Source organism: Streptomyces sp. NPDC047049 (assembly GCF_040643995.1).
GTDB classification, from domain to species: Bacteria; Actinomycetota; Actinomycetes; order Streptomycetales; family Streptomycetaceae; genus Streptomyces; species Streptomyces mooreae.
Window position 1 is genome coordinate 115068 of record NZ_JBEYVM010000008.1, and the last position, 196955, is coordinate 312022.

General features: G+C 72.2%; 165 protein-coding genes, 1 tRNA gene, 1 pseudogene and 1 riboswitch (1 of these 168 only partly in view). Of the genes and pseudogenes, 57 read left to right on the forward strand and 110 right to left on the reverse strand.

Annotated elements, in window-relative coordinates:
• A protein-coding gene (locus ABZ851_RS20050; RefSeq protein WP_361129187.1) for an SWIM zinc finger family protein crosses the window boundary here: on the reverse strand, positions 1 to 1260 show its 5' portion. The gene continues 231 nt to the left of window position 1, outside the view; the window shows 1260 of its 1491 coding nt (coding positions 1-1260); the start codon lies at positions 1258 to 1260; the stop codon falls past the left edge of the window.
• On the reverse strand, positions 1257 to 4217 hold the full coding sequence (locus ABZ851_RS20055) for a DEAD/DEAH box helicase (protein ID WP_361129190.1): 2961 nt from the start codon (positions 4215 to 4217) through the stop codon (positions 1257 to 1259). Before ABZ851_RS20055 ends, ABZ851_RS20050 begins: the two co-directional genes overlap by 4 nt.
• A 488-nt stretch (positions 4218 to 4705) precedes the next feature.
• On the opposite strand from ABZ851_RS20055, the gene ABZ851_RS20060 reads away from it, so the two are divergent.
• Positions 4706 to 6295 (forward strand): UvrD-helicase domain-containing protein, encoded by a 1590-nt coding sequence (locus ABZ851_RS20060; protein ID WP_361129193.1) that lies wholly within the window; start codon positions 4706 to 4708, stop codon positions 6293 to 6295.
• 46 nt (positions 6296 to 6341) lie between these two features.
• Positions 6342 to 6656, forward strand: coding sequence for a DUF6343 family protein (locus ABZ851_RS20065; RefSeq protein WP_361129196.1), 315 nt, complete (start codon positions 6342 to 6344; stop codon positions 6654 to 6656).
• A 109-nt stretch (positions 6657 to 6765) separates the two neighbouring features.
• Here the strand turns inward: ABZ851_RS20065 and ABZ851_RS20070 are convergent, their stop codons facing one another.
• The 5 genes from ABZ851_RS20070 to rpsA all read right to left on the reverse strand — a co-directional run bounded on the left by ABZ851_RS20070 (position 6766) and on the right by rpsA (position 11524).
• The gene (locus ABZ851_RS20070) at positions 6766 to 7197 is read right to left on the reverse strand and encodes a tetratricopeptide repeat protein (protein WP_361129199.1); all 432 of its coding nucleotides are present in this window, start codon (positions 7195 to 7197) and stop codon (positions 6766 to 6768) included.
• A 222-nt stretch (positions 7198 to 7419) separates the two neighbouring features.
• Complete coding sequence (locus ABZ851_RS20075) at positions 7420 to 7758, reverse strand: cupin domain-containing protein (RefSeq protein WP_361129551.1); 339 nt, start codon at positions 7756 to 7758, stop codon at positions 7420 to 7422.
• A gap of 161 nt (positions 7759 to 7919) precedes the next feature.
• Entirely contained in the window at positions 7920 to 8510 is a 591-nt protein-coding gene (coaE, locus tag ABZ851_RS20080) for a dephospho-CoA kinase (protein WP_361129202.1), read from the reverse strand.
• A gap of 147 nt (positions 8511 to 8657) precedes the next feature.
• Complete coding sequence (locus tag ABZ851_RS20085) at positions 8658 to 9611, reverse strand: PAC2 family protein (protein WP_361129205.1); 954 nt, start codon at positions 9609 to 9611, stop codon at positions 8658 to 8660.
• Positions 9612 to 10003: 392 nt separating this feature from the next.
• Entirely contained in the window at positions 10004 to 11524 is a 1521-nt protein-coding gene (rpsA, locus tag ABZ851_RS20090) for a 30S ribosomal protein S1 (protein WP_033271630.1), read from the reverse strand.
• 378 nt (positions 11525 to 11902) lie between these two features.
• On the opposite strand from rpsA, the gene ABZ851_RS20095 reads away from it, so the two are divergent.
• Together ABZ851_RS20095 and ABZ851_RS20100 are read left to right on the forward strand one after the other, a co-directional pair.
• Entirely contained in the window at positions 11903 to 12727 is an 825-nt protein-coding gene (locus ABZ851_RS20095) for a class I SAM-dependent methyltransferase (RefSeq protein ID WP_361129208.1), read from the forward strand.
• Positions 12728 to 12786: 59 nt separating this feature from the next.
• Positions 12787 to 15525 (forward strand): ATP-dependent helicase C-terminal domain-containing protein, encoded by a 2739-nt coding sequence (locus ABZ851_RS20100; protein WP_361129211.1) that lies wholly within the window; start codon positions 12787 to 12789, stop codon positions 15523 to 15525.
• Positions 15526 to 15576: 51 nt separating this feature from the next.
• Here ABZ851_RS20100 and ABZ851_RS20105 read toward each other — a convergent pair whose 3' ends face one another.
• The 5 genes from ABZ851_RS20105 to polA form a co-directional block, all read right to left on the reverse strand.
• Positions 15577 to 16593 carry a DUF3068 domain-containing protein gene (locus tag ABZ851_RS20105; protein WP_361129554.1) on the reverse strand — a complete coding sequence of 339 codons (1017 nt, stop codon included), beginning with the start codon at positions 16591 to 16593 and terminating at the stop codon, positions 15577 to 15579.
• 108 nt (positions 16594 to 16701) lie between these two features.
• The gene (locus tag ABZ851_RS20110; protein WP_311623378.1) at positions 16702 to 16836 is read right to left on the reverse strand and encodes an SPW_0924 family protein; all 135 of its coding nucleotides are present in this window, start codon (positions 16834 to 16836) and stop codon (positions 16702 to 16704) included.
• A 163-nt stretch (positions 16837 to 16999) separates the two neighbouring features.
• Positions 17000 to 18817 (reverse strand): lytic transglycosylase, encoded by a 1818-nt coding sequence (locus tag ABZ851_RS20115; RefSeq protein WP_361129214.1) that lies wholly within the window; start codon positions 18815 to 18817, stop codon positions 17000 to 17002.
• A gap of 288 nt (positions 18818 to 19105) precedes the next feature.
• On the reverse strand, positions 19106 to 19807 hold the full coding sequence (locus ABZ851_RS20120; RefSeq protein ID WP_361129217.1) for a rhomboid-like protein: 702 nt from the start codon (positions 19805 to 19807) through the stop codon (positions 19106 to 19108).
• 189 nt (positions 19808 to 19996) lie between these two features.
• Positions 19997 to 22735 (reverse strand): DNA polymerase I, encoded by a 2739-nt coding sequence (polA, locus tag ABZ851_RS20125; protein ID WP_361129220.1) that lies wholly within the window; start codon positions 22733 to 22735, stop codon positions 19997 to 19999.
• A 313-nt stretch (positions 22736 to 23048) separates the two neighbouring features.
• Here polA and ABZ851_RS20130 point away from each other — a divergent pair, with 313 nt between their 5' ends.
• The 7 genes from ABZ851_RS20130 (at position 23049) to ABZ851_RS20160 (ending at position 32739) form a co-directional block, all read left to right on the forward strand.
• Positions 23049 to 25349: an FdhF/YdeP family oxidoreductase gene (locus ABZ851_RS20130; RefSeq protein ID WP_361129223.1), complete on the forward strand. Its 2301-nt coding sequence runs from the start codon at positions 23049 to 23051 to the stop codon at positions 25347 to 25349.
• A gap of 117 nt (positions 25350 to 25466) precedes the next feature.
• Positions 25467 to 25940, forward strand: coding sequence for a PaaI family thioesterase (locus ABZ851_RS20135; RefSeq protein WP_361129226.1), 474 nt, complete (start codon positions 25467 to 25469; stop codon positions 25938 to 25940).
• A gap of 484 nt (positions 25941 to 26424) precedes the next feature.
• Complete coding sequence (locus ABZ851_RS20140; RefSeq protein WP_361129557.1) at positions 26425 to 27645, forward strand: branched-chain amino acid ABC transporter substrate-binding protein; 1221 nt, start codon at positions 26425 to 26427, stop codon at positions 27643 to 27645.
• A gap of 636 nt (positions 27646 to 28281) precedes the next feature.
• Positions 28282 to 29211 carry a branched-chain amino acid ABC transporter permease gene (locus ABZ851_RS20145; RefSeq protein ID WP_336049377.1) on the forward strand — a complete coding sequence of 310 codons (930 nt, stop codon included), beginning with the start codon at positions 28282 to 28284 and terminating at the stop codon, positions 29209 to 29211.
• 5 nt (positions 29212 to 29216) lie between these two features.
• Positions 29217 to 31013, forward strand: a complete 1797-nt coding sequence (locus ABZ851_RS20150) for a branched-chain amino acid ABC transporter permease (RefSeq protein WP_361129230.1) — start codon at positions 29217 to 29219, stop codon at positions 31011 to 31013.
• A gap of 5 nt (positions 31014 to 31018) precedes the next feature.
• Positions 31019 to 32026 carry an ABC transporter ATP-binding protein gene (locus tag ABZ851_RS20155; protein ID WP_361129233.1) on the forward strand — a complete coding sequence of 336 codons (1008 nt, stop codon included), beginning with the start codon at positions 31019 to 31021 and terminating at the stop codon, positions 32024 to 32026.
• On the forward strand, positions 32023 to 32739 hold the full coding sequence (locus ABZ851_RS20160) for an ABC transporter ATP-binding protein (protein WP_361129236.1): 717 nt from the start codon (positions 32023 to 32025) through the stop codon (positions 32737 to 32739). Before ABZ851_RS20155 ends, ABZ851_RS20160 begins: the two co-directional genes overlap by 4 nt.
• A gap of 88 nt (positions 32740 to 32827) precedes the next feature.
• Here the strand turns inward: ABZ851_RS20160 and ABZ851_RS20165 are convergent, their stop codons facing one another.
• Positions 32828 to 33481, reverse strand: coding sequence for a response regulator (locus ABZ851_RS20165; protein WP_030080083.1), 654 nt, complete (start codon positions 33479 to 33481; stop codon positions 32828 to 32830).
• Positions 33482 to 33577: 96 nt separating this feature from the next.
• On the opposite strand from ABZ851_RS20165, the gene ABZ851_RS20170 reads away from it, so the two are divergent.
• Positions 33578 to 33652: transfer RNA gene (locus tag ABZ851_RS20170), tRNA-Leu, on the forward strand.
• Positions 33653 to 33762: 110 nt separating this feature from the next.
• On the forward strand, positions 33763 to 34536 hold the full coding sequence (locus tag ABZ851_RS20175; protein WP_361129240.1) for a transcriptional regulator: 774 nt from the start codon (positions 33763 to 33765) through the stop codon (positions 34534 to 34536).
• A gap of 52 nt (positions 34537 to 34588) precedes the next feature.
• On the opposite strand, the gene pyk is transcribed toward ABZ851_RS20175, so the two are convergent.
• Both pyk and ABZ851_RS20185 read right to left on the reverse strand, forming a co-directional pair.
• Entirely contained in the window at positions 34589 to 36025 is a 1437-nt protein-coding gene (pyk, locus tag ABZ851_RS20180; protein WP_361129243.1) for a pyruvate kinase, read from the reverse strand.
• Positions 36026 to 36168: 143 nt separating this feature from the next.
• Positions 36169 to 36903, reverse strand: coding sequence for an SIMPL domain-containing protein (locus ABZ851_RS20185; RefSeq protein ID WP_361129246.1), 735 nt, complete (start codon positions 36901 to 36903; stop codon positions 36169 to 36171).
• A gap of 243 nt (positions 36904 to 37146) precedes the next feature.
• On the opposite strand from ABZ851_RS20185, the gene ABZ851_RS20190 reads away from it, so the two are divergent.
• Positions 37147 to 38970 carry a 5'-nucleotidase C-terminal domain-containing protein gene (locus ABZ851_RS20190; protein WP_361129249.1) on the forward strand — a complete coding sequence of 608 codons (1824 nt, stop codon included), beginning with the start codon at positions 37147 to 37149 and terminating at the stop codon, positions 38968 to 38970.
• 136 nt (positions 38971 to 39106) lie between these two features.
• Here the strand turns inward: ABZ851_RS20190 and ABZ851_RS20195 are convergent, their stop codons facing one another.
• From ABZ851_RS20195 to ABZ851_RS20220, 6 genes are all read right to left on the reverse strand, one after another.
• A complete protein-coding gene (locus ABZ851_RS20195; RefSeq protein WP_361129252.1) occupies positions 39107 to 40543 on the reverse strand; it encodes a SidA/IucD/PvdA family monooxygenase in 1437 nt (478 codons plus the stop codon).
• Positions 40540 to 41973, reverse strand: a complete 1434-nt coding sequence (locus tag ABZ851_RS20200; RefSeq protein WP_361129255.1) for a pyridoxal-dependent decarboxylase — start codon at positions 41971 to 41973, stop codon at positions 40540 to 40542. The genes ABZ851_RS20195 and ABZ851_RS20200 overlap by 4 nt, the downstream gene beginning before the upstream one ends.
• Before the next feature lie 226 nt (positions 41974 to 42199).
• Positions 42200 to 44605, reverse strand: a complete 2406-nt coding sequence (locus ABZ851_RS20205) for an excinuclease ABC subunit UvrA (protein WP_361129258.1) — start codon at positions 44603 to 44605, stop codon at positions 42200 to 42202.
• Positions 44606 to 44833: 228 nt separating this feature from the next.
• Complete coding sequence (locus ABZ851_RS20210) at positions 44834 to 45190, reverse strand: VOC family protein (RefSeq protein ID WP_088797181.1); 357 nt, start codon at positions 45188 to 45190, stop codon at positions 44834 to 44836.
• Between the two features lie 245 nt (positions 45191 to 45435).
• Positions 45436 to 47982, reverse strand: coding sequence for an aminopeptidase N (gene pepN, locus ABZ851_RS20215; protein ID WP_361129262.1), 2547 nt, complete (start codon positions 47980 to 47982; stop codon positions 45436 to 45438).
• Between the two features lie 254 nt (positions 47983 to 48236).
• Positions 48237 to 49124 carry an AraC family transcriptional regulator gene (locus ABZ851_RS20220; protein ID WP_361129265.1) on the reverse strand — a complete coding sequence of 296 codons (888 nt, stop codon included), beginning with the start codon at positions 49122 to 49124 and terminating at the stop codon, positions 48237 to 48239.
• 189 nt (positions 49125 to 49313) lie between these two features.
• On the opposite strand from ABZ851_RS20220, the gene ABZ851_RS20225 reads away from it, so the two are divergent.
• Positions 49314 to 51089, forward strand: a complete 1776-nt coding sequence (locus tag ABZ851_RS20225; protein ID WP_361129560.1) for a beta-galactosidase — start codon at positions 49314 to 49316, stop codon at positions 51087 to 51089.
• Between the two features lie 38 nt (positions 51090 to 51127).
• Here ABZ851_RS20225 and ABZ851_RS20230 read toward each other — a convergent pair whose 3' ends face one another.
• From ABZ851_RS20230 to ABZ851_RS20250, 5 genes are all read right to left on the reverse strand, one after another.
• Entirely contained in the window at positions 51128 to 54208 is a 3081-nt protein-coding gene (locus tag ABZ851_RS20230; RefSeq protein WP_361129268.1) for an endo-alpha-N-acetylgalactosaminidase family protein, read from the reverse strand.
• Positions 54209 to 54404: 196 nt separating this feature from the next.
• Positions 54405 to 55493 (reverse strand): histidine kinase, encoded by a 1089-nt coding sequence (locus tag ABZ851_RS20235; protein WP_361129563.1) that lies wholly within the window; start codon positions 55491 to 55493, stop codon positions 54405 to 54407.
• A 155-nt stretch (positions 55494 to 55648) separates the two neighbouring features.
• Positions 55649 to 56332, reverse strand: coding sequence for a response regulator transcription factor (locus tag ABZ851_RS20240; protein WP_361129271.1), 684 nt, complete (start codon positions 56330 to 56332; stop codon positions 55649 to 55651).
• A gap of 218 nt (positions 56333 to 56550) precedes the next feature.
• Positions 56551 to 56727 (reverse strand): hypothetical protein, encoded by a 177-nt coding sequence (locus ABZ851_RS20245; RefSeq protein WP_311623359.1) that lies wholly within the window; start codon positions 56725 to 56727, stop codon positions 56551 to 56553.
• A gap of 233 nt (positions 56728 to 56960) precedes the next feature.
• The gene (locus ABZ851_RS20250; protein WP_311623358.1) at positions 56961 to 57770 is read right to left on the reverse strand and encodes a serine protease; all 810 of its coding nucleotides are present in this window, start codon (positions 57768 to 57770) and stop codon (positions 56961 to 56963) included.
• 266 nt (positions 57771 to 58036) lie between these two features.
• Here ABZ851_RS20250 and ABZ851_RS20255 point away from each other — a divergent pair, with 266 nt between their 5' ends.
• Positions 58037 to 58933, forward strand: coding sequence for a hypothetical protein (locus ABZ851_RS20255; RefSeq protein ID WP_361129276.1), 897 nt, complete (start codon positions 58037 to 58039; stop codon positions 58931 to 58933).
• 190 nt (positions 58934 to 59123) lie between these two features.
• On the opposite strand, the gene ABZ851_RS20260 is transcribed toward ABZ851_RS20255, so the two are convergent.
• From ABZ851_RS20260 to ABZ851_RS20270, 3 genes are all read right to left on the reverse strand, one after another.
• Positions 59124 to 59885, reverse strand: coding sequence for a hypothetical protein (locus tag ABZ851_RS20260; RefSeq protein WP_361129279.1), 762 nt, complete (start codon positions 59883 to 59885; stop codon positions 59124 to 59126).
• 98 nt (positions 59886 to 59983) lie between these two features.
• On the reverse strand, positions 59984 to 60679 hold the full coding sequence (locus tag ABZ851_RS20265; protein ID WP_361129282.1) for an alpha/beta hydrolase: 696 nt from the start codon (positions 60677 to 60679) through the stop codon (positions 59984 to 59986).
• A 164-nt stretch (positions 60680 to 60843) separates the two neighbouring features.
• On the reverse strand, positions 60844 to 61578 hold the full coding sequence (locus ABZ851_RS20270; RefSeq protein ID WP_361129285.1) for an MBL fold metallo-hydrolase: 735 nt from the start codon (positions 61576 to 61578) through the stop codon (positions 60844 to 60846).
• A gap of 230 nt (positions 61579 to 61808) precedes the next feature.
• On the opposite strand from ABZ851_RS20270, the gene ABZ851_RS20275 reads away from it, so the two are divergent.
• A complete protein-coding gene (locus tag ABZ851_RS20275; protein ID WP_361129288.1) occupies positions 61809 to 62297 on the forward strand; it encodes a hypothetical protein in 489 nt (162 codons plus the stop codon).
• A 76-nt stretch (positions 62298 to 62373) separates the two neighbouring features.
• Positions 62374 to 62865 carry a PPOX class F420-dependent oxidoreductase gene (locus ABZ851_RS20280; RefSeq protein WP_088797191.1) on the forward strand — a complete coding sequence of 164 codons (492 nt, stop codon included), beginning with the start codon at positions 62374 to 62376 and terminating at the stop codon, positions 62863 to 62865.
• Between the two features lie 91 nt (positions 62866 to 62956).
• On the opposite strand, the gene ABZ851_RS20285 is transcribed toward ABZ851_RS20280, so the two are convergent.
• Positions 62957 to 63679 carry an SDR family oxidoreductase gene (locus ABZ851_RS20285; protein ID WP_361129292.1) on the reverse strand — a complete coding sequence of 241 codons (723 nt, stop codon included), beginning with the start codon at positions 63677 to 63679 and terminating at the stop codon, positions 62957 to 62959.
• A 68-nt stretch (positions 63680 to 63747) separates the two neighbouring features.
• On the opposite strand from ABZ851_RS20285, the gene ABZ851_RS20290 reads away from it, so the two are divergent.
• Positions 63748 to 64329, forward strand: a complete 582-nt coding sequence (locus ABZ851_RS20290) for a MarR family transcriptional regulator (protein WP_361129295.1) — start codon at positions 63748 to 63750, stop codon at positions 64327 to 64329.
• On the opposite strand, the gene ABZ851_RS20295 is transcribed toward ABZ851_RS20290, so the two are convergent.
• Positions 64307 to 65104, reverse strand: a complete 798-nt coding sequence (locus ABZ851_RS20295) for a winged helix-turn-helix domain-containing protein (protein WP_361129298.1) — start codon at positions 65102 to 65104, stop codon at positions 64307 to 64309. The two genes, ABZ851_RS20290 and ABZ851_RS20295, sit on opposite strands and share 23 nt — an antisense overlap.
• Positions 65105 to 65171: 67 nt before the next feature.
• On the opposite strand from ABZ851_RS20295, the gene ABZ851_RS20300 reads away from it, so the two are divergent.
• Positions 65172 to 65747 carry a hypothetical protein gene (locus ABZ851_RS20300; RefSeq protein WP_361129301.1) on the forward strand — a complete coding sequence of 192 codons (576 nt, stop codon included), beginning with the start codon at positions 65172 to 65174 and terminating at the stop codon, positions 65745 to 65747.
• A 131-nt stretch (positions 65748 to 65878) separates the two neighbouring features.
• Here ABZ851_RS20300 and ABZ851_RS20305 read toward each other — a convergent pair whose 3' ends face one another.
• The 3 genes from ABZ851_RS20305 to ABZ851_RS20315 all read right to left on the reverse strand — a co-directional run bounded on the left by ABZ851_RS20305 (position 65879) and on the right by ABZ851_RS20315 (position 72966).
• Positions 65879 to 67339 (reverse strand): glutamate synthase subunit beta, encoded by a 1461-nt coding sequence (locus ABZ851_RS20305; RefSeq protein ID WP_336054795.1) that lies wholly within the window; start codon positions 67337 to 67339, stop codon positions 65879 to 65881.
• Complete coding sequence (gene gltB, locus ABZ851_RS20310) at positions 67332 to 71945, reverse strand: glutamate synthase large subunit (RefSeq protein ID WP_361129304.1); 4614 nt, start codon at positions 71943 to 71945, stop codon at positions 67332 to 67334. Before gltB ends, ABZ851_RS20305 begins: the two co-directional genes overlap by 8 nt.
• Positions 71946 to 72234: 289 nt before the next feature.
• The gene (locus ABZ851_RS20315; RefSeq protein WP_311623412.1) at positions 72235 to 72966 is read right to left on the reverse strand and encodes a VIT1/CCC1 transporter family protein; all 732 of its coding nucleotides are present in this window, start codon (positions 72964 to 72966) and stop codon (positions 72235 to 72237) included.
• Positions 72967 to 73383: 417 nt separating this feature from the next.
• Between ABZ851_RS20315 and ABZ851_RS20320 the strand changes: the two genes are divergently transcribed.
• Positions 73384 to 74733, forward strand: coding sequence for an ADP-ribosylglycohydrolase family protein (locus ABZ851_RS20320; protein WP_361129307.1), 1350 nt, complete (start codon positions 73384 to 73386; stop codon positions 74731 to 74733).
• Entirely contained in the window at positions 74730 to 75959 is a 1230-nt protein-coding gene (locus ABZ851_RS20325) for a CoA transferase (protein WP_361129310.1), read from the forward strand. The genes ABZ851_RS20320 and ABZ851_RS20325 overlap by 4 nt, the downstream gene beginning before the upstream one ends.
• A 146-nt stretch (positions 75960 to 76105) precedes the next feature.
• Here ABZ851_RS20325 and lgt read toward each other — a convergent pair whose 3' ends face one another.
• The 10 genes from lgt to hisI form a co-directional block, all read right to left on the reverse strand.
• Entirely contained in the window at positions 76106 to 77218 is a 1113-nt protein-coding gene (lgt, locus tag ABZ851_RS20330) for a prolipoprotein diacylglyceryl transferase (RefSeq protein ID WP_361129313.1), read from the reverse strand.
• 124 nt (positions 77219 to 77342) lie between these two features.
• The gene (locus tag ABZ851_RS20335) at positions 77343 to 78308 is read right to left on the reverse strand and encodes a thioredoxin domain-containing protein (RefSeq protein ID WP_361129316.1); all 966 of its coding nucleotides are present in this window, start codon (positions 78306 to 78308) and stop codon (positions 77343 to 77345) included.
• A 116-nt stretch (positions 78309 to 78424) separates the two neighbouring features.
• A complete protein-coding gene (trpA, locus tag ABZ851_RS20340; RefSeq protein WP_361129319.1) occupies positions 78425 to 79243 on the reverse strand; it encodes a tryptophan synthase subunit alpha in 819 nt (272 codons plus the stop codon).
• A complete protein-coding gene (gene trpB, locus ABZ851_RS20345; protein WP_088797200.1) occupies positions 79240 to 80526 on the reverse strand; it encodes a tryptophan synthase subunit beta in 1287 nt (428 codons plus the stop codon). Before trpB ends, trpA begins: the two co-directional genes overlap by 4 nt.
• A gap of 841 nt (positions 80527 to 81367) precedes the next feature.
• Positions 81368 to 82177 carry an indole-3-glycerol phosphate synthase TrpC gene (gene trpC, locus ABZ851_RS20350; protein WP_361129323.1) on the reverse strand — a complete coding sequence of 270 codons (810 nt, stop codon included), beginning with the start codon at positions 82175 to 82177 and terminating at the stop codon, positions 81368 to 81370.
• A 184-nt stretch (positions 82178 to 82361) separates the two neighbouring features.
• Positions 82362 to 82808, reverse strand: coding sequence for a DUF2752 domain-containing protein (locus tag ABZ851_RS20355; protein WP_361129326.1), 447 nt, complete (start codon positions 82806 to 82808; stop codon positions 82362 to 82364).
• Between the two features lie 187 nt (positions 82809 to 82995).
• On the reverse strand, positions 82996 to 83241 hold the full coding sequence (locus ABZ851_RS20360) for an HGxxPAAW family protein (protein WP_336052560.1): 246 nt from the start codon (positions 83239 to 83241) through the stop codon (positions 82996 to 82998).
• Positions 83242 to 83327: 86 nt separating this feature from the next.
• Positions 83328 to 83993, reverse strand: coding sequence for a TIGR02234 family membrane protein (locus ABZ851_RS20365; RefSeq protein ID WP_361129329.1), 666 nt, complete (start codon positions 83991 to 83993; stop codon positions 83328 to 83330).
• A gap of 66 nt (positions 83994 to 84059) precedes the next feature.
• A complete protein-coding gene (locus ABZ851_RS20370) occupies positions 84060 to 85601 on the reverse strand; it encodes an anthranilate synthase component I (protein WP_361129332.1) in 1542 nt (513 codons plus the stop codon).
• A gap of 11 nt (positions 85602 to 85612) precedes the next feature.
• On the reverse strand, positions 85613 to 86002 hold the full coding sequence (gene hisI / locus ABZ851_RS20375; protein WP_129296897.1) for a phosphoribosyl-AMP cyclohydrolase: 390 nt from the start codon (positions 86000 to 86002) through the stop codon (positions 85613 to 85615).
• Positions 86003 to 86035: 33 nt separating this feature from the next.
• On the opposite strand from hisI, the gene ABZ851_RS20380 reads away from it, so the two are divergent.
• On the forward strand, positions 86036 to 86179 hold the full coding sequence (locus ABZ851_RS20380; RefSeq protein WP_361129336.1) for a hypothetical protein: 144 nt from the start codon (positions 86036 to 86038) through the stop codon (positions 86177 to 86179).
• Positions 86180 to 86219: 40 nt separating this feature from the next.
• Here ABZ851_RS20380 and ABZ851_RS20385 read toward each other — a convergent pair whose 3' ends face one another.
• The 12 genes from ABZ851_RS20385 to hisD all read right to left on the reverse strand — a co-directional run bounded on the left by ABZ851_RS20385 (position 86220) and on the right by hisD (position 93889).
• Positions 86220 to 86852, reverse strand: coding sequence for a TIGR03085 family metal-binding protein (locus tag ABZ851_RS20385; protein ID WP_088797206.1), 633 nt, complete (start codon positions 86850 to 86852; stop codon positions 86220 to 86222).
• A gap of 99 nt (positions 86853 to 86951) precedes the next feature.
• Complete coding sequence (locus tag ABZ851_RS20390; protein WP_361129339.1) at positions 86952 to 87542, reverse strand: nitrile hydratase subunit alpha; 591 nt, start codon at positions 87540 to 87542, stop codon at positions 86952 to 86954.
• Complete coding sequence (locus ABZ851_RS20395; protein WP_361129342.1) at positions 87539 to 87826, reverse strand: SH3-like domain-containing protein; 288 nt, start codon at positions 87824 to 87826, stop codon at positions 87539 to 87541. Before ABZ851_RS20395 ends, ABZ851_RS20390 begins: the two co-directional genes overlap by 4 nt.
• A complete protein-coding gene (locus tag ABZ851_RS20400; protein ID WP_361129345.1) occupies positions 87816 to 88085 on the reverse strand; it encodes a hypothetical protein in 270 nt (89 codons plus the stop codon). Before ABZ851_RS20400 ends, ABZ851_RS20395 begins: the two co-directional genes overlap by 11 nt.
• A 26-nt stretch (positions 88086 to 88111) precedes the next feature.
• A complete protein-coding gene (hisF, locus tag ABZ851_RS20405) occupies positions 88112 to 88876 on the reverse strand; it encodes an imidazole glycerol phosphate synthase subunit HisF (protein ID WP_361129348.1) in 765 nt (254 codons plus the stop codon).
• Positions 88873 to 89280, reverse strand: a complete 408-nt coding sequence (locus tag ABZ851_RS20410) for a Rid family hydrolase (RefSeq protein WP_336052569.1) — start codon at positions 89278 to 89280, stop codon at positions 88873 to 88875. Before ABZ851_RS20410 ends, hisF begins: the two co-directional genes overlap by 4 nt.
• 21 nt (positions 89281 to 89301) lie before the next feature.
• Positions 89302 to 90042 (reverse strand): bifunctional 1-(5-phosphoribosyl)-5-((5-phosphoribosylamino)methylideneamino)imidazole-4-carboxamide isomerase/phosphoribosylanthranilate isomerase PriA, encoded by a 741-nt coding sequence (gene priA, locus ABZ851_RS20415; protein ID WP_336052541.1) that lies wholly within the window; start codon positions 90040 to 90042, stop codon positions 89302 to 89304.
• The gene (hisH, locus tag ABZ851_RS20420; protein WP_361129352.1) at positions 90042 to 90698 is read right to left on the reverse strand and encodes an imidazole glycerol phosphate synthase subunit HisH; all 657 of its coding nucleotides are present in this window, start codon (positions 90696 to 90698) and stop codon (positions 90042 to 90044) included. The genes priA and hisH overlap by 1 nt, the downstream gene beginning before the upstream one ends.
• Entirely contained in the window at positions 90689 to 90853 is a 165-nt protein-coding gene (locus ABZ851_RS20425) for a hypothetical protein (RefSeq protein ID WP_167392733.1), read from the reverse strand. The genes hisH and ABZ851_RS20425 overlap by 10 nt, the downstream gene beginning before the upstream one ends.
• Positions 90850 to 91443, reverse strand: a complete 594-nt coding sequence (hisB, locus tag ABZ851_RS20430) for an imidazoleglycerol-phosphate dehydratase HisB (protein WP_361129355.1) — start codon at positions 91441 to 91443, stop codon at positions 90850 to 90852. Before hisB ends, ABZ851_RS20425 begins: the two co-directional genes overlap by 4 nt.
• Positions 91440 to 92558 carry a histidinol-phosphate transaminase gene (locus ABZ851_RS20435; RefSeq protein ID WP_361129358.1) on the reverse strand — a complete coding sequence of 373 codons (1119 nt, stop codon included), beginning with the start codon at positions 92556 to 92558 and terminating at the stop codon, positions 91440 to 91442. Before ABZ851_RS20435 ends, hisB begins: the two co-directional genes overlap by 4 nt.
• A gap of 8 nt (positions 92559 to 92566) precedes the next feature.
• Positions 92567 to 93889, reverse strand: coding sequence for a histidinol dehydrogenase (hisD, locus tag ABZ851_RS20440; RefSeq protein ID WP_361129361.1), 1323 nt, complete (start codon positions 93887 to 93889; stop codon positions 92567 to 92569).
• A 263-nt stretch (positions 93890 to 94152) separates the two neighbouring features.
• On the opposite strand from hisD, the gene ABZ851_RS20445 reads away from it, so the two are divergent.
• The 3 genes from ABZ851_RS20445 to ybaK all read left to right on the forward strand — a co-directional run bounded on the left by ABZ851_RS20445 (position 94153) and on the right by ybaK (position 97210).
• Positions 94153 to 95754 carry an oxidoreductase gene (locus tag ABZ851_RS20445; protein WP_361129364.1) on the forward strand — a complete coding sequence of 534 codons (1602 nt, stop codon included), beginning with the start codon at positions 94153 to 94155 and terminating at the stop codon, positions 95752 to 95754.
• A 140-nt stretch (positions 95755 to 95894) separates the two neighbouring features.
• Positions 95895 to 96644 (forward strand): LON peptidase substrate-binding domain-containing protein, encoded by a 750-nt coding sequence (locus ABZ851_RS20450; RefSeq protein WP_088797216.1) that lies wholly within the window; start codon positions 95895 to 95897, stop codon positions 96642 to 96644.
• A gap of 71 nt (positions 96645 to 96715) precedes the next feature.
• Positions 96716 to 97210: a Cys-tRNA(Pro) deacylase gene (ybaK, locus tag ABZ851_RS20455; RefSeq protein ID WP_361129368.1), complete on the forward strand. Its 495-nt coding sequence runs from the start codon at positions 96716 to 96718 to the stop codon at positions 97208 to 97210.
• Between the two features lie 384 nt (positions 97211 to 97594).
• Here ybaK and ABZ851_RS20460 read toward each other — a convergent pair.
• The 4 genes and pseudogenes from ABZ851_RS20460 to ABZ851_RS20475 form a co-directional block, all read right to left on the reverse strand.
• Positions 97595 to 98188 (reverse strand): annotated as a pseudogene (locus tag ABZ851_RS20460) (ABC transporter permease); the annotation flags it as partial.
• Positions 98189 to 98256: 68 nt separating this feature from the next.
• Positions 98257 to 99066 (reverse strand): ABC transporter permease, encoded by an 810-nt coding sequence (locus tag ABZ851_RS20465; RefSeq protein WP_256331811.1) that lies wholly within the window; start codon positions 99064 to 99066, stop codon positions 98257 to 98259.
• An 88-nt stretch (positions 99067 to 99154) separates the two neighbouring features.
• Positions 99155 to 100087 (reverse strand): ABC transporter ATP-binding protein, encoded by a 933-nt coding sequence (locus tag ABZ851_RS20470; RefSeq protein ID WP_311623409.1) that lies wholly within the window; start codon positions 100085 to 100087, stop codon positions 99155 to 99157.
• Between the two features lie 161 nt (positions 100088 to 100248).
• Positions 100249 to 101568: an NYN domain-containing protein gene (locus tag ABZ851_RS20475; RefSeq protein WP_361129371.1), complete on the reverse strand. Its 1320-nt coding sequence runs from the start codon at positions 101566 to 101568 to the stop codon at positions 100249 to 100251.
• Between the two features lie 273 nt (positions 101569 to 101841).
• Between ABZ851_RS20475 and ABZ851_RS20480 the strand changes: the two genes are divergently transcribed.
• Entirely contained in the window at positions 101842 to 102021 is a 180-nt protein-coding gene (locus ABZ851_RS20480) for a hypothetical protein (RefSeq protein ID WP_336052527.1), read from the forward strand.
• Positions 102022 to 102172: 151 nt separating this feature from the next.
• Here ABZ851_RS20480 and dnaE read toward each other — a convergent pair whose 3' ends face one another.
• Complete coding sequence (gene dnaE / locus ABZ851_RS20485; RefSeq protein WP_361129374.1) at positions 102173 to 105724, reverse strand: DNA polymerase III subunit alpha; 3552 nt, start codon at positions 105722 to 105724, stop codon at positions 102173 to 102175.
• 233 nt (positions 105725 to 105957) lie between these two features.
• On the opposite strand from dnaE, the gene ABZ851_RS20490 reads away from it, so the two are divergent.
• The 6 genes from ABZ851_RS20490 to ABZ851_RS20515 all read left to right on the forward strand — a co-directional run bounded on the left by ABZ851_RS20490 (position 105958) and on the right by ABZ851_RS20515 (position 112649).
• The gene (locus tag ABZ851_RS20490) at positions 105958 to 107316 is read left to right on the forward strand and encodes a DUF2252 domain-containing protein (RefSeq protein ID WP_336052523.1); all 1359 of its coding nucleotides are present in this window, start codon (positions 105958 to 105960) and stop codon (positions 107314 to 107316) included.
• A gap of 172 nt (positions 107317 to 107488) precedes the next feature.
• The gene (locus ABZ851_RS20495) at positions 107489 to 108148 is read left to right on the forward strand and encodes a hypothetical protein (RefSeq protein WP_361129377.1); all 660 of its coding nucleotides are present in this window, start codon (positions 107489 to 107491) and stop codon (positions 108146 to 108148) included.
• Between the two features lie 99 nt (positions 108149 to 108247).
• Complete coding sequence (locus ABZ851_RS20500; RefSeq protein WP_336052519.1) at positions 108248 to 109096, forward strand: thioredoxin domain-containing protein; 849 nt, start codon at positions 108248 to 108250, stop codon at positions 109094 to 109096.
• Positions 109097 to 109218: 122 nt separating this feature from the next.
• Positions 109219 to 109932 carry a hypothetical protein gene (locus ABZ851_RS20505; RefSeq protein ID WP_361129382.1) on the forward strand — a complete coding sequence of 238 codons (714 nt, stop codon included), beginning with the start codon at positions 109219 to 109221 and terminating at the stop codon, positions 109930 to 109932.
• Positions 109933 to 109977: 45 nt separating this feature from the next.
• Entirely contained in the window at positions 109978 to 110916 is a 939-nt protein-coding gene (locus tag ABZ851_RS20510; RefSeq protein ID WP_361129385.1) for a thioredoxin domain-containing protein, read from the forward strand.
• Positions 110917 to 111005: 89 nt separating this feature from the next.
• Positions 111006 to 112649 (forward strand): alkaline phosphatase D family protein, encoded by a 1644-nt coding sequence (locus ABZ851_RS20515; protein WP_361129388.1) that lies wholly within the window; start codon positions 111006 to 111008, stop codon positions 112647 to 112649.
• A gap of 24 nt (positions 112650 to 112673) precedes the next feature.
• Here the strand turns inward: ABZ851_RS20515 and ABZ851_RS20520 are convergent, their stop codons facing one another.
• Positions 112674 to 113285, reverse strand: a complete 612-nt coding sequence (locus tag ABZ851_RS20520) for a dienelactone hydrolase family protein (protein WP_176956549.1) — start codon at positions 113283 to 113285, stop codon at positions 112674 to 112676.
• Between the two features lie 112 nt (positions 113286 to 113397).
• On the opposite strand from ABZ851_RS20520, the gene ABZ851_RS20525 reads away from it, so the two are divergent.
• Complete coding sequence (locus ABZ851_RS20525; protein ID WP_361129569.1) at positions 113398 to 114444, forward strand: mechanosensitive ion channel domain-containing protein; 1047 nt, start codon at positions 113398 to 113400, stop codon at positions 114442 to 114444.
• A 12-nt stretch (positions 114445 to 114456) separates the two neighbouring features.
• On the opposite strand, the gene ABZ851_RS20530 is transcribed toward ABZ851_RS20525, so the two are convergent.
• From ABZ851_RS20530 to ABZ851_RS20545, 4 genes are all read right to left on the reverse strand, one after another.
• On the reverse strand, positions 114457 to 116052 hold the full coding sequence (locus ABZ851_RS20530) for a Na+/H+ antiporter (RefSeq protein ID WP_361129393.1): 1596 nt from the start codon (positions 116050 to 116052) through the stop codon (positions 114457 to 114459).
• A gap of 102 nt (positions 116053 to 116154) precedes the next feature.
• Positions 116155 to 117096 carry an RluA family pseudouridine synthase gene (locus ABZ851_RS20535; RefSeq protein ID WP_361129396.1) on the reverse strand — a complete coding sequence of 314 codons (942 nt, stop codon included), beginning with the start codon at positions 117094 to 117096 and terminating at the stop codon, positions 116155 to 116157.
• Between the two features lie 116 nt (positions 117097 to 117212).
• Positions 117213 to 117815 carry a signal peptidase II gene (lspA, locus tag ABZ851_RS20540; protein ID WP_361129399.1) on the reverse strand — a complete coding sequence of 201 codons (603 nt, stop codon included), beginning with the start codon at positions 117813 to 117815 and terminating at the stop codon, positions 117213 to 117215.
• Between the two features lie 121 nt (positions 117816 to 117936).
• Positions 117937 to 118710, reverse strand: coding sequence for a TraR/DksA C4-type zinc finger protein (locus tag ABZ851_RS20545; protein ID WP_361129402.1), 774 nt, complete (start codon positions 118708 to 118710; stop codon positions 117937 to 117939).
• A gap of 650 nt (positions 118711 to 119360) precedes the next feature.
• On the opposite strand from ABZ851_RS20545, the gene ileS reads away from it, so the two are divergent.
• Positions 119361 to 122498: an isoleucine--tRNA ligase gene (gene ileS, locus ABZ851_RS20550; protein WP_361129405.1), complete on the forward strand. Its 3138-nt coding sequence runs from the start codon at positions 119361 to 119363 to the stop codon at positions 122496 to 122498.
• Between the two features lie 206 nt (positions 122499 to 122704).
• Here the strand turns inward: ileS and ABZ851_RS20555 are convergent, their stop codons facing one another.
• The 16 genes from ABZ851_RS20555 to rsmH form a co-directional block, all read right to left on the reverse strand.
• The gene (locus ABZ851_RS20555) at positions 122705 to 123823 is read right to left on the reverse strand and encodes a DivIVA domain-containing protein (RefSeq protein WP_129296869.1); all 1119 of its coding nucleotides are present in this window, start codon (positions 123821 to 123823) and stop codon (positions 122705 to 122707) included.
• Between the two features lie 49 nt (positions 123824 to 123872).
• A complete protein-coding gene (locus tag ABZ851_RS20560) occupies positions 123873 to 124166 on the reverse strand; it encodes a YggT family protein (protein WP_042162056.1) in 294 nt (97 codons plus the stop codon).
• Positions 124167 to 124238: 72 nt separating this feature from the next.
• A complete protein-coding gene (gene sepF, locus ABZ851_RS20565) occupies positions 124239 to 124859 on the reverse strand; it encodes a cell division protein SepF (RefSeq protein ID WP_086719191.1) in 621 nt (206 codons plus the stop codon).
• A 123-nt stretch (positions 124860 to 124982) separates the two neighbouring features.
• The gene (locus ABZ851_RS20570) at positions 124983 to 125705 is read right to left on the reverse strand and encodes a YggS family pyridoxal phosphate-dependent enzyme (RefSeq protein WP_361129410.1); all 723 of its coding nucleotides are present in this window, start codon (positions 125703 to 125705) and stop codon (positions 124983 to 124985) included.
• On the reverse strand, positions 125702 to 126466 hold the full coding sequence (gene pgeF / locus ABZ851_RS20575; RefSeq protein WP_361129413.1) for a peptidoglycan editing factor PgeF: 765 nt from the start codon (positions 126464 to 126466) through the stop codon (positions 125702 to 125704). Before pgeF ends, ABZ851_RS20570 begins: the two co-directional genes overlap by 4 nt.
• A gap of 14 nt (positions 126467 to 126480) precedes the next feature.
• Entirely contained in the window at positions 126481 to 127716 is a 1236-nt protein-coding gene (ftsZ, locus tag ABZ851_RS20580; RefSeq protein ID WP_088797238.1) for a cell division protein FtsZ, read from the reverse strand.
• A 281-nt stretch (positions 127717 to 127997) separates the two neighbouring features.
• On the reverse strand, positions 127998 to 128813 hold the full coding sequence (locus ABZ851_RS20585) for an FtsQ-type POTRA domain-containing protein (protein WP_361129416.1): 816 nt from the start codon (positions 128811 to 128813) through the stop codon (positions 127998 to 128000).
• A gap of 22 nt (positions 128814 to 128835) precedes the next feature.
• Positions 128836 to 129927 carry an undecaprenyldiphospho-muramoylpentapeptide beta-N-acetylglucosaminyltransferase gene (murG, locus tag ABZ851_RS20590; RefSeq protein WP_088797240.1) on the reverse strand — a complete coding sequence of 364 codons (1092 nt, stop codon included), beginning with the start codon at positions 129925 to 129927 and terminating at the stop codon, positions 128836 to 128838.
• 6 nt (positions 129928 to 129933) lie between these two features.
• Positions 129934 to 131280, reverse strand: a complete 1347-nt coding sequence (gene ftsW, locus ABZ851_RS20595; protein ID WP_088797241.1) for a putative lipid II flippase FtsW — start codon at positions 131278 to 131280, stop codon at positions 129934 to 129936.
• Positions 131281 to 131339: 59 nt separating this feature from the next.
• The gene (gene murD, locus ABZ851_RS20600; protein WP_361129572.1) at positions 131340 to 132788 is read right to left on the reverse strand and encodes a UDP-N-acetylmuramoyl-L-alanine--D-glutamate ligase; all 1449 of its coding nucleotides are present in this window, start codon (positions 132786 to 132788) and stop codon (positions 131340 to 131342) included.
• A 2-nt stretch (positions 132789 to 132790) separates the two neighbouring features.
• Complete coding sequence (mraY, locus tag ABZ851_RS20605; protein ID WP_088801983.1) at positions 132791 to 133855, reverse strand: phospho-N-acetylmuramoyl-pentapeptide-transferase; 1065 nt, start codon at positions 133853 to 133855, stop codon at positions 132791 to 132793.
• Positions 133856 to 133860: 5 nt separating this feature from the next.
• Positions 133861 to 135321, reverse strand: a complete 1461-nt coding sequence (gene murF / locus ABZ851_RS20610; protein ID WP_361129420.1) for a UDP-N-acetylmuramoyl-tripeptide--D-alanyl-D-alanine ligase — start codon at positions 135319 to 135321, stop codon at positions 133861 to 133863.
• A gap of 62 nt (positions 135322 to 135383) precedes the next feature.
• Positions 135384 to 137147, reverse strand: coding sequence for a UDP-N-acetylmuramoyl-L-alanyl-D-glutamate--2,6-diaminopimelate ligase (locus ABZ851_RS20615; protein WP_361129576.1), 1764 nt, complete (start codon positions 137145 to 137147; stop codon positions 135384 to 135386).
• Between the two features lie 60 nt (positions 137148 to 137207).
• Positions 137208 to 139220, reverse strand: a complete 2013-nt coding sequence (locus ABZ851_RS20620; protein ID WP_361129423.1) for a penicillin-binding protein 2 — start codon at positions 139218 to 139220, stop codon at positions 137208 to 137210.
• Positions 139221 to 139227: 7 nt separating this feature from the next.
• Positions 139228 to 139716 (reverse strand): septum formation initiator family protein, encoded by a 489-nt coding sequence (locus ABZ851_RS20625; RefSeq protein ID WP_361129426.1) that lies wholly within the window; start codon positions 139714 to 139716, stop codon positions 139228 to 139230.
• Positions 139713 to 140681 (reverse strand): 16S rRNA (cytosine(1402)-N(4))-methyltransferase RsmH, encoded by a 969-nt coding sequence (rsmH, locus tag ABZ851_RS20630; protein ID WP_336052487.1) that lies wholly within the window; start codon positions 140679 to 140681, stop codon positions 139713 to 139715. Before rsmH ends, ABZ851_RS20625 begins: the two co-directional genes overlap by 4 nt.
• A gap of 506 nt (positions 140682 to 141187) precedes the next feature.
• Here rsmH and ABZ851_RS20635 point away from each other — a divergent pair.
• From ABZ851_RS20635 to ABZ851_RS20650, 4 genes are all read left to right on the forward strand, one after another.
• Positions 141188 to 141748, forward strand: a complete 561-nt coding sequence (locus tag ABZ851_RS20635; RefSeq protein WP_361129429.1) for a carbonic anhydrase — start codon at positions 141188 to 141190, stop codon at positions 141746 to 141748.
• A 358-nt stretch (positions 141749 to 142106) separates the two neighbouring features.
• Positions 142107 to 143069 (forward strand): MoxR family ATPase, encoded by a 963-nt coding sequence (locus ABZ851_RS20640; protein ID WP_361129432.1) that lies wholly within the window; start codon positions 142107 to 142109, stop codon positions 143067 to 143069.
• Positions 143069 to 144451: a DUF58 domain-containing protein gene (locus tag ABZ851_RS20645; protein WP_361129435.1), complete on the forward strand. Its 1383-nt coding sequence runs from the start codon at positions 143069 to 143071 to the stop codon at positions 144449 to 144451. Before ABZ851_RS20640 ends, ABZ851_RS20645 begins: the two co-directional genes overlap by 1 nt.
• 130 nt (positions 144452 to 144581) lie before the next feature.
• On the forward strand, positions 144582 to 147029 hold the full coding sequence (locus ABZ851_RS20650) for a transglutaminaseTgpA domain-containing protein (RefSeq protein WP_361129438.1): 2448 nt from the start codon (positions 144582 to 144584) through the stop codon (positions 147027 to 147029).
• Positions 147030 to 147387: 358 nt separating this feature from the next.
• Here ABZ851_RS20650 and ABZ851_RS20655 read toward each other — a convergent pair whose 3' ends face one another.
• From ABZ851_RS20655 to ABZ851_RS20665, 3 genes are all read right to left on the reverse strand, one after another.
• Positions 147388 to 147795 carry a DUF3040 domain-containing protein gene (locus tag ABZ851_RS20655; RefSeq protein ID WP_311623295.1) on the reverse strand — a complete coding sequence of 136 codons (408 nt, stop codon included), beginning with the start codon at positions 147793 to 147795 and terminating at the stop codon, positions 147388 to 147390.
• A gap of 258 nt (positions 147796 to 148053) precedes the next feature.
• A complete protein-coding gene (locus tag ABZ851_RS20660; RefSeq protein ID WP_361129442.1) occupies positions 148054 to 148809 on the reverse strand; it encodes a methyltransferase in 756 nt (251 codons plus the stop codon).
• Positions 148810 to 149144: 335 nt separating this feature from the next.
• On the reverse strand, positions 149145 to 149630 hold the full coding sequence (locus tag ABZ851_RS20665; RefSeq protein ID WP_361129445.1) for an SAV_6107 family HEPN domain-containing protein: 486 nt from the start codon (positions 149628 to 149630) through the stop codon (positions 149145 to 149147).
• Positions 149631 to 149883: 253 nt separating this feature from the next.
• Here ABZ851_RS20665 and ABZ851_RS20670 point away from each other — a divergent pair, with 253 nt between their 5' ends.
• From ABZ851_RS20670 to ABZ851_RS20690, 5 genes are all read left to right on the forward strand, one after another.
• The gene (locus tag ABZ851_RS20670; protein ID WP_361129448.1) at positions 149884 to 150879 is read left to right on the forward strand and encodes an ATP-binding cassette domain-containing protein; all 996 of its coding nucleotides are present in this window, start codon (positions 149884 to 149886) and stop codon (positions 150877 to 150879) included.
• Positions 150851 to 153058 carry a YhgE/Pip domain-containing protein gene (locus tag ABZ851_RS20675; protein ID WP_361129451.1) on the forward strand — a complete coding sequence of 736 codons (2208 nt, stop codon included), beginning with the start codon at positions 150851 to 150853 and terminating at the stop codon, positions 153056 to 153058. Before ABZ851_RS20670 ends, ABZ851_RS20675 begins: the two co-directional genes overlap by 29 nt.
• Positions 153059 to 153171: 113 nt before the next feature.
• The gene (locus ABZ851_RS20680) at positions 153172 to 153786 is read left to right on the forward strand and encodes a TetR/AcrR family transcriptional regulator (RefSeq protein WP_336052473.1); all 615 of its coding nucleotides are present in this window, start codon (positions 153172 to 153174) and stop codon (positions 153784 to 153786) included.
• Positions 153787 to 154196: 410 nt separating this feature from the next.
• A complete protein-coding gene (locus ABZ851_RS20685; protein ID WP_361129454.1) occupies positions 154197 to 154817 on the forward strand; it encodes a DUF4126 domain-containing protein in 621 nt (206 codons plus the stop codon).
• A 91-nt stretch (positions 154818 to 154908) separates the two neighbouring features.
• Complete coding sequence (locus ABZ851_RS20690) at positions 154909 to 156426, forward strand: NAD(P)/FAD-dependent oxidoreductase (RefSeq protein ID WP_361129457.1); 1518 nt, start codon at positions 154909 to 154911, stop codon at positions 156424 to 156426.
• A gap of 110 nt (positions 156427 to 156536) precedes the next feature.
• Here the strand turns inward: ABZ851_RS20690 and ABZ851_RS20695 are convergent, their stop codons facing one another.
• From ABZ851_RS20695 to ABZ851_RS20715, 5 genes are all read right to left on the reverse strand, one after another.
• Complete coding sequence (locus ABZ851_RS20695) at positions 156537 to 157760, reverse strand: hypothetical protein (RefSeq protein WP_361129460.1); 1224 nt, start codon at positions 157758 to 157760, stop codon at positions 156537 to 156539.
• Positions 157761 to 157795: 35 nt separating this feature from the next.
• A complete protein-coding gene (metF, locus tag ABZ851_RS20700) occupies positions 157796 to 158713 on the reverse strand; it encodes a methylenetetrahydrofolate reductase [NAD(P)H] (RefSeq protein WP_311626807.1) in 918 nt (305 codons plus the stop codon).
• Positions 158714 to 158886: 173 nt separating this feature from the next.
• Complete coding sequence (thiE, locus tag ABZ851_RS20705) at positions 158887 to 159597, reverse strand: thiamine phosphate synthase (protein ID WP_361129463.1); 711 nt, start codon at positions 159595 to 159597, stop codon at positions 158887 to 158889.
• A 118-nt stretch (positions 159598 to 159715) separates the two neighbouring features.
• Positions 159716 to 160081 (reverse strand): Rv2175c family DNA-binding protein, encoded by a 366-nt coding sequence (locus tag ABZ851_RS20710; RefSeq protein ID WP_042162000.1) that lies wholly within the window; start codon positions 160079 to 160081, stop codon positions 159716 to 159718.
• Positions 160082 to 160208: 127 nt separating this feature from the next.
• Positions 160209 to 161450, reverse strand: coding sequence for an FAD-dependent oxidoreductase (locus tag ABZ851_RS20715; protein ID WP_361129466.1), 1242 nt, complete (start codon positions 161448 to 161450; stop codon positions 160209 to 160211).
• A 155-nt stretch (positions 161451 to 161605) separates the two neighbouring features.
• A riboswitch (TPP riboswitch) is annotated at positions 161606 to 161718 on the forward strand.
• On the opposite strand from ABZ851_RS20715, the gene thiO reads away from it, so the two are divergent.
• The 5 genes from thiO to ABZ851_RS20740 all read left to right on the forward strand — a co-directional run bounded on the left by thiO (position 161716) and on the right by ABZ851_RS20740 (position 167215).
• A complete protein-coding gene (gene thiO, locus ABZ851_RS20720) occupies positions 161716 to 162969 on the forward strand; it encodes a glycine oxidase ThiO (RefSeq protein ID WP_361129469.1) in 1254 nt (417 codons plus the stop codon). (Overlaps the previous riboswitch by 3 nt.)
• Positions 162966 to 163193 (forward strand): sulfur carrier protein ThiS, encoded by a 228-nt coding sequence (gene thiS, locus ABZ851_RS20725; RefSeq protein ID WP_336052460.1) that lies wholly within the window; start codon positions 162966 to 162968, stop codon positions 163191 to 163193. Before thiO ends, thiS begins: the two co-directional genes overlap by 4 nt.
• Positions 163194 to 163202: 9 nt before the next feature.
• Positions 163203 to 164060 (forward strand): thiazole synthase, encoded by an 858-nt coding sequence (locus tag ABZ851_RS20730; protein WP_361129472.1) that lies wholly within the window; start codon positions 163203 to 163205, stop codon positions 164058 to 164060.
• Between the two features lie 255 nt (positions 164061 to 164315).
• Positions 164316 to 166256 (forward strand): Stk1 family PASTA domain-containing Ser/Thr kinase, encoded by a 1941-nt coding sequence (gene pknB, locus ABZ851_RS20735; RefSeq protein WP_361129475.1) that lies wholly within the window; start codon positions 164316 to 164318, stop codon positions 166254 to 166256.
• A gap of 65 nt (positions 166257 to 166321) precedes the next feature.
• Positions 166322 to 167215 (forward strand): deoxyribonuclease IV, encoded by an 894-nt coding sequence (locus ABZ851_RS20740; protein WP_361129478.1) that lies wholly within the window; start codon positions 166322 to 166324, stop codon positions 167213 to 167215.
• 21 nt (positions 167216 to 167236) lie between these two features.
• Here ABZ851_RS20740 and ABZ851_RS20745 read toward each other — a convergent pair whose 3' ends face one another.
• Positions 167237 to 167869 carry a sulfite oxidase-like oxidoreductase gene (locus ABZ851_RS20745; RefSeq protein WP_361129481.1) on the reverse strand — a complete coding sequence of 211 codons (633 nt, stop codon included), beginning with the start codon at positions 167867 to 167869 and terminating at the stop codon, positions 167237 to 167239.
• Positions 167870 to 168014: 145 nt separating this feature from the next.
• Here ABZ851_RS20745 and bfr point away from each other — a divergent pair, with 145 nt between their 5' ends.
• Positions 168015 to 168491, forward strand: coding sequence for a bacterioferritin (bfr, locus tag ABZ851_RS20750; RefSeq protein ID WP_311626815.1), 477 nt, complete (start codon positions 168015 to 168017; stop codon positions 168489 to 168491).
• Between the two features lie 70 nt (positions 168492 to 168561).
• Here bfr and ABZ851_RS20755 read toward each other — a convergent pair whose 3' ends face one another.
• Both ABZ851_RS20755 and ABZ851_RS20760 read right to left on the reverse strand, forming a co-directional pair.
• Positions 168562 to 168816 (reverse strand): (2Fe-2S)-binding protein, encoded by a 255-nt coding sequence (locus tag ABZ851_RS20755; protein ID WP_361129485.1) that lies wholly within the window; start codon positions 168814 to 168816, stop codon positions 168562 to 168564.
• A 174-nt stretch (positions 168817 to 168990) separates the two neighbouring features.
• Complete coding sequence (locus ABZ851_RS20760; RefSeq protein WP_088797269.1) at positions 168991 to 170340, reverse strand: class II 3-deoxy-7-phosphoheptulonate synthase; 1350 nt, start codon at positions 170338 to 170340, stop codon at positions 168991 to 168993.
• A 248-nt stretch (positions 170341 to 170588) separates the two neighbouring features.
• On the opposite strand from ABZ851_RS20760, the gene ABZ851_RS20765 reads away from it, so the two are divergent.
• Positions 170589 to 172568 carry an anthranilate synthase family protein gene (locus ABZ851_RS20765; RefSeq protein WP_361129489.1) on the forward strand — a complete coding sequence of 660 codons (1980 nt, stop codon included), beginning with the start codon at positions 170589 to 170591 and terminating at the stop codon, positions 172566 to 172568.
• Here the strand turns inward: ABZ851_RS20765 and ABZ851_RS20770 are convergent.
• The 5 genes from ABZ851_RS20770 to ABZ851_RS20790 all read right to left on the reverse strand — a co-directional run bounded on the left by ABZ851_RS20770 (position 172534) and on the right by ABZ851_RS20790 (position 177816).
• Entirely contained in the window at positions 172534 to 173550 is a 1017-nt protein-coding gene (locus tag ABZ851_RS20770) for a 2-hydroxyacid dehydrogenase (protein WP_361129492.1), read from the reverse strand. The two genes, ABZ851_RS20765 and ABZ851_RS20770, sit on opposite strands and share 35 nt — an antisense overlap.
• Positions 173551 to 173736: 186 nt before the next feature.
• Positions 173737 to 174765 (reverse strand): 6-phosphofructokinase, encoded by a 1029-nt coding sequence (locus ABZ851_RS20775; protein WP_361129495.1) that lies wholly within the window; start codon positions 174763 to 174765, stop codon positions 173737 to 173739.
• A gap of 248 nt (positions 174766 to 175013) precedes the next feature.
• The gene (locus ABZ851_RS20780; protein ID WP_361129498.1) at positions 175014 to 175682 is read right to left on the reverse strand and encodes a response regulator transcription factor; all 669 of its coding nucleotides are present in this window, start codon (positions 175680 to 175682) and stop codon (positions 175014 to 175016) included.
• On the reverse strand, positions 175679 to 176911 hold the full coding sequence (locus ABZ851_RS20785; protein WP_361129579.1) for a DUF5931 domain-containing protein: 1233 nt from the start codon (positions 176909 to 176911) through the stop codon (positions 175679 to 175681). Before ABZ851_RS20785 ends, ABZ851_RS20780 begins: the two co-directional genes overlap by 4 nt.
• A 158-nt stretch (positions 176912 to 177069) precedes the next feature.
• Complete coding sequence (locus ABZ851_RS20790; RefSeq protein WP_088797274.1) at positions 177070 to 177816, reverse strand: lysophospholipid acyltransferase family protein; 747 nt, start codon at positions 177814 to 177816, stop codon at positions 177070 to 177072.
• 162 nt (positions 177817 to 177978) lie between these two features.
• Between ABZ851_RS20790 and ABZ851_RS20795 the strand changes: the two genes are divergently transcribed.
• Complete coding sequence (locus tag ABZ851_RS20795) at positions 177979 to 178776, forward strand: alpha/beta fold hydrolase (RefSeq protein WP_361129501.1); 798 nt, start codon at positions 177979 to 177981, stop codon at positions 178774 to 178776.
• Positions 178763 to 179530 carry a hypothetical protein gene (locus ABZ851_RS20800; protein ID WP_361129504.1) on the forward strand — a complete coding sequence of 256 codons (768 nt, stop codon included), beginning with the start codon at positions 178763 to 178765 and terminating at the stop codon, positions 179528 to 179530. The genes ABZ851_RS20795 and ABZ851_RS20800 overlap by 14 nt, the downstream gene beginning before the upstream one ends.
• 17 nt (positions 179531 to 179547) lie before the next feature.
• Here ABZ851_RS20800 and ABZ851_RS20805 read toward each other — a convergent pair whose 3' ends face one another.
• From ABZ851_RS20805 to ABZ851_RS20830, 6 genes are all read right to left on the reverse strand, one after another.
• Positions 179548 to 180297: an endonuclease/exonuclease/phosphatase family protein gene (locus ABZ851_RS20805; RefSeq protein WP_361129582.1), complete on the reverse strand. Its 750-nt coding sequence runs from the start codon at positions 180295 to 180297 to the stop codon at positions 179548 to 179550.
• Positions 180298 to 180418: 121 nt separating this feature from the next.
• Complete coding sequence (locus ABZ851_RS20810) at positions 180419 to 181360, reverse strand: ROK family glucokinase (protein ID WP_361129507.1); 942 nt, start codon at positions 181358 to 181360, stop codon at positions 180419 to 180421.
• Positions 181361 to 181480: 120 nt separating this feature from the next.
• Complete coding sequence (locus ABZ851_RS20815) at positions 181481 to 181957, reverse strand: DUF5304 domain-containing protein (RefSeq protein WP_361129510.1); 477 nt, start codon at positions 181955 to 181957, stop codon at positions 181481 to 181483.
• 101 nt (positions 181958 to 182058) lie between these two features.
• Entirely contained in the window at positions 182059 to 183261 is a 1203-nt protein-coding gene (locus ABZ851_RS20820) for an ArsA-related P-loop ATPase (RefSeq protein WP_361129513.1), read from the reverse strand.
• Positions 183262 to 183263: 2 nt separating this feature from the next.
• Positions 183264 to 183767 (reverse strand): SRPBCC family protein, encoded by a 504-nt coding sequence (locus ABZ851_RS20825; RefSeq protein WP_361129516.1) that lies wholly within the window; start codon positions 183765 to 183767, stop codon positions 183264 to 183266.
• Between the two features lie 305 nt (positions 183768 to 184072).
• Complete coding sequence (locus tag ABZ851_RS20830) at positions 184073 to 184849, reverse strand: metallophosphoesterase (RefSeq protein WP_361129519.1); 777 nt, start codon at positions 184847 to 184849, stop codon at positions 184073 to 184075.
• A gap of 274 nt (positions 184850 to 185123) precedes the next feature.
• Here ABZ851_RS20830 and ABZ851_RS20835 point away from each other — a divergent pair, with 274 nt between their 5' ends.
• Positions 185124 to 186920: an AMP-dependent synthetase/ligase gene (locus tag ABZ851_RS20835; protein ID WP_361129522.1), complete on the forward strand. Its 1797-nt coding sequence runs from the start codon at positions 185124 to 185126 to the stop codon at positions 186918 to 186920.
• Positions 186921 to 187061: 141 nt separating this feature from the next.
• On the opposite strand, the gene ABZ851_RS20840 is transcribed toward ABZ851_RS20835, so the two are convergent.
• Entirely contained in the window at positions 187062 to 188204 is a 1143-nt protein-coding gene (locus tag ABZ851_RS20840; RefSeq protein WP_336048894.1) for a glycosyltransferase family 4 protein, read from the reverse strand.
• A 235-nt stretch (positions 188205 to 188439) separates the two neighbouring features.
• On the opposite strand from ABZ851_RS20840, the gene ABZ851_RS20845 reads away from it, so the two are divergent.
• Positions 188440 to 189768, forward strand: coding sequence for a glycosyltransferase 87 family protein (locus tag ABZ851_RS20845; RefSeq protein ID WP_361129585.1), 1329 nt, complete (start codon positions 188440 to 188442; stop codon positions 189766 to 189768).
• 15 nt (positions 189769 to 189783) lie between these two features.
• On the opposite strand, the gene ABZ851_RS20850 is transcribed toward ABZ851_RS20845, so the two are convergent.
• From ABZ851_RS20850 to ABZ851_RS20870, 5 genes are all read right to left on the reverse strand, one after another.
• Positions 189784 to 191178 (reverse strand): hypothetical protein, encoded by a 1395-nt coding sequence (locus ABZ851_RS20850; RefSeq protein WP_361129525.1) that lies wholly within the window; start codon positions 191176 to 191178, stop codon positions 189784 to 189786.
• Positions 191179 to 191229: 51 nt separating this feature from the next.
• Positions 191230 to 192273: an NlpC/P60 family protein gene (locus ABZ851_RS20855; protein ID WP_361129528.1), complete on the reverse strand. Its 1044-nt coding sequence runs from the start codon at positions 192271 to 192273 to the stop codon at positions 191230 to 191232.
• A gap of 300 nt (positions 192274 to 192573) precedes the next feature.
• A complete protein-coding gene (locus tag ABZ851_RS20860; protein WP_336048890.1) occupies positions 192574 to 193599 on the reverse strand; it encodes an NlpC/P60 family protein in 1026 nt (341 codons plus the stop codon).
• Positions 193600 to 193904: 305 nt separating this feature from the next.
• Positions 193905 to 195278: an NYN domain-containing protein gene (locus ABZ851_RS20865; RefSeq protein ID WP_361129531.1), complete on the reverse strand. Its 1374-nt coding sequence runs from the start codon at positions 195276 to 195278 to the stop codon at positions 193905 to 193907.
• Between the two features lie 18 nt (positions 195279 to 195296).
• On the reverse strand, positions 195297 to 195536 hold the full coding sequence (locus ABZ851_RS20870; RefSeq protein WP_030086623.1) for a hypothetical protein: 240 nt from the start codon (positions 195534 to 195536) through the stop codon (positions 195297 to 195299).
• Between the two features lie 293 nt (positions 195537 to 195829).
• Between ABZ851_RS20870 and ABZ851_RS20875 the strand changes: the two genes are divergently transcribed.
• Together ABZ851_RS20875 and ABZ851_RS20880 are read left to right on the forward strand one after the other, a co-directional pair.
• Positions 195830 to 196510: a rhomboid family intramembrane serine protease gene (locus ABZ851_RS20875; RefSeq protein ID WP_361129588.1), complete on the forward strand. Its 681-nt coding sequence runs from the start codon at positions 195830 to 195832 to the stop codon at positions 196508 to 196510.
• Entirely contained in the window at positions 196507 to 196788 is a 282-nt protein-coding gene (locus tag ABZ851_RS20880) for an Lrp/AsnC ligand binding domain-containing protein (protein WP_086716532.1), read from the forward strand. The genes ABZ851_RS20875 and ABZ851_RS20880 overlap by 4 nt, the downstream gene beginning before the upstream one ends.
• The last annotated feature ends 167 nt before the right edge of the window (positions 196789 to 196955 follow it).

Genomic DNA, 196955 nt, shown 5'->3' on the forward strand with positions numbered 1-196955 from the left:
CGGGTTCCAGGCGGCTTCGAGGAGGGCGAGGCCTTCGCGGCCGCCCTGCCGCCAGGCGGCGACGGAGCGGGCCACGTCCGTGGTCGTCCGGCCGGTTGCCGCGGCGAGGTCGCGGTAGAGGGCCCGGGTGGCGGACGTCAGGCCGGCGGTGGGATGGGCGGTGGCCGCCAGGCGGACGGCGTCCTCCCATACGGGCAGCGCCGGGAAGGGGCTGGGGACGAGCGGCCGCCCGCCCCCGGAATACCGCCCGTCCTCGGGGCGCCGCCCATCGCCGGGCCCTGCGGATCCGGCGGCGGACACGCAGGCATGGGCACGGGCCGCGGCGTCGGCCGCCAGGAATTCGAGGGCCGCGGGGTCGAAGGGGAGGTGGTCGGCGTCCGGAAGGGCCGGCGGGTGGCCGGGCCGGGAGGGGGCCGGCAGTGGCGGAGGGAGCGGCGGGCGGGGACGGTCGGCGAGCGCCGCCCTGGCGAGCACACCGGGGAGAGCCCGCGGCCCGCCCGCTGCCGCGGGCTCCCCGGAGGCCGCGTCGGTGGCCGCCGCGGCGCTCGCTGCGGTGCCGGTGTGGGGGGTTCCGCCCAGGGGCGCGGGGCGGTGCGGGGGCGGCCGGTGGGTGGCGGGCCGGTGGGCGCGCGCCTCGCGGGCGGTGAGGGCGGCGTTGCGGTGGGAGAGCGCGTCGAGGAGTTCGCGTTCACCGCGGCCGCGCATCAGCAGCAGGACGAACGGGTCGGCGTCCAGGAGGCGGGCGACCTGGAAGCAGAGCGCGGCGGCGTGCTTGCAGGGCCTGCCGTGGTCGGGGCAGGAGCACCGGGGGACGAGGTCGCCCGGCCCCGGCAGAAGGCGCGCCCCGCCGTCGGCCAGGGCTTGGGGCAGCTTCTTGGCCAGCAGGGCGGTGAGCTGTCCGGGCTCCGCGGCGACGGCGTTCAGGAGTCCGTCCCACTCCTGGTCGGTGAGGGTGTTGAGGCGGATTTCCGCGCTGTAGGGGCGGGGTCTGCTGCCGCGTACGGTGGCGACGATGCGGCCCGGGGTGACGTTGATGGTGTCGACATGGCCGTCGCGGGCGTAGGTCCGGCCGCGGGCGAGCCGGGCGCTGTCGAGGGCCGTGGTCTCCAGCGCGTCCAGCCAGGCGCTGCCCCACCAGGATTCGGCGAACAGCCCGCGGGCTCCGGTCCGGGCCGGGAGGGGCGGGAAGGTGCGCGAGCGGTCCGCGCGGGCCAGCCGGTCCGCGGCGGCGGCGCGCCCGGAGGCGGGGCGGGGGGTCATCCGGGCCTCCTGAGGGAGACGAGGTCGGCCAGTTCGGCATCGGACAGTTCGGTGAGCGCACTCTCGCCACCGGAGAGCACCGCGTCGGCGAGCGCCCTTTTGGCACTGAGGAGTTGGGCGATGTTGTCCTCGACCGTGCCCTCGGCGATCAGCCGGTGGACCTGGACGGGCCGGGTCTGGCCGATGCGGTAGGCCCGGTCGGTGGCCTGCTCCTCCACCGCCGGATTCCACCAGCGGTCGTAGTGGATCACGTGTCCCGCACGGGTCAGATTCAGGCCGGTGCCGGCCGCCTTCAGGGAGAGCAGGAAGACCGGGGCGTGGCCCGACTGGAAGCGGTCGACCATCTTCTCCCGTTCGGCGACGGGGGTGCCGCCGTGCAGGAGCTGTACCGGGATGCCCCGGTGGGTCAGGTGGTGTTCGAGCAGCCGCGCCATGCCCACGTACTGGGTGAAGACCAGGGTGGCGCCGCCCTCGGCGAGGATGGTGCCCAGGAGTTCGTCGAGGAGTTCGAGCTTCCCGGAACGCGCGGCGAGACCGGGCGCGGCCTCCTTGAGGTACTGCGCGGGGTGGTTGCAGATCTGCTTGAGGGCGGTGAGCAGCTTCATGACCAGGCCGCGGCGGGCGATGCCCTCGGCGTTCTCGATCCGGGAAAGGGTCTCGCGGACGACGGCCCGGTACAGCGCGGCCTGTTCGCGTCCCAGCGCCACCGGGTGGTCCGTCTCGGTCTTGGGCGGCAGTTCCGGGACGATGCCCGGATCGGACTTCTTACGGCGCAGGACGAACGGGCGCACCAGCCTGGCCAGCCGCTCGGCCGCCCGCGCGTCCTCGCCGCCCTCGACCTCCCGGGCGTGCAGCGCACGGAACGTCTTGAGGGAGCCGAGGAGTCCGGGGGTCGTCCAGTCGAGGAGAGCCCACAGCTCGGAGAGGTTGTTCTCCACGGGCGTGCCGGTGAGGGCGATCCGGGCAGGTGCCGTGATACTGCGCAGTGCCTTGGCCGTCGAGGAACGCGGATTCTTCACGTGCTGGGCCTCATCGGCGACGATCCAGGCCCACGGGTGTCCGGCCAGTTGGGGGGCGCTGCTGCGCATCGTCCCGTACGTCGTCAGCACGAAGCCGCCCGCCAGGCCGTCGAGGCTGCGGCCGGTGCCGTGGAAGCGGCGTACGGGAAGACCGGGGGCGAAGCGTTCGATCTCGCGCTGCCAGTTGCCGAGCAGGGAGGCCGGGCAGACGACGAGGACCGGTGCGGCGGGCCGGCGGTGCAGATGGAGCGCGATGACGGTGAGGGTCTTGCCCAGGCCCATGTCGTCGGCGAGGCAACCGCCGAGGCCGAGGGAGGTCATGGTGTCGAGCCAGGCCATGCCCCGTAGTTGGTAGTCACGGAGGGTGGCCCGCAGTCCCGGCGGCTGGGGCAGGGGCCGGGCCTCGGCGGTGAGCCGGGCGCGCAGCGCGGCGAGGGCGCCCTCGGGCACCACGTCGACCTCCTCGCCGTCCACCTCGGCGGTGCCGTCGAGTGTCGTGGCCAGGGCCTCGGCCGGGTCCAGGTAGCCCAGTTCGCGTTTGCGGGCCTTGCGGACGAGCGCCGGGTCGACCAGGACCCACTGGTCGCGCAGCCGGACGACGGGGCGGTGCGCCTCGGCGAGGGCGTCCATCTCCGCCTCGCTCAGCGGCACCCCGTCCATCGCCACCTGCCAGCGGAACTGCAGGAGTTCACGGGTGTCGAAGAAGCCGAAGCCGTCGGCGGCGGAGCCCGGCGCCGGGCGCAGCACCGCCGTCGCGGTCAGGCCGCGGGCCAGCTCCCTGGGCCAGTGGACGGTCACTCCCGCGGCGCCCAGGCGGGGTGCGGCCTCCCCCAGCAGCGCGTACAACTCGTCCTCGCTGAGCGCCAGTACGTCGGGAACGGGCTGCTCCAGTAGGCGGGTGAGCGGGGGCCAGATACGGGCGGCGCGCCGCAGGGCGAGCAGGGTGTCGACACGGGAGCGCGGCCCGAAATGTGCGGGCTCCTCGCCGTCCCACAGCTCGCGGGCGTCCGTCACCAGGGTGGGGTCGGTGAGGCTGTGCACCTGGAGGACGGCGGCCGCCGCACTGCGCTCTTCGGCTCCGCCCGCCCCGCTCTCCTGCCCCCGGTCGAAGAGCTTGTGCGGGGCGAGATCGAGGCGCAGGGAGAGGCGTACCCCCGCGTCGGCACCGGCCGCGACCTCGGCGGCCCAGTCCCGGGCGCCGGGAAGGTGCTGGGGCTCGGTCGCGGCGAACGGGGCACCGGCGACCAGCCCGGCGGCAGGGGTACGCGGCAGCGCGTCGGCGACCGCGTCCACGTAGAGCCGTACCAGGGCCGCCGGGTCGTACACCTGGAGCGGGCGGCTGCCGGCGATCGGCACGGCGTGGGCCTCGGCGGGCATGGCGGCGGCGATGGCCCGGAGATGCGCGATGTCGTCGGGGTCCAGCGGCCCGGCGCGCCAGGCGTCGGCGTCCTCGGCGGTCAGCCCGGGAAGCAGCCTGCCGCGGGCGGCGAGATGCAGCGCATGCAGGGTGGCCGCGCCCCAGCAGGCGGCGGCCGGGTGGGCGGCCGGGTCGTGCCGGGCACGGACCAGCAGGGGGACGGCCTCGGCCAGGGAGAGCAGCACGGCGGGGACCGTGCGGCTACGGGCGCCGTTCCCATGGCGGCGGACGACGGTCAGCTGCCCCGGCCTGACGGCCCCGTCGCCGCCCGGCGCGGCCCCGCCGTCCTCCCCGGTTCCGGCGTCCCCGGTTCCGACGTCCGGGAGGGGGCCGCCATCGGGCCGCCACAGAGCGATCGTCCCGGCGCGCGGCGGCCGGCCGGGCAGGGCGGGCAGGAAGACCGCGGCGCAGCGAGCCGGCACAGCGCCGGTTCCCCCGCTCTCGCCCGCGCCCTCGGGCCCGGCCGCGGACGGGCCCGAGGGCGGCCGGGCCTCCCCTGCCGCCTCCCTCCGCCTGGTCATGCCCTTCCTCACTGCTCGTTCGTTCACTGCACGGTCGCGCACCGCGTGGTCGTGCCCGGCTTGATCATTCGCTGCGTCGTCGTGCACGGCTCGATCGGGCACCGCGTGGTCGTTCCACCCGGGCCGCGGTGCTCGCGGAACCTGCCGCGAACGGCCCGGTCCGGCGCCCCCGACCTGCGAGTCTACGGTCGCACGCACCACGTCTTCCGCTTCCCTCCCCAGCGTTCACACCTCCCTCGGAGCGCCGGGCACCGCAGCCCCGGCCGCGTGCAGTGAGCGCACGGCGCTTCTCGTCCCGCCGCGGTCCCGGCCCTTCCCGGTCGATGGAAGCAGACAGCACTGACAATGCGTCCCGACCAGGCCCTCCGCGCGCGGGCCGGGGGTTATCCACAGGCCCGCGGAATCTCTCTCACCCTCGGCCCGAAATCCGCTACGGTGAGCCACATCATCACTCTCAGTAATCAACCCGCGTCGATGAGGAGCACGACATGCACCTCCCCACGCCCGAACAATCCGCCGCGGCGGAGGCCTTTCCGACCGGCGCACATCTGGTGATCCAGGCCGGCGCCGGGACCGGCAAGACCACCACCCTCGCGATGCTCGCCCGCACCGCGCGGCGGCAGGGCCGATCAGGCCGCTACATCGCCTTCAACAGAGCGGTCGCGCGCCATGCCGCGCGGACCTTCCCCGCCGAGGTGTCCTGCGGAACCGCCCACTCCCTCGCCTACACCGCCGTGGGCAAGCGCTTCCAGGCACGTATGAACGCCCCCCGGCGCGCCGGATGGCGCACGGGCGCCGCCCTGGGCATCGACGAGGACATGACCGTCCCCCTCGGCGCACGCAAGGTGACCCACAAGGCGCTCTCCTACACGGTCCTGCGCACCGTCACCCGCTTCTGCCAGTCGGCCGACCAGGAGATCGCGCCCCATCACGTCCCACTGCCGCGCGGAGCCGAATCCGCGCCGCTGCACGCACAACTCGCCGCTCTCGTCCTGCCCTACGCGCGCAAGGCCTGGGCCGACCTGCAGCATCCGGACCACGGCGTCGTCCGCTTCGAGCACGACCACTACCTCAAGATGTGGGCGCTGAGCGAGCCCGTCATCCCGGTGGATTTCCTGCTCCTGGACGAGGCGCAGGACACCAGCCCCGTGGTCGAGCAGGTCTTCACGGCCCAGCGCGACCACGCACAACTGGTGCTGGTAGGAGACTCGGCCCAGGCCATCTACGGCTGGCGCGGCGCCCGCGACGTCATGACCGGGTTCGACGGCAGACAGCTCAGCCTCTCCCGGTCGTTCCGCTTCGGCCCGGCTCTTGCGGCCGAGGCCAACCGCTGGCTCACCATCACCGGCGCCCCGATCCGGCTCACCGGATCGCCCTGCCGGGAGACGGAGTTACGCAGGGTTCCCGTGCCGGAGGCGATCCTGTGCCGGACGAATGTGGGAGCGATGGCGGAGGTCATCGGGCAGCTGGAGGCGGGCCGCCGGGTCGCCCTCGCCGGCGGCGGCCAAGCACTGAGCGCCCTCGCCCGCGCCGCGTACGACCTCGAGGCCGGCCGCCGCACCGGCCACCCCGAGCTGATGCTTTTCGAGACCTGGGCCGAACTGCGCGAGTACGCGGAGTCCGACCCGGCCGGACACGATCTGCTCCCCTTGGCGGAACTCGTCGACGCACACGGCACGGAGGCGCTGCTGCGCGCCCTGGATCAGCTCTCACCCGAGGACTCCGCCGAGGTGACGGTGTCGACGGCACACCGGGCCAAGGGCCGGGAGTGGGCAAGCGTGCGCATCGCGGACGATTTCACGGGGCCCGACGACCTCGACGAGCCGGGCGAGGACGGGACCCCGCTGCCCGGCCCGGTCGACCTCGACGAGGCGCGCCTGGCCTACGTGGCCGTGACCCGCGCCCGCTCGCTGCTCGACATCGGCGGACTGTCCTGGATCAACAGCCACCCCGCCGGCGACCCGCCCCCTGCCCCGCTCCCCGGCCCGTGCCCCACCGCAGGAGAGCCCGCCGGACAGCCGGCGGAGGGGGCGGAAAGCACAGCGCACAGCAGGGAAAGAGGTGCCGGAGACAGGTGACGGGCAGGCCGATCGGGAGGATCCTGGAGGTGGGAGATGGGTGCCGATGCGTACGGGAAATGAGCCCCTTCAGGCACGCAGCCCGCTGAGAATCCGCTGCGGACTGGCGCTGTGGGGGTTGCTGTGGGCGATCGCCGGAACCGTGGCCTTCATCGATACCGGGCGACCTGAGTGGGCGGCGGCCTGTGCCGCACTGGCCCTGGTGGCGGCCACCGACCTGGCCGTGGTGATCCGCCACATCCACCAGGGACCGCACTACCAGCCGGGAAGGGACATACCGCCGTACGCCCCCGACCGAGGGCGCAACGACGCGTTCGGCATACGGAGCGGCCCGGGGCGGAGACGGGATCGCAGACCGTAGCCACCGCGACGCGGGACGCGACGTCACGCTTGCGGCGAAGGCGGGGCGCCGCGTCGGCCGCGATCGGCGCGGACGGCGTGGACAGTGCGGCGGGTCGCGGACGGCGCGACTACTCCGGACCGGCGTCCGGGTGTCCCCGGTCATGGGCGCCGTTGCCGCCACCGTCGCCGTTGCCCGTACCCAGCGGAAAGCGGGCGGCCTCGATGAATTCCGGGCGCGGTTCGAGAGCCGCTGCCAGCCGGAAGTGGCGCAGCGCCTCCTCGGCGCGGTCGGCACGCTCCAGGGTGCGTCCGAGCGCGAAATGCGCGAAGGCGTTGTCCGGCTCGCGTTCCAGCACGATCTGGAACTCGAGTTCCGCGGGCCGCAGTTGAGCGGCGAGGAAGAAGGCACGGGCGCGCAGCAGCCGGGCCGCGGTGTTCTCGGGGTGCGCGGTGATGACCGAGTCCAGCAGCCGGATCGCCCCGCGTGGGTCGCGGGCCGCCAACAGCTGCTCCGCGGCGCGGAAGTCGATGACATGCGTCTCGGGGCTGGTCTCGGGCACGACTGCTCCTCTCCGTCGCCGTCGGCGCATGCACGTCCACGGACCGTACGGCGTTACCTGCTGCACAACATTCCCGTCGGCCGCGGCATTCCCCGGCCGGCACGGCTTCAACCGGGGCTTTCGGCCCCCTGTGCGAGCACCGCCGACCGGTGGTGAGCGGCCGGCTGAGGAGCACCGCCGGCCGCTCACCACCGGTCCTGCGCTCGCCACCGGTCCGCTTCCCTACAGGCTGATGTGGTACGCCTTGCGCAACGTCTCGTGTACGGTCCACCGCGTGCGGTCGCCCGCGCGCAGCACGCAGGCATCGCCGGGCCCCACCTCCAGCACGGAGCCGCCCTCGACCTCGATGGTGGCGCGCCCGCTGACGACCACGAACAGCTCACTGGCCTCGGTGTCCGTCACCACCCCCGGTGTGATCTGCCAGATTCCGCGGATCTGCTGCCCGTCGGGGGACTCCCACAACACCTTGCCCGTCACCACCGGCTCACCGGCGACGATCTGGGAGGGGTCCAACGGGTCAGGTTCCAGATCGGCATCCGCGATGCCGGGGATGTTGACCACGAACGAGGCGGGCGCCGGGTCACCGGCAACGGGCGGCGCGGCGGACTCGGCAACCGAGCCGGGGCCGGAGCCCGGCTCCGTGGTGCGGGCGGGCCCGGTCGCGGAGTTCGTGGCGTCAAGGTCGGAAGCAGCAGTCATGGCGGCGAGGTTACCCTCCGGCCTCAGGCGCTCCGCAGCCGCTCCCATACGGCGCGGACCTGGGGTTCCAGCGCGTCCAGCGGCCCGTCGTTGTCGATGACGAGATCCGCGACGGCCAGCCTCTGTTCGCGGGTGGCCTGGGCCCCCATGCGTGAGGTGGCCTCCTCCTCCGCCATGCCGCGCAGCCGCACCAAGCGGTCCAGCTGGGTCTGCGGCGCGGCGTCGACCACGACCACCAGGTCGTAGAGCGGCGCCAGGCCGTTCTCCGTCAGCAGCGGGACATCATGCACCACCACCGCGTCCGGCCCGGCCGAGGCTTCGAGTTCGGCCGACCGCGCCCCCACCAGCGGGTGCACGATCGCATTCAGCGCCTTCAGCTTCCCGGGGTCGGAGAACACGATCCGGCCCAGCTTCGGCCGGTCCAACGTGCCGTCCGGTGCGAGTACGTCGCCCCCGAACTCCTCGACCACTGCCGCCAGTCCGGGCGTACCCGGCTCGACGACCTCGCGTGCGATCTTGTCCGCGTCCAACACCACCGCGCCGTACGACGCCAGCAAGCGCGAAACCTCACTCTTGCCCGCACCGATTCCGCCGGTCAGCCCCACCTTCACCATGGGCCCACGCTATACGCTGCGCGCGGACGGCAGGAGAGCAGGAGACAGCTCCGGCCTGCTCCCCTCCGGCCTTCCGCAAGCCCGGCTTCACTCACGTCCCGGCGCACACATGCCCCTCCCCCTCACCCCCGGCAGGTGCCGGCTCGCTCAGGCCCCGCCCGCGCCGCCGTCGCCCTCGCGCTCCGCCAGGAAGCGCTCGAACTCCCTGCCGATCTCATCGGCCGACGGCAGTTCCACCGGCTCGGCCACCAAGTTCCCCCGGCTCTCCGCCCCGGCCACCGCGTCGTACTGATGCTCCAGCCCGCTGACCAGCGCGACCAGTTCCTCATCGCCCTCCGAGATCTGCCGCTCGATCTCCTCCTGCGTCCGCAGCGCCTCCGTGCGCAGCGCATGCGCGGCCCCCGGCAACACCAGCCCGGTCGCGGCCGTCACGGCTTCCAGCGCTGTCAGCGCGGCATCCGGATAAGCGGACCGGGCGATGTAGTGCGGAACGTGCGCCGCCACGCCCAGAACGTCGTGTCCCGCCTCCGCCAGCCGGAACTCGATCAGCGCCTCCGCGCTGCCGGGCACCTGTGCCTCGTCGAAGAACCCGCCGTGCCCGGGCATCAGATCGGTGCGGTTGCCGTGCGGGGTGATGCCTACGGGGCGGGTGTGCGGCACGCCCATGGGGATGCCGTGGAAGTTCACCGAGAGGCGTACGCCGAGGCGCTCGACGATCTCCTTCACGGCGGCCGCGAAGCGCTCCCACTCGACGTCCGGTTCGGGTCCGGACAGCAACAGGAACGGCGCGTCGGTGGCGTCCCGTACGAGCCGCAGCTCGATGCCCGGGGTCTCGTAGGCGGTCCAGCGGTTGCGCTCGAAGGTGAGCAGCGGGCGGCGGGCGCGGTAGTCGACGAGGCGGTCGTGGTCGAAGCGGGCGACGACCTGGTTCGGCAAGCCGTCCAGCAGCCGTTCAACGATCTGGTCGCCGGTCTCGCCGGCGTCGATGTACCCGTCGAAGTGGTACAGCAGCACCAGTCCGGCGGAGTCCCTGGAGGCGATCGCCTCCACCTCCGCGAGCCCGCTCGGCTCCCATTCGTACATACCCTGGGGATCCAACACAGTGACTGCTCCTCCTCGTTCTCCTCAGCGGCAACGCACGATTGCGCGCGGGCATTCCCGGTTCCCGATGACACGGCAGCCGCCCTGCCTCGCGCAGGCCCCGGCGCCGGCCCGGCCGACGCTCCCGGCCCGGCCCCGCCCCCGTTCCCGCTCCCTCGCCCCTTCAGAAACCCGGACGCGCCTGAAGGAACCTCAACTCGCCTCCGAACGGGGCGAATTCCCCTCCGCACACCCACCGCCCCCGGCCGGAGCGCCACCACCGCCCCCGGCCGCCCACGCGCCTGCCGCGCGGCACGACCACCCGCCCCCGCGCTTGCCCCCGGACACGACGAAGGCCCGCTCCCTTACGGGAACGGGCCTTCGTCTATCGGCTAGTGCCTATCGGCAAGAGCTCAGCTCTGGCCGCCGGCCAGCTTCTCGCGGAGCGCGGCAAGGGCCTCGTCCGACGCCAGGGCGCCGGAGTTGTCCGCCGACTCCGAGGAGTAGGAGCCGCCGCCACCGGCGTTGCCGCCGCCGGCCTGGCCGCCACCCTGCGCCGCCGGCGCCGCAGCACCCTCGGCCGCAGCCTGCTCGTCGGCCTCGCGGGACTTGATGACCTGGGCCTGGTGCTGCTCGAAGCGCTGCTGCGCCTCGGCGTACTGGTTCTCCCAGGCCTCGCGCTGGGTCTCGTAGCCCTCGAGCCAGTCGTTGGTCTCGGGGTCGAAGCCCTCGGGGTAGATGTAGTTGCCCTGGTCGTCGTAGGACGCGGCCATGCCGTACAGGGTCGGGTCGAACTCGACGGCCGACGGGTCGGCGCCGAAGGACTCGTTGGCCTGCTTCAGCGACAGCGAAATCCGGCGACGCTCGAGGTCGATGTCGATGACCTTGACGAAGATCTCGTCGTTGACCTGGACGACCTGCTCCGGGATCTCGACGTGGCGCTCGGCCAGCTCGGAGATGTGGACCAGGCCCTCGATGCCCTCGTCGACGCGCACGAACGCACCGAAGGGAACGAGCTTGGTGACCTTACCCGGGACGACCTGACCGATCTGGTGGGTCCGGGCGAACTGCTGCCACGGGTCTTCCTGGGTCGCCTTGAGCGACAGGGACACGCGCTCGCGGTCCATGTCGACGTCCAGGACCTCGACCGTGACCTCCTGGCCGACCTCGACGACCTCGGACGGGTGGTCGATGTGCTTCCAGGACAGCTCGGAGACGTGGACGAGACCGTCGACGCCGCCCAGGTCCACGAAGGCACCGAAGTTGACGATGGAGGAGACGACGCCGGAGCGCACCTGGCCCTTCTGGAGGGTGGTGAGGAAGGTCTGGCGGACCTCGCTCTGGGTCTGCTCCAGCCAGGCACGGCGGGACAGGACCACGTTGTTGCGGTTCTTGTCCAGCTCGATGATCTTGGCCTCGAGCTCCTTGCCCACGTAGGGCTGGAGGTCGCGGACGCGGCGCATCTCGACCAGGGAGGCCGGGAGGAAGCCACGGAGGCCGATGTCGAGGATGAGACCACCCTTGACGACCTCGATGACGGTACCGGTGACGATCCCGTCCTCTTCCTTGATCTTCTCGATGGTGCCCCAGGCGCGCTCGTACTGGGCACGCTTCTTCGAGAGGATCAGGCGGCCTTCCTTGTCCTCCTTCTGGAGGACCAGGGCCTCGATCTCGTCGCCGACGGCAACGACCTCGTTGGGGTCGACGTCGTGCTTGATCGAGAGCTCGCGGCTCGGGATCACACCTTCGGTCTTGTAACCGATGTCGAGCAGGACCTCGTCCCGGTCGACCTTCACGATGACGCCGTCGACGATGTCGCCGTCGTTGAAGTACTTGATCGTCTCGTCGATCGCGGCGAGGAAGGCTTCCTCGTTACCGATGTCGTTGACCGCAACCTGCGGGGTGGTGGCGGTGGTCTCGGTGCTGCTCGTCATGTGGGTAAAGGCTCCGGTGCGGACATTGAAGTCGTAGGTACTGCTACGCCGAGAGCCCGTATCGCCTCTGCATAAGCCGGACAGTGTCAAAGACGCCTTCGCCGGAAGCCCGCGGATGCCTGAGCATCCTGAGCGACCCGAGATCGCCTCAAAACCGAGGGGACATACATACAGATGCGAGCGCGGCCTGCTACGTCTGAGGCGCGCAAGCCCGCAGCGCAACTTGTAGCATACGGGGGCAGCCGGACCCGGTCAATGCGCGAACGCGCACACCGGGGGCAAACGCCCCATAACCGGCACACACGATGTTCCGCGAGGTCGAACGGCCTCACAGTCCCTGCAGCAACAAGCAGAGCGAACCTTACGACGACGGGCGCGATGAACCAAGAGCACGAGCCGGAGGCGACTCGCCGTAACGCCTCGGACACCGAAAGCAGCCGGGCCAGCCGGGGCTGGTGGGACAGCAACGCGGACGAGTACCAGAGCGAGCACGGTGCCTTCCTCGGGGACGACCGGTTCATCTGGGGCCCCGAGGGGCTGGACGAGGCGGACGCCGCGCTCCTCGGGCCGGCGGCCGAGCTGAAGGGCCGCCGGATCCTGGAGATCGGGGCCGGTGCGGCGCAGTGTTCCCGCTGGCTGGCGGCGCAGGGCGCGCTCCCGGTGGCGCTCGACATCTCCCACCGGCAGCTGCAGCACGCCCTGCGGATCGCCGGCGGGCCGGGCGAGGACGCCCTCGGTCTGGTCGAGGCGGACGCCGGGGCGCTGCCGTTCCGCGACGGCAGCTTCGACCTCGCCTGTTCCGCGTACGGGGCGCTGCCGTTCGTCGCCGATCCGGTGCGGGTGCTGCGCGAGGTGCGCCGGGTGCTGCGGCCGGGCGGCCGGTTCGTCTTCTCCGTCTCGCACCCGATCCGCTGGGCCTTCCCCGACGAGCCGGGGCCCGAGGGGCTGTCGGTGGGGGCGTCCTACTTCGACCGCACGCCGTACGTCGAGCAGGACGAGTTGGGCCGGGCCGTGTACGTCGAGCACCACCGGACGCTGGGCGACCGGGTGCGGGACCTGGTCGCGGCGGGATTCCGGCTGGAGGATCTCGTCGAACCGGAATGGCCCGAATGGAACACCCAGGAGTGGGGCGGCTGGTCCCCGCTGCGCGGCCATCTGATCCCTGGGACGGCGATCTTCGTGTGCTCGGCGGTGGCTCCTTAGCGGACCGCATCGGCTCCCTGGCCGGCCGGCGGGCCCGGCCGGGGCGGCAGACTGGGGGCGTGATCCGCCGTGACGCCCTTGACCAGCTGCCCGTCCGCACCGCGCTGCCCGCGCTGCGCGCCGCCCTCGACGGGCTCGGTGCCGCGGTGCTGTGCGCGCCGCCGGGCACCGGCAAGACGACGCTGGTGCCGCTGGAGCTGGCGGGCCTGACCGGCGAGGGGCCCAAGCGGCGGGTGCTGGTCGCCGAGCCGCGCCGGATCGCGGCGCGTGCGGCCGCGCGGCGGATGGCCTGGCTGCTGGGCGAGAAGGCCGGGGACCGGGTCGGGTTCACGGTGCGCGGGGAGCGCCGGGCCGGGCCCCGTACCGCCGTGGAAGTGGTGACGACCGGGGTGCTGCTGCAGCGGCTGCAGCGCGATCCGGAGCTGGCGGACGTCGATGTGGTGGTCCTCGACGAGTGTCATGAGCGGCATCTCGACGCCGATACCTCCGCGGCGTTCCTCCTGGACGTACGGGAGACCTTGCGGCCCGAGCTGCGGCTGGTGGCCGCGTCGGCCACGACGGATGCCGAGGGCTGGGCACGGCTGCTGGGCGGCCCGGAAGGCCCGGCGCCGGTGGTCGAGGCGGCGGGTGTGTCGCATCCGGTGGAGGTCGTGTGGGCGCCGCCGGAGCGGCCGGTGCGGCCGGCGCACGGGATGCGCGTCGATCCGGCGCTGCTGGCGCATGTGGCGGCGGTGGTGCGGCGGGCGCTGCGCGAGCAGACGGGTGATGTGCTGTGTTTCCTCCCCGGTGTCGGGGAGATCGGGCGGGTCGCCGGGGAGCTGGCCGGGGTGGACGCCGAGGTGCTGCAGGTGCACGGGCGGGCCCCGGCCGAGGTGCAGGACGCCGTACTGGCGGGCGGGGACGGCCTGCGCAGAGTGGTGCTGGCGACCTCGGTGGCGGAGTCCAGCCTGACCGTGCCGGGCGTGCGGGTGGTGGTGGACAGCGGGCTGGCGCGGGTTCCGCGGACGGATCATGCGCGGGGGCTCAGCGCGCTGACGACCGTGCGGGCCTCCCGGGCCGCGGGCCGTCAGCGCGCCGGCCGGGCGGGGCGCGAGGCGCCGGGGGTGGTGTACCGCTGCTGGCCGCAGGGCGAGGACGGGCGGCTGCCCGCGTTCCCCGATCCGGAGATCAAGGTCGCCGATCTGACGGCGTTCGCCCTGCAGGCGGCCTGCTGGGGCGATCCGGCGGCCGCCGGTCTCGCCCTGCTCGACGCGCCGCCGGCCGGTGCGCTGGCCGTGGCACGGGAGGTCCTGGCGGCGATCGGTGCGGTGGACGAGAGCGGCCGGGCGACGGCGCGGGGTGTGCGGATGGCACGGCTCGGACTGCATCCCCGGCTGGCACGCGCCCTGCTGGACGGCGCACCCGAGGTCGGCCTGCGCCGCGCCGCGGAGGTGGTCGCCCTGCTGAGCGAGGAACCGCCGCGGGCGTACGGGGACGACCTGGCGGCCGCGTGGCGCACCGCGCGGCGGGGCGGCGATGCCTACGCAGCGCGGTGGCGGCAGGAGGCACGGCGCCTGGCGTCGGCGGCCGGGGAGCCGCGGGCCGGGTCGGGCGCGGAGCCAAGTGGCGGAGGAGCGGGCGCGGAGCCCGTCGGCGGAGGAGCGGGCGCGGGGCCCGGTGCCGGACGAAGCCGGAGCGCCGCCGAGGACGTGGGCGGCCGGGCCGCTGCGGTCACCGTTGGCGGGCGGAGCGGAGCCGGGAACGGGGGCGGCACGACGGCAGCGGTCACCGACGATGCGGTGGCCGGCCTCCTTGCCGCGTTGGCCTTCCCGGAGCGGGTGGCGCGCGCCCGCGGGGGCGGGAGTTATCTCATGGCGTCGGGGACCGGCGCCGAGCTGGCGGGGGCGCGGGCCGGACGGGGGCACCGCGCGGGCCCTTCGGACGGGGGCGGCGGATCGGGGCTGCGGGATGCGGGGTGGCTGGCGGTTGCGGTGGCGGACCGGCCGGTGGCGGCGGTGTCGGCACGGGTGCGGCTCGCAGCGGTGATCGATGAGGAGACGGCATGCGCCGCGGCGCGGGCCCTGTACTCCACCGGTGAGGAGGTGCGCTGGGCGGACGGTGGCGTGGTGGCCAGGAGCGTGACCCGGCTGGGGGCGATCGAGCTGACGTCCCGGCCGCTGGCCGCGCCCGACCCCGGGCTGCTGCGGGACGCGGTGATCTCGAGCCTGCGGCGGGAGGGATTCGGTCTGCTGCGGTGGCCGCCGGGGGCGGCGACGCTGCGGCAGCGGCTGGCGTTTCTGCACCGGGAGCTGGGCGCGCCGTGGCCCGATGTGTCGGACGCGGCGCTGCTGGAGCGCGTCGAGGACTGGCTGGGGGTGGAACTCGGCCGGGCGCGGCGGCGGGCCGACCTGGCACGGGTCGATGCGGGGCAGGCGCTGGCCCGGCTGCTGCCCTGGGCGACCGGTGACGCGGCGCGCTTCGACGAGCTGGCACCGGAGCGCATCGAGGTGCCGAGTGGTTCGCGGGTGCGGGTGGATTACGAGGGTGAGCAGCCCGTACTGGCCGTCAAACTCCAGGAGTTGTTCGGCCTGCAGGAGTCGCCGCGGGTGGCCGGCGGGCGGGTTCCCGTGCTGGTGCATCTGCTGTCCCCCGCGGGGCGCCCGGCTGCCGTCACGGCGGATCTCGCCTCCTTCTGGCGGGACGGATACCGGTCCGTACGCGCGGAGTTGCGCGGGCGCTACCCCAAGCATCCCTGGCCACAGGACCCTTCGGCGGCCGAGCCGACCCGGCACACCTCGGCGCGGCGGGGGCGGGGCTGAGCGCGGGGCCGGAGGGGCGCGGAGGCGGCTCGCTGACGTCATGGGTCCACGTTACGGGCCGGCACTGACAACGCCGTCGCCGGACGACGGCGGCGCGGGGGCGGGCGCCGTGCCGGCCACCGCGCGGGGGCGGCGGCCGCGCGCTTCGAGGTGCAGGCTCAGGGCGAGCAACGCGGCGCCGAGGAGCAGGAATCCCCCGGGGAGGCAGCGGGTGAGCAGCAGGACGAGGGTGCGCTGCGAGGTCACCAGGGCCACGGTGGAGTCGATGTAGTCGTCCCGCATCTTCACATGGCCGGCGAACGCCGTGACCTTGCCGCCCCCGGACAGCAGTTGGCCGCCGCGCAGCTCCTCCCGGTGGATCTCCTGGCCGTTGACCGGCGCGCCGGTGACCGGCTCCACCCAGAACATCCGCTTGGTGGTGTACCAGCGGGTGGTGCCCATCTTCTCGACGGACTCGGGGGTGATGCCCTTGACCGGCATCTTCTTGGGGAACGCGACCTTGGTCCAGGGGACGGTCTGCTCGAAGTAGTAGACCTCCAGGCCGTGGAAGGTGCGGGTGCCCCTGTAGTGGATGGGGGCCGAGGCGCGGGTCTGGGCGTCGAAGTAGGCGTAGTCGCGCTTCTCGGTGAGGAACGGCCACTTGTACTCGATGCCCTCGCGGCGCACCGGGTCGCCGTCGACCATCTCGCCGGTGGCGTGCACGGGTTCCTGGGAGTGTGCGTCGAAGAGGTAGCGCTCGGGGATTGCGGAGACCATCTTGCCGTCGGGGCCCACGACGTAGGACAGCGCGTTCCAGACGACGACATCGCGACCCGCGGACTGCTCGATGCGCTCGGACGCGGCGACATCGCCCTTGAGGGTCTGCACGATGGTGACCCCGGGGACGCGCTCGGCCTTCATCGTCCCGTAGTTGAGGAGGGTGGCGGGCCTGGCCTCCAGGACCACGTCCTGGTACTGGCCGGGCGGGATCTTGGCGAGCCGCGGAAAGGCGTACCACCGCATCAGCGGGGACAGCGCGGTGACGAAGACGGCGAGGGCGAGCAGCACCAGGCTCGCCGGGCGGCGCATCCCTCTCGCCTCTCCGCGCCGGACGGGGCCGGCGGTACGGGGGGCGGCCGGGGGCGTGGGGGCGGGCTCCCCTGGGGGCTCGGTGCGGCGCATGGTGGCGTCCCTCCGTCAGGGGTGCTTGGGGACGGTGGTCAGCAGCGGCTTGGGAGAGGTCGTGCCGCCGGGTGCGCCGGTCGCGGTGAGGGTGAGGACGAGGGCGAGCGCGGCGGCCAGTCCGGCCGCGGCTGCTGTCAGTGCGCGCATGGTCGGCCTCCCAGGAGCTGATACAGCGTCAGGGCGGGGGCACCGTAGCAACGGGCGGCCGAGATGAGAACACGTGAGACCGCCGTCCTGCCCTGGACGGAGGGCAGGACGGCGGTGGCGGACGGGCGGCCGGGCCCCGGCCGGGGTGCGGGCCGCGGTGTGGTCAGGAACCGGCCGGGGCGACCTTCAGCTTGACGGTGAGGACGGCGCCGTCGGCGGTGGTCAGCCGCAGCAGGAACGTGCCGGCGTGCTTGTCGGTGTAGATCTTCGGGAGCTTCAGCAGGCCGTTGGCGTCCGTGGTGAGCCCGGTGAGGGTGCGGACCGGCTTGTCCTTGTCGCCGCCGGTGGCCGCGGGGTCCTTGAAGTAGGGGCCCTTGTCGTTCTCCTCGGGCTTCGGTCCCGCGGTCACCATGGTCGCGGTGATCGCCACGCCCGGCGCGGCCTTGCCCTGGTAGGTGGCCTCGACCTCGACCGCGTCCTCGGCGAAGGGCTGTCCGGCGGTCGCCGTCAGCTCCTTGTCCGAGGTGCGGGCGATCTTGTCGGCCTTCGGGGCGGGCCTGGCCTTGACGGTGGCGCCGAAGGCGACGGCGGGGGCGGTACGGCCCACGGCTGTGGCCCGGATGGTGAAGGCGCCGGCCTTGTCGCCCGCGTGCAGCGCGGGAGCGGTGGCGAGGCCGTCCTTGTCCGTCAGGACGGTGACGGAGGTGGCATCACCGGGGAAGCGGGCGCCGGTGGACGCGGGCAGGGTGAAGCGGACGGGGGCGCCGGCGACCGCCTTGCCGGCGGCGTCCTTGGCGCGTACCCGCGGCGGCGTGGCGAACTCGCCGCCGGCGGTGGCGCTCAGGTCCTCGTCGCCGACCCGTTCGAGGACGGTGAGCCGGGTGGGCTCGGTCGGCGGCTTCGGGGCGGGCGGCTTCGGGGTGGGCGGCGTCGGAGTGGGCTTCGGGGTGGGCTTCGGGGAGGGCGTGCCCGTGCCGCCCGGGGTGGGGTCGGTGCCGTGGGAACCGCCGGGCTTGCCGGGGTGGTCCGGCGTGCCGGTCTTGCCGGAGCCCGCGTGGCGGTCCGGGGCGCCGGAGCCGTGCTGGTGCTGCGTACCGCCGCCGGTGCGGCCGCCGTGGTTGCCGGTCCGGCCCGCGCCGTCGCGGTGCACCGGAAGGACGCCCCGGCCGTCCGGGACCTCGTGGGTGCCCTTGCGGTAGAACGCGTACCAGGACAGCACCGTCCGCAGGTAGTCCTCGGACGCGTTGTAGCCGAGTATCGCCCGGTCCAGGTCGTCCTGGACCGACAGGTCGCGGCCGCCGGCGCAGAGGTAGCGGCCCGCGGCGAGGGCCGCGTCGAAGACGTTGTGGGGGTCCTTCTTGCCGTCGCCGTTGCCGTCGGCGCCCCAACCGGTGCCGTCGGGGCCGCCGTTGGACCAGGTGGAGGGGATGAACTGCATCGGGCCCACGGCACGGTCGTGGGTGAGGTCGCCGTCGTAGCGGCCGCCGTCGGTGTCCTTGATCAGGGCGAAGCCGTGGCCGTTGAGCTGCGGGCCGAGGATCGGCTGAAGGGTGGTGCCCTCGGCGTCGACGGCGCCGCCGCGTGCCTGTCCGGACTCGACCTTGCCGATTCCGGCGAGCAGTTGCCAGGGCAGCCGGCAGCCCGGATCGGACGCGCCGACCGCCGAGGCGGCCTTCTTGTACGCGGCCAGGACGGTGGCGGGCAGACCGGCTTCGGCGGGCCCGGTGCCGAGGACGGGGCCCTGGCCGGTGTGGTGCTCATCGTGCGGCGGTGCCGGCCTGTGGACGGGCGGCCGGTCGGTGAAGTACGCCGAACCACCGTCGATGGGGGTGTCGGCGGGTGGGGTGGGCTTCTGCCCCTTGGCGGCCGAGTCCTCGGTGGCGGCGGGTGCCTGAGAAGCCGTCAGGGCGGCGAGCACCACGGCCGCCACCGCTGTCGAGGCCGCTCCCCTCCGGAGCCGCCTTCGGAATGTGGCTGCCATACGTGGTTCCCCTCCGCGTTGCCCTACCGCGTCCCTGACGCGGTGTTGCGCTCCCCAGCGCTCCAACTCAGGTGACATTACGACAACTCGGGCCCGGCATCTACCACCAACATCGGACACATAATGATCCGAATCGTCCAGGGGAGGCGCCGTGCCGTTTACGCTCCGTCATGCCGCGGACGTGCTCCCGGAACCTCCGGCGGACCGGCGCGGCGCGCGGTCCGTTGCTCTCCTCGGTGCTCGTGACCGGGCGCCTGTCGGGCACCCGCGCCCGCGGCACCCGTCGGGCTACTCGGCCAGCGCCGGGCCGGGTTGCGCCACCGGGGCCGGGGCGGCGCGCCGGGCGGCCCGCAGCAGGCAGGCTCCGCAGACGAAGCCGATGGCGGCCGCCAGCAGGTGGCCGACGGTGGTGAAGTCGGGCAGCTCCCCGCTCCAGTCGGCGCCGAGCACCGGCCAGGCGACGACACCGGCCGCCGCGAGCCACCGCGCCCGGCGCAGCAGGAGCGCCCCGGTCGCCAGCACCGTCTCGGCCCCGTAACTGATGCCGAAGTCGGTGGCGTGCCGGACGCCGTCCGGGTACCAGCCGTGGGCGAGAGCCACCTGGATCAACGGCACGGTCAGCAGCGTGGCGGCGAGATGACCCAGGACGAAGAGGGCGTAGGCACGTCCCGCTCCGTACCGTCGCTCCAGCCACGCCAGGCACACCACGACGCCGAGACCGAGCGTGATCAGCGTGCCGGCGAAGGCCTCCGAGGTGATCTCGGTCAGCGTGCCGTCGAAGAACAGCATGCTTCCGGCCAGGACACGGACCGGATGGTCCTGCAGGTTGTCCAGATTCGTACTGACGCCGAGCACCACACGCTGTGCCTCCGCCGTGGACAGCACCGCGGTGCACCAGAGATGGGTCGACAACAGCAGTCCGGCATAGCCGGCCGTGACCGGGCTGCGGGAGGCATAGGTGCCCAGGGCTCGGGCCGCGCGGCGTATCACGGAGTGATCAAAGCAGAGCGCCGTCGAGTGAACCGGCTCCATGACGCGTCGGGCGACGACCGCTTTCGGGCACCGTCGAGCGGGCCGGAACCGGCCGCAACTCGGTGCGGTGCGGGCCGGGTTGCGGCCGGACCGCGTGGCCGGGTGTGGCGCGGGGCGCCCGCGCCCGCACCCGGCCCGCTCCCCGCCTCAGTGCGCCGCCGACTCCCAGTCCTTGCCAAAGCCGACCGAGACATCCAGCGGGGCGCTCAGCTGGACCGCCGCTGCCATCTCCCGGCGGAGCAGTTCCTCGACCTTCTTGCGTTCGCCGTGGGCGACCTCGACGACGATTTCGTCATGGACCTGGAGCAGCATCCGCGACCGCAGCTCGGCGGCCCGCAGCGCCGCGTCGACCCGCAGCATCGCGATCTTGACGATATCGGCGGCGGTGCCCTGGATCGGGGCGTTCAGCGCCATCCGCTCGGCCATTTCGCGGCGCTGGCGGTTGTCGCTGTTGAGGTCGGGGAGGTAGCGGCGGCGGCCGAGCATCGTCTCGGTGTAGCCGGTGGCGCGGGCCTCCTCCACCGCACGCTGGAGGTAGTCGCGCACGCCGCCGAAGCGCTCGAAGAAGTTGTCCATCAGCTTGCGGGCCTCGTCGGGCTGGATGCCCAGCTGCTGGGAGAGGCCGAACGCCGACAGGCCGTACGCCAGACCGTAGGACATCGCCTTGATCTTGCGGCGCATCTCCGGGTCGACCTCGTTCTTGCCGACCGAGAAGACGTGGGAGGCGACGGTGGTGTGCAGGTCCTCGCCGGAGGTGAACGCCTCGATCAGGCCCTCGTCCTCGGAGAGGTGCGCCATCACCCGCAGCTCGATCTGGCTGTAGTCGGCGGTCAGCAGCGACTCGAAGCCCTCACCGACGACGAAGCCGCGGCGGATCGCCCGGCCCTCGTCCGTGCGCACCGGGATGTTCTGGAGGTTGGGGTCCGTGGAGGACAGCCGTCCGGTGGCCGCGACGGTCTGGTTGAAGGTGGTGTGGATCCGGCCGTCGGCGCCGATGGTCTTGATCAGACCCTCGACGGTCGTGCGCAGCTTGGCCTGCTCACGGTGCCTGAGCATGATCACCGGGAGCTCGTTGTCGGTCTGCGACGCCAGCCAGGCCAGGGCATCGGCGTCGGTCGTGTAGCCCGTCTTGGTCTTCTTCGTCTTGGGCAGGCCCAGCTCGCCGAAGAGGACTTCCTGCAGCTGCTTGGGCGAGCCGAGGTTGAACTCGTGGCCCGCGGCGGCATGCGCCTCCTTGACGGCCTGCTGTACCGCCCCCGCGAACTGCTGCTCCATCCGCTCCAGCCAGCCCCGGTCCGCGGCGATACCGGCCCGCTCCATCCGGGCCAGCAGCTCGCTGGTCGGCAGCTCCACCTCGCGCAGCAGATCGGCCGCACCGACCTCCGCCAGCTTCGCCTCGAACGCCGTCCCCAGGTCGAGGACCGTACGGGCCTGCCCCATCAGGGCGTCCGCCTCGGCCTCCTCGTCGGCACCGAAGGCGAGCTGGCCGTCGCCGGCCGCGGCCGGGGCGAGATCGCGCCCCAGGTATTCGAGGGAGAGCGCGTCCAGCGCGAAGGAGCGGCGGCCGGGCTTGACCAGGTAGGCGGCCAGGGCGGTGTCCATGGAGACGCCCTCGATGCGCCAGCCGTGCTCGCCGAAGACCCGCATCAGGCCCTTGGCGTTGTGCATCACCTTGGGACGGGCGGCGTCCGCGCTCCAGGCGGCGAAGGCCTGCTCGTCCGCTTCGTCGAGCTGGGCGGGGTCGAAGCAGGCGGCCGGGCCCGCGGGGGCCGCCAGCGCCACCTCGGCGACGCTGCCGCTGCCCAGCGTCCATACGTCGACCGTGGCCACACCCAGGGGGCCCGTGCCGTGTTCGGCCAGCCACGGAGCGAGTTCGCCGGTGCCGAGGACCGTGCCGTCCACCTCGATGCCCGGGGCCGGGGCGGCCTCCTCGGCGGCCTCGGCCGCTCCGGGGTCGACGGCGTGCAGCCGGTCGCGCAGACCCTGGTTGCGGATCTCCAGACCGTTGAGGAACACCGTGAGCGCATCGCGGTCGTACGCCTCGCGGACCAGCTCCGCCGGGCCGCACGGCAGCGCGACATCGCGCACCATCTCCGTGAGCCGCCGGTTGAGCTTCACCGCTTCCAGGTGCTCGCGGAGGTTGACGCCCGCCTTGCCCTTGACCTCGTCGGCGCGCTCCACCAGCTCGGCGAACGAACCGAACTCGTTGATCCACTTCGTGGCGGTCTTCGGGCCGACGCCCGGGATGCCGGGGAGGTTGTCCGACGGGTCGCCGCGCAGCGCGGCGAAGTCCGGGTACTGGGCGGGGGTGAGGCCGTACTTCGCGAAGACCTCCTCCGGGGTGAAGCGGGTCAGCTCCGAGACGCCCTTGGTGGGGTAGAGGACCGTGACGTCGTCGGAGACCAGCTGGAAGGAGTCGCGGTCGCCCGTGACGATCGAGACCTCGAAGCCCTGGGCGGTGGCCTGCTCGGTGAGCGTGGCGATGACGTCGTCGGCCTCGAAGCCCTCGACCGCGAACCGCTTGACGCGCATCGCGTCGAGCAGCTCGCCGATCAGCTCGACCTGGCCCTTGAACTCGTCGGGGGTCTTGGAACGGTTCGCCTTGTAGTCGGCGAACTCCTCGGACCGCCAGGTCTTGCGCGAGACGTCGAAGGCCACCGCGAAGTGCGTGGGCGCCTCGTCGCGCAGGGTGTTCGCGAGCATCGACGCGAAGCCGTAGATCGCATTGGTCGGTTGTCCCGTGACGGTCGTGAAATTCTCCACGGGCAGGGCGAAGAACGCCCGGTATGCCATGGAATGCCCGTCCATCAGGAGCAGGCGGGGACGGCCCCCCGCCGCCGCCTCGGTGCCGGTCGCTTCGCTCTTCTTCGCTGCCTTTGCTGCCACGCCCCCGATCCTGCCACGCCCCACTGACAATCCCCGCCGCGACGGTACGGCTCCTCGCCGCGGCCCGGCCCCGGACCGCGCCGGACCGGGCCCGCGCACCTCCCTGACCGTCACCGGACATCGCCCCGGCCGCCTCCGCACACCACCCCGGCCCGCCCCGGCCGCCCCACCGCAGCCGCACCCCCACTCGCCCCTACACCACCCCCCGCGTCCGTGACAGGATCGGATGTGTACAGCAACGATCCGCTGTGTACAGCAACGATCCGCCGCACCCGGCGGAGCGAGCAGCAGCTCAGGCTCAAGGGAGAGCGCCATGGCAGGCAAGCCGCCCACGTCGGACCCCGTCCAGGACGCGCCCCAGGTCAGCGAACCCCAGCACTCCGCCGTGGGGCTGCCGGCCATCACCCACGCCCTGCGCATCTCCCAGCAGCAGATGGGCGTCCGCCGTACCGCCCTCACCCTGCTGCGCGTCAACCAGCGCGACGGCTTCGACTGCCCCGGCTGCGCCTGGCCCGAGCCCGACAAGCCGCACACCGCCGAATTCTGCGAGAACGGCGCCAAGGCCGTCGCCGAAGAAGCCACCCTGCGCCGCGTCACCCCGGACTTCTTCGCCGACCACTCCGTCGCCGACCTCGCGACCCGCAGCGGCTACTGGCTCGGCCAGCAGGGCCGCCTCACCCACCCCATGTACCTCCCCGAGGGCGCCGACCACTACGAGCCGGTGACCTGGGAGCGGGCCTTCGACATCGTCGGCGAGGAGCTGACCGCCCTCGGCTCCCCCGACGAGGCCGTCTTCTACACCTCCGGCCGCACCAGCAACGAGGCCGCCTTCCTCTACCAGCTCTTCGCCCGCGAATTCGGCACCAACAACCTCCCCGACTGCTCCAACATGTGCCACGAGTCGTCGGGCTCCGCGCTGACGGAGACCATCGGCATCGGCAAGGGCAGCGTCCTCCTGGAGGACCTCTACCAGGCCGACCTGATCATCATCGCCGGGCAGAACCCGGGCACCAACCACCCCCGGATGCTCACCGCCCTGGAGAAGGCCAAGGCCGGCGGCACGAAGATCATCTCGATCAATCCGCTGCCCGAAGCCGGCCTGGAACGCTTCAAGAACCCGCAGACCCCGCGCGGCCTGGCCGGCGGCGGCACCGCGCTCACCGACCTCTTCCTCCAGGTCCGCCTCGGCGGCGACCAGGCGCTCTTCCGCGCCCTCAACCGCCTCCTCCTCGACACCGACGGCGCCCTCGACGAGGACTTCATCCGCACCCACACCCACGGCTTCGAGGAGTTCGCCCAGCAGGCCCGCGCCGACGACGACTGGGACGCGACGCTGCGCGCCACCGGCCTGACCCGCGCGGAGATCGACCGCGCCCTGGCCATGATCCTCGGCTCGCGCCGCACCATCGTGTGCTGGGCGATGGGCCTGACCCAGCACAAGCACTCCGTCCCCACCATCCGGGAAGTCGTCAACTTCCTCCTGCTGCGCGGCAACATCGGGCGCCCCGGGGCCGGCGTCTGCCCCGTACGCGGCCACAGCAACGTCCAGGGCGACCGCACCATGGGCATCTTCGAGCGCCCCGCCCCCGCCTTCCTCGACGCCTTGGAGAAGGAGTTCGGCTTCACCCCGCCCCGGGAGCACGGACTCGACGTCGTCCGCGCCATCCGCGCACTGCGCGACGGGCAGGCCAAGGTGTTCTTCGCGATGGGCGGCAACTTCGTGGCCGCCACCCCCGACACCGACGTCACCGAGGCCGCCATGCGCCGCGCCCGGCTGACCGTCCACGTCTCCACCAAGCTCAACCGCTCGCACGCGGTCACCGGTGCCCGAGCGCTGATCCTGCCGACCCTCGGCCGCACCGAACGCGACGTACGCACCGGCCCGGACGGGAAGCGCACGGAACAGTTCGTGACCGTCGAGGACTCCATGGGCATGGTGCACGCCTCCCGGGGCCGCCTGGCACCCGCGAGCCGTCAGCTGCTGTCCGAGACGGCCATCGTCGCCCGCCTGGCCCGCCGCGTGCTGGGCGAGGAGAGCCACACCCCCTGGGAGGAGTTCGAGAAGGACTACGCGACGATCCGCGACCGCATCGCCCGCGTCATCCCGGGCTTCGAGGACTTCAACACCAAGGTCGCCCGCCCCGGGGGCTTCGCCCTCCCGCACGCCCCCCGGGACAGCCGCAGCTTCCCCACCGCCACCGGGAAGGCCAACTTCACCGCCGCGCCCGTCACCTGCCCCACCGTCCCCGAAGGACGGCTGCTGCTGCAGACGCTGCGCTCCCACGACCAGTACAACACCACCATCTACGGCCTCGACGACCGCTACCGCGGCATCAAGAACGGCCGCCGCGTCGTCCTCGTCCACCCTGACGACGCCCGCGAACGAGGCCTGGCCGACGGGGCGTACACCGACCTGGTCAGCGAGTGGACGGACGGCAGCGAGCGGCGCGCGCCCGGCTTCCGGGTGGTGCACTACCCGACGGCCCGCGGCTGCGCGGCGGCCTACTACCCCGAGACCAATGTCCTCATCCCGCTCGACCACACCGCCGACACCAGCAACACCCCCGCCGCCAAGTCGCTCGTGATCCGCCTGGAGAGCCCCCGCGAGGACTGACCGCCACCGGGCCCGGCCGCCGGGAACAACAACCCCGCGCTGAGCGCTTGCTCAGGGGCCTGATAGGAACAGGCACGGATCGACGACGATCACGGGCGAGCGAACGGAGCCGTAGGCATGGGTGAGCAGAGCACGACCAAGTTTCCGCAGGAGGTCCTCGACCAGTGGGCCGGCCTCGGCCTCGACCTGCCGTCCTTCTTCTCCGCCGGGCACCTCGGCGAGCGGATGAGCGTGCAGGTCACCGAAGCCTCCCCCGAGCGCGTCGTCGGCACCATGCCCATCGAGGGCAACACCCAGCCCTACGGACTCCTGCACGGCGGCGCCTCCGCCGTCCTGGCCGAAACCCTCGGCTCCGTCGGCTCCATGCTGCACGGCGGCCCCACCAGGATCGCCGTGGGCGTCGACCTCAACTGCACCCACCACCGCGGCGCCCGCTCCGGCCTGGTCACCGGCGTCGCCACCCCCGTACACCGCGGCCGGTCCACGGCCACCTACGAGATCGTCATCACCGACGAAGACGACAAGCGGGTCTGCACCGCCCGCCTGACCTGCATGCTGCGCGAGACGGACGCCGAGATCTACCGCAGCTGACCCGCACCGGCCGGCGGACCGCCGGCCGCTCTCAGCGGCCCCGCACCCGGACCCCGGGTGCGGGGCCGTACGCCTTGCCGTAACCCTGCGTCACACGCGCGCCCCTCGGCGACGGCATCAACTCCCGTCCCCCGTACGGCCCCCGGCGCCCCCGCGCACACCGCATCCGCTATCCGGACGCTCTTCCGTCACCGCACGGCCCATCCCCCCGTGGAAGTGCGAGTTCACCCTCCGCACCGCGTTCGCCCTCCGGTGTAAGGACCATAACGGCAAAACGCTCATCGAAGGTCATAACAAGAGCGTCACATCCTGCTCAGCGACTCTGCCGGTGCGACGAACACCGGCCTAGAGTCACGGCCAGTCACCGCGCCGCCGGGCGCGCTGCAGCACGGACCCTGTACGGCCCGTACAGCCCGGCGAGCGAATCGGCCATGCGACAGTCGTGGCCGCGCCAGGGAAAGGACTGATCGTGCGTCACCGTTCCTTGCTCATCCTCACCACCGCAGTCACCACCGGCGCCCTCACGCTCTCCGCGTGCGGCTCGCGCGGCGACGACAACCAGAGCGGCGAAGGAAAGTCCACGGTCGTCATCGGCCTCGACGCCCCCACCACCGGCGAGCTCTCCGCGCTGGGCCTGGGCATCCGCAACTCCGCCCAGCTCGCCGTCAACACCGCCAACAAGACCGGCGAGGTCAAGGGCGTCACCTTCAAACTCGAAGCCCTCGACGACAAGGCCCTGCCCAACGTCGGCCAGCAGAACGCCACCAAGCTCGCCGGCGAGAAGGACGTCCTCGGCGTCATCGGCCCCCTCAACTCCGGCGTCGCCCAGTCCATGCAGCAGGTCTCCAAACAGAACAACCTCACGCTGATCTCCCCGGCGAACACCACCCCCGACCTCACCCAGGGCAAGGACTGGAAGCAGAACAAGCGCGTCCGCCAGTTCCCCACCTACTTCCGCACCGCCACCACCGACGAGGTCCAGGGCGCCTTCGACGGCCAGTACGCCTGGGAGAAGATGAAGGCCAAGAAGGCCTACATCATCGACGACCAGAAGACCTACGGCGTCGGCCTCGCCTCCTCCTTCAAGGACCAGTTCGCCAGACTCGGCGGCAAGATCGTCGGCACCGAGCACGTCAGCCCCGACGACCGTGACTTCAAGGCCGTCGTCTCCAAGGTCAAGTCCGCCAAACCCGACATGGTCTTCTACGGCGGCGAATACCCCGCCTCCGGCCCCCTCAGCCAGCAGCTCAAGGACGGCGGCGTCACCGCCCCCGTGATGGGCGGCGACGGCATGTACAGCAGCGACTACATCAAGCTGAACAAGAAGGCACAGGGCGACTACGCCTCCTCCGTCGGCAAGCCCGTCGAAGAACTCCCCTCCGCCAAGAAGTTCATCGCCGACTACAAGGCAGCCGGCTTCAAGGAGGGCTACGAGGCCTACGGCGGCTCCACCTACGACGCCACCTGGGCCGTCATCCAGGCCGTCAAAAAGGTCGTCGAAGCAGGCGGCGGCAAGCTCCCCGACGACGCCCGCAAAAAGGTCGCCGACGCCATGAACAAGGTGACCTTCGACGGCGTCACCGGCCCCGTCGCCTTCGACAAATACGGCGACACGACCAACACCATGATCACCGCCTACCAGGTCGAAAAGGGCGCCTGGGCCTCCCGCTTCAGCGCCGAATTCAAGAAGTTCGACAAGAGCTGACCCACCGCACCGCACCACCTCACCCCGGGCCGCGCCAGGACGCACCAATGACCCTGGCGCGGCCCGTGGCACACCACCGGGGACTTTGGGACACACCGGAGCCGCCCTTGGCCGCTCCTACGTCCCGGCCTGGATCTCGCTTTGCCGGGCGCGTCCGGGGCCGCGCTCCCGGCCCGGATCGATCCTGCACCGGCCTTGCTCCGTCGTCGCCTGTCGGCCCGGACCCCTCACAGCAGCCGTTCCGGATCCCTCGCACCCGGCTGGTTCTGAACCCTCCCTCCCCACCGGCCCGGATGCCTCACACCCAGCCGGCCAGGACCCCTCACAACCAGCCGTTCGGGACCCCTCACACCCGGCTGGTTCTGATCCTCACACCCAGCCGGCTCTGATCCCTCAATCCCAGCAGTCCCGGATCCCTCAATCCCAGCAGTCCCCGGATCCCTTACACCAGCAGTCCCGGATCCCTCACACCCAGCAGTCCCCGGATCCCTCACACCAGCAGTCCCGGATCCCTCACACCCAGCAGTCCCCGGATCCCTCACACCAGCAGTCCCGGATCCCTCACACCCAGCAGTCCCGGATCCCTCACACCCAGCAGTCCCGGATCCCTCACACCCACCCAACGGAGGCCCCGCGGTGAGCGAACTGCCGCAACAGCTGGCCAACGGACTCATCCTCGGCGCGATGTACGGACTCATCGCGATCGGCTACACGATGGTCTACGGAATCGTCCAGCTCATCAACTTCGCCCACGGCGAGATATTCATGGTCGGCGGCTTCGGAGCGCTCAGCGTCTTCCTCGCTCTCCCCGCCGGCACCTCTCTCGCCCTCGCCCTGCCGGTCATGCTGCTCGGCGGCATCGCCGTATCCGTTCTCGTCGGCATCGCGGCCGAACGATTCGCCTACCGACCACTGCGCGGCGCACCCCGCCTCGCCCCCCTCATCACCGCCATCGGCCTGTCCATCGCCCTCCAGCAAGCCATCTGGAAGTGGTACCCCGACGGCAAACAGGCCCGCGTCTTCCCGCAGTTCAAGGGCCACGCCTTCGACATCCTGGGCGCCACCGTCCAGCGCGGCGACGTCTTCGTCCTCATCGCCGCCCCCACCTGCATGATCGCCCTCGGCTTCTTCGTCGCCAAAACCCGCAGCGGCCGCGCCATGCAGGCCACCGCACAGGACCCCGACACCGCCAAGCTCATGGGCATCAACACCGACCGCATCATCGTCCTCGCCTTCGCCATCGGCGCCGCCTTCGCCGGCGTCGCCGCCGTCGCCTACGGACTGCGCACCGGCGAGGTCCAGTTCCGCATGGGCTTCATCATGGGCCTCAAGGCCTTCACCGCAGCCGTGCTCGGCGGCATCGGCAACATCTACGGAGCCATGCTCGGCGGCGTCGTCCTCGGCATCGCCGAAGCCCTCGCCACCGCCTACATCGAGGACATACCCGGCATGGAGCAATTCGGCGGCGGAGCCTGGAAGGACGTCTGGGCCTTCGTCCTCCTCATCCTCGTACTCCTGCTCAGACCACAAGGCCTCCTGGGCGAACGCGTCGCGGATCGGGCGTGATAGCGATGACCACCCACACCACCACACCCTCCGCCCGCGGCCTGCTCCCCCTCCCGGAACGCACCGCGCGCCTCCTCACCGCCGCCGGCGCCCTCGCCACCGCTGCCACCACCGGCCTCGCCTGGACCTGGAGCAGCGACTTCCCCGGCGACCTCACCTACTACTTCTCCCCCGCCGGACTGCAGGTCGTCACCCTCGCCGGCGGCCTCCTCACCCTGCTGTTCGCCCTCGCGGCACTCGGCGTCCGCGGCCTGCAATGGCTCACCCCCGCAGGACGCACCGCCCCCACCCTCCTCGCCGCCCTCGCCACCTTCGCCGCCACCTGGTTCACCCTCCTCGCCATCGCCGTCCAGCTCGGCGGGCTGATCAACCTCGAACCGGGCGGCGCCCTCGCGGCCGTCACCTCCCTGCTCACCCTGGCCGGCGCCCTCGCCCTGCCCCCCGACCGAGCCGCCGACCGGCCACCCTCGGGCCCCTGGCAGCGCTTCACCGCCACCCTCACCGCCGGCCCCCTGCGGCGCCCCACCCGCGCACTCCCCTCCTGGGCCGAGATCCTGATCATCGCCGCCGCCTTCGCCGCCGGGCTCCTCGCCTTCACCTACGGCATCGACACCGACGACGGCGCCCCCTTCGTCGGCTACCTGATCTTCATGGCGCTCGCCGTCCCCGCCCTCCACCGGGCCGGACTCATCGCCCGCCTCACCGCACTCACCCACACCCACCGCACCGTCGCCCTCGGCGCGGCCTTCCTCGCCGCCGCCTGCTTCCCCTTCACCCAGGACACCGACCAGTACACGATCATCGGGGCCAACATCCTGATCTTCGCCACCGTCGCCCTGGGCCTCAACGTCGTCGTCGGCCTCGCCGGCCTCCTCGACCTCGGGTACGTCGCCTTCCTCGGCGTCGGCGCCTACGCCGCCGCCCTCGTCTCCGGCTCCCCCGAATCCGCCTTCGGGCTCCACTTCCCCTTCTGGGCCGCCCTCCTCACCGGCGCCGCCGCCTCCCTCGTCTTCGGCGTCCTCATCGGCGCACCGACACTGCGCCTACGCGGCGACTACCTCGCCATCGTCACCCTCGGCTTCGGTGAGATCTTCCGCATCGCCATGCTCAACCTCAACGGCACCACCGGCCCCGACATCACCAACGGCGCCATGGGCATCCCCAACATCCCCAACCTCGAAATCTTCGGCTTCAACTTCGGCGAACCCCACGTCCTCCTCGGCATCCCCCTCGCCACCTACGGCAACTACTACCTGCTGATGATCCTCGTGACGGCCTTCGTCGTCCTCGTCTTCCGGCGCGCCGCGGCCTCCCGCATCGGCCGCGCCTGGATCGCCATCCGCGAAGACGAAACCGCCGCCATCGCCATGGGCATCAACAGCTTCCGCCTCCGCCTCCTCGCCTTCGCCCTCGGCGCGGCCCTCGCCGGACTCGCCGGCACCGTCCACGCCCACGTCGTCACCACCGCCACCCCCGAACAGTTCCAGTTCGCCGGGCCCCAGCCCCCCAACTCCGCCTTCCTCCTCGCCGCCGTCATCCTCGGCGGCATGGGAACCCTCAGCGGCCCCCTCGTCGGCGCCGCCCTCCTCTTCCTCATCCCGGCCAAGCTCGACTTCATCCAGGACTACCAACTCCTGCTCTTCGGCATCGCCCTCGTCCTCCTCATGCGCTTCCGCCCCGAAGGCCTCATCCCCGACCGCAGGAAGCAGCTCGAATTCCACGAAACCGGCCAACTCGACGTGCCCGACCAGCGCCTCCCCGACGCAGACGCCACCCTCGGCGCCACCCAGGCAAAGGCGTGACGACCATGACCACACCCACCAGCCTCGCACCCGCCACTGACACCGACACCGTCCTGCGAGCCGACGGCGTCACCATGCGCTTCGGCGGGCTCACCGCCGTACGCGACGTCAGCCTCACCGTCGGCACCGGCGAAATCGTCGGCCTCATCGGCCCCAACGGCGCCGGCAAAACCACCTTCTTCAACTGCCTCACCGGCCTCTATGTGCCCACCGAAGGCACCGTCAGCTACCGAGGCACCCGCCTCTCCCGCAAACCCCACCTCGTCACCCAGGCCGGCGTCGCCCGCACCTTCCAGAACATCCGCCTCTTCGCCAACATGACCGTCCTCGAAAACGTCCTCGTCGGACGCCACACCCGCACCAAAGAAGGCCTCTGGTCCGCCCTCCTGCGCGGCCCCGGCTTCAAAAAGGCCGAACGCACCAGCGAACAACGCGCCATGGAACTACTGGAGTTCACCGGCCTCGCCCACAAACGCGACCACCTCTCCCGCAACCTCCCCTACGGCGAACAACGCAAGCTCGAAATCGCCCGCGCCCTCGCCAGCGAACCCGGACTGCTGCTCCTGGACGAACCCACCGCCGGCATGAACCCCCAGGAAACCCGCGCCACCCAGGACCTCGTCCTCGCCATCCGCGCACAGGGCACCGCCGTCCTCGTCATCGAGCACGACATGCGCTTCATCTTCAACCTCTGCGACCGCGTCGCCGTCCTCGTCCAGGGACAGAAACTCGTCGAGGGCACCGCCGAGATCGTCCAGGCCGACGAACGCGTCATCGCCGCCTACCTCGGCACCCCCGTCGAGGGCATGCCGGCGCCGGACGACACCACGGACCCGGACGGCACCCCGCCCCCGGACCACCCCACGACGCCGGACGGCACGGCAAGCCCGGCGGCCGGGACGGAAAAACCCGACGGGCCGGGAAAGCCCGAAGGAGCAGGAGAACCCGACGCAGCGGACACGGCGACCCCACCAGACCAGCCGGCCCAGGGACAGACCGGAGACACCCCATGACCGCACTGCTCCAAGTCGAGGACCTGCGCGTCGCCTACGGCAAGATCGAAGCCGTCAAAGGCATCTCGTTCACCGTCGAAGCAGGGCAGGCCGTCACCCTCATCGGCACCAACGGCGCCGGCAAAACCACCACCCTGCGCACCCTCTCCGGCCTCCTCAAGCCCCTCGCCGGCAAGATCACCTTCGACGGCGAACCACTCGACGGCGTCCCCGCCCACAAGATCGTCGAACGCGGCCTCGCCCACTCCCCCGAAGGCCGCCGCCTCTTCCCCCGCCTCACCATCGCCGAAAACCTCCAGCTCGGCGCCTTCCTCCGCAAGGACCCCGACGGCATCGAGAAAGACATCCAACGCGTCTACGAGCTCTTCCCCATCCTCGGCGAACGCAGCAAACAAGCCTCCGGCACCCTCTCCGGCGGCGAACAGCAAATGCTCGCCATGGGCCGCGCCCTGATGTCCCGCCCCAAACTCCTCATGCTCGACGAGCCCTCCATGGGCCTCTCCCCGATCATGATGCAGAAGATCATGGAAACCATCCGCGAACTCCGCTCCCAAGGCACCACCATCCTCCTCGTCGAACAGAACGCCCAGGCCGCGCTCTCCCTCGCCGACCAGGGACACGTCATGGAAATCGGCCGCATCGTCCTCTCCGGCAGCGGCGCATCCCTCCTCCACGACGAATCCGTCCGCAAGGCCTACCTCGGCGAGGACTGACCCACCCGCACCGACGCGAGCGGCCCCGCACCGATGAAGATCGGTACGGGGCCGCTCGCACACTCCGGACGAGCCCGGCTGCCGCCGGCTACTGGTCCTTCTGCTGCTTCTTCTCCTCGGCATCCTCGATGACCGCCTCGGCCACCTGCTGCATCGACAGCCGGCGGTCCATCGACGTCTTCTGGATCCACCGGAACGCGGCCGGCTCCGTCAGCCCGTACTGCGTCTGCAGAATGCTCTTCGCCCGGTCCACCAGCTTCCGGGTCTCCAGCCGCTGGGTGAGGTCCGCGACCTCCTGCTCCAGCGTCCTCAGCTCGGTGAACCGGCTCACCGCCATCTCGATCGCCGGAACCACATCGGTCTTGGAGAACGGCTTCACCAGATACGCCATCGCGCCCGCGTCCCGCGCCCGCTCCACCAGCTCACGCTGCGAGAACGCGGTCAGCATCAGCACCGGCGCGATGCTCTCCTCGGCGATCTTCTCGGCCGCCGAGATACCGTCCAGCACCGGCATCTTCACGTCCAGGATCACCAGATCGGGACGGTGCTCCCGGGCCAGCTCCACGGCGGTCTGCCCGTCCCCGGCCTCACCGACGACGGTGTAGCCCTCTTCCTCCAGCATCTCTTTGAGGTCGAGACGGATGAGGGCCTCGTCCTCGGCGATCACGACGCGCGTGGTCAGCGGCGGGACGTGCGACTGATCGTCATCGGCGACGGGCTGCTCGGGCTCGGCGGCGCTCACGGGACTCCTCATTCCAGGCAGGTGGTGCCCCATGAGCCTACCTAGCTCCTGTAAGGTGGTCCCACAGCAGGTGGGCGTTAACCTTGGATTCCGCTGGCCCCGGTAGCCCAATTGGCAGCAGGCAATGGATTCAAAACCCATACAGTGTCGGTTCGAGTCCGACCCGGGGCACTTTTCCTTCGGTTCCAAGGTCACCCCACCATCCGGAGGAATTCGCTCAATGGAGCGAATCTTTGCGTGAGTGCCCCCACGGCGGGAAAAGCACCACCAGGCTCGCAAGCATGTACGACCGCATGACGCGCGAACGCGCCCTCGCTCTCGTCGCACAGGGCCGCAGTCTGAATTCCGTGAGCAGACAGACCGGGATCTCCCGGTACACGATCCGTTCCTGGCAGACCCGCATCGAACCGCTGTCCCGTGCCACGCAGTGCCCACGCTGCGAAGCAATCCCCCGCCCTCCTCGGGCCCCGCATGCCTACGCCTACTTACTCGGCCTCTACCTCGGTGACGGGTGCCTCAGCGAACAACCGCGGCGCCGCGGGTACGCGCTCCGGATCGCCTGCGCGGACGCCTGGCCAGGGCTCATCGCAGCGTGCCGGGAGGCGATCAAGGCAGTCCGGCCGATGAACAGCGTGTGTCTCGTCCAATGCCAGGGCTGCGTCATGGTGACGAGCTACAGCCACCACTGGCGGTGCCTGTTCCCCCAGCACGGGCCGGGCAAGAAACATGAGCGGCGGATCCAACTCGACGCCTGGCAGCAGCAGATCGTCGACGCCCACCCCTGGGAATTCCTGCGCGGACTCATCCACTCCGACGGCTGCCGGATCACCAACTGGGCCACCCGCACGGTCGCCGGACAGCGCAAGCGCTATGAGTACCCGCGGTATTTCTTTACCAATAGCTCCGCCGACATCATCGGCCTCTTCACCGGCACCCTCGACGCAGTCGGGGTCGAGTGGAGACCCGCCCGGCAATCCCGCACGGCACAGAACATCTCCGTGGCCCGCAAAGCCTCCGTCGCTCTCATGGACCGACACATCGGGCCGAAGTACTGACGGGGACGGCAGTCAGGTACCTCGGCCCAGCGGAATCGCGGTGCGGGTGGGGCTACTTCGGGGAGTCGTCCTCGCCGATGTGGTGGACGCGGACGAGGTTGGTGGAGCCGGGGACTCCGGGCGGGGAGCCGGCCGTGATGATGACGACGTCGCCCTTCTGGCAGCGGCCGAGCCGCAGAAGCTGCTCGTCGACCTGGGCGACCATCTCGTCGGTGGAGTTGACGGTCGGGCCGAGGAAGGTCTCCACGCCCCAGCTGACGTTGAGCTGGGAGCGGGTGGCCGGGTCGGGGGTGAAGGCCAGCAGCGGGATGGGCGAGCGGTAACGGGAGAGGCGGCGGACGGTGTCGCCGGACTGGGTGAAGGCGACGAGGAACTTGGCGCCGAGGAAGTCGCCCATGTCGGCGGCGGCGCGGGCGACGGCGCCGCCCTGGGTGCGGGGCTTGTTGGCCTCGGTGAGCGGCGGGAGGCCCTTGGCGAGGAGGTCTTCCTCGGCGGCCTCGACGATGCGGCTCATGGTCTTGACGGTCTCGGTGGGGTATTTTCCGACGCTGGTTTCGCCGGAGAGCATGACGGCGTCGGTGCCGTCGATGACGGCGTTGGCGACGTCGGAGGCTTCGGCGCGGGTGGGGCGGGAGTTGTCGATCATCGAGTCGAGCATCTGGGTGGCGACGATGACCGGCTTGGCGTTGCGCTTGGCGAGTTTGATGGCGCGCTTCTGGACGATCGGGACGGTTTCGAGGGGCATTTCGACGCCGAGGTCGCCGCGGGCGACCATGATGCCGTCGAAGGCCGCGACGATGTCGTCGATGTTGTCGACGGCCTGGGGCTTTTCGACCTTGGCGATGACGGGGAGGAAGCGGTCCTCCTCGCGCATGATGCGGTGGACGTCCTCGATGTCGCGGCCGCTGCGGACGAAGGAGAGGGCGATGATGTCGGCGCCGTAGCGCAGGGCCCAGCGGAGGTCGTCCTGGTCCTTGTCGGAGAGGGCGGGGACGGAGACGGCGACGCCGGGGAGGTTGAGGCCCTTGTGGTCGGAGACCATGCCGCCTTCGACGACCCTGGTGCGGACGTGGGGTCCGTCGACGTCGGTGACTTCGAGGGTGACTTTTCCGTCGTCGATGAGGATGCGTTCGCCGGTGGCGACGTCGGCGGCGAGGCCGTGGTAGGTGGTGCCGCAGATCTGGCGGTCGCCTTCGACGGCGGGTTCCACGGTGATGGTGAACTCGTCGTCGCGTTCGAGAAGTACAGGGCCTTCGCGGAATCGGCCGAGTCGGATCTTCGGGCCTTGAAGGTCGGCGAGGATGCCGACGCTGCGGCGGGTTTCCTCGGAGGCTTTGCGGACCCGGTCGAACCGTGCCTCGTGTTCGGCGTAGGTGCCGTGGCTGAGGTTGAAGCGGGCGATGTCCATTCCGGCGTCGACGAGGGCTTTGATCTGCTCGTACGAGTCGGTGGCGGGTCCCAGTGTGCAGACGATCTTTGCTCGGCGCATGCTTCGACCCTATGACTTACCGGGCGGTAGGGAACGGTAGGGAAGTGACTGCTCAACGAGCGCTTGGTGAAAGGCTGTTGACAAGTAATGGAATGGGCGCGGCGGCGCTCCGATGAGCGGAAATTCATTCCGTCCGCACGGTCTCACAGTACGGGGCGGGTCATCGTAAAGCGTGCGTTGACATGGGCATAAACGGTCTGACGCTGGGGTTCGAGGTCGAGGGCGGGGGCGGATTCCTGGACGGGGGCGCGGCCGTAGCCGGCGAAGCCGCGCTTGCCGGGGGCCTGGGCGGGGGCGGTGTTCTCGGCGCCGAGGTCGGCGATTTCGAGGAGGGCGTCGAGGCGGGCGCCGACGGCCTCGGCGTATTCGCGGGCGCGCTGGACGGCTTCGCGGACGGCCTGGGTGCGGGCGGCGCGGTGGGCGGGTGAGTCGTGGCGCAGTGCCCACCACGGGCCGTCGACGCGGGTGAGGTCGAGGTCGGCGAGGCGGGTGGTGAGCTCGCCGAGGATCGTGAAGTCGTTGAGGGTGGCGATGTGGGTGACGCGTCCGTGGTACGCGCGGACGCGTTCGTGGCGGCCTTTATCGGTGAGCTGGGGGGTGAGACTGAAGGTGCCGGTTTCGAGTTTTTCGACGGCGCTGCCGTAGCTCTTGATGAGGGTCAGGGCTTGTTCGTTGCGGCGGGTGAGGTCGGTGAGGGCGGCGGTGCGGTCGGTGCCGCGGGCGCTGACGGTGACGGCGATGCGGGCGATTTCCGGGTCGACGTCGAGTCGGGCTTCGCCGCGTACGGCGAGGCGGGGGGTGTCGGGGGTGCCGTACGGGAGGGCGGCGGTGGCGCCGGCGGGGGTGGGGTCGGCGGTCGTGGCGGTGGGGTCGGTCATGGTGGCTCCCGGGGTGCGGGGTCGGTGGGCGGTGTGTCCGGTGTGTTCGGTGGGCGGGGGCGGGACGTGGCGCGTGGGGCGTGGGTGGTGAAGGGTCGCATATCGGGGTGCGGCAGGGTGGGGCGTTCGGCGGAGCCGGATGAGGGGTGTTGCGCGGGGTGCGGCTGCGCCAGAATCTACGCGCGTTGTCCCGCTGTGTGACGGCGCGCATCGGCGTTTTGGCGTTCATCCAAGGGAGTTGGCATGTCGCTCGACCGTAGGAAGTTCTTGGGGCGTTCCGTGGTGACGGGGGCCGGGGTGGCGCTCGCGGGGGCGGCGGGCGCGCCGGCGGCCGGGGCGGTGGAGGACCGGGGCGCCGGTGACCTGGGTGGCCGCGGTCACCGGCGGGAGCGGTACGCCTTTACGGTCATGGGCACGACGGATCTGCACGGCAATGTCTTCAACTGGGACTACACCACCGCCGCGGAGTTCGATGATGCGGCGCACAACGACGTCGGGCTGGCGAAGATTTCGACGCTGGTGGCGCAGGTGCGGCGGGAGAAGGGCCGGCGGCACACGCTGCTGATCGATGCGGGTGACACGATTCAGGGCACGCAGCTGGCGTATTACTACGCCAAGGTGGATCCGATCACGGATCCGGACGGGCCGGTGCATCCGATGGCGCGGGCGATGAATGCGATCGGCTATGACGCCGCGGCGCTGGGGAATCATGAGTTCAATTACGGCATTCCGGTGCTGCGGAAGTTCGAGGAGAGCTGTGATTTTCCGCTGCTGGGGGCGAACGCGGTGGATGCGAAGTCGCTGCGGCCGGCGTTCCGTCCGTATGTGCTGAAGCGTTTGCGGTCACCGCGCGGGCGGGAGGTGACGGTGGCGGTGCTGGGTTTGACGAATCCGGGGATCGCGATCTGGGACAAGGCGCATGTGCAGGGGAAGCTGGCTTTTCCGGGGCTGGTGGAGCAGGCGGCGAAGTGGGTGCCGAAGCTGCGGTCGATGGGCGCGGATGTGGTGATCGTGGCGGCGCATTCGGGGATGAGCGGTACGTCGTCGTACGGGGATCAGTTGCCGTATGTGGAGAATGCGGCGGCGTTGGTGGCGGAGCAGGTGCCGGGGATCGATGCGATCTTGGTGGGCCATGCGCATGTGGAGGTCGCCGAGCGGCGGGTGGTGAACAAGGAGTCGGGCCGGGAGGTGGTGCTCTCCGAGCCGTTGAAGTGGGGGCAGCGGCTGACGCTTTTCGATGTGGCGGTGGAGTGGCATCGGGGGCGCTGGGAGGTGGCGTCGGTCGCCTCGCGGGTCCTGAATGCGAATGCGGTGGCGGAGGATGCGCGGATCACGGGGTTGCTGCGGGCGGAGCACCGGAAGGTCGTGGCGTATGTGAACCGGGTGATCGGCCGGTCGAAGGCGGAGATGACGGCGGCCGAGGCGCCGGTGAAGGACACGCCGGTTTTGGACTTCATTGCGTTTGTGCAGGCGGAGGTGGTGCGTAAGGCGCTTGCGGGGTCGGCGTATGCGTCGTTGCCGGTGTTGTCGCAGGCGTCGTGTTTTTCGCGGACCGCGCGGGTGCCGGAGGGGGATGTGACGATCCGGTCGATGGCGGCGTTGTATCCGTTCGACAACACGCTGGAGGCGCGGGTGTTGACGGGTGCGCAGGTGCGGGCGTATTTGGAGTTTTCGGCGCGGTATTACGTGCGGACGGCGGCCGGTGGTCCGGTGGATCCGTCGAAGGTCACGAATGCGGACGGTACGCCGGATTACAACTATGACGTGGTGAGCGGTGTCTCGTACGAGATCGATATCGCGAAGCCGGCGGGGCAGCGGATCGGGAAGCTGATGTTCGGCGGTAAGCCGTTGGATGATGCGGCGCGGTTCGTGCTGGCGGTGAACAATTACCGGGCGAGTGGTGGCGGTAATTTCCCGCATGTGGCGGCCGCGGAGCAGGTGTGGTCGACGTCCGACGAGATCCGGAATTTGATCATCGGGTGGGTGCAGGAGAGCGGGCAGATCGATCCTGCCCGGTTCGCTTCGGTGGACTGGAGGCTGACGCGGGACGGGGTGCCGGTGTTCTGATGTCCGGTGACGGCCAGAGCCGCGGGGGCGGTGGGGCGCCGTCCCGGGGGGGCCGTGGTCTCTGCCGGGGCCGCGGCGCTCCCCCGGTTCCCGTGGGTCTGGTGGCGCGTGGCGGGTGGACGTAGGCGGGTCGGGGTCAGCGGCGGGGGACGAGGGTGGAGCCCTGACGGGGAACCATGCCGGTGCGCCCGGCCGACGGCTGGGGGAGGCCGAAGCTGGTGAAGGCGGTGCGGCTGGGGAGGGGGTAGGGGGTGTTGTCGGTGAGGGAGTTGAGGATGGTGGCGCTGCGCCAGGCGGCGAGGCCGAGGTCGGGGGTGCCCACGCCGTGGGTGTGGGTTTCGGCGTTCTGGACGTAGACCGAGCCCGTGAGGGCGGGGTCGAGGACGAGGCGGTGGTCGGCGTCGATGCGGGGGCGGGCGCCGGAGTCGCGGCGCACGTAGGGATCGATGGCGGCGAGGAGGGTGTCCATGCGGCGTTCGCGGTAGCCGGTGGCGAGGATGACGGCGTCGGTGGTGAGGCGGGAGCGGGTGCCTTGCTGGGTGTGGTCGAGGTGGAGTTCGACCTTGGTGGTGCCGACGCGGCCCGCGGTGCGGACGAAGACTCCGGGGGTGAGGGTGGCGTCGGGCCAGCCGCCGTCGAGGGTGCGGCGGTAGAGCTCGTCGTGGATGGCGCCGAGGGTGGCGTGGTCGATGCCTTTGTGGAGCTGCCACTGGCCGGGGACGAGGTCGTCGCGGACGCGTTCGGGGAGGGCGTGGAAGTAGCGGGTGTAGTCGGGGGTGAAGTGTTCGAGGCCGAGTTTGCTGTATTCCATGGGGGCGAAGGCGGGGGTGCGGGCGAGCCAGTGGAGGCGTTCGCGGCCGGCGGGGCGGGAGCGGAGCTGGTCGAGGAAGATTTCGGCGCCTGACTGGCCGGCGCCGATGACGGTGACGTGGCCGGCGGCGAGCAGGGTGTCGCGGTGGTCGAGGTAGTCGGCGGAGTGGATGACGGGGACGGCGGGCGCCTCGGCGAGGGGGCGGAGGGGGACGGGGATGTGGGGGGTGGTGCCGATGCCGAGGACGAGGTTGCGGGCGTGGGTGCGGCCCAGGGCTTCGGCTTCGCCTTCGGCGTCGAGCTGGGTGAAGTCGACTTCGAAGACTTCGTGTTCGGGGTTCCAGCGGACGGCGTCGATCTGGTGGCCGAAGTGGAGGCTGGGGAGGTTTTCGCTGACCCAGCGGCAGTAGGCGTCGTATTCGGCGCGGTGGAGGTGGAAGCGTTCGGCGAAGTAGAAGGGGAAGAGCCGTTCGCGGGTTTTGAGGTAGTTGAGGAAGGTCCAGGGGCTGGCGGGGTCGGCGAGGGTGACCAGGTCGGCGAGGAAGGGGACTTGGAGGGTGGCGCCGTCGATGAGGAGGCCGGGGTGCCAGTGGAAGGCGGGGCGCTGGTCGTAGAAGGCGGTGCGGAGGGTGGTGAGGGGGTGGGCGAGGGCGGCGAGGGAGAGGTTGAAGGGGCCGATGCCGATGCCCGCGAGGTCGAGGGGTTCGCCGGGGCTCGTGGTGTGGGTGGTGAGGGGGTTTTCCGGGTGCGGGGTGGCGCTCATCGGGGCGTGTGGCCTTCCACGAGTTTGAGGAGGGTGGTCAGGTCTCCGGGCTGGGTGTGGGGGTTGAGGAGGGTGGCTTTGAGCCAGAGGCCGGTGGGGGTGGTGGCGCGGCCGAGGACGGCCTGTCCGTCGGTGAGGAGGGTGCGGCGGATGGTGGCGAGGGTGGTGTCGTCGGCGCCGGTGGGGCGGAACAGGACGGTGCTGAGGGTGGGGCGGGAGTGGAGTTCGTAGCGGGGGTGGTCCTCGATGAGGTCGGCGAGGGTCTGCGCGGCGGCGAGGGTGCGGTCGACGAGTTCGCCGAGGCCGTGGCGGCCGAGGGCTTTGAGGGTGACGGCGATTTTGAGGATGTCGGGGCGGCGGGTGGTGCGCAGGGAGCGGCTGAGGAGGTCGGGGAGGCCGGCTTCGGTGTCGTCGTCGGCGTTGAGGTAGTCGGCCTGGTGGGTGAGGGGGGCCAGGGTGGTGGGGTCGGGGACGGCGAGGAGGCCGGCGGCGACGGGTTGCCAGCCGAGTTTGTGCAGGTCGAGGGCGACGGTGTGGGCGCGGGAGAGGCCGTTCAGTGCGCCGCGGTGGGTGTCGCTGAAGAGGAGGGCGCCGCCGTAGGCGGCGTCGACGTGGAAGCGGGCGCCGTGCCGGTCGGCGAGGTCGGCGAGGGCGGGGAGGGGGTCGAGGGCGCCGGAGTCGGTGGTGCCTGCGGTGGCGGTGAGGAGGACGGGCCCGGTGCGGCCGGCGAGGCCGGCGAGGCAGGTGTGGACGGTCTCGGGGGTGAGGATGCCGTCGGGGGTGGGGAGGGTGAGGGGTTCGGGGAGGCCGAGGAGCCAGGCGGAGCGGTGGATGCTGTGGTGGGCGTTGGCGCCGCAGACGATCTGGAGGGGTGGGGCGGGCCGGTGGGGGTCGGTCGCGGTGCCGGCAGGGGTGGTGGTTTCGCGGGCGAGGAGGAGGGCGAGCTGGTTGGATTCGGTGCCGCCGGTGGTGATCAGGGCGTCGGGGCGGGCGGCCCGGGGGTAGACGAGCGCGGCGAGTTCACGGCTGGTGAGGGCTTCGAGGGCGGAGGCGGCGGGGGCCTGGTCCCAGGAGTCCATGGAGGGGTTGAGGGCGCCGGCGGCGAGGTCGGCGGCGGTGGCGAGGGCCAGCGGCGGGCAGTGCAGGTGGGCGGCGCAGTGGGGGTCGGCGGGGTCGGCGGCGCCGGCGGCGAGGGTGTGGACGAGGGTGCGCAGGGCGGTGTGCGGGCCGGTGCCGTGGTCGGGGAGCAGGGGGTGGCAGGCCTCGCGTACGGCGCGGGTGACGGTGGCGGGGCCGCCGGGCGGGAGGGGGCCGGCGCGGTCCTCGGCTCCGGTGGTGAGGGCGTCGAGGACGGTGTCGAGGAAGGGGCGGAGTGCGCGGGGGCCGTTGGTGCCGCCTGCGAGGGCGGTGCCGGCAGGGGGCACAGGCATCAATGTGCTCTTCTGTCAGGGGAGTTGGGGCGTCGATCCCGTGCGGACCAGCCCTCAGGCAGCGCTAAGTTACTTTCCCTGTACAGTCTGTATCCACTGGTTGCGCGGTCATACCACCCGTAAGTGGTACGGGTGTACCGCAGGTGTTCGGGTGCCGTCGGCCGGCCCCGGGGGCTGCCGTCCGGGGCGGGGCGGCACCCGTCTCAGGGCGGCCGCCCCGCCCGGGTCAGGCGCCGACGTAGGCCGCGAGGTGCTCGCCGGTGAGGGTGGAGCGGGCGGCGACGAGGTCGGCGGGGGTGCCCTCGAAGACGATCCGGCCGCCGTCGTGGCCGGCGCCGGGGCCGAGGTCGATGATCCAGTCGGCGTGCGCCATGACCGCCTGGTGGTGCTCGATGACGATGACCGACTTGCCGGAGTCGACGAGCCGGTCGAGCAGGCCGAGCAGCTGCTCGACGTCGGCGAGGTGGAGGCCGGCGGTCGGTTCGTCGAGGAGGTAGACGCCGCCCTTCCCGTCCATGTGGGTGGCCAGCTTGAGCCGCTGCCGCTCGCCGCCGGACAGCGTGGTGAGCGGCTGGCCGAGGCCGAGGTAGCCGAGTCCGACGTCGGCGAGCCGGCCGAGGATGCGGTGCGCGGCCGGTGTGCGTGCCTCGCCGTCGCCGAAGAACTCCTCGGCCTCGGTCACCGACATCGCAAGCACCTCGCTGATGTCGCGGCCGCCGAGGTGGTGGTCCAGGACGGATGCCTGGAACCGCTTCCCCTCGCACTCCTCGCAGGGGGAGGCGACGCCGGCCATCATCGCCAGGTCGGTGAAGGTGACGCCGGCGCCGTTGCAGGTGGGGCAGGCGCCCTCGGAGTTGGAGCTGAAGAGTCCCGGCTTCACGCCGTTGGCCTTGGCGAACGCCTTGCGGATCGGGTCGAGCAGTCCGGTGTACGTCGCCGGGTTGCTCCGTCGTGAGCCGCGGATCGGGGCCTGGTCGACCGACACCACGCCCTCGCCGGTGGCTCCCGCCCGTCCCGGCAGCGACCCGTGGACGAGCGAGCTCTTTCCGGAGCCGGCGACGCCGGTGACGACGGTCAGCACCCCGAGCGGGATGTCGACGTCGACGCCGCGCAGGTTGTGCGTGGTCGCGCCGCGGATCTCCAGCCTGCCGGTGGGGGTGCGCACGGTCTTCTTGACGGCGGCCCGGTCGTCGAAATGGCGGCCGGTGACGGTGCTTCCGGCCCGCAGCCCCTCGACGGTGCCCTCGAAGCAGACCGTGCCGCCCGCCGCACCGGCGCCGGGGCCCAGGTCGACGACGTGGTCGGCGATCGCGATCGTCTCCGGCTTGTGCTCCACGACGAGCACCGTGTTGCCCTTGTCCCGCAGGCGCAGCAGCAGGTTGTTCATCCGCTGGATGTCATGGGGGTGCAGGCCCGTGGTGGGCTCGTCGAAGACGTAGGTGGTGTCGGTGAGCGAGGAGCCGAGGTGGCGGATCATCTTGACGCGCTGCGCCTCGCCGCCCGACAGGGTGCCCGACGCCCGGTCGAGGGAGAGGTAGCCGAGGCCGATCTCGGTGAACGAGTCGAGTGTCTGCCGCAGCGCGGTGAGCAGGGGCGCCACCGACGGCTCGTCGAGGCCGCGGACCCAGGCGGCCAGGTCGCTGATCTGCAGGGCGCAGGCGTCGGCGATGCTGATCCCCTTGATCTTCGACGACCGGGCGCCCTCGCTGAGCCGGGTGCCGTCGCACTCGGGGCAGGTGGTGAAGGTGACCGCCCGCTCCACGAACGCCCGGATGTGCGGCTGCAGCGCCTCCTTGTCCTTGGACAGGAACGACTTCTGGATCTTGGGGATCAGCCCTTCGTAGGTGAGGTTGACGCCCTCGACCTTCACCTTGGTCGGCTCCCGGTGGAGGAAGTCGTGCATCTCCTTCTTGGTGAACGTGCGGATCGGCTTGTCCGGGTCGAGCAGGCCCGACTCGGCGTAGACCCGTACGGTCCAGAAGCTGTCGGACTTCCAGCCGGGGATGGTGAACGCGCCCTCGGCGATCGACTTGGAGTCGTCGTAGAGCTGGGTGAGGTCGATGTCGGAGACCGTGCCGCGGCCTTCGCAGCGGGTGCACATGCCGCCGGTGCGGGTGAAGGTCGCCTTCACCGCCTTGCGGGCTCCGCGTTCGACGGTGATGGCGCCGCTCGCCCGGACCGAGGGGACGTTGAAGGCGTACGCGCCGGGCGGGCCGATGTGCGGCTTCCCGAGCCGGCTGAAGAGGATGCGCAGCATCGCGTGGGCGTCGGTGACGGTGCCGACGGTGGAGCGGGCGTCGGCCCCCAGCCGCTGCTGGTCGACGATGATCGCAGTGGTCAGCCCGTCGAGGACGTCGACCTCGGGCCGGGCCAGGGTCGGCATGAAGCCCTGTACGAAGGCGCTGTAGGTCTCGTTGATCAGCCGCTGCGACTCCGCGGCGATGGTGTGGAAGACCAGCGAGCTCTTGCCCGAGCCGGAGACACCGGTGAACACCGTCAGCCGGCGCTTCGGGATCTCGATGCTGATGTCCTTGAGGTTGTTCTCGCGCGCGCCGTGCACACGGATCAGATCGTGGCTGTCGGCGGCGTGCGGCGCGGGCGACTGCGGGTCCGTCCTCGTGACCTTGCTCATCGTGTCTCCCTCTGTGCGGACGGCCGCCTGCGCGATCTCCGTCGGGGTCGCCGGGGTCGGTCTGACCGGCTCCGAGCGTAACGTCTGATGTTGCTGTGCCGGAGGGGTCGTGCAACAGCCCGGCCGCCGGCCGTCGCGCGGCGGCTCGCGGCCGGGCATCCGTTCAGCTCGCGCCCGGCCCGGAGGCGGCGGGGAGCGAGGGGGCGGCGGGGAGCGGGAGGACGGGCGTCATCGGTCCTGGAGCAGCCCGAGGACGTTGCCGTCGGGGTCGGTGACGGTGGCCACCAGGCGGCCGCCGCCGACCTCGTGCGCGGGCTCCTTCACGGTGGCGCCCGCGGCGGTCACCTCGGCCAGCTTCGCCTCGATGTCCGGCACGTGCCAGTAGGCCACCGGCGCGGTCATGCCCTGCGGGCCGCCGCCCGGCACCAGCCCGATGTGCTGCCCCCCGGCCTCGAAGCCGACGTAGTAGGACTCGTCGGCCTGCGGCGGCACGCCGAGCAGGGCGGCGTACACCGCCTTGGCGGTTGCCAGGTCGGACACGGGGTGCAGCACGGTCTTGATTCCCTGGGTGACAGAGCCGGTCATGATCACTCCTGAGCTCGTGGGGCGAATTGCCTGGTATGCCCCATCGAGCTTAGGGAGGAACGGGATGGCCGGGACTCGACACGCTAGGGGGTGTCTCCCCGATCAGGCCGGATCAGGGAGCGGGGCCTGGTGCGTGCGATCGCAAGGCGGAGGAGGGAGTCGACGCGGAGCGTCGGCGAGTGACGACAACGCGGCGAGCGTGCGTGCCAGGCCCCGCGAGCCCGGCATGATCGGGGAGACACCCCCTAGGCGCCCCCGGCCGCGGTGCGTACCTTCAGTGCCCTGCGCAGGTCGTCGAGCTGGTCGATGAGCTTGCGGCGCAGGGCGGGTGCCGGGTCGCCGTCGGTGAGGCAGGCCTCGCCGCGCCGGAGGGTGTCCTCCTCGACGAAGACGGCGGGGAAGGCGTAGCGGCCGGCGGCGTCGGCGAGGGCGGGGCCGCGGGCGGCGGCGAGGGCGGGGACCTCCGTGAAGTAGCGGGCGACGTAGGGGCGGAGCAGGTCGTGCTGTTCGGGTGCCCAGAAGCCGGTGGCGGTGGCGGTGAAGAGGTAGTTGGACAGGGCGGCCTTGCCGTCGGTGGTGAACAGGGCGTCCCAGGCGGCTTGTTTGGCGGCCGGGTCGGGGAGCGCGGCGTGGCAGCGGGCGGCGCCTTCGCGGCCGGTGGCGCTGGGGTCGCGGGCGAGTTCGGCGTCGATGGCGGTACGGAGTGCGTCGAGCGGCGCCGCGCCGAGGGTGGCGAGCCGGCCGAGGATGCGCCAGCGCAGTTCGGGGTCGAGGCGGGGGCCGCCGGGGACGCTGCCGTCGTCGAGCCAGTCCTGGATGCCCTCGGGGGTGGTGGCGCTGTCGATGAAGGTGCGGACGGCGGTGAGCCGCAGTCCCGCTTCCGCACCGTGTTCGGGGCCTTCGGTGCGGCGGAGTATGTCGCGGCTGAGGGAGGTGAGGGTGCCGAGGGCGGTGTGGCGTTCGGCGCGGGGGAGGTAGCGGTCGGCGATCTGGGTGCGGGCGAAGGCCAGGACACCTTGGACGACGGCGAGGTCGGATTCGTACGGGAGGTGGGTGCGGGCGGCGTCGAGGTAGGCGGCGGGGGCGAGTTCGCCGTCGCGCACCATGTCGCGGGCGGCGTTCCACACCACGGCGCGGGTCAGCGGTCCGGGGAGCCCGGACAGCGCGCCGAGGGCGGTGTCCCAGGAGACGGGGTCGAGACGGACCTTGGCGTAGCTGAGGTCCTGGTCGTTGAGCAGCAGCAGGGCGGGCCGGCCGCCCGTGCCGGAGTGGCCGCCGCCGTCGGGCACGTCCCAGGACAGCGGCTCGCGCGGGACGAGGCGGCCCGGGGTGGTGTGGTCGTGGTCGTAGAGGCCGATGGTGAGCCGGTGCGGGCGGGTGCCGTCCTGGCTCCCGGTCTGCTCGACGGACACGCTCCAGTGGCCGTCCGTGCCGTCCTGGACGACGGGGGTCAGGGTGTCGACCCCGGTGGTGCGCAGCCAGCGCTCGGCCCAGGCGTGGACGTCGCGGTCGGTGGCGCGGGAGAGCGAATCGATGAAGTCGGCGAGGGTGGCGTTGCCGAAGCGGTGCCGGGCGAAGTGGTCGTTGATGCCGGCGAGGAAGTCCTTCTCCCCCATCCAGGCGACGAGTTGGCGCAGGGCGGAGGCGCCCTTGGCGTAGGAGATGCCGTCGAAGTTGGTGAGCGCCGAGGTGGTGTCGGGGACGTCCTCGGGGGCGGGGGCGACGGGATGGGTGGAGGGGCGCTGGTCGGCGTCGTAGCCCCAGCCCTTGCGCGCGATGGCGAAGTCGGTCCAGGTGTCCTTGAAGCGCGTGGCTTCGGACAGGACCTGGTAGCCCATGTATTCGGCGAAGGACTCGTTCAGCCAGATGTCGTCCCACCATTGGAGGGTGACGAGGTCGCCGAACCACATGTGGGCCATTTCGTGGGAGACGACCATGCCGCGGGTCTGGCGTTCGGTGTCGGTGACGGCGGAGCGGAAGACGAATTCGTCGCGGAAGGTGACCAGGCCCGGGTTCTCCATGGCGCCGGCGTTGAACTCGGGGACGAAGGCCTGGTCGTACGAGTCGAAGGGGTAGGGCTCCTCGAAGATCTGGTGGTAGCGGTCGAAGCAGCGCCGGGTGAGGTCGAGGATTTCGTCGGCGTCGGCGTCGAGGTACGGGGCCAGGGAGCGGCGGCAGTGCAGGCCGAAGGGCAGTCCGGCGTGTGCGGTGCGTACGGAGTGCCAGGGGCCGGCGGCGACGGCGACCAGGTAGGTGGAGATCAGCGGGGTGGGGGCGAGGGTCCAGTGGCCGGGGTCGCCTTGGGTGGCGATGCCGTTGCCGAGGACGGTCCAGTCGGTGGGGGCGGTGACGGTGAGGGCGAAGACGGCCTTGAGGTCGGGCTGGTCGAAGGCCGCGAAGACGCGCTGGACGTCTTCCATGAACAGCTGGGTGTAGACGTAGGTCTCGCCGTCGGCGGGGTCGGTGAAGCGGTGCATGCCTTCGCCGGTGCGGGAGTAGCGCATGGTGGCGTCCAGGCGCAGTTCGTGGGCGCCGGGGGTGAGGCCGGTGAGCGGGAGGCGGTTGTCCTCAAGGGCCGCGGGGTCGAGGGGGTGGCCGTCGAGGGTGGCGGAGTGCAGCTCGGCGGGTTTGACCTCGACGAAGGTGTCGCCGGGTGCGTGCGCGGTGAAGTGGATGACCGTATGGGAGGCGAAGTGGTCCTCGCCTCGGGTGAGGTCGAGGGCGACCTCGTAACGGTGGACGTCGATGAGCCGGGCTCGGGTCTGCGCCTCGTCGCGCTGCAGTGCGGGCATGACGTCATGCTGCCGTACCGCCGGTGGGCGGTGCATCCGTGTTCTGGGGGCGTTGTTCGTGTGCGGGGGCATTGTGGCTGGGCGCGCAGTTCCCCGCGCCCCTTTGGGCGCCGGTGCGTCGGCCTCGGGTGAGGTCGCTTGGGTGGGTGGGGCCGGCGCCGTGCGGGGGCGGTGGTTGCCACTGGGGGTACGGGCGTCCCCTCCGGCCCACCACCCACAACGATCAGGCGCACCGGCCCCAGCCACCGGCGGCCTCAGCCGTTGCACCCGCTGACCAGTGGCGGATCATCCGGATCGGGGACCTGCGTGGACCAGCCGCCGGGTACGTTGCGGACCTGGCGGTCGCGGAAGCGTACGGGGGCGGTGCCGACCCGGCGGGTGAACAGGCGGCTGAAGTAGGCGGGGTCGTCGTAGCCGACCCGGCGGGCGACCGCGGCCACCGGGAGTTCGGTTCCCGCCAGGAGTTCCTTGGCGCGGCCCAGGCGTATGCCCAGCAGGTAGTCCTTGGGGCTGCAGCCGGCGCCGCGGCGTACGGCGGTGCGGAGTTCCGCGGGGGTCATGCCGTGCCGGGCGGCGTGTTCGGCGACCGAGAGGGGGAGGAAGGCGTCCCGGGCGAGGGCCTGGAGGACCGGGTCACCGTCGGCGTCGGTGTCGGAGCGTGCCCTGCGCAGGGCGACGAGGAGTTCGTGGACCGCGGCCGAGGTCTCCACCTCCAGCAGGGGGTTGCCCCGCCGCGCCGCGCGGGCGATCCGTCCGATGGCGGTGCGGGCCGGCCCGGCGTCCGCGAGCGGTACGAGCGGGCGGTCCGGTTCGATGTAGCCGAGTTCGGTGTAGGCCGCGGCGGCCGGCCCGGTGAAGTCGACGAAGCTCTCGTCCCAGCCGGTCTCCGGGTCGGCGCCGTAGTGGTGCGGCACCCCCGGCATGATCCACAGCAGGGCGGGGGCGGTCACCGCGCGGCGCCGGCCGTCGGCAGCGGTGAACCAGCCGCGGCCGGCGCTGATGACGATGGCGACGTGGTGGTCGAGGGTGCGCGGGCCGACCGTGGGCAGGGTGCCGTGCTGGAGGCCGACTCCCAGGCACACCAGGCCCAGCCGGTGGTGGACCGGGCTCGGGGTGAAGTAGCGCATCCAGGTGTGGTACACGTCCGGGCCTCCCGTCGCTCCGTACCGCTCCGTCGGACCGTCGAACCGTCCAACCAGATCCGATCTTTGTCCATGGACCGTCACACCGCCAGGGGGCAAGGGTGACCGGGTGCGCCCGGCCGGTGGCGCACGGAAGACGACACTGGGGCGGGTGACGTGACGCGGTTCGAGGCGGGCGAGCGGGACTTCATGCTGGACGGGCGGCCGGTGCGGCTGCTGTCGGGGGCGATGCACTACTTCCGGGTGCACGAGGCGCAGTGGGACCACCGGCTGGCGTTGCTCCGGGCGATGGGCCTGAACTGTGTGGAGACCTATGTGCCGTGGAATCTGCACGAGCCGCGGCCCGGCGAGTTCAGGGACCCGGAGGCGCTGGGGCGGTTCCTGGACGCGGTGCGGGCGGCGGGGCTGTGGGCGATCGTCCGGCCGGGACCGTACATCTGCGCGGAGTGGGAGAACGGCGGGCTGCCGCAGTGGCTGACCGGGCCGCTGGGGCGGCGGGTGCGGACGCGGGACCCGGTGTATCTGCGGGCCGTGGACGCCTGGTTCGCGCGGCTGCTGCCGCAGGTCGTGGCGCGGCAGTGCACGGCGGCGGGGCCCGGTGGCGCGGGCGGCGGGCCGGTGATCATGGTGCAGGCGGAGAACGAGTACGGCTCGTACGGCAGCGACGGTGTGTATCTGGCGCACCTCGTGGAGCGGCTGCGGGCGCTGGGGGTGCGGGTGCCGCTGTTCACCTCGGACGGGCCCGAGGACCACATGCTCAGCGGTGGTGCGGTTCCGGGCCTGCCGGCCACCGTCAACTTCGGTTCGGGGGCCGGGGAGGCGCTGGCGGCGCTGCGGCGCCACCAGGCTCGGGGGCCGCTGATGTGCATGGAGTTCTGGTGCGGGTGGTTCGCGCACTGGGGGCAGGAGCAGGTGCCGCGCGCTCCGGAGGATGCCGCGGCGACGCTGCGCGAGATTCTGGAGTGCGGGGCGTCGGTCAATGTCTATATGGCGCACGGCGGGACGAATTTCGGCGGGTGGGCGGGGGCGAACCGTGCGGGCGAGCTGCACGACGGGGCGCTGCTGCCGACGGTCACTTCCTACGACTACGGGGCGCCGGTCGATGAACGCGGGCGTCCCACGGAGAAGTTCTGGCGGTTCCGGGAGGTGCTGGCCGCGTGGGCGGACGGGCCGTTGCCCCGGGTTCCGGAGCCGCTGCGGGTGCTGGCGGAGCCGGTGCGGGCGGTGGTCGGTCAGTGGGCGTGTGCCGGGGACGTGATGGAGGTGCTGGGGGGCGCGGAGACCGAGGGGGGCGCGCCGGCGACGTTCGAGGAGCTGGGGGTGGACCGGGGTGTGGTCCGCTACCGGGTCGAGGTGCCGGGGCCGCGTGGTCCGCGTCCGCTGCGGGTGCGCGGGCTGCGGGACCGGGCGGTGGTGTGGGTCGACGGGGTGCGCGGGCCCGTGGTGGACACCGAGGACGCCGTGCTCGGGGAGGTGGCCGGACCGGCGTCGGTGGAGTTGTGGGTGGCGTCGCTGGGGCGGGTCAACTACGGTCCGCGGCTCGGTGAGTCCAAGGGGATCACGGGCGGGCTGCTGCACGAGCGGCAGTTTCTGCACGGCGTACGGTCACGGGGGCTGCGGCTGGATGCGCTGGAGGAGGCCGGGGCGCTGGCGAGGGTGCCGTTCCGGGCGGCGGCGGAGGCGGGCGGGGCCGCCGGGCTGTACCGGGGGACGGTGACGGTGGCCGGGCGGCCCGGGGATGCCGATCTCGCGCTGCCGGGGTGGCGCCACGGTTTCGCCTGGATCAACGGTTTCTGTCTGGGGCGCTATTGGGATCTCGGCCCGCAGCGGACCCTGTACGTGCCGGGCCCGGCGCTGCGCGAGGGCGCCAATGAGCTGCTGTTGTGGGAGTGGGAGGGCGCCCCGGCCCTGGTGGGGGACGAGGCGGGGGCGCCCGGTCTGTATCCGTGCGCGGGCGGGCGCTGAGCGCTCCGCGGGCGGCGGGCCCGCCGCCCCGGGGCGCGTCAGATCTCGCGCACCTCGAAGGAGTCCAGGACGAACTCCGCGGTCGCGTCGTCGGCCACCTTGCGCAGCCCCACCCATGCCTCGCCGTCGGCCGGTGCGGTGAACTCGTAGGTGTGGGTGGCGGGTCGGAGGGCGGCGGGCAGCGGGGTGCGGTGCAGTTCGCGGGGTGCGGGGGTGTCGGCGGAGGTGACCCAGGCGTACTGGCCGGCCCGCTCGTTCTCGTAGCGGAAGGTGACGCGGTAGCGGCGGCCGGGGGTGAAGCGGACGGTGTGCGGGACCGTCCGGTAGACGAGTCCGGTGTTCTCGCCGCGTGACTTGAGCGACTGGCCGCCGTCGATGACGTCGTCGATGGCCTTGCCGTTCCAGCCGCGCCGGGTGAACGGGGCGTGCCGCTGGGCGATGTGGGTGCGGGGGTCGGTGCTGCCGCCCGCGTCGCCCTTGACGAAGACGCCCCAGCCCTGGGGCACGTGCTCGAAGTCCTCGTAGGCCAGGGTGCCCGGCTTGGTGGTGGGCCGGGCCGGTACGACGCGGAGGTTGTCGAACCGGACCCGGGCCCGGCCGGCCACCGCGGTGAGGGTGAGGGTGACCGGGCCGCCGCCCTCGGGGACGGTGAAGTGGGTGAAGAGGCGCTGGAAGCGGGTGCCGGACTTCCGGTCGGCGGCGACGTAGTTGCCGGCGGTGGAGGTGTCGGTCCAGTTGGCGGCGGTGACGCCGTCGGCGGTACGGACCTCCAGGGCGGCCCGCCGCCGCTCCCCCGCCGTGGCGCCGACCTCGACCTGTACGGAGGCGGCGTAGCTGCCGGGGGCGAGGCGGGCGAGGCGTTGGGCGACGGTTGCGGCTGCGCCTGCGTCGATGACCAGCTCGTAGTCGCCCGGCTTGCCGGTCCGGACGGAGGCCGGGCCGGTGACCTGCCGGCCGGCCAGGTTCCCGGAGTGGAAGCCGGGGTCGGTCAGGGGGGTGCCCTCGCCCCAGCCGGGGTCGCGCTGCGCCGGGGCCTTGGCGCGGTGGACGACGTAGGCGACGCCGGGCCGGGCGGTGAGGGTGATCCTGCCGCCGCTGACGGGAAGCCGGGTTTCCTCGGTGCGGCCCTGGTCGGTGAGCCGGTAGGCGTGGACGGCGGCCGTGCCCGTCCAGCCGCGCGGCAGCGTCCAGGTGGTGGTGCCGCCACGGGGGTTGTAGTGGTAGAGCCGGTGCGGGTCGGTGGCCCGGCGGGGTTCCCAGGGGAGCAGGTAGGTGCCGTCGTCGTAGACCAGCCGGCCGTCGGTGGTGATCTTGCGGGTGCCCCCGGCGTCGCTGACGGAGGTCTTGGTGGGGCCCTCGAAGGTGATCTCGTGCGCGCCCCAGGTGCTGATCGGGTACGCCTGGAGGTATTTGGCGGGCAGGGCGTCGGTCCAGATGACCGTGTGGAACGCGTTCCAGTCGGTCTTGCCGACCCAGCCCTCGAAGTTGCCCATCCGGGCATTGCCGAGCAGGGTGGGCCATTTGTCGGCGAAGACGTCCTTGTGGTGGTGGCGCAGGAAGCGGATCAGCCGCGAGTTGATGCCGCGGGAGGTGTCGGGGCCGTAGTCGGTCTCGTTCGCCCAGTGCGACCAGAGGGCGGAGCGCTCCAGGCCGTGGCCCCATTCGGTGGCGATCTGCCAGCCCTGGTCGCGCAACTGGCGCTGCAGCTGGTCGGAGTTCCAGCCGGACTCGCGGAAGACGTCGAGGTAGAGGGTGGTGAGGGCCGGGTCGGTCTCCTTGCGGAGTTGCGCGAAGCGCCGGGCGATGTCGCCGGAGACCAGGTCGCGTCGGGCGTCGATGCGGTAGGACTGGTCGAGCCAGTCCCACTGCTTGTCGTCCTTGTCGACCAGCCGCTCGGAGAAGGCGTGGGCGACGGGGTAGGACTCGGTGGCGTTGACGTGCACCGCGAAGTCGCTGTTCCACTTCTTGCCGGCGCGGAGCAGGGTGTTGAGGTCTTCGAGGCCGCCGGCCCGGGTGTTGTAGTTGCCGCCGTAGTCGGGGTGGGCGGAGTCGTGGCCTTCGGACTGGTAGCCCTTGAGGAGCGTGAACTGCCGCAGCCCGTCGGTGGCCAGGGCGATCCGCTTGATGTGGTCGAGGGTGGCGAGGAACGGGTTGGTGGCCTGGCTGGCGAAGTTGAACGGGATGTGCGGGACGACCCGCAGGTGCTGTTCGCCGGCGCCCAGCGGCATGACCATGATGTCGCGCAGCGCGATGGCGGCGTCCTGCCAGTCGGTCCGCCCGTCGCCGTTGCGGTCGCCGGTGACGATGACGGTCGCGTACGGCAGCGGGTCGGTGGCGTCCACCCGTTGCCCGGCCGCCCGGTGGGTCCACTGGCCGCAGGACAGCTGGGCCTTGACGAAGCCGTCGCCCTGGACGGTCTGCCGCCAGAGGCGGCCGTTCTCCCAGGTGGTGGCCCCGGTGGGCGTGTCGTAGCAGGTGTTGGTCTCGATGGCGCCGGCCAGCGCGTCGGTGGCGACGACGGCGTAGGCGCATCCGGTGGGGGCGGCGTCGGCGGGGGTGTCGTCGGTGACCTGCACCAGGGTGTCGCCGCTCTTGGCCTTGTCCAGCTCGATCCGGGCGGCCAGCAGGGCGGCGCCGGGCTGGTCGCTGCGGACGCTCAGCAGGGCCAGGCCGGGGATCTCCAGCGTGCCGATGCGCAGCGCCGGGGTGTCGGCGATGCCGGTGACCCGCCAGGTCGTGCACCGGTCCCGGACGGCGATCTCGACGGTGATCCTGGTGCCGCCGTCGAAGCCGAGCGTGTAGGTGGCGCGGTCGGCGCGGGTGCGGTGGGTGACGTGGGGGGTGTGGGCGGTGCCGTCGAGGAGGACCTGGGTGACCGGGGCGTCCTGGCCGTGCAGGACGGCGCCGGTGCCACGGTCGGTGTAGGAGACGATCCGGGGGAAGGCGGTGTCGACCCGGACCTCCAGCGCGTCGGACCGGAGCACCGCCTCGCCTCGGCGGGGTGCGGCGGTCGCGGTGTGCGCGCCGAGCGGGAGGGCGCCCGCCGCTCCGGCGAGCGCGCCGGCGGCGACGACGTTCCTGCGGCTGGGCCCGCGCGGGGCGCCGGTCTGTTCGTTCACGCGCACTGTCCTCCTTCGTGCCTGCACTGCCTGTCGGCGGACAGCGTGCTGCGCGTGCGAGCGGTGCGCCTATGGACAAAGGAGGGGCAGGTGTTGGACAGATGTGGGGCGGGGGCGGGTGCGGCAGGAAGTGGGAGGGCAGCCGGCGCGGCGGGAAGCCCGTACGGCCGATACGGCCGGTGCGCCCCGGTTGGTCTCAGGCCGTCGCCCCGCTGTCGAGGGGCAGGACGGCGGTGAGTTCCCAGCCGCCCTCGGCCGCGGGGCCCGCGAGGAGTCGTCCGCCCATGGCCTCGGCCCGTTCGGTGAGGCCGGCCAGGCCGAAGCCGCCGCCGCGGGCCTGTTCGCCGAGGCGGGCCGGGCGGCCGCCGTCGTTGGCGATGCGCAGCTCCGCACCGAAGGGGACGGGCCGCAGGCCGATCCGTACCGCCGTGGCGTCCGCGGCGTGCTTGCGGACGTTGGTCAGCGCCTCGCGCACGATGCGGTAGACCGCCGCGGCCACATCGTCCGGCAGCGTCTGTGCCAGGCCGGTGTCGACGGAGAGGACGACCGGCGGGCCGGTGCGGGCGAACGCCTCGGTCAGCGCCCGGACCTCGGCGAGCCCGGCGACCGGGTGCGGGTGTGTCCCGTCCTCGCGCAGGACCCGCACCAGCCGGCGCATCGCGCCCAGCGCCTCGCTGCCGGAGGCCTCGATCCGTTCGAGGATGGCACCGGCCGGCCGGCCTTCGAGAGCGGTGAAGCGGGCGGCGCGGGCCTGGACGACGATGCCGGTGACATGGTGGGCGACCAGGTCGTGCAGCTCCCGCGCCAGTTCCAGGCGCTCGGCAGCCCGCACGGCCGCGAGATCGCGCAGCCGCCGGGCGTCCTGCCGGCGCAGGATCGCCGAATACGCGGCGACGACCACGGCGAGCGCGGCCAGGACCACGGTGAACAGCCCCGGCCGGACGTCCCGTAGCGGGGCGAGCACACAGGCCAGGCCCAGCAGCGGGCCGAGGACGGCGGCGGTGCGGCCGGGCGCCCGGCGGATCACGGCGGTGAGCAGGACGAGCAGGGCGATGCCCTCGCCCAGGCCCCATACCTCCCGTGCGTGCTGCCCGGCGATCAGCGCCGCCGACGCGGTGAGGGAGACCGTGGCCGCGGTCCACCCACGGCCGGTCAGCGGGATCCGCTCGGAGGGCACCGCGCACAGACAGACCACGAGGCCGGCGGCCACCACGATCAGGTGCGGCCGGGCGGGCTGCGGGGCGGTCGCCGGCGCCTCGAACCCGACGAGGAGCAGCAGTGCCACCGCGAGGGCGGCCCGGGCGGCGACGGCCTGCCGTGGCGGGGTCTTCGCCCACCGTGCCGGCCGGCTGCCGGTCGCGGTCCACCGGGCACGCGCCGGGGCACGGCCCGGGAGGCGCCGTATCCCGGGCCGTGTCCGGGTGCGCTCGCCGGGCTCGCTCACGGGCTGCCGGAGGACAGACCGCTCTCCCAGGCCCAGAAGGCGACCTCGACCCGGTTGCGGGCGTCCAGTTTGATCTGCACGTTCGCCAGATGGGATTTGACCGTGGACAGCGACAGGTACAGGGCGCCGGCGATCTCGGCGTTGGTCCGGCCGCCGGCCAGCGCGCGGACGACGTCCCGTTCGCGGCCGGTCAGCGGCTCGGACGGGGTGCGGGCCGCCGCCCGCCCCTTGCCGCCTGCCGGGGACAGCTCGCGCAGCAGCCGCGCGGCGACCGAGGGCGAGAGAACGGAGTGGCCCACGGCGGCGGCCCGTACGGCCTCCACGAGCAGCGCGGGGCTGGCGTCCTTGAGCAGGAAACCCGAGGCGCCGCCGTAGAGCGCGGCGTGCACATATTCGTCCAGGTCGAAGGTGGTGACGATGACGATCCCAGGGATGGGCCGGCCCTCGGGGTGGCCGGCTGGGCGCCCGGTCAGCCGCCGGGTGACCTCCAGCCCGTCGGTCCCGGGCATCCGGATGTCCAGCAGCAGCACATCGGGGCGCAGCCGTTCGACGGCCGCGAGGGCGGCCTCGCCGTCGGTGACCTCGGCGACGACCTCGATGTCGGGCAGGCTCTCCAGAACCGTCCGGAAGCCCATCCGGACCACTTCCTGGTCGTCCGCGATCACCACACTGATCGGCATGTCGTTCCTCCTGAGCGCCCTCGGGGTGGCGGGCCCGTGTCTGTCCCCCCGGCGGCGTGACCGTCTCCCTCCCGGCGGCGTGTCTGTCTTCCCTCCCGGCGGTGTGACCGTCTTCCCTCCGGACGGCGTCAGCCGTCTCCCTCCCCCGGGGCGGCGTCCGGGCCGCCGCCGCGCCGCGGCCGGAGACGGCCGGTGCACCGGCGGCGGGGGCCTGCCGATCAGCCCTGGGCCGCGTTCGGGTGGTCGTCGGCCGGCAGCTCCACGGGATCGTCCGGGCCGCCGAGCAGCACATAGGCGAGGGTCGCCGCAGAGGCGGCGAGGAGCAGCGCGGCGAGGACCGTCGCTCGGTGGCCGCGGTCGCGTGCCGGGGGTCGGGGGCGGGGCTCGGTGCTCATACCGTTCACGGTAGGAAGCCGTCACGGGGCGGCCCATAGGCCGTCCGGTCATCCCTGACGGCACAAGGCCCGGCCGCGCGCACGAGTTTGGTCCCGCGGCGGACGGACCAAGGGCCGTGGCGCGAAGGGACCAAGGTCCCGGACCGGGCCGGGGACTCCTGACCCGGCGAAGGGCCCGGGGATCCACCACGGATCCCCGGGCCCTTCGTGAGCGCGGCTCACTGACGAGGCGGTCAGCCGCCCAGTTCGCCCGCGGCCTTCTTGATGTTCGCGGCGAAGGTGCTCACCTCGCTGTAGACACCGGGCTTGCCGGGGCGGGCGCAGCCCTCGCCCCAGGAGACGATGCCGACCTGGAGCCACTGCCCGGCGTCGTCCTTGCGGAACATCGGGCCGCCGGAGTCCCCCTGGCAGGTGTCGATGCCGCCGGTGTCGAGCTTGCCGGCGCAGATCTCGTCGCCGGGCGTCAGCTGGTCGCCGTAGGCCTTCTGGCAGGCGGCGTCGTCGACGAACGGCACGGTGGCCTTGAGGAGGTAGCGCTGCTGGTCGCCGCCTTCCTTGTCGGCGCCCCAGCCGGCGATGGTGAAGTCGCCGTTGTTGAGCTTGTCGTCCTCGGCGATCTTCAGCGTGGGCTGGTCGATCGGCTTGGCGAGCTTGATGAGCGCCCAGTCCTTGCCCTTGCCGTTGTAGCCGGGGGCCTGGAGGACCTGCGTGGAGTTCACCTTGACGGCGTGGGAGTCCTCCAGGTCGGCCACGCCGGCGGTGGCCGTGATGGAGGTGTTCGCGCCGCTGCCGTCGACGCAGTGCGCGGCGGTGAGCACGATGTCCTTGGCGTACAGGGCGCCGCCGCAGCCCATCGACAGCCGGACCATGAACGGGAATTCACCCTGGCCGGCCTTGGTGCCGCCGACGACCTGATGGTGGACGGAGCCGGACGGGGCGGCCGAGGGGGCGGCCGAGGCCGAGCCGGGCTGGAGGCTGACGGCGGCCAGGGCGACGGCACCGAGGGCAAGGGATCTTTTGAGGGGCTTCCGGTAGCTGCGCAACGGGCTTCCTTTCGTGGGGGGTTGCACGTCGATGACGAGCCCATGCCAACACCGGGAGCCGGACGTGGCCGCCGCAGAAGGTGTGTGGAGGACGGCCGCACGCCGCAAGGCGACCGGACCCAGTGGGGGATGAGTCCGTAAAGCGCCCTGTGATTATGTGGAGTGGCCGATCGGGGTGACAAGAGTGCGCATCCGGCCAACTCGCGTGCCCCACAGGCCCCGTACGGCCCATACCGGACCTTCCCGGCCCCCCGTACAGTGGCCGGGTGACCACGGGCGGCAGTGAGATCGAGCACGGATACCCGCATCTCGACACGGTGCGTGCGGCCGTCCACGCGCTGTTCAAACGCCTGTCGTACGACACGGTGAGCACCTTCGCCACCAGCGTGCTGCCGGTCGACGTGGCCTTCGACGAGACGGAGGATCTGCACCTGGGGGCGCAGCGGGTCGCCCGGGCCATGCTCCGGCAGCTGCATCTGCCGGACGCGCGGACGGTCATCACGTTCCGGGAGATGGAACACGCCGCCGCTGTCGAACTCACCGCGGGACCCGAGTACTTCATCGAGCTCAACGACCGCTTCAGGAAGCACCGCAAGGACATCGGCGCCGCGCTGGCCCATGAGGCAACGCACCTGTTCCTGCACCGTCTGGATCTGTCGTTCCCCGGCACCCGGGACAACGAGATCCTCACCGACACCGCGGCCGCGTACCTCGGCGCGGGCTGGCTGCTGCTGGACGCCTACCGCGAGCACGGCCCGTTCTCGCAGAAGCTCGGCTATCTGACGCCGGAGGAGTTCGGGTATGTCCTGGCCCAGCGGGCCGAGTTCTTCGGCGAGGACCCGTCGCCGTGGTTCACCAGCCCGCAGGCGTACGACGCGTACACGACGGGCGCGGCGCGGGCCCGCCGGGACGCCCGCCGGCCACCGCTCGCCGCCGCCGGCTGGGCCGCCCGGCTGCGCTACGCCAAGGACCGCCGGGCGGCGCAGGATCCGCGGCGCACCGGCCGCCCGCCCGCCACCGGCGCCTACGCCTTCGAGGGCCCGCCGCCCCTGCGGGTGTCCTTCCCCTGCCCCGCCTGCCACCAGCGGATCCGGGTCCCGGTCCGGGGCCGGCTGCAGGCCCGCTGCGGGCTGTGCAAGACGCTGCTGGACTGCGATACGTGACGGAGCGGCGGTCGGCTCCCCGGCTCCCCGGCTCCCCGGCTCCCTGACTCCCTGACTCCCTGACTCCCTGGCTCCCTGGCTCCCTGGCTCCCTGGCTCCCTGGCTCCCTGGCTCCCTGGCTCCCTGGCTCCCTGGCTCCCTGGCTCCCTGGCTCCCTGGCGGATCCTGGTTCACCGGTGCTCAGCGCTGTTCACCGCCAGGCGTGCGGAGCGAGGTAGTGATTGCGGTGGCCGGCCTCAAGGACCTGGTGCAGTTTCGTCAGGTGCTCGGTGCCGGCCGGGAGGTCCAGTTGCTTCAAGAGCGCGACGGCGGCCTCGGGTTCGAGGTCTCCGTGGACATCGTGGTAGCTGCCGAGGAGCCCGCGGAACAGCGCGGGGTGTAGTTCGGATATCCCCGCCGCCGTCCGGTAGGCCGGCTGCTTGACCGGCCAGGGCACGGGTCCCGAGACTTCGAGAACACGCCGGGCGCGGCGCAGCCACGGGCCGCGGTCCGGGCCGGCGGCTACCTCGTGGGCCGGCCGCCAGGCGAGGTCGCGGCCCAGCACCTCGGCGAACGCCGTCGCCGCGGTGTCCCGGTCCTCGAACCAGTCGACCCAGAGCGAGTAGAGCAGCGCCTCGGGCTCGGCCGCCGCCTCCAGCCGCAGTCGGCAGGCAGCCCAGAATGCCTCCGTCGGCAGGGGGTGGTGCTGGTCCGCGAGCGCAAGGCGGATCTCCATCGTCACCCAGTACTCGCCGAGCAGATCCAGCAGGCCGAAGGCGGTCCGCAGCCGGGCGGTCGCATCCAGCGCGGGATCCTCCAGCGCCACACTCGTCCAGGTGTGCGCCACCTCGTTCGGCGTCAGTACCGCTTCCGGAGAATCGTCCTGCCGCCAGGCGTCACTGCTGACTCGTGTCACACCTGCCGCTGCCAGCCAGCGCCGGGCCCGCTCCGCATCCTCGTCTTCTCTCGTCACACGGCAAGTATGGAGCGGCACACGGCAAGTACGGGGCGGCAGAACGCCTCCCGGTACACCGGAGGAGCCCCGCCGGGGCCTGTCGTCCGGATCGGGCCCTAGACCCACCCCTCCAGGCCCGCCATGAAACCGTCGAAGTCGTCGCGGTGGATGGTGTGTCCGACGCCGGGCACCGTACGGACCTCGAAGCCGCGGCCGGTCAGCTCGTGTGCCGCCTGCTCGGAGAAGAGGAAGCCCTCCCCGGCGAACTGCACCAGCGACGGGACGACCGGCTTCTCGGGCACATGGTCCTGCCGGTGCACGGCGGACAGCGCGAGGGCGGTGGCGGTGTCCCACTGCGCGATGGTGGCCAGTTCGATGTCGAGGTCGGTGTCGTTCCAGCGCGGGTTGAAGGTGCGCAGCATCGCCCGGTCGGCCCGCTTGAAGGTGACGAACAGGGCGGGGTCGACGGGCTCCTGGAACCTGGGGAACTGCCAGGCGGGATCGCTGTAGACGGCCCTTCGCGGCTGCAGCCGCTCCACCGCCAGGGACAGCGCCAGACCGCCCAGTGAGTGTCCGATGACGACCTCGGGGCCGGCGGGCAGGGTCTCCACGAGGTCTTCGGCGTACAGCTCGGGGTCGTAGTCACCGCGCGGGCTGCGGCCGTGGCCGCGCAGGTCGACGGCGATGACGCGGTAGCCCCGGTCGGCGAGTGCCGGAGCGACGCGGTGCCAGGTGCGGTGATCGGACATCAGCCCGTGGACCAGCACCGCGGTCCGCTCGCCGGTGCCCCACTGGTGGGTGTGCAACTGCATGCCGGTGTCTCTCCTCGCGTCCCGCACTCGCCGCCTGCCGGTGTTCCCCGAACCGGTTCGCCGGGCCGGTTCGCCGGGCCGGTTCGCCGGGCCGGGGAACACCCGCGCGAGATTACCCGGGTCAGCAGGCGTGGGGGCCGCGGCGCGCCCCGCGCGGGCACCGTTCAGAGCCAGTCCTTCTCCGGTGTGGCCGCGGCCAGTACGTCCCGGGCGCCGGTGCGCAGGGGGGCGCCGTGCGGTACGCAGACCGTGTCGACGTCTTCGAGGGCGGCGAGCCGCCGGAAGGACGCGATGGCCTCCTCGCGTGCGACGTTGAAGGGGCCGAGCACCGCGCGGCGGCCCTCGGGGTCGGTGCCGATGAGGTCGCCGGGGAAGAGCACCCGGCTCGCGGGGAGGTGCAGGGCGATCCCGCCGGGGGTGTGGCCGGGGACGTGCAGCACCCGCACCTCTTCGCCCCAGCCGTCGAGGGTGTCCCCGTCGTGCAGGACGGTATCGACCTCGGTATGGCGCAGTGGCGGGACACCGGCGGCCGCCAGGCCCGCCATGATCCCTTCGTGCAGGGACCGTTCCGCGGGGGTGGGCACCGGCGGGGGCTCGGGGGCGGTGCCACGGATGTACGGGGCGTCCAGCGCGCCGGCCAGGACGCGGGCACCGGTGGCGGCGGCCAGGGCGGCGGCGGAGCCCATGTGGTCCAGGTGGGAGTGGGTGAGCACGATCTGCCGCAGCTGCTGTGGCCGGCCGCCGAGCCGGGCGAGGGCGCCGAGGATGGCGGGGGCCGAGCCGGGGACGCCGGTGTCGACCACCGCGTAGCCGTCGCCGGGGAGGGCGACGAGGTACACGTGCCCTACGGGGAACGGGAGTTGCCAGACGGTGGGGGTGAGCTCGGTGAGGGTGTCCATGGCCCGGACGCTAGCGGGCGGGCGGTCCGCCGGCGCCGCTGTTTCACCGTGGGCGGACCGGGTTTCACCGTGAGCCGGCCGGACGGCGAAGAAGCGTCTCCCCGGCCCCGTCGGCCTCCACGGCATCGGCCGCCTCCACGGCCACGGCGGCCTCCACGGCATCGTCGGAATGCGGCCGGAACCTGTCTTGCGCCTGGCACGTCCCATCCGTGACACAAGGAGGCAATGTCATGCGAGGATCCCACCTCTCCCGCACCCGTACCTTCACCGCCGTGCTCGCGCTGGCGGCGGCCGGCGCCGTCACACTGTCCGGCTGCGGCCAGAACGAGCAGAAGGTGACCCCCGCGGCACCGCCGAAGAAGCCGGATGCGTTCGAGCAGCGCGCGGATCAGATCGTGCGGGACTGGCCGAAGGTCTCCCCCGTGCACGGCCGGCAGCAGGCGCTGCTGCCGCTGGTGAAGGCGGAGCGCCCGGCGAAGACCGGTGCACGGGAGCTCACCGTCACCGTCGGGCACAGCGCCTGCGATGTCCGCTTCGGCGCGCGCAGCCATGAGTCGAAGGACCTCGTGGTGATCACCGGCTGGGGCAAGCGGAAGAGCGCCAAGGGGATGTGCACCGAGCAACTGGCCACCGACAAGGTGACCGTGCACCTCAAGGGTGCGCTGGACGGCCGCAAGGTCGTGGACGCGGCGACCGGCAAGCAGCTCGTCAAGGGCTGACCGGCGGGTGCGGCGTGAGCGCGCGCCCGCTCCGCGGTTCGCGCGCACGCGCACATCCACCCCCTAGGCTCGCCGTATGAGCCCCTCCATCGCCCGCAACACCCGTGTCGAACTGCCCGAGCTGCTGGAGTTCGTCCGCCCCCGGCACCGTGCGATCCTGCTCACCCGCCGCAGCGACGGCACCCCGCAGGGCTCGCCGCTGACCTGCGGGGTGGACGACTCCGGACGGCTGGTCATGTCGACGTATCCGGAGCGCGCCAAGGTCCGCAACGTCCGCCGGGTCTCGTCGGTCAGCGTCATCGTGCTGTCCGACGAATGGAACGGCCCGTGGGTGCAGATCGACGGCGAGGCCGAGGTCATCGACGCCCCGGATTCGGTCGAGCCGCTTGTCGAGTACTACCGCAACATCGCCGGGGAGCACCCGGACTGGGACGAGTACCGGGAGGCGATGCGCACCCAGGGCAAGTCGCTGATCCGGGTGACCCCGCTGCGCTGGGGGCCGGTGGCGACCGGCGGTTTCCCGGCCCGGCTCGCGGAGGACGGCGCGGAGGACGGCGACGACGCATAGCCCGTCCCGCCGCGGCCCGGCGCGCGGGCCCGGCCGGGAAGGGCCGGGCGGACCTGACCGGGACGGGCCGGCCAGGCCTTCCCGGGGTACCTCAACGTGTCCCGCGGGTACCGCCGTTGACGTTCAGCACCTGGCCGGTGATGTGCCGGGCCGCCGGTGAGGCCAGGAAGGCCACCGTGCCGGCGATGTCGGCGGGGGACCCGGCGCGGCCCACCGCCGCGGCGGCCACCAGGTGGTCGCGCCGCTCGTCGGTGAGCTGGTCGCGGAAGAAGTCGGTGCCGGCGATATAGCCGGGCGAGATGACGTTGGCGGTGATGTCGCGGGGGCCGAGCGTCCGGGACAGCCCGATGTTCCAGGAGGCGAGGCCGGCCTTGGCCGCTCCGTAGGCGCCGTTGCCGTGGTCGGCGGCGATCGATCCGAGGTGCACGACCGCGCCGCCGGCCGCGAGCCGGTCGTCCAGCGCCCTGGTGGTCAGCACGGCGCTGAGCAGGTTGGCGTCGAGGTTGGCACGGAAGGCGCGGGCATAGGCCGCCAGGCCGGTGGCGTCGTCCGCGTCGAGGTCGGTGTTGCCGCCGGCGTTGTTGACCAGGACGTCGATCCGCCCGGGGAGTCCGGCGAGCAGCGCGGTGAGCGCCGCGGGGTCGGTGTGGTCGCACACCAGGGGGCGGACGGCGGGGCGGCCGGCTGCCGTTTCGTCGAGCGGGCCGGGGCGCCGGCCGGTGACGATGACCTCGTCCCCGGCGTCCGCGAAGTGGTGGGCAACGGCGCGTCCGATGCCGGTGCCGCCGCCGGTGACCAGGATGGTGCGTGACATATGCTGAGCTCCGTCCATCACGTTCAGTTCTAAATTTAGAGCTGAACGTACCATCCGCAGGAGGGCCCGTGGCAAGAGATTCCGAGGCGAAGGACGGCTCCGGCCACCCGGCGCCCCCCGCTCCCCCGTACCCCGTCGAGGAGATCGCCGCCGCCTGGGAGCGGGAGCGTCCCGGCACCCCGGTCTCCTCCATCGGCATCGTGACGCCGATCTGGCAGCTGGCGAAACTGCTGGGCGACGACCGGCGCCGGGTGCTGGCCGGCGCCGGGATGGACCCGGCCACCCTCGACCTGCTCAGCGTGCTGCGCCGCAGCGGCGCGCCGTACACCCTGACCACCCGAGAACTCAGCCGCCGCTCCCTGGTCACCGCGGGCGCGATCTCCCAGCGGCTGACCCGCGCCGAGCGCGAGGGGCTGGTCACCCGGCGGCCCGGCGAGGGCCGCCCCCGCACGGTCCTGGTCGAGCTGACCCCGGCCGGCCACGAGAAGGTCGAGGCCACGGTCGGCCAAGTGCTGCACCGCGAGGCCGAGTTGATCGACGGTCTGACGCCCGCACAGCAGAAGGAGCTCGCCGGGCTGCTGCGGATCCTGCTCCAGGACACCCAGCGCAAGCTCGGCGACGACCGGATCAGCCAGGTCGGCGAGGGCTGAGCATCCCGGGGCCGCCGGACGGGGGCGGGGCGAAGGCGAGGGAGGGGAACAGCGCCTCGTCGGGCAGTCCGAGCTGCGCACGGAAGGCCGCACGGCCCGCCGCGGTGACGGTCAGGATGCGGGTGGCGACGGCCTTGACGACCCAGCCGCGCTCCAGGGCGTGCCGGTAGAGGGCGGCGCCGACCGCACCGGAGAGATGCCGGCGGCGCACCGTCCAGTCGAGGCAGGTGCGGACATGAGCCCGGTGCGCCGCCGAGGGCCCGGCGTCGGGGATGCCGAGGGCGGTCAGCCAGCCGGCCCCGTCCACGGTCAGCACCGGGCCGTGGTCCCGCCCCAGCAGGCCGCGTTCGGTCATCGCGTCGACGATGGCGACGCCGAGCGCACCGGCGATGTGGTCGTAGCACGTCCGGGCATGGTGCAGGGCCCTGCGGTGGTTGGCCTCGGCCAGGGAGCGGACCGGGACCCGGCGGTAGGGGGCGAGGACGGCCAGGTTCTCCAGGGTCTCCGCGGCCTCCGGGCTGGCCAGGCGTACGTAGCGCCGCCGCCCCTGCCGTTCCTCGGCGAGCAGGCCCCCGGCGACGAGGAGGTTGAGGTGTTCGGTGGTGGTGGAGGGTGCCACCGCGGCGTAGGCGGCCAGTTCACCGGCGGTCCAGGCGCCGCCGTCGAGCAGGGCCATACAGATGGCGGCACGGGTGCGGTCCGCGAGCAGCGCCGCAAGGGCGGCCAGATCGGGGGTCTCCGCGACGCTTTCCAGATCGGCGTCCCATCGTTTCATGTACACAGAGTAACCTCTGATAACATTTCGGTGAGAACCGAAGCAACCGGCTTCTATCCTCGGGGCCATGAAAGTCGCGCTGGAGAAGAGCAGTTCGGTCGCCCCGGCGCTGCTGTCCACGGAGAACGACGACGGAACCTTCGTGCTGGTCGAGCTGCGCATCCGGTGGGAGCTCGGGCCGGTCGTCAGCGTCTGGCTGCCGGCCCGCGGCCGGACCGCGCGGAATCTCGCGGTGCGCCCGGACGTGGTCTTCAATCTGCCGCCGGACGGAGCGGGGGCCGAGGAGGGGACGACGGGCAGCATGCCCTGTTCCACGGATGCGCCCTGGGCGGAGCCGTCCGAATTGGTGCGGCCGCCCCGACTGGCGCACTGCCCGGTGCAGTTGGAGGCCCGCCGGCTCGGGGAGCGGACGGTCACCGACGGGGCGTGGACGCAGATCGAGGCGCAGGTGCTGCGGGTGCATGCCGATCCGCGGTGGATGGTGCCGCTGAGCGGTCCGGGGGCCGGGCCGGCGGCGTGGCATCCACCGGTGCACGATTTCCGGCCGTCCATCACTCCCCCGCCGCAGGCCGTGCCGGCGCCCGCGCGGGAGATGGCGCAGCAGTGGGAGCGGCGCTTTCCGGCCGGGAGCGGTGGCGCTTAGGGCCTGTCGTTCGGGTCATGCCGGACCGGCCGTGCCCGCACAGGCCCGCGGCGCCTGCCCTCCCGGTCGGGGGAGGGGGACAGGCGCCGCGGTTGTTCCGTACGACGTTGTACGGGACATCGGGGGACGGATCACACGGTCAGTGCGCGATCCGTCGGCTTGATGGGAGCCGGCAGGGCGCTGGCTCCGGTCAGGAAGCGGTCCACGCCCTTGGCCGCGGAACGGCCCTCGGCGATGGCCCACACGATCAGCGACTGGCCGCGGCCGGCGTCACCGGCGACGTACACGCCGGGGACGTTGGTGGCGAAGTCCGCGTCGCGGGCGATGTTGCCGCGCTCGTCGAGCTCCAGGCCGAACTGCTCGACCAGGCCGTTCTCCTTGTCGGTGCCGGTGAAGCCCATGGCGAGGGTGACCAGCTGAGCCGGGATCTTCCGCTCGGTGCCGGGCTTCGGCTCCGGGCGGCCGTCCTTGAACTCCACCTCGGTCAGGTGCAGCCACTGGACGTTGCCGTCCTCGTCGCCCTCGAAGTGGGTGGTGGACACGGAGTAGAGCCGGTCGCCGCCCTCCTCGTGCGCGGAGGTGACCTTGTAGAGCATCGGGAAGGTCGGCCAGGGCTGGTTGGCGTTCCGCTCCTCGCCCGGCTTGCCCATGATCTCCAGCTGGGTGACCGAGGCCGCGCCCTGGCGGTGGGCGGTGCCGACGCAGTCCGCGCCGGTGTCGCCGCCGCCGATGACGACCACGTGCTTGCCCTCGGCGCTGATCGGGGCGACGGTCAGGTCGCCCTCCTGCACCTTGTTGGCGAGCGGCAGGTACTCCATCGCGAAGTGGATGCCGTTCAGCTCGCGGCCGGGCACCGGCAGATCGCGGGAGGTGGTGGAGCCGGCGGCGATGACCACGGCGTCGTAGCGCTTGCGCAGCTTCTTCGCGTCGAGGTCCCGGCCGATCTCCACCTCGGTGCGGAACTTGGTGCCCTCCGTGCGCATCTGCTCGATGCGGCGGTTGATGTGGCGCTTCTCCATCTTGAACTCGGGGATGCCGTAGCGGAGAAGACCGCCGATACGGTCCGCGCGCTCGTAGACGGCGACGGTGTGGCCGGCCCGGGTCAGCTGCTGGGCGGCGGCCAGGCCCGCGGGGCCGGAGCCGATGACGGCGACGGTCTTGCCGGACAGGCGCTCGGGCGGCTGCGGGGTGACGTCCCCGTTGTCCCACGCCTTGTCGATGATGGAGACCTCGACGTTCTTGATGGTCACCGGCGGCTGGTTGATGCCCAGCACACAGGCGGCCTCACAGGGCGCGGGGCAGAGGCGACCGGTGAACTCCGGGAAGTTGTTGGTCGCGTGCAGCCGCTCGCTGGCCTCGGTCCAGTCCTCGCGGTAGGCGTAGTCGTTCCACTCGGGGATGAGGTTTCCGAGCGGGCAGCCGTTGTGGCAGAACGGGATGCCGCAGTCCATGCAGCGCGACGCCTGCTTGCTGATGATCGGCAGCAGGGAGCCGGGCTGGTAGACCTCGTTCCAGTCCTTGACGCGCTCCTCGACGGGGCGGGTCTGGGCGACCTCGCGCTCGTGGTTCAGGAAGCCCTTGGGGTCAGCCATTGGTCGCCGCCTCCATCATCTTCTCGTGGGTCTCGGACTCGGAGAGTCCGGCCTGCTCAGCGGCGTCCTTGGCGACGAGCACTGCCTGGTAGGTGGGCGGGATGACCTTGCTGAAGCGTGCGGCCGCGGCATCCCAGTCGGCGAGGAGCTTGGCGGCGACGGTCGAGCCGGTCTCCTCCTGGTGGCGCTGCACGACGTCGTGCAGCCACTGCTTGTCGGCGTCGTCGAGCGGGTTCACCGCGTCGACGAGCTCCTTGTTGACGTTGGCCGGATCGAGGTCGATGACGTAGGCGAAGCCGCCGGACATACCGGCCGCGAAGTTGCGGCCCGTCTCGCCCAGGACGACCGCGTTGCCGCCGGTCATGTACTCGCAGCCGTGGTCGCCGACACCCTCGGAGACCACCGTGGCACCGGAGTTGCGGACGCAGAAGCGCTCGCCGACCCGGCCGCGGAGGTACAGCTCGCCGCCGGTGGCGCCGTAGGCGAGGGTGTTGCCGGCGATGGTGGAGTACTCCGCGAGGTGGTCGGCTCCGCGGTCCGGCCGGACGATGACGCGGCCGCCTGACAGGCCCTTGCCGACGTAGTCGTTGGCGTCGCCCTCCAGGCGCAGCGTGATGCCGCGCGGCAGGAACGCGCCGAAGGACTGGCCGGCCGAGCCGGTGAAGGTGATGTCGATGGTGTCGTCGGGCAGGCCCGCGCCACCGAACTTCTTGGTGACCTCGTGGCCGAGCATGGTGCCGACGGTCCGGTTGATGTTCCGGATCGCGATCTGGGCCCGGACCGGCTGGGCGTCCTCGGCGGTGTCCGCGGCCAGGGCGTCGGCGGCGAGCTTGATCAGCTCGTTGTCGAGCGCCTTCTCCAGGCCGTGGTCCTGCTCGATGACCTGGTGGCGCACCGCGCCGTCGGCCAGCTCGGGGACGTGCAGCAGCGGGGCCAGGTCCAGGCCCTGCGCCTTCCAGTGGTTCACGGCGCGGGAGGTGTTCAGCAGCTCGGCGTGGCCGATGGCCTCGTCCAGGCTGCGGAAGCCCAGCTCGGCCAGCAGCTCACGGACCTCTTCGGCGATGAACTGGAAGAAGTTGACGACGTACTCGGCCTTACCGTTGAACCGCTCGCGCAGCGTCGGGTTCTGGGTGGCGATGCCGACCGGGCAGGTGTCCAGGTGGCACACGCGCATCATGACGCAGCCGGAGACGACCAGGGGTGCGGTCGCGAAGCCGTACTCCTCGGCACCCAGCAGGGCGGCGATGACGACGTCACGGCCGGTCTTGAGCTGGCCGTCGGTCTGCACCACGATGCGGTCGCGCAGGCCGTTGAGCAGCAGGGTCTGCTGGGTCTCGGCCAGGCCCAGCTCCCAGGGGCCGCCCGCGTGCTTGAGCGAGGTGAGCGGCGAGGCGCCCGTACCGCCGTCGTGACCGGAGATCAGGACCACGTCCGCGTGCGCCTTGGAGACACCCGCGGCGACCGTGCCGACGCCGACCTCGGAGACCAGCTTCACGTGGATGCGGGCCTGCGGGTTGGCGTTCTTGAGGTCGTGGATCAGCTGAGCCAGGTCCTCGATGGAGTAGATGTCGTGGTGCGGCGGCGGGGAGATCAGGCCGACGCCCGGGGTGGAGTGCCGGGTCTTGGCGACCCACGGGTAGACCTTGTGGCCGGGCAGCTGGCCGCCCTCGCCGGGCTTGGCGCCCTGGGCCATCTTGATCTGGATGTCGTCGGAGTTGACCAGGTACTCGGACGTCACGCCGAAGCGGCCGGAGGCGACCTGCTTGATGGAGGAGCGGCGCGCCGGGTCGTACAGGCGCTCCGGGTCCTCGCCGCCCTCACCGGTGTTGGACTTGCCGCCCAGCTGGTTCATGGCGATGGCCAGCGTCTCGTGCGCCTCCTGGGAGATGGAGCCGTACGACATGGCGCCGGTGGAGAAGCGCTTGACGATCTCCGACGCCGGCTCGACCTCCTCGATCGGGATCGAGGGACGGTCGGAGGCGAAGGAGAACAGGCCGCGCAGCGTCATCAGCCGCTCGGACTGCTCGTTCACCCGGTCCGTGTACTGCTTGAAGATGTCGTAGCGGCGCGAGCGGGTGGAGTGCTGGAGCCGGAAGACGGTGTCCGGGTCAAAGAGGTGCGGCTCGCCCTCGCGGCGCCACTGGTACTCGCCGCCGATCTCCAGCGCACGGTGCGTGGCGGCGATGCCGGAGGCCGGGTAGGCCTTGGCGTGCCGCGCCGCGACCTCCTTGGAGATGACGTCCAGACCCGCGCCGCCGATCTTGGTGGCGGTGCCGTGGAAGTACTTGGCGACGAACTCCTCGTCCAGGCCGACGGCCTCGAAGACCTGCGCGCCCCGGTAGGAGGCCACGGTGGAGATGCCCATCTTGGACATGACCTTCAGGACGCCCTTGCCGAGCGCCTTGATCAGGTTCTTGATGGCGGTCTCGGCCTCGACGCCCGGCAGGAAGGTGCCGGCGCGGACCAGGTCCTCGACCGACTCCATGGCCAGGTACGGGTTGACGGCCGCGGCACCGAAGCCGATGAGCAGCGCGACGTGGTGCACCTCGCGCACATCGCCGGCCTCGACGAGCAGACCGACCTGGGTGCGCTCCTTGGTGCCGATGAGGTGGTGGTGGACCGCGGCGGTCAGCAGCAGCGACGGGATCGGCGCGTGCTCGGCGTCGGAGTGCCGGTCGGAGAGCACGATCAGCCGGGCGCCGTCGTCGATGGCGGCGTCGGCCTCGGCGCAGATCTCCTCGATCCGGGCGGCCAGCGACTCGCCGCCGCCGGAGACCCGGTAGAGGCCGGAGAGGGTCACGGCCTTCATGCCGGGCATGTCGCCGTCGGCGTTGATGTGGACGAGCTTGGCCAGCTCGTCGTTGTCGATGACCGGGAAGGGCAGGGTCACGCTGCGGCAGGAGGCCGCGGTGGGCTCCAGGAGGTTGCCCTGCGGGCCCAGCGAGGAGATCAGCGAGGTGACCAGCTCCTCGCGGATGGCGTCCAGCGGCGGGTTGGTGACCTGCGCGAAGAGCTGGGTGAAGTAGTCGAAGAGCAGCCGGGGGCGCTCGGACAGCGCGGCGATCGGCGAATCGGTGCCCATCGAGCCGATGGGCTCGGCGCCGGCCTTGGCCATCGGGGCGAGGATGACGCGCAGCTCTTCCTCGGTGTAGCCGAAGGTCTGCTGGCGGCGGGTGACCGAGGCGTGGGTGTGCACGATGTGCTCACGCTCGGGCAGGTCGGCGAGCTCGATCAGGCCGGAGTCCAGCCACTCCTGGTAGGGGTGCTCGGCGGCGAGCTGCGCCTTGATCTCGTCGTCCTCGATGATGCGGCCCTCGGCGGTGTCCACGAGGAACATCCGGCCGGGCTGCAGGCGGCCCTTGCGGACGACCTTGGCGGGGTCGATGTCCAGGACGCCGACCTCGGAGGAGAGCACGACCAGGCCGTCGTCGGTGACCCAGTAGCGGCCGGGGCGCAGACCGTTGCGGTCGAGGACCGCGCCGACCTGGGTGCCGTCGGTGAAGGTGACGCAGGCCGGGCCGTCCCAGGGCTCCATCATCGTGGAGTGGTACTGGTAGAAGGCGCGCCGGGCCGGGTCCATGGAGGGGGAGTTCTCCCACGCCTCGGGGACCATCATCAGCACCGAGTGCGGCAGCGAGCGGCCGCCGAGGTGGAGCAGTTCCAGGACCTCGTCGAAGGAGGCGGAGTCGGAGGCGTCCGGGGTGCAGACCGGGAACAGCCGCTCCAGGTTCTCGGCGTTCTCCTTGCCGAACAGCTTGGTGGCCAGCTGCGACTCGCGGGCCCGCATCCAGTTGCGGTTGCCCTTGACCGTGTTGATCTCGCCGTTGTGCGCGACGAAGCGGTACGGGTGGGCGAGCGGCCAGCTCGGGAAGGTGTTGGTGGAGAACCGCGAGTGGACCAGCGCGACGGCGGTGGCGAAGCGGCGGTCGGACAGGTCCGGGAAGAAGGGCTCCAGCTGGCCGGTGGTCAGCATGCCCTTGTAGACGATCGTCCGGGCGGACAGCGAGGGGAAGTAGACCCCGGCCTCCCGCTCGGCGCGCTTGCGCAGCGCGAAGGCCTTGCGGTCCAGCGCCAGACCGGTGTTCTTCCCGTCGCCGACGAAGATCTGGGAGAAGGCGGGCATGGTGGCGCGGGCGCCGTTGCCGAGCAGCTGCGGGGCGACCGGGACCACCCGCCAGCCGATGACGTCCAGGCCCTCTTCAGCGGCGATCGTCTCGATGCGCGAGACGGCGTCGGCCGCCTCCTGGGCCTCGGACGGCAGGAAGGCGATGCCGACGGCGTAGGCGCCGGCCTCGGGGAGCTCGAAGGTGACGTTCTCGCGAAGGAACGCGTCCGGCACCTGGAGCAGGATGCCGGCGCCGTCACCCGAGTCGGGCTCGGAGCCGGTGGCACCGCGGTGCTCCAGATTCGTCAGGACGGTGAGTGCCTGCTCGACCAGTGCGTGGCTGGCCTCGCCGGTGAGGGTGGCCACAAAGCCGACGCCACAGGCGTCGTGCTCGTTGCGCGGGTCGTACATGCCCTGCTGGGCAGGGCGGCCGTCCATGGGCGACCAGGCGGCGGCGCTGGCGCTGCTGGTGGTCGCGGAGTGCGTGGACGCGAAACGCATCGGCTCTCCCAACGTCGTCGTGGCATAGGCATTGCCGAGGGACGACGTTGGCCCTCCGCGAAATTTCGTGCAGGTTACAGGATGACTCCCTTCTCAAAAAGCGAAAAGGGGCTTCCAACATGCGGACACCGCACGGGCGGTGAGTCAGTGCACGGACGGAATCCAGGCCGTCCCACAAGGCGGCGTTCGGCGAGCGACGTTGCCCGCGACGCCTGGGCCTTATGCCCGGTCGTCAACAAACCGAAACCGCTGGGTAACGCGGTAATTATGCAGTCACCCGTATGACACGTCAGCCTACGACGGTTCCGAACAATGCTCCCAGGGCGTAGGTCACACCCGCGGCCGCGCCGCCGAGGGCCAGCTGCCGCAGACCGCTGAACCACCAGGAACGGGCCGTCACCCGCGCCACGACGGCGCCGCAGGCGAAGAGTCCGACCAGCGCGAGCAGCACCGCGGGCCAGATCGCGGACGCCCCCAGCAGATAGGGAAGGACAGGCAGCAGCGCACCCAGCGCAAACGATCCGAAGGAGGAGACCGCGGCGACGGTGGGCGAAGGAAGGTCGGACGGGTCGATCCCCAGCTCCTCGCGGGCGTGGATCTCCAGGGCCTGCTCCGGGTCCCGGGACAGCTGGGCCGCGACCTGCCGGGCGAGCGCCGGCTCGACCCCGCGGGACTCGTAGAGCGCCGCCAGCTCCTCCAGCTCGTCCTTCGGGTGCTTGCGCAGCTCGGACCGCTCGATGTCCAGCTCGGCCTGCACCAGCTCGCGCTGCGAGGCGACCGAGGTGTACTCCCCCGCGGCCATCGAGAAGGCACCGGCGGCCAGCCCCGCCAGGCCGGTGATGATGATCGTCTGCTGCGACAGCGCACCGCCGGCGACGCCCGTCATCAGGGCGAGGTTCGAGACCAGCCCGTCCATCGCGCCGAAGACGGCGGGGCGCAGCCAGCCGCCGTTCACATCGCGGTGGGTGTGGTTGTCGCGGTGGGCCACATGCGTCGGCGCCGCGGCATCCATGATCTCCATGACGGACATATCGGTACCTACTCCCTGCAGCGAGGTGTGGGCCGATGGCGGCACTTCCCCCTCCAACACCTCGAAGTTAGGCGCGCAGCACCCTCCGCCGCTAGCAAGGAAGGCCGAACTTACCGCGCTGACCTGCGGTTTTTCCCCGAGGTCGGCGATGAGATCCGGGTCACACCCCGTTTTCGGGCCCTCGGGCGGTCCGGTACCGGGCGCCGTCCGGGGGAGTCGACCGGGTGACCCTGCCGCCCGGGGCAGGAGAGCCGGGCCGCCGCGTGGCACGGATACAGCGCAGCAGTCCGAAGCCGTCCCGGCGCCCCCAGGCCATCGGAGCGGCCGTCCCGCCGGCGCTCCCCGATGCCGTCCCCGCCGTCCCTCCGGCCGCCTCCCCTCCCCCACCGTGGAAGGACTCCCCCGCAGATGACGTACGCAAGCGAGCAGACACCGGCCGCGGCGCCGGAGGCGATGCCGGCCCCGGCCCCGGATGCGCCGGATGTGCCGGACGCCTCCGAAGCGGGGGCCGTCCGGCCCCTCCCGGCCCGCGCGGTCCCCCCGGTCGCCGAGCCGTCGCCCGCCGGGCCGGTGCCGCCCGCCGTCTCCGCCCCGCCGTCCCTGGAGGACCGGGCGGCCGGATGCCTGGTCGGCGCCGCCGTCGGCGATGCGCTCGGCGGGCCCGTGCAGGGCTGGTCGCCGGAGGAGATCGTCAAGCGGCACGGCGGCCGGGTCGAGGGCATCGTCGGACCGTTCCACGACAACTGGCGCACCGCCCGCCCGCTCACGCCGTACCACAAGGGCGACGGCCACGTCACCGACGACACCTTGATGACGCATGCGCTGGTGCGGGTCTACGAAACGGTGCGCGACCACCTCGACGCCTATGACATCGCCGACCACCTCGTCCCGGACCTGATCGGCACCCCGCGCTGGATCCCGGAACTGGAGACCGAGGCGCTGCCGCTGCAGCGGATCTTCCTCGCCGAGAAGTGGATCGTGGCGCGGCTGCACTACGGGCACGCGGACCCCCGCGAGGCGGGCGTCGGCAACATCGTCAACTGCGGTGCGGCGATGTACATGGCTCCGGTCGGCATCGTCAACGCCGGCAACCCGGACCGGGCGTACGCCGAGGCGCTGGACATCGCCGGTGCGCACCAGGCCTCCTACGGACGGGAGGCGGCGGGGGTGTTCGCCGCGGCGGTGGCCGCCGCGTTCCTGCCGGACGCCACCCCGTCCTCGGTCGTCGTCCAGGCGCTGCGGCTGGCCAAGGACGGCACCCGGGCCGCGATCGAGGCGGTCTGCGAGGCCGCGTCGTCGCTCACCGACACCGCGTCGGCGACGGCGCCGCTGCGGGCGGCCGTCGCCCCCTTCGACACGGTGGGCCCGGACTACCGCAACCCGTCGCTCGGCGCCCGGCGCCCCTCCCGGCTGCATGCCGTCGAGGAACTTCCCATCGCCCTGGGCATGTTGCTGACCGGTGGCGGCGACTTCCGGGCCACGGTCCTCGGCGCGGTCAACTACGGCCGTGACTGCGACTCGATCGCCACGATGTGCGGCGCGCTCGTCGGCGCGCTGCGCGGCGCGGCGGCGGTACCGGCCGAGTGGAGCGAGGAGGTCGCCCGCGCCAGCCGTCTCGATCTGCAGGCGCCCGGGGCCGCGCTGGCCACCGTCGCCCGCGAGATCTTCACCCGGGACCGGGCCCGCGCCCGCACCCACGAGCAGGCCTTCACCGCGATCTCGGCCATCCCGGCGATGACGGAGGCGAGCGGACGGTGACGGCCACGGCCGGCGCCCGGCCCGATGGTGCGGCCCCCTCCCCCGGGCCGCTCGCCGGGCTGCGCGTGCTCGATCTCGCCACGCTGTTCGCCGGTCCGCTCGCCGCCACCCTGCTGGGGGACTACGGCGCCGAGGTGATCAAGGTCGAGCATCCGCACCGCCCCGACCCGTCACGCGGCCACGGGCCCGCCAAGGACGGCATCGGGCTGTGGTGGAAGCTGCTGGGCCGCAACAAGAAGACCGTCACGCTCGATCTCTCCCACCCGGACGGCCGGGAGATCCTGCTGCGGCTGGCCGCCGGCGCCGACGTCGTCATCGAGAACTTCCGGCCCGGGACCCTGGAGCGCTGGGGGCTGGGCTGGGACGAGCTGTCCGCGCGCCGTCCGGGGCTGGTGCTGGCCCGGGTCACCGGTTTCGGGCAGTTCGGCCCGTACGCCCGCCGCCCCGGGTTCGGCACCCTGGCCGAGGCGATGAGCGGCTTCGCCGCGATCACCGGTGAGCCGGAGGGCCCGCCGACCCTGCCACCGTTCGGTCTCGCCGACGCGATCGCCGCGCTGACCACGTCGTACGCCGTGATGGCCGCGCTGCACGCGCGGGCGGCGACCGGCCGCGGCCAGGTCATCGACCTGGCGCTGATCGAACCGCTGCTGACCGTCCTCGGCCCCCAGCCGCTCTGGTACGACCAGCTCGGTCACCTCCAGCCGCGGACCGGCAACCGCTCCCCCAATGTCGCGCCGCGCAACACCTACCGCACCGCCGACGGCTCCTGGGTGGCGGTTTCCACCTCGGCCGAGTCGGTCGCCGCGCGGGTGATGCGGCTGGTCGGCCGGCCCGACGTGATCGACGAGCCCTGGTTCGCGACCGGCGAGGGGCGTGCCCGGCACGCCGACGAGCTCGATACGGCGGTCGCCGGCTGGATCGCCCGGCACGACCGGGCCGAGGTACTGGCCGCCTTCGAGAAGGCCGAAGCGGCGGTGGCGCCCGTCTACGACATCCGCGAGGTGATGGCGGATCCGCAGTACCAGGCGCTGGGAACGATCACCGAGGTCCCGGACGACGAACTCGGCACCGTCCGGATGCAGAACGTCCTCTTCCGGCTCTCCGCAACGCCGGGCGCCATCCGGTGGGCGGGGCGCCCGCACGGCGCGGACACGGACGAAGTGCTCACCGGGATCGGCCTGACCGGCCCCGAGATCGACGCGCTACGCGCGGCGGGTGCGCTGTGACGGCGGCTCCCCCGCCCGGCCGGGGCCCGGCGGGTGCCGGAGCCGGACGACCGCACTGACGGCGCGGCAACGCCCCGGGACAGCACCGCGCCGGGCGGACCCGACGTATCGGGTCCGCCCGGCGCGGTCGGCGGCCGGTGGCCGCCTCAGGACTTCTTGGTGCTGCCGCTGCCGGCGGGCTTGGCGGCGTCCGCCGCGGGGGCGTTGGCCGCGTCCTCGGCCTTCGCGTCCGCGGGCTCGTCCTTCGCGGACTCCGCGGGCTTCTCCGACTCCACGGGCTTCTCGTCGGCCCCGGGCTTCGTCGCGTCAGCGTCGGCGGTGGCATCGGCGGTGGCATCGGCGTCGTCGTTGACGCTCTCAGCGCCCTTGGCTCCGTCCGCGTCCTCGGCGTCCTTGACGCCTTCGCCGCCCTCGTCCGCGCCTTCACCCTCGGCGAGCTGCGCCCCCGGTTCGACGACCGCTTCCCGGCCGGGTGCCTTCTTGGCGGAGATCACCAGGTAGGCGACGGCCAGCACGAAGACGATCAGCGCGGTCCAGACGTTGAGCCGCAGGCCCAGGATGTGGTGCGCCTCGTCGACCCGCATGTACTCGATCCAGGCGCGTCCGGTGCAGTAGGCGGCGACGTACAGCGCGAAGGCCCGCCCGTGGCCGAGCCGGAAGCGCTTGTCGGCCCAGATCACCAGCGCCGCCACGCCCAGGCACCACAGGCTCTCGTAGAGGAAGGTCGGGTGGTAGGTGCCGCCGATCCGTCCGATCGCCGGGTCGGAGCTGATCTGCAGCGCCCACGGGACATCGGTCGGCTTGCCGTACAGCTCCTGGTTGAACCAGTTGCCCCAGCGGCCGATCGCCTGCCCGATGGCCAGACCGGGCGCCAGCGCGTCGGCGTAGGCGGGCAGCGGGATGCCCCGCCGGCGGCAGCCGATCCAGGCGCCCACGGCACCGAGCGCGACCGCGCCCCAGATGCCGAGGCCGCCCTCCCACACCTTGAAGGCGTCGAGCGGGTGGCCGTTCGGGCCGAAGTACGGCTCGTACGTCGTGATGACGTGGTAGAGGCGGCCGCCGACCAGCCCGAAGGGCACGGCCCACACGGCGATGTCGGCGACGGTGCCGGAGCGGCCACCGCGCTGTACCCAGCGCTTGTTGCCGAGCCAGACGCCGACGAAGACGCCGATGATGATGCAGAATGCGTAGCCGCGCAGCGGGATCGGGCCGAGATGTACGACGCCGACCGACGGGCTGGGAATGAATGCGAGGTCCATGGCAAGGTCGACGCTACCGCGCCGGGCAGGGTCGGCGACAACCCACCCGGCAACGGCTGCGTAACGACCCCGTTGTCGTGCGATGACCCTGTGTGTCCGGGAGTCCCCCGGTACCCCGGGTCCCCTAGCTCCCCGGCGTGGCGCTCATGCCGTGCTGCTTCCCCTGGGGCGAAGCGCTCCGGGCGGTGTGTTCTCCCCGGGGCGGGGTGCTCCGGTGGGCCTGTTTCCCCCGGGCCGAGGTGGCGGGGTGCGGCGAGGCGCCGGAGTGGGGCGGAGCCCCGGCGTGCGGCGAGGCGCTTTTCCCCGGCTGCTTGCCCTTGTTGGCGTCCTGCACCATCTTCTTCAGGTCCGCGGGGGTGACGCGGCCGCCCTTCTCCTTCGAGAGGTCCTTTCCATTGAGCAGGACGGTCGGGGTGCCACGGAATCCGGACCTGGCGAAGGCGTCGGTGGACTTCTGCACGAAGCGGTCGTACCTGCCGTCGTTGACGCACCGGGTGAAGGCGGGGGTCACCAGTCCCTTGACCTTGCCGGCGAGTTGGAGGAGGTACTGCTTGTCGGCGAACTTGTCCTCCTCCTCGGACGGCTGGTGGGAGTAGAGGACGTCGTGGTACTCACGGAACTTCCCCGCGTCCTGGGCGCAGAGGGCGGCGTTGGCGGCGTTGAGGGACCCCTTGCCGCCGGCGTTCCCGTCGATGATCGTCACGAGGTGGTACTCGTTCTTGAGCTGACCTGAGTCCTGCAACTCGTGGATGGCCGGGCGGAAGCCGGTCTCGAACTGCTGGCAGGCGGGGCAGCGGAAGTCCTCCCACACCGTGAGTGTGGAGGGGGCGTGGGCAACGCCGACGGGAATGGCGGCGCTGCTGCCGCCGCCGACCTGCCTCGGGCGGGCGGTTTCGTTGTCGGAACCGCTCTTGCCGCTGCCGGCCGAGGTCGCCCAGAGGGCGATGCCGCCGGCGACCACCAGCGCTCCCACCACCGCTCCGGCGACGATGGCCTGCCGGCCGCGCCGGGCGCGCGCCCTCTCCTTTTCCCGCTGTTCCTGCAGCCGCTCGCGGGCGGTTCTCTTACCCTCATGGTTCTTCTGGCTCACGCCCCTGGACAACGAAGCGGAGGGGTGCCGCCGCACCCCTCCGCACCGATGTTCGCCCTATCGAGGGACAGCGCGCCGGTCCTCCCGCCCCTGGGGGACCGGCGGCGCGCACCCCGCTAGGCCCGCTGCCGCACGCCCTCGGCCAGCTCGGCCGCCAGGGCACGGATCCCGGCGAGACCTTCCGCCAGATCGCCGTCCGCCGCCAGCAGCCGCTTGACGAACGCCGAGCCGACGATCACACCGTCCGCGAACCGGGCCACCTCGGCGGCCTGTTCGGGGTTGGAGACGCCCAGGCCGACGCAGACCGGCAGGGCGGTGGTCGCCTTGGTGCGCCGCACGAGGTCCTGCGCCTGCGCGCCCACCGACTCACGGGTGCCCGTGACGCCCATCAGGGAAGCGGCGTAGACGAAGCCGGAACCCGCGGCCGTGATCTCGGCCAGGCGCGCGTCCTTGCTGCTGGGGGCGACGACGAAGACGGTGGCGAGGCCGTGCGTGTCGGCGTGCTCCCGCCAGGTCGCGGACTCCTGGACCGGCAGGTCGGGCAGGATGCAGCCGGCGCCGCCCGCCTCGGCGAGCTCGGCGGTGAACCGCTCGATGCCGTAGCGGTCGATCGGGTTCCAGTACGTCATGACGAGGACGGGCTTGCCGGTGGCCTCGTGTGCCTCGCGCACCGTCCGCATCACGTCCGCGATCTTCACGCCGCCGCGCAGCGCGATGTCGTCGGCGGTCTGGATGACGGGGCCGTCCAGGACCGGGTCGCTGTGCGGCAGCCCGACCTCCACGACGTCCGCGCCGCCGTCGAAGACGGCCTTGGCCGCCTCGATGCCGCCGTCGACGGTCGGGAACCCGGCCGGCAGGTAGGCGATGAGGGCGGAGCGGCCCTCCGCCTTGGCGGCGGCGAGGGTGTCACTCAACAGCTTGATGTTCCCGCTCACTTGACGTCCCCCTCGATCTCCGCGTCGGCGGCGGCGTTGTCCGCCTCGACGGCGGCGTCCGTGTCGTACAGGTCGAAGTAACGGGCTGCGGTGTCCATGTCCTTGTCGCCGCGCCCGGACAGGTTGACGACGATCAGGCCGTCCGTACCGAGCTCCTTGCCGAGGTCCAGGGCGCCGGCCAGCGCGTGGGCGCTCTCGATGGCCGGGATGATGCCCTCGGTCTGCGAGAGCAGGCGCAGCGCCTGCATCGCGGCGTCGTCGGTGACGGCGCGGTACTCACCGCGGCCGCTGTCCTTGAGGTAGGCGTGCTCGGGCCCGATGCCCGGGTAGTCGAGGCCGGCCGAGATGGAGTACGGCTCGGTGATCTGGCCCTCCTCGTCCTGGAGGACATAGCTCCGGGAGCCGTGCAGGATGCCCGGTTCACCGGCGCTCAGGGTCGCCGCGTGCTCGCCGGTCTCGATGCCGTGGCCGGCCGGCTCGCAGCCGACGAGCCGTACGCCGGCGTCCGGGAGGAAGGCGTGGAAGAGGCCGATGGCGTTGGAGCCGCCACCGACGCAGGCGACGGCCGCGTCCGGCAGGCGGCCCGCGCGCTCCAGGATCTGGCGGCGCGCCTCGACGCCGATGACGCGGTGGAAGTCGCGCACCATCGCCGGGAAGGGGTGCGGTCCCGCGACGGTCCCGAACAGGTAGTGGGTGTGGTCGACGTTGGCCACCCAGTCGCGGAAGGCCTCGTTGATGGCGTCCTTGAGGGTGCGGCTGCCGGACTTCACGGCGATGACCTCGGCGCCGAGCATCCGCATCCGGGCGACGTTGAGGGCCTGCCGCTGGGTGTCGATCTCGCCCATGTAGATGGTGCATTCGAGACCGAAGAGGGCGCAGGCGGTGGCGGTGGCGACACCGTGCTGGCCGGCGCCGGTCTCGGCGATGACCCGGGTCTTGCCCATCCGCTTGGTGAGCAGCGCCTGGCCCAGCACGTTGTTGATCTTGTGCGAGCCGGTGTGGTTGAGGTCCTCGCGCTTGAGGAACACCCGGGCCCCGCCGGCGTGTTCGGCGAAGCGCGGCACCTCGGTGAGCGCGCTGGGGCGCCCGGTGTAGTTGACCATCAGGTCGTTGAGCTCGGCGGCGAACGCGGGGTCCGCCTTGGCCTTCTCGTACTCGGCGGCGACCTCGTCGACCGCGGCGACCAGCGCCTCGGGGATGAACTTGCCGCCGAAGGCGCCGAAATAGCCTTCGGCGCTGGGGACGCGCCCCTCGGGGTCGGGAAGGAAGAAATCGGAGGACATCAGACGCACTCCTCGGCCGGGGCGGGCTGCCCCGGAAGTCCGGTTGTGTCGGAGATATTCGGGATTCGGGATTCGGGATTCAGAATTCGGATACGGGAAGCGGGCCTCGCGGTGGGCGTCGCGCGCCGCACGGCCACTACCGCCGCGGAGCCGCACGGGCGGCTTTCGCGGAGGGGCGGACGGCGTCGTGGGATCCGGTCGCGGATCTGGAACCCGGTCGCGGGTGGTGAGATCCGGTCGCGGGCCCACGGCACCCGTTCGCGGGCCTGGGACCAGGGCGCGGGCGGTGGGGGCCCGGGGCCGTGGGACCTGGTCGCGGGTCGTGAGCCCGGCCGCAGGCCCGTAGGACCCGGCCGCGAGGCCGTGGGACCAGCCGCGGGCCCGTAGGACCCGGCCGTCGGCGCTCCCCCGCCCCCTCCCCCCTCTCCCCCTTCGGGGGAGGGGGCGGGGGTGGGGGGGGGTGAGCAAGCGGTCAGACGACCGCCGCACCCACCCGCACCCCGGCGCCCGGGCGGGGCCGACGCGTCAGCGCGCGGGCCCCGGTCGCCATCGCCTGCCGTTGATCTGACCCGGCTCGGATCCGATGTGGTACCTGACCCTGCGCCCGTGGACCCGTCGTGCGGGCGCCCGGCAGCCGCGGTGCCACGGCGGCAGCGCGCAGCGCTGCGGCTCGGGGCGGCGGTGGGCGGCGGGCGGGAAGCCGCGGACCAGCGCCGGGCGCGGGAGGTGGGTGGCCCCCGCCGCGGCGCGCGCGCCGGCCGGCCCCGGGTACGGAACCCGGGCCCGGCAGCTGGGCCTCGCGGCGGTGGCGGTCATGTCGGTGGGTGCCGTTCCCCGGCGCTCAGGACCGGCCGTGCCGGATCGCCGGGTGGGAGCCCGCGGCGACCAGGTCGGCGACCGCGGTCCTGGGGTCCTTGCCGGTCACCAGCGACTCGCCGACCAGCACCGCGTCCGCGCCGTCATTGGCGTACGCGATCAGGTCGTGCGGTCCGCGCACCCCGGACTCGGCGATCTTGACGATGTGGTCGGGGATCTCGGGGGCGACCCGGGCGAAGTTGCCGCGGTCGACCTCAAGGGTCTTCAGGTTGCGGGCGTTGACACCGATGATCTTGGCGCCGGCGTCCACCGCGCGGGCGACCTCTTCCTCGTCGTGCACCTCGACCAGCGGCGTCAGCCCGATCGACTCGGCCCGCTCGATCAGCGAGACCAGGGCCTCCTGCTCCAGCGCGGAGACGATCAGCAGCGCGAGGTCGGCGCCGTAGGCACGGGCCTCCCACAGCTGGTAGGCGGTGACGATGAAGTCCTTGCGCAGCACGGGGATGTCGACCTTGGCGCGGACGGCTTCCAGGTCGGACAGCGAACCGCCGAACTTGCGCTGCTCGGTCAGGACGGAGATGACCGCCGCGCCGCCCGCCTCGTAGTCGGCGGCCAGACCGGCCGGGTCGGCGATCGCGGCGAGCGCGCCCTTGGACGGGCTGGAGCGCTTGACCTCGCAGATCACCGTGACGCTCTCGCCCTTGAGCGCGGCGACGCCGTCCTTGGCGGGACGCGCCTTCTGGGCCCGCTCCTTGAGCTCGTCGAGGCCGACGCGCGCCTGCCGCTCTGCGAGGTCGGCACGGACGCCGTCGATGATCTCGTCGAGCACACTCACGCGAGCGGCCTCCTTCTTGAGCGGTGGAGGTGGACAGTGGCCAGTGGGACGAGCTGTCCCATCCGGCACTCCGATGGTATCCGCCAAAGGATCCAGGTCTCACATCCGGTGGACCGTGATCCCACGAACCGGACATCCGGGAGCCGCGCGCGCACGGGCGCGGCCGGCCCGCACCGCCTGCGGATCACGGTGCCAGCCCGCTGCCGAAGGGGAGATTGCGGACGACCGTGAAGACCAGCAGCAGACCGCCCAGCGCCCACCAGTGGACGGCTCGCGGCCGCGGGCCCGGCGTACGGCGTCCGCGCACCGCACGGCCCAGCCAGCGGGCCCAGAGGACCGCACAGGCGGCGTAGCCGGCCACCGCGAGGGCGTTGTCGCCCAGCGCCGCCACGAGATCGCCGTGGGCGACGGCGTGGGCGCTGCGCAGGCCGCCGCAGGCCGGGCAGAAGAGGCCGGTGAGGTGCAGCAGCGGGCACACCGGGTAGTGCCCGGGCTCGTTCGGGTCGACGACGCCGAGGCAGGCGAAGGCGGCGGTGGCGGCGGCCAGGACACCCAGGGGCGTCGCCAGACGGCGGGGCAGCCCGCCGGGGAGTCGGGCTTCGGGCCGGGGCCGCGCCGCGGGTTCGCTCACGTGCCGATTGTGCGGCCCTGCGCGCGAAGGCGCAGCTTCTCGGCCGCCGTACGGAAGGGTCACGGACGGCTGGTACGGCACCTGGGGTGCGTACGGACCGGGAAGCGGCGCCTTCGAGGGGTGCCACGAGGGTGGCGCCGGGTCGCGGCGCCACGGGAGCGGGAGGGCTCGGCCCTCCCGCGTCGGCTCAGCCCTCCTGGGGCTGTGCCTTCGCCTGGGTGCGCGGCTTGGCCGTGCGCTTGGGCTCCTGGCCCAGGCCGGCCGCACGCATCAGACCACCCGCCAGGGCGCCGAGGCCGATCAGCACGATGCCGGCCCAGAAGCCGGGCACGTTCCCCAGCACGATGAAGGCTCCGGAGACACAGAAGCCGATGAACGAGATGATGACGCCGGTCCAGGCGGCGGGGGTGTGTCCGTGGCCACTGCTCGACATGAATGCTCCTCGTTGCTCTCTCGCGCCGGGGTCGGGGCGCGGTGATCCTCGGCTGCCCATTGTCACCGATGCCGGGTGGAGCACCGTTACCGGGTGGGGTCCTCACCGCGGTCCAGGGACTTCCAGATCTCCTCGGGGCGGTCCAGATCCGGTGCGGGCGGCGTCCGCCGCGGGCCGCGGCCGCCCCCCGGCGTGCGCTCGTAGCGGCCCGACATGGCAGGCCAGTGGCGCCCGCAGACCAGTGCCAGCAGCCCGGCGAGCAGCAGCAGCAGACCGCCGACGGCGGCCACCCACGGCCATCCGGTGTGCGTGACGTGATGCACACCGGCGTCGGTCAGTCCGACCGCGGTGGCGGCCTTCTCACGCAGGGCCGAGGTGTCGGAGTAGCCCAGCACCGCGGCGACGGCGATGCCCACGCCGCTGAGCGTGAGCAGCACGGCGACCGCGATCCGGCCGGCCTTGCGCACCGCGAAGACGGCGACCAGCGCGGCCAGCCCGACGACGGCCAGCGCGCCGGGCACACCGGTCACATCGGCGCCGGTCACGGTGCGCGGCAGCTCGCCCTGGGCCAGCACCGCGGTGCCCTTGGCCCAGGTGCGGCCGGAGGCCAGCAGCGCCAGGGCGGCGCCGGCCGCGCCGGCCGACAGTGCCAGCGCGAGGCTGCGCTTGGCACGGGACGCGGACCTGGCCGGCGGGGGCCCGGGCGTGACCGAGGGCTGGGTCTCGGCAGGGGTCTGGGGTACGGCACTCACGGGTACCACTATCGCGCACCGGCCGGCGGGGCCCGGCGCGCGGGGGTGGCACCTCGGGCGCGGGGGCTACCCGCCCAGGTGGTTCGCGGTGTTCACGGCGCGCAGCACCGCGGCCGCCTTGTTACGGCACTCCGTGTCCTCGGCCACCGGGTCGGAGTCGGCGACGATCCCGGCGCCCGCCTGGACGTAGGCGGTGCCGTCCCGCAGCAGGGCGGTGCGGATCGCGATGGCGGTGTCGGAGTCGCCGGCGAAGTCGAGGTAGCCGACGCAGCCGCCGTACAGACCACGCCGGGTCGGCTCCAGCTCCTCGATGATCTGCAGGGCGCGCGGCTTGGGGGCGCCGGAGAGCGTGCCCGCGGGGAAGCAGGCGGTGAGCACGTCGAAGGCGCTGCGGCCCTCGGCCACCTGCCCGGTGACCGTCGAGACGATGTGCATCACATGGCTGTAGCGCTCGACGGACATGAAGTCGACGACCTCGACGCTGCCCGGCTCGCAGACCCGGCCCAGGTCGTTGCGGCCCAGGTCGACCAGCATCAGGTGCTCGGCGCGTTCCTTGGGGTCGGCCAGCAGCTCGTCGGCGAGGGCCTGGTCCTCCTGGACACTCGCGCCGCGCGGACGGGTGCCGGCGATGGGGTGGACCATGGCCCGGCCGTCCTCGACCTTCACCAGCGCCTCGGGGCTGGAGCCGACGACGTCGAAGCCGGGCCGCACACCGTCCTCGCCCTCGAAGCGGAAGAGGTACATGTACGGGCTGGGGTTGGTGGCCCGCAGCACCCGGTAGACGTCCAGCGCGCTTGCCGTACAGGGGGTTTCGAAGCGCTGGGAGGGCACGACCTGGAAGGCCTCGCCGGCCCGGATGCGCTCCTTGATGTCCTCGACGGCCTCCCGGAAGGCCGGGCCGCCCCATTCGGCGGTGTACGGCGGGACCTCGGAGGGCGGGAGCGCCGCGGCACTGGCGGGCGCGGGCCGGGCGAGGTCGTCGGCCATGGTGTCCAGGCGGGCCACCGCGTCCGCGTAGGCCTCGTCGATACCGGTGTCGAGGTCGTTGTGGTTGATCGCGTTGGCGATCAGCAGGACCGTGCCGTTCCAGTGGTCGAGGACGGCGAGGTCGGAGGTGAGCAGCATGGTCAGCTCGGGCAGCCGCAGGTCGTCCTCGGTCTGCTCGCCGATCTTCTCCAGGCGGCGCACGATGTCGTAGCCGAGGTAGCCGACCATGCCGCCGGTGAACGGCGGCAGGCCCTCGCCCTCGATGAGGTCGCGGGGGGTGTGCAGGGCCTCGACGGTGGCGCGCAGCGCGTCGAGCGGGTCGCCGCCGGTCGGCATGCCGACGGGCGGGCTGCCCAGCCAGTGCGCCTGCCCGTCGCGGGTGGTGAGCGTGGCGGCGCTGCGGACGCCGATGAAGGAGTAGCGCGACCACGTACGGCCGTTCTCGGCGGACTCCAGGAGGAAGGTGCCGGGGCGTTCGGCGGCGAGTTTGCGGTAGAGGCCGACCGGGGTGTCGCCGTCCGCGAGCAGGCGCCGGGTGACGGGGATGACCCGCCGGTCCTTGGCGAGGGTGCGGAAGGTGTCGAGGTCCGGAGTGGCGGTGCCGGTGGTTCCCGTGGTCATGGCAGCGGAGCCTACTGGTCCTGACCGGCCCGGGTGGTCAGTACGTCCGCATCGAAGCAGGTCCGGTCGCCGGTGTGGCAGGCGGCGCCGACCTGGTCGACCCGGACCAGGACGGTGTCGGCGTCGCAGTCCAGTGCCACGGACTTGACGTGCTGGACGTGGCCGGAGGTGTCGCCCTTGACCCAGTACTCCTGGCGGCTGCGGGACCAGTACGTGCAGCGGCCGGTGGTGAGGGTGCGGTGCAGCGCCTCGTCGTCCATCCAGCCGAGCATCAGCACCTCGCCGGTGTCGTACTGCTGGGCGATGGCGGGGACCAGGCCGTCGGCGCCGCGCTTGAGGCGGGCGGCGATGGCGGGGTCCAGGGCGGGGGTGGTGTCCGGGGTGGCGGCGCGGCTGCTCATGGTGTCCATTGTGCCGTGCGGCATCCTGCAGGCATGCATCATCAGCAGCCGCCCGCGCCGCCACCGCCGCCGGACCCGGACCGCGCCGCACGGGTGGCGGCGCGGGTACTGGGGGCGGTGTTCGCGGCGGCTGTGGTGGTCGGCGTGGTGGTCGTGGCGGTGGTGTTCCGCGCGTGAGAGGGCGTCCCCCGGCCCTGCGGCCGCGGCGGGGACGGGCTCACACCCCCAGCTTCGCCGCCCGCAGCCGCTCGATGGCGTCCTTGTCGCCGTCCAGCTCCACATCGGCCGCGTCCTGCCGGCCGAAGGCGAACATCGTCAGCTCGCCCGGCTCGCCGACGACCGTCACCACCGGGGTGCCGCGATGGGCCACCGCCGTCCGGCCGTCCGGGCGCCGCAGCACCAGGCCCACCGGCGACTTCCGGCCCAGCACCCGGGCCATCCGCTCGATCCTGGACCACAGCGCGTCCGAGAACACGGGGTCCAGCTCCCGCGCGGTCCAGTCCGGCTGCGCCCGCCGTACGTCCTCGGCGTGGACATAGAACTCGACCGTGTTGGACGCCTCGTCGAGCGGCTTGAGCGCGAACGGCGACAGCCGTGGCGGCCCGGTCCTGATCAGCCGGATCAGCTCCTCGTACGGCTTGCCGGCGAACTCCGCCTGCACCCGCTCCAGCCGGGCGGCCAGCGGCTTGACGAGCAGCCCGCCGGCCGCGTCGGCGCGCCGCTCGCGCACCACCACATGCGCGGCCAGGTCCCGCGCGCTCCAGTTCTCGCACAGCGTCGCCGCCTCGGGGCCGGCGCTCTCCAACAGGTCGGCGAGAAGGAGCCGTTCACGCTTCGCATGGGTCGACATGCGGCCAGCCTACGACCGGCCACGGCCCCCTGCCACGGGGCCGCGCCCGGCCCCGCCCGGTGATCGTCCCCGCTCCCCCGTCCGCCGCAACCCTCCGTATCAGACCGCGGCGGTCCCGATGAGCCCTTCCCGGGTGACCAGCGCGGCCAGCTCCGGCTCGCTCATCCCCGTGGTGCCGTCGGGCCGCCGGGGCAGGACCATGTAGCGGCTCTCCGCGCTGGAGTCCCAGACCGTGATCACGGTGTCGTCCGGCAGCTCCAGCCCGAACTCGGCCAGCACGGCGCGCGGTTCGCGCACCACCCGGGAGCGGTAGGCCTCGCTCTTGTACCAGGACGGCGACGGCCCCAGCAGCCCGACCGGGTAGCAGGAGCACAGGGTGCACACGAGGACGTGGTGCGTGGTGGCGGTGTTCTCGACGACCTTGAGCCGCTGCTCCTGGATGCCGCCCGCCATCGAGAGCCCCACCTCGGGCAGCGCCGCGTTCGCATCGGCCAGCAGCCGCTCCCGGAACCCCTCGTCGCTCCAGGCCCGCGCGACGATCCGCGCCCCGTTGACCGGCGAGGCCCCCTCCAGCATCGCGGCGAGGGCCGCGTCCAGCTGTTCCTGCGTGACCACCCCGGCCTCGATCAGCCGCTCCTCCAGCCGCCGGACCCGCGCCGCCACCGGCACACTCGTGTGCTCGCCGCTCATGCCCCGTCCTTCCGCACCCGCTCGATGTACGACTCCCAGAGGTCGACGGTGACCTCGTGACCGCCGTCGCCCCACAGCTCCGCCGCGGCGAAGGCCACGGTGTAGACGGGCTCCACGCGCGGCTCGGCGACGCCCGCCGCGATCTCGTCGGCGAGCGCCCAGCGGCCCTGGCACTCGACGATCCGCCCCACGTGTCCGCGCACGTACCGCGGCACCCGGGTGTGCCCCACGGGGTCGACGGCGCGCACCCGCACCCGCTCCCCCGTCCGGAATTCAGCCCTCACCGAGCAGCCCCCGCTCGGCCAGCAGCGTCTCGATGGCCCGCAGCCACCGCTCGTAGTACGACGCCGCCAGATACTCCTGCGGGGCCATCCGCTCGACGACGTCCCGGAACTCGTCGAGCCGGTAGACCCCGTTCCGTACCAGCGCGGAGTTCAGCGCGAACACCCGCGCCTCCCAGTCGGCGTGGAACGGCGGCTCGTCCGCCTCGATCTCCAGGGCCCCGAACCCGGTCTGGCCACCCACATCGTTGACACGGCTCATGGGGCGAGCCTACGGGCGCAAGGCGGTCAGCGCACGGGGTGCCCGGCCCCCCGGAGGGCGTCCTTGACCTGGGAGATGCGCAGGTCGCCGAAGTGGAAGACGGAGGCGGCCAGGACCGCGTCGGCGCCGGCCGCGACGGCCGGGGAGAAGTCGTCCAGCTTGCCGGCGCCGCCGGAGGCGATCACCGGGACGGTGACGTGCTTGCGGACGGCCCCGATCATCTCGACGTCGTAGCCGTCCTTGGTGCCGTCGGCGTCCATGGAGTTGAGGAGGATTTCGCCGGCGCCCAGTTCGGCGGCCCGGTGCGCCCACTCCACGGCGTCGATGCCGGTGCCGCGGCGGCCGCCGTGGGTGGTGACCTCGTAGCCGGACGGCGTCCCCGCGTCGGTGCGGCGGGCGTCGACCGAGAGGACCAGGACCTGGCTGCCGAAGCGTTCGGCGATCTCGCGGATCACGTCGGGGCGGGCAATGGCGGCGGTGTTGACACCGACCTTGTCCGCGCCGGCCCGCAGCAGCTTGTCGACGTCCTTGGGGGTGCGGACGCCGCCGCCCACCGTGAGGGGGATGAAGACCTGCTCGGCGGTGCGGCGGACCACCTCGTAGGTGGTCTCGCGGTTGCCGGAGGAGGCGGTGATGTCCAGGAAGGTCAGCTCGTCGGCGCCCTCCTCGCCGTAGATCTTCGCCATCTCGACGGGATCGCCCGCGTCGCGCAGGTTCTGGAAGTTGACGCCCTTGACGACCCGGCCGTTGTCCACGTCCAGGCAAGGGATGACTCGGACCGCCAGGGTCATGTCGGTTCAGGCCTCTCTGACAGTTCTCGGAAAGCTTCCAGTTCCACTTCCACCAGGACGCGGGGGTCGGCGAAGCCGGAGACCACGACCAGGCTCGACGCGGGCGGCGCGGCCTCGAAGAGCTCCCGGTGGGCACGGCCGGCCGCGTCCACGTCGCGCAGGTGAGTGAGGTACACACGGGTGCGCAGGACCGCGTCGGCGCCGAGGCCGAAGGGTTTGAGCGCATCCAGCGCGTGGGTGAAGGCGGCCTTGGTCTGTTCGTACGGGTCGCCCTCGCCCACAAGGACGCCGTCGACCAGTGGCATCGTGCCGGCGACCAGGACCCGGTCGCCGGCCGCCACGGCGCGTGCGAAACCGATCTTCTCTTCCCAGGGGTTGGGGGTCCGTACGCGCTCGATGGTCATCATGCGGCCTTTCGTTCGCCGTTACGACACTGACGACACTGCTGCCAGCGCCTCTTCGAGAGTGAACGCCTTCGCATAGAGCGCCTTGCCGACGATCGCCCCTTCGACACCTTCCGGTACCAGCGAAGCCAGTACCCGCAGGTCGTCGAGCGAGGAGACACCGCCGGAGGCGACCACGGGCCGGTCGGTGGCCGCGCAGACGTTCCTAAGCAGTTCGACGTTGGGGCCCTGGAGGGTGCCGTCCTTGTTGATGTCGGTGACGACGTAGCGGGCGCAGCCCTCGGAGTCGAGGCGGGCCAGCGTCTCGTAGAGGTCGCCGCCGTCGCGGGTCCAGCCGCGGCCGCGCAGCGTCGTGCCGCGGACGTCCAGGCCGACCGCGATCTTGTCGCCGTGCTCGGCGATGACCTTGGCGACCCACTCGGGGGTCTCCAGCGCGGCGGTGCCGAGGTTGACCCGGCGGCAGCCGGTGGCCAGGGCGGCGGCGAGCGTGTCGTCGTCGCGGATACCACCGGACAGCTCGACCTTGATGTCCATGGAGCGGGCGACCTCGGCGATCTGCGCCCGGTTGTCGCCGGTGCCGAAGGCCGCGTCGAGGTCGACGAGGTGCAGCCACTCGGCGCCGGACCGCTGCCATGCGAGGGCCGCCTCCAGCGGGTCGCCGTAGGAGGTCTCGGAGCCGGACTCACCGTGCACCAGGCGCACGGCCTGGCCGTCGCGGACGTCGACGGCAGGGAGGAGTTCGAGCTTTGCGGCGTTCGGCATTACAGGGTCTCGATCCAATTGGTCAGGAGCTGGGCACCGGCGTCGCCGGACTTCTCGGGGTGGAACTGGGTGGCCCACAGCGGGCCGTTCTCGACCGCGGCCACGAACCGCTCGCCGTGCGTGGCCCAGGTGACCTTCGGCGCGGCGAGGTGGGGGTTGCCGACCTCCAGCTCCCAGTCGTGCACCGCGTAGGAGTGCACGAAGTAGTAGCGGGCACCGGCCGGCAGCCCGGCGAAGAGCTGGGAGTCCCCGGCGGCCTCGACGGTGTTCCAGCCCATGTGCGGGACGACCTCGGCCTTGAGCGGGCCGACGGTGCCGGGCCACTCGTCCAGGCCCTCGGTCTCGACGCCGTGCTCGATGCCGCGGCCGAAGAGGATCTGCATACCGACGCAGATGCCCATCACGGGGCGGCCGCCGGCCAGCCGGCGTCCGATGAGCCAGTCGCCGCGGGCCTCCTTGAGCCCGGCCATGCAGGCGGCGAACGCGCCGACGCCGGGGACCAGCAGGCCCTCGGCGTTCATCGCCCGGTCGAAGTCCCGGGTGATCTCCACCTCGGCGCCGACGTGCGCCAGGGCGCGCTCGGCGGAGCGGACGTTGCCGAAGCCGTAGTCGAAGACGACGACGTTCTTACGGGATGCCGAGGGGGTCAATTCCATACCTCCAGCCGCAGCACGCCGGCGAGCAGGCACAGCGCCGAACCGACGGACAGCAGCACGATCAGGCCCTTGGGCAGCTGCTGCTTCCAGAACGAGTAGACACCGCCGAGGAGAAAGAGTCCGAGCAGGATGAAGACGGTGGACAGACCGTTCACAGCGCGCCCTTCGTGGACGGGATGATGCCGGCCGCCCGCGGGTCGCGTTCGCTGGCGTAGCGCAGGGCGCGGGCCAGCGCCTTGAACTGGGACTCCACGATGTGGTGGGCGTTGCGGCCGTACGGGACGTGGATGTGCAGTGCTATCTGGGCCTGGGCGACGAACGACTCGAAGATGTGCCGGGTCATGGTCGTGTCGTAGCTGCCGATCATCGGCGCCATGTTCTCCGGCTCGGTGTGCACCAGGTACGGGCGGCCGGAGAGGTCCACGGTCACCTGGGCGAGCGACTCGTCCAGCGGGACGGTGCAGTTGCCGAAGCGGTAGATGCCGGACTTGTCGCCGAGGGCCTGCTTGAACGCGGCGCCCAGGGCCAGCGCGGTGTCCTCGATGGTGTGGTGGGTGTCGATGTGCAGATCGCCGTCGGTCTTGACCTTGAGGTCGAACAGGCCGTGCCGGCCGAGCTGGTCGAGCATGTGGTCGTAGAAGCCCACACCGGTCGACACCTCCACCTCGCCCCTGCCGTCGAGGTCGATCTCGACGAGGACGGAGGTTTCCTTGGTCGTGCGCTCCACGCGTCCTACGCGGGTCATCGCTTGCTCTCCTTCAGTACTGCGCGAACCGCGTCGAGGAACGCGTCGTTCTCGGCCGGGGTGCCGGCGGTGACCCGCAGCCAGCCCGGTACGCCGTTGTCCCGGACCAGCACGCCGTGGTCGAGGATCGCCTGCCAGGTGGCGTGCGCGTCCTCGAAGAGGCCGAACTGCACGAAGTTGGCGTCGGAGTCGACGACCTGGCAGCCGGCCGCCCGCAGCTCGGTGACCAGGCGGTCCCGCTCGCCCTTGAGCTGCTCGACGTACTTCAGCAGGGTGTCGGTGTGCTCCAGCGCGGCGAGCGCGGTGGCCTGGGTGACGGACGAGAGGTGGTACGGGAGCCGGACCAGCTGCACCGCGTCGACCACGGCGGGGTCGGCGGCGAGGTAGCCCAGCCGCAGTCCGGCGGCGCCGAAGGCCTTGGACATGGTCCGGGAGACCACCAGATTCGGCCGGCCCTCGATCAGCGGCAGCAGCGAGGGCCGGTGGCTGAACTCGCCGTAGGCCTCGTCGACCACCACCAGCGCGCCGGCCCCGTCGGCCCGGGCCGCCTGCGCCGCTTCGTACAGCGCGAGCACGGTCGCCTCGGCGACGGCGGTGCCGGTGGGGTTGTTCGGCGAGCAGATGAAGACGACATCGGGCCGCTCTTCGGCGATGACCGCCCGGGCCGCCTCGACGTCGATGGTGAAGTCGTCGTTGCGGGGGCCGGAGATCCAGCCGGTGCCCGTGCCGCGGGAGATCAGCCCGTGCATGGAGTACGACGGTTCGAAGCCGAGGGCGCTGCGGCCGGGGCCGCCGAAGGTCTGCAGCAGCTGCTGGATGACCTCGTTGGAGCCGTTGGCGGCCCAGACCTGGCCGGCGGCGACCTCGTGGCCGCCGGTGCGGGTGAGGTAGCGGGCCAGCTCGGTGCGCAGCTCGACCGCGTCCCGGTCGGGGTAGCGGTTGAGCCGGCGGGCGGCCTCGGTCACCCGCTCGGCGATCCGCTCGATCAGTGGCTCGGGCAGCGGGTAGGGGTTCTCGTTGGTGTTCAGACGCACCGGGACGTCCAGCTGCGGTGCGCCGTAGGGGGACTTGCCGCGCAGCTCGTCCCGGATGGGGAGATCGTCGATCCTGGTCACGTGCCTGCTCACTTGCTCTGCGGGACCTTCCATTCGAACCTGGCCTTCAGCGCGGCGCCGTGGGCCGGGAGGTCTTCGGTCTCGGCGAGGGTCACCACATGGTGGGCGACCTCGGCCAGCGCGTCGCGCGAGTAGTCCACGACATGGATCCCGCGCAGGAAGGACTGCACGGACAGGCCGGAGGAGTGGCAGGCGCAGCCACCGGTGGGCAGGACGTGGTTGGAGCCGGCGCAGTAGTCGCCGAGCGAGACCGGGGCCCAGGGGCCGACGAAGACCGCGCCGGCGTTGCGGACCCGGGCGGCGACCGCGGAGGCGTCGGCGGTCTGGATCTCCAGGTGTTCGGCGCCGTAGGCGTCCACGACCTTGAGGCCTTCGTCGATGCCGTCGACGAGGACGACGGCGGACTGCCGTCCGGCCAGCGCCTCGGTGATCCGCTCGATGTGCTTGGTGGCCGCGACCTGCTGCCCCAGCGCCTCCTCGACGGCGTCGGCGAGCTCGGTGGAGTCGGTGACCAGGACGGCGGCGGCGAGGGTGTCGTGCTCGGCCTGGCTGATCAGGTCGGCGGCGACGTGCTCGGGGTCGGCGGTGGCGTCCGCGAGCACCGCGATCTCGGTGGGCCCGGCCTCGGCGTCGATGCCGATCCGGCCCTTGAGGAGGCGCTTGGCGGAGGCGACGAAGATGTTGCCGGGGCCCGTGACGAGGTTGACCGGCAGGCACTCCTCGGTGCCGTACGCGAACATCGCGATGGCCTGGGCGCCGCCGGCCGCGTAGACCTCGTCGACGCCGAGCAGGGCGCAGGCGGCGAGGATGGTCGGGTGCGGCCGGCCGCCGAACTCCTTCTGCGGCGGGGAGGTGACGGCGATGCCCGTGACGCCGGCCTCCTGCGCGGGGACGACGTTCATGACCACGGACGACGGGTAGACCGCGAGGCCGCCGGGTACGTAGAGGCCCACCCGCTCGACGGGGACCCAGCGTTCGGTGACCGTGCCGCCGGGGACGACCTTGGTCGTGACGTCGGTGCGGCGCTGCTCGCGGTGGACGATCCGGGCGCGCCGGATGGACTCCTCCAGGGCGGCGCGCACGGCCGGGTCCAGCGCGTCGAGGGCCGCGCGCAGTGCCTCGGCGGGCACCCGCACGCGCTCGATCTCGACGCCGTCGAACCGCCGCGCGTAATCGATCAGCGCCGCGGTGCCGCGATGGCGTACGTCCTCGCAGATGGGCCGCACCTTCTCCAGGGCGGCTTCCACGTCGAACTCGGCACGGGGCAGCAGGTCGCGCAGGGCGCCACCCTCGGGGAGGGCGTCACCGCGCAGATCGATTCGGGAGATCACCCTCCCAGTGTCTCAGACCCGCTCCTGGGCCCGAGCGGCCGTATCACTCAGTGATACACAGCGGCACACGCTCCGGACACGCCGTGACCGGGCCCGCTGAAGTTGACCGGAGTTGGCCCTGACCACGCGTGTTCAAGCGGTCACGGGGCGGGCAAGGGCCACGTGACGGCGTACGGGGACGCCTGTGGGACGCCACACGACCGGTGCACGCCATGCGTCCGAACAGGTGGCGACACACCACGGGAGAGCAAGGGGGATCCACTGTGACCGAGCCCGCGGACGGCGACGCGCCCGCCGACCTGCAGCTGACGTCGGCGGAATGGAGCATGTGGCAGGCCTTCCGCAACGGCAGCACCTGCGATCTGCACATCGGCGACCCGGCCCGCGACGATCCGCACGGGCAGCAGCTGTGGGGCCCGGAGCGCCGGGTGCGGGCCAGGGTCGTGGCGTTACTGCTGCTCGACGGGCCGCCGGCGCAGCCGGGCCGGGTCTCCGCGCTCCAGCTCACCGGCGCGTACATCACGGACACTCTCGACCTTGCGGGCGGCACGATCAAGCCATTCGTGGAGCTGCGGGACTGCCGCTTCGAGACCGAGGTGGTGCTGCCGGAGAGCCGGTTCACCACGCTGCGGATGGTGAACTGTGCGATACCCCGGCTGGAGGCGGCCCGGCTGCACACCGAGGGCGATCTCCATCTGCCGCGCTGTGTGGTGCACTCCGGCGTCCGGCTCACCGACGCGCACATCGGCACGGACCTGATGCTCAACCAGACCGTGGTGCACAAGGACCGGCAGGGCCGGTCCATCACGGCGGACGGGATGACCGTCGCCCAGGACCTGCAGGCCGAGATGATGGAGTCCTACGGAGAGCTGTCGCTGCGCGGCGCCACCGTCGGCGTGTCGCTCAGCCTGCGGGGCAGCCATCTGCGCAACCCCTTCGGCCGGCGGGCGCTGAACGCCCCGCAGCTGACCGTCGAGCGCACCCTCTACCTGACCGCCGCGGGCCTGGCCAACTCGCCGTTCTCCAGCAGCGCCACTCCCCCGTACGGCACCGCCCACACCCCCTCGCGCGGCACCCGTATGCAGCGCTTCGAGTGCGAGGGCGGGATGCGGCTGGACGACGGGCGGTTCGGCGACGCGGTCGACTGTGAGCACGCCCGGTTCATCATGGAGTCCGACCAGGAGCTCTCGCTGCGCCGCATCCAGACGCCCGAGCTGCGCTTCCTGTGCGACCGGCCACAGCGCGGCCGGGTGATCCTCTCCGGTGCCCGGGTCGTCAATCTCATCGACAAGTCGGCGAGCTGGCCGGGCCTCGGCGGGCTGTGGATGGCCGGCTTCGCCTACGAGACGCTGATCCCGCGCGGCCCCTTCCCACTGGCGCAGCGGCTGCAGTGGGTGGCCGCGGCGACCCCGGAGTACGCGCCCGAGCCGTACGAGATGCTGGCCGCCTCGCTGCGCACCACCGGCGAGGACGCGGACGCCCGCGAGGTGCTGCTGGCCAAACAGCGCCGCCGCCGCGAGACGCTGCCGCTGGCGGCCAAGGCCTGGGGGTTCCTCCAGGACTGGACGGTGGCCTACGGCTACCGCCCGGGGCGGGCCGCGGTGTGGATGGCCATCCTGTGGGCCATCGGCACGGCCTACTTCTCGATGTCCCCGCCCCCGCCCCTCAAGGCGGGCGAGGCCCCGCCCTGGAACCCCTACCTCTACTCCCTGGACCTCCTCCTGCCGGTGATCGACCTCAACCAGAGCGCCGCCTGGAAGCCCGGCGGCGGCGCGCAGTGGGTGGCCGCCGTCCTGATCCTGGCGGGCTGGATCCTGGCCACGACGGTGGCGGCGGGGGCGTCCCGCCTTTTGCGGCGGCAGTAGCGGCTGCCTCGGCTGCCCACGTTTTCGGCTGTCCCGTCGTGGGGGTTTCTCGCCGTTTCTCCCCCACGGCGGGGCCGGCCGCCGACGAATACCCGCCCGCATAGGAGCACAGCCAAGCGCAGCGTCTAGGCTTACGGGCTGTGACCTCCCTGCGCCTACCGCTCTTCCCGCTGAACTCGGTGCTGTTCCCGGGACTCGTGCTCCCGCTGAACGTCTTCGAGGCGCGGTACCGGGCGATGATGCGTGATCTGAGCGCGGTGTCCGAGGACGACCGCCGCTTCGCCGTGATCGCGATCCGGGACGGCCGCGAGGTCGCCCCCACCGCGCAGGGCATGCCGGACGATGTCACCCTGCCGTCCGCCGACGGCCCCGCGGCGGGCTTCGGCGACGACCCGATGCAGGCGTTCCACGCCGTGGGCTGTATCGCCGACGCGGCGACCATCCGGGAGAAGTCGTCCGACGACGACACCGGCTACGAGGTCCTGGCCACCGGCACCACCCGCTTCCGGCTGCTGTCCGTGGACGCCTCGGGGCCGTATCTGACCGGCGAGCTGGAGGAGCTGGAGGACGGCGAGGGAGAGGGCGCTGGCGCGCTCGCCTCGGGCGTCGTACGGGCCTTCCGTACCTACCAGAAGCGGCTGGCCTGGGCGAACGAGCGGACCCTGTCGAGCGGGCAGGACCTGCCCGCCGATCCGTCGGTGCTGTCGTACCTCGTCGCCGCGGCGGCCGTGCTGGACGTCCCCGCCAAGCAGCGGCTGCTGGAGGCGCCGGACACCGCGTCCCGGCTGGGGCAGGAGCTGAAACTCCTCCGCCAGGAGTCGGCGCTGCTCGGTAAGCTCCCGTCGCTGCCGGCGGTGGACCTGACCCGGCAGCCGACGAGCCCCAACTGACCGACCGGCCGCACCCGGACGACCGCAGTGTCCGCTCCGCCCGGCCCGACCCCACACGAGGCACGAAGACGGTGGCGAAGAAGTCCAGGAAATCCGTCGGCACCCCTGCCACGGTCGCCCTCACCACGGCGGGCGTCCCGTTCACCACGCACTCCTACGAGCACGACCCGGCCGCCCCGTCGTACGGCGAGGAGGCCGCCCAGGCCCTCGGCGTCGCGCCCGACCAGGTGTTCAAGACGCTGCTGGCGGATGTCGACGGCGCGTTGACGGTGGCCGTGGTCCCGGTGTCGGGGTCGTTGGACCTCAAAGCGCTGGCGGCGGCGGTCGGCGGCAAGCGGGCCACGATGGCCGACCCGGCGGCGGCCGAACGCAGCACGGGCTACGTCCGGGGCGGGATCTCCCCGCTGGGACAGCGCAAACGGCTGCCCACGGTCGTGGACGCCTCGGCCGAGGGCCGGCCGACGGTCTGTGTGTCGGCGGGGCGGCGGGGCCTGGAGGTCGAGCTGTCGCCGGAGGATCTGGTGGCGCTCACGGGGGCGCGCCTCGCGCCGATCGCCCGCGCCTGACGGCACCCCGACGGACGGCACCCCGACGGACGGCACCCCGACGGACGGCACCCCGACGGACGGCTCCTCGACTGAAGGCACCGCGGCCGAAGGCTCCTCCGCAGAAGGCACCGCGGCTGACGGCACGAAGGCGGGCGGGGCGGCCGGATGCACGGCCGCCCCGGAGATCCGCGCAGGTCAGCCCGCGGCCGGCGGCTGCTGTCCGGGGTGGTTCCCGTGCGCGTTGTGGTGGTCGTCCCCGTGCCGGCCGGGGCGGTCGTCGTCACCGTGCCGGCCATTGCGGTGATCGTCGCCGTGGTCATCACCGTGCTGGTCGTCACGCCGCTCGTCGCCGAGAGGGCCGTCGCGGTGGTCCTCGTGCTGCTCCCCGGGCCAGTGCGGTGCCTCCGGCTCCGGGTCGCGCGGACCGAACAGCCCGGTCAGGGCGAGCTGGGTGAGCATCGCGGCGATCGGCCAGGCCAGCAGCGCGCCCTTGGCCTGCAGCCGCAGCGGGCCGCTGAAGGACACCCCGGGGCCGACCTGCCTGGCGTGCGCGGCCACGTCCGGGGTCGGGCCCAGCCACATGCCCGTCACCCAGCCCAGCACCGCGCCGAGCAGGCCGCCCACGACCAGCGCCACGACCAGCGGAATCCCGCCGCGCCGGCGGAAGAGGAAGACCGCGGCGGTGGTGAGCACACCGAAGCCGAGGGACAGCAGGACGAAGGTGCCGTCCGCGCCGATCGCCTCTTCGCCCTCGGTGTTCTTGAGGTAGACGTTGCGGGTGTCCGCGATCAGCGGGATGTGCGGGGCGAGCCAGTTCCACAGCAGGCCGAGCAGCACCCCGGTCACCGCGACCACCAGCGCGATCAGTGCGCCCTCGCGCAGTTCACGGGCCAGCTCGGGGCCGCCGAGGCCGCCGTGGTCGGCGACGGGCGCGGCCTCGGGGTGCTGCGGCTCGTCGGGCGGTTGGTTGTCGGGGGGCGTCAGCGGTGCGGTCACCCCGTCATCGTGCCAGGTGGGGCCGGTGGGACCGGAAGCAGGACGGCCGTTCGGTGTGGTGGGCCCCGTCATCGGGCCGCCGCCCGGCGGTACGCCCAGGTGGCGACGGCCAGCGAGAGCACCCCGACGGCCGCGCAGACGCCCAGGTCGGCACAGACCGCGACCCAGTCGGGATGCGGGTCGAAGCTGCGTGCCATCGCCTCCACACCGTAGGTCGAGGGCAGCAGATCGCGGGCCCAGCCGATCACCGCGGGCATCCGTTCGGCCGGCAGCACGCCCAGCAGCAGCGCCGCCGACATGCCCAACTGGCCGCAGAGCGTGGCGAGTTCGGGACGGGGGGCGAGCAGGCCGAGGGCCGCGCCGAGACCGGCCAGCGCTGCCCCGGCGAGCGGGAGCACGGCGGCCAGCACCCACAGGTGGGCCATCGGCAGCTGGAAGAGCACACAGCCGGTGACCGCGGTGACCACCGTCCCCGGCACGGTGAAGGAGGCGTACGCGGCGGCGGCGCCGAGCACCACGGCGGCCGGCGGCACCGGCAGCGTCGCGTAGTGGTCGAGCCCGCCGCCGGCCCGCAGCTGTCCGAAGTACTGGGCGAGGAGGTTGAGCGCCACGAAGGCGACGACCAGCACGCTGGAGCCGGACACCACGGACCGGGCCGGATCGCCGCCGTCGACCACCCCGCGCAGCAGGACCATGATCCCGATGGACTGGAAGGTGGCGACGAACAGCAGCGGGATCCGTGCGACCCGGGCCCGGGAGAGCTGGGCGCGGTAGACGGCCGCCAGCGCGGGCACCAGGCGGGCGCGCGGTGCCAGCGGCGCGGCGGCCTCCTCGGGCCGTGCCCCGGCTTCCGGGACCGCCCCGGCCGCCGCCTGCACGGGAACCACACTCACGCCGTCACCACGCCTTCCTCGCTGCCCCCACGGCAGTCCATACGTCCGCCGCACCGGTCCCCGTTCATGTCCGTCACGCCTTGACCAGTCCCTCCGCCCGGCCGCCCAGGGCGAGGTACACATCTTCCAGGCTGGGCGTGGCCAGCGTGAAATCGTCCAGGGCCGCGAAGGCGGGGCCCGCGGTGACCGCGGCGACGGCGGACCGGGCCCGGTCCGCGGGCAGGCGCAGGGTCCAGCGGCGTCCGGAGGTGTGCGCGGCGGCTTCGAGGGCAGCGACCTCGGGCACCTCCAGCGGCGGGCGGTCGCGCCACACCAGCTCCAGCCGGACCTCCTCGCTCACCATTTCCTTGAGCCCGCCGGGCGTGTCGCAGGCGATGACCCGGCCGCGGTCGATCACCGCGACCCGGTCGAGCACGCTCTCGGCCTCCAGCACGTTGTGGGTCACCAGCACCACCGTGGCGCCGCGCTCGGCCCGGCGCCGGTCCACCGCGGCCCACACGGCGCGCCGGGCGACCGGGTCCATGCCGGTGGTCGGCTCGTCCAGGACCAGCAGCGGCCGCTCGCCGATCAGCGCGGTGGCCAGACAGGCCAGCCGCCGCTGTCCGCCGGAGAGCTTCTTCAGCGCCCGTCCGGTGAGGCCGTCGAGGCCCAGCTCGCCGATCACCGCGTCCCGCTCGGCGCGCGCCTCACGGGCGCCGAGGCCGCGCAGCCGGCCGGTGGTCTCCACGGCCAGCGCGACGGTCATCTCGTCCAGGGCGGTGGACTCCTGCCCCAGGTAGCCCAGCAGCCGGGCGGCCCGCTCCGGGTGGCGCACCAGGTCGTGGCCCAGTACGGAGATGCTGCCGGAGTCCGGGCGCAGCAGTCCGGTCAGCTGGCGGACCAGGGTGGACTTGCCGGCTCCGTTGGGGCCGAGCAGTCCGAAGATCTCGCCGCGGTGCACGTCCAGGGTGATGCCGTCGTTGGCGCGTACGGCGGACGCCCGTACCGCCCCGCGGCGCCCGCGCATCGCGGGGTACGTCTTGACCAGGTCCCGCACGGCGCACACCGGCACCCCGCGCTCCACCTGTTTTGCGCCCGTCCTCACGAGCTATGAGGGTACGCGTCCCCGGCCCGCCGCCGGGCCGCGGGGCTCGGCGAGGGGGGCCGGGGCGGGGGTGCCGGGGCCGGTCAGTCCCCGGCCGGGGCGTGTTCGGCGGCGGTCCGCAGATCGACTTCGCGCCAGAATCCGGCCCGGATCGCATAGCGGTCGTGCTCGTCGATCTGGTCGTCCTTGTGGGCCAGCAGCCCGAACCGGGCGGCGTAGCGGAGCAGTTCACCGTCGATGCGGTGCGGGATGCGCGGGTACTCCGTGGACAGCTGCTGGAGGTGGGTGGTGTCGGAGAGCCGGTCGGTCCAGCGGCGGGCGAAGACCTGGCCGACCTCGAAGGGGTCGCCGCTGACGGCGGTGATGTCCTCCTCGCGGTCGGCCCAGCGCTGCTCGGCGCTGGTGAGCTGGGCGAGGGTGGGCAGGGCCGCGGTCTCGGAGGGTTCGCCGACCGGGCCGCCGCGCTCGACCCAGCCCTTGTCGGACGACCAGCGCAGGGTGGCACCGGTCGTGGGTGCCTGCGGGGCGGAGCCGCCCGGGCCGGCGGTGCCCTGGCCCGCGGTGCCCTGGCCCGCGGCGTGGGCGCGGCCGAGTCCGGCCAGGTCCTTGGGGGTGGGGACGCCCCGGGAGCCCGCGGCGCCGGGGTCGTCCGCGGCGGCCGGGGGGCTCGCGGTACCGGCCGGCGGCCGGGAGACGCCGTTGGCGCCGTTGCGCTCGTGGGCGTGCTCGGCGGCTTCCGGGCCGGAGGCGGCGGCTGCCGCGGCGGCCGCGACCGCGGACTCGGGCAAGGGGGCGGAGAGGATCGCGGCGATCTCGGGGCGCGGCACGGGCGGCGGGGCGCAGGGGCCGCCGAGTTCCTTGGCGCGGACCGCGCGGGTGATCCAGGTCCGGTCCAGCACCCGTCGTTCGTCGGCCTCGGCGACCAGGTCCTCGGACTGGTTGTAGTCGCCGTCGGCGGCCTGGACGGCCCACAGGTGGACCGCGACGCCGTGCTCCTTGGCGGACATCAAGCCGGGCAGGAGGTCGCCGTCGCCGGTGACCAGGACGATGTCGGAGCAGGCGCGGTTACGGGCGAGTTCGGTCAGCTCGGCGTGCATGGCGGCGTCCACGCCCTTCTGCGCCCAGCGGCCGTCACTGCGGGTCAGGGCGCCGAGCCGGACGGTGACCCGGGGCATCACCCGCAGCCGGCGGTGTTCGGGCTGCGGGACGCGGTCGGGGGCGCCGTCGAACCAGTAGATCCGCAGCAGCGGGCGTTCGGTGTCCGCCTCGGCTCGCTGCCGCAGCCCCTGGATGAGGGCGGCGTGATCCACCGTGATCCGGGAACGGGCGGGCTCTCCGGCGAGCAGGCTCGCCGCGGCGCCGAGCAAATACCCGGCGTCCACCAGGACGACACAGCGATCCACGATCCACCCTCTTCCCTGAGGTGCTGATGTCCGGTCGCCCCCCGGCTCGGCCCGTGGCACGAGTTTTTCTTCGGTTGTCCTTCGAGTCTGCCCGACCCCGCGGGCGTTAACTGCCCGAACTCGATCTTCGGCGTGGCGGATTCGGCAAGAATCTTGAGTACAGCGTGTGATCAACCCTTCAACACAGGGTAATTGCCCGAAATGCAGCGCTCTGTCCGGCGTGTAAGTCTGGTTCCGGCCCCGATCCCGGATTCCCCCTCAGGAGGCACGGTCATGGCCAAGGACAGGAAGCAGGACCGAAGTCAGCAGCAGAAGACGGCCTCCGCGGCCGAGCGCGGCCAGCAGGAAGCCCAGAAGTCGAGCCTGGAGGCACAGTCCCAGTCGCGGTCGCAGGCGCAGGGCAGCCCGGCAGATGTTGCACGTAAGCACCAGCGGCGCTTCGGTCACAACTGATCTCAACTGATCCACGCCGCACAGTGGTTGAGGGGCGCGTCCACTTCGGGCGCGCCCCTCGGGTCAGGGCCTGTCGGTCAGGGCCTGTCACCCAGGCTCTGTCGTCAAGGGCCCGGCTGTCGCGCGGCGTCCGCAGGCCCACGGCCGGCGGTCAGCCCGCCAGGCAGGACGGGCCGAGCAGCACCTTGAGGTCACCGAACAGCGACGGGTCGGGCGTGACCCGGTGCCGGTCGAGCCGGAGCACGGTCGTCTTGCGTGCGCCCTGGAGCTTGATCCGCACCTCCGTGGAGCCGCGGTGGCTGCTGAGCACCTCGCCCAGCTTCTCGACCATCGGCGGGGTGACCTTGACCGTCGGAATGGTGATCGTCACGGGGGCATTGGTGCCGGCCTCGGAGAGGTCGGGGACCATCATCTCCATGGCCACCAGCCGCGGGATGTCCTCCCGCTTGTCGAGGCGGCCCTTGACGAAGACCACGGTGTCCTCGACGAGTTGGGTGGAGACCAGCTGGTAGGTCGCCGGGAAGAACATGCAGTCGATGGAGCCTGCCAGGTCCTCGACGGTGGCGATCGCCCAGGCGTTGCCCTGCTTGGTCATCTTGCGCTGCAGGCCGGAGATGATGCCGCCGATGGTGACGATCGAACCATCGGAGTAGTCGCCGCCGGTCAGCTGGGCGATGGCGGCGTCCGCCTTGTCGGACAGCACGTGTTCCAGGCCGAAGAGCGGGTGGTCGGAGACGTAGAGGCCCAGCATCTCGCGCTCCTGGGCGAGGAGATAGGTCTTGTCCCACTCGATGTCCGAGAACTCCACGTCCAGACCGAAGCCGGGGCCCTCGTCCGCGCTGTCGTCGCCCATGCCGCCGAAGAGGTCGAACTGTCCCTCGGCCTCCTTGCGCTTGACCTGGACGACGTTGTCGATCATCGGTTCGTAGTGCGCCGTCAGGCCCTTGCGGGTGTGGCCCATCTCGTCGAAGGCGCCGGCCTTGATCAGCGATTCGGTGGTGCGCTTGTTGCAGACGACCGCGTCGACCTTGTCGAGGTAGTCGGGGAAGGAGAGGTACTTTCCCTTCGCCTTGCGGCAGCGGATGATCGAGTCGACGACGTTCTGGCCGACGTTACGGACCGCGGTGAGACCGAAGAGGATCACATCGTCACCCTGGGCGGCGAAGTTGGCCTCGGACTCGTTGACGTTCGGCGGCAGCACCTTGATGCCCATGCGGCGGCATTCGTTCAGATAGACCGCCGACTTGTCCTTGTCGTCGCGCACGGAGGTCAGCAGCGCGGACATGTACTCGGCCGGGTAGTTGGCCTTGAGGTAGGCGGTCCAGTAGGTGACCAGGCCGTACGCGGAGGAGTGCGCCTTGTTGAAGGCGTAGCCGGCGAAGGGGACCAGGACGTCCCACAGGGCCTGGATGGCCTGGTCGGAGAAGCCGTTCTTGCGGGCGCCCTCCTGGAAGAGGACGAAGTTCTTCGCCAGCTCCTCGGGCTTCTTCTTGCCCATCACGCGGCGGAGGATGTCGGCCTCGCCGAGGGAGTACCCGGCGATGATCTGGGCGGCCTTCTGCACCTGCTCCTGGTAGACGATCAGGCCGTAGGTCAGGCCCAGGACCTCCTTGAGGGGCTCCTCCAGCTCCGGGTGGATCGGGGTGATCTCCTGGAGGCCGTTCTTGCGCAGCGCGTAGTTGGTGTGCGAGTCCATGCCCATCGGGCCGGGACGGTAGAGCGCCGAAACGGCGGAAATGTCCTCGAAGTTGTCGGGCTTCATCAGCCGCAGCAGCGAACGCATCGGGCCGCCGTCGAACTGGAAGACGCCGAGGGTGTCACCGCGGCAGAGCATTTCGTAGGTCTTGGGGTCGTCCAGCGGGATGGAGAGCATCTCCAGGTCGACGCCCTTGTTCTTCTTCACCATCTTGACGGCGTCGTCCATGATGGTGAGGTTGCGCAGGCCCAGGAAGTCCATCTTGAGCAGGCCCAGCGACTCGCACTGGGGGTAGTCCCACTGCGTGATGGTGACGTTGTCGGTGTGCCGCACCCAGACCGGGGCGTGGTCGACGATGGGCTCGCTGGACATGATCACGCCGGCCGCGTGCACACCCATCTGCCGGACCAGGCCCTCGACGCCCTTGGCGGTGTCGATGACCTTCTTGACGTCCGGTTCGTTCTCGTACATCCCCCGGATCTCGCCCGCCTCGCTGTAGCGGGGGTGCTGGGGGTCGGTGATGCCGCTGAGGTCGATGCCCTTGCCGAGGACGTCCGCGGGCATGGCCTTGGTGAGGCGGTCGCCCATGGCGTACGGATAGCCCAGGACGCGCGCGGAGTCCTTGATGGCGTTTTTGGCCTTGATCTTGCCGTAGGTGCCGATCATGGCGACCTTGTCGGCACCGTACTTTTCCGTGACATACCGGATGACTTCGACGCGCCTGCGCTCGTCGAAGTCGATGTCGACATCGGGCATGGAGACACGCTCGGGGTTGAGGAACCGCTCGAAGATCAGCCCGTGCGTGATCGGGTCGAGGTCGGTGATGCCCATGGCGTACGCGACGATCGAGCCGGCCGCGGAGCCACGGCCGGGGCCGACGGCGATGCCGTTGTTCTTGGCCCACATGATGAAGTCGGCGACGACGAGGAAGTAGCCGGGGAACCCCATCTGGATGATGATGTCCATCTCGTACTCGGCCTGCTTCTGCCGGTCCTCGGGGATCCCGTCCGGGAAGCGGCGCTGCATGCCGGCCCGGACCTCCTCCTGGAACCAGGTGACCTCCGTGTAGCCCTCCGGGATGTCGAACTTCGGCATCAGGTCGCGCTTCTCGAACATCCCGGTGGTGTCGATCTGCTCGGCCACCAGGAAGGTGTTGGCGCAGCCCTCCTGCCAGGCGTCCGAGGAGTCGATGGCGTACATCTCGTCGGTGGACTTGAGGTAGTAGCCGGTGCCGTCGAAGCGGAAGCGGTCGGGGTCGGAGAGGTTCTTGCCGGTCTGGATGCACAGCAGGGCATCGTGCGCCGTGGACTCGTGGGCGTAGGTGTAGTGCGAGTCGTTGGTGACCAGCGGGGGGATGCCGAGCTTCTTGCCGATCTCCAGCAGGCCGTCGCGGACCCGGCGCTCGATCTCGATGCCGTGGTCCATCAGCTCCAGGAAATACCGGTCCTTGCCGAAGATGTCCTGGTACTCGGAGGCGGACTTCAGCGCCTCGTCGAACTGGCCGAGCCGCAGCCGGGTCTGCAGCTCACCGGAGGGGCAGCCGGTGGAGGCGATCAGGCCCTCGGACCACTGGGCGATGGTCTCCTTGTCCATCCGCGGCCACTTCTGCAGCCAGCCCTCGGCGTAGGCGTCCGAGGACAGCCGGAAGAGGTTGTGCAGACCGGTCTTGTTCGCCGCCCAGATCGTCTTGTGGGTGTAACCACCGGAACCGGAGACGTCGTCGCGCTTCTGATGCGGCTGGCCCCACTGGACCTTGCGCTTGAGCCGCCGCGACTCCGGCGCCACATACGCCTCGATGCCGATGATCGGCGTCACCCCGGCCTTCTGCGCCGAGTGGAAGAAGTCGTACGCGCCGTGGAGGTTGCCGTGGTCGGACATGGCGATATGCGTCATGTCCATCTCGTTGCACGCCTTGAACATGTCCGACAGCCGCGCCGCACCGTCCAGCAGTGAGTACTGGGTGTGGACATGCAGGTGCGTGAAGGGGGGCCTGGACGGGGCTGCCACGGCGGGGGACCTCCAAAAGTACGAAACGGCGCGAAGCGCCTCGGCGCTGGACGGCGGTCGGACGGCCGGTGCACGGTCGGCGACGGATGGGTGAGACGGTCTCGAAGTCTACGACTCCCCACTGACAATCGGCGGGCACCGACGAGTAGCCTCGCGCGTTGTCAGTGGCAGATCCGCGACGGGTTCCGCCACGGCTCTCCGTACCCCTTCCGCACCTCAGGAGGCACCCAGCGATGCCGTCCCAGCACGCCCCGGCGCAGGACGCCGAGCAGCGCGGCGAGGAAATCCTCGCCGTCTTCGACACCGCCTTCGGGGAGCTGCTCGCCGCCGACCCCGCAGCCTTCCGTGTGAAATTCCGGAAGATGGCCGCCTCCGCCTTCGCCTTCTACCGGGGCACGGCCTGCCTGTTCTACCGGGACCTGGAGGCCGCGCAGGACGACGGGGGCAAGGACGGCGGCCCGTATCTGGACGAGCAGACCGGCCGGGTGTGGATCCACGGCGATTTGCACGCCGAGAACTTCGGCACGTACATGGACGCCACCGGCCGGCTGATCTTCAACGTCAACGACTTCGACGAGGCGTACGTCGGGCCGTTCACCTGGGACCTCAAGCGGTTCGCCGCCTCGGTCGCGCTGATCGGCTACGCCAAGGCGCTCAGCGACAAGCAGATCACCGACCTGGTGCGCACCTACGCCGCCGCCTACCGGGAGCGCATCCACGCGCTGGCCTCGGGGACGAAGAGCTCGGACCGGGACGAGCTGCCGCCCTTCACCCTGGACACGGCCGACGGGCCGCTGCTGGGCGCGCTGCGCATGGCCCGCTCGCTGACCCGGTTCGGGCTGCTGGACTCCATGACGGAGATCCGCGACTTCGAGCGCCGTTTCTCGGCGGGCGGCGGCAGCGTCGAACTGGACGCGGCGACCCGCTACAAGGTCCTCGCCGCCTTCGACGGCTATCTGGAGACGCTTCCGGAGTCCAGCCTCGACCGCCCGGACTCCTACCGCGTCAAGGACGTGGTGGGACGCCGCGGCATCGGCATCGGCTCGGCAGGCCTGCCGTCGTACAACATCCTGCTCGAGGGCAACAGCGACGCCCTGGAGAACGACGTCGTGATCTACATGAAGCAGGCGCAGACGCCGGCCGTCTCCCGGCACATCACCGACCCCGCGGTGCGCGGCTACTTCCAGCACGAGGGCCACCGCACGGTGATCTCGCAGCGCGCCCTGCAGGACCACGCCGACCCGTGGCTGGGCTGGACCGAACTGGACGGCGCGGGCCAGCTGGTCGCCGAGATCTCGCCGTACGCCGTCGACCTGGACTGGTCGGACATCGACGACCCGGAGGAGATCGCTGCCGTCGTCGCCGACCTGGGCCGGGCCACCGCGACCATGCACGCCGCCGCGGACGACGAGAGCGGCCACTCGCTGGTGCCGTTCTCGACGGAGCGGGCCATCGACGCGGCCATCGCCGCCGACGAGGACGGCTTCGCGGCGCTGCTGGTGGACTTCGCGCACTCCTACGGCGCCCGCGCCCGCCGGGACCACCAGATCTTCGTGGATCTCTTCCGCAACGGGCGGATCCCGGGGCTGTAGGACGGGATCCCGGTCCGCAGGACGGGTACCGGTCCCGTAGGACGGATCCCGGTCCGTAGGACGGTCAGGACGAGAGGGCCGTCGCATGCCGTACGCACCGTATGCACCGGTGCGTACGGCTTCGGGCCCCCTTAGCCGCCGCTTACCCCGGCCCATGGCACACTCGGCTGCAATGGACATCTCGGCGGCACACCTGCGGGCACTGCGCGCAGCGCTTTTCACGGCGCTGTGCGTGACGCTCTCCGCGGGTTCGCACGTCCTGCTGTCCCGTATGCCGCTGCCGCTGAGCCTCGTCGCCGCGCTCAGCGCCACCGTGTTCGCCCTCGCCTATGCGCTGGCCGGCCGGGAGCGCGGCTTCTGGCGGATCGCGTCGCTGCTGGTCCCCCTGGAACTGGCCGCCGATCTGGCCTTCAGCCTGGGGCAGCACACCTGTTACGGAGAGGCCGGCGGCCCGGTCGCCGGCCCGCTGCGCTCACTGGGCGTGGATCTGCTGTGCGGTGGCGACCCCGTCGGCGCACCGCTGACGCCGCTGTCCCCACAGGACACCGCGCCCGTGGTCACCTGGCTCGTCCTGCTCGCGGCGCATGTGGGCACCGGGCTGCTGGCGGCGGGCTGGCTGCGCCGCGGCGAGCGAGCGCTGCACCAGCTGCTAGGCGCGGTGGCGGGCTTCGCCTTCCGCCCGCTGCTGATCGCCGTCGCGGTCATCGTCACCGGTGCCGCACCGCGCCGCCCGGTGCCCGCCCCCGTACGGCCCGGGCGCCCCGCCCGCGCCGTCCCCCTGCTCGTGCACTGCGTCGTGCGCCGTGGACCGCCCTGCGCACTGGCCGCGTAGTCCCTCGGCCGCGCGGCCCGCGTACGCCCGCACCGCGTGCGTACGCCGCCGACCGCACGTATCTCCCGTCTCACGGATCTTCACAGAGCAGGAACAGTCATGAGCAACCGCAACAACCAGGCCAACAAGCAGGCAGCCCGCGAGCGGCTGCGCGCCGAGCGTGAGCGGCAGGCGAAGAAGGACAAGATCCGCCGGCAGCTGATCGTCGGCGGTGCGATCGTCGGCGTCCTGGCGATCGCCGGCGGTATCGGGGTGGCGGTCTCCTCCATGGATGGCGGCAGCAGCTCCGGCGCCGGGGACAGCACCGACTGGGCGAAGGCCGCGAAGGCCCCGCTGACCAAGCCCCAGAACACCAGCGGCAAGAACGGCACCACGGTCGTCGTCGGCAAGAAGGACGCCAAGAACACCCTGAACCTCTTCGAGGACCCGCGCTGCCCCGGCTGCGCGGCCTTCGAGCAGAACGTGGGCGCCACCGTCGAGAAGGACATCAAGGACGGCAAGTACAAGGCGTCCTACCACCTGGGCACGTTCCTCGACGCCAACCTCAGGGGCACCGGCTCCAAGAACGCGCTGAGCGCACTGGGCGCCGCGCTCGACGTCAGCCCGGACGCCTTCCTGAAGTACAAGTACGCGCTGTACTCGAAGGAGTTCCACCCGGACGAGACCGGCCCGGACAAGTTCGCCGACGACAGCTACCTGATCAAGGTCGCCGACACCGTCCCGGCGCTCAAGGGCAACGCGGCCTTCCAGAAGGCCGTCAAGTCGGGCACGTACGACCGGTGGGCGATGGAGATGTCCGACGCCTTCAGCGCGGTCAAGGACGTCACCAGCACCCCGACGATCAAGCTCAACGACACGGTGCTGGGCACGGACAGCCCGCAGGGCAAGGTGGCGCCGTCCAGCGTGGCCGCCTTCAACTCCATGGTGGACAAGGCACTGAAGAAGTGACGCGGGCGGCCCGGCCGGTGGCCGGGCCGCGTCCCGTACCTCTCGGCCGGCGTGCTCCGTGCGCGCCGGCCGATGCCAAATCTTGACCCGGGCTCGTGCCGTGCACATGGCAGACTCCCGTCATGCAGGCGACGGGAATACGCCCCGGGGCCCGGCCGGCGGCCGCGCCGGGAGTTCAGCTCAGGGCGCTGCGGGCGGCACTGTTCACCGCGCTGTGCACCGCCCTGTCCACGGCCTCCCATGTGCTGCTCTCGCACCACCCGTTGCCGCCCGCTCCGGTCCTCGCGATCTGCGCCGGGGTCTTCGCCGCGGCCTATGCGCTGACCGGCCGGGAGCGCGGATTCGGCGCCGTCGCCGCGCTGCTGGTGCCGCTCGAACTGGCCGCCGACACCGTCTTCACCACCGGCCAGCACACCTGCTACGGGCCGGCCGGCGGCCCGGTCACCGGCCCGCTGCGCTCGGTCGGCGTCGAACTCCTGTGCCGGGGCGGCGAATGGGGCACACCGCTGGCCCGCGCGGCCGCCCATCCGGGCGCGCCGCTGCCGCCGGCCGTCCCGGCGGCGGCCCCCTGGCTGCTGCTCGCCGCCCATGTCGCGGTCGGCCTGCTCGCCGCGGCCTGGCTGCACCGCGGGGACGCCGCCCTGGACGCCCTGCTGCGCGCCGCCGCGGCCGGTGCCTTCCGCCCGCTGCGCACCGCGGTCGCGGTGCGCACCATCGCCCCCGCCCCGCCCCGCCGGCGGATCCGGCCGCTGCACCCGCTGCCGCCGGCCCGCCCGCTCCCCCTCCTGGTGCACTGCGTACGGCGCCGCGGCCCGCCCCGTCCGGCCGGCGCCTGACCAGCACACAGCAACCGGCACGATCTCGAGGGGACCACACCACCCATGAGCAACCGCAACAACCTGGCCAACAAGACGGCGGCCCGCGAACGCATCCGGGCCGAGCGGGAACGCCAGAAGAAGAAGGAGAAGCTGCGCCGCCAACTGACCGCGGCGGGCGCGGTGATCGGCGTCCTGGCGGTGGCCGGCGGCATCGGCTACGCCGTGATGAAGGCCAACGAGCCCAAGGGCTGGGAGGCCGCCAAGGAGGCCAAGCTCGTCACGCCGGCGCACACCCAGGGCAAGAACGGCACCGAGATCCTGATAGGCGACAAGAACGCCAAGCAGACCCTGGAGGTCTTCGAGGACGTCCGCTGCCCGGCGTGTGCCGCCTTCGAGCAGAGCAGCGGCAAGGCCCTGGCCAAGGACATCGAGGACGGCCGGTACCGGGTCCGCTTCACGATGTACACCTTCATCGACGGTGCCGGCGGCGGTGAGGGCTCGAAGAACGCGCTGAGCGCGCTCGGCGCGGCGCTGAACGTCAGCCCGGAGGCCTTCTTGCAGTACAAGTCGGCGCTGTACTCGGCCAAGTACCACCCCGACGAACGCGAGGACCTGTACGCCAAGGACTCCGAACTGCTCAAGGTCGCCGGTGAGGTGCCGGCGCTGAAGAACGACAAGGCGTTCGCCACGGCGGTCAAGAAGGGCACCTACGACCGCTGGGCGATGGAGATGACCGCGCTGTTCGGCCGCAAGGGCATCAAGGGCACGCCCAACTTCATGCACGGCGACAAGAAACTGGTCATGCCGCAGGTCCCGCAGCAGCAGATGACGCAGGCGCAGTACAACCAGCTGGCGCAGGCCAACTTCAAGAAGATGATCGACAAGGAGTTCGGGCCGGCGAAGAAGCCGGCCGGAGGGGGCGGGGGCAAGGGCGGCAGCACGGACGAAGGTGGCACGAACGGCATCCGCGAGGGCGAAAAGGATCCCTCGGGCTCCCACTGAGTGCCTTTCGGACAACGGGCGGGCGAATTCCCGGAGTTATCGGTATTCGCCCTCCCGGGTTCGTTTACCGGCCAGTAAGGTGATCGGCCGTGACCGATCATGACCAGATCTCGCGCCGCACTGCCGTCACGGCCGTAGCCGCCACCGCCGCCCTTCTGCCGTTCGCCGGCGCCGCCACCGCGCACGCCCAAGAGGCCGCGGACCAGGGCTCGTTCTTCCAGCACGGCGTCGCCTCGGGGGACCCGCTCCCGGACGGCGTTTTGCTGTGGACCCGGGTCACGCCGACCGCGTCGGCGACCCCCGGTTCCGGCCGCGGACCGGCCACCAAGGTGAGCTGGCAGGTGGCGAGCGACAAGAACTTCACGTCCGTTGTCGCCCGGGGGAACCTGACCACCTCTGCCGCCAGTGACCACACCGTCAAGGCGGACGTCCGCGGCCTGCACCCGGCCACCCACTACTACTACCGCTTCACCGTCGACGGCCGGCACTCCCCCGTCGGCCGGACCCGTACCGCGCCCGCCCCCGACACCGCGGCCGGCAACATCCGCTTCGGTGTGGTCTCCTGCGCCAACTGGGAGTCCGGCTACTTCTCCCCCTACCGGCACCTGGCCGCCCGCACCGAGCTGGACGCGGTGCTCCACGTCGGCGACTACCTCTACGAGTACAAGTCCGGCGAGTACCCGGAGTTCAAGTACGTCGTCCGCCCGCACACCCCCGCCCACGAGCTGCTGACGCTCGCCGACTACCGCATCCGGCACGGCGTCCACAAGACCGACCCGGACGCGATGGCCATGCACGCCACGCACCCGGTCATCGCCATGTGGGACGACCACGAGTTCGCCGACAACGCCTGGAAGGGCGGCGCGGTGAACCACACCCCGGAGACCGAGGGCCCCTGGTCCGCGCGGATGGCCGCCGCGAAGCAGGCCTACTTCGAGTGGATGCCGGTGCGCCCCTCGATCGCCGGCACCACCTACCGCAGGCTGCGCTTCGGCACCCTCGCCGATCTGCACCTGCTGGACCTGCGGTCGTTCCGCGACGCCCAGGTCAAGCCGGGCAGCGGTGCGGTCGACGACCCGAGCCGTACGATCACCGGGCGGGCGCAGCTGGACTGGCTCAAGTCCGGACTGGAGCGCTCGGACACCGCCTGGCGGCTGGTCGGCACCTCGGTGATGATCTCGCAGGTCGCCTTCGGCGCCGTTCCCGCGAAGCTGCTGGGCCCGCTCGCCGAGATCCTGGGGATACCCAAGGAGGGCCTGGCGGTCAACACCGACCAGTGGGACGGCTACACCGACGACCGGCGCGAGCTGCTGAGCCACCTCAGCGACCGCGGCATCGGCAACACGGTGTTCCTGACCGGCGACATCCACATGGCCTGGGCCAACGAGGTGCCGCTCCAGGCGGCGACCTACCCCGCCGACCGCGCGGTGGCGACGGAGTTCGTGGTCACCTCCGTCACCTCCGACAACGTGGACGACTTCCTGCACGTCGCCCCGCACACGGTCTCGCTGGCCGGGGTCGCCGCCATCAAGGCCGCCAACCGCCATGTGAAGTGGCTGGACATGGACTCGCACGGCTACGGGGTCCTGGACATCGACGCCGAGCGGACGCAGATGGACTACTTCGGCATCTCCGACAAGACCGATCCGAACGCCACCAGCACCCTGCTGCGCTCGTACCTGACCCGGTCCGGCAGCCAGCAGGTGGAGCGCGCGGAGCAGCCGCTCGTCTAGGGCGCTTCTGCCCGGCCCGCCGGCTCACAGCTCGGCGAGGAAGCCCAGCGCCACCTTCCAGGCGCTCTCGGCGGCCTCCGCGTCGTAGTCGGGCAGATCGGGATCGGTGAAGAGATGGCCGGCGCCGGCGTAGCGGAAGACCTCCACGTCCGCGCCGGCCCGGCGCATCTGCAGGTACCAGGCGTTCAGCCAGTCGTGCGGCTCGTACGGGTCCGGGTCGGCGACATGCAGCTGCACCGGCAGGTCGTCGGCGACGGTGCCGTCCGCGATGTCCGAGGTGCCGTGCAGCAGAAGGAGCCCGCGGGTCCGCTCGTCGCCGAGCGCGAGGTTCTGCGCGACCGAGCCGCCGAAGGAGAAGCCGGCGTAGACCAGTCCGCGGTCGGAGTAGGGCGCGACGGCCGTGATGGCACGCTTGAGCAGTTCCTCCTTGCCGATCTCGTCCTTGATGAGAATGCCGTCCGGGACGGAGTCGGCGGTCCGGCCGTCGAACAGATCGGGGACGATCACCTCGTGCCCCGCGGCGCGCAGCCGGTCCGCCGCGGCGTGCACCGCGGGACGCAGCCCGCACACCGAATGGAACAGCACAATCGTCGAAAGTCCGCTGGTCGGGGACTCGGAGGCGGCCGGCACTGACATCACTTCCCTGGGGTTGGATCGATCTCGCCCCATCCTGCCAGTTACGGTCACGGGGACCGGGTACCAGCACACCACAACCCCTCGCACCCCACGGAGGAGGCGTCTCGTGTCCTTGGAGGACGTCCTGCGTCCGGTCGTCGTCATCGGCGGCGCGGTCCTGCTCGCGCTCATTCTGGTCTGGCTCGCCGACCGGGCACTGCGCCGGATCGATGCCGGCCACCCGGAGACCCCCTTGTGGGGCCTGCTGCGCCGCTGCCGGATACCGCTGCAAGTGGTGCTCTGCGCGGCGCTGTTGCGCGGCTCGTTCGACCATACGGGCCTGGAGTCCGTCGAAAAGCACGCGGCGGGCATCGGGCAGGCGCTGACCCTGGTCCTGATCGCGGCGACCGCCTGGCTGGTCGTCCGGGCCGCGGCGGCCATCGTCGAGTCCTCGTACTCGCGCTATGCGGCGGGCGCCCGGGACGCGGCGCGGGTACGGCGGGTACGGACCCAGGTGACGCTGATCCAGCGGGTGGTGACGGCCGTGGTGATCGTCGTCGCGGCCGCCTCGATGCTGCTGACGTTCCCGGCGATGCGGGCGGTCGGTACCTCCATGCTGGCGTCGGCCGGTCTGCTGGGCATCGTCGCCGGTATCGCCGCCCAGTCCACCCTCGGCAACCTCTTCGCGGGGCTGCAGATCGCGTTCGGCGACATGGTGCGGATCGGGGACACCGTCGTCGTGGACGGCGAGTGGGGCACGGTCGAGGAGATCACGCTGACCTTTCTGACCGTGCGGACCTGGGACGAGCGCCGGATCACGATGCCGGTGTCGTACTTCACCGGCAAGCCGTTCGAGAACTGGTCGCGCGGCGGTGCGCAGATGACCGGCACGGTCTTCTTCCACCTCGACCACAGCGCGCCGGTGGAGAAGATGCGCCAGCGGCTGCTGGAAGTCCTCCAGGAGTGCCCGGAGTGGGACGGCAGGTCCTGGAGTCTGGTGGTCACCGACACCACACCGTCCACGATCGTGGTGCGTGCGCTGGTGACCGCCCGGGACTCGGACACCCTGTGGACGGTGCGCTGCGAGGTCCGCGAGCGGCTGCTGGAGTGGCTGCGGGCCGAACACGCCTACGCACTGCCGCGGATCACCACGGCACCGGCGCCGCAGGACACTCCCTAGAGGAGACGCCCCCTACGGCGCGCCCCGCAGGCTGCGCATGTCCAGATGGCGCAGCACCCGGTCGACGATCTCCGGGTCCGCACCCGGTTCGCTGCGCGCCGCCAGTACCTCGTGCCGGGCGGCCGACAGCATCTCGCCCTGGATGCGGTGCACCTTCTTCAGCCGGGTGATGCGCTTGTCGAAGAGCTCGCGCCGCTCGTCGTCGACGATGTCCGGCGCGATCCGGGCACCGATGTCGTGCGCGCGGCGGGCCAGTTGCTCGCTGACCTCGTCGGGCAGCTCCTCGACCTCCAGGATCTCCTTCAGCCGCCGCTTGGACGCCTTGATCACCCGGATCGCCAGCTCCCGCTCCAACGCGTCGACGGCATCGGTGTCGGCCCGTACCCGCAGCCGGCGCACCAGCCAGGGCAGGGTGAGGCCCTGGACGAGGAGCGTGCTGAGCACCACCGCGAAGGCGATGAAGAGGATGTCGTCGCGGACCGGGAAGTCAGCGCCGCCGTCGACGCTGTACGGAATGGCCAGCGCCAGCGCCACCGAGGCCACCCCGCGCATCCCCGCCCACCACATGATGAGCGTCTCCCGCCAGCTCATCGGGATCTCCTCGTCGTAGTCGCGGCGCTTGTGCATCCGCTTGGCCAGCCAGGCGGCGGGCAGCAGCCACAGCAGGCGGACGCCGACGACCACGCCGACGACGGCGGCGCCGGCACCGAGCAGCTGGCCCCAGCGGTGGGAGGCCGCCCCGAAGATGTTGTGCAGCTCCAGGCCGATCAGCCCGAAGGCGACACCGGTGACGAGGGTGTCGACGACCTCCCAGAAGGTGTAGCCGGCGAGCCGCCCCATCACATCGTCCGGGTCGACCGCGTACTCGGCCAGGAACAGCGCGCAGGTCAGCACCGCCAGCACCCCGGAACCGCGGAAGTTCTCGGCCAGGACGTACGCGACGAACGGCACCAGCAGTGTCAGACCGATCTGCAGGGTCGGGTCACCGAGCATCCCCATCAGCTTGTTGGTGACCCAGCCCAGCCCCAGGCCGACCGCTATGGCGACCACCGCGGAGAGCACCAGCGAGCCGACCGCGGCGGGCACCGAGAAGGTTCCGGTGACCGCCGCGGTGAGCGCGACGTGGTACAGCACGATGGCGGTGACATCGTTGAACAGCCCCTCGCCCTCCAGGATCGACACCAGCCGGCGGGGCAGCCCGAGCTTGCCCGCGACGGCCGTCGCGGCCACCGGGTCGGGCGGGGCGACCAGCGCGCCGAGCACCACCGCGGCGGCCACCGGCATCCCGGGCACCACCGCCTGAGCCACGGCGGCGACCGCGGCGGTGGTGGCGAAGACCAGTGCCACGGCGAGCAGGAAGATCGGCCGGAGGTTGGCGGTGAACTGGCGCCAGGAGGTGCGCTGCACGGCCGCGTAGAGCAGCGGCGGCAGCACCACCGGCAGGATGAACTCCGGCGGCACCTCGACGTTGGGTACGAACGGCAGCAGTGCCAGCACGGCGCCGACGAGGGTCATCAGCACCGGCGACGGGAGCCCCAGCCGGTCGCCGACCGGAACCATGACCACGGCTCCGAGCAGCAGGACGAACATCAGAGCCAGCTGGTCCACGGTGGCTACGCTCCGGGGTCGGATGCGGTCATCTTCCGACCCCAGCGTGCCATGACACGGGCACGTGCCCGCCGTGCCGGGGCCCGCCCGGTGTCCTGCGCGTCAGCTGCTCTCGTCCCTGACGGTGTCCAGGGCGCGCTGCAGGTCCTCCGGGTAGGCGCTCTCGAACTCGACCCAGCGGCCGTCACAGGGGTGCTCGAAGCCCAGCCGCATGGCGTGCAGCCACTGCCGGGTGACGCCGAGACGCTTGGCGAGGGTGGGGTCGGCGCCGTAGGTCAGGTCGCCGACGCAGGGGTGGCGGTGCGCGGACATGTGCACCCGGATCTGGTGGGTGCGGCCGGTCTCCAGCTTGATGTCGAGCAGGCTGGCCGCGCGGAACGCCTCGATCAGGTCGTAGTGCGTGACGGACGCCTTGCCCTCGGCGGTCACCGCCCACTTGTAGTCGTGCTGCGGGTGCCGGCCGATGGGGGCGTCGATGGTGCCGCTCATCGGGTCCGGGTGGCCCTGGACCAGGGCGTGGTAGCGCTTGTCGACGGTGCGCTCACGGAACTGCTGCTTGAGCAGGGTGTAGGCGCGCTCGGACTTGGCGACCACCATCAGGCCGGAGGTGCCGACGTCGAGGCGGTGCACGATGCCCTGGCGCTCGGCGGCGCCGGAGGTGGAGATGCGGTAGCCGGCCGCGGCCAGACCGCCGATGACGGTGGTGCCCGTCCAGCCGGGGCTGGGGTGCGCGGCCACGCCGACGGGCTTGACGATCACCACGATGTCGTCGTCGTCGTGCACGATCTCCATGCCCTCGACGGGCTCGGCGATGATCTCCACGGGCGCCGCGGCCTGCGGCATCTCCACTTCCAGCCAGGCGCCGCCGGTCACCCGCTCGGACTTCATCACCTCGGAGCCGTCGACCCGGACCTTGCCGGCGGCGGCGAGTTCGGCCGCCTTCGTACGGGAGAAGCCGAACATCCGGGCCAGCGCGGCGTCGACGCGCTCGCCCTCCAGGCCGTCCGGTACGGGCAGGGTGCGGATCTCGGGAATGGTGCTCACCCCACGAGTATGGCAGTCCCGTCACGGTGCCCTGCCCGGGGCCGGGGCCCGGCGCCACAGCCCCGTTACCGGCGCCGCCAACGGCTCCTGCCCCGGCCGGTCCCGGCCCCGGGGTGTCAGTCCTTGTGCACGGTCCCGTCGGGGTCCAGCCCCCGGAAGGACAGGATCACGATCAGGATGCCGCCGCAGACGATCCCGGAGTCGGCGAGGTTGAAGACCGCGAAGTGCGCCGGGGCGATGAAGTCGACCACCGCGCCCTCGAAGACCCCCGGCGAGCGGAACAGCCGGTCGGTGAGGTTGCCGAAGGCGCCGCCGAGCAGCAGCCCGAGCGCGATCGCCCAGGGCAGGCTGTAGAGCTTGCGGGCGATCCGGGCGATCACCACGATCACGGCCACCGCGATGAGGGTGAGGAAGATCGTCAGCGCCTCGCCCATGCTGAACGCGGCGCCGCGGTTACGGATCACGGTGAACTGCAGCAGCGTCCCGATGACCTGGATGGGCTCATGGTGCTCCAGTTTCGCGACCACCAGGAGCTTGCTGCCCAGGTCGAGCAGGTAGACGAAGAGCGCGACCAGCAGCAGCGCGGTGATCCTCCGCTTGCGCTGTCCGGTGCCCTGCTCCGGCTTCACCGTCTTGCCCCCCTCGGATTCCTCGGCGGAATCCGCTCCGGCACCCGGCTCGGGTTCCGGCGTACCGGTGATGCGTTCGGCCTTAGCCACGTGTGAGTCCCTCAGCCCGTCGTGTCCACGGCCGGGCCATGCCCGGCTGAACCACGAGAGTACGGCACACACGTACGGGCGCGGGCGGACCGGGTGCCGTCGGCGACGCCTGCCGGCCGGCTCAACGGCGTTCCTGCTTCTGCTTGCACTCCACGCACAGCGTCGCCCGGGGGAAGGCCTGCATCCGCGCCTTGCCGATGGGGTTGCCGCAGTTCTCGCAGAGGCCGTAGGTGCCCGCGTCCAGCCGGCCCAGGGCGCGCTCGGTCTGGTGGAGCATCTCGCGGGCGTTGGAGGCGAGCGCCAGCTCGTGTTCGCGGGTGATGTTCTTGGTGCCGGTGTCGGCCTCGTCGTCGCCCGCTCCGTCCCCGGAGTCGCGCATCAGCCCGGCGATGGCGTCCTCGGCCGAGACGATCTCCAGCCGCAGCCGCGCCGTCTCTTCCATCAGTCCGGTCCGTGCCTCGGTGACCTCTTCGGGCGTCCAGGGGTCCTCGCCGGGCCGTACGGCGAGCTCCCCCGGCGCCGCGGCCACCCGGGCCATGGGCACCGCGGAGTCGTTGCCGTGGGCCTTGGCCGTTGCGGCCGCAGTCTTCTTCGCCACCACCGTCTTGGCTCCCGTCTTCTTAGCGGGCACCGCGGCCGTCTTGGCCGGAGCCTTCTTCGCGGTCTTCTTCGCCGCGGTCTTCCTGGCCGCCGGCTTCTTCGCGGCCGCCTTCTTCGGCGCCGCCCGTCCGTCCGTGGTCTTCCCGGGCGTGGTCGTACCGGCCGCCGTCTTCCTGGCCGCGGCCTTCTTCGGAGCTGCCTTCTTCGGGGCCGTCTTCTTCGCCGCAGGCTGCTTCGCGACGACCTCGTCGGCAGGCGTCGTGCTCTTCTCCGCGGCGGTCTTTTTCGCCACCATGGCCGCGACCCCTTCACATATGTGACTTTGTTCGCGAATCGTGACGGGAACGATAAATCGCTGCACGCCACGCGGCAACGGGACGCACCGCCCTTCGGGACCTGCCACCCGGCCCGGACGTCCGGTCTGCCTCGTTTGTGCCCCGCTGTCCGGCCGGTAATCCGCCCACCGGTGCGGCGCCCTCCCGCTCGCCATTCGGGTCACGGCGTGCGCCCGGCGCCCGTCGCGGCGAACGGCCCCGGCACCGGCCTCGCGCCGGGCGGCCCGGACCCGTCCCGCACGGCCCGGCGCCCTCCCGTACGGAGCCGGCGCCGGCCGCCTCCCCCGGCTGCCGTATATCCGGTCGGCCACTGTCGGTGCGGCCCCGTACACTGGGCCGAGCGAGAGGCATTGACGGGACGAGTAGCGCCGTACGCAGCCAGCAGCGACCCGGGGACGGTGGAAGCCCGGGGGCGTGCACGATGTGAAGATCACCCCGGAGCCGCCGGAAGAAAGCCCGCACAGCACCCGCGAGGCGAGTAGAACCGGCAGCGCGACCCCAATGAGGGGGCGGTGCAGTGGCACCGCCAAGGAGGGTGGTACCGCGGGAGCGCAGGCTCTCGTCCCTCCGGACGGAGAACGCAGCAGGTGTCCGCCGGAGGAAGCCCCCGATGAGTCCGCAGCCCCAGTACCGCCAGGTACCCGCCCAGGTAGACCTCCCCGCCCTCGAGCACGCCGTGCTCGAGTTCTGGCAGGAACAGAAGATCTTCGCCCGTACCCTCCAGCAGTCCGAGGGGCGGCCCGAGTGGGTCTTCTACGAGGGCCCCCCGACCGCCAACGGCATGCCCGGCGCGCACCACATCGAGGCGCGCGTCTTCAAGGACGTCTTCCCCCGGTTCCGCACGATGCAGGGCTACCACGTCGACCGCAAGGCCGGCTGGGACTGCCACGGCCTCCCGGTCGAGCTGGCCGTGGAGAAGGAGCTGGGCTTCAACGGCAAGAAGGACATCGAGGCGTACGGCATCGCCGAGTTCAACGCCAAGTGCCGCGAGTCGGTGACCCGCCACACCGACGCCTTCGCCGAGCTCACGACCCGTATGGGCTACTGGACCGATCTGGACGCCCCGTACCGCACGATGGACCCCGACTACATCGAGTCGGTGTGGTGGTCGCTGAAGGAGATCTTCACCAAGGGTCTGCTGGTCCAGGACCACCGCGTCGCCCCGTGGTGCCCGCGCTGCGGCACCGGCCTGTCGGACCACGAGCTGGCCCAGGGCTACGAGAACGTCGTCGACCCCTCGGTCTTCGTCCGCCTGCCGCTGACGTCCGGCCCGCTGGCCGGCCGCGCCGCGCTGCTGATCTGGACGACCACCCCCTGGACCCTGGTCTCCAACACCGCGGTCGCCGCGCACCCCGACGTCACCTATGTCGTCGCCACCGACGGCAACGAGCAGCTGGTCGTCGCCGAGCCGCTGCTGGAGAAGGCCCTCGGTGAGGGCTGGACCGCCACCGGCGAGTCGTTCACCGGACGCGAGATGGAGCGCTGGGCCTATGAGCGCCCCTTCGGCCTCGTCGAGCTGGCGGGCGCCAATATCGTCGTCAACGCCGAGTACGTCACCACCGATGACGGCACCGGCCTCGTCCACCAGGCCCCGGCCTTCGGTGAGGACGACCTCAAGACCTGCAAGGCGTACGACCTGCCGGTGATCAACCCGGTGCGCCCGGACGGCACCTTCGAGGAGGAACTGCGCCTGGTCGGCGGCCAGTTCTTCAAGAAGGCCGACGAGGCGCTGGTCGCCGACCTCGACGCGCGCGGCCTGCTCTTCCGGCACGTCGCCTACGAGCACAGCTACCCGCACTGCTGGCGCTGCCACACCGCGCTGCTCTACTACGCCCAGCCGTCGTGGTACATCCGCACCACCGCGGTCAAGGACGCCCTGCTGCGGGAGAACGAGAACACCAACTGGTTCCCCGAGTCGGTCAAGCACGGCCGCTTCGGCGACTGGCTGAACAACAACATCGACTGGGCGCTGTCCCGCAACCGCTACTGGGGCACCCCGCTGCCCATCTGGCGCTGCGAGGAGAACCACCTCACCTGCGTCGGCTCGCTCACCGAGCTGACCGAGCTGACCGGCACCGACCAGTCGGACCTGGACCCGCACCGCCCGTACATCGACGCGGTCACCTTCGCCTGCCCGACCTGCCAGGGCACCGCGACCCGCGTCCCCGAGGTCATCGACGCCTGGTACGACTCGGGCTCGATGCCGTTCGCGCAGTGGGGCTACCCGTACCGCAACAAGGAGCTGTTCGAGAAGCGCTACCCGGCGCAGTTCATCTCGGAGGCCATCGACCAGACCCGCGGCTGGTTCTACACCCTGATGGCCGTCGGCACGCTCGTCTTCGACAAGTCCTCGTACGAAAACGTGGTCTGCCTCGGTCACATCCTCGCCGAGGACGGCCGGAAGATGTCCAAGCACCTCGGCAACATCCTCCAGCCGATCCCGCTCATGGACCAGCACGGCGCCGACGCGGTCCGCTGGTTCATGGCGGCCGGCGGCTCCCCCTGGGCCGCCCGCCGGGTGGGCCACGGCACCATCCAGGAAGTCGTCCGCAAGACCCTGCTGACGTACTGGAACACCGTCGCCTTCCAGGCGCTGTACGCCCGTACGTCGAACTGGGCGCCCTCCGCCGCGGACCCGGCCCCGGCCGCCCGGCCGCTGCTGGACCGCTGGCTGCTCGGCGAGCTGAACACGCTGGTCGAGCAGGTCACCGAGTCCCTGGAAGGCTTCGACACCCAGCGCGCCGGCAAGCTCCTCTCCGCCTTCGTCGACGACCTCTCCAACTGGTACGTCCGCCGCTCGCGCCGCCGCTTCTGGCAGGGCGACGCGGCCGCGCTGCGCACCCTGCACGAGGTCATCGAGACGGTCACCCGGCTGATGGCCCCGCTCACCCCGTTCATCACCGAGCGGGTCTGGCAGGACCTGGTCGTCCCGGTCACCCCCGAGGCACCGGACTCCGTCCACCTCGCCGGCTGGCCGGTCGCCGACCGTTCGCTCATCGACCCGGCGCTGTCCGGCCAGATGCAGCTGGTGCGCCGGCTGGTCGAGCTGGGCCGGGCGACCCGCGCCGAGTCGGGCGTGAAGACCCGCCAGCCGCTGTCCCGTGCGCTGGTGGCGGCCCACGGCTTCGCGGGCCTGCCCGAGGACCTGCGGGCACAGATCACCGAGGAGCTGAACGTCAGTTCGCTGGCGGCCCTGTCGGAGGTGGGCGGCTCCCTGGTCGACACCACCGCCAAGGCGAACTTCCGTGCCCTGGGCAAGCGGTTCGGCAAGGGCGTCCAGGCGGTCGCCAAGGCCGTCGCCGCGGCGGACGCCGCCGCCCTCTCGCTCGCCCTGCGCGACGGCACGGCGAGCGTCGAGGTCGACGGGGAGACCGTCTCCCTCGCCCCCGACGAGGTCATCATCACCGAGACCCCGCGCGAGGGCTGGTCGGTGGCGTCCGACGCGGGTGCCACGGTCGCCCTCGACCTGGAGATCACCGCGGAGCTGCGCCGGGCGGGCCTGGCCCGCGATGCGATCCGGCTGATCCAGGAGGCCCGTAAGAACAGCGGCCTGGACGTCGCCGACCGGATCGCCCTGCGCTGGCGGTCCACCGACGAGGAGGTGCGCACGGCGCTGACCGACCACGCCGGCCTGATCTCCGACGAAGTGCTCGCCGACGACTTCACCCCCGGCGAGGCGGACGTTTCCTACGGCCCCGCGTTCACCGACGAGAGCCTGGCCCTCACGTTCCAGCTGCGCAAGGCGTAACCGCACCCGCGGTCACACGGCCTGCCGAAGCCCCCCGGTGCCACCCGCACCGGGGGGCTTCGCCGTTCCCGGAGGACACCCCGGCGAGGACACCCCGGTGTGGACGCCCGGCCCCCGCGCGCAAGTACACACAAAAGGGCCGGGCCCCGAAGGAGTGTTCCCTCGGGGCCCGGCCCTGATTGCCGACTCTGCGCGCTACGCGGACGTCAGTTGTCGTCCTCGTCGATGAGGAAGCCGCGCATCGGCGACGGCGTCTGCTGCATCGGCTGCGGGCTCTGCGGCCGCACCGGAGCCATCGGCTGGGTCATCGCCGGCGACATCTGCTGCTGACCGCCGTAGGACGGACCACCGTTGGACTGGCCGGCCATGGAGTGGTTGCCGCCCATCTGCTGGCCGCCACCCATGGTGTGGTTGCCGCCGCCCATGCTGCCGGCACCGGCCGACGCCATCGACGGCGACGGCGGCAGCGAAGCGGCAGCCGGGGTCCGCGGCGGGGCCAGCGAGTCGTCCGCCTGGTTCTCCAGCTGACGCAGCTGGCTCTCCAGGTAGGACTTCAGCCGCGTGCGGTACTCGCGCTCGAAGCCGCGCAGGTCCTCGACCTTGCGCTCCAGCGTCGCGCGGGCCGACTCCAGCGAGCCCATCGCCACGCGGTGCTTCTCCTGCGCGTCCCGCTCCAGCGCGTCGGCCTTGGCGCGGGCGTCCCGCTCCAGGCCCTCGGCACGGCTGCGCGCCTCGCCGACGATCTTGTTGGCCTCGGAACGGGCCTCCGCGATCGCCTGGTCGGCGGTCTGCTGTGCCAGCGACAGCACGCGCGCCGCGCTGTCACCGCCCGGGCCGCCCTGCTGGCCACCGGGGCCGGGCAGCTGCGGTCCGCCGGGGCCGCCCATCGGGCCGCCCATGGGACCGCCGGGACCCATCGGACCGGGGCCGTGCGGGCCCTGCGGGCCGGGGCCGTGGCCACCGGGACCAGGAGGCAGCTGCGGTGCACCACCAGGCAGTTGGGGAGGGCCACCCATCCCCTGCTGCTGCTGCGGCGGGACCGGCTGCGGACCGGATATGGCAGCGGGCACCGGAGACCCGGGTCGCTGCTGCTGCTCCTGCTGCTGGTCCGGTCCCTTGCGCAGCCCCTGCTGCTGCTGGTTCTGCGCGGCGGCGCGGGTGGCAGCGGCCAGCTTGGCGCGAAGGTCCTCGTTCTCCCGCAGGAGCCGGGTCAGTTCGGCTTCGACCTCATCGAGGAAGGCATCGACCTCGTCCTCGTCATAGCCTTCTCGGAGGCGGACGGTCGTGAACTGCTTGTTCCGCACGTCCTCGGGGGTCAACGGCATCTCTACTTCACCTCAACGTAGTCGTCGGCAATCGGCAAGACCGTATCGTTCACACCAACAACACCGACCTCACGACGGTGATCAGGATGTACACGATGATCATCAATACGAAGAAGGACAGATCGAGCGCCACGCCCCCGAGACGCAGCGGCGGGATTACCCGCCGCAGAAGCTTGAGTGGCGGATCAGTGACAGTGTAGGCGGCCTCAAGAATGACCACCATCGCCTTGCCGGGTTGCCATGAACGGGCGAACTGGAAGACATAGTCCATCACCAGCCGGAAGATCAACACGATCAGGAAGCAGTACAGCGCGATGTAGATCACCTGACCAAAGACACTCATCTCGCGCAGTCCCTCTCCCCTTGCCTTGCTCGTGTGTTGGCCTCACGGCCACGGTGTGCCCGGTGTTGCGTCTCAGCTCTGGTTGAAGAACCCGCCCTCTGCGATACGGGCCTTGTCCTCCGCCGTGACATCGACGTTAGCAGGCGACAACAGGAACACCTTCTGCGTCACCCGCTCGATGCTGCCGTGAAGACCAAACACCAAACCGGCCGCAAAGTCGACAAGTCGCTTCGCATCAGTATCGTCCATCTCCGTGAGATTCATGATCACCGGAGTGCCCTCACGGAAGTGTTCCCCGATGGTACGGGCTTCGTTGTAGGTCCGGGGGTGGAGCGTGGTGATGCGGTAGGGCTCCCGCTCGGACACAACCTTGGGCATGATCACCGGTGCGTTCTTCTCCAGATTCGGACGTTCGGGTGTGATGGATGCCACGGGGGCGATTCGCGCGGGTCGCCCGTTTTCCGCGGTGAGCGGGGCTGGTTCACGTTGCGCCGGAGGTGTCACGGCACGGACGGGTTCCTCCCTTTCGGGGGGAATTTCGGCCTGCACTGGGTGCTGTTGACGCCGCCCCCGGTCGGGCTCCGGGTCAAGCTCGGGCTCGAACTCGTCATCGGGGTCGAACCCCCGGCCGTCGTACCCATCGTCCTCCACGAGGCCGAGGTAGACCGCCATCTTGCGCATCGCGCCGGCCATTCTCTGCGTCCTCCGCTCTGTGGTGGATCGGCTCCGTCACCAGGGGCCTTGGATCCACGCGGCCTGCCCGCTTTTTGCGGGAATGACCATATTTTGTGCTGTGGTCCGACTTGCTTGGCGACGTTACCGGAGCCGTGGTCGGACTCCGAGTACCGCAGTGCCGACGCGCACATGTGTCGCCCCGGCCGCCACGGCCTCTTCGAGGTCCGCGCTCATGCCTGCGGACACCATGGTGGCAGCAGGATGAACCGCGCGCAGGTCGGATGAGATTTCCATGAGCCGCTCGAATGCGGCGAGTTCACGTCCGGCGTACGGCCCGGCCAGCGGGGCGACGGTCATCACCCCGTCCAGCCGCAGGCCCTCGGCACCGGCGACCGCCCCGGCCAGCGCCCCGACCCCGTCGGGCGCCACCCCGCCGCGCGCACCGCGCTCCCCCGCCTCCGCATCGAGCGCCACCTGGATCAGACAGCCCAGTTCACGGCCGGCACGCACCGCCTCTTTGGAGAGGGCGGTCACGAGCCGGGCCCGGTCGACCGATTGCACAATTCCGGCATAACCAGCCACGGAGCGCACCTTGTTGGTCTGGAGCTGCCCAACAAAGTGCCAAGTAAGGGGCAAATCAGCGCATTCAGCGGCCTTGGGCGCGGCTTCCTGGTCGCGGTTCTCCGCGACCTGGCGCACCCCCAGCTCCGCGAGCAACCGGACATCGCTCGCGGGGTAGGTCTTGGTGACCACGATCAGGGTCACCTCGTCACGCGGCCGGCCGGCCCTGGCACATGCGGCGGAGATACGTTCCTCCACCCGGGCCAGGTTCTCGGCCAGTTGCGTCTTGCGGTCGTTGGTCACAGCTCGGCCTCCCCCAGCCGCGGGCCGGGGGTGTCCCCCAGCCATACATAGCTCGCGAGCCGTCCGGTCGTACGGTCGCGCCGGTAAGAGAAGTGGTCGGCGGATTCGCGGGTGCAGATGTGGGAATCCTCACGCACCTGTACGCCCGCCGCGGCGAGTTGGGCCCGTACCCCTGCGGTGACGTCCACCGCGGGAGTGCCCCAGCCGGTCACCGCACGGGCCTCGGGCACCACCGCGGCGACATCGGAGCGCATCGCCTCGGGCACCTCGTAACACCGTCCGCAGATCGCCGGTCCGGTGTACGCGACGGTCCGCGCCGGCACCGCCCCCTGCTGCACCATGGCCTCGACGACCGCCGGGACCACCCCGGCGACCAGACCGGGCCGTCCGGCATGCGCGGCCCCCGCGATCCCGGCGACCGGATCGGCCAGCAGGACCGGAGTGCAGTCGGCGGTCAGCACGGCGAGCGCGAGGCCCCGGCGGCCGGTCACCACCGCGTCGACACCGGGAATGTCGTCGCCGCGCCACGGCCCGTCGACCACCGCGACTTCGCGGCCGTGTACCTGGTGCATCCAGACCACGGCGGCCGGGTCGAGGCCGAGTTCCGCGGCGGCCCGCGCGCGGTTGGCGTAGACGGCCTGCCGGTCGTCGCCGACCGCGCCGCCCAGGTTGAGCTGATCGTACGGAGCGGCGCTCACCCCGCCCCACCTGTCGGTGAAGGCGAAGTGCGCGCCGCTCTCGTGGTGCTGTTGCCCTATCACTTCGGTGCTTTACGTCACTTCAGGAAATCGGGAACGTCCAGTTCCTCGGCCGCGGAGTCCGAGTACGGACGGGCCGGGGGAACCTGCGGAGCGCTCGCCGGAGGCGACGGGACCTCTCCCAGCGAGGAGGAAGAGGAGGACTCGGCCGGAGCCGGCTCCTCGTCGCGTACCGGAACCGAACCCAGTCCGCCGAAGGACGACGAACGGGGCTCCGGCGGGGTGGCCGGACGGCTCGGGGCCGGGGCGGGCTCTTCGCGCTTCGGGGACGACAGCGCCGACTGGGCGTCGCGGCGGGCCGGCGGCTGGCCGCCGTCGAAGCCCGCGGCGATCACCGTCACCCGGACCTCGTCGCCCAGCGCATCGTCGATGACCGCACCGAAGATGATGTTGGCTTCCGGGTGGGCGGCCTCGCTGACCAGCTGTGCGGCCTCGTTGATCTCGAAGAGACCGAGGTCGGAACCGCCGGAGATGGAGAGCAGCACCCCGCGGGCGCCGTCGATGGAGGCCTCCAGGAGCGGCGAGGAGATCGCCATCTCCGCGGCGGCCACCGCACGGTCGTCACCCCGGGCCGAGCCGATGCCCATGAGCGCGGAACCGGCTTCCGACATCACGGACTTGACGTCGGCGAAGTCGAGGTTGATCAGACCCGGTGTGGTGATCAGGTCGGTGATGCCCTGGACACCCGACAGCAGCACCTGGTCCGCGGACTTGAACGCGTCGAGCACGCTCACCTGACGGTCCGAGATGGACAGCAGCCGGTCGTTGGGGATCACGATGAGGGTGTCGACCTCTTCGCGCAGCTGCGCGATGCCGTCCTCGGCCTGGTTGGCGCGCCGGCGGCCCTCGAAGGTGAACGGGCGGGTGACCACACCGATCGTCAGGGCGCCCAGCGAGCGGGCGATGTTGGCGACGACGGGTGCGCCGCCGGTGCCGGTGCCGCCGCCCTCACCCGCGGTCACGAAGACCATGTCGGCCCCCTTGAGGACCTCCTCGATCTCCTCGCGGTGGTCCTCGGCCGCCTTGCGACCCACATCCGGGTTGGCGCCGGCGCCGAGTCCGCGCGTCATTTCGCGGCCGACGTCGAGCTTGACGTCGGCGTCGCTCATCAGCAGCGCCTGCGCATCGGTGTTGATCGCGATGAACTCGACGCCCTTGAGCCCGACCTCGATCATCCGGTTGATGGCGTTCACGCCACCGCCGCCGATGCCGACGACCTTGATGACTGCGAGGTAGTTCTGCGGTGCTGCCACGTCGAAGGCCTCTCGCCTCGAGTTACGTGTCGTCGCCGCACTGCGTGTGGACGCCGACTGATGCCGATGGGACGGTTCGTATCGCCGACCCGAACCCTAACGTTGAAGTTTAGGGTTACCTGTGCCTGTGTTCCTTGGTTCCATAGTCCCTTTGGAACGAGACACTAAGTCGACAAGGCGCGCGCGTTCAACGAACACGCCGAACCTCCCGTTTTTCTTTTCACCCTATGTGATCACCCATAGTCGTAGCCATCCAGGGTGCTGGCCTGCGGCTGCACACGTCAACTCCCGGATACCGCAGGGGCACTGGGGACCGAGACATCGAAGTGGCGCCCGCCGTGTGCCGCTTTCAGCAGCGCGGTCAGCACCTTTGCCTTTTCGGCGCCCTCTTCGCGGCTGCCCCACGCGACCGTGCGGCCGCCGGTCAGTTCGAGGGTGACGGCGTCGTAGGACCGTACACGGACCTTGCGCACGTCCTTGCGCACGGCCGTGGGCAGATCCCGGGTGACCTCGACCGCGGCCCGCCGCAACCGGTCGGCTCCGAACCGGTGCAGACTCGAAGAGTCGGAAACGGTCATTTCCAGAAGCGGAACGCCCCGGGGGGCGGTGCGGACGGTGGCGAACCGGACGCCCTCGGCGTCCACTTCGACAAACTTTCCGCCCCTTCGCATCAGCAGTTCCGGCATCCTTTCGGTCACCTTCAGACCGATTGTGTGCGGCCAGGACCGCTCGACGTCCACGGTCTTGATGCGCGGCAGCCGCGCGCGCAGCCGCCGGGCGAGCGCGTCCGTGTCCACGGAGACCAGCGGCTCGTTCATCGGGGCGCGCGCCGCGGCGATGACCTCGTGCGACGTCAGTACGCGGGTGCCGGTGGCCTCGACGCGGGTCACCCGGAGCCAGTTCGAGGCGTAGAGCGCCCAGACGACGAACGCGCCGAGCAGCACCGCGACGACCGAGATGATGATCAGACTGCGGCGGCCCGGCGCGCGAAGGGGAATGCGCGCCCGTCTCCATCCCGTCGCGCGGGGTGGCGCGGCGGAGGGCGGGCCGGACGGTGACTTCTTCTCGCCGCGTCGGGCGGTTGCCGGTCCGGCCACGCTCCCTGCCTTCTCTCGTGCGCTACTTGTTGTGCTGCGCGATCGCCTCGTACACCATGCCGACCAGCAGCTCATCGGCGTCGCGGCGGCCGAACTCGGAGGCCGCGCGGGACATCTCGTACAGCCGGTGCGGATCGGCCAGGACCGGGAGCACGCTGCTTTGCACCCACTCCGGCGTCAACTGGGCGTCATCGACCAGCAGGCCCCCGCCGGCGTTGACCAGCGGCTGGGCGTTGAGCCGCTGCTCGCCGTTGCCGATGGGCAGCGGGACGAACGCGGCCGGCAGCCCGACGGCGGACAACTCGGCGACGGTCATCGCGCCCGCGCGGCAGAGCATCATGTCGGCCGCGGCGTACGCGAGATCCATCCGGTCCACGTACGGTACCGGGACATAGGGGGGCATCCCGGGCATGTTGTCCGCGTGCGGCAGTTCGTTCTTCGGACCGACCGCGTGCAGCACCTGGATCCCGGCGCGCTGGAGGGCCGGGACGGCGGCCTGGGTGACCTCGTTCAGCCGGCGGGCACCCTGCGAACCACCGGACACCAGCAGAGTCGGGAGGTTGGGGTCGAGCCCGAAGGCGGCCCGCGCCTCGGGGCGGACCGCGGCCCGGTCCAGGGTGGCGATGGTGCGGCGCAGCGGGATGCCGACGTAGCGGGCGCCCCGCAGCTTGCTGTCAGGGGTGCTGACGGCGACGAACTTGGCGTACCGCGAGCCGATCTTGTTGGCCAGGCCGGGGCGGGCGTTGGCCTCGTGGACGATGATCGGCACCCCGAGGCGCTTGGCGGCGAGGTAGCCGGGCAGCGCCACATAGCCGCCGAAGCCGACGACGCAGTCGGCCTTGGTGCGCTCCAGGATCTGCTCGGCGGCCTTGATCGTGCCGCGCAGCCGCCCGGGGACGGTGATCAGCTCGGGGGTGGGCTTGCGCGGCAGCGGGACGGCCGGGATCAGACCCAGCTCATAGCCGCGCTCCGGGACGAGGCGGGTCTCCAGGCCCTTCTCCGTACCGAGTGCCGTGATCCCCACGGTGGGGTCCTGCCTCCGCAGTGCGTCCGCGAGGGCGAGCGCGGGCTCGATGTGGCCGGCGGTCCCCCCACCGGCGAGTACGACATGCACCGAAATTCACCGCTCTCCGGACGGCCGCTTCTTGACGCGCCGTCTCATCGTCTTCCATCTCACCCCAGCCTGCCTTCTGCCGAAGACCGGCTTCCGCGCCGACCGGGCCGACAACGCCGCCCGCGCAGCGGGCTCGTCACGCGCGAAGGCGATCAGCAGCCCGATGGCGAACATCGTCGGCAGCAGGGCCGAACCTCCGTAGGAGAACAGCGGGAGCGGGACACCGGCGATCGGCAACAGGCCGAGCACCGCACCGATGTTGATCACGGCCTGAGCCGTGATCCAGGTGGTCACGCCTCCCGCGGCGTACCGTACGAAGGGGTCCTCCGTGCGTCCGGCCACGCGGATACCCGCATAGCCTAGAGCCGCGAAGAGGGCGAGCACCGACAGCGTCCCCGCCAGACCCAGTTCCTCCCCGGTGATGGCGAAGATGAAGTCGGTGTGCGGTTCGGGGAGTTCTCCCCATTTTTCCATACTGGCGCCGAGACCCGAACCGAAGAATCCGCCGGAGGCCAGTGCGTAGATGCCGTGCACGGCCTGCCAGCACTGGTCGCCGGGGCCCGGATCGGTCGCGCCGATGCAGGCCAGCCGGGACATCCGGTTGGCGCTGGTCTTGATCAGCAGCGCCCCGATCAGCGCGGCGCTGCCCAGTACCCCCACGAACAGCCGGGTCGGCGCACCGGCCAGCCACAGCAGCCCGAAGAGGATCGCCGTGAGAATGATCGCGGTGCCCATGTCGCCGCCGAGCATGATCAGCCCGAGCAGGAGGAACGCCACCGGGATCAGCGGCACCAGCAGATGCTTCCACTGCACCAGCAGCCGCTTGTCCTGTTTGCGGGCCAGCAGATCGGCGCCCCACAGCACCAGCGCGAGCTTGCCGAACTCGCTCGGTTGCATCTGGAAAGGGCCGCCGAGGTTGATCCAGTTCTGGTTGCCGTTGACCGCGACCCCTATGCCCGGAATCTGCACCAGGCACATCAGGAACACGGAGACGGCGAGCAGCGGATAGGCCAGCGTGCGGTGCAGCCGTACGGTCATCCGGGAAGCGGCCAGCAGCAGCCCGCCGCCCAGGACGGCGGCGAGCAGCTGCTTGCGGAAGAAGTACGTCGGGGCGAGGCCGGACTGCAGCGCCTTGATCTGGGACGCCGAGTAGACCATCACCAGCCCCAGGACGGTGATCAGCAGGCTGCCGCCGAGGATCAGGTAGTAGGCGGTCAGCGGGCGGTCCCAGGCCCGTTTGAGGCGGGTGTGGAGCCCCCGGGGGCCGCCCGGTGTGCGGCCGGCGCGCGGCGTGCGCACCGCGGAGGGCCGGCGCGGACGCGACGGGGCCGGCTTCGCCGATCGGGCCGTCATCCTCGTCCCCTCCACAGGTGCGCTCGCCGCCGGCTGACGACGACGACGGGGAGAAACGTCTAGTGATCCCGTGCGGTCAGCTCGCCGACCGCGTCGGCGAAGGCCTCGCCCCGCTCGTTGTAATTGACGAACATGTCCATCGAGGCACAGGCCGGAGCCAGCAGGACGGTGTCGCCGGGCTCGGCCAGGCGGCTCGCTTCCCGGACCGCCTCGGACATCGCCCCAGTGTCGGTCCGGTCGAGGTCGACCACCGGGACATCGGGGGCGTGTCGCGCCAGGGCTTCGCGAATCAGCGCCCGGTCGGCACCGATCAGCACCACACCGCGCAGCCGGGCCGCCGACTTCTGCACCAGCTCGTCGAAGGTCGCGCCCTTGGCGAGGCCGCCGGCGATCCACACGATGTGCTCGTACGCCGCCAACGACGCCTCGGCGGCGTGGGTGTTGGTGGCCTTGGAGTCGTCGACGTAGCGGACGTTGCCGAGGTCCGCTACGTGCTGGATGCGGTGGGCGTCCGGGTGGAAGGCGCGCAGCCCGTCGCGTACGGCGGCGGGGGCCACCCCGAAGGCACGGGCCAGCGCCGCGGCCGCGAGGGCGTTGGCGATGTTGTGCGGGGCCGCGGGCGTGACGTCCGAGACCTCGGCGAGCTCCTGGGCCTGCTGCTGCCGGTTCTCCACGAAGGCGCGGTCGACGAGGATGCCCTCGACGACGCCCACCTGGGAGGGCCCGGGGGTGCCGAGGGTGAAGCCGATGGCGCGGCAGCCTTCCTCGACGTCGGCCGCCCGGACCAGCTCCTCGGTCGCCGGGTCTGCGGCGTTGTAGACGCAGGCGACGGTGTTGCCCTCGTAGATGCGGCCCTTGTCGGCGGCGTAGGCCGCCATGGAACCGTGCCAGTCCAGGTGGTCGGGGGCGAGGTTGAGGACGGCCGCGGAGTGCGCCCGTACCGAGGGCGCCCAGTGCAGCTGGTAGCTGGAGAGCTCGACGGCGAGGACGTCGTACGACGCGCCGTCCGGCTGCCCCTCGCCGAGCACCACATCGACGAGCGGGACGCCGATGTTGCCGACGGCGGCGGTCCGCAGCCCCGCCGCCTGCAGGATCGAGGCCAGCATCCGGACGGTGGTGGTCTTGCCGTTGGTGCCGGTGACCGCCAGCCAGTCGGCGGCATCCGGGCCGCGCAGCCGCCAGGCCAGTTCGACATCGCCCCACACCTCGACGCCCGCCTTTTCGGCCGCGGCGAAGAGCGGGCTGGCCGGCTTCCAGCCCGGGGTGGTGACGACCAGTTCGGTGCCCTCGGGGAGGGTGTCGCCGTCGCCCAGGCGGACGGTGACTCCCAGCTTCTCCAGCTCGGCGGCCTGCGCACGCTCGCGCTCACCGTCGCTGCTGTTGACGACGGTGACGCGGGCGCCGAGGCCGGCCAGGGCGCGGGCGGCGGGAACGCCGCTCACGCCCAGGCCGGCGACGGTGATGCGCCGGCCCGCGAACCCCGCGGGAAATGGGGCCGGGCTCTGCATGGTCACTTTGCCGCCTGCCAGCCGCCGTAGAAGATGCCGAGTCCCACGATGACGCACATGCCCTGGATGATCCAGAACCGGACCACCACAAGGACTTCGGACCACCCCTTGAGTTCGAAGTGGTGCTGGAGTGGCGCCATCCGGAAGACCCGCTTACCGGTGAGCCGGAACGAGCCGACCTGGATGACCACGGACATCGTGATCAGGACGAAGAGACCGCCGAGGATGGCCAGCAGCAGCTCCGTACGGGAGCAGATGGCCAGACCGGCCAGTGCGCCGCCCAGGGCCAGCGAACCGGTGTCCCCCATGAAGATCTTGGCCGGCGAGGTGTTCCACCACAGGAAGCCGAAGCAGGCACCCATCAGGGCCGAGGCGACGACCGCGAGGTCGAGTGGGTCGCGGACCTCGTAACAGCCCGGTCCCGCGGTGATCTGGTTGGCGCACGACTCCTGGTGCTGCCAGATGCCGATGAACGTGTACGCGCCGAAGACCATCACCGAGGCGCCGGTGGCGAGGCCGTCGAGGCCGTCGGTGAGGTTCACGCCGTTGGACATCGCCAGGATCATGAACAGGGCCCAGATCACGAAGATCACCGGGCCGATCTGCCAGCCGAAGTCCTGGGTGAAGGAGAGCCGGTCGGACGCCGGGGTCTGCCCGCGCAGATCGGCGAACTGCAGGGAGAGCACGGCGAAGGCGATGCCGACGATCAGCTGGCCGGCCATCTTGGCCTTGGCACGCAGGCCCAGCGAACGCTGCTTGACGATCTTGATGTAGTCGTCGAGGAAGCCGACCAGGCCCATGCCCGCCATCAGGAACAGCACCAGCACACCGGAGAAGGTGGGGTCACTGCTCGTGATGACCTTGGTCAGCACGTAGGCGATGATCGTGGCCAGGATGAAGGCGATACCACCCATGGTGGGCGTACCGCGTTTGCTGTGGTGATCGCGCGGGCCGTCATCGCGGATGAACTGCCCGTATCCCTTTTTGGCCAGCAGCTTGATCAGCAGCGGGGTGCCGATCAGGGTCAGGAAGAGCCCGATCATTCCGGAGAAGAGGATCTGCTTCATCGAGTTCATCGGGACGCGGCTCCACCCTCGGCGCCGGCGGCGCCCTCAGCGCCCGCAATGCCCCCGTCGTCCAGCAATGCTGCGGCCACCCGCTCCAGCCCCACCGACCTGGACGCCTTCACCAGCACGACGTCTCCCGGTCGCAGCTCGCTGCGCAACAGGTCGACCGCCGCCCGCGCGTCGGACACGTGCACCGACTCCTCACCCCACGAACCCTCGTTCTTGGCGCCCATGTCGAGCCAGGCCGCTTCCCTGCCGCCGACTGCCACGAGCTTGCTGACGTTGAGCCGGACGACCAGCCGCCCGACCGCGTCGTGTTCGGCGAGCGACTCCCCGCCGAGCTCGGCCATCTCACCGAGCACCGCCCACGTGCGACCGCCCTTCGCCTTGGCGGCTGCGCCCATGGCGACCAGCGCTCGCAGCGCCGCTCGCATGGACTCGGGGTTCGCGTTGTAGGCGTCGTTGACGACCGTCACGCCGTCCGCGCGCTCGGTGACCTCCATACGCCAGCGGGAGAGCGTGCCGGCTTCGGAGAGCGCGGTGGCGATCTCGTCCACGGACATGCCCAACTCATGGGCGACGGCGGCCGCGGCGAGCGCGTTCGACACGTGGTGCTCACCGTACAGCCGCATGGTCACATCACTGCACCCGGAGGGTGTGTGAAGCGTGAAGGAGGGCTGTCCGGACTCCGTGATCCGGACATTCTCGGCACGTACGGCGGCGTCCGCGGCCTCACCGAACAAGATCGTGCGGGCCTTCGTCCGGGGGACCATGGCACGCACATACGGGTCGTCGGCGTTGAGCACCGCGACCCCGCCGTCCTCGGCCGCGGGCAGCTCCTCGACGAGTTCGCCCTTCGCCAGGGCGATCTGCTCCCGGCCGCCGAACTCGCCGATGTGCGCGCTGCCGACGTTGAGCACCACACCGATCCTCGGCGGGGTCAGCCCGGCGAGGTAGCGGATGTGGCCGACGCCGCGGGCACCCATCTCCAGGACGAGGTGACGGGTGGTCTCATCGGCGCGCAGCGCGGTCAGCGGCAGCCCGATCTCGTTGTTGAGGTTGCCCTCCGGCCAGACCGTCGGGCCGGTGCGCTGCAGCAGCTGGGCGATCAGGTCCTTGGTGCTGGTCTTGCCGGCCGAGCCGGTGAGGCCGACGACGGTGGTGCCCAGCCGCTCGACGACGGCGCGGGCGAGCGCGCCGAGGGCGGCGACCACGTCGTCGACGACGATCGCGGGGACACCGACGGGGCGGGCGGCCAGGACGGCCACCGCGCCCGCCTCGACGGCACCCGCCGCGAAGTCGTGGCCGTCGGCACGGTCACCGGCGAAGGCCACGAAGAGCGCGCCGGGGCACACCGCGCGGGAGTCCGCCACGACCGGTCCGGTCACCCGGCGGCCGTCGTCCGGTATGTCGTGCTGCCGGCCGCCGACGATGCTCGCGATCTCGGCGAGCGACAGGGAGATCACAGGTCACCCCCGGCGAGGGGCGGGCGGTGACGGTAAAGGGGTTGTGCGCGCATGGCGGTGTGTCATCCCTGGTGGTTCGGCTGCGGTGACGGCTGCGACTGCTGTGACTTCAGCGAGCCCTCGATGGCATCGCGCAGCACCTGGCGGTCGTCGAAGGGGCGTACCACTCCGGCGATGTCCTGGCCCTGCTCGTGGCCCTTGCCCGCGACGATCACGGTGTCGCCGGGCTCGGCGCGGGCGACGGCGGCGGCGATGGCGGTGGCCCGCTCTTCCTCGACCAGCACCGTGCCGCGTTCGTGGATGGGGACCTCCGCGGCGCCCGCGAGCATGGTGGCGAGGATCGAGAGCGGGTCCTCGCCACGCGGGTTGTCGGAGGTCAGGATGGCCGTGTCGGCGAGCCGGGCCACCGCGGCGCCCATCGGGCCGCGCTTGTGCGGGTCGCGGTCGCCGCCGCAGCCGAGGACGGCGTGCAGCTTGCCGTCGGTGACCTTGCGCAGCGCGCGCAGAACCGATTCGACGGCGTCGGTCTTGTGGGCGTAGTCGACGACCGCCAGGTACGGCTGGCCTGCGTCGATGCGCTCCAGGCGGCCGGGGACGCCGGGCACCGCGGCGACGCCGTCGGCCGCGGTCTGCGGGTCGATGCCGGCGACGACCAGCGAGACGATCGCGGCGAGCGCGTTGGCGACGTTGAACGGGCCGGCGATCGGTGAGGCGGCGCGCAGGGTCCGGCCGTCCGGGCCGTGCACGGTGAAGGTCGAGCCGAGCGCGCCGACCTCGACGTCCGAGGCCCGCCAGTCGGCGTCCGGGTGGCCCTCGGCGGAGAAGGTGGTGACCGGGACCTCGGACTCGCCCTCGGCCAGCCGCTTGCCGTAGTCGTCGTCGAGGTTGACGACGCCGGCCCGGCTGCGGGCCTTGGTGAACAGCTGGGCCTTGGCCTGGAAGTAGTCCTCCATCCCGGAGTGGAACTCCATGTGCTCCGGGCTGAGGTTGTTGAAGATCGCGACGTCGAAGACGCAGCCGTCGACCCGGCCGAGGACCAGGGCGTGACTGGAGACCTCCATGGCCACGGCGCGGACGCCGCGCTCGCGCATCACGGCGAACAGCGCCTGCAGGTCGGTGGCCTCGGGGGTGGTGCGCTCGGACTTGATCCGCTCGTCGCCGATACGGGTCTCGACGGTGCCGATCAGACCGGTCAGTCCCCCGTCGGCGCGCTTCGCGGCGGCCGCCCGCAGCCCGCCCTCGATGAGGTAGGCGGTGGTGGTCTTGCCGGAGGTGCCGGTGATGCCGATCTGGAGCAGGTCCTCGCCCGGCGCGCCGTAGATCGAGACGGCCAGGGAGCCCATCCGGGCGCGCGGGTTCTCGACGACGAGGGCCGGCAGGCCGGTCGCCGCGGCGCGCTCGGCGCCCGACGGGTCGGTCAGGATCGCCGCGGCGCCGAGGTCGGCGGCCTGGGCGACGAAGTCGGCGCCGTGCAGACGGGCGCCGGGCAGCGCGGCATAGACGTCGCCGGGGCGGACCGCACGGGAGTCATGGGTGATGCCGGTGACCATCACTGGCTGCGCGGCGGCAGCCGCTCCGGTGGAGCCGGTGCCTGCACCGGGCCGGCCGGGTTCCGGGGCGGGGCATCCCAGCTGCTCGGCGAGGTCCGCCAGAGGGGTGGGGCGGACCGTTTCAGGGCGCGGGGCTCCCGGGTAGGTGCCGGGCCCGCCCTTCTCGGCGTGCTGGGCTTTCGGGGACTGATCAGCGTGTGACACGGCGGTGAGCGTACCGGGCACCACCGGCCCGGGGCGAAGTGAGGGCCGTGGGGAGGAGCAGTTTCCCGCGATGGGGGTGCCGTCGGGGGTGCCGTCGGGAGTGATGGTCGTCACGGCGGAATTGCCTCGATTTCATTGGCCTGGCGTGAAGGTGACCGGCAGCCGCGGGGGCTTGGCACCGGTCGGCGGGACCTGGAGGGTTTTCAGCGCGAAGGCCATGACCTGCTGGTAGATCGGGCCACAGACCTGGCCGCCGAAGTAGCTGCCCGTGGTGGGGTTCTGCACGGCGCAGTAGACCGTGATGCGGGGCTTGTCGGCGGGTGCGAAGCCGGCGAAGGACGCGGTGTAGCCGTGGTAGCGGCCGGTTTGGGGGTCCACCCGGTTGGACGTTCCGGTTTTGCCGCCGACGCGGTAGCCGTCGATCTTCGCCTTCGCTCCGGTGCCCTCCTCGTCGTCGACCACCGATTCGAGCATGGTGGCGAGGGTGCGCGCGGTCTCGGGGCTGACCACGCGGTCCCTGCCGGGCTTGGGCGCCGGTGCGTAGTGGCCGTCGGGTCCGGTGCTGCCGCGGACCAGTGTGGGGGCGATGCGCTCGCCCCCGTTGGCGATCGTGGAGTACACCGAGGCCGCCTGTACGGCGTTGAGGGACAGCCCCTGGCCGAACGGGATGGTGAACTGCTGTGAGGTGTTCCAGTCCTGCGGCTTGGCCAGGATGCCGTCGGTCTCCCCGGGGAAGCCGAGGCCGGTCGGCTTCCCGATACCGAACTTCCGCAGGTACGAGTAGAGGACCTGGTTGGCCTGGGCCTGGGTCTTGCCGAGCTGGCCGGCGGCGAGGATCGTGCCGATGTTGCTGGACTTGGCGAGCACGCCGTTGAGCGTCAGATGCCAGGTGGCGTGGTCGACGTCGTCCGCGAACAGCCGGTCGCCGCGGTGCAGCCGGTTGGGCACGGTGACGCGGGTGGCGGACGTGGCGACGCCCTCCTCCAGGACGGCGGCCATCGACATCAGCTTGCTGGTGGACCCCGGCTCGAAGGCGTCGGACAGCGCGGCGTTGCCCAGCGCCTCCGGATCGGCCTTCGACACCTCGTTGGGGTCGAACCCGGGCGCGTTGGCGAGCGCCAGGATCTCTCCGGTGCGGGTGTCCTGGACGACGACGTAGCCGCGGTCGGCGTTCGACTTGGCGACCTGCTCGGTGATGGCCTGCTGGGCGGCCCACTGGATGTCGCGGTCGAGGGTGAGCTCGACGTCGCTGCCGGGGACGGCGGGATGTTCCTGGGTGTCGGCGGTGGGCACCCGGCGGCCGCCGGACTGGGCGTAGACGAGCTTGCCGTCCTTGCCCGCCAGCTGCTTGTTCAGCAGCGCCTCCAGGCCGCCGCCGCCCTTGCCGGCCCCGTTGACGAAGCCGAGGACGCCGGAGGCGAGGTCCTTGTTCGGGTAGAGGCGCTTGCTGTGTTTGTCGGCGAAGATCCCGACCAGGACGTCGGGGCGGGGCGCGCTCTTGGGGGCGGCGGCCGCCTTGGCGTCGAGGCCGGCGCGCAGGTCCTTGATCCGCTTCCAGACCTGCGGGGCGCGCTGCCGGGCGAGCAGGACGTAGCGCGCCTTGGGCTGGTCGAGCTTGGCGGCGAGGGTGGCCCTGTCCTCGCCGAGGATCGGCGCGAGCAGCGCGGCGGCCCGCTGCGGAGCGTCGTGGATCTTGGTCTTGGCGGGCGCCAGCAGGCTCGGGTCGGCGGTGATGTCGTACGCGTCGACGGTGGTGGCGAGGTCCACGCCGTTGCGGTCGGTGATCGCACCGCGCTCGGCGGCCAGCTTGACCGGTACATAGCGGTTCTCGTTGGCCTTGGCGGCGAAGGCCCCGGCGTCCACGGCCTGCACCTGGAAGAGGCGTACGACGAAGACCAGCATCACCAGCGTCAGCGCGAGGGAGACCAGCCGCAGCCGGGGGCGCGGGCTGCCCAGGCGGAGCGCCGGGGACCCCGGGCGGGGGCGCACGGGGCGGCGGGCGGGGGGCCGGGGACCAGGCCGGGGCGCGGGGCGTCCGGCGGGCGGGCGGCCGCCCCGGCCACCGGCCTGGCCGCCTCGGCCGCCCGCCTGGCCGCCGCGCTGGGCGGGGCGCGGCACCCGGCGGGGGTCCCTGGGCTCGGTCATGCCGCGCTCACCTGCCGGAGGTCGTCGGGGAGAGGACGGCCGGGGCGGCCGGGGCGGCCGGGGCCCGGTGGCCGGCCGCGCTCGTCGCCGACGGCTCGGCGGACGTGCTCAGCGGCGCCCCGTCCGAGGTGGCCGGGCCCGTCCTGCCGCGGACGGTGCCGTCCGGGAGCAGGAAGGCGGGGCTGCCACCCGGCACCATGCCCAGCCGGCGGGCCCGCCGCTCCAGCGCGCCCGGGGCGGAGTACGCGTCCACGTCCTGCTGCAGCGCCTGCTGCTCGTCCGTCAGCTCGTCGGTCTTCTTCTCCAGCTTGCTCAGCTCGAACGACCCCTGATTGAGGGCGGAGTTGAGCAGCAGCAGGGTGATCAGGCCGGAGCCGAGCAGGACGACGATGAGGACCACGAAGGGCGTGCGGGCCGCGGTGCCGGCGGACCCGGCGCCGGAGGGGAAGAGCGCGGCCAGGCGTTGCCTGCCGCGCGGCCGCCCCTGGCCTTTCATGCGGTGTCCTCGACGTCCTCGCGGATACGCTCCGCGCCGCGCAGCCGGGCGGGGGCGGCCCGGCGGTTCTCGGCGACCTCCTCCTCCGTGGGGAGTTCGGCGCCGCGGGTCAGCAGCCTGAGCCGGGGCTGGTAGCGCTCGGGGACGACCGGCAGCCCGGCGGGCGCCGTATTGGCCGCTCCGGCCGCGAAGACCTGCTTGACCAGCCGGTCCTCCAGCGAGTGGTAGGAGAGCACGGCGATCCGGCCGCCCACGGCGAGCGCCTTCACGGCGGCCGGGACGGCGCGCTCGACACTGGCCAGCTCACCGTTGACCTCGATGCGCAGCGCCTGGAAGGTGCGCTTGGCGGGGTTGCCGCCGGTGCGCTTGGCGGCCTGCGGCAGCGCGTCCCGGATCAGCTCGACCAGCCGCGCGCTGTTGGTGAACGGCTCCTTGGCGCGCTCCCGGACGACGGCCTCGACGATCCGCTTGGCCTGCTTCTCCTCCCCGTAGGAGCGCAGGATCCGGACCAGCTCACCGGGCGCATAGGTGTTGAGGACATCCGCTGCGCTGATGCCGGTCGTCTGGTCCATCCGCATGTCCAGCGGGGCGTCCTGCGCGTACGCGAAGCCGCGGTCGGCCTCGTCGAGCTGCATGGAGGACACCCCGAGGTCGAACAGGACGCCCTGGACGCGGGGGGTGCCGAGACGGTCGAGGACCTCGGGGAGCTCGTCGTAGACGGCGTGCACCAGGGTGGCGCGCTCTCCGTAGGGGGCGAGCCGTTCGCCCGCGAGCTTCAGGGCCGAGGGGTCACGGTCGAGGGCGATCAGCCGGGCCGCCGGGAAGGTGGCGAGCAGCGCCTCGCTGTGCCCTCCGAGGCCGAGCGTGCAGTCGACGACGACCGCGCCGGGCTCGGCGAGAGCGGGGGCGAGCATGTCCAGGCACCGCTGGAGCATGACGGGGACGTGGCGAGTGCTGTTGGTCATGCGACGGCCCCGCTGCGCTCGGCCCGCCTGCGGGCGCCGTGTGCGCACCGCTTCCTGAATCGCTCGCTACGCTCGCTCATGTGCCTTCCGATGGGCTGGGCGGCAGGTGGGGCCCCGGCCGCTGGCTGGGGGATGCCGCACGTACCGCTTGGTCCCCGCCCGCTCTGAAGGGGAAGTGGCCCTCCGGCGACGGGGAAGTGACGTCGGAAGACCATGGGAGCGGGAGGAGGCCGAGCCGTACGTACGACGCGCGCACGCGAGGAATCCGGTATCCAAGGAGAGCGTCACGCCTCCCACTTCGCGCCACTTTAGTCCACCGGTCGCCCCGGTCAATCAACCGGTTCCGCGCGTCCTGCGACGGCTTTCGCACCGCCTTCGCCGCGGGCTCCTCACCCGGACGGCGGCGCCCCGGACGACCCTGTGGATTACCTCACATGGAGTGACGTTGCCCCCTATGCCCGGCCTCCCATGCGGCCGGGGCGGCAGGCGGCGATTACCGTGAATCCATGCCCATACCTGCATCGCAGCCGCTGTCCTCGTCCGCCGGCAGTGCCGGCAACCGTGCCGGTGACACCGTCACGGACGGTCTCGTCGAGGCGAACCGGCGCTACGCCGAAGCCTTCACCGACCCCGGGATGGACGCCCGGCCCGTCCAAAAGGTCGCCGTCGTGGCCTGTATGGACGCCCGACTCGACCTGCACAAGGCGCTCGGCCTCGAACTCGGCGACTGCCACACCATCCGCAACGCCGGCGGCGTGGTCACCGACGACATCATCCGGTCCCTGACCATCAGCCAGCGCGCCCTGGGCACCCGCTCAGTCGTCCTCATCCACCACACCGGCTGCGGTCTGCTCAGCCTGACCGAGGACTTCCGCCACGACCTGGCGGCCGAGGTCGGACAGCGCCCCACCTGGGCGGTCGAGGCCTTCAAGGACCTCGACGAGGACGTACGGCAGTCCATGGAGCGGGTGCGCACCTCCCCCTTCCTCCTGCACACCGACGATGTCCGCGGCTTTGTCTTCGACGTGACCACCGGACTGCTGCGGGAGATCGATCCGCAGCGCTGACACACCCCGGCCCCGGCCTCCCTGACGTGCGAACGGGAACGAAAAGTCGCATTCGTCACGAAGGCCGGGGCTTATCCTTGTGAGTTATCCACAGGTCATGACGCGAAGCCGCGCGGGCGGCAAGAATGCGGGGGTGACGTCGCCCCGGCGGTGGCCGGGTGCGACGCCACATTCGGGGTGGGCCGGTCCGCAAGGGGGCACCGGCCCGTAGTGCGGGGCCGAGGAGGGCCGAGTGACGGCGTATGACGAACGAGCGAGCCTTGGGGGTCCCCCCGCGTACGGGGGTCCCCACGCCCGAGCGGAGCCGAGGGGGGAAGGGCCGGGCTCAGGGGGAGATCTGATCACCACCGCCGAGCGTGTGCACCGGTCGGTGGAGGGCGTGATCGAGGGCAAGCCGGAGGTCGTACGGCTCGCGCTGACCGTGCTGCTGGCCGAGGGGCACCTGCTGATCGAGGATGTGCCCGGCGTCGGCAAGACCATGCTCGCCAAGGCACTCGCCCGCTCCATCGACTGCTCGGTGCGTCGCATCCAGTTCACGCCCGACCTGCTGCCCTCCGACATCACGGGCGTCAGCATCTTCGACCAGCAGCAGCGGGAATTCGAGTTCAAGCCCGGCGCGATCTTCTCCCAGATCGTGATCGGCGACGAGATCAACCGCGCCTCGCCCAAGACCCAGTCGGCGCTCCTGGAGTCCATGGAGGAGCGCCAGGTCACGATGGACGGGCAGACCTACGAGCTGCCCAACCCGTTCATGGTGGTCGCCACCCAGAACCCGGTCGAGATGGAGGGCACCTACCCCCTCCCCGAGGCCCAGCGGGACCGCTTCATGGCGCGGGTGTCCATCGGCTACCCGAGCCCGTCGGCCGAACTGCAGATGCTGGATGTGCACGGCGGTGCCTCACCGCTCGACGACCTCCGGCCGGTGGCGCACGCCCACGAGATCGTGAAACTGATCGAGGCGGTACGCACGGTTCATGTCGCCGAAACGGTGCGCAGATACACCGTGGACCTGGTGGCCTCCACCCGCAGCCACCCCGAGCTGCGGCTCGGCGCCTCACCGCGGGCGACCCTGCATCTGCTGCGCGCCGCCAAGGCCTCGGCCGCGCTCCTGGGGCGGGAGTACGTCCTCCCGGACGACGTCCAGTCGCTGGCGGTGGCGGTGCTCGCGCACCGGCTGCTGCCCACCGCCCAGGCTCAGTTGAACCGCCGGACGGCCGAACAGATCGTGCTGGAGATCCTGCGGCGCGTCCCGGTCCCCGACCCGTCCGCGCAGGCCTGGCGAACACCCGGTCAGCAGCCGCCCGGCGTACGGGGGTTGTGATGTCCGAGGGGGGCGGCGAGGGGGCGGCGGAGCACCGCGGACTGCGGGCGGCCCTCGAAGGGCTGACGACACGGGGCAGATCGTTCCTGGCGGCCGGGCTGGCGGCGGTGGCGTGCTCCTACCTCCTGGGGCAGCCGGATCTGCTGCGGGTCGGTCTGCTGCTCGCGGCCCTCCCGCTGGTGTGCGTCCTGGTGCTGCACCGCACCCGCTACCGGGTCGCGGGCAGCCGTACGCTCTCCCCCGCCCGGGTGCCCGCGGCCGCCGAGTCCCGGGTCCGGCTGCGGATGGAGAACGTCTCCCGGCTGCCGACGGGCGTGCTGATGCTCCAGGACCGGGTGCCGTACGTCCTCGGCCCCCGGCCGCGCTTCGTCCTGGACCGCGTCGAGCCCGGCGGCCGCCGCGAGGTCTCCTACCGTGTCCGCGCCGACCTGCGCGGACGCTATCCGCTGGGGCCGCTGCAACTACGGCTCTCCGATCCCTTCGGGATGTGCGAGCTGACCCGTTCGTTCAGCACCGTCGACACCCTGACGGTGGTGCCGCGGGTCGAACCGCTGCCGCCGGTGCGGCTGGGCGGTGAGGCCGCCGGATACGGCGACGGACGCCGGCGGTCCCTGGCGCTGGCCGGTGAGGACGACCTCATTCCGCGCGGCTACCGGCACGGCGACGATCTGCGCCGGGTCCACTGGCGGTCCACCGCGCGCCACGGCGAGCTGATGGTCCGCAGGGAGGAGCAGCCGCAGAAGGCGCGCTGCACGGTCCTGCTCGACACCCGCGCCGTCGCCCACCCGGGAGCGGGCCCCGACTCGGCCTTCGAGTGGGCGGTGACGGGCGCCGCTTCGGCAGCGGTGCACCTGCTGGAGCGCGGCTTCTCGGTGCGGCTGCTGACCGACACCGGCACCTCGGTGCCCGGTCCCGACGGCGCCGTCGGCTTCGCGGGCGGCGCCGAATGCGCCGACGCCGTGGGCCTGCTGCTGGACACCCTCGCGGTCGTGGACCACTCCGAGGCGGAGGGGCTGTCGGCGGCGTACGACGCCGTGCGCGGCGGCGACGAAGGCGTGCTGATCGCCTTCTTCGGCGATCTGGACGAGGAGCAGGCGGCGGTCGCCGGACGGATACGGCAGCGTTGCGGCGCGGCCGTCGCCTTCGTCGTGGACGGCGACGCCTGGGCGCGGGGCCCCGGGGGGATCAGATTCTCCGCCGGCCAGGTCCCGGTGGCCGAACGGGTGCAGCTGCTGCGCCGCGCGGGCTGGACGGCACTGCCGGTGACTCCCGGCGACGCGCTCGCCGACCTCTGGCGGGCGGCCGCGGACGGCGCCGGGGCGGAGCCCGGGCGGCCGGCGGACGCGAGCGCGCCGGAGACGGTGGGCGGGGGCCGGTCGTGAACGGGGGCGTGGAGATCGTACGGGTGACGGACGAGCAGTTGCCCGGGGGCGGGCGGCCGGGTGCGCCCCGCGGCCGGGCCGGCGGACCGTACGTGCGGTGCCCGGATCCCGAGGGAAATGAGGTACGGGCATGAGCGGCCGGGCGCGGCTGGCGGTGTGCGCGGCGGTGGCCACCCTGTGTGCCGCCGGCGCGCTGCTGCCGCTGGTGGATCCGATCACCTGGATGGTCGAGGCGGCGATCCTGCTGGCCCTCATGACCGGCGTGGGCGCGGCGGCCCGCCGGGCGCCCCTCGCCGGACCGCTGATCATCGGCGTCCAGGCCCTGGCCGCCGTGCTGCTGATGACCCTGCTGTTCGTCAGGAACGAGGCGGTCCTCGGACTGCTGCCGGGACCGGACGCCCTCGCGGAATTCGGCCGGCTGCTGCAGGACGGCGTACATGACGTCGGCCGGTACGCCATCCCCGCCCCCCTCACCCCCGGCATCCGGCTGCTGCTGGTCCTGGGCGTGCTGGTGATCGGCCTGGCGGTGGACGCGCTGGCGGTCACCTACCGCAGCGCCGCGCCCGCCGGGCTGCCGCTGCTCGCGCTGTATTCGGTGGCGGCGGGACTGTCCCAGGGCGGCGCCGGCTGGCTGCTGTTCCTGATCGCGGCGGCCGGCTATCTGCTCCTTCTGCTGGCCGAGGGCCGCGACCGGCTCTCCCAGTGGGGCCGGGTGTTCGGCGGGCCGGGCGCCGGAGCGGACGGGCCGCGCGGCGGCCGGGGGTTCGCGGCCGCCGCCGGCGCGCCGGCGTCCGCCCCGGTCCGTACGGGCCGCAGGATCGGCGCGATGGCGCTCGGGCTCGCCGTGGTGGTACCCGCCGTGCTGCCCTCCCTCGGCAGCGGCTTGCTGGGCACCTCCGGCAACGGCACGGGACCCGGCGGCGGTGGCACCATCTCCGCGGTGAACCCGCTGGTGTCGCTGCAGGACAGCCTCAACCAGCCCGAGGACAAGGAAGTCCTCAACTACCGCACGACCGCCTCCGACACCCGCGATCTGTATCTGCGGATCGTCGCGCTCGACCAGTTCGACGGCACGACCTGGAAGCCCTCGGAGCGCACGGTCACGGACGTCCCCGAGCAGCTTCCGCGGCCGCCCGGCCTCAGCTCCGCGGTCGGCCTCAACCGGATCAACACCTCCATCTCGACCGCGGGGTGGTACGCCCAGAACTGGCTGCCGCTCCCCTATCCGGCGTCCAAGGTGGACATCTCCGGGCGCTGGCGCTTCGAGCCCCAGGGCCGCACGCTCGTCGGGGACCGCGGGCAGAACACCCACGGCCTGCAGTACCAGGTCGAGAGCCTGCAGGTGCGGCCCACCTCCGGACAGCTGGCCGCCGCGCCGGCGCCGCCCGCCGACCTGCTGCGCGAGTACACCAAGGTCCCTCACTCGCTGCCCTCCGTCGTACGCGACACCGCACGCCGGGTCACCCGCGGCGCACCGACCACGTACGCCAAGGCCGTCAAGCTGCAGGACTGGTTCGCGCTCAACGGCGGCTTCAGCTACAACACCGACGTCCGGGCGGGCAGCGGTTCCCAGGCCATCGCGCGGTTCCTGCGGCAGAAGGAGGGATTCTGCGTCCACTTCTCCTTCTCGATGGCGGCGATGGCCCGGACCCTGGGCATCCCGGCCCGGGTCGCGGTCGGTTTCACCCCGGGCACCAAGCAGCCCGACGGCACGACCTCGGTCGGCCTCAAGGACGCGCATGCGTGGCCCGAGCTGTACTTCCAGGGCGTCGGCTGGACCCGCTTCGAACCGACCCCGAGCCGCGGCAGCATCCCCGACTACGCGTACCCCGCCACGCCGGGAACGGCCGACCCCGGCAGCCCGGACCCGGGGCCCTCCCGGTCCGCGGCCCCCTCGGAGGACCCCTCAGCGGACCCGTCCTGCGGCCCCGGCGAACAGCGTTCCGGCGCGGGCGCCGGTTCGGGGTGTCTGACGCCGCCCACTCAGAACGGGGGCATCCGCCCCCCGGAGGACGGTTCGTTCCCCTGGGCGGCCGCCGGTATCGCGCTGGCGGTCCTGCTCGCCCTGCTGCTGCCCGCGGCCCCGCTGCTGTGGCGGCTGCGGACGCGGGCCCGACGGCTGGCCGCCGCCGGCCAGGACGGGGACTTGGCGGCGGGCACCCTCGCCGCCTGGCAGGAGCTGCAGGACACCGCCTGGGACTTCGGCATCCTGCCGGACGAGTCGCTGACTCCGCGTAAGGCAGCCGCGCGGATCATCCGGCTCGGAGAACTGCAACCGGAGCCCGCCGCGGCCGCCCGGCGCGTTGCGGCGGCGGTGGAGCAGGTCCTGTACGCACCGCAACCGCAGCCGGTGTCCGGACTCGCCGCGGAGGTGCAACAGGTACGGGCCGGGTTGCGGGACGCCGCGCCCCGTGGGCTGCGGCTGCGCGCCCAGCTCGCCCCGCGTTCGGTGGCCCGCCTCCGTTGGGCCTGGTCAGCGCGGTGGACGGCCTGGCTGGTCCGGTGCCGCAGCAGCCGCCCTGTGACCTCGGTACGGCGCGCGGCGGCCGCCCTCCGGCCGGGCCGGCAGCGGGCATAGCCACACGGCCCGGGGCGGGTGCCTCCGAAGCGCCGGAAGGCCGGGCTCAGCCCGGAAGCAAAGAGCCTGGCCTTCGGCGAGTGGAGAAGTCCCGGCGGGAAAGAACGGCGCACGGAGCGGTGCACAGAGCAAGGAGAAACAGCCGGAAGAAATGCCGGAAAAGCAGCAGGAGAAATGGATTCGGAAAAGAAATACCGGCGTAACTGCTGAAGCCCCATTGGGCTCGCCGGAACGAGCTCAATGGGGCTTCGGACCCACTTCGGACAGTTCCGCGGGCTCGCTTCCTCGCTCGCCCCGGCGGCTCAAAGGCCTGCTGTTCCTCAGCGGCCCTGCCATTGCTCAGTGGTTCTGCTATTCGTCAGTGGCCCTGCTGTTCGTCCCTGCGCCGCTGCCAGCGGTCCTCGATGCGGTTCATCATCGAGCGCCGCTGCCGGGCCTGTCGGCGCGCCGGCGCACCACCTCCGGAACCCGCGCCGGACTGCTGCTCACCCGGCTTGGGGGCCTTGCGCCAGCCCGTGACCGCCAGCACCGCGCAGCCGAGCATGACGAGGAATCCCACCACGCTGATCCAGATCTGCTGCGCGACCATGCCGGCCATGAGCAGGGCGATACCCACCAGGAAGCCCGCGACCGCTTGGTAGACCCGTCGCCGGGTGTACGTACGCAGCCCGCTTCCCTCAAGCGCTGTCGCGAACTTGGGATCTTCGGCGTACAGCGCTCGCTCCATTTGCTCGAGCATGCGCTGCTCGTGCTCCGAGAGCGGCACGGAGTCCTCCTACTCGTCGGTCGCGGGGGGCGACCGGGGTGCGACCCTTTCAGGATAGGCAGGGAATCGTCCCCGTGAAACCCGCCCCTCGACGCCAATTCACTGTCCGGGCCGCCGCGGCGACCGGTGGTGATGCTGCCTGCATTCCCCACCCGCCTGTCCGCCATGCCGGAACGTCGTACCCCGATCATACGGGGCGAAGGGGCTGATCGGGTGGTCTGTGGCCGACTGCACCCGGTAGCCGGTGTGCCGGGTGGGTCAGTCGCGCTCGGCGAGGACGTGCAACTGCGTCGCCACGGAGTGGAAGGCGGGCTGTTCGGCCGCGGCCGCCTCGAGCTTCAGCAGGGCGTCCATGGCGCCCGGCTCGGTGTCGACCAGCACCCCGGGGACGAGGTCGGCGAAGACCCGCACGCCGTGCACCGCACCGACCTGCAGACCGGTGCCGGACACCAGCTCGGTGAGCTGGTCGGCGGTGAACCGGCGCGGCATCGGGTCGCCCTCGCCCCAGCGTCCGGACGGGTCGGTGAGGGCCTGGTGGGCCGCGGTGAAGTGGCCCGCGAGGGCGCGTGCGAGGACCGCGCCGCCCAGACCGGCCGCGAGCAGGCTGAGGGTGCCGGCCGGGCGCAGCGCGTCGACGGCGTTGCGGATGCCCTCGGCCGGGTCGTCGACGTACTCCAGCACGCCGTGGCAGAGCACGACGTCATGGCCGCCGCGCTCGACGACGTCGAACAGACCGTGAGCGTCGCCCTGCACGGCGCGTACCCGGTCGGCGACGCCCGCCTCCGCGGCGCGGCGCTCCAGGGCGAAGAGGGCGTTGGGGCTGGGGTCGACGACCGTGACCTGGTGGCCGAGGCGGGCGACCGGCACGGCGAAGTTGCCGGTGCCGCCGCCGGTGTCGAGGACATCCAGGGCGTCGCGCCCGGCGGCCTTGACCCGGCGCTCCAGGGCGTCCTTGAGGACGTCCCAGACCACGGCGGTACGAAGGGAGGCGCGGGGGCGCAGCGGGTCAGACACGGCGGGTGGCTCCTCGGCGGGGGCATGAACGTCTAGGCGTTCACCACCCTATTCCGTCCCGCGCCGTCCAGCGTCCGCCGCCCGCGGAGCCGACCGGGCGCCGGGGGCGGGGGCCGGGCGCCGGGGGCCGGGCGCCGGGGGGCCGGGCGCCGGGGGACGTGGGGGCGGGCGCCGCTTCTGCGTTTTCCCTTCTCCCCCCCCCCCCGGGGCCCCGCCCCCTCCCCACCCCACTCCCCCATCGCCGGCCCCCCGCCGCCCCGCCGCCCCGGCGTACCGGCGTACCGGCGTGCCGCCCCGGCCTGTCACCCCCGGCCCACGCCGTGATCGCGGCGCCCCTACCCCGCTCGCTGTGGTGGCAGCGACGGCTGGAGGAGCAGCATCCGTTCCACCAGGCGCAGGAACATGGCGGCGTCGCGCAGCAGATCATCGGCGTCCCGGCGGCAGGCCGCGCCGGCTATACCGGCCTCGGCCTTCGCCCGGCGGGGGGCGCCGGCGGCGAAGAGGGCGCTCCACTCGGAGAGTTCGGGCGCGACCTCGGGAAGAACCTCCCAGGCGCTGCGGATACGCTGCCTGCGGCGCAGGGTGCTCTCCGGCCGGCCGCGGACGGCGAGGACAGCGGCGGCGGTGCGCAGCGCGGCCAGATGGGCCGTGGCGAACTGTTCGTTGGGGGTTTCCAGGGTCTGCGCTTCGTCGAGGCCCTGCTGGGCCTGGGCGAGCAGGGTGAGGGCGGCGGGTGGCGCGGCCGCCCGCCGCAGGACGGGGTGGACATCGCTCGGGGGACCGTACGCAGCGGAGCTGCCCCCGCTGGGACGAGCTGCCATGACGAACCTCCTGTCGTCGCATGCCGGTTCGGGACCGAAGTCGATTCGGACCGTATGAAGCCATCGTGACGTACGCCACTGACAATCGACGCTGACCTGCACTTTCGTTGGAAAGGGGACATGCGCCGGGGCGCGTTTCCCGGCCTGACCCCCGGGCCGGATTTCCGGGGCGGATTCGCAACACCCCCTTGCGGAACGGGGGGTGGGATACCGCATACTTTTTGAACTGACCAGTCAGTTCAAGGAGGGGATCGTGGACAGCACCCCGCACGGGGCGGCGGTCACGGCCACGGGATTCGGGGTCAAGGGCCCCCGTGGATGGGCGTTCCGGGACATCGACATCACCGCCGGACCCGGCTCGCTGATCGTCGTACAGGGCCCTTCGGGCTCGGGCCGTACGTGTCTGCTGCTCGCACTCACCGGCCGGATGAAGTCCGCCGCCGGCACCGCCGAGGTCGGCGGACTGCCGCTGCCGAAGAAGAGGGCCGCCGTCCGGTCCGTCACCGCGCTCGCCCATGTGCCGGGGGTCGCCGAGCTCGATCCCGCCCTCACGGTGGGCGAGCATCTGCGGGAACGCGCCCTGCTGCAGGGCCGGTTCGGCGGTTCGGTGCGGGCGCTGCTGCGGCCGCGGCGCGAGCGCCGGACCGAAGCCCGCGCCTTGGTGGACACCGCCCTCGCGGCGGCGGGGCTCGACCCGGAGGCGCTGCCCAAGGGGATCCGTACGTCCGTCCGCGACCTGGAGCGGCTGGAGGCGCTGCGGCTGTCCGTGGCGCTCGCGCTGATCGGCGGCCCGCGGCTGCTGGCCGTCGACGACACCGATCTGAAGCTGTCCGACGGTGAGCGCGCCGCGGCCTGGGCGTTGCTGCGCGGCCTGGCGGCGGCCGGTACCACCGTGCTGGCGGTGTGCAGCGAGCCGCCGGAGAACGGCGAGGGCGTGGTGCTGGTCCACACGGGCGCCCGCCCGGAGCGGCACACCCCGAAGGGCGCGTCCGGCGCATCCCCCGCCACCACGGAGGCCACGGCCCCCACGGAGGCCACGGACCTCGCGGACACCGCGCACGCGCCGGCCATCACGGACGCCACAGACGCCCCGGACACCACGGACGAGCAGGACAGCAACGAGGCCGCCAACGCCGACAAGGCCGCCACGGCCACCAAGGCCGCCGAAGACAGCACGGCCGGCAAGCACGACGGGCCCGACGACGAGGAGGGGGCGGCCGATGCGCTCGCCGAAGCTGGCCGCGCTTGAGCTGAAGCGGTTCGGGAGGGGGAAGCTGCCACGCGCCGCGCTGGCCGCCCTTCTGCTGCTGCCGCTCCTGTACGGCGCGCTGTACCTGTGGTCCTTCTGGGACCCGTACGGGCGGCTGGACAAGATTCCGGTGGCGCTGGTCAACGAGGACAAGGGTGCGGCCGTCGACGGGAAGCACCTCTCGGCCGGCGACAGCATCGTCGACGGGCTGGCCGGCAGCCACACCTTCGACTGGCGCCCCGTGGACGCCAAGGAGGCCGCCCGGGGCGTCGAGGACGGCTCGTACTACCTCTCGCTGACCATCCCGGCGGACTTCAGCCGGCGGATCGCCTCCAGTTCCGGGGACCACCCCGAGACCGGCGCCCTCAAGGTACGGACGAACGACGCGAACAACTACATCGTCGGGCAGATCTCCCGGACGGTGTTCTCCGAGGTGCGTTCCGCGGCCTCCACGAAGTCGGCGCGGACCTTCCTCGACAAGATCTTCGTCTCGTTCTCGACGCTGCACGGCAAGACCGAGCAGGCCGCGGACGGCGCCGACCGGCTCCACGACGGCATCGGGCAGGCCCGGCACGGCGCGGGCGAACTGGCCGACGGCCTGGGCACCGCGAAGGACGGCAGCGGCAAGCTGGTCACCGGCCTGGGCGACCTCGACGCGGGCGCCGGGCGGCTCTCCCGGGGCAGCTCCGACCTCGCCCGGGGAGCCGGGAGTGCCGCCCACGGCTCGCGCCAACTGGCCGACGGTTCCGGGCAGGTGGCACAGGGGACCCAGCAGCTGGCCGACAAGGTCAACGGAGTCGTCGGCAAGGTGGGGCCCTTCGTCCGGGCGCACGGCAAGGAGATCGGCGAGGCGGCGCAGCTCGTCGCCGACGGTTCGCAGGCCGTGCGTGACCACCTCGGCAAGCTCCCCGCCGCGGCCGCCGGCGGGGCGAAGCTCTCCCGGGGGGTTTCCGACCATCTGGCCGCCTACTACCGGCTGCGCTGCGAGGGCGCGGTGCGGCTCGACACGTCCTGCACGGAGCTGAAGCAGCTCACGGAGGAGGCGGCCACCGCGGCGAACCGGGCCGAGGAGGTCAGCGAGTACGTCCACGACCAGAAGAACCTCGACCAACTGGGCCGGGACCTGGACACGCTGCACTCCCTGGCGGGCGAGCTGGCCCGGCACGGGCCGACCCTGGGCGCCGACATGGACGCCGCCGTCAAGAAGATCAACGACCTCAACGACGGGGCGCACAAGGTGTCCGCGGGAGCGCGCAAGCTGGCCGCAGGCAACGCCCGGCTGGCCGCCGGCGCGGACAAGCTCGACGACGGGGCGCACCAGCTGCACGACGGTACCGGCCGTGCCGCGGCCGGTATGGGCGACCTCGACTCCGGTGTGGGCAGGCTCAAGGACGGCGCCCACACTCTGAACGGCGGCATGTTCAAGCTCTCCGACGGCTCGCAGAAGCTGGCCGGGGGGCTGCACGACGGGGCGAAGCAGATCCCCGACTACGGCAGGAAGGACCGCGACGCACGCACCCAGGTCATGTCCGACCCCGTACAGCTGGCCTCGGACGCCGCCCACAAGGCGCCGAACTACGGCACCGGGTTCGCCCCGTATTTCATCCCGCTGTCCCTGTGGGTCGGCGCGATGGTGGCGTACATGCTGATCCAGCCGCTGAACCGGCGGGCGCTGGCGATGGGCGCGCCCTCCTGGCGGGTGGCGGTGTCCGGATGGCTGCCGGTGTTCGGTGTGGGGGTGCTGCAGACCGCCGCCCTGATGGCCGTATTGCACTTCGCGATCGGCCTGGAGATGGTGCGGGCGGCCGGCACGATCGGCTTCCTCGTGCTGGTCACGGCCTGTTTCTCGGCGATCGTGCAGTGGCTGAACGCACAGTTCGGCCCGGCCGGCCGGATCCTGGTGCTGGCGCTGCTGATGCTCCAGCTGACCTCCGCGGGCGGCACCTATCCCGTACAGACCAGTCCGGGCTTCTTCGCCGCCATCCACCCGTATCTGCCGATGAGTTACGTCGTGGAGGGGCTGCGCCGGCTGATCACCGGCGGGGAGCTCGCGCCGGTGTGGCAGGGCAGTGTGGTGCTGGTGGCCTTCACCGCGGGGGCGCTCGTGCTGACGTCCCTGACGGCGCGCGGCCGGCAGGTGGTGCGGATGAAGGACCTGCACCCGGAGCTGAGCCTGTGAGCGCCGGACGGGCGGCCGCGGCCGCCCGTCCGGCGGTTGCCCCGGCGCCACCCGCCTGGGGGTCGCCTCACCGAGCCGCGCACCGATCCGCGGGGACCGGCACAATCGCCCCCATGGACAGCTCCAATACACGCCGCGACGCCACCCGGCGCAAGCTCTTCGATGCCGCGGTCACGCTCATCGCCGAACAGGGCTTCTCGTCCACCACGGTGGACGAGATCGCCGAGCGGGCGGGTGTCGCGAAGGGCACGGTCTACTACAACTTCGCGAGCAAGAACGTGCTCTTCGAAGAGCTGCTGGTGCACGGCATCGACATGCTGACGACCTCCCTGCAGGCGGCCGCCGAGGAGGTCACCGGCCGGGGCGGCAGCCGGATCGACGCGCTGGACGCGATGATCCGGGCCGGGCTGGACTTCATCTCCCGCTACCCGGCGCTCACCCAGCTCTACGTGGCCGAGCTGTGGCGCACCAACCGGTCCTGGCAGTCGACGCTGATGGGGGTGCGCGAGCGGGCGATCACCGTGGTGGAGGACGTGCTGCGCGAGGCGGTGGCGGGCGGGGAGCTGAGCGAGGAGATCGACATCCCGCTGACCGCGTCGGCGCTGTTCGGGATGGTGCTGGTGGCTGCCCTGGACTGGCAGTCCTACCAGCCGGACCGGTCGATCGACGAGGTGCACGCGGCGCTGTCGCGCCTGCTCCAGGGGCGGGTCAGCGGCCGTCCCTCGTAGCCCGGGCGGGTCTCCCGGGGGGAGGCAGCGGGTGCGCGCCGTAGTGGTCGGGTACGGCGCGCACCGCCTTTCCCCCGGGGCCCGCACAAAAGAGTGCGCTGCCCTGGCGCGGATCGTTCCCCCATCGATCCGACCAGGACAGCGCTTCCCCCGCACTCCCCCGTGCTTCCCCCGTTCCCCCGTGTTCCCCCGTCACGTCCGGGAGCCGCGCCGCTCCGCCGCCCCGTGTCGGCGGTGCGGCGCCGCTTCCCTTCCGTGGTCCCCACTCTTCCTTCCGGACGGGTACCGGCCCATCCGCGTACCTACTCATCTCGGCGACTGAGTACGGATACTCAACCCTGAGCACCGGCCCCCAGCCGGAGCCTGCGTTCCTGAGCCCCGGACGCCGGCCGGGGCCTACGCTTTCTTGCGTGTCCGTACTTCCCTTGGTGTTCACCAGTGGCTGGGCGAGCGGGATCAACGCCTACGCCGTCGTCCTGCTCTTCGGCCTGCTCGGCGCGACCGGCGTCACCGACGAGGTGCCCGCGGCGCTGCAGCGCCCCGATGTGCTGATCGTGGCCGGGGTGCTCTTCCTGTGCGAGGCCGTCGCCGACAAGATCCCGTACGTCGACTCGGTCTGGGACACGGTGCACACGGTGATCCGGCCGGTGGCCGGAGCCGTCGTGGCGGCGCTGCTGGCCGGTCACAACGGCTCGCTGCCCGAGCTGGCGGCGGGCGCGGTGGGCGGTTCCACGGCGCTGCTGAGCCATCTGGTCAAGGCCGGCACCCGGATCGCGGTCAACACCTCACCGGAGCCGGCCAGCAACATCGTGCTGAGCCTCGCCGAGGATCTGGGCGTCGCCGGGATCATCGCGTTCGCGGTGTTCCATCCGGTGGCCGCGGCGGTCATCGCGGCGGCGCTGCTGGCCGCGGGCATCGCCCTGGTGGTGTTCCTGTGGTCGCGGATCCGCCGCTACCTGCGGCGCCGCCGGCAGCGGCGCGAGGAGAAACGACTGGCCGCGGCGGGCGAGGCGCTGCCCCCGGCGTTCTGACGGCCTGCCGCCCCGGCGGCGGCACGGCCGCTGCCGGGCCGTGGCACCGGCCGTGCGGGCGTTGTCAGTGGGTCCGGATAAAGTCGCAGGCATGGCACGGATTGCGGTGATCGGCGCCGGGATGGGCGCGATGGCAGCCGCTGCCCGGCTGGCCGTCGCGGGCCACCGGGTGGCGGTGTTCGAGCGCGGCGCGACCCATGGCGGCGCGCTGCAACGGCGGGAGCGGGAGGGCTTCGCCTTCGATACGGGCCCCGGCCTGCTGCACCTGCCGGCCGTCTACCGCGATCTGTTCCTCAAGACCGGCCGCGAGCCGCTGGAGAGCTGTGTCGAGCTGTCCCAGGTCGACCCCGCGAGCCAGCATGTCTTCGCCGACAAAACGGCCGTCTCGCTGCCGAACGCCTCCCGGGCCGGGGTGCTGGCGGCTCTCGACGAGGCGCTGGGCGCGGGCCGCGGTGAACGCTGGAGCGACCTGATGGGCCGCGCCCGCGAGGCCTGGGACGCCACCCGCCGCCCGCTCCTGGAAGAGCCGCTGTGGCAGGACTGGCAGGTGCTGGGGCGCGATCCGTATCCGGCGGTGCGCAGGCGCGGGCTGTTCGGCCGGGGCAAGGGCCCCACCACCGCCACGCTCGCCGAGGTGGCCCGCCGCGAGCTGGCCGACCCCCGGCTGACCGCGCTGCTGGAGAGCCATGCGCTGGCGTACGGCTTCGATCCGCGCAGCGCCCCGGCGAGCGCCGTGGTGCTGCCGTACATGGAGCAGACCTTCGGCAGCTGGTATCCGCGCGGCGGTATGCGGGCGCTGGCCGAGGCGCTGTACGAGCGGTGCCTGGCGCGCAAGGTGGAGTTCGGCTTCGGCACGGCGGTGACCGCGATCGTGGAGAAGGACGGCCGGGCGGCGGGCGTGGAACTGGCCGACGGCCGGGTGGCGGAGGCCGAGTTCGTGGTCGCGGGCATCGATCCGGCACGGCTGGTGGAGCTGTGCGGCGGGAGGGAGCCGTGGGGTGCCGACGAGGTGCGCCCCGCCCTGGACCCGGAGGACCGGGCCACCGGACGGCTCACGGTCTGTCTGGCCCTGCGCGGCGCGCGTCCCGCGGACGCCGTGCACCGCACGGTGGTCCATGCCCCGGACCGCGAGGCCGAGTTGGCGGGCGTGTTCGGCGGCGGCTCCGGGCCGCGGACCCCGTGCGCCCGGACGACGGTGACGGTGCTGCGCCCGGACGATCCGGCGACCCGGCCGGACGACGCCCATGAGGCGGTGACCCTGACCGCGACGGTGGCCGCGCCCGGCCCGGTCGCCTGGTCGGGCGGGGAGGCCGCGGATGCCTGCGCGGAGCGGATGACCGAGAGCGCCGAGGCCGCCGTTCCCGGGCTGCGGGAACGGGTGCTGTGGCGGGAGGTGCTGCCGCCGGAGCCGGACGCACTGGTGCCGGGCCCGGCGCTGGCCGGCCGGGAAGGCCGCTTTCTGCGGCCCGGCAACCGCACCCGGATACCGGGGCTCTACACGGTCGGCGGCTGGTCGCACCCGGGCGGCGGACCGGCGCATGCCGGCATGTCCGGCGCGATCGTCGCGGGCCTGATCGTGAACGGCGACGACTGGCACGGCTCCACCTGAGGGGCGGGACGGGGCTGCCCCGGCCGGGGGCCCGGCGGGCCGGGGCCGCCGCGGCGCGCGGCACCGCCGACCGTGCGTCCCTGCGTCCGTCCGTGCGTCCCTGCGGCCGCTCAGTAGCGGTACTGCTGCCCGTCGTACCCCGGCTGCTGGTAGGGCGGGTAGGGCTGCTGCTCGGGCGGGAGTTCGGTGTCGCGCTGCTGGGGGACCCAGACGCCACCGGGCGGGGTCTCGCCGTAGCCCTGGCCGAGCGGCTGTCCCTGGGCGTCGTATTGCTGCGCCGCGTAGGGAGACGAGGCGTAGGGGTCCGCCTGCTGGTAGGGGTCGTAGGACCCGGCGCACTGCTGACCGCCGAGGTACGGGTCGGTGTAGGCCGCCTGCTGGCCCTGGCCGTCGCCGTAGGCCGCATAGGGGTCGGCGTAGGGGGCCTGGCCGGCTCCGGTCTGGTCGTAACCGCCGCCGTACGCATAGCCGTTGCCATTGCTGCTGCCGTTGCCGGCGGCGTCGTAGGCGTCGTATCCGCCGTAACCCTGGTAACCGGGCTGCTGGCCACGGGCGTCGGGGCTGTAGACGCCGTACTGGCCGGTCTCCTCGGGCATCGGCTGGGGGGCGTAGACGGCGGTGGCGTCGGCCGGCGCGAAGTCGTCCGGGGCGGCGAACGCCTGGGTGGCGTAGGCGTCTTGGTCCTGCCGCTGCCCCTGGTACGGGTCCTGGCCGCGGTAGTCGTCGCCGGGGGTGTAGCCGTAGAAGCCCTGCCCGACCACGGTCTCCTGCGCGGCGAAGGCCTCCTGCCCCGCGACGAAGGTGTCCTGCGCGGCGAAGCCGTCCTGTCCCGCGGCGGTACCGGGCCCGCCGTAGGAGCCCTGCCCGGCGAAGGTGTCCTGTGCGGCGTAGGGGTCCACCCGCTGGAAGCCGCCGGTGCTCTCGAAGGTGTCCGGGCCCCCGTCGCCGGACCGTGCGGGGGCCTCGGCGGGCGCCACCGCCTCCAGGCCGGAGACCTCCAGGGTCGGTTCGGCGGGGGGCGGTCCGGACGGGCGGGCCCGGCGGCGCCGGCCGCTGTCACCGGACGCCCCGGCCTCGGGCTTGCTGCGCAGGGCCCAGCCGGTGGTGAAGCCGCGACGGAAGGAGAGCGTCACATTCGTCTGCCCGATGGCGAAGGCGACAAGTCCCAGCCCGATCACGAGTATTGACGGGATGATGACACCGACGACCACACCGATGAAGCCGGCGAAGGCCAGCAGCCGCCAGCGCAGCCGCGCCTTGTTCTGGAGCAGGACCTCACCCAACAGCCACAGCGCCACCAGGCCGAACGCGATGTAGAGGACCGTCCAGCCCATATACGCCCCTCTTCCGCCGCTCGCGGCCACCGTGATCAGGACTGCTGGTGCAGCCCCAGATTCTCGTAGATTTCCAGGGTCGCCGTGGAGTGGTTCAGGGTAATGAAGTGCAACCCGGGAACATCCTCGGCCATCAAGCGTGCGCACAGGTCCGTTGCGTACTCGATACCAATGGAGCGTACCGCCGCCGGGTCGTCCTTGACGGCGAGGATCCGCTCGGCCAGCTCGGGCGGGAAGGCCGCGTTGCTGAGCTGAGCGAACCGCTCGATCTGGCGCACGTTCGTGACCGGCATGATCTCCGGAATGATCGGCGTCGAGCAACCCGCCGCCGCAACGCGGTCCCGCAGCCGGAAGTAGTCCTCGGGGTAGAAGAACATCTGGGTGATGGCGAAGTCCGCACCGGCCCGGCACTTGGCGACGAAGTGTGCCACGTCCGTGTCCCAGTCCGTCGAGCGCGGATGCATCTCGGGGAAGGCCGCGACGCCGACGCAGAAGTCGCCGGACTCCTTGATCAGCCGGACCAGGTCGGCGGCGTAGCCGATGCCGTCGGGGTGCTTGACCCACTCGCCCATCGGGTCACCGGGCGGGTCGCCGCGCAGCGCGAGCATGTTGCGGATCCCGGCGTCGGCGTACTGGCCGATGATGTTGCGCAGATCGGCCGTGGAGTGGTTGACCGCGGTGAGGTGGGCGACCGGGGTCAGGGTGGTGTCGGTGGCGATGCGCTCGGTGGCGCGCACCGTGCCGTCACGGGAGGTGCCGCCGGCGCCGTACGTCACGGAGACGAACGTCGGCGAGACGGCCTCGATGCGGCGAATGGCGTTCCACAGGGTCCGCTCGCCCTTCTCCGTCTTGGGGGCGGCGAACTCGAAAGAATACGACTGCTTGCCGGAAGCAAGCAGGTCGCGCACCGTGCGTGCGCGATCAGTCCTGGTGGAAGCTGTACCTAGGGCCATACCGGCAGGTTAACCACCGGCCGGGCCCACACCAACCGCGTCGGGCGTAATGCCTGGTTGGCCGGGTTGATGTCCACTGGGTGGACATTTTCCGGTCGCCCGGAGGTCAGGAAACCGCCCGGCTCCCGACACCGCGCACGGTGATGCCCCTCGCCCGGTCACCCGGCACTCGCTCACCCGGCCTCGCGGACCGGACGCGACGGCGCGGAGGCATCCGGGGCGTCCAGGGCATCCGGGGCGTCCCAGGTCCGGATGCGCCGGGCCAGTGCGGCGGCCGCCGCTCCCGGATCGTCCGCCTCCGTGAGGGCGCGGACCACCACGACCCGGCGGGCGCCCGCCTGCAGCACCTCGTCCAGGTTCCGGGCGTCGATCCCGCCGATCGCGAACCAAGGGCGCTCGGGGGCGCGGGCCGCGGCGTAACGGACCAGGTCGAGGCCCGGGGCGTGACGGCCGGGCTTGGTGGGGGTGGGCCAGCACGGGCCCGTGCAGAAGTAGTCCACACCGGGTTCGGTGAGCGCGGCGTCCACCTCGGCCTCGGCGTGCGTGGAGCGGCCTATGAGGACGTCCGGGCCCAGCAGGGCGCGGGCGGCCGGGACCGGCAGATCGCCCTGCCCGAGATGCAGGACCTCGCTGCCCGCCGCATGGGCGACATCCGCGCGGTCATTGACCGCGAGCAGCTTGCCGTGCCGCCGGCAGGCGTCCGCGAAGACCTCCAGATGCCGCAGTTCCTCGCCGGCCTCCATGCCCTTGTCCCGCAGCTGGACGATGTCCACACCCGAGGAGAGCACCGCGTCCAGGAACTGCGGGAGATCACCCTGGCGCCTGCGGGCGTCCGTGCAGAGGTAGAGCCGGGCATCGGACAGAGCCGGGCGTGCGGTGGTCATCGGGCGACTTCCCCCCAGGTCGGGGGCGTACGGTCCGGGCCTTCCGGTCCGTACGCCCCGCGGATGCGGTTACGGGTGCGGGCGCGGCTGCCGGCGCAGTGCGGGCCGCGTCATGGCGTCAGACGGCGAGCGCCTGGGCCCGGCGCTTCACCTCCGTACCGCGATTCTCGCGCAGCGCCTGGGCGGGCGTGCCGGGCAGGGTCTCATCCGGGGTGAACAGCCACTCCAGCATCTCCTCGTCGGTGAAACCGTCGTCCTTGAGGAGGGTGAGGGTGCCGACGAGGCCCTTGACCACCTTGTCGTCCTTGATGAAATCGGCGGGCACGTGCAGCGCCCGGTTCTCGCCGCGGCGCACCGCGATCAGCTGGCCCTCCTTGACCAGCTGCCGGACCCGCGTCACCTCGACGCCGAGCTGTTCGGCGATGTCGGGGAGGGTGAGCCAGGCGGGGACGAGTCCATCGATGTTTGCGTCAATCTCGGTCACAGGACAAGCCTGCCACCTCCCACTGACAGCCGGTAGCCGGGCATCGCCATCGGAGGCCCGCTGCACACCGGAGGGTGACGGCCGGCGCCCGGCCGGCCACCACCGGTCACCGCGCTCCGGCATCCGGCTACAGCGCCGCGGCCTTCAGCGGCACCGACGCATTCGCGGCCCGCTCCCGGTCCAGGGCGACGCCCCGCTCGATCAGCTTGCGCCCCTGTGCGAGGTCCCGGGGCCGCCCCACGGCCAGCAGCGCGACGAGCCGTCCCTCCCGCAGCCAGATCACCGACCAGGCGGCCCCCGCCGGGTCACCGCGCCAGACCAGCTCGTCGGCGGCCCCGTGGTGCCCCACGTACTGCACGAACCGGCCGAACTGCTCCGACCAGAAGTACGGGACGGGGTCGTAGACCACCCCTTCCGCCTCGCCGCGGGCGATGTTCTCGGCGACCGTGCGCGGGCCCTGGAGGGCGTTGTCCCAGTGGTGGATCAGCAGGCGGGCGCCGTAGCGGGCCGACGGGAAGGAGGCGCAGTCGCCGACCGCGTAGACATCGGGCACGGAGGTGCGCAGCTGCTCGTCGGCCAGTACGGAGCCGTCCCGCGGCGAGAGCTCGACGCCCGAGCCGGCCAGCCAGCCGGTCGCGGGGCGGGCGCCGATCCCGATGACCACCGCGTCCGCGGGCAGCACCGTGCCGTCGTCGAGGGTGACCGCGCCCGCCGTGACGGAGGCGACCCGGGCGCCGGTGCGCAGCTCGGCGCCCGCGTCCGCGTACCAGCCGGTCATATGGGCGGCGACCTCGGCGGGCAGCGCGCCGGCCAGCGGGCGGTCGGCGGCCTCGACGACGGTGACCGCGCAGCCCGCCTCGCGCGCCGCGGTGGCGAACTCGGCGCCGATCCAGCCGGCCCCGACGACCACGATCTCGTGCTGGGCGGCGAGCACCGGACGCAGCCGTTCGGCGTCGTCCAGGGTGCGCAGCAGATGGACGCCGGGCAGTCCCTCGCTGCCGGGCAGCACGATCGGCTCGGCGCCGGTCGCCAGGACCGCGTAGTCGTAGGGGACCGGGCCCTCGGCCGTCTCGATCACACGGGCGTCCGGCACCAGGCCGGTGACCGGGCGGCTGAGGTGGAGGGTGATGCCGAGCGCTGCGAAGTCGACGTCGAAGGCGGAGCCCTCGGCCTTGCCCAGCAGTACCGCCTTGGACAGCGGCGGACGGTCGTAGGGCCGGTGGGGCTCGTCGCCGAGGAGCGTGATCGCGCCGGGCCAGCCGTGTTCGCGCAGGGCGACCGCGGTCTGCACACCCGCGATTCCGGCGCCGGCGATCACGACGTGCGGCGTGCGGTCAGGGGCCTGGGAGGACTTGCTCTGCTCGCTCACCCGATCACTCTAGGACGGGGTGTGAGGCGGCTCGCAGCAGCGCGCAAGGAGATCTCTGACACAGCGTCACCGTCCGGGCGGCCCGGGGCGCGGGCCCCGGGAGGCCGGGGGCGCTCTCTTACGGTGCCTCGCGGCCCCGTATTAGGGTGACGGATACACGCACTCGCGGGAGCCCGGACGCACCGGGCTGAGAGGGAGGCTGGCCGGCCTCCGACCGTACGAACCTGATCCGGGTCATGCCGGCGAAGGGAGGGGCTGGACGCCCATGCACGCAACCGCCACCCGCTCACAACCCACCCCGCGGAGCCCTGATGTGCTGGTCATCGGCGGCGGCATCATCGGTCTGGTCACGGCCTGGCGGGCGGCCGTCCGCGGGCTGAGCGCCGCGGTGGCCGACTCCGCGCCCGGGGGCGGCGCCGCCCGGGTCGCGGCCGGGATGCTGGCCGCGGTCACCGAGCTCCACTACGGCGAGCAGACCCTGCTGGGCCTCAACCTCGCCTCCGCCCGGCGCTACCCCCGCTTCGTCGAAGAGCTGGAGGAGGCCGCGGGACTGCCCGTCGGCTACCGGCGGTGCGGCACCCTGGCCGTCGCGCTGGACGCCGACGACCGCGCCCACCTGCGCGACCTGCACGCCCTGCAGACCCGCTCGGGGCTGGAGTCGCAGTGGCTCACGGGGCGCGAGTGCCGGCGGCTGGAGCCGATGCTGGCCCCCGGGGTGCGCGGCGGTCTGCGGGTGGACGGCGACCACCAGGTCGATCCGCGCCGGCTGGCGAGCGCGCTGGCGACCGCCTGCGAGCGCTCCGGGGTGGCGTTCCACCGGAGCCGGGCCGTGCGGCTGACGGTCGACGGCGGCCGGGCCGCCGGCGCCGAACTCGCCGACGGCACCCGGATCGCGGCCGGCCAGGTCGTACTGGCCGCGGGGAGCTGGAGCGGCCGGCTCGACGGCGTGCCCGACGCGATCCTGCCGCAGGTGCGCCCCGTCAAGGGCCAGGTACTGCGGCTGCGGCTGCCGGAGATGCCCGCCGGCAGCCCCGCCTTCCTCTCCCGCACCGTACGGGCGGTCGTCCGCGGCGGCCCGCTCTACCTGGTCCCGCGCGAGAGCGGCGAACTGGTCGTCGGCGCCACCAGCGAGGAGCTGGGCTGGGACACCACCGTGACCGCCGGCGGGGTCTACGAGCTGCTGCGCGACGCCCACGAGCTGGTCCCCGGCATCACCGAGCTCCCGCTCGTCGAGACCTGCGCCGGACTGCGCCCCGGCTCCCCCGACAACGCCCCGATGCTCGGGCCGACCGCACTGCCCGGCCTCCACCTCGCCACCGGCCACTTCCGCAACGGAGTGCTGCTCACCCCCGTCACCGGTGACGCGATGGCCGAGGTACTGGCCACCGGCCTCCTTCCCGAGGAGGCCCGCCCCTTCTCCCCCGCACGCTTCTCCCCCGCGCCGGAACGGCCCGGGGGGACCCCGATCGCCGCGCCGGGAACCGAGCGCACCCGTGCCCCCCAGGAGCAGCCCGTATGAACGCCGCCCCACCCGCCCCCACCGTCTCGGTGTCCGTCAACGGGGAGCGCCGCGAGATTCCCGCCGGCCTGACCCTCGACCGGCTCGTCGCGACGCTGTCCCAGGCGCCCGCCGGGGTGGCCGCGGCGGTCAATGAGACCGTGGTGCCCCGGAGCGGGTGGCCCGCCACTTCGCTCGCCGACGGCGACCGCGTCGAGGTGCTGACCGCGGTCCAGGGAGGCTGATCCGCAGACATGACCGACACCTCAGCGCTCCGGGGAGCGGCCCCCGCGTCCGACGGCGGCTTCGCCACGGCCGGCGACCCCGCCCCCCTCACCCTCGCCGGCACCACCTTCACGTCCCGCCTGATCATGGGCACCGGTGGCGCACCCAGCCTCGACGTCCTGGAGCGGGCGCTGCTCGCCTCCGGTACGGAGCTGACCACGGTCGCCATGCGGCGGCTGGATCCGACCGTGCAGGGCTCGGTGCTGTCCGTACTGGAGCGCCACAAGATCAAGGTGCTGCCGAACACCGCGGGCTGCTTCACCGCGGGCGAAGCGGTGCTCACCGCCCGGCTCGCCCGGGAAGCGCTCGGCACGGACTGGGTCAAGCTGGAGGTGGTCGCCGACGAGCGCACCCTGCTGCCCGACCCGATCGAGCTGCTGGACGCCGCCGAGACCCTGGTGGACGACGGTTTCACCGTGCTGCCCTACACCAACGACGATCCGGTACTGGCCCGCAAGCTGGAGGACGTGGGCTGCGCCGCGATCATGCCGCTGGGCTCGCCGATCGGCTCCGGCCTGGGCATCCGCAACCCCCACAACTTCCAGCTGATCACCGAGCGGGCCGGCGTCCCCGTCATCCTCGACGCGGGCGCAGGCACGGCGTCGGACGCCGCACTGGCCATGGAGCTGGGCTGCGCGGCCGTGATGCTGGCGTCCGCGGTGACCCGCGCCCAGGAACCCGAGCTGATGGCCTCCGCGATGCGCCACGCCGTCACGGCGGGCCGCCTGGCGTTTTGCGCGGGGCGCATTCCGCGGCGCCACTTCGCGTTGGCGTCGTCCCCGACGCAGGGGGTGCCGGAGTTCGACCCTGAGCGGCCGGCGTTCTGAGTTTTCTGGCCTTCCCGCCGGTCCGCTGCGCTTTGCCTCGGGCCGTTTTTGGCTTTCCCGCCATGGGGGTTGTTCGCCGTTGCTCCCCCACTGCCTAAAGGGCGTGGGAGGTACCCCCAGCGGCGGGCGGGGTCCGCGCAGCGGCACCGCCCGCCGCCAGGCGCAACGGCGAGAAAGCCAAAAACGTGGGCCACAGGCAAAGCGCAGCGGAACGGCGGGAAAGCCAAAACGCGAGGAACGATAGACTCGTCTCCCGTGGATACCACCCTCCAGGACCCGCTCGTGGGCCAGCTGCTCGACGGCCGTTATCGCGTCCAGGCGCGCATCGCCGCAGGCGGGATGGCCACGGTCTACCAGGCCATGGACACCCGGCTCGACCGCGTGCTCGCGCTGAAGGTGATGCACCCGGGCCTCGCCACGGACGGGGCGTTCGTCGAGCGCTTCATCCGCGAGGCGAAGTCGGTCGCGCGGTTGTCGCATCCGAATGTGGTGGGTGTCTTCGACCAGGGCACGGACGGTACGTACGTGTATCTGGCCATGGAGTACGTCGCGGGCTGCACGCTGCGCGACGTGCTGCGCGAGCGGGGCGCCCTGCAGCCGCGGGCCGCGCTGGACATCCTGGAGCCGATCCTGGCAGCCCTGGGGGCCGCGCACCGTGCCGGGCTGGTGCACCGCGACATGAAGCCCGAGAACGTCCTGATCGGCGACGACGGCCGGGTCAAGGTCGCCGACTTCGGGCTGGTGCGGGCGGTGGACACCAACACCACCGCGTCGACCGGCTCGGTGCTGGGCACCGTCTCCTACCTGGCTCCCGAGCAGCTGGAGCACGGCACCGCGGACGCCCGGGTCGATGTCTACGCCTGCGGTGTGGTGCTCTACGAGATGCTGACCGGCGGCAAGCCGCACACCGGCGGCACCGTGGCGCAGATCCTCTACCAGCATCTGCACGAGGACGTGCTGCCGCCGTCCGGGCTGGTGCCCGGTCTCGCACCGCAGCTGGACGAGCTGGTCGCGCTGGCCTGCGCCCGCGAGCCGCAGCTGCGGCCGCAGGACGCGGTGGTGCTGCTGGCCCGGGCGCAGGAGGCCCGCGCACAGCTGACCGACGCCCAGCTGGATGTCGTACCGCCGGAGGCCAGGGACCTGGCCGCGGGGGGTGCGGTCGACGACTTCGCGCGTACGGACGTGATACCCCGCACCGACGGCGCGGCGGAGCTGAACCGCACCAGCCGGCTGGAGGTGCCGACGGCCTCCGAGCAGACCACCCGGCTGCGGCCGGTGCCCGCCGAGGAGGCACCCCGCCGCGGGCTCCGGCGGCGGCCGCTCGTCACCGTCATCGCGGCCGTTCTGCTGATCCTCGGGGTCGGTACGGGCGTCTGGTACATCACCGAAGGCCAGTTCACCACCGTTCCCCCGGTGCTGGAGATGACACAGGCCAAGGCCGAGAAGACCCTGCGGGACGACGGGCTGGGCGTGAAGGTGGTGCGCGGCTTCAGCTCGAACGTGGAGCGCGGGCACGTCATGAAGACGGCTCCGGCGACCGGCAAGCAGATCCGTGGCACCGGCACGGTCACCGTCACCATCTCCCGCGGACCGGAGATCGTCGAGGTCCCGGACCTGTCCGGCACTCCGGTCGCCGACGCCAAGCGCAAGCTGCGCGACCGCGGGCTGGTGCCGGCCACCGTCACCCGGCAGTTCAACGACGAGGTGGCCAAGGGCTCGGTGATCCGTACGGACCCGGCTGCCGGGACCAAGCGGCGGCCCGATACGGGCGTGGGGCTGACGGTCAGCCGCGGCAGCGCGGTCGAGGTGCCCGGCGTGCTCGGCAGCGACCGCGCGGACGCGGCGAACACGCTGCGCGAGGCCGGTTTCCAGGTGCGCTTCGCCGACGAGCCGGTGTTCTCCACCCAGGACAAGGGCACCGTCGCCCGGCAGACCCCGGCCGAGGGCAAGAGTCTCGGCAAGGGCGACACGGTCACCCTCACGCTCTCCAAGGGGCCGGAGATGATCGCCGTCCCGAACGTCACCGGCAAGAACGTCGATGACGCCAAGAAGCAGCTGACGGATCTGGGCTTCCAGGTCGAGGTGAAGAAGCCGTTCTTCTTCCCGAAGGACACGGTCGACAGCCAGTCCGTCGAGCCCGGGAAGCAGGCGCCGAAGGGCGGCACGATCACCATCGAGCTCAAGGGCGGGCTGTAAGCCCCGCCGTCCGTGCCCCACGGCTGCCGTCCGGCGGTCGTGGGGCACCTGGCACCCTGGGGAGGGTGAGTACCTTCCCCGAGGGCGCCGCGCAGCGCGCCCGTGCACGCAACCCGGTCGGCGGCCATGTTCCGGTGGCCGGCGGCCTGGCCAAGACCGGTCTTCCCTACGCCCGGGAGATGGGCGACGAGGTCGTCCAGGTCTTCGTGGCCAATCCGCGCGGCTGGGCGACGCTGCCCGGCAGCCCCGGACAGGACGAGGCGTTCCGGGCGGCCTGCGCCGAGGAGGGGATTCCGGTGTATGTCCATGCGCCGTATCTGATCAACTTCGGTTCGCACACCGAGGCGACCGTCGACAAGTCCGTGGACTCATTGCGCCACTCGCTGCGCCGCGGCCGGGAGATCGGCGCGCTGGGCGTGGTCGTGCACACCGGTTCGGCGACCGGCGGGCGGCCGCGTGAGACCGCGATGGCGCAGGTCAGAGAGCGGATGCGGCCGTTGCTCGATGAGCTGACGCACCCGGACGACCCCTGGTTGCTGCTGGAGCCGACGGCCGGGCAGGGGGCGTCGCTGTGTGCGCTGGCGGAAGATCTCGGTCCGTACTTCGACGCGCTGGACCGGCACCCCAAGCTGGGGATCTGCCTCGACACCTGTCATGCGTTCGCGGCCGGGCACGACATGGCGGCGCCGGGCGGCACGAAGGCGCTGCTGGACGAGCTGGTGGAGGTCGCCGGCGAGGGCCGGCTGAGGCTGATCCACGCCAATGACTCCAAGGATGTCGTCGGCGCCCACAAGGACAGGCACGAGAACATCGGCGCGGGTCACATCGGTGCGGAGCCGTTCGGTGAGCTGTTCCGGCACCCGGCGACGGAGGGTGTGCCGCTGGTGGTCGAGACCCCGGGCGGTAAGGAGGGGCACGCGGCGGACGTGGCCCGGCTCAAGGAGCTGCGCGGGACCTGAGCCCCGTCCCGGGTGCCGGGATCAGAGCTCGGGGCCGTCCCCGGGCTCCTCCTGGTATGAGTAGCGCTGCTCCCGCCAGGGGTCGCCCAGGTTGTGGTAGCCGCGTTCCTCCCAGAAGCCGCGGCGGTCGGCCCGCATGTACTCGATGCCGCGGACCCACTTGGGGCCTTTCCAGGCGTACAGGTGCGGAACGATCAGGCGGACCGGGAAGCCGTGCTCCGCGGTGAGGAGTTCACCCGAGCGGTGTGTGGCGAAGAGGCATTTCTCCGCGGCGAAATCCTCGATCCGCACATTCGAACTGAAGCCGTACTCGGCCCACACCATGACATGGGTGACATCGGGGGCCGGCGGTGCGAGTTCGAGGATCGTTCGGGTGCACACTCCGCCCCATTCGGCTCCCAGCATGCTGAATTTCGTTACGCAGTGCATATCGGCAACGACCGTGGTGTACGGCAGCGCCGTGAATTCCTCGTGCGACCAGCAGTGTTTCGCGCCGTCGGCGGTGGCGCCAAAAGCCCGGAACTCCCAGCGTTCGGCGCGGAACTTCGGCACCGGCCCGTAATGCGTCACCGGCCAGCCCCGCTGCAACCGCTGTCCCGGAGGCAGCTGAGGTTGCTCCTCTTCGCGGCTTTCCGGCTGACCCATGCCCTCCATGGTGTCAGACCGGAAGGGGTGCCGATGACCAGGCAGGGAGGGATTCGGGCAACTCGCACTAAGCGTGCACTTACTGGACGCCCCGCTCCGGGCGGTGCGAGGATGCGGCACCTGCCCAGTTCTCGCGTGGAAGGAGCCCGCAGCCATGCAGGGCGACCCCGAGGTCATCGAATTCCTCAATGAGCAGCTGACCGCCGAGCTCACCGCGATCAACCAGTACTTCCTGCACGCCAAGATGCAGGAGAACTTCGGCTGGACGAAGCTCGCGAAGTACACCCGCTCGGAGTCCTTCGACGAGATGAAGCACGCAGAGATCCTGACGGACCGGATTCTCTTCCTGGAAGCTCTGCCGAATTACCAGCGGCTGTTCCACGTACGGGTGGGCCAGACCGTCACGGAGATGTTCCAGGCCGACCGGCAGATCGAGGTCGAAGCCATCGACCGCCTCAAGCGCGGTATCGAGCTCATGCGCAACAAGGGCGACATCACCTCGGCGAATATCTTCGAGGACATCCTCGCGGACGAGGAGCACCACATCGACTATCTCGACACCCAGCTGGAGCTGGTGGAGAAGCTGGGAGAAGCGCTCTACATCGCCCAGGTCATCGAGCAGCCGAGCTGAGCGAGCGGCCGGATGTCATCCCTCGGCGCGGACCGCACCGGCTGCGGGAGACCCCCGTCACCCCTGAGGACTACGCGGCCTCCGAGAGCGCCGCGGGCCCCACGGCGTCCGCCTCCACGCCCAGCGGTTCGGGCGCACCGCTGTCGATGAGCTCCCGGCGGGGGCAGGCGCCCCGGCCAAGCAGGGACTGGATGCGCTTGACGCAGCCACCGCAGTCGGTGCCGGCCTTGCAGGCCGAGGCGATCTGCCGGGGCGTGCAGGCACCCGTGTCCGCGTGCTCACGGACCTGCTGCTCGGTGATCCCGAAGCAGGAGCAGACGTACACGCGGCTTCACCTTCCGTGGAGTCACCTCACCCCATCCGGCTGATCTTGAGTGAGGTAACCCTTACCTTACCTGGCCCGGCGGGGGCTGCACAACGCAGTGGGGCGCGGATCACAGGATCCGCGCCCCACTGCGTGGTGCCTCTGACCGTCAGCGCAGGTCAGCGGCCGACCGGCTCACTGGTCGCGGTACATCTCCGCCACCAGGAAGGCCAGGTCGAGCGACTGGCTGCGGTTGAGCCGCGGGTCGCAGGCGGTCTCGTAGCGCTGGTGGAGGTCGTCGACGAAGATCTCGTCGCCGCCGCCCACGCACTCGGTGACGTCGTCACCGGTCAGCTCGACGTGGATGCCGCCCGGGTGCGTGCCGAGGCTCTTGTGGACCTCGAAGAAGCCCTTGACCTCGTCCAGCACATCGTCGAAGCGCCGGGTCTTGTGACCGGAGGCCGCCTCGAAGGTGTTGCCGTGCATCGGGTCGCAGATCCAGGCGACCTGCGCACCGGAGGCGGTGACCTTCTCGACCAGCTCGGGGAGCTTGTCGCGGACCTTGTCCGCTCCCATGCGGGTGATGAAGGTCAGCCGGCCCGGCTCCCGCTCCGGGTCGAGGCGCTCGATGAGCGTCAGCGCGTCCTCGGGAGTCGTCGTCGGGCCCAGCTTGACGCCGAGGGGGTTGCGGATGCGCGAGGCGAACTCGATGTGCGCGCCGTCGAGCTGACGGGTGCGCTCGCCGATCCAGACCATGTGGCCGGAGACGTCGTAGAGGTTGCCGGTGCGCGAGTCGACACGGGTCAGCGACGACTCGTAGTCCAGGACCAGCGCCTCGTGGGAGGCGTAGAACTCGACGGTGCGGAACTCCTCCGGGTCCACCCCGCAGGCGTTCATGAAGTTCATCGCGCGGTCGATCTCGCGGGCCAGCGCCTCGTAGCGCTGTCCGGAGGGCGAGGACTTCACGAAGTCCTGGTTCCAGGCGTGCACCTGCCGCAGGTCGGCGTAGCCGCCCGTGGTGAAGGCGCGCACGAGGTTCAGCGTCGCCGCGGAGGCGTGGTACATCCGCTTCAGCCGCTCGGGGTCCGGGATGCGGGCCGCCTCGGTGAACTCGAAGCCGTTGACGGAGTCGCCGCGGTAGGTCGGCAGCGTCACCCCGTCGCGGGTCTCGGTGGGCTTGGAGCGCGGCTTGCTGTACTGGCCGGCGATCCGGCCGACCTTGACCACCGGGACGGACCCGGCGTAGGTCAGGACGGCGCCCATCTGGAGGAGCGTCTTGAGCTTGTTACGGATGTGCTCGGCGGATACGGCGTCGAAGGCCTCCGCGCAGTCGCCGCCCTGAAGCAGGAACGCCTCACCACGGGCGACCGCTCCCAGGCGCTCGCGCAGCTGGTCGCACTCGCCCGCGAAGACGAGCGGCGGATAGGACTCGAGCTCCGCGATCACATCGCGCAGAGCCTTTTGGTCCGGCCAGTCAGGCTGCTGCGCCGCGGGCAGGTCTCGCCAGGTGTGGCCACCGGCGTGGGTTTCAGCGTTCACGGTCACAAGTCCCACATTACGGGGTCCCGTGAGGGTGTCCGTCCGGGCATCCGGACTGTGAGACGCACGGCACCCGGACGTCCGGTAGGGTGCCACCCATGTGCACGCGACCGGCCATGAACATGAACTGGTGGTGGACCGCTCATCCGGCGGCCCACTGATTCGCGCGCACCCACACACTTCGCGAAGGCCGCCCGAGGGGCGGCCTTCAGCCTTTTGCGGCGGCCGTTCCTCCTCCCCGGAAGGAACCCGTCATGCACCACGAGCCCCCTGCCGCCCGCCCGGACGCCGCCGCACTCGTCCGGCGGCTGCTCGACCCCGCCTGCCCGCCGTTCGCCCTGCTGCACCGCCGCACGCCCGGCCGGGAGGCGGCAACCGTCGAGGTGCTGATCGGTGAGGTCGACGAGGTCGGGCGGCTGGCCGACATCCCGCTGGGCGAGGGGGTGCCGGACGCGCCGGTGACCGACGCGCTCGCGCTGATCCCGTTCCGGCAGATCCGCGAGCGCGGCTTCCGGGCCCATGACGACGGCACACCGCTGGCCGTGCTGCGCCCCCGCGAGAGCGCGGAGCTGCCGCTCGACGAGGTGCTGGCGGCGCTGCCCGTGCAGGAGGTGCGGGTGACGGACGGGGCGTTCGACGTGGACGACGACGCCTATGCCGAGATCGTCGGGCGGGTGGTGCGGGACGAGATCGGCACCGGCGAGGGCGCGAACTTCGTCATCCGCAGGACCTTCGAGGGCACGGTCGAGGACTTCTCGGCGGCCGGCGCGCTGGCGCTGTTCCGGCGGCTGCTGGCCGGTGAGCGGGGCGCGTACTGGACCTATGTGGTGCACCGCCCCGGGGTGCACACCCTGGTCGGCGCCAGCCCCGAGGTGCACGTCCGGATGACCGGCGGGCCCGGGGACGGCGGGCGGGCGGCCGGGACGGTCGTGATGAACCCGATCAGCGGCACCTACCGCTACCCGGAGGGCGGCCCCACCGCCGAGAGCCTGCTGGCGTTCCTCGACGACCGCAAGGAGGCCGAGGAGCTGTCCATGGTGGTGGACGAGGAACTGAAGATGATGTGCACCGTCGGCGACAAGGGCGGGGTGGTGATCGGGCCCCGGCTCAAGGAGATGGCGCACCTCGCGCACACCGAGTACGAGCTGCGCGGCCGGTCCACCCTCGATGTGCGCGAGGTGCTGAAGGAGACGATGTTCGCGGCGACCGTCACCGGGTCGCCGGTGCAGAACGCCTGCCGGGTGATCGAGCGGTACGAGCCGGCGGACGCCGACGGGCGGGGCCGCGGCTACTACGCGGGGGCGCTGGCGCTGATCGGCCGGGACGCGGGCGGCGCGCAGACACTGGACTCGCCGATCCTGATCCGTACCGCCGACATCTCCGCGGACGGCCGGCTGCGGGTACCGGTCGGCGCCACGCTCGTCCGCGCCTCCGACCCGCGCAGCGAGGTCGCCGAGACGCACGCCAAGGCCGCGGGGGTGCTCAGCGCGCTGGGGGTACGGCCGGCGCCCGCCCGGGCGGCGGCCGCGGGCGGCGGGCAGCGGCTGGCCGACGACCCCCGGGTGCGGGCCGCGCTGGACGCCCGTCGCGCCGGCCTCGCGCCCTTCTGGCTGCGGATGCAGACCACCGCGCCGATCGCCGAGCTGAGCGGGCACGCGCTGGTCATCGACGCGGAGGACACCTTCACCGCGATGCTGGCGCACCTGCTGCGCACCTCGGGGCTGGACGTCACCGTGCGCCGCTTCGACGAGCCGGGGCTGCGCGAGGCCGCCCGCGCGCACCGGGGCCCGGTCGTGCTGGGCCCGGGGCCGGGCAACCCGTCGGACGCCGCCGACCCCAAGATGCGCTTCCTGCGGTCGCTCACCGCCGAGCTGGTCGCCGGGCACCGGGACGGCCTGCTGGGGGTCTGCCTGGGGCATGAACTGCTCGCCGCCGAGCTGGGGTTGGAGATCGTCCGCAAGGAGGTGCCCTGCCAGGGCGCGCAGGAGCGGATCGACTTCTTCGGCCGCCCGGAGACCGTCGGCTTCTACAACACCTTCACGGCCCGCTGCGACGACACCACGGCGGCCGAACTCGCCATGCACCGGGTGGAGTTGAGCCGGGACGCGGACAGCGGTGAGGTGCATGCGCTGCGCGGGCCGGGCTTCGCCGGTGTGCAGTTCCACCCGGAGTCGGTGCTGACCCTGGACGGCGCCTCGGTCACCGCGCAGCTGCTGGCAGCTGTCCTCGTGTGACCAGCATGTTCTCGTTGGTGCGGTGGGCCAGGTGGTCCTCGACGTTGGCCACGGTGGCCGCGACGATCTGGCCGACCGCGTCCTCGGTGAAGTACGCCTGGTGCGAGGTGACCAGCACATTGCCGAAGGTCATCAGGCGGGCGAGGGTGTCGTCGTCGATGACGTCCAGGGACTTGTCGACGTAGAAGAACCTGGCCTCCTCCTCGTAGACGTCCAGGCCGACGCCGGTGAGCCGGCCGGCCTTGAGCGTGTCGACCAGGGCCTCGGTGTCGATCAGCCCGCCGCGGCTGGAGTTGACCAGGATCGCGTCGTCCTTCATCGCGGCCAGCGCGGCGGCGTCGACGATCCGCCGGGTCCCGTCCACCAGCGGGAGATGGAGGGTGATCAGGTCCGCCTCGGCCAGCAGCCGCTCCCGGGGGACGTAGCGCATGCCCAGCTCCACGCAGCGCGGGTTCTCAACGAGGTCCCAGCCCAGCAGGTTCATCCCGAAGCCGTGGGCGATCCGGGTGAACGCCTCGCCGATCCTGCCGGTGCCCAGCACCCCCGCCGTCCGCCCGCGCAGATCGCGGCCCATCAGGCCGTCCAGCCGGAAGTCGAAGTTACGGGTGCGGGTGGCGGCCGGCACGATCCGCCGGTTGACGGCCAGCGCCAGCGCCCAGGCGAATTCGGCGACCGCGTAGGGGGAGTAGCAGGAGACCCGGCCGATGCTCATCCCGAGGTCGGCCGCGGCCTCCAGGTCGATGTTGTTGAAGCCCGTGGAGCGCTGGGCGATCAGTTTCGTCCCGCCGGCCGCGAGGGCCTGCAGGACGTCCGCGCCCAGATCGGCGTTGACGCTGGAGCTGACGATCTCGTAGCCGCGGGCGATGGGCGCGGTGTCGCGGTTGAGGAAGACATCCAGGCTGCGGACCTGGTGGCGGCCGGCGAAGGCCTTCTCCAGATACGGCCGCTCATCGGCCTGCACCCCGAAGGCGACGATCTCCACGAGCTCTCCCGTCTCTCCCGCCGGTGGTGCGCCCCGCCCGGGGGCGAGGGGCCGGATATCGCACGTATGCCGCATATGGCGCAAATGGCGAATACGGCGAATATACGGCCCCTGGCCTGCGGGTGCCGCCCGGCGCCCGGGGCGGCGGCGGGAGGCTGCGGGTCATGGGCAGCCGCGACGGCCGGCTCAGCCGAAGAACACCCCGGCCTCGGCGTAGCGCGCCGGATCGACGGTCTTCAGCTGGGCGGTCGCCTCCGCGATCGGTACCCGGACGATGTCCGTGCCGCGCAGCGCGACCATCTTCCCGAAGTCGCCGTCGCGGACCGCATCGATGGCGTGCAGCCCGAAGCGGGTGGCCAGCCAGCGGTCGAAGGCGCTGGGGGTACCGCCGCGCTGGGTGTGCCCGAGGACCGTCGTCCGCGCTTCCTTGCCGGTCCGCGCCTCGATCTCCTTGGCCAGCCACTCCCCCACCCCGGACAGCCGGACATGGCCGAAGGAGTCGGTGGAGTCGTCCTTGAGCACCATCTGGCCGTCCTTGGGCATCGCGCCCTCGGCGACGACCACGATCGGGGCGTAGCGGACCTTGAAGCGGGAGTCGATCCACCGGCAGACCTGCTCGATGTCGAAGCGCTGCTCCGGGATGAGGATGACGTTCGCGCCGCCGGCGAGGCCGGAGTGCAGCGCGATCCAGCCGGCGTGCCGGCCCATCACCTCGACGACCAGCACCCGCATATGGGATTCGGCGGTGGTGTGCAGCCGGTCGATGGCTTCGGTGGCGACGCCGACGGCGGTGTCGAAGCCGAAGGTGTAGTCCGTGGCGGACAGGTCGTTGTCGATGGTCTTGGGGACGCCGACGCAGGGGACGGCGTGTTCGCCCCAGAGCCGGGCGGCGACGCCGAGGGTGTCCTCGCCGCCGATCGCGATCAGCGCTTCGACCTCCTGCTTGGCGAGCGTTTCCCGGATCCGGCGGACGCCGTCCTTCTCCTTGAAGGGGTTGGTCCGCGAGGAGCCGAGGATGGTGCCGCCACGGGGGAGGATGCCGCGCACCGCCGGGATGTCCAGCGGGACCGTGTCGCCCTCCAGCGGCCCGCGCCAGCCGTCCCGGAAGCCGACGAACTCGTATCCGTACTCCTGGGTGCCCTTACGGACGACACCCCTGATCACTGCGTTCAGACCCGGGCAGTCGCCGCCGCCGGTCAGTACTCCGACCCGCATCGCTGCTTCACCTACCTCCCGACAGTGGCCGCGCACGGCCGTGTGTGAGCCGACGACGGTCACGCTAATGGTGATCTGGGTCACTCCGGGATGGGGCAGACGGCGATGTCCGTTATTTACCGGGGAGTTGGCAGGGGGCGTTCACCCGTACGGGCGGCTTCCTCCGGGTGGCGGTCCGGGGCGGACGGTGCGCGCCCCGGCCACGCCTCCTCGAAACCGTGGCGTGCCGCCTCGTCGAGGCCGCGGCTTCACCCCTCGTCGAGGCCGCGCTCTATCGCATAGCGCACCAGCTCCACGCGGTTGTGCAACTGGAGCTTGCCGAGGGTGTTCTGGACGTGGTTCTGCACCGTGCGGTGCGAGATGACCAGCCGCTCGGCGATCTGCTTGTACGAGAGTCCCTTGGCGACCAGGCGCAGCACCTCGGTCTCCCGGTCCGTCAACTGGGGTGCGCCCACCTCGTCCGGCGCCGCCGGGGCCGGTTCGGTCGCCAGCCTGCGGTACTCGCCGAGCACCAGACCGGCCAGGCCCGGGGTGAACACCGCGTCACCGGCGGCCGTGCGCCGCACCGCGTCCAGCAGTTCGTCGGTGCTCGCCGACTTCAGCAGATAGCCGGTCGCCCCGGACTTGACCGCCTCCAGGACATCGGCGTGCTCCCCGCTCGCGGAGAGCACCAGCACCCGCAGCGCCGGATTGGCGCCGACCAGTTCCTGGCACACCCGTACACCGGGCAGCCCCGGCAGATTAAGGTCGAGGACCAGCACCTCGGGTCCCGCGGCCTGCGCCCTGCGCACCGCCTGGAGCCCGTCGCCGGCCGTCGCGACCACCTCGCACCCGGCCTCCGCCAGGTCCCGTGCGACCGCGTCCCGCCACATCGGGTGGTCGTCGACCACCATGACCTTCAGCCCCTGCTCGCTCACGCGCCGCCCTTCCCCCGCTTTCCGCCCTCGGGCGCAGCGCCCTTGGGGACCGTCAACTCCACTTCCGTGCCCTGGCCGGGGACCGAGATCCACTCCGCGCTGCCGCCCAGGTCCCGCAGCCGGCCGCGGATCGACAGGGCCACCCCCAGACGGCCCTCGCGCTCGGCGTCCGCGAGCCGGCCCTCGGGGATACCGGGGCCGTCGTCGCGGACCGTCACGATCACCGCGTGCGGTTCGTCCTCCACCAGGATCCATGCGTGGGCCGTCGCCCCCGCATGCACCCGTACATTGTCCAGCGCGGCACTGACAGCGGCCGCGAGCTCGGCCGCCGCGGCGGGCGGCAGCGCCACCGGGGCACCGGGTTCGGAGAAGGTGACGCCGGCGCCCGCGTACGGCGCGAGCAGCGCCCGGACATCGCACGGTCCGTCACCGGCCGGCGCCGGCACGGCCACCGCGGAGGCCGCGGCCGGCTCCCCCGCGCGCTCGCCCGCCCGGTGCGGCACCAGCGTCCGGAGCGCGGGCGGCGGCACCAGCCCGCCGGCGACCAGGGTCCGCAGCGCGACCTCCTGCTCACCGGCCATCCGCCCGAGTTCGCTCGCCTCGCCGCCGATCTCGGCGCCGCGCCGCTGCACCATCGCCAGCACCTGCAGCACGCTGTCGTGGATGTCGCGGGCCAGCCGCTCCCGCTCCCGGGTGGCGGCGTCGATCTGCAGGGCGCGGGCGAGGGTGCGCTCACTGGAGCGGGCCACCTCGACGACATAGCCGAGGCCGACGCTGGCCACCCACACCAGCACCACGTTGTGGATGGTGTCGCGGGCCAGCTCCTGGCGCTCGACGAGATTGGCCACCGCCACGATGGTGGAGGCCACCGCGGCCCAGCGCCAGCCGCCCTTGATCGCGAAGCCCAGGACCGCGCCCGCCGTCCAGATCGACGGCAGCGTCGGCCCGCCGCCCATGATGCGGGCGTGGGTGTCGACCACCAGCGTGAGCAGGATGCCGCCGATCGCGAAGCCGAGGTCGGCGACGAGGAAGTGCCGGGTGCAGCGCTCCGCCGAGGTGGTGCGCTGCCAGGTCAGCACCGTCCAGACGGTCAGCGCGCCCATGTAGGCGGCGGCGCCCAGCGGATGGGCGTACTGCCGGTAGGAGAGCGCGACCAGGCACAGGGTGTAGACGAGGGTGAGGATCCGGTAGCCGGTGAGCGCGCGCCACAGCGGGAGCTCGACGGACATCCGCAGCACCTTGGGAGGGCGTTTGCCGTGGCGCCTGGCGGCCATGGCGGCGGCGCCCGCCGTGCCGGTGCCCGTCTCCGTGCCCGTCTCCGTGCCCGTATCCGTCATTGCCGTCCCCCTCGCCGGGCGTGCTCACGCCCGGTCTCGGCCCTGCCCGTCTATTCGGCGGCCGCCTTCTTGGCCCGCTCCGCCTCGGCCTTCTTCTGCGCCTCGGCCTGTGCCGCCTCGGCCTTCGCCGCGTCGGCGATCTGCCGCTTGGCCGCCGTCGCGTAGATGTCGACGTACTCCTGGCCGGAGAGCTTCATGATCTCGTACATGACCTCGTCGGTGACCGACCGCAGGATGAAGCGGTCGCCCTCCATGCCCTGGTAGCGGGTGAAGTCCAGCGGCTTGCCGATGCGGATGCCCGGCCGGATCATCTTCGGCACGATCTTGCCGGGTGGCTGCACCTTCTCGGTGTCGATCATCGCCACGGGGATGACCGGCGCCCCGGTGGCCAGCGCCACCCGCGCCAGACCGCCCGGCTTGCCGCGGTAGAGCCGGCCGTCCGGGGAGCGGGTGCCCTCCGGGTAGATGCCGAACAGCTCACCGCGCTCCAGCACCTCGATACCGCTCTTGATCGCCGCCTCGCCCGCGCCCCGGCCGCCCGAGCGGTCCACCGGCAGCTGGCCCACGCCCTTGAAGAACGCGGCGGTCAGCTTGCCCTTGACCCCCGGGGAGGTGAAGTACTCGGACTTCGCGATGAAGGTGACCTTGCGGTCGAGCACCGCGGGCAGGAAGAACGAGTCCGAGAAGGACAAGTGGTTGCTCGCGAGGATCGCCGGGCCCTCGGCGGGGATGTTCTCGATGCCTTCCACCCAGGGCCTGAAGGCAAGCTTCAGCGACCCGCCGATGGAAAACTTCATTGCGCCGTAGATCAACCGACTGCCTCCTGTGTGTGACGCAAAGACCTTAACCTGCCACGGTGGCCCCCTCGCGCCGCGGCCGCCGCCGGACCTATCCGCCCGCCGTCACTTTGCGTACCCTGAGGTAACTCGCCAGCCCCCCTCATCGATCGGAGTCCCCCGGTGCCGCTCCTTCCCGGAGCCGAGCCGTTCCGCCGTGACGGCGGAGAGGTCGGCGTCCTTGTGTGCCACGGCTTCACCGGCTCCCCCCAGTCCGTACGCCCCTGGGCCGAGTACCTGGCCGGCCAGGGGCTCACGGTCAGTCTGCCGCTGCTGCCCGGTCACGGCACCCGCTGGCAGGATCTGCAGATCACGACCTGGCAGGACTGGTACGCCGAGGTCGACCGCGAGCTGCGGGCGCTGACCGAGCGCTGCACCTCGGTCTTCGTCTGCGGCCTGTCGATGGGCGGCGCGCTGGCGCTGCGACTGGCCGCCAAGCACGGCGACGCCATCAGCGGGGTGGCCGTGGTCAACCCCGCCAACAAGGTCCATGACGCGGCCGGGCCACTGCTGCCGGTGCTGCGCCATCTCGTACGGACGACCAAGGGGCTGACGAACGACATCGCCAAGCCCGGTGCCGAGGAGGTCGGCTACGAGCGGGTGCCGCTGCACGCCGCGTATTCGGTGCGCCGCTTCTTCCAGCAGGTCGACTCCGAACTCCCCGGTGTCACCCAGCCGTTGCTGGTGATGACCAGCCCGCAGGACCATGTCGTCCCGCCGGCGGACTCCGAGCGCATCCTCAGCCGGGTGTCCTCGACGGACGTCCGCCAGACGCTCCTGGAGCGCAGCTTCCACGTCGCCACCCTCGACCACGACGCGGAGCAGATCTTCCGGGAGACGGCCGCCTTCATCACCCGCCTCGCACCCGCACGGCGGGCGGACGCGGCTTCGGAGGGGACGGCGGCCAGTGGCGGAGCGTAGCCCCCGCGACCCCCGGGACCCGCTGGACGAAGAGGCCGCCTGGGCCCAGATCGTGGCGGGCTACGGCGACCAGCCGTCGTTCCCCCCGGAAGACGGCGACGACGGCACGGACGAACCGGCCGGGCACGGCGGCACGAAGAGGATTGCGGCGAACCCCGCGGAAGACGCCGGGGAGAGCGCCGCGGCGGACACCGGGAAGGACTCCACGGCGGGCTCGGCCGACTCGGCAGGCCCGGCTGACCCGGCGGGCTCGGCTGCCCCGGCTGGCTCGGCTGCCCCGGCTGGCTCGGCTGGCTCGACGGACCCGGCTGGCTCGACGGGCTCTGCGGGCTCCGGGAAGGTCTCCCCGGCGGACGCCCCGGACGACTCCGGGAAGGACGGGCCCGGGGACGGCAGGGACGACGCCCCCCGTCCGGGCAGCTTCGTCGTCTTCGCGCCGGGCGTCGGCCCCCGCAACTGGTCCCCCGCCGAGCCGTCCGACGACGATTTCGACGAGACCGACGAGGGCCACTTCACCCCGCCCGAGCCGCCCCCGCTGCCGCAGGCCGATGTCACCGCCAAGTTCGCCTGGATCGCGGTGATCGGCGGTCCGCTGCTGCTGGTGGCCATGGTGCTGCTGCAGCAGCCGGTGACCTGGTGGATCACGGTCCTGGGCATCGGCGGCTTCCTCGGCGGGTTCGCCACCCTGGTGGCCCGGATGAAGAACGACGACGAGGACGACAACGATCTGCCGGGCAGCGGCGCGGTGGTGTGAGTCGGCGGTGGAGTGCGTCAGCTCCCGGCCGGCACCCGCAGCGCGGCCAGCACCGGCAGATGGTCCGTCGCGGCGGTGAGGTCGCTCTCCCGTACCCCCGGCAGGCCGTGCGGCACACCGCAGCCGAGGACTTCCACGCCCGGCGTGGTGAAGATCGCGTCGATCCGCTGATGCGGGTCACGGGGCGTGGAGGTGAGCTCCCCGCCCCACGGCCGGGCCGCCCAGGCATCGGTGAGCGCCCCCGCCAGCCGCCGGAAGCTGACGCCGTCCGGCCGCTCGTTGAGGTCGCCGCCGGCCACGGCGTGCGGCACGCCGAGGGCCGCCAGCCGCTCCAGCAGCAGCCCGGCCTGCGCGTCACGCTCCCGGGCGGCGAGGCTGAGATGGCAGCTGAGCACGCCGAGCCGGGCACCGCCGATCCGCACCACGGCGGTGGCGAAACCGCGCTGGTGCAGGCCGGGGGTGCGGGGCAGCAGGACGTCCTCCGTGCGCTCCACCTGGGCGCGCAGGGTGGACAGGATCATCGGTCCGGCGGCGGTGGCGCCGCCGGTGACGTACACCAGACCGGCCGCGCGGGCCAGCTTCTCGGCGGCCTTGCGCCAGCGGAAGAACCGCGGCGCCTCCTGGATCAGCACGAGATCGGGAGCGCAGGCCCGGATGACCCTGGCCAGCGCCGCCCGGTCGTCGCGCATCGAGCGGATGTTGTAGCTGAGCACCCGGATCACGGCCGTACCGTCCGGCTCGGTACGGGAGTCGGGAAGCCGGAGCACGGCGGCGGGTCCTCTCACCGGGATCGTCACGCGGGCCAACATAGAGCACCGCCCGCCGCACCCCTGGGGGACGCGACGGGCGGTGCCGTACGGATGAGCAGGCGTGCCGGCCCGCGGGGGCTCAGCCCTGGCGCGCCAGGTCGGCCGCGCCGACCAGACCGGCCTTCCCACCGAGCTGGGCGGCGAGCACCTGGGCGTGCGGCCGCCACTGGTTGCCGACCAGCCAGCGTCGGAAGGACTTGCGGATCGGCCCCAGGACCAGCTCGCCCTCGTCCGAGACGCCGCCGCCGACGATGAAGGCGGACGGGTCGAAGAGCGAGGCGAGGTCGGCGAGGCCGGCGCCGGCCCAGCGGGCCAGCTCACGGAACGAGTCGATGGCGACCGGGTCGCCCTGGCGGGCGGCCTCGCTGACGTGCCGCCCCTGGATGCCCTCGGAGGTGCCGTCACCCAGCGACAGCAGGATCTGGGCGTTCTCGGGGGTGGCGAACGCGCGCTGGCGGGCGTAGCGCAGCAGGGCGCGGCCGGAGGCGTACTGCTCCCAGCAGCCCTGGTTGCCGCAGCCGCAGAGCAGACCGTCGGGCACCACCCGGATGTGCCCGAATTCCGCGGCGACGCCGAAGCGGCCGCGGCGCAGCTTGTTGCCGATGATGATGCCGCCGCCCAGGCCGGTGCCGAGGGTGATGCAGATGACGTCGCTGTGGCCCTGGCCGGCGCCGAACTTGTACTCGCCCCAGGCCGCGGCGTTGGCGTCGTTCTCGACGACCACGGGGAGGCCGACGCGCTGTTCGACCTTGTCCTTGAGCGGTTCGTGGCGCCAGTCGATGTTCGGTGCGAACAGGACCGTGGCGCGCTTCTCGTCGACATAGCCGGCGGCGCCGATGCCGACGGCCTCGACACGGTGGCCGGCCCCGACGGTCCGCACGGCGTCCGCGATGGCCTCGGTCAGCGCTTCGGTGGCATGCGGAGTCGGAACCTTGCACGTCTCAAGGATCGAGCCCTCTTCGTCGACCACGCCGGCCGCGATCTTCGTGCCGCCGATGTCGACGCCGATGGTGAGTCCCATGTGTCCCTCAGTTTTTCGCTCGAACCCCGCCAGGACCCACCGTACCGGAGGCGGGGGCGCCGGCCGTGCCCGTCGAGCGGCGGGCCGGGCGGCCGCCCCGTGGTGCGAGGCCGCGGGGACTCAGTCGAGGTCGATCCGCTCGGTGCCGGTGGGGCCGTCGTCGTCGCGGGGGTCGTCGCCGCGGCGGGCGGCGGGGCCGTCGCCGAGGTCGTCGCGAGTCCAGCGGCGTTCGCTGCTCTCAACGGCGGAGCGGTAGGCGGCGAGGAGTTCGGAGCCGGCCGCGGCGAGGTGGTCGAAGAGGTCGGGGTTGCGCTCGATGACCGGCTCGACGGCCGCCTTGGCCTGCTTGAACAGCTGGCTGACGGCGCCCTGCGCGGCGATGCCGCCGAGCGCGCCGGGCAGCTGGATGCCGGAGAGCTTGTCGGTCACCGCGTCGGCGAGCTTGCGCAGCTCCTCCGCCGCGCTGCCCGGCTGCGGGCCGTGGGCGGCGCGGTGCCGGGCCTTCTCCGCCGCAAGGTCCTCGGCGCAGGCCGTCTCCCAGGCGTCGGCATCGGGCTCGGCCCTGCGGTCGGCGGGGCGCTCGGTGGCATCACTCATGAGGAACTCCGTGACTCCTGCGGCGAGGCGGTACGGCGAAGGGGTGCAAGGCACCCCGGGTGGGGCCCACCCTCGACGGTACCCGAACGGTGGTAGCGCGTTCAGTCGCTCTTGGGCCACAGGTCCGGATCGGGGGTGAAGCGGATCTCCAGGGAGCCGTCGCGCAGTCCGGCGCCGGAGACCGTGCAGCGGCGCAGCGCGGAGGGCAGCGTACGGATCCGCCGGAAGCGGCCGACGCTGACCACGACCTCGTCGCCGCGGCGCACCAGGCCGAGGCCCTTGCGTTCGGCGCCGGGCAGCGGCACCCGCCAGACGAGGATGCCGTCGGTGGCCAGCCGGTCCTCGACGGTCCAGGGGTCGGGGCGGGGCCCGTCGTCGGGTCCCCCGGCGCCGATCCGGGCGGCCGGCCCGTCGATCAGCCCGTCCAGCTCGTCGACGCCCTGCGGGTCGCGGCCCAGGTGCGCCACCTCGTGGACCGGGAGGTCGGGGAACTCCTCGCGCAGCGCCTTGAGGGCGGTCTGCTGGCTGCCGGAGAGCGCGGCGAGGAACGGGTCGGCCGAGCCGGTGGGCAGCAGCCGGTTGACGACCACACCGTCGGTGCGCCGGCCGTGCAGTGCCAGGCCGGCGCGGATGGTGCGCAGGTTGGCGGCGGCGACCGGTCCGGCGTCGGTGACCAGGCGTACGGACGTGCCGGGGTCGTCGATCGCCCGCTGGACGGCGGCGAGTTCGCTCTCCCAGCGCTCGGCGGCGTCGTAGAGCTTCTGGGCCGGCATCGGGACACCGGCGAGCTGGGCGAGCACCGGACGCAGGGCACGGGCCGCCTGGCGTTCGGGCGGCAGCAGGCGGCGCAGATAGCGGCGCACCTGGGCCGGCAGGGCGAGCAGCCGGATCGTTTCGGCGGCCGAGGGCATGTCGACGACGACCAGGTCCCAGTCGCCCGAGGCGTGTTCGGCGCGCAGCGCGTGCAGCAGCGCGAAGTCCTCGGAGCCGGGGAGTTCGGTGAGTTCGTCCTCGTCGAGGGGGCTGGCGCCGAGCAGGTCGAGGGCCGCGCCCGCCCGCTCCTGGAAGGCGAGGAATTCCTGGCGGAAGCGGTCGCCGGGGTCGATCCGCAGGGCGTGCAGGCCCGGCGCTATCGGGGTGGGGGTGTCGGCGCCGAGGGGGGTGCCGAGCACCGCCTCCGGGGCGCTGCTCTCGGTGGTGAGCAGGAGTGCCCGCGCGCCCCGGCGGGCGCCGGCCAGGGCGGTCGCGGCGGCGAGCGTGGTGCGGCCCGCGCCGCCGGGGCCCGTGACGAGGACGGTGCGCACGCTCAGAGCTTCTTGGCCTCGTCGGCGGACCCGGCGGCGTGGTCGGACCCTGCGGCGTGCTCGGCGGGACCGCTCTCGACGCGCTTCTTCAGCCCGGCCAGCGCGCGGTCGATGATGACCTTCTCCGCCTTGCGCTTGATCATCCCGAGCATGGGGATCTTGACGTCGACGGTGAGCTGGTAGGTCACCTCGGTGCGCGCGCCGTTGCCCAGTGCGGCAAGGCGGTAGGAGCCGTCGAGGGCGCGCAGCATCTGCGACTTGACCAGGGACCAGCTGACCTCCATCTCGCCGGTCCAGGTGTAGGCGAGGGTGTGGTCGTCCTTGATCGCTCCGGCGTCCAGCAGCAGGCGCACCTGCGCGGCGCGGCCGTGGTCGTCCTTCTCCAGGACCTCCGCCTCCTTGACCTCGCCGGTCCATTCCGGATAGCGGTCAAAGTCGGCGATCACTCCCATCACTTCGGCGGGTGCCGCCTCGATCGTGATGCTCGAGCTGGTGTGTTCGGCCATCGCCGTGACTCCTCCATCATGCCGATTCATGCCGGTCCGCCGACCTTCCCCGAGCTCTCGGCTCCTCCCCCGCTCCCGGCTTCGCCTGAGCGGTGGCGCCCCCATGAGCCGGGGAGACCCCATTGCGCGGTGTCTGTGCTGCTACCGGCTCTGAGGCTACCGCGCGGGAACCCGCGGGCGGACACCAGCAGGCCCGGCACGACGGGGCGGGGCGCCGCCCGGCCGCCCGCCACCGGGTTCCCGGCCGGGGGCCGCCGGCTCCGCGACCCGGGGCGGCCCGGGTTCACGCCCCGGGACGGCCGGCCTCACCACTCCATGACATAGGGCGTCCCGGTCGCATTGAAATGGCCGACATTGATGCATTCCGTGGCCCCGACCCGGACCCGGTGGGCCAGCGGCTGGTGGACATGCCCGAAGAGGGCGTAGCGCGGCCGGGTGGTGCGGATGGCGTGCAGCAGGGCGGTGCTGCCGCGCTCGAAGCGGCGGGCGACGGTGTCGTAGCAGAGCTCGGGGACCTCGGGCGGGATGTGGCTGCACAGCACGTCCACCTCGCCGACCGCCTCGACCTTCGCGGCGAACTCCTCGTCGCTGATCTCGTAGGGGGTCCGCATCGGCGTGCTCAAGCCGCCGCCGACGAAGCCGAAGACCCGGCCGCCGATCTCCACCCGCTGGCCGTCCAGGACGGTGACGCCGTCTCCCGCGTACTCGGGCCACAGGCGCGGGATGTCGACGTTGCCGTAGGTGGCGTACGTGGGGCTGGGGAAGGCCGCGAAGAGTTCGGCGTACTGCTTGCGGACCGCGCCCTCGATGACGGACTCCCGGCTCGCGCCCGTGGCGTCGAGCTCGCCCCACAGCCGGCGGCCCAGTGCGCGGGCCTCCTCGAAGCGGCGGGCGGTGCGCAGTTCGACCATCGCGCCGGCGTTCTCGGCGCCGAAGAGGTCGGGGAAGATGCCGCGCGAATGGTCGGCGTAGTCGAGGAAGAGAACCAGGTCACCGAGGCAGAGCAGGGCATCGGCACCGGTTCCGGCCGCCGCGAGGTCCCGGCTGTTGCCGTGTACGTCACTGACCACATGCACACGCATGGCGTCACCCTAGATCGCGCGGGCGGGCACGGGGAGGGGGCCGGTACCCCGGGTTACTTTCGGGTCACCGACCCGCTGGTCTAGTCTGCGCGGGAAAAGTACCCCATGGCGTGCCCCACGGCGTGTGACGCATCGAACATCTGGCCATCCCCTCTATCCCGAACGCAATACCCATGGGTAACGTCCGGGCAGTCCAATCCCCCTTGCATCACCATGGACCGCCGTCGGTGTGCACACAGCGTCGTGGCGCCGGCGCTTTTGAGGAGCAGCAGTCTTGCGCGAGTTCAGCCTTCCGGCCCTGTACGAGGTCCCCGCGGACGGCAACCTGACGGATCTCATCCGCCGAAATGCCGCGCAGCACCCGGATGTTGCCGTCATGGGACGCAAGGTGAACGGCGGGTGGCAGGACGTCACCGCCGCCACCTTCCTCGCCGAGGTCCGCGCCGCCGCCAAAGGTCTGATCGCTTCGGGCGTGCGGCCCGGCGACCGGGTCGGCCTGATGTCGCGCACCCGCTACGAGTGGACGCTGCTGGACTTCGCCATCTGGAGCGCGGGAGCCGTCACCGTCCCCGTGTACGAGACCAGTTCGGCCGAACAGATCCAGTGGATCCTCGGCGACTCCGGCGCGGTGGCCTGCCTGGTGGAGTCCCCCACCCACGAGGCGACCGTCGAATCGGTCCGCGACCGGCTGCCGGAGCTGGAGAACATCTGGCAGATCGAGCGGGACGCCATCCCGCGGCTGCGGGCCGCGGGCGCCGGCGTCACGGACGAGGAGGTGGACGCGCGCAGCGCGCTCGCCGACGCGGACTCCCCGGCCACCATCGTCTACACCTCCGGCACCACCGGCCGCCCCAAGGGCTGTGTGCTCAGCCACCGCAGCTTCTTCGCCGAGTGCGGCAACATCGTCGAGCGGCTGCGGCCGCTGTTCCGCACCGGCGAATCCTCGGTGCTGCTCTTCCTCCCCATCGCGCACGTCTTCGGCCGGCTGGTGCAGGTCGCCGCGGTGATGGCGCCCATCAAGCTGGGCCACGCCCCCGACATCAAGAACCTCACCGACGACCTCGCCTCGTTCCGGCCGAAGCTGGTCCTGGGCGTGCCCCGGGTCTTCGAGAAGGTCTACAACTCGGCGCGGGCCAAGGCGCAGGCCGACGGCAAGGGCAAGATCTTCGACAAGGCGGCGGACGTCGCCATCGCCTACAGCCGCGCGCTGGACACCCCCCAGGGCCCGGCGCTCGGACTGAAGCTGAAGTACAAGGCCTTCGACCGGCTCGTCTACGGCAAGCTGCGCGCCGTCCTCGGCGGCCGCGCCACCCACGCCATCTCCGGCGGCGCCCCGCTCGGCGAGCGCCTGGGCCACTTCTACCGCGGCATCGGCTTCACCGTCCTGGAGGGCTACGGCCTGACGGAGTCCTGTGCGGCGACCGCCTTCAACCCCTGGGACCGGCAGAAGATCGGCAGCGTCGGCCAGCCGCTGCCCGGTTCGGTCGTGCGGATCGCCGACGACGGCGAGGTGCTGCTGCACGGCGAGCACCTGTTCACCGAGTACTGGAACAACCCGTCGGCCACCAAGGAGGCGCTGTCCGACGGCTGGTTCCACACCGGCGACCTCGGCACCCTCGACGAGGACGGCTACCTCGCCATCACCGGCCGCAAGAAGGAAATCCTGGTCACCGCGGGCGGCAAGAACGTCGCCCCCGCCGTGATCGAGGACCGTATCCGGGCGCACGCCCTGATCGCCGAGTGCATGGTCGTCGGCGACGGCCGGCCGTTCATCGGCGCACTGGTCACCCTCGACGAGGAGTTCCTGCCCCGCTGGGCCGAGGAGCACGGCCACCCCGCCGATGTGACACCAACTCAGATCTCCGGGGACCCGGAGCTGCTGGCCGCCGTCCAGCGCGCCGTCGACGACGGCAACGCGGCCGTCTCCAAGGCCGAGTCGGTGCGCAAGTTCCGCATCCTGCCGACCCAGTTCACCGAGGAGTCGGGCCATGTCACGCCGTCGCTGAAGCTCAAGCGGAACGTGGTGGCCAAGGACTTCGCGGAGGACATCGAGGCGCTTTACCGCGCGTAGGGCCAGGCCGCGGCCGGTCCGCTGCCGTTGTGATCCGCCGTCGTGGCCGTGCGCCACGACGGCGGATTTTCGTTGCCCGGGACGCCGTATGCCCGCTCCGTACGGAGCGGGCAGCCTGGGCGGGTGCGTGGGGGCGGTGCCCTAGAGCAGTTCCTTCAGCCGTTCCGCCAGCAGGTCCCAGCGCCACTTCTCCTCCACCCAGGCGCGGCCGCGTGCGCCCATGGTGCGGCGCAGGTCCGGGTCCTGGAGCAGGGTGACGAGGCGGTCCGCGGTGGGGGCCGGGGAGCCGCCGGGGACGACCCAGCCCGTCTCGCCGTCCAGGACCGCGTCGGGGGCGCCGCCCGAGTCGCCCGCCACCACGGGGAGTCCGGTGGCGGAGGCCTCCAGGTAGACGATGCCCAGGCCCTCGACGTCCAGCCCGCCGCGGCGGGTGCGGCAGGGCATCGCGAAGACGTCGCCGGCGCCGAAGTGGGCCGGCAGCTCCTCCCAGGGGACCGCGCCGGTGAAGCGCACCGCGTCCGCGACGCCCTTCTCCCGGGCCAGCGCGTGCAGTTCCTTCTCGTACGGGCCGCCGCCGACGATCAGCAGGACGGCATCGGGCACCGCGGCCAGGACGGCCGGCATCGCCTCGATCAGGGTGTCCTGGCCCTTGCGCGGGACGAGCCGCGAGACGCAGACCACCACCGGCCGGCCGGTGAGCCCGAGCGCGGCCCGTACGGCGTCGCCCCCCGAGCCGGGGTGGAAGGTCTTCTCGTCCACGCCGGGCGGGAGTTGGACCATCCGCCGCGCGGCCTGCGGGGTGAGCGCACCGGCGATCCGCGAGCGGGTGTACTCGCCGAGGTAGGTGAGTGTGTCGGTGCCCTCGCCGATCCGGCGCAGCAGCTGCCGGGCGGCCGGCAGCTGCGCCCAGCCCGCCTCGTGGCCGTGCGTGGTGGCCACGATGCGGCGGGCACCGGCCGAGCGGAGCGCCGGCGCCATCAGCCCGAGCGGCGCCGCCGCGCCGAACCACACCGAGGAGCAGCCGTGTTCGCGCAGCAGCCCGGTGGCCCGGCGGGTCACCCGCGGGGTGGGCAGCAGCATCGTCGTACGGTCGCGCACCACCGGGAACGGCTGCTCGGCGTCGAAGGCGGCGGTGGCCGCAAGACCCTCGGCGCCGCGCTTCCAGGTCGAGGCGTAGACGACGACCTGGGAGGGATCCAGACGCAGCGCCATGCTGTGCAGGAAGGCCTGGATGCCGCCGGGCCGGGGCGGGAAGTCGTTCGTGACGATCAAGGTCTTGTGCACGATGGTCTCTCGGCGGTGGTCTCGGCTGTCGGTCGCGGCGGTTTCGGCCCGACAGTACCGGTCGGCGCCCGGCCGGGGGCGGCCCGCCCCGCCACGCCCCTTCTCGTCTACGGTCGTGACCGGCCACTACCGGCATCATGCAGAGGCCACGAGCGGTCCGCGGTGCACCGGGCACCGGGTCCGCGGGGCAGCGGGCGGCGCCGGCGGGCCACGGCCGAGGAGCGATGAGGTGACGATGAGCAGCATCAGCAGAGCGCGCGGGGTGTGGCTCCCGGTCGCGGCCTGGGCCGTGACCCGGGCCGTGATCCTGCTCTGCGTCCTGAGGGTGCTGGTGCTGCCGGGGCCGGATGTCACCACCGATGTCTCGGTGATCTATCAGAACTGGTCCGAGGTCCTGAAGACCGGCACCTTCCCGCTGGCCGATGTGACCTGGCAGTACCCGCCGGCCGCGGCGCTGGCGGTCCTCTCCCCCGGACTGCTGCCGTTCCTGGAGTACGCCCCCGCGTTCTACACCCTGATCCTGCTCACGGACGCGGCGGCGCTGGCGCTCTTCCTGCGGGCCGGCCGGCGCCCCGGCCACCGCCCGGCGGGGGCCTGGGTGTGGATCGCGGGCGTGGCGCTGCTGGGCCCGACCGCCTACGCCCGCTACGACCTGATGGTCACCGCCGTCGCCGTCGCCGCGCTGTTCGCGGCCGCCCGCCGGCCACGGGTGGCGGGCGCCCTGGTCGCCTTCGGTGCGCTGCTGAAGGTCTGGCCGGTGCTGCTGCTGACGGGGGCGGCGGTGCGCGGGCGCCGGGCCCGCGCCCTGTGGTGGAGCGCGGCCGGCACCGCGGCCGGACTGACCCTGTGCTTCGTGGCCGCCGCACCGGGCGCGCTGGTCTTCCTCACCTTCCAGCGCGACCGCGGGACGGAGGTCGAATCGCTCGGCGCGCTGGTCTTCCACATCGCCCGGCAGTACGGGTGGGACGGGCAGGTGCTGCTGCATTACGGCTCACTGGAATTCCTCGGTCCGGGCGTCCCGCTCGTCAGCACCGTGGCGCTCACCCTGAGCCTCGCCGCCGTGGGCTGGCTGTTCCTGTGGCGGCTGCGCGCCGGGGAGCCGGGCCCCACGACGCTGTGCGAGGCCGCCTTCACCGCCACCCTGCTGTTCACGACCACCAGCCGCGTGATCAGCCCGCAGTACATGCTGTGGCTGGTGGGGCTCGCCGCGGTGTGCGTGACGGTCCGGGCGGGCCGGCAGACGCTGCCGGCCGTGCTGGTCCTGCTGGCCACCGGGCTCACCCAGCTGGAGTTCCCCGTCTGGTTCGCGCACATCGTGGCGAGCGATCTGCCGGCCGTGGTGCTGCTGGCCGTGCGCAACGGTCTGCTGGTCGCCGCGTCGCTGCTCGCCTGCCGCCGGCTGTGGGTCGCGACGCGAAACGGCGGGGCCGGGCGTACGGCGCCGCCGGACGTCGTGCGCGCACGCCGGCCGGCCGGCGAGACCGCCGCCGCTCCCCCACGGCTCACGGGCTCCGCGCAGCGGACGCAGACCCCGGCGGACGGGTCGCCGGCACCGGGGCGCTGAGCCCGGCGGGCACCCTCACCGCCGCAACTGTGCCGTCACATAGGCCCGCCACAGCCGGGTGAACTCCGCGATACCGATGCCCAGTTGGGAGCGCAGGGCGCGGTCCGTCCGGTCGGCGCGGGCCGGCGGCCGGTGTCCGGTCCCGGCGGCCCGTGCGGCCGTGGCGGAGCCCGCGGCGGCCGCCGTGGCCGCCGTGGCCGCCTCCATCGGCGCTTCCGCGCGCCCCGACGAGACACCGAGCGCGCTTTGGCCCGCCGCCCGGTAGAAGGCGATCAGTCTGTCCTCGCCCCACTTGCCGGCGATCATCCGGCAGGCCAGCCAGCTGCCCTCGTAGGCCTTGGCCAGCCGGTCGGCACCGGCCTTGAAGCCGAAGTCCGCGTCGGCCGGCAGGCGGGCGGGGACCGTGCCCCGGGCGACGGCACGGGTCAGTTCGGGGGCGGTGGCGGCGGGCTTGCGGTGGCTGTCCCGGTAGGCGACCCAGTCGGCGAAGCCCTCCGAGAGCCACAGCGGGGTCGCCGTGGTGGTGGCCGTGCGGGTGGCGACATGGGTGGTCTCGTGCGTGAGGACCACCGTGCGGCCCAGGTCGTTGAGTTCTTCGTAGGCTTCGGGGTTGACGATCACGCGGTCCGCGGGCGCGGGGGTGGAGACCCCCGCCTCCCCCGTGGTGACCGCCGCGATCCCCGCATAGCCGGACGCGTCGTCGCTGCCCATCAGCTGCGCCATCCGCTCGACCGAATCCGGCGCCTCCACCACGACCTTCCGCGACCACTTTCCCTTCCAGGCGGCCGACACCTTGGGCACCGCCCGGTCCACCCGGTGCGCCAGGTCCTTCAGCCGCGCCAGGTGCGCGGCGTCGCCCAGCACCAGGCTGTACCGGCCGCGGACCAGCCGCACCGGGCCCTGGTCCCACAGCTGGCGGGTGCCGCTCTTGCCCGCCGCCGTGCCGTCGGTGTCGGAGGAGATCAGCCAGCGCCCGTCCCGCCGGGTCAGGGTGAGGTACTGGACGGCGTGCACCGGCGAGGTGTCGTAGCCCCGGAAGCGGTAGCGCAGCTGCACCTTCGCGGCCAGGCGCGCGTCGGTCTCGCCGGCCGCGAGCGGGAAGGCGCCGGTCGCGTCGAGCTCGTAGTGCCACTCGGCCAGCGGCACGCCTGCCAGGTGGGCGAACATCGTGCGCTGGCGCTCCCGGTAGCCGGTGGCCCGCGGGTCGACGGTGGCCAGGAAGCCCGCCGCGTCCCGGCGCTGGACGGCCCGCGCACGGGCGTCGAGCATCCGCTGGACGTCCGGGTAACGGGCCGGGGTGGAGTTCGTGGGCGCACAGCCGGTCAGCGGGACGAACAGCGCGAGGAGCAGGGCGGCACAGCCCGCCGCCCCGGCCCGCGGCAGCCGTCGCCTTGCCCACTGGTGTGACATGCGGACGATCGTAGATCCGGCCCGGCCGGGGCAAAAACGCTGCGCTCCGCCTCAGGGCCTGGTGACGGCGGAGATCGGCATCATCCCGACGGGGTCGTAGCGGACCCGTGCGCCGGGATAGGGCGCGTGGACCACGTGGCCGTTGCCGACGTACATCCCGACATGGCTGCCGTCCGAACGGTAGATGACCAGGTCACCGGGCTGCGCCTGGCTCAGGGGCACCTGCCGGCCGGCGCCGCGCTGCGCCTGCGAGGTACGCGGGAGGGAGACGCCGGCCCGCCCGTAGGCCCATTGGGTGAGTCCGGAGCAGTCGAAGGCCGAGGGGCCGTTGCCGCCCCAGGCGTAGGGCCGGCCGACCGCGGCGCGCACCGCGGCGACGGCCGCCGCGGCCCGCCCCGAGGCCGGTACGGCCCCCCGCAGGTCCGGGGCCGCCTCATGGCGCCCGTCGCTCCGCGAAGCCCGTGCGTAGGCCGCCCTGGCGTCCTTGGGCAGGGCGTTCAGCAGCCGCCGCGCGGTGGCCAGCTTGTGCTGGACGTCCTTCTTGTGGCGCGCGACCTCCTTGCGTCCGGCCTCCAGCTGCGCCAGCTTGCGCACGGTCTCCCTGCGCTGCTGCTCCAGGGAGCGCTGTGCGGCCCGCAGCCCGCGCAGCTCGCGGGCCTGGCCCGCGCCCAGCCGGTCGAGGGCGGAGGCCTTCTCCAGGTAGGTGTCGGGGCGTTCGGAGAGCATCAGCCGGATGGTGGGGTCCAGCCCGCCGGCCCGGTACTGGGCGGCCGCGAGCGCGCCCAGCCTGCCGCGCAGCCGGTTGGCCCGCTCCTGAGCGCGGGCGGTGCGGTCCTGGAGGGCCGCCACCTGGCCGCGCAGCTTCTTGGTCCGGGCGTCCGCGCCATTGAACTTCTCGGTGGCCCGCTCCGCCTCTTCGTAGAGACGGTCGACCCGCGAGGCCGCCGCGTCGCGGGCGGCGGTGCGGCCGGCGGGGTCGGCAACGGCCTGCGGTGCCGACAGCCCGGCGGCCGCGGCCGTCAGGGCGGCCGACACCACGGTGACCGAGGCGAGGGTGGTCCGGCCTTGCTGCGAGGTACGGCGGTGGGACGCCACGAGAGCCGAACTCCTTCCGACGGGGGTACCCCCTGCTTGAGCGCAGCCGAGAGCCCGGGGGAAGCCCCTGCCGCCGAAGGAGGGCGGTCGGTGAACCGGAAGCTGCGAGGGCAGACAGTACGGCGCCGGTGCGATCCGGCCAAAGCCGCCGTTTCGCCCGCAAAAAGCCGCCCCGCCGGTGACTGTGCAGGTCACCGGCGGGGCGGTAAGTCAGTGGCCGAAGCCGCAATTCGCCCGTTCGGGCGGCAGGTTGAGCGGTTTGTGAGGCTTTTCAGACCCGGCGTTTCAGGCCCGGACGTGTCAGACCCGGACGCCGAACGCGAACTCCATGTTGCTCATGGGCTCGTAGCGCACGGAGGCGCCGGGCTTGGGGGCGTGCAGCACCTGGCCGTTGCCCGCGTAGAGACCGATGTGGTGCAGGTCGCTGTAGAAGAGCACCAGGTCGCCGGGCTTGAGGTCGCTCTGCGAGGCGATCCGGGTACCGGCGTTGGCCTGGGCCTGCGAGGTACGCGGCAGCGACTGGCCGGCCTGCTGGTACGCCCAGGAGGTCAGACCCGAGCAGTCGAAGGACGACGGGCCGGTGGCGCCCCAGACGTACGGCGAACCTATCTTGGACTGGGCGGCGGCGAGGGCGGCCGCACCGCGCTGCGAGGCCGGCACGTCATCGCCGAGGTTGACCCGCGAGTTGCTGCGGTTGGCGCGGTTCTCCTCGGCCTGCATGGCCGCCCGCTCCTTGGCCGTCATCTTGTTGAGCAGCTGCTGCGCCTCGGCCAGCTTGCCCTTGATCTCGTCCTTCTTGTCACCGAGCGCCTTACGGGTCTCGGAGAGGTCCTTGATCTTGGCCGAGGCCTCCGCGCGCTCCTGGGCGAGCCGGCGCTGCTTGTCCGCGACGGTCTTGAGCTGGTCGGCCTGCTTGCCGCTCAACTGGTCGAGCGTGGCGGCCTTTTCGAGGTAGGTGTCCGGGTCGCCGGAGAGGAACAGCTGGACCGAGGGGTCGATGCTGCCGCTGCGGTACTGGCCGGAGGCAAGGGCACCGAGGCCCTTGCGCATCTGGTTCAGCTCACCCTGGCCGCGGGCGACCTTGTCCTGGAGGTCGTCGACCTCTTTCTGGAGCTTGTCCTGCTGCTCCTTGACCCCGTCGTACTTCTCGGTGGCCTGCTCGGCCTCGTTGTACAGCTTGTCGACCTCGGACTTGACGTCCTTCTTCGACTGGTGAGGGTCGGCCTGGGCGGCCTGGGACGAAAGGGCGACGGCCGCCGCGGCGGTGGCGGTGAGCACGGTCACGCGAGTACGGCTCGGCTGCTTGGGTCGACGGTGGGACGCCACGGGGGCGAGCTCCTTCTTCCTCCAGCCGCCTACCGGGAAGTGGGGGGGGTGAGACCCCGGCTCCGCGTGAACGCCGCGGACTCGGCGGTACCTCCACGGTTCATCCCGGTTGGATGATCGGATTCATGAAGGTTCGGGCCCTGACCTTAGTAACCGAGCTGTGATCGCTTCAAATCCTCAGGGAAAAATTCTGCGTCACCAGCCCCATCCTTTACCAACATCGCACAGGCAGTGAGCGCCAATTGACGCTCAGAGACGGATCGTCGGTGTTTTCCGGTGTTCCGGCCGCCGGAGCGGGCAGCCTGTCAGGTCCGGGCAAGTCGTTTGAGGAGCAGGGCCGATGCCACCGGCCGGGCCCCGGCCTTCGCCACCCCGTCGGCCACTTCCCGGTCCGTGGAGACCACGACGACCGGACGGCCGGGCGGTTCGGCCCGAACCAGCTGACGAATCAACTCATCGGCCGTTACGCCCGGTTTGCTGAACAGGACCCGGACTCCGCGTGGTGGCGCGAGCAGCACCGGCGCCGCGAGCTCCGCACCGTCGAAGACACAGGTCATCTCCGCGCCGGTCTGCGCCGCCAGCACCGCGAGGCCGCCCAGCAGCCGCAGCCGCTGCTTGTCGAGCGGCATGGTCGGATAGCCGGTTTTGGTGACGTTGTAGCCATCCACCACCAAATGCGCCTGCGGCAGCGCCAGAAGCTGGTCGAGCAGCGCCGGGTCCATCTCCGACAGCGCCCGCGTCGCGATGTCCTTGGGCGTCATCCGCCCCGGCGCGACCGCCTCGACGGTGTCCGCCGGATGGACGCTGGCGGGCGGCAGCGCCAGCTCGCGGCGCAGCCCCTGCGCCGCGTCCAGGACCGTGTCCAGCAGCAGCCGCAGCCGCATGTCCTCGACGCTGCGGCCCTCGCGGGCGGAGCGCCGGCTGGTCTCCAACGCCGTCTCCGCCTCGGCGATCCGGGCCTTGAGCCGACGCACCTCACTGTCCGCCGCGGTCTTCTCCGTCGCCGCCCGGTCCCGTACGTCCGTCACGGCGGCCTCGGCCTTGCGCACCGCGGCCTCACCGCGCTTGACGTCGCTCAGCGCGCTGCGCAGCTTGCGCCGCAGGGACTCGTTCTCCTTGCGGGCCGCGTCCAGGTCCACCCGGATCCGGTCGGCCTCCGTACGGGCCTCGCCGCGCGCCTGCGCCAGCTCCTCGCGCAGCCTGACCAGCTCGCGTTCGGCCTCCTCGCCGGCCCGCTCGGCGCGCGCCCGCTGCGCCTCCTCACCGGCCGCCGCGACGAGCTTGACCCAGCCCTCGGGGCGCAGCACATAAGCGGCCGCCGCCACATCGAGCGGATCCGCGGCCGCGGGCGGCGTGCCGTGCTCCAGCGCCTCGGCCAGCTCCGACTGCGCCTCGCGCAGCTTGCCGGCGATCCGCTGCCGGAAGACCGCGTCGCTCTCCAGCGCCGCGGCCATCGCATTTCCGGCGAATTTGGCCCGACGGGTCGGGGTGAAGCGGGCGTACTGCCGCAGTGGGGGCGGGAGTTCGGCGAGGGTCAGCGCGCCGAACGACTCCGCGGTGAGCGCCACGACCCGGCGCCGTACGCCCTCGGGCAGCGGACGGTCGAGCACGTCGTCCGCCGCACTCTCGGGTGCGTCGTCACGCCGGTCCTCCGGCTCCCCTTCTGGACGGTCCACCACGGCTGCATCGCTCCGATCTCAGGCGTTCGCGCCCGGACGGTCGACCAGCTCGATCTGGTCGACCGCGTTGCACCAGCGGCAGCGCACGGACTCGATGCTCTCACTGAGGACCTCGCGCTCCTCCACCGTCGGCGCCCCGGCCAGGTCCAGGTGGACGTACTCCACGACCTTGGAACGGCGCGTCACGTCGAACCGCGTGAGGTTGCCGCACAGCGTGCAGCGCCACCGGGTCCCGTCCGTCGGCAGGGGAACAGCCATCGTGTCGTCCTCTTTCGTGCTCATCGGTGTCGTGCTGCTGCGCGGTTCACGCGGTGCGCCGTCGGATCGCGGAAGTACGCAAAGTACTGCCTGTAACCCTACGGCCTGATGGGGGGCCGGCGCGGGCCCGCCCAGGTGCCGGGACGCGGCGAGGCACTCTGTCCCGATTGCCCGCATTGGGCCATGATCACCTCATGACGGCGCCGGCCCCCTCACCCCGTTCACCCCGCTCGTCCGGTCTCCTCCCCCGCCCTCCGCACCCCACCCGGTCGCTGGCCGCGGTGTTCTCGCGGATGACGAATGTGCTGATCGGCCTGTGCTGCGCGGTCTTCGTGCTCGGCCCCGCCTCCGGCCTGAACCGGATATACGGCGCCGGCGAGGCCCTGCTCAAGGCCCAGACCGCCTATTTCGAGCGGTGGGGCGTGATCCCGCTGGAGCTGTGGAGCGGTTCGCTGCGCGCGCTGGTCACCCCGCTCACCGCGTTATTCGTGCACGGCAGCTGGCTGCACCTGCTCGGCAACGTGCTGTTCCTGTACGTCTTCGGCGCCATGACCGAGGCACGTATGGGCAGGCTGCCGTTCACCGCCTTCTACCTCATCATCGGCTACCTGGCGCTGCTCGGCTACGCGGCCGCGCACGCCACCTCGGGGCAGACCCTGGTGGGCGCCTCCGGCTCGATCTCCGGCGTCCTCGGCGCCTTCCTCTTCCTGTTCCCCACGGCCCGGGTCACCAGCCTCTTCCCGTTCCTCTTCTTCCTGCCGCTGCGCTTCCCCGCCTGGATCGTGCTGCTGTTCTGGTTCTTCCTGCAGTGGCAGGCCGCACAGGACGACCCCCGCGGTCCCGGCGTCGCCTACCTCGCCCACGTCATCGGCTTCACGCTCGGCTTCCTGTACGCCTGGGCCCGCTACCGGAGGGATAGTGTGGGGGCCACCAGGGGGAATGACCGGGCGACCGAGGGAGAGAGCCAGCCGTGATCACGTCGATCGTGCTCATCAAGACCAACGTGGACCAGATCCCGGAGATCGCCGAGAAGATCGCCGCGCTGGAAGGGGTCAGCGAGGTCTACTCGGTCACCGGCGCCCACGACCTGATCGCGATGGTGCGGGTCGCCGCCCACGACGACCTCGCGGACGTCATCCCCGGCCGCATCAGCAAGGTCCCCGGCGTCGCCTCCACCGAGACGCATATTGCGTTCCGCACGTATTCGCAGCATGACCTTGAGGCTGCGTTTGCGATTGGGCTCGACGCGTAGCGAGTCTTTTTTTCCTGCGTTTTCGGCTTTCCCGTCGTGGGGGTTGCTCCTCTTTTCGCCTGGCGGCGGGCCGGTCCGCTGCGCGGGGCTGTCGGGTGCGGTGACGGGCCTCCGCGGGTGGGTGTCCGGACTGCTTCGCTTTACGTCCGGACACCCACCCGCTCCGG

Excerpts from the sequence above, each read along its gene's own strand:
- ABZ851_RS20055 (WP_361129190.1), bottom strand. The coding sequence starts at position 4,217 with ATGACCAGGCGGAGGGAGGCGGCAGGGGAGGCCCGGCCGCCCTCGGGC.
- ABZ851_RS20060 (WP_361129193.1), top strand. The coding sequence starts at position 4,706 with ATGCACCTCCCCACGCCCGAACAATCCGCCGCGGCGGAGGCCTTTCCG.
- ABZ851_RS20065 (WP_361129196.1), top strand. The coding sequence starts at position 6,342 with ATGCGTACGGGAAATGAGCCCCTTCAGGCACGCAGCCCGCTGAGAATC.
- coaE (WP_361129202.1), bottom strand. The coding sequence starts at position 8,510 with ATGGTGAAGGTGGGGCTGACCGGCGGAATCGGTGCGGGCAAGAGTGAG.
- rpsA (WP_033271630.1), bottom strand. The coding sequence starts at position 11,524 with ATGACGAGCAGCACCGAGACCACCGCCACCACCCCGCAGGTTGCGGTC.
- ABZ851_RS20095 (WP_361129208.1), top strand. The coding sequence starts at position 11,903 with ATGAACCAAGAGCACGAGCCGGAGGCGACTCGCCGTAACGCCTCGGAC.
- ABZ851_RS20105 (WP_361129554.1), bottom strand. The coding sequence starts at position 16,593 with ATGCGCCGCCCGGCGAGCCTGGTGCTGCTCGCCCTCGCCGTCTTCGTC.
- ABZ851_RS20110 (WP_311623378.1), bottom strand. The coding sequence starts at position 16,836 with ATGCGCGCACTGACAGCAGCCGCGGCCGGACTGGCCGCCGCGCTCGCC.
- ABZ851_RS20115 (WP_361129214.1), bottom strand. The coding sequence starts at position 18,817 with ATGGCAGCCACATTCCGAAGGCGGCTCCGGAGGGGAGCGGCCTCGACA.
- ABZ851_RS20130 (WP_361129223.1), top strand. The coding sequence starts at position 23,049 with ATGGCAGGCAAGCCGCCCACGTCGGACCCCGTCCAGGACGCGCCCCAG.
- ABZ851_RS20135 (WP_361129226.1), top strand. The coding sequence starts at position 25,467 with ATGGGTGAGCAGAGCACGACCAAGTTTCCGCAGGAGGTCCTCGACCAG.
- ABZ851_RS20150 (WP_361129230.1), top strand. The coding sequence starts at position 29,217 with ATGACCACCCACACCACCACACCCTCCGCCCGCGGCCTGCTCCCCCTC.
- ABZ851_RS20155 (WP_361129233.1), top strand. The coding sequence starts at position 31,019 with ATGACCACACCCACCAGCCTCGCACCCGCCACTGACACCGACACCGTC.
- ABZ851_RS20160 (WP_361129236.1), top strand. The coding sequence starts at position 32,023 with ATGACCGCACTGCTCCAAGTCGAGGACCTGCGCGTCGCCTACGGCAAG.
- ABZ851_RS20175 (WP_361129240.1), top strand. The coding sequence starts at position 33,763 with ATGTACGACCGCATGACGCGCGAACGCGCCCTCGCTCTCGTCGCACAG.
- pyk (WP_361129243.1), bottom strand. The coding sequence starts at position 36,025 with ATGCGCCGAGCAAAGATCGTCTGCACACTGGGACCCGCCACCGACTCG.
- ABZ851_RS20185 (WP_361129246.1), bottom strand. The coding sequence starts at position 36,903 with ATGACCGACCCCACCGCCACGACCGCCGACCCCACCCCCGCCGGCGCC.
- ABZ851_RS20190 (WP_361129249.1), top strand. The coding sequence starts at position 37,147 with ATGTCGCTCGACCGTAGGAAGTTCTTGGGGCGTTCCGTGGTGACGGGG.
- ABZ851_RS20195 (WP_361129252.1), bottom strand. The coding sequence starts at position 40,543 with ATGAGCGCCACCCCGCACCCGGAAAACCCCCTCACCACCCACACCACG.
- ABZ851_RS20200 (WP_361129255.1), bottom strand. The coding sequence starts at position 41,973 with ATGCCTGTGCCCCCTGCCGGCACCGCCCTCGCAGGCGGCACCAACGGC.
- ABZ851_RS20205 (WP_361129258.1), bottom strand. The coding sequence starts at position 44,605 with ATGAGCAAGGTCACGAGGACGGACCCGCAGTCGCCCGCGCCGCACGCC.
- ABZ851_RS20210 (WP_088797181.1), bottom strand. The coding sequence starts at position 45,190 with ATGACCGGCTCTGTCACCCAGGGAATCAAGACCGTGCTGCACCCCGTG.
- pepN (WP_361129262.1), bottom strand. The coding sequence starts at position 47,982 with ATGCCCGCACTGCAGCGCGACGAGGCGCAGACCCGAGCCCGGCTCATC.
- ABZ851_RS20225 (WP_361129560.1), top strand. The coding sequence starts at position 49,314 with ATGCTGGACGGGCGGCCGGTGCGGCTGCTGTCGGGGGCGATGCACTAC.
- ABZ851_RS20240 (WP_361129271.1), bottom strand. The coding sequence starts at position 56,332 with ATGCCGATCAGTGTGGTGATCGCGGACGACCAGGAAGTGGTCCGGATG.
- ABZ851_RS20245 (WP_311623359.1), bottom strand. The coding sequence starts at position 56,727 with ATGAGCACCGAGCCCCGCCCCCGACCCCCGGCACGCGACCGCGGCCAC.
- ABZ851_RS20265 (WP_361129282.1), bottom strand. The coding sequence starts at position 60,679 with ATGCAGTTGCACACCCACCAGTGGGGCACCGGCGAGCGGACCGCGGTG.
- ABZ851_RS20270 (WP_361129285.1), bottom strand. The coding sequence starts at position 61,578 with ATGGACACCCTCACCGAGCTCACCCCCACCGTCTGGCAACTCCCGTTC.
- ABZ851_RS20275 (WP_361129288.1), top strand. The coding sequence starts at position 61,809 with ATGCGAGGATCCCACCTCTCCCGCACCCGTACCTTCACCGCCGTGCTC.
- ABZ851_RS20280 (WP_088797191.1), top strand. The coding sequence starts at position 62,374 with ATGAGCCCCTCCATCGCCCGCAACACCCGTGTCGAACTGCCCGAGCTG.
- ABZ851_RS20285 (WP_361129292.1), bottom strand. The coding sequence starts at position 63,679 with ATGTCACGCACCATCCTGGTCACCGGCGGCGGCACCGGCATCGGACGC.
- ABZ851_RS20295 (WP_361129298.1), bottom strand. The coding sequence starts at position 65,104 with ATGAAACGATGGGACGCCGATCTGGAAAGCGTCGCGGAGACCCCCGAT.
- ABZ851_RS20300 (WP_361129301.1), top strand. The coding sequence starts at position 65,172 with ATGAAAGTCGCGCTGGAGAAGAGCAGTTCGGTCGCCCCGGCGCTGCTG.
- ABZ851_RS20305 (WP_336054795.1), bottom strand. The coding sequence starts at position 67,339 with ATGGCTGACCCCAAGGGCTTCCTGAACCACGAGCGCGAGGTCGCCCAG.
- gltB (WP_361129304.1), bottom strand. The coding sequence starts at position 71,945 with ATGCGTTTCGCGTCCACGCACTCCGCGACCACCAGCAGCGCCAGCGCC.
- ABZ851_RS20315 (WP_311623412.1), bottom strand. The coding sequence starts at position 72,966 with ATGGAGATCATGGATGCCGCGGCGCCGACGCATGTGGCCCACCGCGAC.
- ABZ851_RS20320 (WP_361129307.1), top strand. The coding sequence starts at position 73,384 with ATGACGTACGCAAGCGAGCAGACACCGGCCGCGGCGCCGGAGGCGATG.
- lgt (WP_361129313.1), bottom strand. The coding sequence starts at position 77,218 with ATGGACCTCGCATTCATTCCCAGCCCGTCGGTCGGCGTCGTACATCTC.
- trpB (WP_088797200.1), bottom strand. The coding sequence starts at position 80,526 with ATGTCCTCCGATTTCTTCCTTCCCGACCCCGAGGGGCGCGTCCCCAGC.
- ABZ851_RS20360 (WP_336052560.1), bottom strand. The coding sequence starts at position 83,241 with ATGTCGAGCAGTGGCCACGGACACACCCCCGCCGCCTGGACCGGCGTC.
- ABZ851_RS20370 (WP_361129332.1), bottom strand. The coding sequence starts at position 85,601 with ATGACCACGGGAACCACCGGCACCGCCACTCCGGACCTCGACACCTTC.
- hisI (WP_129296897.1), bottom strand. The coding sequence starts at position 86,002 with ATGAGCAGCCGCGCCGCCACCCCGGACACCACCCCCGCCCTGGACCCC.
- ABZ851_RS20380 (WP_361129336.1), top strand. The coding sequence starts at position 86,036 with ATGCATCATCAGCAGCCGCCCGCGCCGCCACCGCCGCCGGACCCGGAC.
- ABZ851_RS20385 (WP_088797206.1), bottom strand. The coding sequence starts at position 86,852 with ATGTCGACCCATGCGAAGCGTGAACGGCTCCTTCTCGCCGACCTGTTG.
- ABZ851_RS20390 (WP_361129339.1), bottom strand. The coding sequence starts at position 87,542 with ATGAGCGGCGAGCACACGAGTGTGCCGGTGGCGGCGCGGGTCCGGCGG.
- ABZ851_RS20400 (WP_361129345.1), bottom strand. The coding sequence starts at position 88,085 with ATGAGCCGTGTCAACGATGTGGGTGGCCAGACCGGGTTCGGGGCCCTG.
- hisF (WP_361129348.1), bottom strand. The coding sequence starts at position 88,876 with ATGACCCTGGCGGTCCGAGTCATCCCTTGCCTGGACGTGGACAACGGC.
- ABZ851_RS20410 (WP_336052569.1), bottom strand. The coding sequence starts at position 89,280 with ATGACCATCGAGCGCGTACGGACCCCCAACCCCTGGGAAGAGAAGATC.
- priA (WP_336052541.1), bottom strand. The coding sequence starts at position 90,042 with ATGCCGAACGCCGCAAAGCTCGAACTCCTCCCTGCCGTCGACGTCCGC.
- hisH (WP_361129352.1), bottom strand. The coding sequence starts at position 90,698 with ATGGAATTGACCCCCTCGGCATCCCGTAAGAACGTCGTCGTCTTCGAC.
- hisB (WP_361129355.1), bottom strand. The coding sequence starts at position 91,443 with ATGACCCGCGTAGGACGCGTGGAGCGCACGACCAAGGAAACCTCCGTC.
- ABZ851_RS20470 (WP_311623409.1), bottom strand. The coding sequence starts at position 100,087 with ATGCGCGGGCGCCGCGGGGCGGTACGGGCGTCCGCCGTACGCGCCAAC.
- ABZ851_RS20480 (WP_336052527.1), top strand. The coding sequence starts at position 101,842 with ATGGCCAAGGACAGGAAGCAGGACCGAAGTCAGCAGCAGAAGACGGCC.
- ABZ851_RS20490 (WP_336052523.1), top strand. The coding sequence starts at position 105,958 with ATGCCGTCCCAGCACGCCCCGGCGCAGGACGCCGAGCAGCGCGGCGAG.
- ABZ851_RS20495 (WP_361129377.1), top strand. The coding sequence starts at position 107,489 with ATGGACATCTCGGCGGCACACCTGCGGGCACTGCGCGCAGCGCTTTTC.
- ABZ851_RS20500 (WP_336052519.1), top strand. The coding sequence starts at position 108,248 with ATGAGCAACCGCAACAACCAGGCCAACAAGCAGGCAGCCCGCGAGCGG.
- ABZ851_RS20505 (WP_361129382.1), top strand. The coding sequence starts at position 109,219 with ATGCAGGCGACGGGAATACGCCCCGGGGCCCGGCCGGCGGCCGCGCCG.
- ABZ851_RS20510 (WP_361129385.1), top strand. The coding sequence starts at position 109,978 with ATGAGCAACCGCAACAACCTGGCCAACAAGACGGCGGCCCGCGAACGC.
- ABZ851_RS20520 (WP_176956549.1), bottom strand. The coding sequence starts at position 113,285 with ATGTCAGTGCCGGCCGCCTCCGAGTCCCCGACCAGCGGACTTTCGACG.
- ABZ851_RS20545 (WP_361129402.1), bottom strand. The coding sequence starts at position 118,710 with ATGGTGGCGAAAAAGACCGCCGCGGAGAAGAGCACGACGCCTGCCGAC.
- ileS (WP_361129405.1), top strand. The coding sequence starts at position 119,361 with ATGAGTCCGCAGCCCCAGTACCGCCAGGTACCCGCCCAGGTAGACCTC.
- ABZ851_RS20555 (WP_129296869.1), bottom strand. The coding sequence starts at position 123,823 with ATGCCGTTGACCCCCGAGGACGTGCGGAACAAGCAGTTCACGACCGTC.
- ABZ851_RS20560 (WP_042162056.1), bottom strand. The coding sequence starts at position 124,166 with ATGAGTGTCTTTGGTCAGGTGATCTACATCGCGCTGTACTGCTTCCTG.
- sepF (WP_086719191.1), bottom strand. The coding sequence starts at position 124,859 with ATGGCCGGCGCGATGCGCAAGATGGCGGTCTACCTCGGCCTCGTGGAG.
- ftsW (WP_088797241.1), bottom strand. The coding sequence starts at position 131,280 with ATGACGGCCCGATCGGCGAAGCCGGCCCCGTCGCGTCCGCGCCGGCCC.
- murD (WP_361129572.1), bottom strand. The coding sequence starts at position 132,788 with ATGCAGAGCCCGGCCCCATTTCCCGCGGGGTTCGCGGGCCGGCGCATC.
- mraY (WP_088801983.1), bottom strand. The coding sequence starts at position 133,855 with ATGAAGCAGATCCTCTTCTCCGGAATGATCGGGCTCTTCCTGACCCTG.
- ABZ851_RS20620 (WP_361129423.1), bottom strand. The coding sequence starts at position 139,220 with ATGACCGAGCCCAGGGACCCCCGCCGGGTGCCGCGCCCCGCCCAGCGC.
- ABZ851_RS20625 (WP_361129426.1), bottom strand. The coding sequence starts at position 139,716 with ATGAAAGGCCAGGGGCGGCCGCGCGGCAGGCAACGCCTGGCCGCGCTC.
- rsmH (WP_336052487.1), bottom strand. The coding sequence starts at position 140,681 with ATGACCAACAGCACTCGCCACGTCCCCGTCATGCTCCAGCGGTGCCTG.
- ABZ851_RS20635 (WP_361129429.1), top strand. The coding sequence starts at position 141,188 with ATGCCCATACCTGCATCGCAGCCGCTGTCCTCGTCCGCCGGCAGTGCC.
- ABZ851_RS20645 (WP_361129435.1), top strand. The coding sequence starts at position 143,069 with ATGTCCGAGGGGGGCGGCGAGGGGGCGGCGGAGCACCGCGGACTGCGG.
- ABZ851_RS20650 (WP_361129438.1), top strand. The coding sequence starts at position 144,582 with ATGAGCGGCCGGGCGCGGCTGGCGGTGTGCGCGGCGGTGGCCACCCTG.
- ABZ851_RS20665 (WP_361129445.1), bottom strand. The coding sequence starts at position 149,630 with ATGGCAGCTCGTCCCAGCGGGGGCAGCTCCGCTGCGTACGGTCCCCCG.
- ABZ851_RS20675 (WP_361129451.1), top strand. The coding sequence starts at position 150,851 with ATGCGCTCGCCGAAGCTGGCCGCGCTTGAGCTGAAGCGGTTCGGGAGG.
- ABZ851_RS20680 (WP_336052473.1), top strand. The coding sequence starts at position 153,172 with ATGGACAGCTCCAATACACGCCGCGACGCCACCCGGCGCAAGCTCTTC.
- ABZ851_RS20690 (WP_361129457.1), top strand. The coding sequence starts at position 154,909 with ATGGCACGGATTGCGGTGATCGGCGCCGGGATGGGCGCGATGGCAGCC.
- ABZ851_RS20695 (WP_361129460.1), bottom strand. The coding sequence starts at position 157,760 with ATGGGCTGGACGGTCCTCTACATCGCGTTCGGCCTGGTGGCGCTGTGG.
- metF (WP_311626807.1), bottom strand. The coding sequence starts at position 158,713 with ATGGCCCTAGGTACAGCTTCCACCAGGACTGATCGCGCACGCACGGTG.
- thiE (WP_361129463.1), bottom strand. The coding sequence starts at position 159,597 with ATGACCACCGCACGCCCGGCTCTGTCCGATGCCCGGCTCTACCTCTGC.
- thiO (WP_361129469.1), top strand. The coding sequence starts at position 161,716 with ATGCACGCAACCGCCACCCGCTCACAACCCACCCCGCGGAGCCCTGAT.
- thiS (WP_336052460.1), top strand. The coding sequence starts at position 162,966 with ATGAACGCCGCCCCACCCGCCCCCACCGTCTCGGTGTCCGTCAACGGG.
- ABZ851_RS20730 (WP_361129472.1), top strand. The coding sequence starts at position 163,203 with ATGACCGACACCTCAGCGCTCCGGGGAGCGGCCCCCGCGTCCGACGGC.
- ABZ851_RS20745 (WP_361129481.1), bottom strand. The coding sequence starts at position 167,869 with ATGGAGGGCATGGGTCAGCCGGAAAGCCGCGAAGAGGAGCAACCTCAG.
- bfr (WP_311626815.1), top strand. The coding sequence starts at position 168,015 with ATGCAGGGCGACCCCGAGGTCATCGAATTCCTCAATGAGCAGCTGACC.
- ABZ851_RS20765 (WP_361129489.1), top strand. The coding sequence starts at position 170,589 with ATGCACCACGAGCCCCCTGCCGCCCGCCCGGACGCCGCCGCACTCGTC.
- ABZ851_RS20775 (WP_361129495.1), bottom strand. The coding sequence starts at position 174,765 with ATGCGGGTCGGAGTACTGACCGGCGGCGGCGACTGCCCGGGTCTGAAC.
- ABZ851_RS20785 (WP_361129579.1), bottom strand. The coding sequence starts at position 176,911 with ATGTCCGTCGAGCTCCCGCTGTGGCGCGCGCTCACCGGCTACCGGATC.
- ABZ851_RS20790 (WP_088797274.1), bottom strand. The coding sequence starts at position 177,816 with ATGAAGTTTTCCATCGGCGGGTCGCTGAAGCTTGCCTTCAGGCCCTGG.
- ABZ851_RS20810 (WP_361129507.1), bottom strand. The coding sequence starts at position 181,360 with ATGGGACTCACCATCGGCGTCGACATCGGCGGCACGAAGATCGCGGCC.
- ABZ851_RS20815 (WP_361129510.1), bottom strand. The coding sequence starts at position 181,957 with ATGAGTGATGCCACCGAGCGCCCCGCCGACCGCAGGGCCGAGCCCGAT.
- ABZ851_RS20825 (WP_361129516.1), bottom strand. The coding sequence starts at position 183,767 with ATGGCCGAACACACCAGCTCGAGCATCACGATCGAGGCGGCACCCGCC.
- ABZ851_RS20830 (WP_361129519.1), bottom strand. The coding sequence starts at position 184,849 with ATGCGTGTGCATGTGGTCAGTGACGTACACGGCAACAGCCGGGACCTC.
- ABZ851_RS20845 (WP_361129585.1), top strand. The coding sequence starts at position 188,440 with ATGAGCAGCATCAGCAGAGCGCGCGGGGTGTGGCTCCCGGTCGCGGCC.
- ABZ851_RS20850 (WP_361129525.1), bottom strand. The coding sequence starts at position 191,178 with ATGTCACACCAGTGGGCAAGGCGACGGCTGCCGCGGGCCGGGGCGGCG.
- ABZ851_RS20870 (WP_030086623.1), bottom strand. The coding sequence starts at position 195,536 with ATGGCTGTTCCCCTGCCGACGGACGGGACCCGGTGGCGCTGCACGCTG.
- ABZ851_RS20875 (WP_361129588.1), top strand. The coding sequence starts at position 195,830 with ATGACGAATGTGCTGATCGGCCTGTGCTGCGCGGTCTTCGTGCTCGGC.